This is a genomic window from Nitrospira sp. SG-bin1 (assembly GCA_002083365.1).
Lineage (GTDB): Bacteria > Nitrospirota > Nitrospiria > Nitrospirales > Nitrospiraceae > Nitrospira_D.
Map to the genome: position 1 here is coordinate 1 of LVWS01000032.1, position 230,686 is coordinate 230,686.

Sequence of the window (230,686 nt, forward strand, 5' to 3'; positions counted from 1 at the left end):
TTTTTGAAGTGTCCACGAAAGTGGGGGCATCACACTCAGAACCATTTTTCTTAACCAGTAGCAACTGCAATACGCAACAAACTGCACTATCATGCTCCAATTGAAATATAAATATAGTGAGTAGTAAATAGCGCTGAAGGCCTGAGTGGGTGCAATATTTATCAGAAGTGAAACGATTAGCATCTGCAACCTTTCCCATCAAATGGATTGGCGGCCCATCCACATAAGTCCGAAAGAATCGCGAACTAACAAATCGCGGGGCAATGTTGGTGTATATGACATAGATAAACATGACGCTTCGTATGCACCGACCGCCCGGTTGTTAAATGGTAGAAGGCGCTGCCCCTGCTCCAGGAGCCTTCCGGCTTGCCTAGTTATAAACCCACATAAGAAACGGGCAAGCACCACCCTGCTGTTGACGTCATTCGAAGACTGCCATGAAAGCGTTCGTAAAGCTGGTATCACCAAACCAGCTGGTTGTCACACATTCTAGCAGTTGTTTGCCACGCACCTGCTTGAAAATGCCTCTGATGTTTGGAAAGTCCAGAAGTTGTTGGGCCTCGCGACCTCAAAACAACAATAATCTATCTCGAGATTCTATCCCGACAGGGGAAACTGTTGCGGGGGGAACCGTGCGCGAAGTGATTGAAAATGTGGGAGCAGGCGACGGGATGTGAACCACACTCCGACGCCGGATCGGCCCTGAAACTTTGCTTCCTTATTCCTGCCACGCTGAAGGGTTTATCCGGCGGCGTGATGAAGAGCGGCTGCGCCGAATGAGTCGCCGGGTCACATGAAGTGCGGTTTGGAGCGGGCGATGGGATTTGAACCCACGACAACTAGCTTGGGAAGCTAGGACTCTACCACTGAGCTACGCCCGCTCGCTGGACCGCATCCTACGCGGGACATTAACGGCAAGTCAAGAAAACCGTTTTCTTATTTCATTGCTTGAGCTCCGCAATGGCAAACTTCTTTTTCCCGATCTTGAGGCGGCGCTGTTGGTTGAATTCAAAAGGAATAAGTTTATCGGGATTTGTTTCTTTTATGCCATCGACTTCGATTCCGCCTTGAATGATCAAACGCCTCGCCTCACTGCTGCTCGCAACCATGCCGGTCTTCGCAATCAATTTGGCAAGCTTGATGCAGCTACCATGAACAACGTCTTCCTCTGACATATCCTCCGATATGAGATCGACGCATTTGTCTGGCTCATCCGGAAATTCCTTGGCTTGAAATTTCTGCTGAAACTCCCCTCTCGCCTGCCGGCCGGCCTCAGCTCCATGATATCGCGTGACGATCAGCTCAGCGAGCCTCTGCTTGGCTTCCATGGGATGGAGCGCTTTAATGCGATCCAAGTTTTCTGTCGTCAGGAGCTCATAGTACCGGTACATCAACACATCGCTGATCGACATGATTTTGCCGAACATCTCCCCTGCCTTATCTTCCAAGGCGATATAATTGCCGACACTCTTGCTCATCTTCTTCACGCCGTCCGTCCCTTCGAGCAACGGCATGGTGATCACGACTTGCGACTCTTGGCCGTAGTCCCTTTGTAACTCGCGTCCCACCAAGAGATTAAACTTTTGATCCGTCCCACCTAGCTCCACATCCGCCTTCAACGCCACGGAATCATAGCCCTGGACGAGCGGATAGAGGAATTCGTGAACACTGATCGGTTTCTGTTCCTGGTACCGTTTATGGAAATCGTCGCGCTCCATCATGCGAGCGACTCGATAATGGGCGGCCAACTGAATCAATCCATCGGCCGTCATCGGTCCCATCCATCTGCTGTTGAATTCAATCGTCGTCTTATTCGGGTCGAGAATCTTAAAGATCTGACGTTGGTAGGTCTTGGCATTCTCCTGGACTTGTTCCTTGGTCAATGCCCTTCTCGTTTCCGACACACCGGTCGGATCCCCAATCATTCCGGTAAAATCGCCGATGAGAAAAATAACTTGATGTCCGAGATCTTGGAAATGTTTCAGCTTATGAATCAGGACGGTGTGCCCAAGGTGAAGATCGGGTGCCGTTGGGTCAAAACCTGCTTTAACGCGCAAGGGGCGCATTTCTGTGAGCGAGCGCTTGAGTTTAGCCTCGAGTTCGGTTTGTTGAATCACCTCCACGGCGCCTCGCAGAATCAAGTCCAACTGTTCCGTCACGTCCTTCATGACTCTCGTCGCTCCGTCTCTGGTTGTGTATCCCCCGGTGAGACCGTCACCAAGGATTTGAGACGATCATATTTTTTGGCACCGATGCCTTTAACTTCACGGAGGTTTTCGATCTTCTGGAATCGTCCGACAGATTCGCGATAAGCGATCACTCGTTGGGCCAGCACGGTACCGATGCCGGGCAACGATTCGAGTTCGCCGGCACTTGCACGATTGAGGTCGAGTCGTGATGGAGTGGGCATTGTTGAGGGCTTGGGCTGAGCGACGAGACCGCTGTCGGAACTTTCTAAGCTTCGACGAAACGAGCCGGCATCCGGCTCGTTTGCTTCCGTAGCCGGTGAAACAATCTGCGCGGTAGTTGGTGGGATGCCTGGAACCGGTGCGTGTGGCGTCCATCGCGCCCAAATGACGATACCGATTGCCAGGGACAACATGCCGAGCTTCAAAAGCAGGGACGTGATCATCTGGTGCCGCTCTTCTGAATGTGATGAATGGCGGCGCCTGCGACATCTTCCATCGCCTCCATCATACCTTCTGCAAGGGTGGGATGGGCGTGGATCATATGTGCAACCTGGGTAACCGTTCCGCCGACTTGCATCGCCAGGGCCGCTTCGTGAATAAGATCGGCGGCATGGGCTCCAAGGATATGCACGCCAAGGATCTTGTCGGTGGCCGACTCTGCTATCACCTTAAAAAACCCCACGGTGTCGCCGGTCGCTTGAGCCTTGCCGAGTCCCACGTAGCGGAACCGGCCGACTTTCACGCTTTGGTCGGGATCCTTGCCGCTCAGCTCGGCCTGTTCCCTCGCCTGTTGTTCGGTCCACCCCACTCGTCCGACTTCCGGTAAGGTGAAAATCCCGGCGGGGATGACATCATAATTGATGATTCTCCGGTGTCCCAAAATGTTTTCTACGGCCACCTGTCCCTGTGTCGAAGCCACATGTGCCAACATGGCCTTGCCGGTCACATCGCCGATGGCGTAAATGCCCGATTGATTGGTCTCCATCCGATCGTCAACGAGAATTTCGCCACGCGGTCCGACTTGGACCCCGACCTCCTCCAGCCCAATGCCTCGTGAGTTTAGTCCCCGTCCGACCGAAACCAACAGCGTCTCGGCCGAGACGGACCTCCCGTCTTTACAATGGACCACAACTACGTCCGATGACCGCTCGAGCCGCTCGACCGCCGTTCCGGTGAATATTGCGACGCGGCGTTTCTTGAGCTCCCGCTCCATCGCCGACGAAATGTCTTCATCCTCCAGCGGCAAGACGCGGGACTGCAATTCGACCACCGTCACCTGTGTCCCAAGCCCGCTGTATAACGATGCGAATTCGCAGCCCTCGACGCCGCCACCGATGATGAGGAGACTCGCGGGAACCTGTGTGAGAGCCAGGGTTTGCTGGCTCGTCAAAATCTGTCGTCCGTCTATCGGGAATTGTGGAAGGTTGGGCCAAGAGGATCCCGTTGCGATCACGAGCGCGTCGGCTTGGATGTCCAGCCGGCTGCCGTCGGGCCTTGTCACCGCGATGGTGCGCTCATTCTTCAGCGTCCCTTGCCCCGTGACATGCTCGATACCCCATTCTTTAAACAACGTAGCAATGCCTTTGACGAGCGTAGCCACCACCCTGTCTTTTCGTGAGACCATGCGGGCAAGGTCATAGGCGACGGTTCCTTGGAGAACCAGGCCGAGGTCCCCGGCCTTGTTCACTTTGTCACCAAGCTCGACGACGGAGAGGAGCGCTTTGCTCGGGATACAGCCCCAGTTGAGACAGACCCCGCCTAGTTTCTCGCGTTCAACGACCGTGACTCGCGCGCCGAGTTGGGCCGCTCGAATTGCGGCGACATACCCGCCGGGGCCGGCTCCGAGAATAGCGATGTGGACGGGAGATGCCATATCAGGGTACACGTCACAGGTGCGGCCGAATGTGTAGGCGGGTAGCCGGTAGGTGTGATCTCGACAGCGACATCAACCTTTCTTTTGGCTGGCGAGGAAGGCTTCGTACTGTGCGGCCGTCATCAGTTGATCGACTTCACCGGGATCGGCCAGCTCGATCACGGCGATCCATCCTTTGCCATAAGGGTCCGAGTTCACCGCTTCAGGATGATCCTTCAAATCGGTATTAATCTGGCTCACCGTTCCGCTCACCGGTGTGTAAATCGTGGACGTCGTTTTCGTCGATTCGACTTCACCGATCTGTTGGCCGACCTTGACCGAGGCGCCCACTTTGGGCAGATCCAGAAACACGATGTCGCCCAACGCATCCTGGGCAAAGTCGCTGATGCCCACAGTCGCCCGTTTCCCATCGAGTCGAACCCACTCATGCTCTTTGTGATACCGCAAATCGGATGGAATCATGTCGGCTCCCTTATGCAAACGTCCCGTTTGAGTATAGGCCGCGTCGAGTGGGAGCCACTATCTCGGCTTCCGCTCAGTGTTGGTCGTCATCATCTGATTTTTCGATGGTAGTCGGGCCGGCTTGCGTTGTCAACAAACGATCCGGACAGTCGTATGAGAGGTGTCGGCAAACAAAATACCGGGAAGAGCATCAGCGCTGTTCCTCCTGAGCCGCACTGATCGCCATCCGGAAGCGAAGAGAATCCCCGCACGCTGACATGTGGCGGTCAGTGAAAAATCTCCATGCCGGGAAAGAAATATCCAACTTCGAATTGCGCAGTCTCCGGTGAGTCGGAACCATGCACCGCATTGAATTCGATATTCGTTCCGTGCGCTTTCCGGATAGTCCCGGCATCGGCCTTCGCAGGGTCGGTCGCACCCATCAGCTCACGATTCTTCTTGATGGCATTCTCACCTTCCAATACGAGGACGACCGTCGGACCGGAAGACATGAAGGTGCAGAGGCTTCCAAAAAAAGGACGCGCTTTATGTACCGCATAAAACCCTTCCGCTACCGATTGGGACATGTGAATCATCTTGATGGCGACCGGCTTTAATCCCGCTTGTTCGTACCGACGAATGATGTCTCCGACAACATTTTTCTTGACTGCATCCGGCTTGATGATGGCCAATGTTCGCTCGCTCATGATCCCTCTATTTCCTCCAGACAGTTTAAGCATCCGTTCAACGACGCGGTGCATTATAGGGGCCGCTTCTTCTCCCTTGCAAGCATCGGATGGGACGGTGGCGGTACGTGATAACGAGACCCATCCGGTTTTACGATTGACGCTCGATCACCACGAGCATCCGAAAGGCGAGAAGCCAACCCACTCGTTCCAATGTCCGCTCCAATCGGAGAATCGGAGCGACCAACCATTCCGGCAAGAACGACGGATGATCGAACCCACCGCTCAGTGGGTATGCGATACAGGCCAATCTCTTGATGTATTGGATCGAGAGCCTCGGGTAGTGTGACCTGAAACGCGAGTGATTCCGTTCGAATAAGATTGTCGCAACGGCTTGATTGGCGTCAAGCGGACGGCGGTCAGTCTGCGGAGGTTTGAGAACAAGAGGGTCTTCTGTACAAACCATCGGTTCCGGGTGCAGCCATCGATAGACGGGCCACGAGACCCATGAGAGGTAGGGATCCATGATGATGATCCTCCCCCCGACGCGGAGTGTCCTCAGTGCTTCATCGAAAAAGAGGGAGACATTCTCAATGTGATGCAATGAGTCGAACAGGACTAGATTGGCCAGCGTCTCGGACCGAAACGGGAGTCGCTGGGCATCTGCGACCACGTTCAACCACGGCAGGATTACCACATCGCTACAATAGACTTCCGGCACGTGGGCTTTGAGATTGCCTGTGCCTCCTCCGAGTTCGACCGTACGCCCCGACACCAACCACGTGACGATCTCTCTATACCAGTCTTCATACAGCCGTCGGAGAACAGGCTTCCTTTGCCACACGGCCCGATGTCGATGCAGAACGTCTTCGGACATCACACGGCCTTCAGCCGGAAGAATCCATGGGCCGTCATCTTCAGCAATAACCATCCGTGCGCGAACCGCTGAATATTGGTGCTCCCATAGGTTCGGGCTTGGTACCGAATCGGAACATCCACAATGTGAAGGTTGAGCCTCGAGGCCCCGAACAACAGATCAAAATCCCCGAACGGATCGAAGTCTCCAAAATAATCCCGATTCGCCGCCAGCCGTTCGTAATCACGTCGGAACAGGACCTTGGTGCCGCACAGCGTATCTTTAATCCGCTGATTCAAGAGCCATGAGAACGCCAGACTGAAAAACCTGTTTCCGATTAGATTGAGCAGGCGCATGGCCTGAGCTTCCATGGGATAGATCAGACGGCAGCCGTTGATGAATTCTCCTTTTCCGCCGGCGATCGCATCGTAGAATTTCGGAAGATCTTCGGGTGGCATCGTCAAGTCCGCGTCCAGGATCATGAGCACATCACCGGTGGCGTGTGCAAAGCCTTTGCGCACTGCGTCACCTTTCCCCTTGCCGTCTTGCACCAGGAGCTTGATATCCTTGCCCGGATAATGAGTCATCATGCGTCGAATCTCTTCCGGCGTCCCGTCGCATGAATGCCCGTCCACAAAGATGATCTGTTGGCGGCTGCCGAACCGTGGGATCCGTTTGAGCGCCGCGTCGATGTTACCCCGTTCATTGCGGCACGGGATGACGATTGTCGTGGAGTACGGACGGTCCGGTCGTCGGAGACGCGGTCGCGCCACGACATAGTGACACAGACAAAGTGTACGAACACCCGGCAGATACGCGAGAACCTTATTGCAAAACGAAGAGAGCAGTGGAATGTCTTTTGGCAACAGCAATCGCCGTTCTTTCTTGACCACCTCAAAGTCCGCCAAGTGCAAAAGATTCGCGATGTCTTCCGGCGAGAGCCAACTTTGCTCCGGCTGAGGCATTTTCCAACCAAGCATTTCGCACAGCCGAAGAATGGGCTCCCACAGATAGTTGTAATAGGAGACGATGATTCTTGTCTGCGGCGTACAGGCTTGGTGCAGGCGTCTGAAGGCAGCTTCCACATCCACCAAGTGGCCCACTACATCGGCGAGAATGATGACGTCGAAGGTTTCGGCGATCTCCAACGTCTCCACGTCGTCGACCCTGAACTCTAACGCAGGATAGCGCCGAGCCGCCTTCTTGACTGTCTCCGGACTCAGGTCTATGCCGACACCACGCGCAGGTCGGAGCGCGGCGAGCAGAGAACCCAAGCCTGAACCAATCTCCAGCACGTGCAAACCTTCTGGGACGAGGAATTTGAAATAGCGCGCTTGATCATCGTGGTAGGCCCTGGCCCTCTGCTCCCAGTCTTCCCGCCGGGCAGCGCACGTATCAAAGTGATCGCGGACGATCTGCTTTCTAACATCTGTATGGAATGGCCTCTCAGTGTCAAACCGATCGGCAGTCTCCACAAATGTCGGCTCTGACAAGGTTGGAGCGGACAACTTTTTATATTCTCTCGAGTGTTTCATCATACCGATGTGGGAGATGTCGTGCGGGTAACTTTATCATTAGACCGACATAACGGCACGGAATATCAAATACTTACGCAGGTTGTCTGGGCGTTAGCTAGACTTCACCAGGGGGGGCTGGCATAGGCCCATGAGGTCGTCGCATGTATTACTTCTATACAACGTGGCGCGGTAACCAAGCGGTACGAGATCATCAGGAAGCTTGGAGAGGTCGTGATACGGCGACGGAGCGTTCATTCTCAGGGAGACTGTAAAGGAGTTTCAGCATGCAGATTATTATCGTCGCATTTTTTGTGTGTGTCGGCTTAGTGATCGCTGCCTCTACCTTATTCACAGACATCGACGGCAACTGAAGAAAAACGGCAAGACTGCCGGTAAACCCCGCCATACCATCTGCTCTGATTACCGGCGACGCACCGGCCAGATCCTTCTTGGCGCGAAGGCTTGAACGACGTCTTGTAAGGGTATCTCTTCCATAATGTCGGGATGCCCATCCCCTGTCTTTCCCGGTCGATGGTGTGGGTACCTCAGAAAAGCCGTGGCACAGATCGAGATGGGCACTGTCTATCGGTCGGTTCATGAAGTAGGTTCGCTCCACAACCATGATGGAAATACTCTGAATTCCGGACGTGCGGGTTACCGGTCGCATTCGAGGCCATATTGCTTCCGAATCGATTCTGCGACATCCGGCGGTTCTTTAGTGAGGAGTGCGCAGGTGGTGAAATTGCCGACCACCTTTTTCCTACTTTTATCGATATACGTCCAATCGACGATCTCCGTCTTTGCGAATGAGTAGGACTGTCCCTTCTTGACTGAACGGATCATAGGAAGGTTGTCGATCCGTCCCGACCAGAGATCTCCTTGTGCTTTCAGGTTCGAGACCCAGAGATACTCCAGGTTGTCGCCTTCGCTCACTCTGACCTTGACCGAATACTGGTCCGTGTTGGGGGGCGGCGAGCCGACTTTTTTGAGGAAGTCGTCCAAGCCTGCTCGTGCACGCTCCATGGCTTTCTGCATGGCCGGATCTTCGTCGCTCATGTCGACCGCACTGTCATTCTTGGCCTTATCGACGAATGATTGAGAGAACGCGGATGGAGACAGAAGAAGGAGGACGAAAAAAGCGACGATCGGCGCCATGAGTCGTTGCATGCAGGCCTCCCAGGGCTACGGCTCATCGTGAATGACTGAACGCTGTTGCCAGCCATATTGAGCCTGTCAGTGGCCGCAATGCAAGCTCGTTCTGACATCCGGCATGTGTAGAGTCAGTGATAGTTCTTCACCGCCGCTACCGAGAAGAAGAGTGCATCCGTTTTCTGGTACTCTGCTGACATGTCCCGTCGCCGGCACACCCGCCGTTCCCGGTCCCGCCGTTCTCATCCTGTGAAGTCGATGGCCTACTTCGCTCATCGGCGATGGCAGGACCTCCACTTATTTCTCCGGGCCGTCGGCCGAACGCCTCCCGCGATGCGGTTGACCATCAGCGGTCTCCTGCTCTTCGTGGTCTTGTTGGGTATCAATTGGGTCTATCACACGTTTTACAAACCGACGGAATTGTTCTTTCCGGTAGAGAATGCCCTCATGAAGAGTCCCTGGGAGACGTGGCGGGAATACGGTGAACTGTTTGAAGCTCATTCGACAGCCATTATTACCTCCGACTTGCTCGCTGCCTTGGCTCAAGCCGAGGGATCCGGCAATCCTGTGGCTCGAACCTACTGGCGGTGGCGGTTCGTCTCATCGAATCCTCTTGATTGGTACCAACCGGCCTCGACGGCGGTCGGTATGTTTCAAATCACCGATGGCACGTTTCAAGACGGGAAACGCTATTGTATCCACAACCATGTCGTTGTCGAAGAGGGACCGTGGCACAATTTCAACTCCTGTTGGTTCAACAGTTTCTACACCAGAGTTATTCCTGGTCATGCCATCGAGATGACGGCCGCGTTGCTCGACCGTTATGTCGCGAAAGCGGTCGGAGACCGCCCGGCGACGTTCCCGCAGAAGCAGGACTTGGCCGCCGTCATCCATCTCTGCGGAGCCGGAGCGGGCCGTGATTACGTGAAGCGGAACTTTCGTCTCCTGCCACACCAACGCTGCGGCGATCAGGACGTGCGAACATATCTGCTCAAGATCCAGGCATTTAAACAGCAGTTCTCCTCTCTCAAACAACATTGACGACGAAGTTGGATTCATCCCGGATTATCCTCCAGACGATGTCACGCACAACACTGTCATTCATGGTATGGTGGCGGCCGCTCCAATGTAGCTCGGTTGTTTGAGGGAGTGGTCGTATGGAGTCACGTGGACCGAAAGCCCTGCGGAAGACGGTTTTCGCCGGTGCGATCGGTAATGTGCTGGAGTGGTATGACTTCGCCCTCTTCGGATACTTCGCGCCGGTCCTGTCGGGTCTCTTCTTTCCTGCCTCGGATCCGTCGTTGTCGTTGATCGCCACCTTCGGGGTGTTCGCCGTCGGCTTTCTTGCCAGACCACTGGGCGCGCTGCTGTTCGGGTATTGGGGCGATACCAGGGGACGGCGAACGGCCTTGGCTTGGTCCATCATTCTGATGGCGCTGCCCACCTGCTTGGTCGGTTTACTCCCCACCTATGCGCAGATCGGTCTTGCCGCACCGCTCGCGCTCACCATCCTGCGTTTCTTTCAAGGTCTATCGGTCGGCGGAGAATTCACTGGATCCGTCACCTTCCTCGTGGAACATGCTGCACCGACCGAGCGAGGCTATATCGGCAGTTGGGCGGGGTTCAGTGCACAGATCGGCGCGCTGTTGGGCTCTGGGGTCGGCACCTTGGCGAGCACGAATCTCGCACCGGAGGTTCTCCAGCAGTGGGGCTGGCGCATTCCATTCGTGGCGGGAAGTGTGATCGCGTTGGTCGGCTGGTATCTTCGGCGGCGCATTCCCGAATCGCCGGCGTTCGAACGGCTGCAGCAAGCCGGTGGAGTGTCTTCCGCACCCGTCCGTGAGTTGCTCGCATCGCACCGAGCCTCGCTTCTTCAAGTGATCGGCCTCGTTCTCTTGCACGGCGTCGGGTTCTACACTTTTTATGTGTTTCTCCCGACGTATTTGGCCAAAGTGACCGACCTCCCGATGGGCACGACGCTGCTGATCAATACGATCTGTATGGCGCTGATGGCGATCCTCATTCCGCTGATGGGAAAGTTGTCGGATCGTGTCGGACACCGCTGGGTCCTGGCCGTCGGCGCCGCTGGTCTGGCTCTGGGAACAGTCCCGGTCTTTTCTTGGTTCGGGAGCGGCCACCTCCTGCTGATCGCCACTGCTCAAGGCCTGATTACGGTGTTCGTGGCGGCCTACATGGGTCCGTTCTTTGCCATCGTGGCGACGCTTTTCCCTGTCGCCCGTCGCTATACCGGCCTTTCGGTTTCCTACAATCTGGCCTCGGCCCTATTCGGCGGCACAGCACCCTTAATGGCAACGATGCTTATGGAACGGAGCGGGAATGCGCTTGCCCCCGGCTGGTATGTCACCCTATGCGCCGTCCTGTCGTTGATCGCGCTCTCCACGATTCGTGAAGAAGGAAAGGGGACTGCCAAGGTTGGAGCGAGAACTCATTGACAGCGTGGAATCAATATACGGTATCTTTCATAAGACATGCAGACCACATGACCGATCAAACAATTCAACCTCCCCTCCTTTCCGGTCCACCGGTCTCCCGTTGGTGGGGATGTTTCCCCGACCTTCGCCGTGACACCCTCGGCTTTCTCTTGCACTGTCACGCCTACGGCGACGTGGTCAAACTTCCGATGGGGCTGGTCGTGGGGATGCTCTTGCGGCAGCGCGACGCGGCCATGTATGTCCTAAACCATCCCGCCGACGTCAAACATGTTCTGGTGACGAATCAAGAGAACTATCGAAAGGCTCCGGTCGCCCCGGCCGAATCGCGTATCTTCGGGCAGGGCGTCCTCCACACGGAAGGCGACACCCATCATCGTCAGCGGCGGCTGTTCCTGCCTTTCTTTCATGGAAACCATGTCACGGCCTATGTGAACCTCATTACGGGCAAAGCCCGCGACCTCGCGACTCAGTGGCAAAATGGGATGACCGTGGACATCGAGCAGGAAATGGCCCACCTCACCCTGTCGGTGATCTGGCGATTGCTCTTCAGCCAGGACGTCAAATCCGAAGGCGACACCATCCGTGAAGCCATCGCGGCTGGCCAACGTTTGATCAAGCTCCAATATGATTCCCTTCTCGCAAGCATTATCCCACTATGGGTTCCCATTCGACGGCATCGCAGGTTCATGCGGGGCTTCCGTGTGATCGAAGAGAAGATGTTCCACTTTATTCGAGAGCGGCGAACGGCTTCTGAACCGTATGATGACGTCCTGTCTCTCTTGCTGGGTGCCATAGACGCAGGAGGCCGCCCGCTGCGCGATGAAGAAATTCGAGACGAACTCATGACATTCTTACTGGCCGGTCACGAGACCACCACGAATGCGCTGACGTGGACGTGGTTTCTCCTGTCGCAGTCCCGATCGGTACGAGCACGGTTGACCAGCGAACTGAACGACGTGTTGGGTGATCGACTCCCAGTCGCGGCAGATCTTCCCCGCCTGCGCTATATGAAGATGATCTGGGATGAGTCGTTACGCCTCTATCCATCGGCTTGGACGCTTCACACTCGCCTTGCACATGCACAGGACCGACTCCCCTCTGGAGCCGTCCTTCCACCGGGAGCCTGGGTCTTCATCAGTCCCTGGAGTCTCCATCGCAATCCGCGCTGGTTTCCCGATCCCAGCCGATTCGATCCAGAGCGATTTTCGGAAGAGGCGACTCAGACCCGGCCGGCCTTCACGTACATCCCGTTCGGTGCCGGTGGACGCCGGTGCCTCGGCGAGTCGTTCGCGGAGCTGGAAGGATTGTTGATTCTGGCAACGATCGCCTCAAAGATCGGTCTGCGTTTGCTCGATGGCCAGACGATCCAGCCCGACCCGGTGATGACTCTACGTCCGAAGGCCCCGGTCCGGATGACCGTTCAGCGAAGCGAGATCGCGGGACATCAGCCTGCCGTGGCTTCAATCGCCCTGCGCACGCATCCTCCCTGCTAGGCATCGTTCCGTTGATATGATACAACTCCCGTCCGGTAGTGCTGGCCAGTCGCGTTGCAGTCGATCGAACATGATCGTCAGAGCCTCCTCTTCATTGTCCATCGGCTGCTTTGGTTTCATCTACCTCGCCGCATTGTCGGGCTGTCTCTCGCCTGTCACTCTGACACGAGCCGTCATCGCCTATGATGATGCCATCACCGAATCGCAATCCAAACAACTGCTGGTCAACATCGCCCGAGCGCAGCACCATCAGCCCATTCACTTTACCGGCGTCTCCAACGTCGCGGCGACCTTCGATTTTCGTTTTACGGCTGGTGCCACACCGGCCCTCACGGGCGACGCCGGTCGGACGATCTTGCCCGTCATCGGAGGAAGTGTGGCCGAGAATCCCACCATCAGTATCGCGCCCATCGAAGGCGAGGAGTTTACCAAGCGCTTACTCACACCGTTTCATGAAGCGAAACTGACCTTGCTGCTGAGGCAGGGCATCGATATCGATCTCTTGCTCCGGCTGATGGCCAAAGAGCTCCGGCTGAGCCATCATGACGGAGCCGTCGCCTACCGGAATAATCCTTCCGACAAGATCGGATACGAAATGTTCAGGCGGGTGGTTCTCCATCTCTCCGCCGTTCAAGACCACAATAGCCTCTACGTCGAACCGTTGAGCATCGAACGGAGTTGGACCATCCCCGCCCACTCGGTTACGGCGGAAGGTTTCAAAGCGCTCGAACAGGAGTACCAGGTGTCCTATAACGCGCGGGACAAAACATTCATGTTACGAAAACAAGTCGAAGGCGGCACGCTGATCACCAACTATGACCCGAATTTATTGTCCCGAGAAGAGCGGGTCCGCTTGCAGAATGAGAATGAGCAAGGTCTCCCGCATGACGTGACGTTCGACATACGCCCCGGTCACTACGGCGGCGACTGGCCGATCAAGGGAGACTTTCGGCTGCGCAGTTTCAACGCGATGTTGAACTTTCTGGGTCTCTCTATTGCTGAAGAACCGGAGTACCATGTCGAGAAAGACAGCCGCACTCCCGATGTGGCTGAAAATCCTGTCAAGACGATGGACTTGCAGGTGTCGCCGTCGGCTCCATCCGGATTGGATCTCGTGATGAAGTCCCATGGCCAATATTACGCCGTCAATACGACCGGACCACAGGCCCGTTGGAACCGCGAAGCGTTCAAACTCTTGTCGCAACTGTTCCAGATGACGGTGACAGAGGTCCCGCGTGCCGGCGTGCCGAGCATTACCATCGCCAAGTAGGTGGGGATTCCTCGTGCCTAGGGATAAAGCCGATGGGATTACGCATCCGCACGGTCCAAGCTGGGTTTCGGAGGCCGTCGGCCAACCAGATAGATGATGGCAGGAAAGAGCATGGTCGTCCCTGGAAAGATCAGCCGATACCCCCACCAAGGCAAGCTCGGTCGAAAAAATCCCAATCCGACGGTCAGCAGAATCGACGCCAGAATTCCATAGACATACGCCGGGACCAGCGTCGTAGAATGATCTTCGCTGCGCTGTCTTGAAGCAGCGACGAAGCCCTTGATAAGGAGATAGACTGAGAAGATGATACAGGCGGTACCGTAATAGGCTGCGTACTCTTGCATAAGACCGTCCTGGTTGATGCTCCCACAGGGCCGCTGGGCAGGTAATTTATAGCGTATCGCCTGCGCCCTTGTCGAGCCGAACCTCAGGGACTTGTAGACCCGTGGTCCACCGTCCTTGAGATCCATAGCAACTTGATAATAGTCCAACAAGGTTGAAATCGAAAGTTCCGTGACGACCTTATCCCTACTCAGGAGAGCGGCCTATGAAGATGTTGGTCATCGTCTTTCGCGAATCACTCGTGGAGCAGGTGCATGGGCTACTGAATGAATACGAGGTGAATGCCTTCAGTGAGCTGCACAACGTCGCCGGCAAGGGCTCGACTGGTTCCACGAGCCAGTTCTTTCTGGCCCCCACGACCAACCGAATGATTCTTGTCGCAGTATCGGACCAATCTGCCTACCGCCTCATCGATGCCTTTACGCGGTTTCGATTGGAGCAGGAGGCCGCTAAAGGCGACAATATCTTCCCACTTCATGTGTTTGTGCTGCCCTGCGAACAAGCGGTATAACCGGAGTGGATGCCATCTACCGTTCTTGCCGTGCGATGGCTTCTTAAGCGAGCGGGAGGTCCTCGTTTCCACGACGGCCTCCACGACGGCCTCCAGGAGTGCTCTCCTGGAGGCCCAGTTGAATGTCCGACACATCGTCGGGAAACGTCGACTCAGTGCGTGTTCGGCGCCATCGACTCGACCGCCTCCTTGGCATTCTTCTTGGCCTTGGCTTTCTTCGCTTTTGCCGCTTTCTTCATCTCTTGTTTCTCGGCCTTCAGGGCATCCCGCTTCGCTTTCATCTCCGATTTCATCTGTTCTCTTTTGGCCTTCATGTCAGACATCATCTGATCCTTTTGGGCCTTGAGGTTATCGCGCATCTGATCCTGCTCGGCCTTCATCTCGCCCGTGGCTTCGCCGGCCATGGAACCCATTTCGTTCTTCAATTCGGACCCGAGCCCGGTCATATCGTCGGCCAAGGCCCATGCACCAGTGCCGAGTATCAGAACGGCGGTTACAGTTGAAACAATGGCAAATCGCATGAATCTCCTCCCTGCTATAGGTTGAAGCGAAGTCGCTGACGCGATCGAACGATGCCTCTCTAGGGCTATCGTGAGATGGGGTTTCTTGCAATCTATTTCATGGTTTTCGACGCGGAACTCTTGCGGAAGCTATGGAAAGACAACAAAAAATGAATCAAAAAGATCACGGCCCCCAGCAGGAGATCCCCTGGAGGCCGTGTAAGAATATGCGCCTCAGCACAACGCTCTCGGGCGTTCACCGGGAGACGAGCGCTACGGCCTGATCTGCCACAGCAAGTACACCAGTCCGACAGCCAACGCCGATACCACGACGAAATGCATGAACATCCTCCTTACGATTGATTGTTGTACTTGTTCGACGCCGGAAACCGGCGCCTAGGCTAGGGGTATCGCGAGATGGGTTTTCTGGCAACTGATTTCGAGGTTTTGGATGTCGGGCGTGCGGGGCCGGCGAGGTGGCGCTTTGAACGTCATATGATCGCGTGCAGATGGCGGTGAGAGCTACGAAACGCGGGGGTTGCCGTGCATCCGACTGAAGACATCCCAGTCGAACTGCTTCGGTGTGACCGCATGGAGTGGAATCGGACCGATTGATCCCCGTTCACGATAGGCCAAAAGACACCCAACAATGTCATCGGGTGATTCGATCAGTCGGTGCACCAGCTCATGGGCCAGATGCTGGGCAATCGCCTTGTCTTCCGGTATCGGCCTGGCGCCCCGGAGCGTATGGCCCAGAATGGTGGCTTTTGTGGCCAGGGTGAGCGGATAGTGACCGGACCGCGCATGCCGTTCCGGCCATTGGGTAATTACCTCAGCAACATAGTCGACGAGACCATGGACACCACCATCCTTGTGATGACGGTGCGGTGTACGTTCGGCGACGACGAATAGGTGGCTCTTGTTTGGCACGCCCAATGTCCGTTTGAGCGTCCCGAGGATCACCTCATCGATATAGGCGTTGGGGTCGGGATGTTCGTTGACCAACAGTCCCTCGGCTCTGGCTTGATACGCGCAAGCCAACGCCAGATGACCGGATCCGGCCCCCATGATCTCCACGAAAAACACACTGCCCATTGCCGCGCTGGTGGCCTTGAGGGATTCGATGGACTGATCCGCCAATGCCACGGCGGACTGGAATCCGAGAGAGATCGTACCTTCAATATTGTTATCGATGCTTCCGGGAATGCCGACCACCTGCACGCCGAATTCTTCGTAAATGGCCCGAGCACCCCGCATGCTGCCGTCGCCCCCCAGCACGATCAGCGCGCCATCACGCACGTATGGTTCGAGATGACGCATGGCCACATGCTGCACCGTCTCTTGCTTGAACTCCTCGAAACGGCTGCTGCCGATGGGGCTGCTGGGATGGCTGCTCATGCCGCGGGTGTGCTCATCGGTCACACGTTCGATCCAATTGTTGGCTAGACCTAAGTAGCCGTGCCGAACAAAATAGACCTCCAATCCCAAGCGTTGACCGGTGACATGCAATTCCTTTAACGCGGCGCCGGCCCCGGCGAAATCACCTCCAGAGACGAGCGCGACGATTCGTTTGAGGGTTCGAGGTTTGAGCGTGACACGGTCTTTTCTTGCGCGCTCCACGGTCACCCATGTGTTGCGTACGGCTCGTTCCCGTTCGGATAGGCCGACGGCCGTTGAGTAGCCGGACATCCGCCCCTGTTCGACCGTGAGCAGCACGACATTGTCTTGGCTTTCCTTATAGTCACTGAACTCGCTAAAGGCTTCATGGAACGGTCGTTGGTCCAAATAGATCATTAACGCCCGCAAGGTGGAACTGTGGGTGTAGAGGCAGGCCACTTTACCCTTTTGCGCGACACCCAATCGGTGGAGACCGTCGATGACGTCGGCATAGAGGTCGAAGAAAGAATTGCCGCCCGGATAACAATACAGCGGATCCTTCATCAATCGCTTGGCGGTGGATGCGTCGACGCGAAACGCGCGCGCCGCTTCTTCAACCTCGAGGGACTTCTCCAATCCCGTGACCCAACCGAAGTCCGAGGATTCAAGCGCCGGTTCGGCGATGGGTTCGGATGCGGGCGCGCACTGCAGCAGCGCCGCAGACACCCGCTCGTACAATTGCCTGGTGTTTGGGCTCCGGCTGATGCAATGGAGGAACGTCCGCGGATCGAGGTAGTTAGTCAGATGTAAGAAGTCGAGTTGTTGTCCCACCACGCCGATCATGCGGGCGAGCGCCGCGCCCACGGCATCGGCTTTGGCGACGCCTCGTTCACGGTCCAATTGATTCGGTAAGCGGCATCCGACGCGATGGGTTTTGCTATTCACTTGCGAGACCCCATGGCGCATCGTGAAGAACAGCGTCCGGTCTCCCAGATCCCGAGGCAACAACCAAAACCGATCATCACCGAGTTCAAGGACAATACGGCCTTCCGCCAGCGCGGGGGTCAGCTGTGTACGTGGCACGATGGCGACCGGACGCCGATAGGTCGGTTTGGCTACCGACCCGATCGTCGCTCGCAGCAACGGCTGCAGCGAGCCTTCGGCAAGGAGCCTGTTCCAGGCGACAAAGAACAGCAGCTGATCATCGATGAGGCTTTCCCGAGCCGACCGGTACGCTTCGGCGGTCGCAAACCCGGACTTGGATCGCTCGACGAATGAGCGGAGTTGCTCCATCTTGGCTTGGATTCGATCAGCTTCATCGCCGGAGGGTCTTCCTGGTGGAGGTTGGACGAGTCCACGCTCCGACGCTCGTTGGGCGAGAGCGCGACCATAGGCCAGGAGTCCTTCAACCGTGACAAAATCGAGTGGATGACTCATAGCCGGCCTCAATCAGACGATTGTGTCAACGAGAAGAGCGCCGCCACGTGACCGATTTCTTCTGTGATTGTCCATACCATTGATCAATCCTAAACCGATGCCCAGACGGTCGCAAGAGGCGCATAGTGTCAGCGATGATTCGAGACGAACGACTTCAATTGAGTCCACTTCTTAGAATGTGTGATGGTAAGTTGTATGTCTATGTTCGAGAAGATGAAGACGGCAAGATTTTTGGTCTACTCATTGGGGTGGACGATCACCCTATCGTGTTTCCTCGGTGCCACGACTTCAGCAGAACAACTCAGTCCGGTCGGGCTGTGGTACAACATCGACGATCGTACGGGACAGCCACGCGCGGAGATTCGCATTATCGAGCGAGATGGTGTGCTGACGGGCCGGATTGAACGGAGCTTGTCAGCCGATCCATCCAGAGAAGAGTCTCACTGCGGCAAGTGTACAGATGATCGGAAGGGGCAGCGCCTTATCGGGATGGAGATCATCCGAGGCGCTCGTCCAGCCAAAGACCAATGGTGGGAAGGGGGAACGATTCTCGATCCTGATAACGGAAAAACATATTCGCTGCGATTGCGCGTTGCCGATGACAAGGGGTCTCTGTTGGTCCGTGGCTATATCGGACCGTTCTTCCGTACTCAGACCTGGCATCGCGTTGAGCGATAAGGACGCACGTTCAGAAGAGAGGCTCACCAGCGTTGAGCCCAAGCAGGTGCCGGCGCGGGATTCGGTTCAAGGGTCGAGAGATCCGCTTCGAAGAGAATCTGGTGATTGTCCCCTTCAAGATTTCGCATTTGTAGCACGCCTGCTCGTGTAGCCACCAGTAACTGGCCGCCTCTGCTCCAATCAGCCCATTGAAGATCGTCCAAAGGTTCGAGATTACCATTGGATTCTAGAGAATATCGGACATTGAGGCCATCGACGGCCTGATCAACACCAAACTCTCCTCCAGCCCATCCCACGCTTTCCACGCAGAGAACTCGCGTGCCGTTCGGTTGAGGTTTTCGCATGAGCGCGTTGCGGTGCTCGTCCCACGCATCTTTTGGATCACGGGGCGGCGAGTCCTCCGCTTCCGTCCAGCCTCTTCGTCGTTCGTTGGCGAATTGAACCACCGGAATAGACCGTAGCCCGTAAGGAATGGGAAGCCGTTCCATCTGTTGATCGTCACGACCGCTGTCTTCTGTGAAGTAGTAGCCGCGTGTCCAGGTGCCGCATGTACCAAAGGCGTGGAGCGCGGTGAGCCACGGAAGTTTCGAGAGCGCGACATATGCCTCGCCATGTTCCCACGTGGCACTGGGTTTATGCGCGAAGTAACAGAGATACCGTCCGTCCGGAGAAAGATCAGATCGCCGTGGAAAAATACGACCGCCGAGCCAAGCTCCCGGCTCGTATCGCTCGGCAGTGAGGTCCCACCGTCCGATATGCGACCAGTTACTCGGCCCCCGACGAAACACGGCCACCACCGGCGCCTGGATCGCTGGGATACAGTAGATACGAGGAGGGACTGATCGTGTCATGATCGATCGACTCGCGACGGGATTAGCCGGGAACGTCATGAATCATCTTGAGCACCGACCAAGACATCACGGCCAAGCCGAGCGCGCAGAGCATCAAAATGACACCGCTCACCTGGAGCAATCTCCCTCGGGATACTGCGGCTTGACCGGTCAGAACGGTCGTATCTCGAACAACTGATGTATGTGGAGGAAACCGCATGGCATGCCGAACCTGCCCCCCTGTCCGCCAACAGTGCCACCCGGCGAGACACACACAGACGGTCATGATGCCCATGCACAGGGAAAAGACGATAGACAATGATTGCTTGGCAGCATCAACGGGCAGACTGCGCACCTCGGCCTTCCACTCCTCAGCGACCATCCAAAGCGCAACACCGCCGATCAGCACCACGATCAAGACAACGATCGCCAATCGTCGGCGACGGTCATCGGCTCGCTGAATCTCAGCCATACCACGCACCTCGGTCAATCAGGACTCGCATCACCGTGATGGTGCGAGCATTGTTCGTGTTGTCGAGGAAATTTTGACCGGGCATTCTGCGATCGGCAAGCGATAGATGGAAATGTGCAGGAACAACGGCGGTGAGACGAGCGCTCTCTGTGATGCGTGTGACCGTGTTATGGCATGACGACCAGCTTGCTGAACTCTTCGCGCGCGGCAGTCAGGATGGCTGACGGCGCCTTGTCCGGGCTCCCGGCATCAAACGGCGGCCGAGGATCGTATTCGATGAGCAGTTGTGTGAGTTGGGCCGCCTCGGAGCCGAACTCTACAGCCACGAGAGTGAGCGCCATGTCGATCCCGGAGGAAACGCCGGCGGCCGTGAAGACCTTGCCGTCGCGAACGACACGTTCTTTGGTCGGTATGGCGCCGAATTGTTTCAACACATCGTGGGCGAGCCAATGGGTCGTGGCTTTCAGCCCGTTCAGCACGCCGGCTGCTGCCAGTCCTAAGGCACCGGTACAGACCGACGTGGTCCACTTGGTTGTGCGGTGCACCAGGGCCATCCATTCCAGGACAAGCTGATCACCCATCACCGCTTGAGGAAATGCCGTGCCCGGCACGACCAGGATGTCGGGGCTGGTGGTTTCATCGAGCGAATAGTCGGCCGTTAACCGGAGCCTTCCGAAGTCCGTGCGCTTCACGCCTTTCTCGCGTGCCACGAACCGCACGTCGGTGCCAAGCGTCGGCGCCTGCAGAACTTCGTAAGGGCCGATCGCGTCGAGCGCCGTCATGCCGTCGTACAACAGGATGGCGACTTGTAACTTTTTCTCTGGAATTATCCTCTCCATCCGATCCTCCCTCTGTCGTCCAAGGTATTTCGATCACAGACAACCCTTCAAGAGCGAGCCCGCGGCTGATTAGAATACCATCGCATGATCGACCAAATATGTGGACCCGTTTTCCACGAGAACCAATTCGGCGACGTACTCCCCCGCTGTCTTCGTGAACCACTGCTTCCACACAATCGCCACCGATTCTGGGCGTCGAAAGACAGCCACAAACTCTCTTTTGGCAAAGTACCCGCGCTCAGCCTGATATTTTCTGCACAAGGTCTCTAGATATTCCTTCGTGACGATACGTTTCATACGGTCTGTGAAGTCCCTTGTGTGCCTCTCATGGTCGATAGCTGTCGATCCCTTCATCAGGTTGTCCATTATCGGATCAGCGACGGCCAGAATTTCTCTATCCGATTTGTCTGCCAATGTCATGGTACCTCCGTCAGCAACTCACGGCGTCTTGATCAACAGAAAGTGGGCAGTATAATAACCGCATGGACCGGATCGCAGTCTGCCTCATTATCATACTCGGAACTGGATGGCAAAGCCTGGTGTTCGCCTGTAAGGAGGAACCACCTCAAGAGCCGAGCGCAAAGGAACGCTTGAACCAGGTCCTGAATTCTGAGGGTGGCATACAAGTCTACAAAGACCATCAAGGAAACGTCACGAACACGACGGTTCTGCCGAACGGCGAGCGAGTCATCGTGGTGCAGCCGCCGCAAAGTCAGGGATTCAACGTTGGCCCACCCCTTCAACTGAACAATCAGACACTCACGTTTCCTCCGCCACCTCTACCTTCTGTTCAACCACCAGCCCCTGAATTTCCACAAAGGGCGCGGTAGCAACGCGGATTGCCCACTTCTCACCTTTCGTCTTGACGATCCTTATCATGTGCGCGCCATACTCGCCAATCCAGGTATGCGCGTGCCACCATCTTCCTCTGGCCACCCGCCAAAACTGCTTTTCTTAAGTCAGATGTCGTCGCAGCTGCCGAGGCGATGGCCGTTTCGAAGGAAGTTGGAACCATGATGATAACTAGGAATAGACAATACGAGGTCACATTTGAGCGACAGCGAGATTGATGTTTCGGTGAGTGTTTGACAGGCAATAAACAGATCTTGACGTAGAATACATCTCATTTGGCACTTGAGGTAATGAATGAATGGTCTTGCTTGTCAGAAGTTCGCTTTCTAGATCCGAAAGATACTTCCAATTCGACCCTGGTCCCTTCAGGGCCCCGAGTATCCTGCTGGATGAGTGAACCCACCTGCGCTCTTTTACCAGCACGTTAAAATGAGTTCGGGCGAGACCGATGAGGGGGTGGGCGCCGTGGTACCGTTGGACGACTGCGGGATCGCCGCCGCCGTCCCTGGCGCCCCACCCGGGGTTACACCGATACCGCCACTCCCGCATTAGATACTTGAACTCAGATTAGAAGATCGATGTGGATCAATACCATCAAAGTCTGAACGGACATGTCATATTTCATCTGTATCGTGAAAAGACGTACGTTGCGTTGCTCCGCTATCGGCACACAACCGATCGAACTTAAGAGAGCGTATGGTATAGTTTGGGACAACCATTCCCATTAGAGATGGAGGTCCGTTATGCTAAAGCGTTTGCGATACCTCGCGATCGTCGGTGCCAGCCTGGTGCTCGGCACGACCGGCTGCACCCTTAAAGCCACTATTAACCAAACGACCGATACGACGTCCAATGTGACCGGCACCACATCGGGAGCCGCTTGGTGGAGCGAAGACGGCCAGATCAAGCCGGATTTCAAAGCTGCGGCGTTTGTCGCCTTCAATCGGGAAAGCCTGACTCAAGATGTGGCTGCGGGTCGCGGGGAATATTTGGCTTCGATGGGTAGGTTGCTGGGCGTTCCTGAGGATCGACAAGCGGGATTCTTTTTTGCCGCCCAGGCGAACTATGCCGAGGCAGGAGCCAAGGATTCCACGGCACTGCTGACGCTGCTCCGCGACACATCCAAACCGTTCGTCTACTGATCGGCGGATCTCATGGGCGCTGTCCGACCGTTGCCGAGCCGGTCGGCTCGGCAACGAAAAGCGCCGCCTCAGCGTGGCGCCCGATGACCGAGCGCACAAGCACCCCGTCCTTGAAGACCAGAAAATTGGTGGGCACAGCCGGGACACGAGAGCCCGGCAGAATCACTCCGGCGAGGTTCAAAGGGTCCGTGGCTGAGAGTTTGATTTCATGCCCGGTTGCTGATGAAACCCTCGTGTTCCTCATCGCGCGCAAAGCCTCCACCGCTTCCGGCAGCGCGAATTGTTCCCCCGTGAATCCGCTGACGAATCGGCCGCCACGGACCTCCCCCGCCATCTCCATCCGTCGGTACTGAACGAGTACATCTCGCCAAGACTGAACCAGCGACTCCCGTGTCAGCAGGTCACGAAACACCACTCCATAGCGCCGAAGAAGTTGTCGAGCGATCTTTTCCGCCGCGGGACTCGAAGAATGGAGAGAGCCATTCGACAAGCGCATGGCTTCTTCGGCCGTCCTCGCAGGCGGGTGAAGGAGCGACCACCGTCCGGCCGAATGCCGAGGCCGACGTGTCCGTTCACGTCCTTCGGCGCGACGCCGATGGGGGTCCATGAGGGCGCGAAGATTATCAAAGCCATCAGACGTCACCAGACCGGCTGCCACCAGCTCCCACAGTCCATTCTCCACCTCCGTCGCAAGGTGTTTGGTCACGCGCACCAGATCGGCAAAGAAGCTGGCGCCTTGGTGCCGTAAGACCCGACAGAGGTCCTGTGCGACCGCACTGAGATGGGTGCTGGGATCAGCGAAAGAGCGGCTCGACTCACCACGAACGACATTCATCAACCAGTCACCGTCCTCTCGCGGAAAGAGACTGATGGGAGCGATGCTGGTTGGAACAATGCGCCGTCGGTCCGTCTCCCCTGCCCGTGAAAATCTCGGATGCGGAGAAAGACGTCCCCAGCTGACCGCGCCGCTCAGACAGAGGCGATCCAAGAGTGCCGGTTCGTACTTCGCCATACGCAGGCGCAAGAGCTGTGGCTCCCAGGCGGAGGCCGCCGCCTCGAATCCCGCCAGCTGTCCGATCACTTGCAGCAGGCCGGCTTCTCCATGCTGACGCGATCCCGGCGTGACATGCTGCCATTGCAGCAAAAATCGCATGAAGTCTGATGCCGTGACCGGCTCTACTTCCTTGCGCAAGATCCCGATCGTCAGGCGATGGATACGGGCCAACAACCGACGGTGACACCACTCGGTTTCGGCGTTCGGTATTCGTGACGCGTCATCCGTGAACCGGCCGCGGAGAACCTGTCCCTGTCCTTCCAGCCGCAGCATGGCACCGCCGACACGATCGACAGGGAGATGTAATCGGGCAGCAAGCCTGTGTGTCGTCGTCGGACCGATACTTTCCATCCATCCCAGTACGATGGAATCCAACGTCGAATCATCACCGGTCGCAAACATCAGCTCAAGCCGCTCTTTATGTTCCGTTGCGAGCCACCCCTTCACTCCTTCCCCGTTCTCCGACAAGGTAGTTGCCCGACCGGATTCCACGAGTAACGGCCAATAGGCCGCCCATTGAGCCGTTTCGGACTCAGGCACCCACACCAGTGCCAGCAATGCATCGTGCAGTTCATCGGCGTCTCGCACGACCGGCCAAGATTCACGGGTGACTTCGGCGATTGCTGCCGGATCCAGCGCCCCGATCTCTCCGAGCAGGTCGGGCGGCAGAGTCCGCCGTAGCTCGACCGCTCGAGCCCGACGTTCTTCCAGCGGCGCATCGTCGAGAAAGGCATAGGGGTTCGCATTCAAAATCTCATGAGAGAAGACCGACGGCGACGGCGTATCGATCGCCACGCAATGGATGGCGCCGGATTCGACCAGCCGCAGTACCTCGGTGAGTCCCTCCAGATCCATCGCTTCCGTGAGACAGTCACGCAGCGTTTCCTGTACGAGCGGATGGTCTGGTATCTGCCGCGCCGCCCGTTCGCCGGTCAGATTCTCCTGACAAGCAATGGCATCGGGAAAGATCGCTGCGAGCAGGTCCTCCGCTTTCATTCGCTGAATGTGCGGCGGAACCTTCTTGCCTTTCGCGAAACGTAGAAGGGCCAGTGCCCGCGAGGCATTCCATCGCCACCGGGTGGCAAACATCGGCGCGAGCAGCACCGCCTGGACCAAGACGTCCCGCACCGTATTGGAGTGGAGGTAGCTGAACACGGATTCCAGCGGGAAGCTGTGTTTCTCTCCCAGCGAAATCACAAGACCGTTGTCCGTGGCGGCTGCCTGCAGCTCGAAGTCGAATGTCACGCAGAACCGTTTCCGCAAGGCCAGTCCCCAGGCTTTGTTGATCCGTCCGCCGAACGGCGCATGGATAACCAGCTGCATCCCGCCGCTTTCATCGAAGAACCGTTCGGCCACGATGGTATCCTGAGTGGGCACGACTCCCAGAACAGCTTTCCCCGCCAGGACGTATTCGATCGCTTGTTGGGCCCCCTGTGGATCAAGGCCGCATTCTTGGCGAAGCCAGCTGCCAGCTGCCAGCTGATGGTTCTCAGGTGACGATGCTCTTCTCGCAACGTTCTCACGAAGACCGGCCACTTCTGCGGAAAGTTCCGTTGTACGAGCCGGAGCCTCGCCGCGCCAGAAGGGAATGCTGGGTGGCGCGCCATGGGCATCTTCCACCCTCACTCTCCCCATCTCGACACCCTTAATCCGCCAGGATGTGTTGCCAAGCAGCATGATGTCGCCGGCCAGGCTTTCCACGGCAAAGTCTTCGTCCACTGTTCCCACTATGGTGCCGTCCGGTTCGGCCACGACGGCGTAATTGGCGGTATCGGGGATCGCCCCGCCTGACGTGATCGCCGCGAGTCTCGCCCCGCGCCGGCCTTTCAGCCGATGATTCAGGCGATCATGGTACAGATAGGCCGATCCCCTCCCTCGCTGAGTCGCAATGCCCTCCCCCAACATCCGGACGATCCGGTCGAACGCAGCCCGTTCCAATTCACGATAGGGGCCGGCGCGACGGACCAGCGCAAACAGTTCCTCTTCTGTCCAAGCTTGCGTCGCGGCGGCCGCAACGATTTGCTGAGCCAGGATGTCGAGCGGCGCCGGTGGGACCTCGATGCGATCCAGCGTTCCCTGCTTGATCGCATGGATCAGCGCGGCGCACTCGACCAATTCGTCTCTGGTCGTGGCAAACAATCGGCCTTTGGGAATGGCCTTGATCCAGTGGCCGGCACGACCGATTCGCTGCAAGCAGGTCGCAATCGCGCGCGGCGAACCAATTTGACAAACCAGATCCACCGTGCCGACATCGATTCCCAGTTCAAGCGATGCCGTGGCCACGACGACTCGGGTCTTGCCTGACTTTAATCGTTCTTCCGCCGAGAGCCGGATCTGCCGTGAAAGGCTGCCGTGGTGGGCCGCCACCGCGTCAGGTCCAAGCTCCGAGAGCCGCTCTTCCAGGAAGTGCGAGACTCGTTCGGCCAGGCGGCGCGTGTTGACGAACACCAAGGTCGTGCGATGGGCCCGTACCAGCTCCGCCACACGATCGTAGATGTCGGACCAGACGGCATTCGTGGCGACGGCACTCAGCTCATCGTTTGGAACCTCAACCGCGAGATCCATCTGCCGTTTGTGACCCACATCGATCATCGTCGGCATCGGACGGTCACCGACCAGGAACTGCGCCACGGTTTCGATCGGTCTCTGGGTGGCTGAGAGGCCGATTCGTTGTGGCTTCGCGAGCGTGAGTGCTTCGAGTCGTTCAAGCGACAGCGCCACATGGGCTCCACGTTTATTCGGCGCGAGCGCATGGATTTCATCGATGATCACGGTGCGCACGGTCTGCAACAGACGTCGGCTCTTGTCGGCCGTGAGCAAGATGAAGAGCGATTCGGGTGTCGTCACCAGAATGTGCGGCGGGCGTTTGAGCATCCGCTGCCGGTCTGCCATGGGGGTGTCCCCGGTTCGAACCAGCACGCGAAGTTCCGGCATCAGCAATCCGGCCTGGAGAGCGAGCTGACCGATCTCGGCCAGCGGCTTCTGGAGATTTTTCTGGATGTCGTTGCTCAGCGCCTTGAGCGGAGACACATAGAGAACCTGTGTGTGATCGTCGAGTTCACGATTGAGTGCCTGCTGAAAGAGCTGATCGATACAGGAAAGAAAGGCCGCGAGCGTCTTTCCGGACCCGGTAGGGGCCGCGATGAGCGCATCTGCTCCGGACTGGATCGCGGGCCAAGCCTGGATTTGAACGTCGGTCGGCTGACCGACGTGTGAAGAGAACCATTCGGAGATAATGGGATGGACGCGGGTGAGCGGCATCGGCGGCATCTTACCATGCGTGATTCATCACTGCATGGCACCCCTTTTTTGATTTTTCAGGTCGATCTAACGCAACACTAATGTTGGCTGGTTGCTCGGTTAGATGACAAGGGATCTCACTGATGGTGCTGCTGGAGTGCTGTGGTAAGGTGACTATGGATGGATTTTTTTCATTTCATGACATGAAAGGTCAGGCTATGTGGTTTCTTTTGATTGTCTTACTCGCCCCACCTTCAGGTATCGATCGTGCCACGGTATTGAACGCCTTTGAGACGTATGAGGCCTGCAAGCCGGAGCGCGATCGTGTGGGCTTTGAAATGGCGGAAAGCTATCCCTACGAGAATGATTTTCGCATCGTGTGTGAATTCCGAGAAAAGACATCTCCTCAGCTGCCGATACGCTATCAACGTGAATCATAGATGCGTTCCGCTCCCTCACCATGTCACTGCTCATCCGCGCTTCGTTCTGAAAGTGTTCGGCGTATTCTTATTTCTTCGCAGGTAACCTCTATGGCATCATGATCGTTCAATGCGCCTGTCTGTTATTGTCCCGGCCTTCAACGAAGCACGTCTGATCGAACAGACCCTACAATCCATCGCCCTATCATTGGAGGCCAATCGCAAACCCGACTTCACCTCAGAAATCATCGTCGTCGACAATAACTCCACCGACAATACAGCCGATCTCGCCAGGCAGGCTGGGGCGCGAGTCGTGTTCGAACCGATCAATCAAATCGGACGGGCACGCAACGCCGGTGCGGCTCAGGCCACCGGCGATTGGTTGCTATTCCTGGACGCGGACAGTCTCCTCAGTTCCGAACTGCTGGCGGACATTCTTCGACTGATCGAATCGGGACAGTACGTCGGGTGCGGCAGCACATTGCGGATGGATGGCTTGCCTTGGTGGGCGAACATGACGTTGTGGTTCTGGACCGCGGTCTCGGTTCTTTTTCGGTGGGCCGCCGGAGCGCTCATCGTCTGTCGCCGCGATGCGTTTCAGGAAGTCGGCGGGTTCGATCTAGAACTTTATGCGTTAGATGAGATTAGGCTGAGCAAACGACTGAAACAATGGGGCAGACGCCACGGCATGCAGTTCACGATTTTGGCCGATCATCCTCTGAAGACCTCGTCACGAAAGGTCTCGCTCTACTCTGGGCGAGAGATCGCCATCCAGATTTTCCGAATTTTTTTCCTCCCGAAACGAACCTTACAAGATAAAAAACACCTTTCGGTCTGGTACGACGGACGGCGCTAGGCACATCTGTTCTCGTGAAACTCCCATGGCTTTGGCGTTGTCCGGACACGCTCTACCCACCTGATATGATTGTCATGACCATCCCCCATCGAAAGGAGAAGCGATGCGATTTATCAAAGTACAAGATGAAGAACGTACAGGAGAAGTGGCGATCAACCTCGATCTCGTTCGAGAGGCGCACTTCGGACGAGGCATGCTGCATCTGTACTTTGAGCGCAGCTCGTCCTCACAGGATGACATGACGTTTACCGGCGAAAATGCCCAAAAGATTTGGGCGGCCTTGGGATAAGAAGAAGTATTGTTCTCGGCGCTCAATGGGCGCGTGCCGGGAATGGACAGGGCCGACCGGCTCACGTCTCACCAATCATTGCCGGCCGTGAGGGTGAGTGCGATCACCACAGAATCTATCAAGGGGGCTCCGCCAGCAGCGACTGGATATGCCGCTCTGTCTCGCCGTACCCTCCTTCGCCGACTTTGACATAGCGGATGAGGCCGCGCTTATCGATGAGGTACATCGCCGGCCAGTAACGATTCCCGTAGCGGTTCCAGGTCGAGAAATCGTTGTCGATCGGCACGGGAAAGCGGATATCGTGTTCCGCCATGTAGCGTTTCACATTCTCGATCTCGCGTTCGTGTGAAAACTCCGGTGAATGGACGCCGATCACGAGGAAACCTTGATCCGAATATATCCGATACCACTCCTTCACGTAGGGCTCGACGTTTCGGCAGTTGTAACAGCCGAAGGTCCAGAATTCGACCATGACCACCTTGCCCCGGAGATCGGCCATCCGCAGCGGCGTACTGTTCAGCCACGTGGCATTGGCGATGTCCGGAGCCGGTTTCCCGACCATCGCGTCCGCCGGAGGAAGAATAAGCCATCCTGCCAGCAGAACCGCGATTGCCATTCCCAGATGGCGAATAAGACCACCTATCTTATATTCCGGCGTACCACTCATACCCCTGGTCCTCCCAGTAGCCGCCCTTCCCGCCTCCGATGCCGGCGAATGACTCGACCAGTTCGATCTTCATGACATACTTCGCCTGCTTGTACCCGAGCTGCCGCTCGAAGCGGAGCCGGAGCGGCGCACCATGCGGAACATCCAATGGCGCGTCATTAAGTTCGTAAGCCAGAATGGTCTGAGGGTGATAGCAATCGGCGACGGCCATGCTCTCGTAGTAGGCGATGCCTTCATCATCGACATCGGCACAGTGAAAGACCGCATGGCGGGCATTCGGTAACGGTTCGACCTGGCGCATCACATCGCCGACCGGCACACCGGTCCATTTCCCGATGGCGCTCCAACCCTCCACACAGTCATGACGGGTGATTTGTGTCCGAGCGGGCAACTCTTTCAATGCAGCCAGCGACCAGCTTCTCGGAGATTGCACCAAGCCGACCACTTCCAACGTCCATCCGGAAAACTTCCGTGCGACATGCTCGGCATATTGCTCCGTCCCGGGATCAGTGTTGCCGTTCGCCGGAAAGATTTTTGAGATATCGGACTCCCGATATTCTTTGGCAAGCGCATCCCGTGGAGTGACCGCCCGTTGCACGGTTTCCGTCCATCGCTCCGTCTTACTGAGTATGGGCGGGAACCAACTGCTCTGCGTGAGATTGTCGCAACCGGAGAGCGCGACCAGGCTTGCGGCACCCACTGTCCCTTTCAAGAATCGGCGTCGGTCTATGGTACGTTCAGGCTTCATGACCCACTCCTTCATGTTTGACGACAAACCACCCGGTGACCATTGATCGGACATTGTTCAGAAACCCGGTGAGAGTCACCTGGACGACATGGACGACGATAAACCCCACGAACGAAAAGCAGGCAAGGAAGTGAATGGTTCTTGCGGTTTGCCGGCCACCGAAGATGGTCAAGAGCCAGGGGAACGCGGCGTCGATCGTCGGTGACATCGCAAGCCCGGTCAACACGATCAGCGGCGCCACGATGAACAAGATGCCGGCATAGGTCATCTTTTGAAGGACGTTGTACCGTTTGGCCTCGTTACCGCTGGGATGTCTCAAAACCAGATGATCTCTGAGGGACTGGCCGATGCCGCGCCAATCGCGGCCGGTTGGCGCCAAGTCACGTGCGGCATGTCGACTCACGAAGGCATACGCGGTGAAAATCAAACCGTTGATCACAAAGAGCCAGGCGAAAAACAGATGCCATTGCCGCCCCATCGCAAGCCACTTGGCGCTGGGTATGGTCGCCCAGGTCGGAAAGGCTCGTCTCATGCCGTCGGAGTAACCGAGTACGCCGGTTGTATCAAACTGATGGCCCAGGATTGTCGTGATGCCCTGTACCTCCCCGCTCTCGCTCTGCACCGGCCTGATCGACAGCAGCGGTTGGTCGCGATCGGAGCGGTCGCCCCAATAGAGGGCTGGGTGGGCGTTAAAGATCTGCAGCCCGCTCATGATGAGGATGATCAGGAACGGAACATTCAGCCAATGACTGATCCGCACCGGAAGACGATGGCGGTACACACGTTCGATCGCAGGAGGAGAAGAAACCGTGGGGTTACTCACGGTCGACAACGCTTCAGATGCCGACGGCTCCGCCGGCGGGATCTGGTCCCTTTCCCGACCGACAGCTTCTTCTGAATGAATGAGTAACGCCATGATTCCACCTCCCCTAAATACGCAACCTAGCGTTTCGTCGGAAGTACCGATTGTTTCTTACAGCGGCGCGATCATAGCGGGGAACAACAGGGCCTGCGATCGGACCCCCGACCGCAGGCCCTGTTGAAGACAGTGTGACTGAGCAGAGAGGTCTTAGTAGCCTATCGCTCCCTTCAGATTGCCCTTCATCGCATCCTTGCCGGCCTTCATGTCGTCCTTCATCGCATCTTTCGAAGCCTTCATGGAGTCCATCTTGCCCTTCATCTCTCCCTTCATCTCGTCCTTCATCGCACCGGGTTTTCCTTTCATGGCATCCATGTTCGCCTTCATGTCGCCCTTCATGGCATCCATATCGTGCTTCATCTCGCTTTTCATTTCATTGGCCATCGAGCCCATCTCACTGGCAAAGGAATAGGTACCGGCGCACATCAGGCCAGCGACCACTGCAAGCGACAGCATCATCTGCTTCATCGAAAACCTCCTCGTGGGTAATGGTGGATTGGCATGGACAGCGAGTGACTTGGAATTATTCCTGGACCTTCGTGTGCTGCTGGACCTCCGGCCAGTTGGTATCAGCCTTTTGAATATACCCTGGGATATCCGATAACCACCGAGCACGAATGGTTTCATTGTAGTTGAGGTACAGTTTATCACGCACAACCGAAAAGGCTACCGGGTCGATCTTGGCCTTATAGCCTTTGGCCATGCCATAAGCGCAGTATCCCCCATACTGTGGCGCGAACTTTTCCGGATTGGCGACAAACGTATCCCGATGAGCGGCTGACGCAAACTGGAAGGTTGCGCCCTGATAGTCCGAGCGAAACTCCGGCGATCCCTTCACCGGTTTCATTTCCGTGAAATAGGCGACTGGATCATACCCGTCGATGGCCAAGCCGTTCCGCTGAAAGAACTCACCTGCGTAGACGTTGATATTGAACGGTGTTAAGTGCCAGATCGTTACAAATATGAATATCACGTACCGCTTTAGCATCGTCTTCTCCTGTGAATCGATAGCGTGAAGTCGATTGAGGCAAGGAAGTCTTACACGTGTGATCAAGGTCGTAGCGATTATTCCCCTGCAACATTCACAAATACCTTGATCGCGGCCTTCTCCATTGTCAGTTTCTGCATCATCTCCGCGTAGTTTTCGAGGCCGTTCACAGGATGCGTCAGCAACTGTGAAAGCCAGCCTGGGAATTCCAGTTCCGCCCTCGCGAAGTCGTAGACGCCGGCTTCGAAGTATTCCCGATTCGCGTTCACCGTGCCGATGACGAGCTTGTTGCCCAGTACGAAATCCAGGTTGATCTTATCGGCTGGTATCGCATGGTGCCGGTCTCCGCCGGTCACGCTGGCGAGAATGAGCACCCCGTTCTTTCCCAAACATTCCATCGCCTCGAAGACGACGGGCGAATGGCCGGTAGCCTCGAACATCAAATCAAACGGCCCAAACCGTTTTGCCGCTTCTTTAATGGATAGATCATTCGTTGAGATATACCGCACGTTGAGCTCGTCCAAGAGATCCAGATTACGGGAAGAGCCGGTTTGTTTTCCGAAGCTGGTGACATCGCACCCTTTCATCTTCAACGAGAGCGCCGCCAGCAAGCCGACCGTCCCAGCACCCAGCACCGCTACTTTCTTGGGTCTCCAAATCTTAAAGCGCCGCTGCGCCTCGTACGCCTGGATGATACCCTTCTGGATAACGGACATCGGTTCAAGTAACACCGCCACATCTTTAAGTCCTTTGGGAACTTTTACGAGGTATTCCGGATCCTCCGCGAATAATTCCGTTAAGTACCCATGCCGGAGATTGATCCCACGTTCATAGTAGGTATCCTCCAGCGTCATGTCATATTGGCCGATCTGATCATAGAAACTGCCGCCGGGGCGGCGAACCGTCGGCACGACAACATCTCCTGGAGAGAATTCGGAGACGTTGTGCCCAACTTCTGAAACTCGCCCAACACATTCGTGGCCGATGACAAGGAAATCATAGCCGGGAGGCGCTTGCCCATATTCAGCCGCATTGATTTCCTTGTCCGTACCATCCACCCCCACGCGCAATACTTGCACAAGCACGCCGCGCCCGTTCGGAATCTCCTGCACCGAGGGTTTTGGCAAATCGGCAAGATGGATTGAATCCGGCTGTCCTGGAATCACTGCGATGGCTTTCATCGTTGCTCCCTATTCGGCATCGTTATTGTTCCGGCTGGTTGCACCCTAGTCGGCAGTCGTTTTAGCAGACGATCTCTTACAGCAAGAACCGAGCGATACCTGTCTTATTGGGTAGGACCTGCGAGAAGCGACGATGCACGAGATCGTGGTTGATCGGTGTGGGATAAAGACGCCGATCACGAGCATCAATCGGTCGAAGATGATCGGCGTACCCGCGCGGCAAAGGCCTGTCGCAATCGGTGGGAATCGGACGGACGTTCTTCTGCCTTGGGCAGTAATCCCACTGTGTCCCGAACCGTTGCAATCTGTTTCACATAGGTCTCACAGCCGGCACAGATCGCCAGATGTAAGGCAATTTGACGTTTTCGGTCGTCACCGACATGGTCGTCCAGGTAGGCCGAGATCCACTGCACCACCTCCTGGCAAGTGATCTCCGGGACGGTCGCCGGTCCCTCTTCCTGTGCCATCGTGAAGACCTCCCTTGAATGGTTCTACCTGTGGGTCGGTCCTTCCGACGTTTCCTTACACCGTCGCTGTTCGCCCCTCCACGTAGGCTTCCACGGCCTGGCGCACCCGCTCCCGAGCCCGATGGAGCCGGACATACAGATTTGTTTCAGAAATCTTTAGGAGATCGCAGACTTCCTTGGCCTCGACTCCCTCAACATCGCGGAGAATCAACACGTCCTTTAAAGTTCGAGGCAACGCCTCAATGGCCTTGTTCATGGCCTGGACCGCCTGCTGTGACGCCAAGAGCTTTTCCGGAGTCCGGTTGTCCCACGGCTGGGGCGGGAAGGCCCAGTGACCGGCCCATTCACCGGACCGGTGGAACCGAGATGGATCGATCGTTTCCTCGCTCTCCTCGTCCAACGACTCGAAGGAAGAAAAGGTCGTATGCCGCTTCTCGCGCACCCCCCGATCCTTGGCCTTGTGGATCATGATCCCGAAGACCCAGGTTCTCAAGGAGGATCGCCCTTCGAATCGACCTAACCCTTCGATGACCGCCATCCAGGTATCCTGGACGACTTCTTCCGCCACTTCCCGATCCGCCACGTACCCCATCGCCATTCTGATCAAGGCACTGTGGTGTCGTGTGACCAATTCATCGAACGCCCCTTCATCCCCCTGCCTAAGTCTCGCCAGAAGGGCGAGCTCCCCGCTTGCCGCCGAGGTTGATGGCTTCAACTCCGGTTTCCGCCCCACAACCATCCGATGACTTACCGACTCAGTAACCGTAATGGGTTCGACGTTCATGATCGGCCTCCTATTTGAAGCAGCTCCGTTACAAGGGCCGGAGCGCTCATTAACGTGAGGTGTGAATGGGAAAACGCATTGAGGACCTCGACTCCGCGTCCATCGATGTACTCGACGTTCGAGCAATCCAAATACACGGCTTTGTTCTTCCGAAGGTATGAACGGCATTCCCCATCAAGCAGAGCCGCCCATTGCTCCGTGATCTTGCCTTCCAGCTTGAGCAGGACATCACACGCGCTTTCCTGTATTGTCGTGATCTTCAACATCGCCGCCTCTCCTCCTGTCTCAACCTGATGTCGACCTAATCAGGAACGGTGATGCCAGAACAGAAATCCGGTGGGTGGATGGCATAAGACGGTGATTTCATTCGAGGACGTATCTGCCTGCCGTCGTGTGACGGAGGAGGAGGTGAGGTGCCTATTTCCCATGGTATTGGGAACGTCCCAATTAGTTGGGAGATTGGCAAGAGGGAGAGGAGCAGCGGAATAGGAGAGAGTGAGTCTGAAAGTCTCAGTCGAGTATTGCCGCCAAGCGGGCGTAATCGATCGATGCTCTGACCCGTTCGAGCCAAGCCTGGCGTGCCGCTTGCTCAGGGCCTTGCAAAACATCTTCTCCGTTCTGCATTGACACCGATACGGCAATGACCTGAATTTTCCCAGGCTGACTTCCATTCGGAAAGGTCGGATCCATTTTATACGCCAGGGCCTGCTCAGCCGGCCCTGGCTTGAGGTTGGTCAATTCATACGCGGCCCGTAAGGCTTCTTCTTCCAATGCGGCCCGTTCGACATGGCCGTTGCGGATGTGGTCGGCGTCCCGCAAGAGGTCCGCAGCTCGAGTGCGCAACTGAAGCGCTGTTACTTCGTTATTGCTCGCCGCCGCGTCTCCCTCGAGCCGACGACTGTGCTCCCGAATCTTGCTCACTCGCCATTGATCATCCTCGCTGAGTTCGTGGAGTCCATTGATCTGCGCCTCCATCGCCTTACGGGCCGAGCCGTCGGCGTCGGCCCACACGGCGGGCATGGCGAGTTGCTGAGCCGTGAACGAGGCCCGATAGATACGATACTCATTGAGCAACTTCGACAAGTGAGCCTCTCGCGCGGCATCCTGAGCTTGGGCGGCCTGAACGTCCGCGGTCAATCGCTTCATGTTCTCGACATACTGGTCGGCACCGGATGGATCGGTCCTTCTCCGCAATGCCGCGGTTCGGTCGATCATGGCCTGATCGGGAGCCTTGCGTGAAGCCATGGTGGTGCGCCAATCAGCCAAGGCCTTTTCACGGGTTGCCCCCACGCGATCGAGCCGCTCTCCGAGGGTTTGAGGAATCCATGGCAGGCGCCCGTTCTTCGAGATGATCACCCAGCCGTTGTGTTCCGGGTACCCCCCCAACGTGCCGGTCAGCTTTGGAACCTCGTCCTGGGCCAGGAACATGTCCTTCGAGACATGGTTGAAAAAAACGCTGATGCCGCCCATCGATCCCGTCATGAGGTCCGCCTCCGGGATGATCCCACAGTCTCCTTTCCAGAGCCCGATGCCCAGCACTGTCTGCTCCGGGTAGGCGCGTACGATCAACTTCGCATCCATCGGTCCATAACGGTTCGCAGCCATCGTGGTCCGCACCCGGACAGGCACCGGTGGGTTCATGAATTCCTGTGATTGTTTGATGATGGTCTCCGCGGCGTTCAGGGCCTTGAGATGACGGGCCCATCGTTTATCGGTGACGGGGCCTTCGCTCTGACGAGGCGCCCAACACTGAACCTGTGCATCGGCCATTCCGGCGTGAATGATCATGGTCAAGGCAAGCACGCCGACGCCGAGCAGAGGCGCGGCCACCATCCGAAGAGGCATTGGCCCTCCTCCCATCAGACCTGCGAAGATTTCCCTGTCGGTGAGCTTGGTCTGGCGATTCCGAGTTTTTTCATCCGCGCTTCGAGCGTGGTCGGGTTAAGACCGAGGATTTTAGCCGCGCCTTTCTCACCGCTCACCCGCCAGTTGGTCTGTTCCAAGACGTCACGGATATGTTGCCGTTCCATTTCTTCGAGCGTCAGCGCCTTGGTCATGCCCACCTTGTTGTCGGACGGCGAGAGCCAGTCGATCGGTTCCAGCTCCGGCCCCTCGCTCAGAATCACGGCACGTTCGATGACATGCTCCAGCTCGCGGATGTTGCCGGGCCACGGATACCGTTGCAGGGCCGTGATCATCCGCTCCGGAATCCGGTCGATTCTCTTGCCGAGGCCGGCGGCACACTTACGGACGAAATACTGCGCCAACAATGGAATGTCCCCGTCACGTTCACGCAAGGAAGGCAGCTGAATCGGAAACACGTTGAGACGGTAATACAGGTCGGGCCGATACAGACCGGTCTTGCACAACTGTTCGAGATTCCGGTTCGTGGCGGCAATGACCCGCACGTTCACCTTGAACGTCTGCGTGCCGCCGACCCGTTCGAACTCGCCTTCCTGCAGGACGCGCAAGAGCTTGGATTGCAGATCCAGCGGGAGCTCGCCGATTTCATCGAGGAAGATGGTTCCCTTATCCGCCACCTCGAAACGACCGACCTTCTTCATCAAGGCGCCGGTGAAGGCTCCTTTTTCATGGCCGAAGAGTTCGCTTTCGATCAAGCCGGCCGGGATCGCCGCGCAATTGACCTTCACCAGCGGTTTGTTTTTGCGCGGACTTAGATTGTGAATCGCGCGCGCGATCAGTTCCTTGCCGGTGCCGGTTTCACCGGTGATGAGTACGGTCGAATCGGTCGGAGCCACTCGTTCGACGTTTTTGAGGACCTTTTTGAGCGAGCTGGATGCCCCGATCAGTTCCTCGAAATTATGGTTCCCTTTGATTTCCTCTTGCAAGTAGACATTCTGCGCCTCCAGCCTGGCCTTCTCCTGCTCCATCAACACCTGCTCGGTGATATCGATGAACATCGTTCTGGTATAGGTGCCGCTGGGGTCCGGCCGTGACCACCATTTCATCCATAGCGGCTTGCCGTTGTCTTTCCGGCGTAACTCCAGCACCACGCCGCTGGTGTCGATTCCCTTCCCGACGGAGGCAAAGGCTTCTCGCAGACGCCGCTGCGCATCAGGAGTATCGGGGACGAAATCGCGGCCGTAGAGGCCTTCGACCTGGTCGGCGGTGATGCCCAGAGATTTCATGGCAGTCCGGTTCACGCGAAGCAGTTTTGAATCCAGCCCTTCATACACGTAGGCGATCGGCGCTTCGTCGAAGAGATCACGCAGCCGTTCCTCGTTTTCTTGCAGCACGCGTTCCATATGCAGCCGTTCCAATTCAGCGCCGGCCCGCGCGCCGAACACTTTAAAGACGGACAGGTCGATGCGTTCAAACGGCATCGGCTTGCGATCCATGACGGCCAGATGCCCCAGAACCTCCCCTCCCGCACTCGTCACCGGAATAGCCAGGTAACTTTCCACGCCAAGGCCTTCGAGATCACTCCGGTGAAGCGGAAACCGGTCGGCGACTTTGTCGAGACAATGATAAATTTCCCCGGCCAACACTGTTTCGCAAGGGGTATGTGCGATGGCATATTCGAAGTTCTCTTTCAGCCGATCGCCCGCCCAGAACGCCAGGGTGCGCACCTTGGTCCGGTCGGCGCAAAACTCCGAGACGAACGCATATTCGACGCCGAGGGCCTTGGCCAGGTTCTTGACCAGTGAGTGAAAAAAGTCCTCCCCCACCGCCGGTGCCGTGCCCTCAAAAATGGCCCGGAGCGTCTGATTGCTCTTCTGCATCGTGTCCTCATACCGCAACCGTTCAAACTCGGCGGCCGCTCGAGTCGCGAAGATCCCGAGGACGGACATCACCAATTCTCGGTCCGGCATCAGGTGGCCATCCATCACGGCCAAATGGCCCAATACGACACCGGAGGTGCTCACGACGGGGACGCCGCAGTAACTCTCCACCCCGATATCCTGAATCAATTGGACATGCGGATAGAGCTCTCTCAACCTGCTGGGGTGGTGCACGCACTGACGAGTCAGCACCGTTTCGCAGGGACCACGCACCGGCACGTCGAAGGGCGGCAGCGGTTGACCTTTGCCCCACCCGGCCTTGGAAACAAATCTGGTGCCGTCTTCGGCGAGATGGGAAATGTAGGCATAGTCGACATGGAGGGCAGTCGCCATGTGTTGTACCAGCGACGCAAAAAAGTCGGCCCCCACTTGAGCCGCCGTGCCTTCCGCGATCACCCGCAACGTTTCTTCCCGCTCCCGAAGCGACGTCTCGATCACCTGACGGTACAACTCCACCCCTGCCCGTTCGCCGAACAGCTTGAACACCTCGATCTCGTCAGTGGTCAGGACCATGGGCTTCACATCCATCGCAACCAAATGGCCAAGCACCTTGCGCGTGGAGTCTTTCAACGGGACGGCGAGATAACTGGAGACGCCCAGGTCCACAAGGTCTCGGTCGCGGGGAAAGAGCTTTTGAACGTCTTGCGCGTAGTGACAGGTTTCGCCCTCGATGACCTTCGTACAGGGCGTGCCGTCGAGACTGTATTCGACCTGATCCATATAGCCGTCGCCCTTCCAAAAGGCGAGCGTGCGGATGCGGGATTCCGGCAGGAGATACCCCACGAACGCGTAGCGGATTCCGAGGGCTCCTGAGACGTGGCGGACCAGTTCCCGGAGAAAGTCCGATCCGGTGGAAGCGACCGTTCCTTCGACGAGCGAACGGAGAAATTCGTCAGCCTTGTAACGAGCTTCCAGTCGTTGTGGATCGTTGAGCACCGTCACGCCATCCCTCACGTCAGCCCAATCGACAGGCAGGATATAGGAGAGAAGACAGCAGAAGCGAGGAAGATTATCACTGGACGGAAAGGCACTGCAACTACGGGAAAACCCGGTTACTCCTCAGTCAGGCGTTTGTATGTGGATAACGGCGCCGCAGCCGAGGCAGCGGGGCTGAAGGAGAGATTCATGTCCGGCGGTGACTGGAGCCGGCGGTGGCCCCAGGATCAGGCGGGAGAATGGGCTGGTCCGGTCCTTCATGAGCAGCTTGGGCAGGACCAGGAAGAACGTCACCATCATGAGGCCTCCGGCGATCAATGGCCACTGCGCGTTGATCACGCCGCTTCCGAGATAGGTGAATGCAAAGGTCGGCGGGGCCATGCCGATGAGTGTCGCCGACGCGAATGCTGAGAGCGAGATGTTTGTCAGCCCTGCTCCATAGCTCACCACGTCGAACGAAAAGATCGGGATCAATCTTGCGAAAAACACCAATCCCATCAATTGGTGATCCGTGCACATCTGGCAGAAGACTGTTTCAACCTTGAGCATTTTGGAAAGGGCGTCGCGACCCAACGCACGCGCGAGCAGAAAACAGCCGATGGCGCCGATTTCCGCACCGATCACGGCATAGAGGGCTCCGTAGAACGGGCCGAAGACAGCCCCCGCCGCAAGATCCAGCGGCACACTCGGGATCGGAGGAATCAGGACGGCGCAGGCCATGCTGCCGATCAACAGCAGCGGAGCCAACGGCCCAGCATCGTGTAACCAGTCCGTCAACACCGTCAGGGAAAGGTACCGGTCATAATCAAAAGAAGACAGCCCCCAATAGATTGCGCTGATGACGATCGCGAGCAGTCCGAGCTTCATCCAACAAATCATACTGCGTGGTGGTTCGTGGACGGTGGTCATTGCCGTGCTCATGGCGAGACCAGTTGAATGGCGTGTCCGTCGGGATCACGGACGATCATTCCCTTTGTGAATCCCACACTGTTGTCAGGCAGCGTGACGGCGCCTGTCGAAATCCACTGTCCCATCCCCCGCACTCGATCGCCGGCTATCTCCACATCCGGCACAACCACGGTCGTCTGCCAATGCCAGAGATCGGTCGGATGCGCATCGGGTGGAAATGGCCGACCTGCCGTCGGCCGTTCATACTCCAAGAACTCCACGCCGGGTGGACCGGTCTTCGAGACCAGGCCGGTCACCAGCACGCGGGCGCCGGGCAAACCATCGAGATGTTCCTGTTCCGTGCCCATGTTCAAGGTGCCGCCCGCGACGGTCAAACCGAGCAGGTCGCGATAGAACTTGAGGCTGTTTTCCGTACTCTTCACTGTGATCGCGGTGTGATCGATACCAAGAAACAAGTCGGTGCCTCCCCTCTTCTTCCACACAGAATGGCCTTTCCCCTCCGGGAACCAGAGCAGTTCGAGGTTGTGACCGTCCGGGTCGCGAAACTTGATCGCCTTGATGCCGGCGGCTGCTTGATTGGATATGGGAATCGTCTGCGGCCTTGGCGAGATCTGGCGAACATGGAGCTTCCGCAATTGTGCCCAGGCTTCGTCCATGTCGCGCACCACGATGGCGATGTGCTGGAACCAGAGATCGTGACTGTAGGAAGGGGCTGGGATGGGCCGGAGATCCGGCGGTGAGATAAACTGCGTGAGTTCAATCTTCTGCTCACCGAGCTGCATTCGGACGACACGCGCCCGCACGCCAAAGGCACCATAGAGTTGATCGTACTTCGGTCCATCCACTTCGACGTCGCTGACTTGCTTGAACGTCAGCACGTCGCGATAGAAGGCGATCGAACGCTCCATATCGGACACGGTGAAGCCGATGGAGGCGATGGATTGGGCGGCGACGGGCGGCTCTGTCGCTACGAGTACTGAGTATTGAGTGCTGAGTGCTGAGAAAAGGACAACGACCTGAATCCACCGTGCTTTGAGAAGTCTGGTCATCAGGCATTCCATTACGCAAGCCTTGAGAGAAGATGGTCTCCCACCCGCAAGGCGTTCGCGATGATCGTCAGTGAAGGATTCACGGCCGAGCTGGAGACGAAGAAGCTCGCATCGACGACGTAGAGATTGTCCAGGTCGTGTGCCTTGCAGTTCACGTCCAACACGCTGGTCTTAGGGTCACGGCCAAAACGGACAGTCCCACATTGATGCGCCGTGCCCGCGATCGGGATTTTCTTCCCGAAGTAGAGGTGCGTCGGCAGGAGATGGTCTTCACAACCCAGACGATTCAGCATGCTCTTGAGCTTGCCCGCGAGCCGCTGATGTGCTTCAAGATTGTTCTCTGTATAGGTCAGTGTGATGCCCCCATCCTTGCCGATGAGCACGCGGTTGTTCGGGTCGGGCAAATCTTCCGACGTCATCCAAAAGTCCAACGAATGTTTCGCAGCGACCTCGAGTGCCGGCCCCGGCGCGAAAGGCGGAGCCCCGAGCCTCAGCATTTCGAAGTCCTGCTTGCCGATCATCGAGATGTGGCCCATCGGATAATTCCAATCGGCGGAGGCATAATAGAAGTCGTTCAAGCCGATGGTCTTTTGGAAAACGGTCGGGTTCGGCCGCTTTGAAATCGCGAGCATGGCTGAATTGTTGTGGCACATGTAGTGACGACCTACCAGGTCGGAGGAATTCGCAAGGCCGTTCGGATGTGTGTCGTTCGCCGACTTGAGCAGCAACGCCGCTGAGTTGATCGCGCCGCACGAGACCACGACGATATCGGCCCGATACGTTTCGACCTGCCCGTTTCGTTCGACGATGACGTCGGTAACTTCGCGGCCTGACGAGTTCGTTTCCAGTCTCCGCACGAGTGCATTGGTCAGCAGTGTGACATTCGGATAGTGCAACGCCGGATCGACACAGACCACCTGAGAGTCGGCTTTGGCATTCATGAGACAAGGAAAGCCATCGCATGTGTTGCAGCGAATGCAGGCGCCTTTCTCAGGCTGCTGCTCGTTGAACATCACCCCGACCGGCAGGTGAAACGGGTGGTATCCGTGTTTCCGCCAGTCATCGTGCAATTGTTGAATGCGAGGCTCGTGGGTCAAGGCCGGATATTTATATGGAGCACTGGCTTTCGGTTCAGTCGGATCTTCGCCTCTATTGCCGTGTACGTGATACAGATGCTCGGCCTGCGTGTAATAGGGTTCCAGGTCGTCGTAGGAGATCGGCCATTCGGGCGAGATCCCGCCATGATGCTTGACCTCGTCGAAGTCCTGCGCTCGCATGCGCAACAGCGCCGCGCCGTAGACCTTCGAATTGCCGCCGACGTTGTAATGGATGCCGGGGTGAAACGTGTTGCCGTTCTTGTCCTTCCACGTTTCCTTGGCCTTGTAGCGGTTCTCGATGAAGACCGTTTTTGAGTTCCAATTGTCCTTCTCACGCGGCAGATAGCCACCACGTTCGAGGAGGAGAATCTTCTTCCCAGACGGCGCGAGCTTATAAGCCAACGTCCCGCCGCCAGGGCCCGTGCCGATAATGATGATGTCGTAATGGGTTGATGTAGGCATCCGAGACCTTTCTGCGCAGAACATAGTCGTCCACGAAGACGAGTTCTTACACAGAGTGGCAGAAGCAGAGATCTAGCAGTCGGAAGCAGCAGAATGCTTCAGCTTGACAGAGCCGACATGTTAAGATGCCTCTCGTAATGAGCGCACGTTCATGCCGACAGTTCTGAGGGTTGGTCCCTATCGGTTCTTTTTCTACGCGGGTGATCGCGATGAACCATCCCATATACACATCGAACGGGAAGACAAGGTGGCGAAGTTTTGGCTTGATCCGGTCCGGTTGCAAGAAAGCGGGGGATTTTCACGTTCGGAAATCAGCCGTGTTTATAAACTTGTGATGGAACATCAGGACAGCCTTCGGGAGGCGTGGGATGACTACTTCGGCGGTTGAGGTCTCGGTGCCAGTGGCTGATTCAGTCACAGTAACGGATGACACACTGACCGTGGAATTGAGCGATGGACGGAGCCTCTCAGTGCCGCTGGCTTGGTTCCCTCGATTGGTCCATGCGACACCGGCAGAACGCAAGAACTGGCGATTGATCGGCCGAGGGCACGGCATTCACTGGAACAAGCTCGACGAGGACATCAGCATCGAAGGCCTCCTTGCCGGCAAACCGTCCGGGGAAAGCCAGGCCTCGTTTAAGAAATGGTTGTCTGCTCGAAGGCCAAGCGGAGCACGAGCTTCTGCTCGACGGGCCAAGACTGGTCGTCACTAGTTCCCCGCTTCAACTTCCTTCTCTCCGACCTCACGTTCTGGAAGCACAACGGCTACTGGTTCTTCGATTCTCCCGAAGTCATAGAGCAGGTGGCACGAGAGGAGTCCATCGACCTGGCCGGCACCAAGATATTCTATTACGAGGTCTATAAACAGGATTCGATGACGCGAAAGAACAATGGTGTCCGATTTTGATACCGCAAGGTGGCTTGTAGAAACGGGAAAATTCAACAATTCAAACCTGGCCCCTTACAGAACCTACTCGATCTACACCCTGGAATAGAAGCGGCTAAGCCCCTATTCCCCTGCATGCAGCGGGTTGACACGGTATTGATTCCTTTTCGCTCTCGTCCCATTGACGGCTTGGACTTTGAGGGCTAGCCTGCGGCTTTGATGAGGCTGCGACATCTTGAACATCTGCAGGTCGATCGCGAGAAGATTCTAAACTATCTTCTTTCTCCTTCGCATCCGGATGGTCAGGCAAAGGCTGTGTTCTTTCGCCGGTTTGGGTTTCGTAGGGATCAATGGGACGTGTTGGCTGAGGCGCTTCGTCGGCATGGCGTGACGCACCCGATCTCAAAAACAGTAGAATCTCCGCATGGGACACGCTATTCTGTTGATGGTGAGATTGAGTCCTCCGACGGGCGTAATCCACGAATTCGATCGGTATGGATAATTGAAGGGGACAGTAGAATCCCACGCTTGATTACGGCTCATCCACTTGAGGGGCCAGAATGATCAAAGAACATGAACGCGTGATTTTGACAAACGACCTGGCGGCAGAAGGCTTGAAAGCCGGTGACGTGGGGACAGTGATCCATGTTCACCAAAGGGGCGAGGCCTTTGAAGTGGAATTTCTCACGCTCCACGGTGAGACTGCAGCGGTTGCCACTGTACCCGCTGCACATGTTCGCCCAGTGACTGAGCGCGACATGACCCATGCCCGTCTGATCAAGCAACCTGCCTAGCTTTCACGTCAAAGCGCTTCGTGCTCACACCTCACTCGGTTAATTCAACAGCCTGGCGGCGCGCGGGTTAGTAGCCGACACCCCTTGTCGTGAGCCGGATGCGGTAGACGGAACTCCCGCCTGTCACGAACAACATGCGGCCGTCTTCGCCCCAAGCGACATTCGAGGTGGGCCGGCCGGTTTCGATGTCACCCAGGTGCGTGCCGTCCGGGGCAAAGACACTGATGCCGCCAGGACGTGCACCGAAGAGGTTTCCGTTCTGGTCCACCTTGAATCCGTCTGGGCCGAAGAACGGGTCCTTGCGCCAGCGGGTGGCATCGAAGAAGATGCGGCCGTTGGTCACGGTTCCGTCGGCCTTCACATCATACGCCAGCCAAGCCGCCCGCTTCGGGTCCACATCGGAGACATACAAGGTCTTTTCATCGGGTGAGAAAGCAATGCCGTTCGGCGCCTTGATGTCCGTGATGAGCAGCGTCAGCGTCCCATCCCGCGAGACACGATAGACGCCCTGCACCGGCGCCTTGTCAGGATCGTCAAAGGCCTTGGGTAATCCGAACGGTGGATCGGTGAAATAAAAATCACCATTTGATGTGAACACAAGATCGTTGGGGCTGTTGATCCGATGGCCATCATAGCGGTCAGCCAGCACGGTCACGGTCCCGTCCGCTTCGAGCCTGGCGATCTGGCGATCCCCATGCCGGCAGAGCACCAGTCGCCCCTTCTCGTCAAAGGTCAAGCCGTTTGATCCCGGCTCCTTTCCGGCAAAAGGCACTGTGCCCGAATAACCGCTTGGTTTCAGAAACGGGGTGATCCCTTTCCCCTCTTTCCACTGATAGACTGTGTTAGCGGGAATGTCCGAGAACAGCAGCGCCCGTTCTTTCTTATCCCACACCGGCCCTTCCACCCAGATAAACCCGTCCGCGATCTTCTCCAGCTTGGCTTCCTTCGGCACCAACGCATTGAAACGTGGATCATGCCGGACGATCGTCGCGACACCGGCCGGCTCTCCCTTTGATGGTTGCGCCCAAGTCGAGGAATAGAGGAGCAGGCCAAGGCATGCAGCCGAAATAATTGTGGCCCATGCTCCGCCGGTCTTCACGGCCTCACCCCTGCCACATTGGTTCTGATGCGATAGATGCTGCTCAACGCGGTCACGTACAGTGTCTTGCCGTCGTCGTCGCCCCAGGCCAGATTATGCGCCTCCTCCGGCGGCGTGATCGTGCCGAGGTGCCTGCCTTCAGGAGAAAGGATCCAGATGCCGCCCGGCCCGCAGACGTAGAGATTGCCCGACTGATCCACCTTCAGCCCGTCCAATGCGGTTTCACCCGGCACGAACGTCATGTCGAAGAAGACACTCCCTCTTCCGAGCGACCCGTCCGGCAGCACCGGATAGCGCATCACGACTTTTTTCTGTTCGTTCCAATTGTCCACGTAAAGATATTGCTCGTCAGGCGAAAAGGCCAACCCGTTCGGCGCATCCAGATCGGAGGCCACCAGTTGCACCGTGCCGTCCGCCACACGATAGACACCGCTGAACGAAAGTTCTTTACGGGAATCATTGAAGCTTTTCGGCAAACCAAACGGCGGATCAGTGAAATACAGCGAGCCGTCCGACTTGTAGACCAGGTCATTGGGACTGTTGAGTTTCTTGTCGTCGTAACGGTCGGCCAGGACGGTGATGTTCCCGCGCGGCTCGACGCGAATGATGCGCCGGTTGCCATGTTGATCAATCGTCAGGCGACCCTGTTTGTCCAGCGTGAGGCCATTGGAGCCTGGCTGATGATACTCGCCGATGTCGAAGCTACTGTAGCCGCTCTTGGTACGAAAGACAGACGCCTCGCCGTCCGCCGTCATGCGATAGATCGTGTTGTCGTTGGGTACACTGAACAGCAGATACCCTTCCGTACCATCCTTGCGCGGCACCCAGACCGGCCCCTCCGTGAACGAAAAACCCGTGGCGAGCTTTTCGAATCGTGCGGACGGCGACACGATCGCATCCAGCGCCGCATCCTTGCGCGCGACAACCCCACCCCATTCCCGCACCTCCTCGAAGCGCGCCTCCCTGTAAAAATCAAGCGACGCTGACCGAACCCAGATGAAGTTGCCCGGTGGATTGGACAGGGGTCCGTTAGCTCCGAGGATGGCCAGTTGAATGTGCTGTCCCGGCGTCACGTTGCGCGCGACGATGATACGGTTTGGCGCGTTGAACCCTTTGATAAGCTGCCCGCCCGTTTGACCCAGCACGAGCGGCAGCCTGCCGTCGACCCAGACCTCCGCATAGTCGTCGATGACCACTTCGAAGACGACGGCCGAGCCGGTGGGATCGAACGAGCCGATCCGCTTCGGAATCGTGACGTTGATCCGATACCAATTGAAGCAGAGCCGGCCAGTCGCTCGCCGTTTCTCCAGCGACGTCGGTTCGATGGCTTCCCATGTCGCATCGTCGAAGTCCGAGACGCCGGCATGCGGCACGAGATCCAGCGTACGGTTGGGCGGCCCACTTGGGCCTAGATCGGTGCCTGGCCAATGATGATCCACCTCGACCACTGTGGCGTCGCTGTACCGCCACTGCCCCTGAACGAGTTGAACTCCCTCCACCGTCATCAGATCCACGATGGCATCGGGCTTCTCGGCGAGGACATCTTTCTGCGCGAAAGCTGCCTGGCTCCAGAGGGTCGCAACCAATACGGCTGCTGATACGACAGCGTGTAACGTCCGTCCACTCATGGCATGCTCGAATCCTTGAACCATCAGCTATCGACAGTCAGCCGGAGCATCGCGAATCCTGTCCGAAAGCTGACGGCCGACGGCTGATCGCTTTTTTACCGAACCTTGACCACGTAATAATTGAACGGGGAAGAAACTTCTTTGAACCAGTGCGGCACGTTGTTCGGAATGATGACGACGTCGCCCGGCACCAGCTTGCGGAGCTCCCCGCCGTCGATAGATTTGCCGCGCAGCTCGTTCGGCGCGATCTCTTTTGTTTCCACGGACCGCCCGCCGGTCACCAGCGTTGCGGTTCCTTCCAGCACGTAGACGATGTCCGTATCGAGCTGGTGAATCTCTGAGAGGCCGGGTTTGTCGCGATGACTGGCATGGACCATATAGTTCCTGGATGCGTGCATCATGCGTTCGTCTTCTCCGATCAGGACTGCCCCCTTGTCGAATGCCGCTTTCACAGCCTTGCTTTCGATGTAGGTCACCGGCAGTGCATGGTCGGTCGCCGCCGACGCAGCCTCCATCGAATCGAGCGATTTGGCGCCGGCAAAAGCCAGTTCCTCATCCTGCTGTGCGCTGGCCGCTCCGCTTACCCCGATGGCTCCGATCACCTTGCCTTCCCATTCAAGCGGAATGCCGCCCTGCAGCGGCGTGAAACTCTGGAGGTCGCCACCGAGCGTGACCATCGACGTCCGGCCACCTTTGATGGCGTCCTCGAAGACCTTGGTGGGCTTCTTGAACAAAGCCGCCGTCCGAGCCTTGCCGATGGAGATATTCGCGCTGGCCGCGAACGATCCGTCCAATCGCTCCATCGCCAGCAAATTGCCGCCTTCATCCACCACGGCAATGGATCCTCCTGGTGCATTGACGCGCTTCGCCTCGGCCACTGTCGCCGCGACGACCTTCTTCGCTCCTTCCAGCGTGAGGCCTTGTTTTTCCGAGACCGAGCCGGCATGGACGGAAGAGGCGAGCAGTCCCATCATGACTGCGGCAACGAGCGGGGTCTTTGACTGTTTCATGTCCTATCTCCTTCTTTAGATCACCGAGCACTCAGCAATCAGCTCTCAGCTCAGCAGAGGTCTCCAAAGCTGAAGGCTGATGACTGATGGCTATTGCTTCGTAAACGACGCCGCGATGGAGGCGCCGGCCATGGCGATGTCTTCGTCCTGTTGAGGCGTCTCGCCACTGACACCGATCGCCCCGATCACTTGTCCCTTCACGATGATCGGCACACCGCCTTGCAACGCGACGGCCCTGTGCAGCGCCAATGCCGACACGCGTCCGTTCTTCACTTGGTCTTCGAATACCTTGCTGGGCCGGCGATAGACGGCTGCGGTTCGGGCCTTATCGATCCCGACATTCACACTGGCGACCTGCGTGTCGTCCAGCCGTTCCAACAACAAGAGGCTGCCTCCGTCATCGACGACGGCGATCACCACCCGCGCCCCTTCGGTCTTTGCCTTCGCCTCGGCTGCAGCCATCACTTGCTTCGCGCCATCGAGCGTCAGTGCGGTCTTTTCGATCAACTGCGCCCCCGCTTCCGTGACAAACGAAGTCAGCCCGATTGTCAGCGCACACAAGAACATCGCCTTCATCGTTTCTCCTTTATCGGGATGGACCAGAGAGCAACAAGCCCCTCCCTGGTCCTACCCGAATGGCTGCGTTACCGACTCATCGCCATGCTGTCGTGCTTCATGCCGCTGTCGGCCTTCATGCCATTACTGCGAGTTTCACCAGAGGCCGTTACGATCGGCTTGGCGAAAGATGCCTCGCCCAGCAACACTTCCGCATAGGCGCACCAGATTTGGACCTTGGCCACGTCGTTGATTTGGACCGGCAAGGTGATGGTCCGGTTCTGCTTGTCGCCTTTGATGACGAGGCGATTCAACAGATACACGTTGCCCTTTGTGTCCACCACCTGCCAATGCGGAGCAGGCGTGTCAGGAATCTTGAAATCCTCCGACCAGGTCAACGTGTCATTGTTGCCGGCGCGGCCATGCGAAGCCGTGCCGCTGTTGGCCTTCACACCCTCGAACTTGCTCGTCGTATGGGCATCGGCCGCGAACCCGTTGGATGCGACGAACAACCCGGTCGCAGCCACCAGGGACATGAAACCCATCTTCAATGCATGCTTGCTCCTCATCACGCCCTCCTTGAATGTTGGTGATTAACTCGTGAGATCCATCGATTTCCGCCATGGATCGTTTGCATGCCCGTCAGTCGAACGGCCGCGTGAGTCCTTACAGACGCGCAAGGAACGCATGGTTCATGGCACAAGCAGCGGAGCATGCGCGGACACCTTGAAGGCATGTCTTCCGAATGACCGACGGCGGCTGATGAATGACACGGCGGTCAAGCCATGTAGCGGCAGTGGAAGATGCAGCGAGTGTTGTTGTGATGGTGCAGTTTGGCGCAGAGGACCCGGTGGATGCCGTTGGCGCGGACATACCATTCCGCCGCCAATAACATTCCGCTGAGCGGAGCGATGAGATAAAGCCAATAGTCGGTCCAGAGACGGGCGGAGAGCGCGGAAGCAAACGTGCGTGCCGGGTTCATGCTCATGCCGGACAGAGGTGCCTCCACGGCGATGTACGTCGCCACGAGTGCTCCCGTGAAGACGCCGGTCCAGCGGTTGAGCGAGGGTCGGTTCGACACGATCAGGACGACGAGCATGAGGCCGAACGAGATCATCACCTCCGCGGCAAACGCGACCGCCGTCCCGCCGGATCCCGGCACCGTGACGACATAGTTGACGGATGGATGCTCGATGGCCAGGCCCAGAATCTGAGCGGCCAGCCACAGTCCGATCGTTCCGCCGATGAATTGCGCGAGGACATACCACAGCGCGTCTCCGCTCGCGATTTTCCTGAGTCGGAAAAACGTCATGGTGACCGCCGGGTTCAGGTGCGCGCCAGAGCGCTTGCCCCAGGGAGAATAGATCAGCGCGATGGCCGTGAGCCCCATGGCGAAGCCGGTCAACATCCGCCTGAGGGTGGGATCAGGGAACAGGTCGTGAAGGGGTGAATGCGGATACTCGAGTGCGGCCGTTACGGCTGCCGCCGACACCATGAAGAGGCCAAGCCCCGCCCCTTCCATGACGTACTCAGGCCAGTGTTTAGACAGTATGTCAGCCGGTGTTGCCATGATCATGCACAGGCTCGGTGGGCTGACCATCGTAACTCTGCTCGGCGGGAGCGGCCGTATCCGGTGGAGCGGCCAATGTTGACGATGTGATAGGAGCGAGGGCTTGGGCGTCTGTGCCTCGGTAGTCCACCAGATCCCCACAGTCTTGGCACCATGACGCCCACCGCCAAGCGCCCAACCGTAATCGGCCCTGGTCATCGACGGTGTCGTGAAATAGGTCCGTCCCTGCTTTTTCGCAACAGCACGCGCAGGACATCATGACCTCTACTCCAACAACCTCCGTTCCGGAACAGACCGAGGCTGTGGCACCCATGTGTCGAGACCCAGCCGCCATTTCAATAGTTCTACTTGCCGACTCAACCACCAACAATTGAGTGTGAATCGCATCTCATGCAACGCCCGGCAGGCATGTTGAATCGACCAGTAGATCCTTGTGTGCATCGGCCGCCTCCTTCTGCCGATGGGTCGCGCAAGGACACATCGTCTTACAACGATCGAAGGCTCCTTTTGTGCCGCCTGCTATCGGAAGTGAAAGGCCGCCCCGGGCGGTGAGTGTAGATGAGCTTATCGTGATGGGCTTTCAAGAACGCGGTAACGCTGTTTGATGGCGGTCACGACTTGTTTGGCTTCTGCTTCATCAAGGCCCGCGCCGAACCGATAGGTCTTGTCACCATGATCGAACGCGATCGTTCCACCGCCGACTCCCCATAATTGGAGGCTGGATGACAGATCGACCGGACTAAACCCGACTGGTCCGCGGCGAAGATCCCGTAATTGAATTAGATTGTACTCCTTGTCGAACCCGAATCCTCCCATGTCACGTCGAATGATGATCGTCTGTCCACGCACGATGACGATCTCCTTCCCCATCACTTGCCACAACCAGGCATAGATGGCGAACAGTCCTCCGACGGTCCAGACCCCGAACCAAGCCAGCATGAAGAATTCTCCATCCGGCGGGGCATCGCCGTGTAAAAACTGGTTCGCGACCATGACTTCAGCCACCGCCCAACCACAGAGCCAAAACGTGAGGAAGAGAATCACGAACCAGCTACGTCGACAAGGCATGACGATCCGAAGGCCTTTGGAAGTATCCGCGATGGTGACTCGAGGGTCAGCTGGTTGTATCTTTGCCATCGGTTTCCCGCGCTGGAGGGTCGCATTATTGCATGGATGAGCGGCGAGTCCCACACAATAGAGCAGCCGGCCCGTCCACGTTGAGCGGCGTTATCCGATAAGACCATCATTCAGCGGCCTCGTCCATCATGGCCCGTTCATGTCGGCGGTATGTCTGGACGGTCATTCCCGCGATACCCCAATTGTCGAGATCGACCTCCTCGATTACCACGAAGGTCTGCGTGGGATTCTTGTTTAACACCCGGACCACCAGGTCCGTGGCTCCTTTGATCAGCGCCTTTTTCTGCGCGCCTGTGATTCCCTCACGTGTCACCTGTATCAGGACGTAGGGCATGATCGTTCTCCTCTTTCCGTTGGACGCTCCCGAGCGCTCGATCGAGCGCTCGGGATTGCGTGATCACCATTTTCCCGCATGGGCTCCGCCGTCGACGTGCAACACTTCACCCGTCACGAACGTGGCGTCGGTCAGATACCGCACGGCATCGACGATCTCCGAGACGTTGCCGATCCGCCGGATCGGATGCAGGGTTTTTAAAAAGTCGTGCGCCTCCGGTTTGTGCATGGGCGTATCAATGACACCGGCTCCGATCGCGTTGAATCGGATGCCGTCGTTGGCGAACTCAATGGCGAGGGCGGCGGTGACCGCATTCAGCCCGCCCTTCGTCAGCACCGGGATCGCGGCCGGCACCGCGGCAACCGGTTGATCCGCCAACGTCGTGGTGATGGTGACGACATGGCCCGCCCCCTGTCGTTTCATCTGACGGACGGCCTCTTGAGTCACATAGAGGAACCCCGCGAGATTGGTCGACACCAGACGCTCAAAATCATCCCGCGTGTAGTCCGTGAACGGCTTGGGGATAAACACCCCCGCGTTGTTGATCAACAGATCCACCGTGCCGAATCGCCGGACCGCGACCTCAACGATTCGACGCGCGGTATCCGCATCGGCAATGTCGCCGTCCACGAGAGCCACGTTCTCCGAGGCGACCAACGTTCCCGCTTGCGTGATGCGTCTCGAGTTGGCCACCACACGATAGCCTTGCTCGAACAACGCGGTTGCGAGGCCCAGTCCGATCCCGCTGGACGCTCCGGTGATGACGGCCGTTTTCTTTCCGTTCATGATGCGACTCCTTTTTATTGAATGGTGAATGTCGTCTCCTGCACCCAAGGTAATGTCTGTACTGGTATAGGGCAATATGCTATCTTTTGGTAAGGAGAGATTGGACTTTCCGTTCGGTAAGTGCCCAACGAAGCATCGGAAGAGGGACACGATGGCCGTCAAACGACGAAAATCCCGGGTGGTGCCCCCTCCGCTGGGCTGTCCGCTTACCGCCTGCATGCAGTTTCTGAAAGGGGCTTGGACGCCGAACGTGATCTGGTATCTGCGAGGTGGGCCCCGTCGGTTCAGCGAATTACTGGCCGATATTCCGGGTGTCTCGCCCAAAGTCTTTTCGGCACGGCTCAAACGGCTGGAACGGGACGGTATTTTGACGCGTCACGTCATGCCCACTTCCCCGCCGACCGTGGAATATGCGTTGACCGACCTGGGCCATGAGCTCACACCCGCGATCGATGCCATCGTGCAGGTGGGACACAAACTCAAACGGCGCGCGAGGTCCTGATGATCGGTCGTGAGGGACAGCCCAGCCGTGAGGCGTGCGATGGCGCGCAGCGACCGGGGAGGGTGCCGTACGGATGGCGCGGCTCAATGAGCCGGAATGGTGGGGCCGATTTTCTCCAGGATGACCTGCTTCACCTGCTTTGCAAAGCGCTTGGAGACTTCCAGGTTTCGCAAGACATGGCCTGACTCCGAGACATTGTAGGTCGCCGGTGGAACCTGCGTGGTGATGGTGGCCTCAAAGACAACGGCGAGCATTTTGCTTGGCTTTCCGGTCTTCCGATCCACCCCATAGGCTTCCTTCAGCGAGACCTTCGGCAACACTTCGACATCGGCGTTCGCCGCTGCATGGGGTTTCAGCAAACCTGAACGACTCCGGCTCTCCTCCACGAGTTTGATGATGGGATCCGTCTCGAATTCACTCCGAATCTGTTCCGCCACCGCTCCTTTTGATCGCTCCGCCTTCTCCATCTGCGCATCCAATACCGGGGGGACGAGGTTGACGTAGATGGGATCGTTCGCGTGCCGTTTCGATGCGCGGGTCGGCGGCTCACGTTGCTCAGCCCGCTTCGCGCTCAGCTGTTCGGCGACCTCTTGGGCGGCAGCCTGACGCTTCGCCATCGGATCGTCGGCATCGTAAATGGTGGTCTTTCCGCTCTGATCGGTTTCATACACGAGCGTCTTGGCGCCATGTTCATCAACGCGATAGACCTTCTTCTCGCCGTTCACATCGGCCGTGTAGTACCCGCCGGAGCAGGCCGAAATCGCGAAGAAGGCAAGAGGGATGCAGGTCGAAACGGTTCTATGCACCAGGCGACGGACATTGGCAGCCATGAGATGTACTCCTTGTTCTCTTACCCAGAGCGGATGAACGCCGGCTCCATCGATGAGGTAAGTGTAGCAGCTCAAATCCCCTGCCTAGGTTCTTGGATATTGTTCCGCGGAAGCTCAAGAAAAAGCCGAACCTACCGACTCTTAAAGAGAGGATGCTCAAGCCGGTTTGGAGGAAGTGTTTGACACTTTCCCCCTTGGCACATAGCGTGGCTCGAACGTATCTTCCTCACCCCTTATCGCAGTGAACCATTTTCGGGAGGTGCGACGTGGAACTCTTTCACTTGACCGTGATCACCGTCACCGTAGCCGCTTGTGTAGCCGGCTACCGCGGACGCGCCGTTCCCGTTTTGACGCGCATCCGTTCCCGCAAGTAGCCATACCTCCCGGTTCAACCTCATGGCTCGAAAACGCGTGGTCATTATAGGGGGCGGGTTCGGAGGCATGACGGCGGCCCGCTTCCTGCGCGAGGCCGAGGTCATCCTGATTGACCGCACCAATCACCATGTCTTTCAGCCCTTGCTCTACCAAGTGGCCACCGCCGCGCTGTCTCCGAGCGACATCGCCTGGCCGTTGCGCACGCTTTTCCGCTCACAGGCCAATGTCCGTGTGGTGATGGATGACGTCGTCGCCATCGATCGGACCGCTCGCGTGGTCCGGCTTCGGGACAGCGCCCCTATTTCCTTTGACGCCTTGATCGTCGCGCCGGGTTCTCGTCACGCCTATTTCGGGCACGATGAGTGGGAGCCGCTGGCTCCCGGCCTCAAGACCATGGCGGACGCGGTGCATTTGCGCGAACGGATGTTACTCGCATTTGAAGAGGCGGAGCGGCAGCGAGCCGAGACCGGCACCCAGGATCGCCTGACCTTCGTGATCGTGGGCGGAGGGCCGACGGGAGTCGAGCTGGCCGGCTCGCTCGTCGAGATCGGCAAAAGGGCCATGGGGCCGGACTATCCTCACTTACGGCTCGACGACCTCTCGATCATTCTCGTGGAGGCTGGTCCTCGCGTTCTGCCCGGATTCGACGCCAAGCTGTCAGCGAAAGCGCTGACGGCCCTGCAGCGCATGGGAGTCACGGTCAAGCTGAACAGCCCCGTGAGTGCGGTCCGCGCGGACGGCGTGATGGTCGGAAGCGAATGGGTTTCCTCGGCCAATGTCATCTGGGCTGCGGGCAACAAAGCCTCGCCTCTCTTGAATACCCTGCAGGTTCCTCAAGATTCCTATGGCCGCGTCAAAGTCGGCGCGGATCTCGCGATTCCGGATGAGCCATGGATCTTCGTGATCGGCGACGCCGCCCATTGTCTTGGCAGTGACGGCAAACCCTTGCCGGGGATCGCTCCGGTGGCCATGCGAGAAGGTCAGTATGCCGCCGGATTGATCAACGAAGGTCTTCAGCCCGATCAACGTTCACCGTTCATGTATAGAGACCGAGGCATGTTGGCGACGATCGGCCGAGCCCAAGCCGTCGCCCAGATCGGTCCGATCCACGCATCCGGGCCCCTGGCCTGGGCGCTCTGGTGCATCGTCCACATTTTCTTCCTCATCGGTCTCAGGAACCGAATACGAGTGATGTCGGAATGGACCTGGTACTACCTCACCTTCAAGCCGGGTGCGAGACTGTTATGTGAACAACCTCCCAGCCAACGCCCGCTGACATCCAAGAGCTCCGTACGTGAAACCGCCGGCGAGGAACGCCCTCCGTTACGCCGTGCGGCGTAACGCCGCACGGCGTCAGGTCAAAACTCCACGTTCTGCATCTCCGGTCATTCGTCGACCACGCTCCCGTCGCAAGCCGCCACACTATCGTTGGATCATGATGGTCTCGCCGTTCCCTATCATGTAGAGCCCCCGGCAACACAAGGCGAATTATGTTAAAACCCACCGTGGGTATCGGCGACGGCAAGCTGCACCTTTCATCGCCGTGACCACGAGCCCCGTACGCTCGGCAGCAAATCAACGGGACAACAGGTTCGCGGAGTACGGCACAAGGTAGAATGTCCGGCAAGCAAGTCGTCATTATCGGAGGCGGGTTCGGAGGTTTAACGGCGGCACGCTGCCTGCGCCGGACCGACGTCACCCTCATCGACCGCACCAATCACCACCTGTTTCAACCTCTCCTTTATCAAGTAGCCACCGCCGCGTTGTCCCCCGGTGATATCGCCTGGCCCCTGCGCACGCTCTTTCGTTCGCAGCACAACGTTCGCGTGATGATGGACGAGGTCGTGGCGATCGACCGGTCGGCTCGACGGGTCCGCCTACGGAACAGTGCGTCGATTCCTTTCGATATCCTGATCGTGGCACCGGGCTCGCGCCATGCCTATTTCGGACACGACGAATGGGAGTCCTTCGCGCCCGGACTCAAGACGATGACCGATGCCGTCCAGCTTCGAGAGAGGATGTTGCTCGCGTTTGAAGAGGCCGAACGACGAAGAGCTTCGACCGGCGCGCATAGTCCGTTGACGTTCGTCATCGTCGGCGGAGGGCCCACCGGGGTTGAATTGGCCGGAGCCCTGGCCGAGCTCGGCAGGAAAGCCATGGGACCGGACTTTCCCCACTTACGCCTTGACGACCTTTCGGTCATGCTCGTGGAAGCCGGTTCGCGTATTCTACCCGGGTTCGATCCGAAGGTGTCGGCAAAGGCTTCCGCCGCTCTCACGCGCATGGGCGTGATGATCAAACTCGGGAGTCCGGTAAGCGCCGTCCAGGTCGACGGTGTGAAGGTTGGAGAGGAATGGATCCCGTCCACCAACGTCATGTGGGCGGCGGGCAATCGGGCGTCTCCCCTCCTGAACACCATCTCGGTTCCACAAGATGTCTATGGTCGGATCAAGGTCCGACCGGATCTGACGATTCCGGACGACCCATGGATCTTCGTGATCGGCGACGCGGCCCATTGCGTGGGAAGCGACGAGAAACCGTTACCGGGAGTGGCGCCGGTCGCGATGCAACAGGGACGGTATGTTGCCGAGCTCATCGATCAAGAGGTCGCTCCGGACCAACGGCCGTCCTTTGTGTATAAAGATCGCGGCATGCTGGCCACGATTGGGCGAGCACAGGCCGTGGCTCAATTCGGCTCAACCCATGCGTCAGGACTCTTTGCGTGGCTGCTCTGGTGCGTCGTTCATATTTTCTTCCTGATCGGCTTCCGGAACCGATTCCGCGTCATGTCGGAATGGGTGTGGTACTACCTGACGTTCAAACCGGGGGCACGACTGATTTTCGAACAAGCCGCTCCCGCCCGCAATATTCCACCGACAGATCAGATGCACCGAGAGAGTTCTTGAAGGCGCCTATCTTGTACGAGAGACCTGTTCCGTCGGACAGGGCGACGTGGCGGAATCTTGGAGTCGGATAAGATCAACTGCCTGTAATCGCCAAAAACTCTGACCTCTTCCCACCATCACACCGAGACTCCAACCTTTGAATGGGCCAGCTCTGACAAGCACCCTCGATCATTGTCAAATAGTTAACGCATAAGATTATCTAGTACACATAAGTCATTGTTGTCTATAGGTTGTATAAGCGTTCATGCGTGGCGAACGCAAGGCAATCTCCTGCCTCTTTCGGTAGGTTTTCCACCTATCCAGGGGAGTAGCTCTCGCATCCTCTCTGTATTACGGTTGCGTTCACCGCCCAGGCTTTTCACAAGAGGAGAGCATATGCCTTCTGGACTCCTATTGAAAATTGGAATCGACTGCATGTTGTCGAAGGGAGGCGACGGGTTGAAAGGGGATGGGTGCATCTATGCCCTCTCCTCCTCCGAGCCTATCGTCCTGCATCCGGAAAAGCTGCGCCCTGGTGACTACGTCAAGCTGCGTCTCTGGTTTCCCGATGAGCAAGCGTATAGCGTGATCGAGTTGGCCGAAGTTCAGTGGGTGAAGAATGAGTGGATCAAAATCGAGCTGCTTCTCGTGTCTCCCAAGGACCAGGAGCGGCTCAGACAATTCGCTGATTCCGAAGGATACCAACTGCCGGCATCACCGAGGATCGGCGATCAGATCATGGTACGTGCGTGAAACCGGTATTCTTGGCCGGACAGCCCTGCAAATAGTGTCAACCACGACACAATCGTTCACTGGGGGTGGATGATGGAAAAACAACCCAATAGGCAAGGGTCCATCCAACAGAACCTTCATGGGAAAGCCTGCCCCTTCTGCGGAGGAGAAACATACCAACTCGTGCTTCGAGCGTCCAGCGCATGTGACGACTCAGGCCTCTTCGTTCGATGCCGTCAATGCGGCCATCCACGAAGCCTGGATGCGGACTTCAAGCGCATCCTGTGGATCTGACCTCGGCAGGTTGACTTGTCCATGAGAAAGGAGACCTCGGCATGCCACTCCCCGAATTGCGAATCCAGTTAGCGCGCACCAGGCAAAAACGAAAGGCCCTTCACATGCTCGCCCTGAGCGGTGTCGTGCGCCCAAGTCATGTCGGGTTACGGTATACGATTCCGTTGTTGAGCGGCGACGATCAACCCGAGACGTCTCGAGAAGCCCCTGCAACGACCTCATCAAATTTTTTACGAAGGCTCTTTGCGATGATGAGGTGGCGCTCACAAGATGAGGGATTACTCAGACGGCGTCGACCAAGCAATGGGTGGCTCAGACTTCGTAAACGTCCATCCACGAGCCTTCACGTGCCACGTTCCTGCTAACAGCATCATCACTCCGCTCTTGTACCGTTCCTAGCCGTGGGCGAAGGCGACGGTTTGTTAAATCTTCCGGAGCGAATCCACCAATCCCGCTAAAAACTTCAAAACCCATTATAAACACTGCGAGAACTGCTCTCGTGGGTAGTACCGTCCTTTACCGTGGGTTCCCCAGTCTATTCCCCCCGAATATCCCCCCGCTCTTTTCGGACAAAGGCAGGCTTCGTAATTGTGCAATAAACAGGTGCTGTTAACCGTCTCGATTTTAATGGGATACAGGTGTATCTTTCAGTGGTTTTAAAAAGGAAAGATTTTGATCGATTTTAGGGCCATGTATCTCCCGGCAAATTTAACCATACTCTTCCTCCCGGAACAGCCATGCTGTGACCGTGTCCCATAAATTTCATCATGACCATTAAAGACTTAATGCCTTCGGAATATCCAGCAGACACATCACCTATGCAGGTTTACTGAACCGTCTACTGCGGGGAGGTGGCCCATGAGGTTTCCCATTGCCACATTGAAAATCGTTGCAGTCTTCACCGCCATATTACTTCTCGTCTTCATAGCAATTGCCGCATCCGTAGGACTTGCGGATTTTTTGGAACAGCAGAAGGATAGGATAACATCGCGCGATACGGCAATCACTCTGTTGGCTGCCTTCCTGTGGGTAGTGCAAATCTTAATTCTACTTGGTGTGTCTCTTGGAATCGTCTGGGTTTGTCGCTGCATTTTCCGCAGTAGAGATCTATTTGGGATGACTCAACAAGCACGATTACTTGGGTTGGGTGTTACCGCTCTGATCTTTCCTGAGGTGCTCTACCAAGTCGTGATAGCACCCGTGTGGGTTTTTGATGAAATATTACGACGAATGCCACTGGACACGCAGAATCCAATTCTGGACTCTGCTTCAGATCCAATACATCTAGCCAACCTTACCAAAGCTCTTTTAACAGGGCTCCAAACATATTTAAGTAAATTTGGTGACTTATTGCGAAGACTACTCGAGTGGCTGAACATATCTGGTCTAATACTCGCATTGGCCTTGTGGTCGTTGGTAGGGCATACGCTAAGCGAGACACCGAGTACCAGCGAGCACGGCCGAGTGATGCGCCTAACCACCTTTTTGCGCGGGCTTGCACCCCCTCAGAAACGAGCGCTCGTGCTCTCTGGTTTGTTTTTGGCTAGTGCCTACCTGAGCATCGCGGCAATGGTTTCAATTCCTTGGCTGCAGCAGAAAGGCTCTGCTTCACCTGTTAGCAATGAACAACTCAAATCAACTCTTGAACGCAATATCATGCTGCTAACAGATTTTGACAGAACGTACCCATCAAAGGTTCTCCCACCAGTAATCGATGGACTTGATGCACTTCAAGCTACAGCAAATGCTCTTCAAGCTGAAATCGAAAGACTAAAATCTAACCAACAGTCTTACTCTAATTACTGGAATGAGTTATTAGACGACGTCCGAGAGCTCACATCTAACTCAGGAATTAGACTCATGGCCGCCAACTTTACACAAGCTTGGGAGGACCTCAGAAGCCAGGCACACGAACACGAGCGGAATTCACTTAATACTGCATTGACCTCCTTTGAGACGAAGACACTTTCCCCGATGTCCGTTCAAGAGAAAGCGGTTTACGTAGAGACCCTTGAGCGATGGTTTAATCGAGGCTTACGAGACTATTACGATAATCTTCGGGACTGTAAGCATAGTGCAGGTATCTGGCAGACGACTGTTCAAACAGAAATCCATAATTCAACTACGGCGCTTCGTCGCGCACTGGAAATGGCCCGAGATTCTAAGAGAATGCAAGATTTTATGAGTCCATCCACTTATATTGTGCCACCACCTACCTCAAGTACCACGGCTATCATGACTCTAACACATCCACGGTTTACCGGATGTACTCCTCCCCCACTTAATACAGCGCGACCTGAACCTCCTGATCCGGGACTTGGCCTGGGTCCGTTTGGTTTAGTCTCTAGTTGGCTCGTTAGGACAAAGTCTCTTGCCTTAGTCCTAATTACCGGCATGCTTGGATTCGGCTTGCTTGGAGCGACGATCTCATCTTTTGTCCGGAGCAAGGAGGGGTCAGTGTTGACCGAGCCAACTCTTGGTGAATTAGGAGGCGTCTTGGTTCGCGGCCTATCGGCCGCCGTGATAGTATACCTAGCTGTCAAGGGAGGTCTGGCTGCCTACGCGGTTGGTGAAACAGAACCCAATGCTTACGTTCTGTTCTTTACCTGCCTGATAGGAGCAACGTTCAGCGAGCGAGTGTGGGATTGGTCTCGGGCTAAGCTGGAAGGCCAGCTTCCAACAGAAGCGTCTTCTCAACAGGTGAGCGTTCCGAACACTTTACCAAGTACACCCAATTCCGTTTCCACATCAGCAAATACGACACTGGAACTTAACCAGAAAGATGCAATAAAAGGAAAGGGTACTGAGACCACAGACTGAGTTTCGGACAAAGCAACTCAAAATATTTGTTTTTGGGCCGACAGTTGGGGACCTTCCTTTGACCATTGACATAGAGGATTTTGATCCCGTGCTGTTTCCATATAGTGGCATATAGGACGCACAGACCGACCTTATGGTTGTGCGGGGATCTAGCAGACAATAGATCCGGGGGTGACGCTCTCGCCCCTCACACTACAACTTACAACTTATTAAATCCCTTAAATCCTCACGGGTTTTTAATATTTTTGTAGAGTTGGATGTGTCCAATGGCCAAGCGTCCGGCTCCCGTTCCCCGTCATCTCGCGATTCATCGCCAGTCGATTAGCCCCGCAACGCACTTCAATCGACACCCCGTCTGGGTCAGTAAGGCGGATATTGTCGCCTATCTCAAGCTCGGTCCGACCGACGCCCAAGCCATCTTCCATAGCGCCACTCGTCGGTGCCATCATCGATGGCGTCGAGAAATCTCTAAATGCCAGCTGCAAACCCCACCTTCCCGGATCTCATTCGGGCCATGCAGGGCCATCCGTCGTGTCCGTCGATTTGGCGGGTATTCCGAGCGGCGATAGAAAAGATTCTTGCCGATCCAAGGGTCACCCAAACATCGAGCGTTCAATGAAGAGTTCGCGAAATATCAATCAGGCGGTGCGCGATGCGCGCCCACTGCACCGTCAATGGCCTCCTGCTTGATGTGCGACAGGCAGCGGCCTAGTTGGGCAGGTCTAGCGAAGTTAGGGCTACTTTCTGGAGAGCGGCCGGAATGTTTCAAAAGAGCATGTGTGCCTCGCGCGGGAGACCTTGACGATCATCGGCGCGTATGCGAAAAATGGTCGCGTACGGACGATTCTGTGAACGCACTCGTCCACGACGCCCTCACCCGGCATTCCCCACCGCCAACGCGGAATGGGTGTTTACAACGACGAGCGACATCCCGTATAAATCGATACCCTCAGGGTGTAACGCCGCGTACAGGACTTTCTCGGCGAGATATTCACTCCGCTTCCGAAAGGCGAATGCTGAAACCCGCGTAAGTATGTGAAAGATCAGTGTGGAGAGGTGGCCGAGTGGCCGAAGGCAGCGGTTTGCTAAACCGCCGTAGGGACAAAATCTCTACCGAGGGTTCAAATCCCTCCCTCTCCGCCACCGTCGTCTACCGCGAATAACCCGTAAGCCTTAAGATGCAGGAAGCGGATGGACGCACCGCGAGACACGGAGCATTCATCCGCTTTCAGTCGTTCAGTTGTACGGGATTTAGGCACAAAAAAAGCCACGAGCGACTCCCCATGCGAAAGTGTCTTCCGCTATAGGGCGTCCACACCGTGGCCGCTTCGATTGCTGGCGTCTCTCCTACCCCCGGTAGGATCGTGACCTCACCGAGGCCACCGGCTCACGCAACTTCTACCTCCTCAGTCCGGCCCGAGGCACCGCCCCGGGCTTCCTCCTGATTCGGTTCCTTGGCTGATCGAGAACTCGATCAACCGAGAAGACTTATATACCAGCCGCGAGAAAAAGGAAACAGGAGAATTATATGATTCATAGCAGTAGTTTGTATAGACAACATAATGAGTTCTATGCTTCGAGATTTCTTTCTTATCTGAACCTGTTGAAAGGCTCAGTTGACAGAAAATTCGATTTTTTCCTTTTGACCTCGCCGAATTAAATCTAAAATACGTTTAGAGTCCTCGTTGCTGGGATTAATCTTGAGTGCTTTCTCGATATCTTCAGCTGCTCCTGACAAATCACCTTTTACCATTTTTACTTTGCTTCGAGTCTGATGCACCACAACGTTATTGGGATCTAGTCTAATTGCTATTTCACAATAGGCTAGAGCCTTGTCAGGTTCGTTGCTCAATAGTTTCGCCATGCATAAATTACAATAGATCATGGAATTGTTAGGGTCTAATTTCATAGCCTTATTGTAATCATCAATGCTGCCAACAATATCTTTACGCTCCATACGGATCACCCCACGGTTTATGTACGCCTTGGAGTAATCAGGGTTCTTCTCAATCGCTATTGTGTAGTCGGCATATGCCAAATCCGGTTGCCCATTGTCCTTGTACAAGATAGCTCGGTTGTAATAGGCATCAGCATAATTCGGCTGAAGTTTGATCACTCGATCATAATCGTCTAGCGCCTTATCCAGACGTTTAAGGTTTGTATAGACGTTTCCACGGCATAAATAGGCGTCCACAAATTGAGGGTTCAAGGTTATGGCCCGATCATATTCCTTGATTGCTCCCTCATTATTTTTGGTCATAGCGAAATATAATCCCTTATTGCTATGGGCCTCGGGTAAATCTGGTTTTAGTTCTAGGGCGTGATTAAGGTCAGTCAATGCACTTTTGTAATCGCCTTGCAGCAGGAACATCGCACCGCGACTGTTATAAGCCCTGGCATCAGTGGGAGCTAGCTGTATGGCATGCTCAAAATCATCCTTGGCAGACTCAAACTGATTTTGTTTCGCATATGCAATTCCGCGATTTAAGTAGGCATCAAGGTAATCCGGCTGTAACTTTACTGCTTCACTCAGCTCGCCGATAGCGCTTTGGTACTTCGCCATCCCTAAGAAGGCTGAACCCTTATTGTTAAAAGCCTCTGCATAGTTTCCCTTCAACTTTATCGCTTGATCGTAGTCGAGAATTGCCCTTTCAAATTCTCCTTTGCGCTGATACACGTTGCCACGGTTGTTGTAAGATTCGGCTACGTCACCTTTCAATCGGATCGATTCTGTGTAATCTGCGATCGACTGATTATCCTCACCATCCTGTCGATGAGCTAAGGCACGAAAGAAGTATGCGGAGTATTTAACTGCTTCCATAGCCGTCTTCTGTGTCAGCGCATGAGCAAATAGCTTAATGCTTGTTGCAAAATCTTTGGCTTCTAACTTAACTAGGCCAATTGCGGTAAGTACCAAATAAGCCTGTCGATTTGAAAGATCTTCTTGGACTCGGAAAGTGTTTAGATCTGAAGCCGGTGATGTGTATATCTCTCTAGCCATCGGAAACGAATGTTTAATTGTACTGAGGAATTCAAGATTACTGTTAAGTAAAACCTTCTCCCCCGTTTTCCCGTACCAACCCCATATTACTACCGTAGCCTTCGCCTTCTGACCGATTTCCCTGGCTCCATATGGCCCCTCTTGCTCGGTGATCGAGCGGTTCAGTGGTAGAACTTCCATCTCAGGATACTCTTTGGTCACTTGGCGCAAATGTGCCAATAGTAATTCAGTTACTCGATAGGATTGTGGGTCCGGGCCATCAAAATTGGCCACGGCGATTATGAACCTATCGGTGGGTAGAGACTTGTAGTAGACCCAAGCCGCACTGAATGCTGGTATTGCGATAATACATACCCACGCAACTCTGCGAATGCGAGGCGAGTAAAGCAGTACCACCGTGGAGGCTCCCAAATTCGCTCCGATCGTACTCTTCTTCAAAGCTAGATGTATGAACAAGAGCCATATAAAAGGTATTACAGATATTAAGAGTATGTTAGATATCCAGGCCCATTCCGTATGTAATAGTTGAAGGATTAAAAGAGACGTTAAAATGGCACCAAGAAGTGAAGCAATTACTTTAATGGGCGTATCGACTGCTTCATGCCATTTCATATCAGTACCCTAGTGGATAAAGCGGTGTATGCCTCTCTACCATAGGGCTACGGACCGCGCAAGTTACCGACCTCCCTTAGAAATGCCTCCACAGTTCGTTTGACACTTTTTCATGGTCGGCGTAGCTTACACTTCATGACATCTGACCAGTCTCTAAATGAAACTCCCAGCGAAATGTGTACATTTTTCCAAGGAAAGGTTATGACGAATTAATGGAGTTAAAACCGCAAAAAGTACACTGCAATCAGTGCGGTGGTGATCGCAATCACGAGGTTCTCCATTCCATTACAACTTCGTGGGAAGATGAAGAGTCTGGAATTGGCGGTAAAGATGAATACGAGACGCTGAAGTGTCTTGGATGTGACAGTGTTATATTGCGACATAGCTCGTGGTTCTCAGAAGATCCTGACCCGTGGCCCTCTATTAGTTACATTCCACCTCCAATCTTTAGGCCGAAACCTAAATGGTTCTCTGAGCTATTTTCGCATGCCGGAAAAGATGGATTTGTTGAGAAGTTGCTGAAAGAAATCTACGTGGCACTTCAGAACAACCTCCCAAGCCTTGCCGTTATGGGCATTAGGTCTTTGATTGAAAAAATCATGATTTCTAAGTCAGGAGATCAAGGAAGTTTTGTAAAAAACCTAAAGAAATTTGAAGAATTAGGCTATGTGTCACGGATTGAACGCGAGCGACTAGAGACGATTCTTGAAGCAGGGCATGCAACAACTCACAGAAATTTCTCGCCAGAAACTTCGGATGTTATAACCCTCGTCGATATTACCGAGCACATTGTTCAAAGCGTTTACCTCCATGATCCAAAAATAGCTGCGCTTAAGAAACGGGTTCCAGCACGGACAGATACACCATAGGATTATAAGCGCATCATAGAAATCTTGAGAGAGGCCGAATCTATGAGTGAAACTGCTTCAATTGAGGTAGGCAAGCCTAATGGTGAATTGTGGATTTCCTGCGGACCATGTGATCGTAAAACACGCCATGAGGTATTGACTGTCGTCAAATGGCAAGATGGAGATGATAATGTCACTCTCTGGAAATCTTATATGACTGTCATGTGCCAAGGGTGCCGAACAGTCAGCTTTTGTATCGAATCACAATTTTCCGAAGATTATGAGTACGACGAGCATGAAGATGGATATTACGTTAAACGATACGAACTGTATCCAAATCGCATTACCGGTCGGCCTGAGATGGATTCAGCTCGCGATATCCCAGAAGGAATTTATGATCTGTATGCAGAGACAAGGACAGCTTTATGCAGCAATCAGCCGATCTTGACTGGTATAGGGATTCGAGCAATTGTTGAAGCAGTTTGTAAGGACCGTGGAGCGACCGGACATAATCTTGAAAAAAGAATCGATAGTCTGGTCATATTAAAAATAGTCACCGAAGATGGTGCAAAGATCTTGCACAATCTTCGGTTCATGGGGAATGACGCCGCGCACGAAGTGAAAGCCCACAAAATCGATGAACTAAGTATCGCCTTTGGCGTGCTTGAGTACCTCCTCCAGGGCGTCTATATCATGCCGAAGCAGGCGAGCATGTTGCCGCAGAACATAAAGATCTTGCCGAAGAAGCCAAAGCCGTAAGAGAATGTCGATTGTTATTAAGAGATCAACGCAACCGTTTGTAATGTAAAGCGAAAGTATTCCTTTAATGACGGTAGGCACCGCCCCTCTCCGCCATCGTCAGTTACCCAGCAGGCAACCTGATTCACTCCCGCGTAGGACTCGAAGCTGGAACCTCATCGCGGACCTGCAAGGTGCGACAGAGGAAACGGTTCTTCCATGCCGAATGACATCACGTCGGCTCATGCCGGACGCGATTTGGTCAGTCACGCCGAATAGCCACCACCTTCCCTTCGCGTTATGTTTATGGCTCATCTTTCATCTTGACACGTAGAAGTACCGGCACATATCCTCTTCCCTCTAACCCACATCCTGCCGACGGCTCCGGAGAGCCACCGCCGACACCTTGTGAGAAAGGCGGTGATCGATCGTAGCTACTACCGTAGAAGGACCTTCACAAACAATTCTGAGTGCGGAGACCTAGCCGAGGCGAAGGCCGGGTGGAAGCAAGCCTTCCATTACTCGGAAGGAGAAAGGTCGGTGTCTATGGAACGCATCAATGACGATGTAGTCAAGTTCACGAAGGGATGCGAAAGCTTGCTGTCGGCTCTTGCTCGTCACACCGAGTTCTCCGAGACTGAACAAGGAATGATTGATTTCTACTGTCAAGAAATCCTGAACCACACTCAGTCTTTAAGAAAAGTGTACGAACATCGGTAGGCTCCAGACTGACCCCGCTGAAGTAAGCCCTCCATGAGGATCGCCTGACTTTGAGGTGTCGCGTAAGCCTTCTTGGTCCTTGACGATCGACCCGCGTTTGAATATGCGATAACGCAACCGTCTGAGATTCAAGAGGAAGGCGTGTTTTAGAGCCGTCTGATGGGTCGGTGTTGTCTGTTGAGACCTGCCGACTCCCCAAGCACCGAAGACATCGTCTAAGTCATTGACTTTCCTCATTCCCTTAATGCTTTACATGGAGAGAGTGGGTCTATAGCGTGGGTCATCGTGTCGCTACGGACATTCCAGGATTTCAAAAGGCGGCAAACTGGCTCTCATGGTTGATTTATAGGGAAGGACGGCTTTTTTCTCTTTCCACCACTTCTATAACCTCTATGTTCGCGTCACGCGAAGAATCTCGTCTCGCTGCACATACTCAGTTCCAGTGAGATTTCTATTGTGAGATCGGAACGCCTATCGTATTCTGACGTGCCACATTGGCCCATAGCTCTCTACAAGAAAGGACTCCCACTCCATGAGCATTCGTCTATTATGTCTAGCCATAGGGCTTCTTCTGCTCACAACCCCTGCATCGGCTGCGTCCACGGATCCGGTGAATGATGATCAGAAAACTTTATATGCGCTTGGCTTGGCCATCAGCCAATCCCTGGGCACCTTCTCCTTGAGCGAAGCCGAATTGGATATGGTCAAGAACGGCCTCACCGACGGCGTCTTGAAGCGCACCCAAAAAGTCGATCTGCAAACGTTCGGACCGAAGATTCAACAACTGCAACAGGCTCGCTTGGCGGTCGCGGCTGAGAGCGAGAAGAAGGCCGGCGCGGCGTTTACGGCAAAGGCGGCTTCGGAGAAAGGGGCGACGAAGACGGAGTCCGGGATCGTCATCACGTCCCTCAAGTCCGGCAACGGAGCCACGCCGAAGGCCACGGACACCGTCAAGGTCCATTACCATGGCACCTTGACCGACGGGACGGTCTTCGATAGTTCGATCAAGCGAGGGGAACCCGCCACGTTTCCGCTGAACAAGGTCATTAAGTGTTGGACCGAGGGGGTCCAGCAAATCAAGGTCGGGGGAAAGAGCCGACTGGTCTGTCCGTCCAACTTGGCCTATGGTGATACGGGATCACCGCCCGTTATCAAGCCAGGATCGACCTTGATTTTTGAGGTGGAGTTGCTTGAAATCGTGAATAACTAGACAGCTTCGTTGCCGCCTCTCTCGGCTTTCTCGGAGAGGCGGCATCCACTCTTGCGATAACCTGCCGACCATCCTACGACTCACCTCCCGTATCGCCGATGTTGAAATCCGCGAGCCACAGCCAAATCGCCGCTCCCTCCCCTCGTCGTTGGCTGATTCTCGGGCTCCTGTTTGCCATCAGCGTCGTCACGTACATCGATCGGGTCAATATTTCGGTCACCGCCCGTCAGATGATGCCGGCCTTGGGATTGACCGAGCAGGAGATGGGATTCGTCTTTTCCGCCTTCGTCGTCGGATATGCGCTGTTCCAGATTCCCGGCGGATGGCTCGGCGATCGCTGGGGAATCCGCATCGTCCTCACGATCGCGCTGATCTGGTGGTCCTGCTTTACCGCCTGGACGGCCATCGCCGCCACCTCATGGTTGGCCGGTCCGCTGGGAATCGTCGGCGCGCTGGCCCTTGTCCGATTTCTCCTCGGTGTCGGTGAGGCCTCGGCCCTGCCCACGTTCAATCGCGCCGTCACCGACTGGCTTCCGCCGCATGAGCGCGGGCTCGGCATCGGCATCGCCATCGGAGGAATCGGGATCGGCGCGGCGATCACCCCGCCTGTCACCGCCTGGATCATGGTCAACTACGGCTGGCAATCCGCCTTCTATCTTTCAAGCGGGATCGGGTTCGGCCTTGCGGTCATCTGGTGGTGGTTGGCGACGGATCGTCCCCCGCATCACTTTCCGTCTCCTCAGGCCGAAACATCCCCGTCCACGGTGCCGGCCGGTCCAACACACCATTCGATTCCCTGGGGTCTTCTCCGAAGGACACCGAGCGTGTGGTGGCTGATGCTGAGTTACGGATGCTTGGGCTACGTCGCCTATGTCTACATGTCCTGGTTCTATCTCTACCTCGTCAATGAGCGTGGCTTTAGCGTGCTGCGAGGTGGAGTCTATGCCGCGGCTCCCTTCCTGGCCATTCTCGTCGCCTGCCCGCTCGGCGGGTGGGTCACCGATCGATTAGTCATCAGGCACGGCGCAACCAAAGGCCGCCGGATCGTGGGCATGACGGGGATGGGGTTGGCCGCCGGCTCCATCGCGTTGGGGGCCGCCGCAGAATCCCCCTATTTCGCCCTTGCCGCCCTCTCGGTCGGCGCCGGGTGGCTGTACTTCACGGTCGGGGCCTATTGGTCCTCGACGAGTGAGCTCTCGCCGACCCACGCCGGCAGTCTCTCCGGCCTGATGAACATGGGGGCCAATCTCGGAGGGGCCGTGTCCCCCGCGTTGACGCCATGGCTCGCTCACCAGTGGGGATGGGGTGCTTCGCTCTGCCTCGCGGCCTTCATTGCCCTGCTCGGTGGGATCATGTGGATGCGCATCAGGCCCGGTGATGGGCTTGCAAAAGACGGTGCTGAGTGCTGAGACACGAGTACTGCGTGGTGACGTTCAGACACAGCGCTCGGACTCGGCACTGCTTGCCGGACCTTGTCACCATGAAGACGGCCTTGTTACATTCATGGCGATGACACTCGAATTTCGAAAGAAAGATCCCCGCGTGACGATCATCACGCGATTCGGCGAGATCAAGATCCGCTTCTACTCGGACGCCGCGCCGCGCCATGTGGAGAATTTCATCAATCTGGTCAAGATGGGGTTTTATGACGGCACCACGTTTCACCGTGTGGTGCCCGGTTTCATCATTCAGGGCGGCGATCCATTGAGCAAATCGTCCGACCGCGTCATCCACGGCACGGGCGGACCGGGCTACTTTCTTTCTCCGGAGCCGAACGATCGCCCGCACAAGCGCGGGGCGCTGTCCATGGCGAAAATGCCCCGCGAGAGCAACAGCACGCGCGACTTCAACGACAACGGCTCACAGTTTTTCATCTGCGTCGGGGACAACAGCGGCTTGGATCGCCGCTACACGGTGTTTGGCGAAGTGTTTCGTGGGATCGACGTCGTCGACAAGATCGTCGGCGTCCCGCGCGATGAGCGAGACAACCCTCTCGATCCGATCAGGATCACCATGGCCGTGAAAGAGTAGCGACCTGCCGACCCCCGACCGTCCTATGGGTTCAGAAACCAATCATGTGAAAGGCGCCATCCTCTCGGGAGCGGATCCGGCCGCCGTCCGACTGGCCGGGAAGGTGATCCAAGCGGGTGGCCTCGTCGCGTTTCCGACTGAAACGGTCTATGGACTCGGCTGCGACGCATTCAATGCCGACGCAGCGGCGAAGGTCTTCGAGGCCAAACAACGGCCTCAGTTCGATCCACTCATCGTCCACATCGCCGACCCCGGCCAGTTGGAAGCCGTGATCGACTCTCTGCCGCCTCTTGGCCGCCGTCTCATCGATGCCTTCTGGCCCGGTCCGCTGACGTTGGTGTTATCCAAACAGCAGGCCATCCCGGATCTCGTCACGGCGGGACTGTCCACCGTCGCGGTGCGAATGCCGAATCATCCGGTGGCACAGGCGCTTATTCGAGAAGCGGGCACCCCGATCGCGGCACCCAGCGCCAATCCCTTCGGCTATGTCAGCCCGACCACCGCTCGGCACGTTGCCGACGGGCTGGGAAGCAACGTAGACCTCATCCTCGACGGTGGACCATGCCCCGTGGGAGTCGAATCGACGATCGTGTCATTGGCAGGGCCACAGCCGGAATTGTTGCGTCCGGGCTGTATCACCATCGAGCAACTCGGCGCCCTCATCGGTCCGCTGCGCCGGTCGTCGTCTACAACCGAAAGGCCTCTTGCGCCCGGCCAATTGTCACGCCATTACGCCACGCGGACGCCGCTGACCATCTTGCCTGCGGTCGGAGCGAGGCCGGTCCTGAACAGTGACAAGCGTGCGGGATTGCTGATTCACGCGCGGCCCCAAAATGGCACCGACGGTTTCGCAGCCGTTGAAGTGCTCTCTTCTCGTGGCGATCTCCGAGAAGCCGCGCGGCATCTCTTCGCAGCGCTGCGGAGGCTGGACGCTCTGGACCTGGATCGGATCTACGCGGAGCCTTGTGCGGAAGAAGGAATCGGGGCCGCCATCATGGATCGCTTGCGTCGCTGCGCCGCGCCATGACGGTGCCCGAGGTTTCCTGACGGGCGGAACGAGCGCTCCCCGCCTTCTCTTGTGCTTCTCGTCGCTCCTCACCGCCGACGGTCCATTCAGCGTCATGTCCGCTGGAACAGAAGCTTGGCAATCGAGACACGATTCTTGTCCAGAATCGCGGCCACGATGATCACATAGGAGAAGAATCGTATGAGGTACACGAGCGGCTCGAATTCGTCATTCCCGATGTGCGCGGCCAGGGCCAGACGGCTCGCACATCCAAGCACGAAGGACCACGTGAAAAAGAGGAAGAATCGGTCCCTCGTCATCCTCCAATAGTGCAGAAAGAACAGCGCCAAGACGACATCGCTCATCACGAGGGCTCCGAGCATGAATTCCTTGAGTTCCATCGATTCAAGCATGGACCGCTCGCCTCACTTCGATTCGGAAATCAGTCCGAACAACAGCAGGCCGTGCGCCGCCAAGGCAATGGCATAGCGCAAGACGCTCAAATCCATCATGGAAAAGGCCAGCTTGTCTGCCATCAGGAAAAGATTGTTGATCGTGACGATGATGAAATAGAGGCCGCTCCAAAACAACAATCGATACCGGGTTCCCCTGTACGCCCGCAGGAGCAGCCAGGCGCAGAGGCCGGCGGTCAGTGCACAGAGCGCGTAGATGAACGAAGCCATCATTCCTCCTGAGCCAGGAACTTGAATGCGTCGGCAAACTGCTCCATCCGCATCTGCGCCTTGGCATGCACGAGATTCGATACCGGCACGAGGTGCTTGGAGTAGTAATAAGCGAGGCGGTCCACCATTTCGCGAAGGTCTCCGGTGTCCGGCCTATACCGATAGCTTGGTGGCGGCTGCTCTTTCATGCACACCAGCAAACCCTGCCGACACAGCTCCTCCAACACGGGAGCACATTGCTCTTCGGAGATATATAACCGATCCGCCACTTGTTTGCATTCCCACCACGTATCCGGGCTTTGCCGCAGCAGCAACACCGCCTCCAACTGGGCGATGGAATCGATACGATCAAGGACGAACCGGGCGACTTCTTTGGGAATGACGGAGTGGTCCATATGGTGCTCTCAGTCAGGTATCCGCATGTGGAGAACGAGGCAACTGGTGATTTGCCTAGCGGACTGCCGGCTCCGACGGCTAATCGGCATCGTCTGTCCCAGTTACACGGAAATTGACACGGTCCCAAAGGCCGATCAGGCATGCATGTTTTTTCTTAAATGAGACTCGACGATCCGAGTGGACGAAATTATTCTCGACGAGATGCCGAGCCGTGCCTGTGAATTGACCTGGATTGTGTAACAATAAAACGGTGAAGATGTCGGCAAGAAGCGAAAGAAGCCGGGGAACCTTGGTGAGCACCGCACGGAAGAATCTTCCGGTCTTGTCGGGTCAACACCGGCTCCGTGGCGACGCGTAAGCACCGCGAAAGTCGGCTCACCCGCCGCTATTTGGTAAGGCTGAGGGCTTTGACCGACGCGCGCGCCGCCGTTCGCGCCTTGATGGCAGGATTGAGGAGCACCCCGGGGTCGGCGTGGATTCCGATGTCGGCCACTCGTTTACAGTGGCGGATCACGTCGTTGAGGGACGCGATTCCTTCCTCTCGGCCCGGATGCGAAGCAGGAAGCCGCTTGATCAGCGATTCGGCATATCGCGTGGCTTCCGCGCAATGGTGGAGGATCGCCTTGGCATCGCCCATCCCGCCATGGGCCACCATGTCCTCGGTGTTTTGCAGCAACGCGTCTCTTTGTTCCTGGAGTGTGGGCTCCATCTCGCCGGCCAGTGTGATCGAAGCCGCTGCGATCGTCACCGCGGCGGCAATGGCGAGCCCCCTGCCGAATACCGCCAGCCAACCGTTGCGCATGGGCCTCGTCGATCCTCGCGTCATCAATACCGTCCTTTCGGATCGATGACCGCCGACGTGAGGTCACGATACAGCTTGTGGAACGCCTCAGTGCTCAACTCTGGAGCCTGTAACTTTGCCAGAGTGTCCGGACTGATGGGGTATTCGACGGTGTCGTCGTAATTGGACGAGGCAATCGTGATAAACCTGGGAGGGAACAATCGCTCGGGCAGCAGGATGCCCACTCCCAGGTTGTATTTGATCGCCAGCCGAATCGCCTCTCGTGCTTTATCGGCCGGCACATCCCGCCCCAATCCGATATTCTGCGGCGGTTGTCCCATCCGGGCGAATTGAAAATGCACGTTCGTCAATCCCGCTTCGGTAAATTCACGTTTGAGTTCCGCCTCGCGAGCGCGATACTGGTTGGCCAGCACGACCTCCACCCGGCTGACCGCCGGCGCCGACGGCTTCTCGCCGGACGATGCCGCGGCGGTGACGGCGGTCGCGAGCATCATGAGGAGCAGCCCAATGAAATGTCGTCGTAGGCGCATGGCATTCTCTTAAAAAAACACTGGGGAGCAAAGGCTCCCCAGCATGGTGCACGTAAGTTGACGTCGAAAGACGGGGCGTGCCTACCGGAGGTAGGCACGCCCCGCGTACTGCCTGTTACTTCTTGCCCTTCAGAGCGGTCGGTGAGGCCTTTGCCTTCCCAGCCGGCTGCTCCGCGGTCCTGGTCGGCGGAACTTGCGGCATCAACGGCTTGATCCGTTGATCATCCACCGGAAGAACTTTGAACAGGCCCCACTGCCCGGCGTTGGCAAATGCCGGCCGTTGGTTCTTCCAGATATAGTCACCAGCGATCTTGTTCGGACCGCCGGCTCCTCCGGTCAGATGCGCATTGATGATTTCTGAGCCGCCGAACTCCATGGTGCTGACCTGGTCGGCACCCTGCATATACGGCTCATGCGGCCATTCGTGGCCGTCGATCGTAAACAGTTGCACCTGTTCGCTGAACGCGCCCAGGACGTGAATGGCCACCGGATCTCCGACGTGCGCCTGCAACAACGGCGTCGCCGGTGTCTCGCCGGCCTTCACGCAGCTGAAAATCTCGGCCACGTCACAACCCTTTTCCATCCGCCATGCGGTCGGTTCCGAGCGGTAGTTGACCGCCGTGATGCCGGCCACTTGCTGGATGTAGGGCATGAAGCTGACACCCACGATATTGTCTTCGTCCTGGAACATCAAGGAGAAGTCTCGGTAGTTCTTCCGATTCTCATTCCCTGAGATCGTCCGATCAACGAGGACGTCGGCGCGCCAGCTGCTCTTCATCGTGATGTCGTCGCCCGTCACCGGATCACGATAGCGTGAACCTTTCGGACCGACGATGATGGAGCCGAAGAGGCCGTTCCGTGGGTTTTCCACGACGTTCCCCCAGTCCTGAATGAGCGCGGCGAGCTCGCCGTATTCAGGATGCGCGTAGTAGGTGTAGGTCTTGCTCTCGCCGGGACCGACGGTTTGATCACCGGGATTGTTGCCCACGTTGGCACCGAACGAGTCCTTCGGGTTGAACGCCATCATGTCGACGTGGAACCCGGCTCGATCCTTGGCCATCTCGTTTTTCAAGTTGACTTTCACGCAATCACCGACGTTGACGTGCAGAGTCAGCGGGCTCGGCTTCAGCTCGCCCGCCTTGACCCGACCACGATCTCCATCGAGGACGTACATCTTGCCCTGTTCGTTCCCGAAGACCATTTTGCGCTCGAGATCGACTTCCATGACGCCCGGCGCTCCATCATGGTACCGGATCTGTTGATCGATCGCCGAGACATTGAAGGTCTTCACCGGTGCCTCGGCCGGACACACGGACGGCGCAGACTTTTGAATCTGTTCGCGTCCGGGCAACGGCTTCAGGTCACCCTGCGGTTCATCGAACACACGGAAGATACCCCAGCTGCCTTCCGCAAAATGCGAGGCGCGACCGCTGTAGTAGAGATAATCTCCCGCTTGTTTCTGCGGTCCTCCGGCGGCCGGAATGGCCGGGTCATACCGCTCCCCGATCACCAAATGGACCGTGCTGCGCGGCATGGCATCCTTCGCGTACCGCTCCATGGGGAACCAGTGCCCGGTCACGTGCCACGTGTGCACTTCATTGGCCGAGCCGACCAGGGCGCGCACCATGATGGGGTCGCCGAGGTAGGCACGCAACAACGGAGTGCCTGGATCACCGTGAATACCGGACACGAACAGCTTGGACGGGTCGGGATTGTTGGCGAGCCGGACGCTCAACGGTTCCACGCGCATGCTGTAGCCGCTGCCCGTCGTGGCCTCGCCGCCGTTCAAGAACCACATCGCGGACTTATTGATTTTCTCCGGGAATTGATGCGACGGCGGCCCGTCCACGGTGACCGCCCCGATCTTCGCCTGCGGATTGTCCGTCGTAATCAGCTCCGCCGTTCGGGCGTTGCTGTCCATGATGTGCATCATCACTTCGCGGAAACTGCCGCGAATATGGGCCGAAACCGGCTCCAGCGTGTGAATATCCGCAACGGGGCCGCTCCGGATTTCCTTGCCGGTGACCGGGTCATGATAGGTCGAACGCGGTGGCTCCGTGATGAAGGCCGAGAACAGCCCATGGCCCCACGTATCCGTCCCGAACACGTGATCGTGCCAGTAGACCGTGCCCAGGTCCGCGTCCACGTACCAGCGCTCACGGATGAACTCGACGCTGGCGATATCGTTCTTCTTATGCGCATGCTTCAACGGCGCATCGAACGTGATGGTCTTGCCGTTGATGGTCTTGATCCTGGCCACTTCGAAGTACTTCGGATCATCCATGCCCACGCCCAGTTCCGTATTCACATGGAACTTGGACGTGTCGGCCACGGTGATGCTGCGCGCACCGGCCTTCGTATCCGCCGTCAAGACCGTGTTGGCCGGCAGCGGCATCCCCTTCTCCGGTTGTGGATCCTTCAACATCGTGAAGGCCCGGAGGGACATATCGTAGGAGAACCCGATCGTCGGCCCGTCGGACGCGCTCGTATCGAATTGGAAGAAATGCGGATGGAGGTTGATCTTGTTCGACCATCCGGTCCGCGCGTCATCCGGAATTTCATTCTTGAAAATGACGTCCACGCAATCGTAGACGTTGCCGCGAATCACCAGCGGCACCTGCTTCTTGGGATTGCTTCGAACTTCCACTTCCTCTTCATGCAGCACATAGAGCATGCCGATCGGATCCACGAGCGCCGCCGTTTTGGCCGTCGCCGGTTTCAGCGTGACCGGTAAAATGATCGAGTGGATGGTGAAAAACTTCCGAGGAGCATTCTCCGGGCACAAGCTCCAGGGACCCTGCGCGCCCGGCTTCGGCGGCTCGGTATCCCTCGTTCCATCTTCCCGAACTCGGAACGGTTCCAGCCACGGCGCGCCACCATGGTTCGGCGCAAAGGGCGGCCGCTTCCCGAGATGCGGACGCAGCCAGGGGAACGCCAACTTCCCCGTTTGAGGATCGAACGTGATCGGCAAACGCTTCAGAGGAGCAGGCGAGACGTAATCCGCCCACTTGTGCGGAGTCTCCGGCTCATTGAGCGCCAACGTCCCTTCCCACTTCCAATTCACCACCGTGGCATCGTTCGCCTTCGCCTGTTTGACCTGGTCTTCCGTCTTTCCAGGCAACCCCTGCGGAGGCAGCATATACTCCACCCAATCCTTGATGGAGACCTTCACGGGGTTGGCTTTCCAATCCGTTTTGTCTTTCGTGATTTCGTACTTCTTCCCGCCATACCAGTCGACCGTCTGGCCGACCAACTTATCCGAACTGACCGCCGGCTTGATCTTGCCCGCTCGGTCAGGCAGTTCGACCAGTGGCTTCATCACATCGGTCTGGAAGCCGGGGGCCTGCAACGTGTTGTAAACGCGCCAGAATCCCCACATGCCCGTGACATAGTGTTGCGGAATATGGCAATGGAACACGAACTCCCCGGCCAACGCCTGCAACCCGCCCGAGCCACCCTCGATCACTTCGTCGTAAATCTCCGAGGGTCCGATCGACTGGACATCCAGACGATCGGAGGTGTCGTTGATCAATGGGAACTTGACGGGACCATTCTTGGACAGCGTCGGATCCAGCTTGCTGGTTCCGGGCTGTCTGGCCCAACGAATCGATCCCCCATGGAGGTGGTGAGAGTGAACGATCTCCGATCCGCCGACCATTCGGAATTTCGCGGGATCGCCGAGATAAGAGCGTGGAATCGTCGTAGCCGGATCGCCGAACGTATAGGACCCATAGCCCTGTGACTCATCGGCAAAACCGACCAGGTGTTCTTGCATCTCCAGTCGCGTGCCATGCGGCTCGCTCCGATAGTTCAATAGCCGAGCAGCCGGACGATAGGTATCCGTGTGGGCATCACGCTGGGGCAACATGTCGCCCTTGCGGTTCAAGAGCCGGAACGTCTCGTCACCCGCTTCGTGATAGAAAATCACGAACTCCCGAAAGTCCGAGCCCTTTTCCATATCGATGATGGCTTCCCAGCCGCTTTTCATGTCTTCGCCGGTGAATGGGCTGAGATATCGAGACCCACGGGGCTCAACCACGAGTGAACCCAACAGACCCAATGAGTACTGGTCACGTGTGGCGTGGCTGTGAAAGGCATGCCCTCCTTCTTGCGTGTCCGGCTGGATGTACCACTCGAACTCGCCGGTCTTGCCCGACGCCACCAAGGCATCCGGATTGTTTCCCGTGGCGGGCTTGCCGGTATTGGCCACCAACATTTGCGACCCATTGATGATCATGTTCGTGGCTTCGCCTTCGATCTGATTGCGAAGCGTGATCCGGAGACAGTCGCCCTGGTTGGCACGAATGACCAACGGTTGAATCAGATCTCCTTGCAAACCGTTGGAAACGGCTCCCTCGGCGAAGGTCTGGTCTTCACTCTCCCGGGCGGCTTTATTCTTCGCCTCTTCTTCGCGCACACCGGCGACATTCTCAGTCAGGACATACATGAAGCCCGGATAGAAATCCCCGAACCGATTGACCGTGATCTCGACGTTCATCGCGGTCACGTCATAGGCACGCACCGGGGCGTTCGCGGGGCATCGGTTGCCCTGCGACACCTTGACCTTGTCCATGTCGTCCGCAACGAGGAGAACACCCTGTTGCATCGCATGGGCACTTGCGCCTTGGAACGGTCCTTTGGTGTGGACCTGACGCTCAACCTGCTCCACGGCTTTCGACATCTTGTCCATCAATGCCGGCCCGGCCTGCACGTGGACCGGCTTTGCCGGATCCTGCGTCGTCCCCTGAGCGACGTGCGCATCGTGCGACATCATCGCACCGGCCGGCAGTACACCGGCCAAGATCAGGCCGGCTGCCAAGCCTAAAATTCCCGGTCCCATCCATTTCGTTGAATCACTCATACATCCACCCTCCCATGCATCAGTGTGTCAGGTATGAATTAAACAGAGCTCTCCGCTGTCCTTAGGTATCGTGACTTGTATTGAACCACAACCATCGGAAGGATCGTTAAGGAGTTGATGATGAAGTTATGACCTTGCTGAACTACCCTAGGCTGACCTGAACTTAAGCGGACCATATATATCTATTCCAAGACAATATTGCAAGACGCATTTTTACAGAATAACAAGACCCTATTTATATGAGTTGTACGAGTATTGTATCAGCCCTTCCTTTCTCAATGGACACATAGGAGTAGCAGACATATGCGTCTGTCACCAGATGCCTGAACAACCTAAGGGAAGATCGTCAGAAGAAGGCCATGCCGGTGGTCAAAGTAGGATGCCATTTATCCCGGCAGGCACGTTATGCAGAGGGTCTTTTCTCTTTCCGACTCTCAGAATGGATGGTGGAAGAGCGGTGCGGCTGAGGAGGAGAATACAAGAGACCATTCACTTCATGAGGCACTGTTCTTCTGCTCCAACGAACGGCATTACGGCGTTTGCAGTTCGAGCGTCGGAGTAATCTCGACGGACTTTCCCAGCGCCTCCAATCCAAAATGCGGATTCTCGGTGATCTCGTGAACGCTTCGTCGTCCTTTGGGAGACTCGAACGTAAAGTCGACCTGAAGAGTCTGCTTCGCCGACACCGATACGTTCTTTTCAAGCATCGTTCCGACACCGGGATGCCACGCCGTCAGGGTGTACTCGCCGGCGGGCACATCCGGCAAAGAAAACCGTCCCTCCGAATCGGTCACCATGTAATAGGGATTGTCCACGGCAACCCCCCAACTTTGCATGTAGGCATGAAATCCGCACTGCATGACGAAGATCCGGCGGTTCTTCGTCAGCTTGACGACTTCGATCATCGGCTGTCCGGCCAGGTGCTCGTGGCTCTCGGACCCGGCATCGCGCTGGTGCAGGGGATTCATGGGAAGGGGTGTATTGAATATCACACGGGGGCCCAGTTCCGACGTTTCGTAGGCCTGAATATCATGATACACGGGGTCCATGTTGACGACCCGCACCTCGGCTCGGTCTTTCACCACCGTCACGAAAGGTAAGAACCGGCAGTCACGCGCCTCGATGGTGGGTGGCACGAAGTTGAACGGCTTTCCCTTTGCCGCATCCTTCAGGAACACCACGGTGTCTTTGAGGCCTCGATCGGCCGAAAGACTGAACTCATCCAAAATTCTCCATCCCGTCCCGGTGGAAATTCTTCCGCAATAGACGGGATCGGGAAAGGTGATGAGGTTGAACCCTTTGGGAGCAGGCTTCCCTTCCGTCATCCTGACTGTGCCGGAAATCGTTCCACCGTCCCTCACTTCGATTGCTTGATAAGACCAGGCCGGTGAAGCACAAGCCGCAATGAAGAGGACTGGAACGAGCACTGGCTTCACTGCCATCTTACCAATGGAGATCGGTCTTTTCATGACATCAATCGCCGCTCTGCCCGCTCTATAGAAAAGGGAGGAGCGTGGGCTCCCCCCGTCTGTGCTTCGATAGCTACCGGTCGGGGAGGCACGTACGTTACGGTGTTGCGACCGGAACGATGTGCGCCGGTTCATCAACGGAAGCCCGCTCCGCTCGCGGCTCGGCACCGGAGAGCGGCCGTAACCGTTGGTCTCCCATCGGCAATACCCGCAGATAGCCCCACTGCCCCGATTGGGCGTACGGTAACCGCTGATTGCTCCAGACATAATCACCCGGCATACGGAACGGCCCACCCGCACTCGGGAGGAACGCGTCCAGCGTCTCGGATCCGGAAAACTCCACCACGCTGATCATATCGGCCCCGCGCATGAACGGCTCAATCGGCCACTCATGGTGTTCGACGCTGAACATGCCGTTCTGTTCGCTGCTCGCACCGAACACGTGGATCCGAACGGGATCTCCGGCGTGCGCCTCGATGATCGGTGTCACCGGATCCTCCGGCTGACCCACGGCGCAGGGTTGGAACACCTTGCCGAGGGAGCAACCCTTCTCTTCGCGAAACTTATACGGCTCCGATCTATAATTCACCGCCGTCAAGCCCGCCGTGTTCTGCACATAGGGCATGAAACTGGTCCCGATGATATTGTCCTCGTCCTGGAAGAAGAGGGCCACATCGCGATAGTTCACCCGATTTTCATATCCTTGAATCGTCCGATCGACGATGACATCGGCGACCCAGCTGTTCTTCGTCGAAATATCCGCGCCGGTTTTCGGATCCCGGTACTGGGCGCCCTTCGGGCCGATCACCACCGCTCCGTAGAGCCCATTCCGTGGGTTGGTCATCACGTTGCCCCAGTCCCACACCAATGAGGCGGTCTCTCCTATGAACGGGTCCGCGTAATAGGTGTACGTGCGGCTCTCTCCCGGCGCGATGGTCTGGTCGCCGGGATTGTTCCCGACATTCGCGCCGAGCGAATCCTTGGGATCGAAGGTCAACCCGATGGCGGAAAACGACGCTCTGCTCTCCTTCATCCGATTGGTCAGCTTCACGTTGAGACAATCGCCGACATTGGCCCGCAAGGTCAGCGGCATCGGCTGCATGCCTCCGGCAACCTTCATGACATCGTCTTCCAAGGCATAAATTTTCGCGTTCGGATTGACCATTTGGATCGTCCGTTCGAAATCGACCTCGATGGCCTCGGGCGCCTTCGAGTTCAGCTTCATCGAGGGATGATCCAGCGCCACGACGTTGAACTGCTTCACCGGCGCTTCCGACGGACAGACCGGCAGCGGCTTGGGAATTTCATTGCGGCGGCTGTACCCGGCCGGCAGTTTCTGCAAGTCCGGCACCTCCTGGTCCAACACGCGCATGATGCCCCAGGCGCCTTCCGAGAATTTGGACATGCGACCGTTGAAGTGGATGTAATCTCCAGGCTGGAGCCTTGGTCCGCCCGCTTTCGGCACCACCAGATCGTACCGTTCGGCAATGCCGATATGGATGGAATTCTTCCGGTTCGCATCGCCCGCATAGCGTTCGGTCAGATAGGTATGGCCTGAAACGGTCCAGACCATCGTCTCGTTCGCCATGGTTTGCAACAACCGGAACACGACCGTATCACCCAAGTAAGCACGCAGCATCGGCGTATAGGGATCGCCATGTGTTGCGCTGCTGAACAACTTGGACGAATCGGGATTGACGGCCAAACGACTCGCGATGGGCTCGGCCTTGAAATTCAACCCGCCGCCCGTCGTGTGCGTGCCGCCGTTGAGGAAGGGCATGGGCGTCATGGGAATATGTTCCGGCATGGGGAAGGACACCGTTTTCCCGGCCTCCAGCGCCACTTCGATCGGCTGTCCCGGCGGATTCCCCGCCGTGACGATGTTTACCGTATGCGGCACCGTGTCATTGAGCTGCACCATCAATTCACGGAAGCTGCCGTTCACGCCGTGCCCGACCGGCTCGGTCGTATGGATATCGGCGATCGGTCCGCTCCGGATCTGCTTTCCGGTCTTGGGGTCATGATAGGTCGAACCGACCGGTTCGATGATGATCGTGCCGAACCCTCCGTGGGGCCAGGTGACGCGTCCCAATGCATGGTCGTGCCAGAAGACCGTCCCGACGTCGGAATCCACCCAGAACCGTTGCCGGACGAATTCCACCGTGACGATGTCGTTCACCGGATGAGGGTGTTTCAGCGGACGATAGAGCGTGATCTGATTGCCTTGGATCGATTTGACCCGGCCCACCTCGTTACCCTCAATGTTGTCCGCGCCGATCAGAATTTCCACGTTGGGATGGTACTGGGCCGCGTTCTTCACCATGATGACCCGGTCCCCCTTCTTAGCCGGCTTGGTGAACAGGGTGTTCATCGGCACAGGCAGGCCTTTCTTCACTTTCTTCTCCAGCATGGTGAACGGACGCACCGATTGCTCGTACGAAAAGCCGGTGATGACCCCGTCGGACGCTTGATTTTCAAACTGCAGGAAGTGCCAATGCGTATTGATCTTCGAGGCCTGGAAGTTGATATGGTCGTCGTCCAGCCACTCGCTCGTCAGCATCCAGTCGACACAATCATAAATATTGGCACGCACGACCAGCGGATACTTCACGTCGCTCTTGCGGACCTGCGCTTCCTCCTCGTGCAAGACATAGATCAGCCCGTCACGGTCGACGACGGCCGGCGTCTCGCCCTGCTTGTCGGACAAGGTCATCGGCGTCTGAATGAAATGCACGTTGTATTTCTTGGAGCCGGCATGCTCCGGGCACATGCTCCAGCGCCCGTTTTCTCCCGGTTTTGCCGGATATGAACTGGGCAACCCGTCGTCGTCGAGATGGATCATATCCAACCAGGGAGCAGGATTGTGATTCTGCGAGAAGGGCACGCGACGGCCGAAATGGGGCTTCAAATGCGGCCACGCAACCTTGCCGGTGGCCGTCTCGAAGACGATCGGCAGCCGTTGTCCCGGATGCGCCGATTGATATCGCGGGTTCGGCACGGTGTTTTCCGGTTCCGTCATCGCGCGGGTTCCTTGCCAGGCCCAATTCAACACGCTCGCGTCGTACGAGCGCGTCTGTCCCTGCTCGTCCTCTTGATGACCCGGCTTGCCTTGCGGCGGCAGTTGCATCTGGACCCAATCCTTGATCGTGACGACCGCCGGGGCCGCATTCCAGTCGGTCTTGCCCTTCTCGACGATGCGGAACTGCTTCCCGAACCAATCCACCGTCTTGCCGATCAGCTGATCGGAGGGCACGCCGGTCTTGATGCGGCCCGCTCGGTCCGGCAGCTCGCGAAGATCCGGCATCACGTCATTGTGATGCTCCCCCTGCTGCAGCGTGTTGTAGACGCGCCAATACCCCCACATGCCCGCGATGTAATGGTGAGCGACATGGCAATGGAAGAGGAAGTCCCCGGCCACTTGCTGGCAGAGGCCTGATCCACATTCGGTTTCCAAGTCCACGGTCTCGGACGGTCCGATGACTTCCACGTCCACTCGATCCGTCTTCGTGCGAATCACAGGATATTTGACCGGCCCGTTCGTGGCCGCGTGCCACAGGGGCATGTCGTCGATGGCGCGCGGACTCCGCGGCCACCGAATCGACCCGCCGTGCGGATGGTGCGAGTGAAACACTTCCGACCCTCCATGCACGAGTCGAAACTTCGCCGGATCGCCCAAATAGCTGCGCGGGATCGTCGTGGCCGGATCGCCGAAGGTATAGGCGCTGTAGGCCATGGATTCGTCTTCGAAACCGAAGTACTCATGCTGCGTCTGCATGTTGTCGACGCCGAACGGTTCGCTCCGGTAATTCAGCGCCCGCGCCACCGGCCGGTAGACGTCGGTCAAGGGATCACGCTGAGGAATGAAGTCGCCTTTCTTGTTCAACGGCCGGAACGCCTCGTCCCCGACCTCATGATAGATCACCACGAATTCCCGGAAGTCGGGCCCGGCTCCATTCTTGATGATGGCCTGCCAGCCACTGGTCATCGGCGTGGGCTCGCCGGTGCCCAAGGGGTCGAGATACTGTGACCCCTTCGGCTCGACGATGAAGGCGCCGAACAGACCCATCACCGTCAGCTCACGGTCGTTGCTGTAGGAATGAAACTGCCGGCCGCCCTCTTGCTGGGTCGGCGGAATGTACCACTCCAACTCCACGGCCTTCCCTTGGGCCGCAATGCTGTCGGGATTCGTCGTCGTCGCCGGCTGTCCCGTGGAGGCGACGATCATGCTGGACCCGTGAATGTTGAGACTGACCTCTTCGCCGCCCTCCAATTGATTGCGAAGCGTCAGCTTGACGCAATCGCCTTGATTGCCTCGGATGACCAGCGGCTGAATCCACTGGTTTTGCAACCCGTTCTTGACGGCTCCGGGATCATACCCCTCCTTGTCGCGGGCGGCCCGATTGACGGATTCCTCTTCACGCACTTTTTCAACGTTTTCCGTCAGGACGTACATGTACCCGGGATAGAAGTCGAGCCACATATTGAGCGAGATCTCGACGTTGATCGCAGAGATGTCGTACGCCCGGACGGGCGCCGATGCCGGACAGCGCGCCCCCGATTTCGACACCGGTTCCACACCTGGATTCGACATGAGCAGCGCATCCTGATTCCCCGCCCCATACTGATGCATCATCGTCACATTGTTGTAGTGCCCCCCGGTGCGTTGAGCCGCCGCATCCTGCTCCATTTGCCGCATGATACGCCGATGCTGCCGCTCGACCATGGCGGTACGATCAGCTTGGCCCTCCATCACATTTTCGATGATCGTCTGTCCCTTCAGCTGTTCGGCCCAACCCGGCAGTTGGTGGTCCGTCGCCACATGCGCTGAAGTCTCGGCCAGCACGGCCGGCGGTAAAACACACAGTGCGATCCCGGCAAGTCCGCTTACGAGTCGGGTGAATGGACAATGATCAAACATGGACCGATCTCCTTGTTATAAATGTCAACGCCAGTGAACGACGAAGGCGATGGAGCCGGCCCTCTCAACCGCTCTCAATTCGAAGGTAGAAGGGCAAAATACAAAACCGATCCAGGCTCTACCTGCTCTCCTGAGGCGGCATGGCCATATCCACCACCTTATTTTCGTTGTCCACCATCAGAATGACCGAGTCGCCGCTCCGGAGTTTGGAAGTTCTCTCGATCATGACGTCACGTACCTCGAAGGACCGCTCTCCATCTCCCGTTTTCAGCGTAATGCGGTCGGCACGCAGCGGCTCGCCCACTGTCCCGTCGACCTGCCGGTTGGCGCCTTTGATGGGCGACTTGTCTTCCGGGTTCCGGTGCGCCTCCTTCGCCGCACTCACGCTGGCGAACGTGGCATCGGCCACGTGGTTCGTTTCATCGATCAGGAAGATCGCCGGCGTTCCGACCGGGATGGACGCGAGTTTGCTGCGGACTTGGGAGCGAACGTTGAACGACTGTTCCTTGCCGTCCGCTCCTTTGATGACCACCCGATCATGCCCGATCGGCATGTTGCTCGCGATCGCGCCCCGTAGAACCTTGTGATGGCCGGACGGGTATTCCAACGGGTGATAATCGACGATGAGATTTTGTTCGTTGACGACGATAACCAGGTCATCACCGGGTTTGATGGCGGGAAAGTTTTTCTGCTGCGCCTGTTTCAGAGGGAGAAACCGCGGCTGGACTTCACCGATATCGACTTTGATTTGGTCGGAGGTGACGGCTTCAACTTTGCCGAGGACCGTTCGGTTGCCCTGCAAGAGCTGATGTTCGTTCTGATGATCTTTTGTCGCGACTTGCGCCGGCAATAGGCTTTGAGCCGGCTGCGCCTCCATCGCTTCGTGAAGATCGCCAATGTTGCGGGCTGGCGCGCTCGCCGATCCAAGCAACACCAGGGACAGCGTTGCGAGAATGATTGATGCGGTTCTCTCCTCCATGATGGTCCTTTTCGTGGGGTTTCAGCACCCGGCAATTGTGTCGACTGCTTTCGATCAGCCGTCCCATCCACCATCCCGCTCGGATCAGGCGATAATGGTTTGGACGCTCAGTTCTTTACTGACCGACGCTCACATGTCCTTGCCATAATCCATCGTGGCCGGATGGCGAACCACTGGGGGAAACTCTAGGTGTTTCAGAACCGCAGAAACGTGGAGTGAGCTGATATTGACGCAGGAAGTCAGGGATAGAACTCTGTCCTCATAGGACGATTCCGAGAGGATACGTTTCTTGTGGGCAAAAAGAAAAAGCAGAATGTCTGTGGCTAGAAGAACGCCAGGCTGGCGTAGGTGTTCTCTTCCTCCAGTTGCCGGAGGCGGCGGAGTTCACTCACCCCGAGATACGCATACTTCTTTTTCCAAGCGTAGAAAGTTTGCTCGGCGATTCCGAGCTGCTAACAGACATCCCCAATCGGGATGCCAGACTCGGCCTGCCGGAGGGCATAGACATCTGCTCTTCCGAAAACTTCGACCGCTTCATCGATCCGCTCCTTTCGTCGAGGACCGTCGAAGCTGCCAGTCTACTCTACGTTGTAAGGTGTCGTCGTTTTCGGGAGAGACGTCCGCCCGCGTCCGTCCATCGAGGTAGGGCGAGCGTCTCACTGCCGTAGAACACTATGCGGGAGCGAGCTGCGGCGCAAGCGCTGGTTCGACGCCACCTCACCTCTTCACCACATCGGCCAGAGTCTTCTTGAAGAAGGCTATCGATGGAGAAAAGAAGTACTCACCTCCCGTAGGAATGACGAAAGTTGCCGAGATTGAGATTTTCTCCACTTCCTTTCCAATTGGCAGGTTGAAGACGCGACCGCTGCCCTGAGCCAGGATTGGATCATGCCCAGCCTTGTCTCGCGGCGTGTCTGGCTTGTTAACCCATTCCCTCATGAGAAATTCAAACTGATCCACAAGCGAACTCTGATATGCGACGAAGATAAGTCCCTTGTCGGCGTCCTTGGCCGCGTAGGTGATCCCCCGGCGCAGAAGCGACCGTGGAAGGGTTCGTTCTGCGAAACCCATTTCAGTCGTTTGATCGCGAGGGTTCACCTTCCGAATGTGTGCCGCGAGCGGACACAAGAGGCCATCTGGGTCCGCCATGTTCGGGGCAGTATCTCCGGGCAATGCCGGCGTCGGCTTGCTGTCATAGGCGAAATAGTTCTGTCCATCTCCGGTAATCCCGATATCTTTGTCGGGACTGCGAACGAGGGGAGTGCCGGAAGGCCAGCGGCCGACGAGAAGGGCCGCGAAGCGATCCTTGTCAGGCGCGAGTTTTGGGTACTTCTTGGCCAGCGCCTTGGCCGTGTCCTTCACGAAGCGCCAGAACGCGTCGGGATTCTGACGCAGGCGGCGATAGACCATCAGCGACCCGTCCTCGGCCCAAGCCGGTCCTTTGGGCTGATTCGCCAAATCATAGGTCCGCGGGTCATCGGCCTTTTGCCGCCCATAACCGAAGATGAAGTAGCCAGGCCAGACCAGGCGACTGCCAGGTTCGGCGAAATCCGCCCTAAGGGTGTCGAACGTCTTATCCTTCGGGAATGTCCGCGGAGACACGAAATCGTAGGGCACCTTGTTCCAACGCCCGCGGATAGCGGGCTGCGAGATGCCATCCTTGAAACCAAAGTGTTCGTGTCCAGGTTTGGGGGCCGCGTTCACGTCACCTCTATCCTCGTGCACTATGCTCATCCCCTGTGAGCTGATCTCCTTTATCAGCTTCTTGGCTTCATCGATCAGCCATGCTAGGTCGTCGTTAGCTATGATGAAGACACCATCGACGGGATGAGAGGGGCCTCCGACGACCCATCCGGCGGTATGTCCGGGCTTCGCCTTCGCGCTGGGATCGCCGATATAGCCTGAGCGCTCGGCCATCCCCAGCTTAAAAGCGTCATCGGCGAATTCATCGACCTCCGCCTTACTTATCAGCTTGCGAAGTCCCGTAGCGCTCAGCGCGACGTTCAGGAATAAGTAGTGCACCGAATCGGGCTCGCGGCCGAGCCGCTTGCGGTCATTCTTCCATTTTTCATGGGCCGTGAGGACCACCGCCGCCGTTGAGAGGCGTGCGTGCATTTTTTTGAGGCAACTCCTGGCAGCGGAAGCGTCCGTGATGGTGAAAAATAAGAAGTGCTGATGGTTTTTCAGGAAGCCGGGGACTATGTTGCCCTGGATCTCGTCTAGCGCAAGAAGCGGCTCATCCTTTGGCGGTGTAGACATATATTAGCAAACCACCGGTGTGGGGGAGACGACCTTACCCCCCTTCAAACCCGTGTCTTTGGGGCCGAAACGTGCGCCAAGCCTCATTTTCACATGCCCGGCAATTTGCGATCCGAATTCAATGGGGACGCCGCCGATCTTGATATCGGATACCGAGTAGCCCTTGCCAGCGGGGACCGCAAACTCTGCGCGAACGATCATGTTCTTGGCCTTATCCGTGTTTGTCTTGCCCTTAAGCACTTTCCAGAATGTTTGTGCATCAGCTTTGTCGGGCGTCGTCCATCCAGCGGTGTCAAGCTCGGTCATATACAGCCCTACGGGATTCTCGAGGGTCAGGAATCGGTTCTCGCGTGCCAGTTTGTTCACGTTGTCCCCGATTGCCGGGTCGCTTTGTCGATTCGGATCCCCAAAATCATCACAACCAATGAGAGTCTTAACGTTGGTGATGAGCATGCCCGAGGCGTCGCTGCGGATGACCGCCGCGCGCGCCGCGATGTCTATCTGGGCACCTAGCGTGTTCGCCGGGTGTTGCAGATGTACGCAAAAATCGTTGTTCCATTTATTCCCGGGGTCGTACTTTGTGTCTCCCCCGACGGTGATCTCCAGGTCGGCCAGAGTGATTGCCTTGGTACCGCACCGTTCTTGATACAGCTTAACCAGCAGATCCCGAGCGAATTTCGTCAAAGCCGGTACGCCAGGATTATAGAGGAAGTTGTAATACTCGGGCGGCTCAGAGGTAAAGACGACGCGCACGATTCTCTTGGCGCTGTTGCGGAACACCTGCCACTCACAGTATTCGTCCTGAGGGCGGAGTGGTCTGATTAATCCGAAATCATCTTCCTGTCTCTGGGGCTCATCGACGAACTTCAAGATCGCGGCCGTAGGTGATCCGAACCTGATGGGGAACGCACGCCAGGGGACGTTCGTTTCGGTGAGCTTAATTGTTGGCGAATGAGATGCAGGGCTGAAGAAGCGCACATGCTTTTCCGCATCCGCGACGGTGATCCCGACCCCGTCCTTGATTATGTTAGTAGCCCTTTCGATCTTCTTCTCGAATATGTGTTGAATCATCGTATGCCAGGCTTTGCGGAGCTTAGGACCGAAGTCCGTCTGCGCCCCCGTCGGGTCGAAAGTGAAGGCCTCAGCGTACTCAGAAGCATACTCAGACTCGGCCTGCGCAGGGCGGCTTCGACTCCGTTGCCCGACTTTAAGCCAGGCGGGCGGCCTGAACTCTACCGAATCCTCTAACGATTCCGTCTCGATCGAGTTAAGCTTAGTTTCTTCAAAGCGGGTTCGCCGTCGCTGCTTGTCCTGGAGCCAGGAGGGGGGGCTGAACTCATCCGAAGCATCCGCCGCTTCCGCCCCCTCATAAGGCCGCAGAATTACCGTGTGTGGTGGCACGCGGCCCCGGTTGTCTAATAATCGGCGCGCAAACGGCTCGCCGCGGCTGTGGGGAAACGCGCCGCCCTCGATGACCAATCCGTAAAATCCGTGCTGCGCACTTTCAGCTTCGATATCTTCGGAAATGAGCACGGACTGCGTCAACAGATCGTCGGATGCGAGGACAGAAACATGTCCTACGTCCCCCGTCCCCGGGACAACGCGAAGCATTAAATCGCCGGCCTGCAGCACATCCTCGGGCCGCTTCGAAGGCAATGCGACCACTTTCAACAGCCCTTTCACTCTTTGCATCAGAGGCCCGTCATTGATGGCCGCCCGGAACAGACCGGCCGGTGTCAGGTCTGATGCCAACTTCAGGACGCCAAGTTCTCGCAAGAGTTGCTGGAGAAAAGAAGTTTCCGATGCGCGTCTGTCGCTATGGGAGGTCTGCAGTGCGAGCTCGGCCTGGTCAAGGAAACTGTCAGGGGTGTTAGAATTCATAAGCGATTCTCCTTCGTCCATGTGCATCCCGATTGGTTGTCTCTCAGGAGCCATAGGGAAATCGTCGGTAGCGGCATCGAAGATGGAGGGCTCGGATGTCGGGGGAAGCCGCACGATGGCTCGCGCTTCTGGCTCCCTGGAAGAAGCCATTCTGCTAATCGCTTCGGCGGTGTCGAGCCGACCCCAGCAATCCTCATATTCACTACCCTCTAGGGGTTGGGCGCTACGCTTCAGGCAATCTCGGATTTCATCGATCGACACCGGGCGACCTGCAGCTTCAAACATAGCTGCGACGGTACCCGCAACATGCGGAGCCGCCATCGATGTCCCCGATCGAGCGACGAGCAAGCCCTCTTGCCGAAGCGCACCATGGGGTACGGATCGTGCCGCGATCACTCCTACACCCGGAGCCATCAGCTCCGGCTTGTCGCGGCGTTCGTCGCGCGTTGGGCCGCGGCTGCTGAATGGCGCGACCGGAGACCCCACAACATTTGCGTCGTAGGCTCCGACCGTAATCACCAGCGGAGAAGTGGCGATGGTTCCAAGCGTGTAGGACTGCGATGTGATCTTCGCGTCAAATCGGGATTGCGCTCCTGAGCGAGCTAGGTCTCTTTCGATCCAGGCATGAAATCGGCCGCTGATCACGTACTCGCCGATGAGCCGCAGGGTCCAGACGCCGGGCGGGGCTCCCGAGTACAGGAACACCTCGGCGTGATTATCCCTGTTGTTGGGATCGTTCCTGCGGTGGTAGAGCCGGCCGACGACGACACCTTCGTGCACTATGTCGGCAACGTCTCCCAATTTCACTTCCACAAACGTAGTCCCTTGAGGGGGACGGATCGCAATTACAAATCGGTCTTTTCCGGAATACCAGGCATCAATTTCGTTGTCGGTCGTATCGGTCGGGTCAACGATCCACTCCAGATCGCGATACTCACCGTCTCGACACCAACCCTGGACAGCCAGATTCGCGGATCGGTAGTTCCCCGCTGACTGAACAATCACCCTGCCAGGACCCAACCGCATCAATTCATGCATGCCCTGCTCGACGAGACTCGTCCCATCGTGACTGCCGGCCGTGCGGCCTACAGAGAGATTCACGACCCATGGACGACCTCTCGCGGTCCTGTCGACATAGTCCAGCCCTTCGAGCATACGCACGGAATCTCCCAGATCACCGACGATTCCTAGGCGAGGGGTCGAAAGGTGAACAAATATTAAATCAGCTTTGGACCCTTCACCGGCCTTGCCCACACGGCCGTTGCCAGCGGCAATGTCCAGTGTGTGTGTGCCGTGGCTCCCATTGCCTGTGTCGCTGATTGCAGGGTGATAGTTCAGAGCCAGATACGGGTCCGAGGTGCGCAGCGCCGCGTCGATCTCTTCACGCGAAAAGATCCGGCCATACCCGTAATGGTTGGGATGCGCAGCATCGTAATTAGCCCCCTGATGCCAGAATGCGACCAGCCGCGTCGTTCCGTCGGGGTTAAGAAAATTGGGATGGGCGAAGTCCAGCCCGAAGTCCAGCGCCGCTACGATGCAGCCACGCCCTCCAAACGGTGAGGTTGAACCATGCGGTATACCAGTCTCTTGAGACGGGACAGGCGAAGCTAAGCCTTCATCATAGTAGAAGACACCTAGAGGACGTGCAGCCTTGAGACTGATTACATTGGGATGTCGTCGAATCGACACGATATTGTCGGTGCGGAACCGCCCTGTACAGATTCGATTGAAGCGGGAGACGACAGTAAAGTGTGGGGGAATCTCGTTGGGATCCTCCAGTCGAAGGATTCCCTCGACGATCTCCTCTACTGGTACATTTTGAACCGTCTCCGCGAGCGCGGGATCGAGATTGAACTCAGCGAACTGGCTATTGGAGGTAGCGGCATCCATGGCATGCTGCCTTGCTTAGCTGCGACCGTGACAATGTTACGCTCCCACCAGACCCGCGGTTTTGTGGACGGGAATGACACCTAATGAGCACGTCAGCCGCGAGGGGAGCGACAGCTTCCCTCACGGCAATCGTCCTCCCCAATCTCCTTGCTACGGTGCGGAGGCTTGCATGAGCCGCCTCACGCTACGCACCCCGCGCTCGATGCGAAGACATAAAACCGACATCCTATTCAGCAGTCACTTTGGAGTTAACTGACTAGCCGAAGCGCGGGTCGGTTGTTCGCGCCTATCTCCAGTTGAAACACTTGACTGTTATCCTCGGTTAGGTACAAGGTTCCCCTCGGATCGTTTGCCATAGCAGCAACCGCCGCCGCTCTATCAACAACGACTTTGTATTCCCTCGGTGTGCTTAGTGACCCGAATGCAAACAAAGCAAGCTGAGCAGCCGAAAAAATATCTGCGGTAATGCCGATACCGCTGCGGTGGTATCTTCCGTTAATCACAAGTTTGGCGCCGGACGTAGCTAACTGAGCGGCGGAGACTACGGCAGCCGTCCGAGTTGAGGGCTCCGCTGCCAATCTTCCCATTAGGGACCCGCCCTGCTTACCTGCGGCTTGGATTGCGCCAAAGGCTGTCAGGCCACCGCCGATCGTTAGGGTGACCAACCCGGACACTGAACTCTCGTTCTTCTGCTGCACTCGCAACCTGGCTTCAAGCCTATCCAGGCCTTCCTCAATCCTGCGGCGAGCAAGCTCTTGCCTCGCGAATCCAACATTGGTCTCTCGGGTGGTGGCCAATGGGGCCGGGAACCGAACTGGAACTTTACCATCCCTGCCGCGTAATACCATTCCCGAAACTCCACGGCCGGGCAGGTAAGCGGTTCTCCCACGCCTCATTACCCGCCGCCGTGCTCTTTCACCGATGTCTTCTGCACTATCTTCAACTTCGGCGATCGCTTCGTCGGATTCCCAGTCCTCCGCTTCGTCACTTTCCCAAGGAACGTTCTCGATCGTCTCTATCGTTTCTGTGGCCATTATTTGCTCCTTTTGTGGTTGTGGTTGTTTCCCGCCCCTCGCGACCCGTACCTGATACGTTCCGTTCGCTAAAGATAAGCCGCACTCCACGCACAGCCAATGGAGTTCCAATCTGCGATTCGAGCAGCATATGGTCAGGTGGGTAGTACGCCACTTTGCCTCGCCCCTTGCACTTTAGACATCCAACCATACCCACCAGACATTCAGGGCAGCATCCCAGAGCAAGAGCGATAGGTCGAATCTTCGAACGCAATAGCTCGAATAAGGCTTGCTGCACTTCCTGTTGCGCTTCCATAGCCGCCACGCGATCTTGTAAGTCTGTCAACTCGTTTACGCCCGCGTCGGTTGCATTATCGCCCGGTTTGCTTCCAACCGGGGAATTAGCGTCTGTCATAAGTGTCATTAGTTCGACGCCATATTTCTCAATGAGTCCGCGAAATTGTTCGTCGCCCAGGAGACGCGACAGCAGGGTCAGCTCAGAACGCTCCGCCCACTGTTGCAGGTATGGCAGCAGGACATCCGGGAGTACTTTGCCCAAAGCCTCTGTTTCCATGTGCGGCCCGCTATCAGTAGAACTGCACGGTTTCGGAGGTCTCGTCGAACTCCGGCCAAACTGATCCCGCCCCGACAAAATCTTCGATAGACCATTCCACCATATCCACGAAGTCGCCAGGATCAGCCTGGGACCTCATGGGACGAATGCGCTGAATATGCGAAAGCACGAGGGCCGCTTGTTGCTCTGGCGACGCGGGATCAATCAAATACTCGCCGTCTTTCCCCTGCAGATAGCGTTGGTCCGAGATTGATTCCAATTCCGGCAGCGCCTCCGAAGCGTTAGCAAGCAATTGTGTTAACAAACTATTAATGGCACCTCGTGGTACGCTCATCCCGGAAGCTGTTGAAGCCTGCTGGGCACCCGCCGAACCCAAGACCTGACTCAACAACGCCTGCTGGACCGTCGGATTCTGTATGAGACTTAGAAATGTTGCCGCCGCCCCTTTGCCAGTTGGTAGCGCTGGGGGTGTGAGCGTCGCGGGCGCACCGGTCGCTGGTGGAGGAACACTTCGCGCGACAGCAGGCCCGGGCGAAGGTTGTGTCATACCTCTCCCCCTCAACGCTGATGATGCTAGGCCCAGACCCGCACCAATCGCTGCCCCCCATGGACCTCCCGCCATGGCGCCTGTGGCAGCACCCTGTGCAATGCTAGGGGCCGCGCGCTGTAAGGTGGGACTGACCGCCTTGGCCAACGATTGAAGCCCCCGCAGGAAGTTCTCGGCTGTACTGCTAGGCAAATCTGAAATTGAAGTGTCGATTATTGATTCAAGGTCTTCCTCAGACTCATCGGCATACTCAGGTCCAACACACAAACGCAAACCGTCAATGCTTAGCGAAGATAGTTTCCGCATAGCGTCTTCTCCTAATTAGTACGCGTTCGACTACTCCCGTAGCTCAATTATGATCTAGCCCCTTCTGAGCCAATCAACCACTCCGCTCTTTGTTATACATTCCTGAGGTCTTGATGATCTTAGGAATGGAGAGGCTCGCTAAAATACCCGCGACTTTTTCCTATGTCGCTCGTCTCTCAAATAATCGTTCCAAACTCGATCCTCCGAACTCGACTTGTATAGGTCGGGCATGTCTGTCATTCTAAGCACGGATGCCTCACCGCCATTCTGATAGTCCCTACAATGTCTCCTTGATCACTGACGGCCACCCGTTGCCTGTGCGCACATAGTTGCTCAATAAATACCAATGTCATGTCTGATGACACACCCAGAATGGTTAGGTCTGGGTAGACTGCCAGCAACTGACTGCAAAGTCCCGTCCCTTCACTCCCCTCCTGGAGAAGAACTACGGCATCGGCCTTGGCTCGCCCCACCTCCTGGAGAATCTTCATCGGCCCGCGCACGTCTCCCACCAGTTCCATATCGTCTTGATCCGTGATCATCCGGCGGAGCGCATATGGAATCATCATGGGATGATTTCCGAGAAGCACGCGGATTCTCTCCACAAGAGGCCCCTCACACGGCTCTTACATAGCGCACACAATAAAGAAAAGGTTGCGTAGGGCCAATAGATCGCTGGATCTACTTAGATCTAAAAACGGCTAGAAAATCGATCTATGCGAATCTAGATCTTCCACTGCGCCAAGAGGCTACGAAATCGACCGTAGCAAACTATTGTGTGCAGCCTACGTATTAAATCTCCGATGACGTGCGGTGAGAAGAGAAGGAGAGTTAGAATCGAGATGTAGTGGTGCTTTGCTTTTTGATGTAATTCACTGCGGAATGTCGATCGTGCAATTGGAGCTTATCGAGTATATTATGAACGTGATTTTTGACAGTCGAGACTTGGATCTGGAGCCGAACAGCAATCTCCTTATTGCTTAAACCATCTTCTATCAGTCGTACAATCTCCGCTTCCCGCCGCGTCAAGTTCATAGTATTCTCATTCATAACCCATTCCCTCTGGCGAGTGAGCTGAGAAATTCGGTCAAAGGTAAGACTTGCAATTCTCGGAGAGCACAGAGTTTCTCCTTGGATGATCGCATTGATGTTGTTCACGAGATCGACGACAGATGCATTGTGTATCAAATAGCCTGACGCCCCTCCGGTTTCAATGCAATACAGGATATCCTGTTCGCGGTCAGGCACATCGACAACCAAGATTTTAACTTCTGATGAGAGGCCGAAAACTCTCGTAACGTTCGTTTCCCCATTCTGACACAAGATTTCATACTCCAGCATAAGTACGTCCACTTTGCCTGAACGCAGTACGTCTTCAATCCCCTCCAAACTGGACGCAGCCTGTTCTACTGAGAACGTCTCTACTCGATCCAAGCAGCAACTCAGACTTTCTCGGAACAGCCGATTGCTGTGGAGGATCGCAATACTGACGTTTTGGGAGCCCATCGCAGTCATGGATCGCAGTCATGGTTAGACTGAGAGTATTCTCTCATTGCTAGGGGGCTCTAACTTACGCTTAGACACCACCCTGGTCAATTCCTCATCGAGCAGGTGTCGATAAAATTTCAACTGGAGAATTAAGCAAAAATTATTCCCGTTAAGTACAATGCGAGCCTCTCCGATCCAGTGGATTCGCTACTGAGCAGACAGTTTCAAAAAATGTAAGAAATATATTACTTGCTTGATATTGATTTCGTCGCTCAAATGCGGGAAGTTCGTGCTGCTGATCGCACTGTATGAAAGTGATACGTCTGCAAGGAGTAAAGCGAATATGAATCCAAAACGATTCTCCACGGAAATTTTGAGATACAGTTGAGCTCTGGTTTTAGCTTCAGCCATAGATAACGGCACAATCTTCATTCATGCTGCATTGGCCAAAGTGAGGCACAGTAAGGCTCAGAAGGCGCAATTATAATTACGTAAGTATCTCGTTCCGCGAGGATTGCACCATGTCATGAGTGAAAAATGTGTACCTGAAAGAATATACTGCTTGGAATGTAAAGCTCGAGAGGGTTCTCGCGAAATCTTAGAGGCTAGAAGAACGCCAGGCTGGCGTAGGTGACGGTGGAATTGTACTGGTCGGTGATGCCGCGATCATAGCGAAGGACCTGGCCCTTTTCCGCCTGAATGAGTCGCAACAAACTATAAATGGGTGAGAAGCCGGAGATTCGACGCTGATCCTGTTCTTTCTGAATGTACTGTGCGAACCCCTCAGGGTTCAGCTCTTCCACTTGCTTGAGCATTTCCAAGTCCTTCTGCATCGAACGGTGGAACGAAAAATCAGTCGGCGGCGCACTGTCGCCATAGCGCAGACCGAGATGGGCCAACTCCCCTGCCGCGATGACGCAGGCGGCCTTTCCAGACACAGCGATTGAGCTTCGTAGGGCATCGAGGAATCGATCCACTGAGTTCCGAACGGCTGGATCCTGTAAGCTCGGCGCCGAAAATGACGACAGGATCGGGACAATCGTGAAGGGCTTGTCGATGACAGTTTGAAGAAACGGCAACTGGAATTCGATCGCATGTTCCGATCGATGCGCGATATCCTCTTCGAACCACTCCGGTGCACCTGCCTTGAGTCGACCCATAATCGGCTGGTCCACCGGCACCATACCGAGCGGGGTCTCAAAGTCCTTGTCCGTAACGGCAAAGAAATGTTCAAGACCGGCATGGGCGGTGCCGATGACGACATAGACGTCAGGCCGTTGTGCTTCTTGCAACTCCTTGTATCCCCACGCGTAGACCGGCCCCGCTTGTTTGAGGTCATAGGTGGGGACGGCGAGTCCCTTGATCACCTTGCCGCTATTTTCAGACGGTTTGAAATCCGGACCTTCGCCTGACGTGAAAAATGCATCAATTTGCTTCCGCAGCTTGGCGCCGTCTGCCTCGTAGCTCCGTCCGGCAAATACCGACGGGCGAGACGGCCGTTGCCGATAATCCCTCTGAGCCTGTTGCCGTGCCTCCTCTGTTCGCGGGCCTTCCAGGAACAGCTTCCGGTCGAGATCCGCGACCAGCTGCTCGACTTTGCTCGGCATCAGGAACTCGCCGAATCGTTTCAGATACAGGGCGCCAATATCCGGGATCGAATGTTCCCCATCGAAATGTTGCACGATGAAGAAGAAATTCAGCGGAAGGACCAGTTTCTCGTTGCTCAGGCCGCTGGGGTCCCAGAGCACGATCAGCTGATCGTCCCCTTGTTTGATCGGCGAAAATTGCAAATTGCGAAGGATTGGATATTGCGTAGGATCTTTCGCGACACCGGATGTCATGGTGGAGGGCATTGTAGGGGACGGACCGGCGCGGCTGCAACTGACCGAAGGCTCAGGTCGAGGCTAAGTGAAGATACGCGGGGCAATGTCTTGCCGGCTCAACCTTAGCCTCAACCTCAACCTTCTTGAGGAGGCTCCTGTCGCGCGCGCCGACTGAGGACGACGAGAGCCCCGACGATCAAGAGGGTGAGCCAGATGGTCGGCCGCCCGTACGAGTCATCCGAGAACTCGATCAAATCGGTCAACCGGCCGATCAGCAGCGACATACGAGCCATGACCGTGTACCCAAACGCCGCGCCGAACGAAATCATGAGGAAGAGGATGCCGGTACGCGCCACCACTTTCCCCGCCCCGCTATGCTCGATCGAGAAGAAAAAGTAGAACAGGACGGAGCTGACTCCGAGCAAAATAATAATGGCATTGAGGTTGCTGGCGGGATTCAGCAGACTCATCGAGAATGTGATGCCGTCCGGCCCGGCAATCGACAGCAACGGCCGAACCGTATCCTCGATTTGCTTCAGAATGAAGGAGGAAATGGTTCTGGGAATGGCCAGGCCCGCTCCCATCCCGACGATGAACGCGAACGCGTATCGGGACATCCAGGCCGCCTTCGGCACATATCGGGTCAGCATCAGCGTTCCAATGGCCACGGGAATCAAAAGGGCGAACTCGCCATTGTCCAAGATCGGATTGATGATCAGGTGCATGATCACGGTATCGTAGGTCTTCACGATCAAGTAGCCGACCGAGACTCCCACGTACAGGTGCTCGGCCAATTTGAAGAGGGAGTTGTCTTTATAGAGAAACGTGAAAATGAGGAGGGTCAACCCCGTGGCCACCCATGCCCCTACGATCAGCTCAAATGGCATGGCACCCACCGATATGAAGGCAGGTTAAGGTTGAGGCTAAGGTGAAAGTCAAAACTGCGTCGGACGCTTTCTTTGCTTTGCACATTCTCAAACTCAACCTTGACCTTCCTATCCCCTCTGCTGCCGCAGCGAAAAGTAGAACAGGTTGCACATGATCACCAGAACGATGATGGCGAGATGCGTCGCCGATTGCGCATCCATCCCGGCCACCGCTTTGCCTTTCTGTCCGATCAGGCTTTCATATTCCGCTGCGCCTCGGAGGCCGCCGATGAGACCGTTGATCTGTCCGCTCCTGAGCAACGGATACAATCCGGGGGCCATCACTCCGGTACAGCCGCCGCCGAGTTCGAACTTATACTTGTCCTTGCCGAACACATACCACTCTTCCACTCCGGGACGTCCCGCCCCTAAGCTCACCATGTATCCGACGTCCTTCAAGCTGCGCACGCCGCTGAGAATCGGCAATTCTTTCGTCGCCCTGCCGCCATAGTCGCTGGGAAAGGCGGAATAGAGGTCCTGGCCCATGTTGATGATGACCGCCTGGCCACCGGGACTCCATCCAAGAAAGGCATAGTCCGTCCCGTATTCCTTTCCCATTTCTTTGGCGACCAGCGTTACGAGCTGGTCCGCCATTCCGGTGCCGGACACCCACAGGGTCATCGTAATGACGCGGAGATTTTTCTTGAAGGCATGGCGCAGGAGGGCAATGGCTTGCGGGTACAGCTCCGGTTTCGACGCCGGGTCGAAATCGATCGACAAGAGGAATACCGACTGTTCCGGCAGCGACTCGATATGGTCGTACACGCCGCGGACTTCCGATGAAATTCTGATCGGTAGTCCCACCGGGTACAACAACGGCAAGAGCGTGCAAAGGCCGATCATCAGGAAGATGATCCGCCGATCGATTTTGAGCATGCGTTCCGAAAAACTCATGTGGCGTTCCTGCAGTGTGACGCGTCTTTCGCGAGAAAGGGTTTGCGCGTCACGAGAGACGAACCACGCTTCACGTTATTCCTTACTTCCACCGAGATACGACCGTTCTACGCCGAAGATGATCTTGAACGACAAGGCCACGGCCCCGAGACTGACCCCGATGAGAATAGCCCGGCGTACTGACGCGTTGAGCACATTTAGAATCCATGACGACACATCGCCGCTCAAGGGAATCAAATACTCGCCTAAGGGCACCCGTCCCATCATGACGATCATGGCCGCGACCAAGAGCACCGCCGCTTCGCGACTCTTGGCTCGGAAGGAACGATAGGCCGCGGAGGCGATAAAGAAGGCCAAGATGGCAAACATGGTCCCTTGCAGCGGCACCATCATATAGTTGTAGACCCACCCGAATGCGGTCATGGCCCCTTCAAGGCTTTCCTTTCCGTTGGCCCACAGGCCGGCTGCAATGGTGCCAAGCATCCCGGCATAGAGCACGAGGCTATAGCCCCACCCTGCTTCTTGCCGTTTGATCTTGACGGCATGTTGATGAAAGAGACTGGTCACGCCCAAGACCAATGCGAACCCACCGATGATCTGGAGCCACTTCGTGGCCGATGTGAGCATCTGTTCCGACGCCGGATGTGGGACATAGTACTGGGCAGCAAAGAGCAGACCGGTGACGAGGGTGATCAAGAGGGGAAGTTGTCGGCGTAGAAAGATCATTTCAAGTCCCTGAAAAAGTCGAGGAATATGTGAGGCCATTGCGCGCCGGTCACGACTCCAACCGTCGCCAACGCGGTTCCCACGGCAATAGTCGTCAGGATCACCGCCTTTCCGATATCCTGACCGCGGAGCGTTCCGATCTGGACCGGCTCTTTGGAAAGATAGGCGCTGGCGGCATAGAGCTCTTCACCGATCAACGTGTAATCACACGTCGTCACGAAGAACGGCAACTGGTGATCCGAGTCGGTCCCCGCGATCTGAATAGCGCCGGTACTGGCGCCGGTCTCCGTCAGAAGCAAGGACTCGGCAAAATAGGCCCCCATGAAAAAGTTGGCCGCCGGTTTCTTCCGCAGCATGATCCCGTCCACCGCCGCCGTGTAGCTGAATTGATCGGCGGTGATGAAAAAGTTGGCGTCTTCCTTAAAGAGATCGGGTTTTCCTGCTTCCAGATAGGCTTGCTTGGTAATCTCCTGGCAAACCGCCATCGTGATGGGCTCGCGATGGGGCACCAACAGTTCGGTTTCATACAACGCCGCCCGTTTCGCGACCTTCCCCAAGATGACCGCGGCGGCGATGGTCGACGGGTCATGCAGGTCATGTGCGCCGGTCAGATACAGGATCGGCTTGCCCAGCTCGGTCGCGCGTCCGATCGCCTCATCCACCGCGTCGAGACCTGGAATTCGACGCAGAAAGATCTCGTTTCGCTTCGCATGGCTGATCGTATAAAAGACCAGTCCACCGAACGAGACGGCAATGACGAGATTGTTGAGCTGATTCCAGTTAAACCAATTGGCAACCGGTGTGGCGACATGGATGGAGCTGAATTCACGCCCATCGGCTTGAACGGTGGCGACAGCGACGGCATAGGGCGTGCCATCCTTGATCTCGATATCCTTTATACTTCTTACAACCGCCTGGTGCCAGGTTTTATCGACGGTCCTTGTCCACCAGGCTGTTTTCGTGTCTCTGACGTATTTGGTGTTCGCCGGAAATTCCGCGATGATCGTCAGCGCCGCGGGGTCGGTGACGGCCGCATTGCCGATGAGGACCTGATAACGGACATCCGGACCATCCCACGGAGCAGGATCCCACTGGACCGTGAGGCTCCCACCTCCATCACTCGGCGTATCCAAGACCCGCACTTCTTGTGGAGCCGTTGCCGTCGGCTGTGCACATACGGGGGAACTAGCGGCCAAACACACCAACGTCCAGAGTACTGTAGAGGCCTGTCGCATGAGTGGTAAGTGTTGCGTCATGAACCTCATGCTCCCTCGATGACCTCGATGTTCGTCCGTGGAATGACCACGTTCTTTCCATCGGCAAAGGTTACTTCCAAGACGCGCACTTCGCTCTCCGTGGGAATCTTGGTCAGTTCTGACGGAAGAGCCGACACTTCGCCGATGCGGCCGAATAAAGGATCACGAATGATGCGAACCGGATCACCGAGACGAATCCCCTCTCGTTGAGACTGAGACGCGGCTTTTGTTTTTCCGTCTTCCTGTGGAACAATGATCTCGGGACGAATCACTCCCGCCCTGATCTGGGTGGCACCCGAAATCGACGCTTTCCGGCCGGCATGGGTGGAGAGCAGCTTAAAGGTCTTAGCCGCCATCGGAATCGTCCCAAAGCCTTCGGTTAAGATCAACGTGAACCCTACCTGTTCCGTCCCGGTGATGGCCACGCCAAGGTCATACCCCAATAGGGCGCGTAGATCTTCATCGTGAATCCCGCCGACAACCAATCCGGCCACGCCGACGGCCTTGGCCTGCTTCATTGCTTCGGCAGAGAGAAACGATCCCCCAACCACGACTTTTCCCTTCATGGTTGGATTCAGATGATCCGGCGACAACGGCTCGTCAGGACTCTTGACCGCCATCGCAAGCTCACCGGAGGTCTCCCCGCCGATACCGAAGATTCCCTGGACGAGGCTACAAGTCGTCTCGACGACGACTCCCTGCCGTGGAATCGTTTCAAGGATCGTTCCGTCCACATAGGCCAGCAGCTGAAGGATCCGGGGAGGTTCGCGCAAGAGGACTTGTCCCGTCACCGTCGATACCGATTCGACCTTGCCTGCAACCGGCGAACGAACCTCCGTTTTGAACCATTTGATCAGCGGCTTGTTCTCCGCGAGGATTTCATCTCGCTCGACGGAGTCGCCTTCTTGCTTGATTAAGTACTCTTTGATTTCTCCCGGAGCCACACTGAGCTGATTGGCGAGATTGATGGGGAATACTTTCCCCGGCAGCTCGGCTCGGGCCACGACATGATCGGAACGCACCCTGTCACCGACATCGACCACCACCGTCCCCGGCAGAGGCAACATGCGCCGACGGCGAACGACCGTATGATCGGTAACCGTGAGGCCGGGAGTGTAACTGTGAGCCATGAGAAAAGGGCGAGGTTTAGGTCGAGGTCAAGGGATAGAACCATAATCTATCTAAACTGTCGGCTCAACCTTGGCCTTAGCCTCAACCTCCTTTCGGGTAAAGGTCCACTGCGCTGAACCATTTCGTGAGAGCGGCCACACGGCCTGCTTCGTCGGTCGGAAGTTTGAGCGGTCGGCCACGGCCATCGAGCAAGAGCCCTACCACGCCGCCATGGACTTCCTTTGTGACCGCCGCGCCGGCTCCCGCACCCATATTGATTCCTTTAGCCGCCGGCTGCACCGTGATCGTGGCCTGCTTGCCTGACTCCAACGGAAACAGCTTCAATTCGCCGAACTTCAATCGCTCTCTTGTGGTCTTCCCGTCGGCCCAAGTGATTTCATAGTCGGCACACACATCACCGTCTTTCCCCTGTCCGATCGGCGCGACGCAGGTCCCCAGATAGATCATGCAATCTCGGACGAACACGTCGGTCGCGGCCTTCTCGTTGATCGTGGAGAGCACGCCGAGATGCGGCATCATGAAGATGCTGTCGACCGACAATCTCGTGCAGCCCATCGGCTCATAGGCATCGACCATCATCAGCATCGACTGGATCCGCCGCGGAGCGTGAGAGAGAATTCCACCGCTTCCGACGATCAAATCCAGCTTCAACATGTCGATCAACGTCTTGCCGGAGGTCTGTTGCTCAAAGACATCAGAAATCGTCCGCTCTTGCTGCACGCCCTTTAGCCCTGTCGCCAGCGATTTATGATGAATCAAGGCCAGCCGCAAGGCTTCCCGCGCGATCGCCTGTTCGATTTGCAACTCATCGAGAGTCTGCGGAATGGTCGTCGGACGGATCATCTTGTTCTTGATGCGATTGCGCAGGGTCTGCTCATCGATCGAGAACGGCACCCAGCGCATGATGTTGGCCAGTCCCGCTTCAGCGAGCACATTGGACACGCTGTACGACATGCCGAGATTGGCGCTGACCGTCCGGTTGAATACGCCGTCGAAGACCGAAAAGACGTCCGTCGTGGCTCCACCGATATCCACGCCGATCAGATTCAAATGCTCCCGTTTGGCGATCGTCTCCATGATGAGACCGACCGCGGCGGGCGTCGGCATGATGGGCGCTCCGGCCATGTCGATGAGTTTCTTGTAGCCGGGAGCCTGCTGCATGACATGTTCGAGAAACAGGTCGTGAATCTTGTTCCGCGCCGGCGCCAGATTTTCTCGCTCGAGGACCGGTCGGATGTTCTCGGTGACAACCAGCGCCGTTTTGTCTTCCAGAATCTTTTTGACTTGCGGTTGCGCTTCCTTGTTGCCGGCGTAGATCAGCGGCAACTTGTAGGTCACCCCGAACCGTGGCCGTGGCTCCGCCGCCGCCACATATTCGGCCATCTCGACCACATGCGTCACCGCTCCTCCATCCGTCCCACCCGACATCAGAATCATGTCCGGCCTCATGGATCGGATGCGCTCGATCTTTTCATGCGGTAGTCGGCCGTCGTTGGCTGCCAAGACATCGATGACGATGGCCCCGGCGCCTAACGCCGCGCGTTGTGCGCTCTCCCCCGTCATGTTCTGGACGACGCCGGTCACCATCATCTGCAACCCCCCGCCGGCGCTGCTGGTCGAAATGTAGATATCCACCCCAGCCTTGTCGTCACGGCAGGGCGTGATGATCTTGTCGCCGTCTAAAATCTTTCGACCGGAGAGTTCTTCGATTTCCGCGATGGCATTGAGCACGCCGCGCGTCACATCTTCGAACGGCGCTTCCACCGTCGTCGGCGCTTCACCGCGATGGGTCTGCCGATATTCGTCGCCGACTTTTTCGATGAGAATGGCTTTGGTGGTGGTGCTGCCGCAATCGGTGGCGACAATCACGTTGAGAGGGCGATCGATCTTGGGAGGGGTGGAGGCCGAAGCCGTCATTGAGCCGTTGCTCCCTTTGGAGCAGACTTGGCTTCAATGATGGCAATCAAGCGAGTGACGGTGTCCCGGCGCTCGAGCAATCGCGCGACCTGTTCGACTTCTTTGACGTTGAACGCGCAATCAATAATCGGCGTGATGAAATGCAGGGCCTGACTGCCCAGAAAATTCATGGGGCCCATCGATTCGAGGAACATCGTCGCCGGCGCCGCCATGCCGCGTTTCACGATCGTCTCGGCAATCCGCTCGAGCAACTGGATATCTTCGATGGCGAGGGGCTCGGTCTCGGGCTGAACGGCAAACGCATGGCGTAAACCGGCTCGCACTTTGGCCAGTTGTTCCGCTGCATTTCCCTTGAAAGGCGATCGCATAAGTGCAGGCCGGACAAGGTAATTGGTACTTAACGACTGAGTTCCATAGCTGATCGCTACTTTGACACAGGGCCGGACTCTACATCTCGCTTGTACTGCTCGTGGGAGATGGATGCATTGGACAAGCAGCGGTTTCTCGCTTGGATATCATCGATCCTGAAGCATTCGTGTTCCTGCCAGGCTTGACCGGTCTGATACAGCTGTTTCGACGAGCATCCGGCGAGCGCAACAGTGCCCAGCATAAGTAGCCAAATGAAAATAGAGAGCAATCGCATAAGCGTGAGGTCGGATCAGGTGAACCAAGAACGGGTGGCATTATAGGAAGGGGGTGAAGGAGAGTCAACGAAAAGGGACCGAATCAGGGCCTAGCAAGGAAACGGGAATCCAACAGGGAGCGAAGCGCGGCGAACCATCGATCGGCCATTTGAGATTCCCCTTGCCGATTCGGGTGGAGCCCGTCCCATGTCATGACCGTCGGATCAAAACCATGATGTTGGTCGACCACCATGACCGGCGATACAGTCGTGCCTTTTGTCGCCGCCAAATCAGGTAATTTCGCGACGAACGCCGGCATCTCCGCATGGCAACCATGCGTGGATGGGATGCTTTGGGCCAATACAACGGCCACGGCGGGATTCACCTTCCTCAGTAGGTCGATGATCCGGGAGATCTCGTCGATCGTGCCGGGAATATCTTGGCCCTGACACAGATCGTTCGTGCCGAGGTGTAGCAGCACGATATCGGGTGACGCCACCGCAGCCGCTCCCCCAACAAGGAAGTCGAGGATTTGATCCGCGCGCCAGCCCGAGTGTCCCTCATGATCCATGTCGAAATCCGTCCTGACCGGAGAGCCGCCGTAGGCTCCGCGCATGGAGCCCACAAAGTCGATGCGATAGCCAGCGTCCTTGACCCGGTGCCAGAGAAAATACCGATAGGTCCACTGACCGGCCGCCGATTCAGTGATCGAATCTCCCAGCGGCATGATTTTCGCGACAGGAGCAGAAGCAGGTTCGACATTGTGTGTGTCGTCCGAGCCGCAGGAAGACGGCAAGAAAAGACAGAGAATTGCGAGCGCCCTCACGCACAAGGCCATTCCGCCGTTCAAGGACACGCATGCCCATCGGTGAAGGAACGACCGCATAACGGCCGCAGGTCTTATCATAGGGGGCCCATCCTAAATCAGATTCCCACATCAGAATACGTCAATGAAGCGCTTGCCAGCTTACTCGTATTGATGAGAAAACAACAGGCATCATCCGGCGGAACCTTGAGCTTACGGCTTGCAATAGACACGACCATACTGGATATTAGATTGCCAAATCAGGAGGTCCCTTTATGGCAGTTCGAAGTGCCATCTTGACGGCAGGGCTCTCAACGTTCCTTGTGGCATGTGGCAGTCTGGAGAAAAAGGCTATGCTGCTCAATCTTGGAGATACAAGAGAACAAGTTCTCGCTGCAATGGGACCGCCAGATGACCGCCAGCTGAGAGGCGAGGATGAGGCATGGCAATACTGTCAAACCGGCGCGGGATTTGGTTACCATGACTACCGAACTGTTTGGTTTTATCGTGGCAAGGTAACTGGCATAAACTCGTACAAGAGTTCACGCCCCGCCTCTTCCTGCGTTACAGACCTAAAGCCAATCAAATGGGAGGACGCACCTGAGGCCACAATCGAAATTCGGAAGAGGTGAAAAAAGTAGGACACTCCATGTTCTATTGTTTACTTGGTTCCGTTCATAGAAGAAGCCCCGCGACTACCTGAAAGGCGGTGTGTGATGAAAAAACGTCGACCAACGTATGAAGAACAAATTGTCAGAGATTACGAGAAAGGCCAGTTCAAGTCTGTAGCTCCCTCAAAAGCCGAACTCAAGCGTTTTAAAGAAGCAGCCCGAGCAACGTTTATCAAGAACCGACGAGTCAATGTGAGATTGTCCACACCCGATTTGATGGATATTCAAACCCGTGCAGCCGAGGAAGGGGTGCCGTACCAAACGCTCATTGCGAGTGTGCTGCATAAGTTTGTGACCGGTCGATTCACGGAAAAATCATCGCGTCTCACAACACGGTCAAGCGGTCGTGCCAGACGACGGCGCGCCGCCTAAGGCAAGTATCTGTCCAATCTTTCCTCTTCCGACCATTCGCGAGGTTGTGGCCAGAATCGGCGTTGCCGACGTCCACGCCTGGGCCTCACCTGAGAGGATTGCGAGCAACTCCTGTCCCAGCTTGGCTATTCCGCACAAGTCAGCATCATTGCCAGGTAGTTTCCGCAACACATGCCGATGCAACGCCATGAAGAGCGTTGACAAGTGATTCAACACGCGCAAGAATCCCTCGCCACTTTTCGATTTGTCTTAGCGTACAGCCTACTATGCTATTCAGTGCAATCAATTGTTAGGCAGGCCACAATTTCGCGGAGGAGTTGTGATGAGTAATGGCGATCAGATCCTTCGAGCGCATGCCACTATTAGCTCACTTCGGACGAATCTGCCCACTGACTATGAAGTAGAAGAAATGTGGGTCAAAGAATTCAATGGGGCACTTAGAAAGATCGAAGCCGCAACCAGCATGGACCTTGGTGAGTTCAAGGTAACTGAAGACTTGCTCTATCGATCAGTTGCGTCAGGCAATTATCTCACCGGGAAAGTCAACTACCGTGACGGCTTGTGGTGTAGACGAGAGACACTGCTCCACAAGATAGACTCTGTGCTGCGCTACTTTACAGGTCTACAGAGCGGTCAGGATAGGCAGATTGATTTCAAGCGGTCTTGAGACACGCAGAACTTGAATCATGGGACCACTAGAAGAACTCAGGCTGCACGTTGACGCACTCTGTTTGGCGGTTGACGCCAATCCGAAATTCTTTGCGTCTATTAAGCACTATGTCGCCCAGTTTCAGCAACTCCTCATAGGGCCAAAGGCGCCGACAGTTGCCGAGTTACAGGTACTTGCAACCAAAATCGAGGAATTCTGGTCTAAGTGGAGACCATCTGGTGGGGATGGCTTCTACATTCCACCACGTGAAACAGAAGACACTGACAGCACAGTGCAGCGGTTGAATGTTATCGTTCACGATTTAGTCGCTTTAAAAGAGACCGAATTCAAGAACTTAGCCACGCGTTTCATTGACGGAGTTCGACTCGAAAGCAGTGATCAGCATGATATGGTCAGATAGCCGTGTGTCTTCATTGGCCATGGTCGTAGCCGTCTTTGGGCACGGGTCAAGACGTACCTCGAGGATGAGCTCGGCCTAGCAACAGTCACGTACGAATCTGAGTCGCGTACCGGGGACTCAATTGTTCCAATTCTTGAGAAGATACTAGATCAGGCTACATTCGCTCTCTTGCTGTTGACGGCCGAGGACGAAGGGTCTGCCGGAGAAAGACGGGCCAGACAGAACGTCGTCCACGAGGCTGGACTCTTCCAGGGTCGGCTTGGGTTCAGACGTGCCGTTCTGCTAGTCCAGGAGGGAATCGAAGGGTTCAGCAACGTCGCGGGACTGCAGCATGTTCCGTTCTCCGGCGAAAACATAGAACAGACGTTTTACGAGCTCCACCGAGTGCTGAAACGGGAGCGTCAACTGGGAAGATAAGCTTAAGCTATTGTCACTCCGCGCATCGGACGAGACCCTTCTGAGGGCGCGCGTTCGGCGAGCAAGAAGGACGGCCTGGCTGCTCCTTAATTCTTCCGCTCCCCTATCTTATTCTCCGTTCCCTTCCACAACCGCTCAATGTTCCCCTTGTGCTTGATCACAATGAGACTTGTCACCAGCAGAGAGAACAAGGCGAATGGAGCCGTCGGTCGAAGCGATGCGGCGAGGATGGGAAAGAGTCCGAACGCCGTCAGTGCGCCCCCGGAGGAGTACCGCCACATGACGACGGCTCCAATCCAAGCCAGCAGCAGCAACAGTCCAATCAGCGGAGCAACGCCAAGGACTGAACCGAGCGCGGTCGCGACGCCCTTGCCGCCTTTGAATCCAAGAAACGGCGAAAAGAGATGGCCCAGAAACGGCGCGAGCGCGACGAGGAGAATGGCCCATTCGTCTTGTAGCAGCTGCGTCGCTGAGAAACCCATCACCCATCCTTTGCCCATATCGCCGATCAAGGTCAGAATCCCGGCCTTCTTGCCTGAGACACGGAGGACGTTCGTAAACCCGACGTTCTTGCTCCCGACTGTCCGCGGATCGGGCAGACCCATGGCCGTGGAGATGACCACGCCAAACGGCACGCCGCCTAGCAGATACCCAACGACCATGAGCCCAAAGAAGAGTCCCTGTTGCTCCATGCTATTTGCCTTCGTGATTGCTTCCGACCATCACAAAAACTTCTCCGGATGCGCAAAAAACTCCAGCATCACACGGTTGAGATTGGGCCAGTCGCGATGACCGCCTGTACCTTCACAGTAGAGCGTGGCCCCACCTGCAGCACATTTTTGATAGGCTCGGCATCCACCTTCCACCGGCTTTGTCTTGGTGACGTCACAGCGATTGCAGCCGGCCCACCAGGCTGAGGTTTGCGCGCCCCACCCGGGGAACAACGTGTCGTTCTTGCCGTGCATGATCATGACGGGAATGGGCTCTCGACATTGAAACGACTCGAGATCTTTTCCGGTCCAGCCGGCTGCGCTCGGTGCGACAGCCGCGGGAATCTTCTTCGTGTTATCCAGCACGGCTAAGGCCAAGGATGCAGTCCCTCCATCGGAATGGCCGGTCGCATAGACTCTCTTCGGGTCGACGCACCAGTCGTTTGCCACGAGGTCGGGAATGGCTCCAAGCTGCTCGATGGCAGGGATGTTCAGCTGCAGATGATCGGCATAGACCACGACAAATCCGGCACCGGTCGCTCCGGTGGTGAGGCCGGTCAATTTTTCAGACGCCCACCTGCTCTGCCCTGCCGCGGCATAGACCATCAACAACGGATGCGCAAACGTGGCGTCATAATTGGAGGGTGTTCGAACGATATACCGAATGCCGGAGGCCGACACGTTCCCGTCCGTGGCCCCGGCGGGACCCGGACGTGAACCCGCGGGACAATGTCCTGCCGCAGGTGGATAGGCGAACGCTTCGAGCTGTGGGGGCGTCGAGTTTTCGCTGCAGGCTATCAGTGCGATGTGAAGAAGAACCAACGCGCAGGCAGATCTGAAAGGTCGCACGTTGCCCACCACGCCGCCGCTAGACTATCGAGATGTCTTCCAGTTGAAGATGAAAGAGATTGTGGTATCGCACTCAGAACTCGGCTGTATTGCTGTTCCGTCAAAGCCCTTTTGCGACGACCTGTTTCCAAAAACTCCACACATACCGGCTGCCGGAGATGTATCCCAGCACCAGCGATAAATATAAGGTGCCGGTGCCGGCTAAATGCAAATTCCCGAGTTGGGCCAGCTCCGTCCCCTCCAGGATCAGCAGAATGATGGCGATGACTTGGAGCGCCATCTTATACTTGCCGGTCGTCTCCGCCGGGATGATCATCCCTTCTCCCGCGGCAATGGCGCGGATGCCGGTCACCGCGACTTCCCGCGCGATGATCAGCAGCGCGACCAACGCGCTGACCCGATCCACGTTCATGAGGAGAATCAGCGCCGACAGGACCAAGAGCTTGTCGGCGATCGGATCGAGGAGTTTCCCGAGCTTGGTGATCTGGCCGGTTCGCCTGGCGATGTAGCCGTCCAACATATCCGTCACCGCTGCGACCGTGAAAACGATGGCCGCGGCCAGCGACTGATCGGGCGTCGGATGGACAAACAGAATGATGAAGACCGGAATCAGAAGGATGCGGACGAGCGTCAAGAGATTGGGCAGGTTGAAAGACTCCGCTCCAATTTCTCGCCACACTTCCAGCACGCGGTTCATAGTGGGCACACTTGTCGAGTTTGACTTGAGTTGCAAGTTACGAGTTTTGCGTCTTGCGTCTCTGCTGAATTCCCACGGCGAAACCTGCAACCCACAACCAGAAATCGATCTGTAAGCCGCTTGTTGCGTACAGAAGTCATCGATTACACGATCCCGTTCTTGAGCAAATCATGCAGATGAATCACGCCTCGGATCGTCCGGCCGTCGTCCGTCACCACGAGAGTCGTGATCGAATACCGCTCCATCATCTCGACCGCCGTGGCGGCCAATTCCTGCGGCCCGACCGTTTTTGGATTGTGCGTGGCCAGTTCACCCGCCGTGGCGTTGACCAAATCCGTGCCCCGCTGGATATAGCGCCGTAAGTCTCCGTCGGTGATCACGCCGACCAACGCACCCTCGTGATCGACCACGGTCGTCATGCCGAGCTTTTTCGCGGACATTTCGAGCATCGCCGCCATCCCTCCGACGTTGGCGTGAACCATGGGGATCTCCGAATCGGCATGCATGAGATCTTTCACCTTGACCAGCAACCGGCGTCCCAACGTTCCGCCGGGATGGAACCGCGCAAAATCTTCCTCCTTGAACTCCCGTTTTTTCAAAAGGGCCACGGCCAAGGCATCACCCAGTGCCAACGTGGCGGTCGTGCTGGCGGTGGGCGCCAACCCCATCGGGCAGGCCTCTTCCTGTACCGACACATCGAGCGCGACATCGGAGTTTTTCGCCAAGGTCGACGTCATCCGACCCGTCAACGCGATCACCGGAATGCCCAGACGTTTCACATAGGGAAGCAATTGAAGCACCTCTTGCGTCTCGCCGCTGTTGGATATCGCGATCAGCGCATCCCGACGCGCCAACATGCCGAGATCTCCGTGCACGCCTTCGGCGGGATGCAGGAAGAACGAGGACGTGCCGGTGCTGGCGAGCGTCGCGGCAATCTTCTGTCCGATCAAGCCCGACTTGCCCATGCCGGAGACGACGACCTTACCCTTGCATTGCACGAGCAGATCCACGGCCTTGGCAAATTTGGCATCCAGCCGGGCCGTCAAGGCTTGGACCGCACGAGCCTCAATGTCGAGCACACGCCGACCGTCGGCGAGACTCTCCTCCATCTTTGCAGCTTTCGATTCCCGACCGGATGGTTTCGCCATGGCCGTGCCGCGTCTCCTCGTCTTCGATACCTCACGTCGCGCGGATGACTTCAGCGTCTTGGTTTTGCCGCGTCGCATATCCGCATGATCCGTTCCAGCAGGGATTTCAAATGGTCCAATGGCACCATATTCGGTCCATCGGACAGCGCCTCGTCAGGATTCGGGTGGACTTCCATGAAGAATCCGTCGACCCCCGCTCCGGCCGCGGCGCACGCCAGCGGTTCGACAAATTCCCGCTGGCCGCTGGATTTCGTTCCCCCACCGCCCGGCAGCTGAACGCTGTGCGTTGCGTCAAAGACGACAGGATACCCGAAGTTCCGCATAATAGGAAAGGATCTCATATCCACGACGAGATTATTGTAACCGAATGACGACCCGCGCTCGGTGAGCAACACCCGTCGGCTCCCGCACTCTTCGATCTTCTTGACGGCATTGCCCATCTCGATCGGAGAGAGAAACTGCCCTTTCTTTACGTTCACTACTTGTCCGGTTTTCGCCGCGGCGATCAGGAGATCCGTTTGCCGACAGAGAAACGCCGGAATCTGGAGCACGTCCACGACCTTCCCCGCCTCCGCCGCCTGCTCGTCCGTGTGCACGTCGGTCAAGACCGGCAAGCCGAGTTCATTTTTCACCCTCTTCAGCACCGCCAAACCTTTCTCCAAACCGGGACCGCGAAACGAATGGATGGACGTTCGGTTGGCCTTATCGAAGGAGGACTTGAAGACGTAGGGAATCCCCAGCGATTTGGTGATCTCGGCCACTCGCCCGGCCGTCTCCATCACCAGCTGTTCGCTCTCGATGACACAGGGCCCGGCAATCAAAAACGGGCGCTGCCCTTGACCGACCTTGAAGGAACCGATATCGACCAGATAAGCCATGCCCACCATGCCTAGGCTGAGGTCTAGGTTGAGGTTGAGCGGAAAGATTTCTTCTTCGTAACCTGAACCTGAACCTTAACCTTACCCTCGACCTTCATCTCAGTGCCCAAGTTTTTTGCGCAACGCCGCTCCCACGAATCCGCTAAACAAGGGATGCGGACGATGCGGACGGGAACTGTATTCCGGGTGGAATTGCGTCCCCAAGAACCAGGGATGATCTTTCAGCTCGACGATCTCGACCAATCGACCGTCGGGAGAGACTCCGGCCAGCACCAATCCCTTCGCCGTCAATTGCTCGCGATACGCGTTGTTGAATTCATACCGATGGCGATGGCGTTCCCGGACCTCGCTCACCCCGTACATCTTCTGCGCCAGCGTCCCTTCGCTCAGTGTGCACAGGTACGATCCGAGTCGCATGGTCCCGCCCTTGTCGCTGATGCCATGTTGATCGGGCATGAGGTGGATCACGGGATGGGGCGATCGCTCGTCAAACTCGGCGCTGTTTGCACCGGCCAAGCCGGCCACGTTCCGGGCAAACTCGATCACGGCACATTGCATGCCCAAACACAGACCGAGGAACGGAATCTGACGTTCCCGCGCATACCGGATGGTCGTCACTTTCCCCTCGATCCCTCTCGTCCCGAATCCACCGGGGATCAAGATGCCGTCCGCCTCGCGCAAGATTCGCTCCGTCCCTTGCCGTTCGATATCCTCGGATTCGATCCAATTGATGTTGACCTTGGTCTCATGATCGATGCCGCCGTGCACCAGCGCCTCTCCCAAGCTCTTGTAGCATTCTTTTAATCCGACATACTTGCCCACCAAGGCGACGCAAATCTCGTGCTTGGGACGCTTGATCTTCTGCACCATCGCGTCCCACTCGCGGAGGTTGGGCTGCCCGGTTTCCATATGGAGCTGACGCACGATCAGTTCGTCCAAGCCTTCTTTCCTGAAGACGATGGGCACTTCGTAGATCGTCTCGACATCTTTGGCCGTGATGACGGCGTCTTTGTCGACGTTGCAGAACATCGCGATCTTGCTCTTGAGTTCGGGGGGAATATAACGGTCGGTTCGGCACAACAGAATGTTGGGCTGGATGCCGATTTCCCGAAGTTTGTTCACCGAATGTTGCGTCGGTTTGGTCTTCAGTTCCCCCGCGGTGCCGATGTAGGGGACCAAGGTCAGATGGACGTACAACACATTGTCACGCCCGACATCGTAGGGCATCTGCCGGATGGCCTCGAGAAACGGCAAGCTCTCAATGTCGCCGACCGTCCCGCCGATCTCCACGATCGTGACATCGATGCCCTTCGAAATGCGCATGATCGCCTGTTTGATCTCATCCGTCACATGGGGCACCACCTGAACCGTCCCGCCGAGATAGTCTCCACGACGCTCTTTGGTGATGACCGAATGATAGATACGGCCGGTCGTGTAGTTGCTTTCCTTGGTCAAGGAGAGGGTCGTGAACCGCTCGTAGTGCCCGAGATCGAGATCCGTCTCCGCCCCGTCGTCCGTGACAAAGACCTCTCCATGTTGATAGGGATTCATCGTCCCGGGGTCGACATTGATGTACGGATCCAACTTCAGAAAGGTGATCTTCAATCCTCGGCTTTCGAGCAGGTTGCCGATGGAAGCCGAAGCCAAGCCTTTCCCCAGCGATGAGACCACTCCGCCCGTCACGAAGATAAACTTGTTCATGGCTGCCCTCTCTCCTGGACGTCAGATCGTTCCAATCCGGATACGCCTTTCATCGCTTAAAGAACACGCCGCTGTTTTGCAACTCCCGCTTGACTGCTTCAAATTGCCGCAAGCGTTCCGCGACGACAGACACATCTTCCGGCCGATCGACCCGCAGCGATGCATGTTGGGTTTCCCACACCCGGATGCGGATCCCATGGTCGAGGGCACGAAGCTGTTCGAGTTTTTCGGCCTCTTCCAACCGACTCGTCGGCAGAGCCGCGAATCGCAGCAACGTGTCCTTCGTATAGATGTACAACCCCAAATGAATATAATGGAGCCCTCCGACAACCTGCATGCTCGGATCATCACGGAGGAACGGGATCGGCGCTCGCGAAAAGTACAACGCATCGCCCTTGGCGTCGGTCACCACCTTGACCACGGCGGAATTGAACAGATCTTCTGTCGGGTCCATCACACGCTTGAGCGTTCCCATGCCGACCCTGCTTTCGAGAAACGGCTCGATCAAGTCGGTCAATAATTCAGGGTTCAACGGGATCTCGTCGCCCTGCAAGTCCAAGAAATAGTCACCCGCAAACATGCGGGCGACGGCGGCGACCCGGTCCGTCCCCGTCCGATACTCTCCGGTGACCATGAGCACACGCCCACCGAACTGTTCGACAGCCTGTTTGATTCGTTCGTCGTCAGTCGCCACCAACACGTCGGACACGGCACGGCAGGCCACGGCCTGTTCATACACATGTTGGATCATCGGTTTGCCGTTCAGCTCGACAAGCGGCTTGCCCGGAAACCGGGACGACCCGTATCGGGCGGGAATCACCACGGTGACCGATCGTGATTTATTCATCTCCAAATGCCTCGGACAACTGTTTCGGCGAAACCGTCGCGGTGCCGACCATTCCCACCACGATTCCGGCCGCGTAGTTCGCCATGACGGCTCCGGTCTTGATACTGGCGCCGGCGGAGAGGGCCAAGGCCAGGGTCCCGAGAACCGTATCGCCGGCACCGGTAACGTCGTACACCTGACGCGCTTTCGTGGGCAAATGCCACGAGGCGCCGTCGCCCTCGTACAAGCTCATGCCTTTTTCACCGCGCGTGATCAAGACCGAGTGGCACCCAAGACGTTGTCGAATCATCGCCCCGGCTTCGTCGATCGTTTGGTCGCCGTCGCCATGCAAACCGGAGGCTTGGGTGGCTTCCAGGTGATTCGGAGTGAGTACCGTGACCCCTTTGTAGTAGCTGAAATGTTCCACCTTCGGATCGACGATAACCGGAACCTTCCGCAAGGCGGCGAGTCGTGTGATTTCGGACATGAGGGCCGACGAGACGACTCCCTTGGCATAGTCCGACACCACCACGCAGGACAAGTCCCGAATCCGTGATTCGACATAGCGCAGAATCTTCTGCCGCAGCGCGGCTTTCAGTTCAGTCCGTCCCTCGATGTCATACCGCACGATCTGCTGGTTATGCGCGATCACCCGGCTTTTTCTGGTCGTGGGACGATCGTGATCGATCACCACTCCTCCGCGGCTTGATCGCTTGTCGCCGAGTTCCTTCATCAGAAGGCGCCCGCTTTCATCCGATCCGATCACCCCGCAAAGATCGGCCTTCCCGCCCAGCGCCAAGATATTGTTGAACACGTTGGCGGCACCGCCGAGTCGGATCGATTCCGATTGGACGTGCACGACCGGCACCGGCGCTTCCGGAGAGATTCGGCTGACTCGGCCCATGACGTAGTGATCGAGGATGAGGTCGCCGACCACGAGGACCGATGCTTGAGGAAATCGTTGCAGGTATTGTCGGAGTACCTTGGGCGCGGGAGCGCCGGACTGCTCAGCCTCGCCGCTATGAGGAAGAGAAGCGCGGCCGCTTTTCTTTATTGAATCGCCTTGCCGAATCGTTCCCACCGGACCCACTCCGTCCAATTTCCCTGCCCATTCCAGGACCAATAGATACGGAACGCCTTGCCGCGGATTTTCTCCTCACGGACATAGCCCCAGAACCGACTGTCCAGGCTTTGATCGCGATTGTCGCCCATCACGAAATAGGATCCTTCGGGGACCGTGACCGGTCCGAAATTGTCACGGGGGTTGATCGTCCCGTCGATGATGCCGGGGTCGATGCGCTGGGTGAAGGCTTTGTCGTCGAGAGGCTGGCCGTTGACGAGCACCACCTTGTTCCGGAGCTGGACCGTGTCTCCCGGCAGCCCGACGATACGTTTGATGAAATCTTTTTCTTCATCCTCGGGAAACCGAAACACGATGATGTCGCCCCGCTGAGGCTTGCCGAATGCCACCACCGTGTTGGACGTGTAACAATTGACTGGGGGGAACGTCCATTGCAGCTGACAATCGGTCGGCCACTGCAGGCCGTAGGAAAGTTTGCTGACCAAAATGTGATCACCGATCAGCAGGGTGGGAATCATGGATCCGGATGGAATCTTGAACGCCTGCACGACGAACACGCGGATGGCGAATGCCAGGAGCATCGCCACGACGATCGCTTCTGCGTACTCCCTGACAATGGACTTCCGTCCGGAGTGGTCGGTATTGTCCGCCAATTTGGCCCCCGGAAGCGATGCCTGCTCCCCTCCACGGGGAGAACTCGGCAGTTTCTCTACATTTCTCTGATTCTGATCGACGTTCATTCTTCCCCGACTTTCAAAATAGCCAGGAACGCTTCCTGCGGGACTTCGACGCTGCCGACCGCCTTCATCCGTTTCTTCCCTTCCTTTTGCTTTTCCAGCAACTTCCGTTTCCGCGTGATGTCGCCACCGTAGCATTTCGCCGTCACGTTCTTTTTCATCGCTCCGATCGTCTCCCGGGCAATGATCTTGTTGCCGATCGCCGCCTGAATGGCGATCTCAAACATCTGCCGGGGAATCAGCTCTTTCATCTTCTCCGCCATTTGGCGGCCGCGATGGTACGAACGTTCGCGATGGGTAATGAAGGACAGGGCATCCACCGCCTCACCGTTGAGCAGAATGTCGATCTTGACCAGATCGGACTCTCGATACCCAAGCAATTCATAATCCAATGAAGCGTACCCCTGTGTCCTGGATTTCAACTTGTCGTAAAAATCCAGGATAACCTCGTTCAACGGCAGTTCGTAACTGATCATCACGCGGGTGGGATCCAGAAATTGCAGGCTCCGCTGAATACCCCTCCGCTCTTGGCAGAGTTGAAGAATGGACCCCATGTATCGCTCAGGTGTAATGACCGTCGCCAGGATGAACGGCTCTTCGAAGGAGACGATGTTATTGGGGGGAGGCAATTCGGCTGGATTGTCGATTTCCAGCTTGTCCCCCTTCGTCGTGGTCACGTGGTACACGACGGTCGGTGCCGTGGTGATCAGCGTCAGACCGTATTCCCGCTCCAACCGCTCCTGGATGATCTCCATGTGCAGCAGGCCAAGGAATCCGCAGCGGAAGCCGAAGCCGAGCGCGAGCGACGTTTCCGGTTCGTAGACGAATGACGAGTCGTTGAGCCGAAGTTTGACGAGGGCGTCCCGCAAATCCTCGTACTTCGCGGTATCCGTTGAGTACAGCCCGCAAAACACCAGCGGCTTGACTTCTTTATACCCGGGAAACGGCTCGGCGGTCGGCGTCACGGCATCCGTCAGGGTGTCGCCGATCTTGACGTCGGCGACTTCTCGCATATTGGCACAGAGATATCCGACCTCGCCGGTCAGCAGCTCCGATTTCTTTGTTCGCTTGGGTGTGAATTGCCCGACTTCCATGACTTCAAACGTCCGGTCATTCGACATGACTTTGATCTTCATGCCCGGCCTGATCGATCCATCCACCAATCGCGCCAAGACGATCACGCCTTGATAATTGTCGAACCAGGAATCGAAGATCAGCGCCTTGAAAGGCGCCTGCGGATCACCGGACGGGGGAGGTATCCGCGCAATGATCGCCTCCAGCACCTCGGGGACCCCTTTCCCTTCCTTCGCACTGATGGGCAGGGCATCATCGGCTTCGAGTTGCAGCACCTCCGAGATCGAATGTTTCGTTCCCTCGACATCCGCACTGGCCAGGTCGATCTTATTGATGACCGGGATAATCGTGAGGTTATTGGCCATCGCCAAATTCACGTTGGCAATCGTCTGCGCCTGCACACCTTGGGTGGCGTCGACCAGCAACAGTGCTCCTTCGCAAGCGGCCAAGCTGCGGGAGACCTCATAGGTAAAATCGACATGCCCCGGCGTATCGATCAAATGGAGGGCATACGTCTTCCCATCCCGGGCCTTGTACCGGATGGCCACTGCATGGGCCTTGATCGTAATGCCACGTTCCCGCTCGAGGTCCATGGCATCGAGGATCTGGTCTTTCGCCTCTCGAGCAGTGACTGCGCCAGTAGCTTCTAGGAACCGGTCAGCGAGGGTTGATTTGCCGTGATCGATATGGGCGATTATGGAAAAATTGCGTATAAGGCTTTGCAAATCCTAGCTCATTCGTGAAAATCGGTTCATTATAGTAACTGCCTCCCAGGTTGTCAAAAGAGATCGTTCCCACCTAATAACTGATCACGCACCACAAAAAATCGACCGGTCCTTTTGGCACTCCTTCAGAGCGAGCCCTCTATCCGACTCAGTTGTGCACCGGTTCTTGGATGGTTCCCAACTGCGTTCTGGATTTCATCGCCCAACTTCACGACACGGGGCTGGGCCGTTACGCTATTGCGTAGGTGCGATCTTCCTCATGAAGGACCGCATGAAGTTCCGCGTTACCGGTCCGCGACACCTGAGGCGAAGGTGAGATTGATCGAAAGCCTCTCCGTCAAGGTGTAGGGACTTGCCTTATTTTCCTCCATCCACCGCTTCTCAGCCACGGATTCAAAAATAGTTACGGTGACCTTCTGAATGGGAATGACTTCGGCTTTGTATTAAACTATGCCGCCATAGACCCGTTTACCCGAGAGAAGCCGTGGATCGTCCCGCAGGTAGGTGATGGTTTCGAGATGGCGGTACTCTCCAGTCCTTTCAAGAGATGATTAATGCGTTATCCTATGATTCTAGGATTCGTTGTGCTGATCCTGCTGCTCGTCTTGTGGGTGATGAACCTCCAAGCGCCGACCCATGTGAGCAGCCTGGCCTATGATCTGCTGCTGTCCACCCTGCTGTCGCACAGTGTACCGGAAGTGTCGGTCGAGCGGCTCGCCTCCGGACACTTTCGTGTACTCGATGCCCGCTCATACCGTGAATTTGAAGTGAGCCATATTGAAGGCTCCACCTGGATTGGTTACGAAGATTTTGCTCTGGACCGGCTTGGTGGAATCGATAAACAGGTGCCCCTGGCTGTTTATTGCGCGGTGGGATACCGGAGTGAACGCATCGCGGAAACACTGCGTCGGCATGGCTATACCGATGTCGTCAACGTCTATGGCGGCATCTTCGAATGGATCAACGCCGGACAACCGCTCGTGAGAGGCGATGGGACAGAAACCGAAGCAGTCCACGCCTACTCGAAGTTCTGGGGCATCTGGCTCAGACGCGGAGTACCTATCTATAACTAGCGGGCCGCGAGGCTATGTTTCGCGATGATCTCGATCGGATAGGACCTAGACCGTCCCTACCGCTTGAGTGCCCTCCCAATGTAGGATACCGCACCACATCGTGTCCGGATACAATCAGTCCCGTTACGGAGGAGCGATGGCGTTCTTTTTTCCTGCACGATCCTACACACGATTTCTCTTCCATTCTCCGCTGATTGTCGGCGGCGAGTCGGGTGTTTGCGAGGGAACGCTGAGAAACCTCTCGATGCAGGGCTGTTCCATGGTATGTGATCGTGAATTCCCGCTGGGCAGCAAGGTGCGGGTGAGTCTCCTCTTGCCTGATCAGGCGTCGGCCTTGCCCATTGAACTAGGTCGAGTGACCTGGGTGCAAGGCTATGAGTGCGGGGTTGAGTTTCTCGAGTTGCCGCTACAATCCAGAATGCGTCTCACTCGCACGCTGCGAGTCGCCCTCATACAATTCCTGAATGCTCGCAAGAATCATGAGTGGCAGAAACCTGCCATCTAGAAGCACGGCCGCGGTTCATGTGAGAAGACCTTACGAGAAGGTCCAGCTCTCTCTACATCTCCGACCATGGATACCATGGCGCATACTACAGAGCCTTCGGCCATAAGGAACTCAGCTCCGGATATTCGGCCCGATAGTCCGCATGACCGGCGCGGATGACCTTCAGCGCTTCATCCCGTCCATACACGCTCGAGATTTCCACCTTGTGATGCGTCGTGCCGGGTGCGCTTTTATAGGTGAGAAAGTAATGCTGAAGACGATCCAGAAGCGTCGCTGGACATTGTGAAATATCGGTGAGATTGCCGTACACCGCATCATCCCGCATGACGGCGATGATCTTATCGTCGGCCTCGCCGCCGTCGGCCAAGCTCAACCCGCCGATCGGCAGTGCCGTCAGGAGGATGTCGCTATGCGGAATGCTCTTCTCCGACAACACACAGATATCGAGCGGATCCCCATCCCCCACTATCCCCTTGCGGCGGGCCCGTTTGGCGAAGATGCCGGCCACCTGTTCTCCGGAGTAGGTCTGCGGAATAAGTCCATAATAGACCGGGCAGTAATTAGAAAACCGCTGTGGTCTGTCCACCTTCAGGAAACCGCTGCTCTTGTCCACTTCATACTTCACGGTGTCGGTCGGGACAATTTCAATGTAGGCCGTCACCACGTCGGGGGCTTCTTCCCCGATGGATACGCCGTGCCACGGATGTGCCTTGAACATCAGTCCGAGCAGACGTTGGAAGGGATCGCTTCCCGTGCGCATCTCCGGCGCTCTGCCTGTGTCTTCTCTTCTTTCCTTCTCTTTCTTCTCTCTCATCTCCCCTCCGACTCGTTTCGGACACCGGCAGCTTGAATTTCCAAATCGCACCCCAGTATCGCTTACGCTCCTGATGAGAGCAATGGGTTCTATCAACGGGATCAGTGTAAGTCGAGAATCGTTTCTCCACGGAGAAACAGTATTTCCCCCACACCTCCGACTATGCACGCCCGCATTCTTTGTGGACTACGGCCACCGGTAAAACTTCTTTAGGCGTTGTCCTAATTTCCTTAAGAATCTCCAGTAAATAGAATTTTATGAAAAGTCAGCAGCTTCCCTGGCCGGTGGTCACCGGCCTACCGTAGCAATCACACTGCAAGAGCCGGCTATTCCAGCCTCGTGAAGACTGCAAAAAAATCCCTACCATAGGCCCGAGGACTGGGACCACTTTCAACACGGGAGGACGCCATGAACAAAGTTTGGTTGTACGTAGGTGCGATTATTATCGGAATAGGTGCGTTGGCCTACACCGTGATCACGACCGTGAACAGCACGATTCCTACGACGACCGATCTGAGAGCGGTATACGAGAAGGCCGAATAACGAACAGGTGCATCGTCAAGTGCATCGTATCGTATGCTGCGGGGACGCGCTCAACGTCCCGTATAAGTGATCGTGTGGGAAAGGAAAGGTTTCGTCCATCTTCCCGTTTCGATGAAGGAAACGAGCCATAAGGCGTTACTCAGTGCTGGGCGGAGCATTGTCGCGGTGGACCGTCTCGGGTGAAAACGCCGGAATGCAAACTGCAAGATACTCGGCTCCGTCCGGACCCGGCGTGCTATAGCGCACCCACTCTCCACGCGAGGTCATCACTGCTTGCCCGGCCTGCACGTGGAGCACCTCCTGTCTCGTTTCCACCCGCAGCATCCCACGCAAGACCACGGTATATTCGTCGAACTCCGGTGTCTGTCCCGGTTCCCGCCAACCCATTGGACTCTGCATGCGGGCGATGCTCACCCCCGACGAACCGGAATTCACTCGGCCAATAAACTCGTCGATCAACTTCGGTTTATTTCCAGCCGCCTGCACTCGCGTTGAACGCTCGATCAGAATTGCCATCGTGCCTCCTGTCGGTTACGTGCCAACGTCACATTTCGACACCTTCTCATTCGACGTTTTACATGAGGGAACCCGGCGTTTAGGAAGATAGGCCGTGAGATGTTTCTCGTGCAGACCGCAGCAGTGTGCTTCAGCGCTGTTTGCCGGATCGGCTCATAACACTTATTTCGTGCGAACCCTCACGATCACTGCGGCAATATCATACAGCATGACCGTCGCATCGAAGAATTCCATCCCGGTCAATTCCACAAGCTGCACGGCATGGGAACCGACCTTGGTCACTTTGCCCTCTAAGTCCTGACCCGATTCCAACTTGATCCTGACCCGCTTTCCGACCTGTTGTTCGAGTACAGATTTAACGACGTCGGGGCTGTTGAGATCCATGGCTGATTCATCACTTCCCGCCAATGCTGCCGTTCCCACAGGGCCCAAGATTATGGTCAACGCAAAAGTAAACACGACAACCGACATTCGTTGCTGCATGACATCCTCCGGTGAGTGAGTACGCCGACTGTCATCGAGGGAGCCGAGCATACCGTGCGTCCGGCAGAATGTCACCTGCCTCATCCCGCCTTCACGAGGTTCTCTTGGACGAATCCTCCCTTGAGTCGTCGATAAGAGCGGGCTACACTGATTGTTGTTTAGGTTTTCGAGCTAAACAAAAAGGAGAAGACATGAACACCGCAAACCCAATGCCATTGCCTCTCATCATGGGCGCCATACTACTCCTCGCTTCACCGGTCTTCGCGCAGGGCCTTCCTCCGACGGTGAAACAGAAAGTCGAAGCGGCGCAGAAGCAGGTGAAGGTAATCGGCATGGAGGAGTATCGGAAGCTCGTTGAAAATCCAGGTTCAGCAGTGATTCTGGATGTCCGGGAACCTCAGGAATATGCAGCCGGCCATGTGCCGGGTGCGATCAATATTCCCCGTGGCGTGCTGGAATTCAAAATCTGGAGTCAGCTCGGCTTTCCGGCCAACAGCGATATGGATCGACCGCTGGTCCTCCAATGCCAAAGCGGGAACCGTGCGTCGCTCGCGGCACAGTCTCTTCAAGATTTGGGGTTCACGCAAACGACGGCGGTCGTGATGAGTCTCGAAGACTGGCAGAAGGTAGGCAACCCGTTCGTGAAGTAATCGTTCGCTGGCGGAGATACTCCCTATGGAGCAGACTTGCCAGGAGGTCCGGCTCATCGAGTAATCGGACGTGACACAGCGAATAGGGAGCACGTCGTATGAATTCTATACTGCACAACCATGAAACCGATCACACCGGATACGGAACTGTCTTTATCTTTTGAGAACCAGCGGGCGATTGTGTCTCCCGGGGGTGCCTCATTACGCCGGTATCTGTTCATTGATACGGACGGACAGGAAGTCGATGTCGTTTGGGGCTACTCGGAGGGCAGCGGGAAGCGCGGCGGACAAGGCGACGTGCTCATCCCGTTCCCCGGCCGCATCACCAATGGACGCTATACATTCGAGGGACAATCGCTGCAGCTCGAATGCAACGATAAGGAAGGTCCGAACGCTATTCATGGGTTCGTCCGCGGCCTCCCCTGGCACGTGCGGGACGTTCGCCCCGACAGGGTGACGTTTGAAATTCTTCTTGATGCCGAGACGTATGCTGAGCGAGGCTATCCCTTTTCACTCGCTGTAGGAGTGAGATATGACCTCGGTGCCTCCGGACTCACCTGCACATTCACCGTGAAAAACGTAGGGCAACAGGCCGCGCCGGTCGGAGTCGGATTTCATCCCTACTTCACCGTTGGAACGACTGTGATCGACGAGGCTGAGGTACAAATCCCAGGAGCCGCCTATGTGGAATTCAACGAGCGGCTTGTTCCCACAGGCAAGATTCTGAATGTAACCGGCACGCCGTGGGACTACCGACGATTTCGCGGAATCGGCCGTCAGCGCTTCAACCATTGTTATGTCCAGCTCGAACGTGACACACAGGGAATGGCCACGGCGTCCCTGCGTCATCCCGTAAGCGGTCGTGTAATCGACGTTACGATGGACTCGGCGTTTTCCGCAGTGGTTGTCTATACCGGAGATGCCATTGTCGACGCGCCACGCGCTGCGCTTGCCGTCGAACCGATGACCTGCGCGAGTGATGCGTTCAATCACCCGGATTGGGGTCTGAAGCGACTCGTTCCCGGTGAGTCATTTTCCGGAACGTATCGGATACAACACTACGCTCTCTAGGGGAATGTTTCATTCAGCGACTCTACGGGCAAGCGCTCTGATGCAATGTGGGGAGCGTTGGAATGGACAAAGAGACAATCGTAGAGGACTCGTACTCAGGCAATCTTTCGAAGGTTGGAAGGCTTACCAGTAAGCAGATTACGGTAGAACTGCCATAACTTGAACTGCACCTCATCAAAGGATTCTCCTTGCACGGAAGAGTCAGGATAACCCTCCAGATAACCACGCCACTTGCCTTGATCTTGTGAGAGAATGTACTTTGGTGCGTTCCAGTCAGGTCTGGGTGCATTCAAGTCAGGAAGTCCTGCCTTAGGTCGTTCTATGTGGGGCATCTCTCGAGAGCTTTTGGTGGTATCACGGCTCACCTGTTGGACCTTGAACTGCAGCTCATCGAATGACGTCGCTTGTATTTCGCGATCCGGAGAACCGTCCGGATAGGCGCGCCATTTGCCTTGATCCTGCCAATACACCCAATTTGGTCGTTCCATGTTGGCGATCATAGCGAGGCTTCGAAAATCTGACCAGCAATTTCTGAATTCTTACCGGTTCAGAGATTCATGCTTCTTCCGTCGCGGACATGCCTTTTTAATATGGCGTCTTGACTGACATGATTTCCGATTGCTCTTCCCTGCAACCCCTGTCATTTCATCGTGTAGCGGCTAATCAACTCTCCTTTCATGTGGCAGCGGCCGGGTCGGGCACGAAGCTGGTACTCTGCCTGCATGGCTTTCCGGAATCCGCCGTGTCGTGGCGGCATCAAATTGATCCGCTGGCAAGGGCCGGGTATCGGGTCTGGGCTCCCGATCTTCGAGGATATGGCGGTACGACGCAGCCGACGGGCATGGACGCCTACCACATTGAGGCTTTGATGGATGACGTCAGCGGTCTTCTCGATATCGCTCAGGTTCAAAGCGCCATTTTGATCGGCCACGACTGGGGCGGCATCATTGCGTGGTACTATGCGATGCGGCACACCGATCGCGTGAACGCCTTGGTGATTGTGAATGCACCCCATCCGGCCTGCTTTGAACGAGAAATACGGCACTGGCGGCAATTACACCGTTCCTGGTACATGGGGTTTTTTCAAACTCCCTGGCTTCCGGAAGCGGCACTGTCAGCAGGGCATGGCTATGTGATCGGTGAAATCTTTCGACGCATGGCGGAGCGGATGCCGGATGATCTCGTTCAACTGTATCGACGACAAGCCTGCGAGCCGGGAGCGCTTACGGCTATGGTGAACTACTATCGAGCGGCCTTACGAGGCGGCGGAGCACTGCGTCAGCGAAGCTTGGGATATCCGGTTATCCCCGTTCCCACTCTGGTGATCTGGGGGCTGCGAGACCAAGCACTCGACAGTCGGAATCTGGATGGGTTGGATGATTTCGTCACTGATCTGACGGTAGTGTCGATTCCCGATGCCGGACATTTCGTGCATGAAGACCAGCCGAAACAGGTCACGCGTGATCTACTCATGTGGTTGCAGCATCACGAGCGGACCTGATTCGTTGACCCAACAGTTGACCTTCCTCCTTGGCCCGGCTGCATTCTGATGTGCCTCAACTCCGCTAGTCCCATCCGACTGTGTGCATCCTCATGGTTCCTCCTCTCGTCACTGGCCTATTCCTCACCAGTCGGAAGTACTCAAGTTATTGACGAATAAGCCGAACGCGCTAGTATGGAATCACTATATCTACGTAATTTAATGTCCGATGAGAAGAGGGCTCAATGATGGAAGTCGAGGCCGTCACTGCTTCGCCTGTTGACAAACGATCCGACCAGAGGACCATGGCTCTCCTTGCGGTTGCCGGCGCGATGCTGGCCGTCCTGATCTATACCGTGGTGGCACAGGATCAAGCCGCTACATGCCCCAGTGAGCTGATCGGAGCATGGGAGACCTCGACGAAAGGATACGAACAGGGCATGTTGGTGTTTACCAAGACCGGTGTGGCGTTCAATGTGGGAGACGATCATTTAGACGCACAGGCAGTCCGTCGCCTCGAGACGATTCCTGAAGGCTCCCGTACGCTGTATACCGTGACGTACGGCGACTCACACCGTGACGAGCAAACATTGTCCTTCTACTACCATGCGAAAGAGCAAACCATTACGTTCAAGAACCAGTCGCACCTTGTTTGGACCAGGAAAGCAGTAGAATCATGATCAATCCCTTTCAGCGTAGACAGCTCTTTGTCCATCCGGTTCAATACTGGTTTGTGGTCACCACCCTGCTCTACTTTGCCTGTCTCCTGATCACGCTCTATGCCGTGATTTTTCTTCCAATGGCCCTGCCGCTAGACGATCCGACGGTCTCCTGGGAACACCAGGCACAGATCGCGACGCAGTTCCTCGAATTAAATGGCCGGATATGGCCCTGGCTGGTCATCACATTCCTCCTCGTACTCCTCCACTCCATGTACTTCATGCATCGCATTGCGGGTCCGCTGTATCGTTTTATGGCTCTCTTCCGCTCGATTGGAACCGGACAACTGTATCAGCGGGCACGCTTGCGGAAGCACGACTACTTGCATCGGGAAGCTCAGGCGTTTAACAGCATGCTGGACCATCTTGAAAACAGGATACAGACCATCCATTTGCATTCCGCGCTCGTGACGCAGGCCTATGAAGCGGTCGCCCTGCGAGTTCAGGAGCAGACCCCCGGACGGATTACAGATGCCCTTCAGAACCTCGAGGAAGAAATCCGCCGGTTCAAGACCTGCTTGACAGAGTTTGAACTTCACACGCAACCACCTGTCAATCAGCAGCGGTTCGAATGGACCGGGGCGATCGTTTCGAAGTCCTCGGCCGTCATCAAGGCTGTGTAACGATGGGGCAACCACTTCGTGCGTCGAATCAATCCATGCAACAGACCGACGCTCCACCGGCTACCGGCATCTCGGAAAAACCCTTCCGCCCACAGTCAACACCGGGACCATCCCAAGACACGCGACAGGTGTCATGCGTAGTCCGCGGTTACAAGCGTCGGCTGATGACCGTCGTGCACCCGCTCCAAGCGCGTGTTCTCAGCCGCGTGATCGCGTATTCGCTGATCATGTTCATCATGTTGGCCATCCCGATCTTCAAGCCACTCATGCAGTCGCTCGAGAATCCAGCCCTGTCCTGGCAGGAACGTGCCGTCGTCGCCAATGATTTGCTGAACCTGCACGCCAGATTCTGGCCCTGGGCGCTCGGCGCGAGCGTCGTCGTGCTGATCCATTGCATTCATTCCTTGCTGCTCATCCAACGAGTGGCCGGTCCGCTCCATCGTCTCAAGCGGGTGTTTTCTCAAATCGGCGACGGCAACTTGTGTATGAAGGCAACACTTCGAGAAGGAGATTATCTTCACCCCGAAGCTGATCTCGTGAACCAGATGACCACCCAGCTGCACTCGAAGATCAACATGCTGAAACATGCGCAGGTCATGTTGGCACTCGATGCCACTCGATTCCGAGAATTGGCCGCCGTGAAAAATGACCCAGCCTTGGAGACTCTGGCCAAACAGATGGAACGGAACCTGGCCGGACTCAAAACCACCCTCGATACCTTCAAAACCCACAGCGGATAGACCGGGATGCGAAGTAGGACGGTACGTAGTACATTGAAGGACTCCTCTTGCGTGATACCGGGATTACATCCTCTATTCAGGCACGCAGAAGGTTTCACCCTCATTGAGCTCATGCTCGCCGTCACGATCGTCGGCGTCTTGGCCTCCCTTGCCGTTCCCAATTACTTGGACTTCGTTGAAAAGGCTCGGGTGGCCAAGGCCGTCTCGGAGCTTCACGGCCTCACGAAAGAAATCAAGGGATATGCACTAGGCGCCGCTCAGTATCCCAATTCACTCGCGGATATCGGGCGAAGCACGATGTTGGACCCATGGGGGACTCCGTATCAGTACAACAGAATCAACTGCGGGACCGTTAACGACCTTGGAAGCTTAGCCAGGTTGAAGTTACGTCGAAAGAACAGCCCCCGAACGATTCCTGCCGCCGACTCCTCCTTAACGTATAAAGATTGGCATACCTCTCTCGCCATTGATAATGGAGATGGTAGGGATCTTCTCCACTTTGTTCAAGGTGCTGGTGGTGGGAACGGCAATGGGGGCGGTGGAGCCGGAGGCGGAGGAGGTGCTGGAGGAGTCGGCGGAGGCGGCGGAAATGGGGGTGGAAACGTTGGGGGGAATGGCGGCGGGCCACCTTGCGGAGGTGTTGGGGGATCTCGAAAGGACCGGTTCTTGGTGCCAATTAACTCGGACTTCGATCTTTATAGCATGGGACGGGATGGTCGATCCGTTCCGCCGCTGACGGCACAACTGAGTCGGGATGATGTCATTCGCGCGAGTGACGGCGGGTTTTACGGCTTGGCTAAGAACTTCTAAAGGGCGAGTCCATGCAGACGACCATCTCCCGCTCCCTATTCCATAGCCGTATCGCAGGCCGCATTCTTGGGCTCTTCATCCTCTGTGCCCTCGTGCCGACCTCCATTCTAGGATGGGTATCCTATCGCCAAGTCACGGAACAGCTGCTCATTCAAACGTCAGCCCGACTGAAACAGGAAAGCAAATCCCAAGGAATGGTTCTGTATAGTCATCTTCAGACGTTGACGGCCGACTTGGATCGGATTGCCTCCCAATTACCTCAAACTGGCGTAGTCCTTGAGGACACGAATATCACCGATTCGGTGAAGGAATTCGGTCAACGCTTTCTCGAGATTCATCTTTCCTCATCCGATCCCATCCACCGCCACCTCACACAGGCACAGATCGCCCACCTTCGAGCAGGAAAGGTATTGTTGGAGATTCAACCTGTTCCTGGCCGCGTTCCTCGTCTCACTCTCACTCGCACCATCAATCAGGACCGATGGGAGACAGGACTTCTTTCCGCTCATATCAACGAAGCATCGTTGTGGAGCACTCAGGTGAAGGACTCTCTTCCTGGTGATACGGATCTCATCGTTGAAGACGGCCATCGACAAACCCTCTACTCGACCTTTCACCGACCGGTTACACTTCCTGACCTTCGCAGGCATGACGAGGCGGCCCCGATGGGAGAAGGGACCATATGGCGGTTCGGCGGACAGGAGTACGTTGCAGGAGCTTGGACGATGCCGCTTCGACACACTTTTTGGGTCGATCCATGGGTCATCGTTCTGAGCCAAACCCGGGAATCGGCGTTGGCTCCGGTTGAGCAGTTCCGTCACACATTCCTGCTCGTCATCGCCTCGGCACTGGGTGCGGTCTTTCTGCTCAGCCTTTCTCAAATCCGCCGCAGCCTCGAACCGGTCGCTCTCCTGCAACAAAGCACTGCCCGACTCGCCAGCGGAGACTTTTCTACACGCGTCACGGTAGCCAGCCAAGATGAATTCCAAGAGCTGGCGCATTCGTTCAACAGTATGACCGACAAACTGAGCCAACAATTTCACATGTTGGACACCATTTCGGCGATCAGCCAAGCCATCCTTTCGAGCCATGAACCAGCCGCCATGTTCAAGATCATGCAGTCCCGTATTACCGAAACAATCGCCTGCGACGCCGTGGGCATGACCGTGATGGATCCGGAGCATGCAGGTCCCGCGGAACTATGGGTGCAAGTTTTCGACGCTCAGTCGGATGGCGGATTGAAGACCTTTCAGTGCCGGTTTTCCGACGAACAACTCATTGCGATGAAGACTCACCCTCATTACCTGATCGCGATGGCCTCCGCCCTGCCGCCGTACCTCACACCCCTGCTCAAACTGGAGCTCTCATTCTTTGTCACGTTTCCTATCATTGTGAATGAAGTGGTGAGCGGCGCATTAATCTTGGCCTATCGCCAAAGACAAAAGCCGCCCGCTGACCACTTGACGCATGCCCGGCGCCTGGCCGACCAGGTGGCCGTGGCCTTGGCCAAGAATCAAGCCATCAAAGCGCACGTACGGGCGCAGGTCGAATTGGTGGGAGCCGTTGACGCCAGGCAGCAGGCGGAGGAGCGTGCGACGATGCTCCAAGCCACGAATCAGTCATTGCGCACGAAAGAAGAACGCCTTCGCCACCAACAGAGCGCCATTCTGAATCTCGTACAGGACCGTACGGTATTTGAGGGATCGCTCCCCACCACCGCCAAGCAAGTCACCATCATCGCCGCACGGGCCCTTGTGGTCGATCGTGTCAGTGTGTGGGTTTTTGAAGAACACACACGCGCCTTGTATTGCCTGGACCATTATGATCGAAGGACCAATCACCATACGTTCGGCGGCAAACTGGTCGGCACAGAATACCCCGGCTATTTCGAATCTCTGAATCAAGGCCACCTCATCACCGCAGCACAGGGACAACAGGGCTCTCCGTTTCGGGAACTGGTTTCGGATATGGTCGCACCTCAGGATATCGGTGTCCGGATGGACGTGCCCTTTAAGGCTCAAGGCAAATTGGCCGGCGTCGTCTCGATCGAACAGGTCGATTCGCCGCGTGACTGGGCCCCGGATGAACGGCAGTTCGCCCAGGCTTTGGCGAACTTCATGACGCTTGTCCTGGAGGCCGCTCGGCGTCGCGAGTCGGAAGAAGCCCTTGCCCTTGCCAAGCTTGCTGCGGAGGACGCCACGAAAGCCAAAGCGGAGTTCCTCGCGAATATGAGTCATGAAATCAGGACACCAATGAACGGGGTCATCGGTATGACGGAGCTCCTTGCCCGTACCCCTCTGTCGGAGATGCAACGGCACTATGTGGAGACGATTTACAACTCCGGAGACACATTATTGACGCTGATCAATGACATCCTCGATTTCTCGAAGATCGAAGCCGGCAAACTGGACATCCAGTCGGTGCCCATGAGTCTGAGAGACATCGTCGAACGGACGGTCGAACAATTGGCTGAGCGCGCACAACGGAAAGGCTTGTGTCTGTCGACCGAATATGAGCCTTCCGTGCCGACCGCCGTCATGGGCGACCCCGTTCGTATTCGCCAAATTCTGACGAATCTCCTGGGGAACGCCATTAAGTTCACTCAAGCGGGCGATGTGGGTGTGCAAGTCACGATGGACCCCCAGGCCCCCATGGAGAACGGTATCGCGGCGATTACATTCGCCGTCACGGATACGGGCACCGGCATTAGCCCTGAAGGGCAAGCGAAACTGTTTCAGTCGTTTTCTCAAGTGGATGGGTCCTCGACCAGAGTCCATGGTGGGACCGGTCTCGGCCTGAGCATCTGTAAACAGTTGAGTGAACTGATGGGTGGGACAATCAGCGTCGAAAGTATCATAGGACAAGGGAGCACGTTCCGCGTCGTCCTTCCCCTGCCCCTCCAGGCCAACGCCACATCGGTGGCCCCGACGAATTCTACATTGGCCGATCTCCGAGTATGTGCAGCAATCAGCCACCCGGCCACACGTCGGCTGGTGGCTCGCTATCTCTCGCACTGGAGAGTCGTGTCGCGTATGGCCGATACAGAAGCCGAGTTTCTCGAGTCGGTCATGACAGAGCTTGCCATCGACGATCGTCGGGTGGTCGCGCTTATCGATGAAACGTTCGCTGACACGACGGACACACAGTTGCTGAAGGCATTGGCTTCCGACTCCGCATTGAGTTCAGCGAGAATCTTGCGACTGGTGTCATTCATTCGGCGGGCAGATGTGGAACAGGATCCCTCTTTGGAGTCCATACCGGTGGTAACGAAGCCGCTGCGCTATGAAGCTTTTCGTGATGCGTTCGTGAATCTGATCACTCCCAAGCCGGTAGAGTCTCCACAGACGCGTTTGGTCGAAACCGCACCGACATTGTCAGGCCATGTCCTTCTTGCCGAAGACAACCCAGTGAACCAGGAGATCGCACTCTTGATGCTGAAAACCCTCGGCTGTTCCGTCACGGTTGTTCAAAACGGTCGACAAATGATCGCCCACGCACAAACCACTCCTTACGACCTCATCCTGATGGATTGCCAGATGCCGGAAATGGACGGTTTTGAGGCCACACGCGTCATCAGAGAATGGGAACAGAGCCATTCGAAAGCGGCTAGGCCGATCATCGCGCTGACGGCCCACGCCACACCAGGTGATCGTGAGCAATGTCTTGCCTCCGGCATGAATGACTACATATCAAAGCCGTTTTCCATGGAACACCTGAAGACCGTACTGATCTCCTGGTTGCCGCCGACTGCGGCGGTCAAGAACGTTGAGCGCTTAGTATCAAACCGTTCGGGCACCATCGCCGCACCGACTCTCCCAGAAGCTGAGCCGGAGCCACATGCCGACTTAATCGTCGATCAGAACGCATGGGAATCGATCACGAGCCTTCAAAAGCCGGGCAAAGAGGATGCCTTGGCCAAGATTTTGTCGCTGTATTTGGCGGACTCCCAAGACCTGGTCAATACCGTGCGCCAGGGCATTGTGACCGGCGAAGCAGATGCCGTGAACCAAGCGGCCCATAGCCTGAAGTCAAGAAGCTCGATGCTGGGTGCCGTGTCTCTTTCCCGGCTCTGTCGACAGGTTGAGGAACTCAGTCGCCAGGGGCAGCTGAAAGAAGCCGAACTGTTATTGGATCAGCTGGTGGCGGCCTTCAACCATGCCAATCAAGTGTTTCGAACTGAACTCAAGAGGAGAGCGGCATGACTTCCCTTACTCCACCCTTGCCTCCCCTGGCACTGATTGTCGATGATGACTCCGCATTCCGTACCTTGTCCCGCCTTAGTTTGGAGCAAGAAGACCTACGTGTGGAAGAGGCCTCGTCGGGCCAAGCCGCCATCGATTTTGTCACGGGCACAATGCCAGACATCATGATTCTGGACCTGCAAATGCCAGGGATGGACGGGTTTTCAACCTGTCGCCGAATCAGGCAATTGCCGCGTGGAGAGTTCGTGCCCATTCTGATCATGACAGGGCTGGATGATGTCGACTCGATCGCGCGCGCCTACGATGTCGGGGCGACCGACTTTATCGTCAAGCCCTGTCCCGGACTCATTCTTTGCCAGCGGATATGTTACATGCTGCGGGCGAGCGCGACTCTCAACGCCCTTCGCAGCAGCGAATCCAGACTGGCTCAAGCCCAGAGAATCGCTCTGCTGGGAGGATGGGAGTGGGACCTCCTCCAAAATTCTCTGCATGTCTCAGATGCGGCATGTCGGATCCTTGGGATCGCTCCAGTCTCCTTCGATCAGTCCCAGGCCGCCTATCTCGCCCGCGTCCATCAGGCAGATCGTCCGGTGATTGCCGAGGCCATGCGGGAGGCGGTCGCTGAGGGAACGGGGTTCGACTTGGACCATCGCATCGTTCAAGACGATGGTACCGAACGGATTATCCATGTCCTGGGGGAGACTATCATGGATGATACCGGACAGGCGCAGTGTATGGTGGGGACGATCCAGGACGTGACCGATATGCGCACGACGGAATCGAAGATCTATTTCCTAGCCAATTATGACGGCGCCACGCATCTTCCCAATCGAAACTTATTCCTTCATCGCGTCGAACAAGCGATGATCCGTGGAACCGGCCACCATGTCATCGGCGCGCTGTTAGTCGTGGGCATCGATCGGTATCATCGTGTGAGTAACATCCATGGATCCAGAAAAGCGGACCACCTGATTAAAAAAGTGGTCGAGCGCCTCCAGCAGACGCTTTCGTCGGGTGGCACAATCGCGCCGTTTTCAGGCACAGACACTTCCCTTTTGGCGCGTCTGAGTGAAGATCAATTCGCGGTCTTGCTGACCCATCTGTCTACGCCTGAGGACTCGGCAAAAGTGGCTCAAGCGTGCATGACCGCTCTTGGCACGCCGTTTCAACTCGACAGTACGAACATCACGCTTTCCGCGCATATTGGCATCACGATACCGGGAACCGACGGGACGGACGCCGATGTGCTTTTACACAACGCCTTGACGGCCCTTCAAGCGGCCAAAACCAAAGGACCCAATACATACCAATACTACTCCACTGCCATGAATGCTTCGCTTGCCGCCCGCATTACTCTTGAACAGGACTTACGGGCCGCCATTGCCGCGAATCAATTCATCCTCCACTATCACCCACAGGTTGATACCCTTTCGGAAAAGGTCCTTGGTTTCGAAGCGCTCCTCCGGTGGCAACATCCCACTCGTGGGGTGATTTCCCCGGCCGAATTCATCTCCGTGGCTGAAGAAGAGAATCTGATCATCTCCATGAGTGAATGGGTGATGAAGACCGTCGCACAACAACAATGGACGTGGCATAAAAGGGGATTGGCTCCAATAGCCGTATCAATCAACCTTTCAGGCCTGCATTTTCGACAACCGCATCTCGCCGATCACATCAAGTCACTTGTTTATGAGCATGGAGGAAAACCCCAGGATATTGAACTGGAACTCACAGAAGGCGTTCTGATGACCGACGCGTCAACCACGATTGCCACGCTAAAGGAGCTGAAGGAAGCTGGATTCCGCTTGGCCATCGATGATTTCGGCACAGGCTATTCATCACTCGCCTATCTTCAACGTTTTCCGCTGGATACACTCAAGATCGATCAGGCTTTTATCAAAGATCTCCAACCGGGTAACATCGACTCTCCCATCATGCGGGCCATCATCGGCATGGGCCGTACGTTGAAATTGCATATCGTCGCGGAAGGAGTGGAAACCCGGGAGCAGTTGAAATTTCTTCGCATGCAAGGATGTACCGCCTATCAAGGCTACCTGTTCAGCAAACCGGTCTCTGCGCATCAGTTGCAACACCTGCTTCGAGATCGTCTTTCAGAAGAAGTCGCTCTGATGGCCGGGCGGTCACGAAAACGCCTGGCAAGTTGACAGGAAGCGGATATTGACTCGTCTTTTGCCCAATCTAGGGACGGCCAGGCGTCGCAATCGCGGAAGGCGTGGTTCCTGCCGGAAACGGATTACCTACCAGTGCGGTCAATGGGACGAGCGCCCCTGTTTCGAGGTTGATGGAAAAAGCCGACACACGACCTCCCTGATTCGCCACGTTCGCGACGTACAGAAATCGCCCATCCGGCGACATCGTCAGGGCCACGGGAGTCGCATTTGCCCCGGCTGAGATGGGATTAAGGTTGCCCGCCGAGCTTGACACGAGCGCCACTAGTCCGTCGCTCCCGATGGTGAAGGCCGACACGGTGCCTCCACCGTTGGCGGTATAAAGAAATCGGCCATTGGCAGAGATCACGAGGGCATTGGGAGTCGTACCGCCTGTTCCCGTGGAGATCGGATTTGTTGCGGAGCCCGCAGGCGGCACCAAGGTCAGGAGACCGTTCGCTCCGATCTGAAAGACCGTCACATTATGGGAGCCGCTGTTGGCCACGTAGAGAAACGAGCCGTTCGGCGAGATGGCCATACTTTTTGGAGACGTTCCCCCGGTGGAGAGAGGATTGGCGTTTGATCCGGACGGAGCAATAAGACTGACAAGCCCGGTGGTTCCGATCGAGAATGCCGTGACGTTGTTGGACCCGCTGTTGGCCACATAGAGGAATTGCCCGCTCTGAGTGATCGCCATGGCTGCCGGATCCGATCCGTTGACCGATACGGGATTTGAGCTGCCGGAAGTCTGCGGGATCAACGTCAAAGCGCCGGAGGCCTCTATCGTGAACGCGGTCAGCGTATCAGTGCCACTACCTGCGACATACAGATGCTTCGTGTCCGGAGCAATGGCCAGTGCGCCAGGAGCTGCTTCGACCGGGACCGGATTGGGCTTGGACGATGTCGACGGGGCCAATAAGAGCGCACCTTCGGTAGAAACTCGGAATGCCGTCACCGTGCTCGTTCGACTATTCGTCACATAGGCAAAAAATCCGTTGGAGGACACGGCCATGGCGGAAGGACCCGAGACATTGAAGAATGGAGAGCCGGGAATCGCCGCGAGAGTCCCACCTGTCGCATTGATGCTGTACCCCGACACATTATCTGAGCCGTTATTCGCGACATAGAGGATGGACGTTGTTCCAAGCCCTCCTAACGGTCCGCCGACTCCACCGACCCCACCGATCCCTCCCTCCCCACCTCCATCGCCGCATCCTGTGGGAAGCAAGAGCAAAGGCAAAAGGCAGGTGAGCAACGCTTTCTTCACGATCGAAACCTGATACCTTGCTCGGGGAACCATATCTCGGTTTATACCATTCCCCTGGGGTGCTGACAACGACGCAATTGGGATACGACAAGGTCGCAATGCAGGTCACCCATGCCGGGCTTATGGAAATTGCCGTGTCTCGAAATCTGATCCATCACTCGAGCAGTAGTAGTCGCTTCTGTCATGACCCCTATGTTATAAGCCATTAATTTTTCCACCGTGGCTCATACACCAACCGCTCGTCAGCTGAAGGATTGGGACCGTCGCTATCTCTGGCATCCGTTTACTCAGATGCAGGAATGGGAACAGGAAGAGCCGCTCATCATCGAGCGCGGCAGAGGTGCCTATCTCATCGATACGGAGGGTAAAAAATATCTGGACGGCACCTCGTCCATTTGGGTCAATCTCCATGGACATCGCCATCCGATCCTAGACCGTGCTCTGAAGCAACAACTCGACAAAATAGCCCATTCAACTTTCCTCGGCCTCTCCAATCCACCGGCCATCGAGCTCGCGCGTGAATTGATCCGGATCGCGCCGAAGGGGCTTACCCGTGTCTTCTATTCGGACAACGGCTCCACGGCGGTGGAGATCGCATTGAAAATGGCCGTCCAATACTGGCAACAGCGGCGTCCTGAGGCCGGCCCCAAAAACACGTTCCTCCATCTGAAACTGGCCTATCACGGCGATACGATCGGCGCAGTAAGCGTCGGCAACATCGAGCTGTTCCACGCCCGATTCAAACCCCTGCTCTTTTCGACTCTGGAGGCGGAACCGCCCCATTGTTACCGTTGCCCGCTGAAGTTGGCCTATCCCTCCTGTGAAATGGCCTGTATCGACCCGATTGAACAGCTTCTGAAAACTCGTCATCGCGAATTGGCCGGATTCATCATTGAACCCCTCATGCAGGCGGCTGCCGGCATGATTCCCCAGCCGACCGGTTACGTAAAGCGAATCCGAGAACTTTGTACACGATATGACGTGCTCTTGATCGCCGACGAAGTCGCGACGGGATTCGGACGCACTGGTCGGATGTTCGCCTGTGAGCACGAAGGCGTCACGCCGGATTTCATGGCGATCAGCAAAGGATTGACCGGCGGATACATGCCGCTTGCTGCAACCTTGACCACGGATGAAGTCTACAAAGCTTTCCTCGGTACCTACGAAGAATTCAAGACGTTCTTCCACGGACACAGCTTTACCGGCAATCCATTGGGCTGTTCCGTGGCACTCGCAAATCTCCACGTCTTTCGCCGAGAAAAGACTCTTCATAGATTGTCTCTCAAGATCAAGACCCTGACAGACTGGTTGAAGCCGTTGGCTGAAATGCCCCATGTCGGCGACATCCGCCAACGTGGGTTCATGGTGGGCATCGAATTGGTGAAGGAGAAGACAACCAAAGAACCCTACCCGCTCAGCGTCAAAGCCGGACACCGAGTGGCGGCGCTTGCGCGCACCAAGGGACTCATCGTGCGACCGATCGGCAATGTCCTCGTCCTCATGCCGCCGCTGTCGACAACCCCCGTGGAAGTGAAAAAAATGGTGGAAATCCTTCAACAATCCGTGGAGACTCTCCACATTGCCTGAGCGCCGCACTGCGGCGTCTCGAATTCTTAGGGAGATACACCACGCTCATGCAGATCTGTGATTTCCTTGTCATTGGAGGCGGAGTTATCGGCCTCAGCATCGCCCGTGAACTCCGCCGACGTCGGACGGACGCCCGGGTGTTGCTGATCGAAAAGGAACCGCTCTGTGGCGCCCATGCCAGCGGACGGAATAGCGGCGTTCTCCATGCGGGTTTTTATTACTCTCCCGACAGCCTCAAAGCGAAATTTACCAGGCTCGGAAATGAACGACTCACGGCCTATTGTGAGGAGAAACGAATTCCCCTCAATAAATGCGGGAAGCTGGTCGTAGCCAAAGACGCGGCGGATTTGCCGTCGCTCGATGAATTATTTCGTCGGGGGCAACTCAACGGCATTGAGCTCCAACCTCTTACGGATGTAGAAGCCAAGTCCATAGAACCACGCGTGAAAACCTATCAACGGGCGCTCTTTTCCCCGCGTACCTCCACGGTGAACCCGCTTCACGTCGTCAACGCCATGCAACAAGACGCTCTCCTTGAGGGTATACAGATTCAATGCGGCACGGCCTATCGGGGGCGAGACCACGGGAACGTTCTGACGAACCGAGGCGGCATTACAGCCGGATACGTCGTCAACGCCGCCGGGCTCTATGCCGACAAGATTGCATTGGACTACGGCTTTTCGGAAAAGTACCGCATCCTGCCGTTTAAGGGCCTCTACCTCTATTCCGACGAACCATCCGGCGCGATCCGTACCAATATCTACCCTGTTCCGGATCTCAGGAACCCGTTCCTGGGTGTGCACTTTACGATCACGGCCGATGGAAAAGCGAAAATCGGTCCAACCGCCATTCCGGCTTTGTGGCGTGAGAATTATGACGGGCTCGGCAACTTCAACTTTGGTGAACTTGTCGAAGTCGCGAGCCGAGGACTCGGATTGCTCACCGGGGCGGGATTCGATTTTCGACGCTTGGCGGTGGAGGAGGTTGCAAAATACTCTCGGAGCAAAATGGTGGCGCTGGCCTCGATCCTCGCCGAAGGCGTGGTCGAGCGCAACTATCAAAAATGGGGGCGTCCCGGAATCAGGGCCCAACTGCTCGACATCAGGAAAAGAAAACTCGAAATGGATTTCGTCCTGGAGGGAGACAACCGGTCCATGCACGTGCTCAATGCCGTTTCTCCGGCCTTTACCTGCTCACTCCCGTTTGCAAGCTATGTCTGCGATCACATCGACAAAGCGATCGCCTGAGAGTTTACAAGACGCTCCCACCGTCGTTCTCGCGTCGTTCAAATCTCCGCCCACCCAAAGAACGATCCTGGCCGCACTACCAGTCTTCAACAGAGACGCACCTCTTCACCAATGCCGACCTGCAGGCGTTGGGCTGCGCTTTCTTCCTGGAGAAAGATTTCCAAGGCCCCGCTGCTGTTGATGAGTGCGGATGGAGTCTGACGACTCCCTTGGCTATAACTGCCGACCAAATCGTTCATGACGTATGTCCCGATCTGGACTTCGACGGTTTGCCCCCTTGCCGCTCGGAATTCCCGAACCTGCTGCGCCGTGATGTTGGAAATCAGATTCCCGAACCGATCGACGGACACGATCTTCCCGATCAGCAAGTCCTCATGCCATACAGGGATCGCCACGGAGCGGCGGATCGGATCATGGACCGCGGGCCCGAAAAATGACGGCGGGACTCCTTTACTCAACCACGCGGCAGCCGGTGCGAATACATCTCGACCGTCGAAGGTCGATCCGACTGTTTCCAAACGGTACTGCGGACTGTTGATCTGCCACACCTTGGCCCCGACCTCCTGCTCGAGAAGCTCGGTGAACAACCCATTGTCCGGGCCGATAAAAAAGGCGTCCGCCGCGGAAATAAGCAACGCCCTGCGCTCCGTCCCGACTCCGGGATCGACCACGGCAACATGGATTGTTCCTTTCGGAAAATAGCGATAGCAGGACTTCAGGAAGTATCCGGCTTCTTGGATCTGGTGAGAGGTGATCTGGTGCGAGAGATCGACGATGGCGGCGGACGAATTGATCGACAGAATCACCCCCTTCATGCTCGCCACAAAACAATCACGCTCACCGAAATCCGTCAGCAGCGTGATGAGTGGGCGTGCATCCCGCACGTCAGCATTCCTCGAAGGTGATCTCCACGACTTCGTATTCAACCGTCTTGACAGGAGTCTGCACTTCCACAAAATCCCCGACCCGTTTCCCGATGAGCGCGCGACCGACGGGGGACTGGACGGAAATCTTGTTGAATTTCATGTCGGCCTCGTCCTGCCCGACCAAGGTGTATCGCTTCTTGGCTTGAGATTCCTGCTCGATGATCAATACGGTGGCGCCAAAGACGACTGTCTCGCTGTTACGTCCCGCAATTTCCACCACGCGAGCATCGGCAAGCTTGGTCTCCAGTTCGGAGATCCGCGACTCGATGAACCCTTGACGCTCCTTGGCGGCGTCGTATTCGGCGTTTTCACTCAGATCGCCATGCGCTCGGGCTTCCGCGATCGCTTCGATCACTTTCGGCCGCTCAACTTTGCGCAAACGATCCAATTCGGCCTTTAACGCATCATAGCCTTTCTTGGTGATTGGCGTCGGCATGCTCCAGTCGCTCCTGAACGATTAAGCCTGATGATACTCTTGTAATGTTCGAATCGTGAGATCCTTTTTTGCAATCGCTTCGATGCCCATGACCGCCGCATGGGCTCCTCGCATGGTCGTAAAATACGGCACGCCGCGGTGGAGCGCCTCCCGTCTGATGGACAACGAATCGACATGAGCCGAAGCGGTCCGAACCGTGTTCACGACGAACGCGACGGAGCCGTTCTTGATATGATCAACGATATGCGGTCTGCCTTCCGTCACCTTGTTGACGACCTCGACCGGAAGGCCGTGTTCGCGCAGATACTCCGCCGTCCCGCTCGTTCCCTGAAGACGCATTCCGAGTTTGTTCAGGAGTCGCCCCACCTCAAGGGCGGCAGGGCGATCGGATTCTTTCACACTGATGAAGGCGGTTCCGGACGTCGGCAGCACCGCCCCCGCTCCGGCTTGAGATTTCGCAAAGGCCCATCCGAAATCGGCGTCGATGCCCATCACCTCTCCGGTCGATTTCATCTCCGGTCCCAACAGCACATCCACGCCGGGGAATTTGTTGAACGGAAAGACCGCTTCTTTGACCGAGAAATGCCCCGGCAGCGGAGCACCCGTAAAGCCAAGCTCCGCGAGGGTTTTCCCCATCATCACTTTCATCGCCAACTTGGCGAGCGGAACGCCGATCGCCTTACTGACGAACGGCACCGTTCGAGACCCGCGGGGGTTCACTTCCAACACGTAGATGGTTTGGCCTTTCACGGCAAACTGGGCGTTCATCAGTCCGACGACGCCGAGCTCCAGCGCCAACAAGCGCATTTGCCGCTCGATGTCGCGCACAATGGCCTTGTCCAACGTATACGGAGGCAACGAGCAGGCGGAATCGCCGGAATGAACTCCGGCTTCTTCGATATGCTCCATGATTCCCGCCACCACCACGGTTTGTCCGTCCGCAATGGCATCGGCATCGACTTCGATGGCGTCGGCGAGGTATTTGTCGATCAACACCGGATGATTGGGCGACGCTTTGACCGCCGAGTGCATGTATTCCAGCAAGCCGGCCTCGTCATACACGATCTGCATCGAGCGCCCTCCCAACACATAGGAGGGACGAACCATGACCGGATAGCTGATTTGCCCGGCGATCTTCACCGCTTCCTCAACGGATCGGGCAGTTCCACTGTCCGCCTGCCTTAGACCCAGACGATTGAGGAGATCCCGAAATCGTTCCCGGTCTTCCGCCAGATCGATGGCATCAGGACTGGTGCCCAAAATTTTCACACCGGCCTTCGCGAGCGGCAGCGCCAATTTCAAGGGCGTCTGCCCGCCGAACTGCAAGACCACTCCGACCGGCTGCTCTCGATGGACGATATTGAGGACGTCTTCATGCGTCAGCGGCTCGAAATACAGCCGATCCGACGTGTCGTAATCCGTACTCACGGTCTCCGGGTTGCAGTTCACCATGATCGTGTCGACCGCTTCTTCTCGAAGCGCCATCGCCGCATGGACGCAACAGTAGTCGAACTCGATGCCTTGGCCGATCCGATTCGGGCCGCCACCGAGAATCACGACCTTTTGCCGGTCCGACGGCTGCGCCTCGCATTCACGGCCGTACGTCGAGTAGAGATAGGGCGTCTTCGCCTCGAATTCCGCCGCACAGGTGTCCACCCGTTTGTAGGTGACCCCTCGCACTCCCGGTTGTGTCCGCGCCCTCCGGACCGCTGCCACCTCGCATCCCAGCAATTGCGCGATCCGATCATCAGAGAATCCGAGCTCTTTCGCCTCCCACAACAACTCGCCGGCCAAGACGGATTCCGGGTCCGCGGCACGGCCGACCAGTTTTCGTTCAAAATCCACCAACTGTCTGACTTGATCCAAAAACCAAGGATCTATTTTGGTCGTGGCAAACAGTTCTTCGTCCGTGAATCCCACGCGCATGGCATCGGCGACGTACCATAGTCGTTCCGGCAACGGTGTCCGCAGCGCTCGGCTCAGCTTCTCGATCGCTTCCGGCCGGTTCAACCCGGCCGGAACTCCTCGATCCAGTCCGAACCGGGACGCCAACCCGTTCAAGTCCAATTCAAGCGAGCGAATGGCCTTTTGCAAAGACTCCTTGAAGGTGCGGCCGATGGCCATCACTTCTCCGACCGACTTCATCTGCGTGGTCAAGGTCGGATCGGCCCCCTTGAACTTCTGAAAGGCGAATCTCGGGATCTTGACCACCACATAGTCGATCGTCGGTTCGAATGACGCCTTCGTGACACCGGTGATGTCATTGGTAATTTCATCCAATGTGTATCCGACGGCCAGTTTGGCGGCAATCTTGGCGATTGGAAACCCGGTCGCCTTCGACGCCAACGCGGAGCTCCGTGACACCCGAGGATTCATCTCGATGACGACCATCTCTCCGTCGGTCGGGTTGACACCGAACTGGATATTGGACCCTCCCGTATCGACCCCGATCTCTCTGATGATACGAAGAGCCGCATCCCGCATCCGTTGATATTCTTTGTCCGTCAACGTCATGGCCGGGGCGACCGTAATGCTGTCTCCCGTGTGCACACCCATCGGATCGAAGTTCTCAATCGGGCACACGATGACGACGTTGTCCTTCAAGTCGCGCATGACCTCCAGTTCGTACTCTTTCCATCCGATGACCGATTCTTCGATCAGCGCCTGACTGACCGGACTCATGACCAGCGCCCAATCGATCAATCTCTCGAATTCCTCCCGATTATAGGCGATGTTTCCGCCGGTTCCTCCCATGGTGAAGGACGGCCGAATAATGGCGGGGAACCCGACGGTATCGAGAATGGTCAAGGCTTCCTGTCGCGCGCGCGCCGTGCCGCTCTTCGGCACCCGCAAGCCGATTCTATGCATCGCCTGCTTGAACGCTTCCCGGTCCTCCGCTTTGTGAATGGCTTCGGCCGAAGCGCCGATGAGAGCGACCCCGTACTTTTCGAGGACTCCTCGTTTTACCAACCCCATGGTGGTGTTGAGGGCCGTTTGTCCGCCCATGGTCGGCAGCAAGGCATCCGGACGTTCGCGATCGATCACCTTCTCAACCACGTCCAAGGTAATCGGTTCGACATACGTCCGATCGGCCATCTCCGGGTCCGTCATGATCGTCGCCGGATTGCTGTTGATCAGGATGACTTTATACCCTTCCGCTTTCAGCGCTTTGCAGGCCTGCGTGCCGGAATAATCGAATTCACAGGCTTGCCCGATGACAATCGGGCCGGAGCCGATCATGAGGATTGATTGAATGTCCGTGCGTTTTGGCATAGTGTTATGCTGAAGGTTCAGCTGGATGGAAGTGTGGGACCGATCGGTGGATGATAAGGAGCCGGCATTGGCTGATCATCCTCCTGCACGGCATGGTAGTACTTCATGGCCTCCGGCAGCCAAGCTTCAATTTGATTAATCCGGGACACGTCGGAAGGGTGGGTCGACAAAAACTCCGGAATAGTCTGTTTCGACCGGAAACAAACCTTGTCGATCATCTGTCTGGGACACCCGCTCATCCGCTCCCAAAAAGGCACGGCCTCTCGAGGATCATAGCCGGCCTGCGCCATCAATTTAAGTCCGATATAGTCGGCCTCGGATTCCTGCTTTCTCCCGAACGGCAGCGAGACTCCGACTCCGTAGGCGCTCATCGCCGCCATCGCGGCATCCGGGCGGCCCACGGCAGCCCCCGCGGCCAGCGCACCGACTTGACCGATCATTTCAAGAATGCTGCGGCTGTACCGCTCCGCCCCATGGCGTTGAAGCGCATGCGCCACCTCATGCCCGATCACGGTCGCCAAACCGTCTTCGTTCTGGGTCACTTTCAATATTCCCGTAAAGACGGCCACTTTGCCGCCGGGAAGCGCGAAGGCGTTGATCGTGCGGTCATCCCTGATAATGGCGAACTCCCACTCATACTCCGGCTTGTTGGCCACCGCCGCGATTCGCTTCCCGACCCGGTTGACCATTTCATTGAGCTCGGGATCGTCGCTGACCGGAGCCTTGCGCAACAATTCGCGATAGGCGCCGATGCCCATCGCGATTTCTTTCTCTTCAGAGATGTAGATGAATTGATCTCGCGCGGTTCCCGGCGCACGAACACATCCCTCCAGAGTCGCCATCATTCCGCCTGCCGTTCCAAGACCGAGCAGGCAGGTCAATCCCAGCATCCCTCGGACTCCGTGCACAAGCACGGCGCGACGCTCGACGGGTTTTGAAAACAGTAGATTGGGCTTCAGATCTACGGGCATCGTCTCGAATCTCAACACCATAGCCGATCATGAATATCTTACCAGTCATGATGCGATCGGCGCCTATCCAACCTATGGCATCCACAAATACATGAACTGGGGTGCCCCCCCCCGAACCAGTGTCATAAGGTCGAGATCGGCAAGACCGGCCAGTCCATTCGGTGCCAAAAACTTCGAATACACATTGTTGGAGTATTCACCTGGACGTTGGTACGTCACGACTCGGGCTTCCGTCAGGCCGGCCTGCTTCTTGGCCAATTCGACCGCGTCTTCAAGATAACCGATCTCATCCACCAAACCGGCCGCTTTGGCCTGTTCACCCGTATAGATTCGTCCATCGGCCAACCGTTTAATCTGCTCCATCTGCAGATTGGAACGGCCTTCTTGCACGATATGCAAGAAGCGCTGATAGAACGAATCAATCAGTCCTTGAAAGATGGCCCGCTCTTCGGTGGTCATGGTCCGAAACGGCGAACCCATATCTTTGCGCGGTCCCGACGTCACTGCCGTGGCCTCGACTCCAATTTTCTCCAACAACCCTTTGGCATTGACCGTGAGCATGATCACCCCGATGCTTCCGGTGACGGACGACGGGTGCGCCACGACCGTATCTGCGGCGGCGGCAATATAGTATCCCCCTGATGTGCCCAAATCCATGATGGAGGCAATGATGGGAATCTTGCGACGGGCTTTGAACGTTTTCAGTTCGTGATAAATGATGTCCGACGCCGTAACGGTTCCCCCCGGTGTATTGATGCGAAGCACGACCGCTTTGATGTTCTCATCCTTCGTGGCCCTGGTCAGCTGTTCTTTCACACTGGCAATCATGCTCGGCGTAGGTCGGAATCCCTCTTTTTCCTGAGAACTGATCATCCCGGAAATTTCGATTAAGAGGACTTTCGCTTTACCGGTCCCGTCGACCTGAGCCTCTTGTAAAGGCCCCGGGCTTGGAAACAGCGGGAAATTGAACGTACAGCCGGACAGTGCTAGTCCAATCACGCCCATGAGGAAGCGATTACGCATGATGGGTCTCCATAAGACGCACGAACTCGTCGAACAAGTAGGCGGCATCATGAGGCCCAGGGGCGGCCTCCGGGTGGTATTGGACCGAGAAAACCGGATGGTCCAGACAGACCATTCCCTCGATCGAGTAGTCGTTCAGACTGACATGTGTCAGCGACAATTTCCCATAGCGAGTGTCGACCACGGGCGGGAGCTTCGGCACGCCAAGGAGAGGCGCCGGGCCTTGCACCGCGAAGTTGTGGTTCTGCGAAGTGATCTCGACTGTTCTCGTTCGAAGATCCATGACGGGATGGTTCGCTCCATGGTGGCCGAACTTCAGCTTGTACGTCTTGAGGCCGAAGGCCAAGCAGAGAATTTGGTGCCCTAAACAAATGCCAAAAATCGGATAGCGCCCAATCAGTTTCTCCATGGTTGTTGCGGCATAGGGAAGGCCCTCCGGATCTCCCGGCCCGTTCGAGAGGAAAATACCATCCGGGTTGAGTGCCGCCACCTCATCGGCGGACGTCGCTGCAGGCACCACCGTGACGTGACAGCCGACATCTACCAGGCGCCTTAGAATATTGTGTTTGATGCCAAAATCATAAGCCACCACCCGCCAAGACTTGGATCTTCCATATTTCCTACCGCCTGCCGGTGCTGGCGCCCAATCGCCAGTCCCCGTCGTCCACTCATAGGGACGCCCACAACTGACCTCCACCGCCAAATCTCGGCCGAGAATGCCGGGAGCTTGCCGCGCTCGTCCTACCGCCCGATCCGGATCAAGGTCCAGGTGAGTAATGATCCCCTGCTGTGACCCCCGCTCACGCAAGTGCCTCGTCAAGGCTCTCGTATCGACTCCTTCGATCGCAACGACCTTCGCCTCCGTCAAGGATTCTTGAAGAGTCTGCGTGCTTCGCCAGTTGCTGACAAGACGGCTGGCCTCCAGGACCACGAATCCTTCCGCCCACGCTCGACGTGACTCCACATCTTGGGGCGTGACCCCATAGTTGCCGATATGTGGACAGGTCATGGTGATGATCTGTCCCTTATAGGATGGATCCGTCAGTATCTCCTGATACCCGGTCATGGCCGTATTGAAGACGACTTCGCCGACCGTTTCTCCCTCATAGCCAAGGGCTCGGCCTTCGAACACGGTGCCGTCCGCCAATGCCAGTACCGCCCGTTTCATGACTGCCTTCTATCTTGAGCCAGTGAATGGTGTACCTTGATTCCGATGAGCACGATGCCCAAGACTAGGTTCACCATGTACAGCGACCGAATCGGCGCCAGTACACGAAAGAGTGCCTCCAACCCTGCTTTCCTGAGCGTTTCATCTTTCGTCGCGAATGCCTGAGCCTGAAGCGATGCGGCATTCGGGTGCAGCACCACCATAATGAGCCCGGCGATGAGCACCATGACCGTCAGGACAACCACCTCACTCCGACCGACGTCCACAATTGGATCTCCGCTCCATCGACGATAACAAACCGTCATACAGAGAATGGTCCCTGCCCCGATAACAAGCCGATGATACCCTTCGAACGCACGGGTCAAAAACATACCGCCGGAGTCTTGACCGCCGAAAATATTGAACACCGCTGGAATCACCGCCCCGCTCAGGACGACCATCCCCCCCACCCACACAGCCAGCGCGAGCCATTCAAGCGTGAGGCAGCACACCATCCCCCAACGGGGCCACCGTCGCACTGCGCTACCCCACCGGGCTGTTTTCGAATACCACACGCCCACCCACGATGGTGATCTGCACCCGCCCTTTTACCTTCCACCCGACAAACGGCGTGTTGCGGCTCTTGGACCGGAACTTCGTCGGATCGACCTCCCATTGTTCTTGCTGATCCACGATGACGACATCCGCCTCCGCACCGACCGCCAAGGTTCCCTTTTTGAGTCCGAACGCCGCAGCCGGCGCGGAAGTCAACTTCTGAACCGCCTGCTCAAGCGACAGGACCCCCTCTTCCACCAATCCCAAGGTCAGCGGGAGCGCCGTCTCAAGCCCGACGATTCCGAACGGCGCCTCGGTAAAATCCTGCTGCTTCTCCTGGGTGGCATGGGGAGCATGGTCGGTCGCAATCACATCGATCGTCCCGTCCCGCAATCCCTCTTTGATCGCCTGAACATCCGTCCATGTGCGCAACGGAGGATTCATTTTCGCGTGAGTATTGTACCCGCGCACCAGTTCTTCCGTCAGCAGAAAGTGGTGAGGGCAGGCTTCCGCCGTCACGTGGATCCCACGCGCTTTTGCCTCGCGCACCATTCGAACCGATCCCGCCGTGCTGATATGGGCGAGATGAAGGCGGGCCCCCGTCAACTCCGACAGCGAGAGATTGCGCGCCACCATCACATCCTCCGCGGCGGACGGAATACCCGGCAATCCAAGTTCGGTCGAGACCAACCCCTCGTTCATGCAGCCGCCTTCGGCAAGATGGAGATCTTCACAATGGTCGATGACCGTCAGATCAAAGGCTAAGGCATATTCCATCGCCCGGCGCATCACCAGGCTGTTCATGACCGGTCTGCCGTCGTCGGAGATGGCCACACAGCCGGACCGACGCAAGTCGCCGATCTCGGCGAGCTCTTTCCCTTCCGATCCCTTTGTAATGGCGCCGATGGGCAATACGTTCGCGAGACCGGCCAACCGTGACCGTTCCAATATGAATTCCGTGACGGCTTGATTGTCGTTCACCGGGCTCGTATTGGGCATGCAGCAGACCGTCGTGAATCCGCCCGCAACGGCTGCCGCGCTGCCACTCTGTATTGTTTCCTTATATTCAAATCCCGGCTCGCGAAAATGGACATGCAAATCGACGAATCCCGGCATCACGAGCTTCCCCTCGGCATAAATGGTCCGGCAACCAACGGGCGCGGAAAGATGTGATCCGAGGGCGGTTATTTTGCCGTCGTCGATCAAGACATCGGCGATGCCGACCAACCGGCCCGGATCGATGACACGCCCACCTCTAATCAGAATCGACACGATACGCCCTCTCTTCAATTTGGCAGAATCAGTTGATCTGATGATCTGTTACTTCCAGCTCGGCCAACAGCTCACACACAGATCATCAGGTCATCGGATTCACGAATTGGCTCCGGACATCAGGTACAAGATCCCCATGCGCACCGCGACACCGTTTGCCACTTGATCAAGGATCACCGAGGATAAACTATCGGCCACATCGGGGGCGATCTCCACCCCGCGATTGATCGGCCCCGGATGCATCACGATGGCGCCGCCGTCGGCCAGCCGCACCCGCTCAGGGGTTAAGCCGTAGAGCCTCGAGTACTCACGAATAGTGGGAAAGAGCGCGCGTCCCTGTCGCTCCAGCTGCAATCGAAGCATCATGATGACATGGACCTCGCGTAGCCCCTCATCCATGTTGTAGTAAACCTTCGCGCCGAGTTTTTCCACGCCATGCGGCATCATCGTCGGAGGCCCTACCAGACGCACCTCGGCGCCAAGCTTGAGCAGGGCGTAGATGTTTGAACGTGCGACGCGGCTATGCGACACATCGCCGACGATGGCCACCCGCAAGCTACGAAAATGCATCCCCCGTTGGCGGATGGTGTACAGATCAAGCAACGCTTGTGTCGGATGCTCGTGCCATCCGTCGCCCGCGTTAATGACGGACGATTTGACGCCACGCGCCAGTGTTTCCGCAGCACCAGCCGAGGAATGGCGCAGGACGATGATGTCGGCCTGCATCGCTTCGATATTCCGCGCCGTATCAAGCAATGTTTCCCCCTTGACAACGCTGCTGGAGGAAGGAGAAAAGTTGATCACGTCGGCGCTGAGTCGCTTGGCCGCCAGTTCAAAGGACGTCCGAGTTCTGGTGCTCGGCTCGAAAAAGAGATTGACGACGGTCTTGCCCCGCAGCGCCGGCACTTTTTTGATTTCACGGCCCGTCACTTCCTTGAAGGAATCCGCCGTGTCCAGGATGAGCATGATCTCTTCCACCGACAACGGGGCGAGACTCAGCAAATCTTTATGCTTGAGGCTCATGGGATCCTCCGCTTAAGGATTTCAAGATGACGACCCGGTCATCTTCCCCATCCTCGTCCAACAATACCTGAACCTGCTCGTCCCGAGCGGTCGGCAGATTCTTCCCGATGTAATTCGCTTTGATCGGCAGTTGCCGATGACCGCGATCGACCAGCACGGCCAGTTGGATTTCTTCGGGACGTCCCAGGTCCATCAATCCATCCATCGCCGCCCGTATCGTTCTCCCGGTGAACAGGACGTCGTCGACGAGGACCACGACTTTGTTCGTCATGTCGAACGGCACGGACGTTTTTCTCAGGATCGGTTGATTCTTTCGCAACGCCAGATCATCGCGATACAGGGTAATATCCAATTCACCGATCGGAACCAGAACACCCTCGATACTGTGGATACGTTTGACGAGCCGATGAGCCAGATGCACACCGCCGGTTCGAATTCCAACCAGTGCCACATCCTTCACACCCTTATTCCGCTCCAAAATCTCGTGCGCGATACGCATCATGGCTCGGGAAATGTCCCCGGCATCCATGATCAACTTTTCGTCCTTCCGTTCTCCCGACTTGCTCGTAGGAGTCGTCATGATCGGCACCATCTCGTGACGCGATGCGACAGAGATTCAAGGCACAAAAAAACCTCCTCACCCTATTGTGGTGAGAAGGTCAATCTCAAACCGGCCGTAGCCGGATCACCCTCCATGATGGCTCCTTGCTCACCTCACTGGATGAGCATTAAAGGTTTTTCGATCCTAACTTGAAGTCCCGGCACCTGTCAAGCACTCGAAGACGGCGGCATGAGGTTATTGACGAGGCATCCTACATTACCTATGCGATACATATTTTGCGATCCATATGGTGACATCCTTCGCCGTCGCCCTATGCTATAAGCCGTTGTCGCCCGCCTTGATTGAAAGAATGAGGACGATAGATGTCTGGTTCCCAAGACTGGCACTCCCGGATCGCACTCCTCGTTCTCCTTCTGACGACATCAGACTGTACAAGGGTTGCGTTCACAGCCGCCAATCTGCCCACCCATTTCGCAAGCATGACGGTTGTGCGTGACAGTGCCTATGGGCCTGAGCCTTCACAGAAACTTGACCTCTATATCCCGGCTGATTCCCACGATAAACCAGCGGACGTCGTCGTCTTTTTTTATGGTGGACGCTGGACCTATGGAGCGAAGGAGGACTATCGATTTGTCGGCGCAACGTTCGCCAAGAGAGGATTTCTCGTGGCTATTCCCGACTATAGAAAGTACCCGCTTGTACGCTTCCCCGTCTTTGTAGAAGACGGAGCCAAAGCTCTCTCCTGGATCAAGGATCACATCGCTGATTTTCACGGTGATCCAGCCCGGATCCATGTCGTGGGACATTCCGCCGGAGCCCTTATCGGTGCATTGCTTACAGCCGATCTGCAGTATCTGGCCCGGGAGGGGAAAGAACGTTCTTCCCTTATTTACGATTTTACCGGTCTCGCAGGTCCCTACTCCTTTACGCCCGACGAGCCGGACCTGGAAGATATGTTCGGTCCGCCGCAGAATTATCCGAACATGCAGGCCACCTCGTTCATCGACGGCACGCAACCACCGATGCTGCTGTTATACGGCGACAAGGACCGTGCCGTAAAATTGAGCAATCTCCTGAAATTGGAACAACGCATCACGCACCGAGGCGGCTGCGTCCAATCTCGTATCTACCGCGGCGTCGACCACACGGACCTGCTCGGGGCATTGTCCTGGTGGAAGGAGGACATCCCCGTCATTGATGACATGATCAAGTTCTTCGATGTCTGTCACGTGACAACGCCGCGTGATTAAACGGATGCGGTCGATTACTACAGCAGGTCGGCGCGGGATGACGCACAACGGAATCCGGTTAGCATTGAAAGGAAGTCAGGAATCTCGCCCGTGTTTGGTTTTCCACACGGCAACCAGCGCCGCCAGCTTCTCCTTGGGCGACCGATGCTCCACTGCAAGTGTCTCCAGAAAATCCGACAGCCGTCTCGACTTCAACACGGTGTACAAGGTCACGGCAATGACGGGAACCAGAACCGCTCCAAAATAGCCGACGCGTACCATAGCCGGTTCTTCCCCCAGCGCGAAGAGGTTCATGCCCAGCACTCCGGTCGTGGCGACGCCGATCAAGCCGACGGTGGCCACGACGGTCAGACGCACCATGGTCTCGCCTTGGCGGCGCAACGCATCGCTGTCGAGGTATTGGCTCATATCTTCCAGTTCCGACCGGAGTTCGTCGTAGAGCCGACCGGTCCCGAGATGCTCGCTAATCATCCGATAGAGTTCCTTCACCTGTCCATGATCCGAAATTTGATGGGACCAGTATCGATGGGTGAAGCGCAAGAAAATTCCCAATGTTTGGCGAATCACACGCCGGAACTGCCGGACAGAATCCAACTTCGTGAGATCGAGCTGATTCATCGCCTCCACCAGGCGGTTGGTCAGCATCAACAACGCGGCCTTATGAAAATGAGGAATCAGGAACAGCAGGAAGTATTCATGGCGAAACTGTTCAAGGTTGGTCTTGCGATCTTCAAACGCCGCTTCCCCCGCCTCGCCGACCATCGTAAATACACGGCCGGTACACATAAAGCGGGTACCGGCGGGAGTCCGCTCCTGTCCGGTCCAGTACCGGTCGTAACAGTAGCGTTCTTCAAAGTCCCGAAGATAGCGCTCGGAAAAAGGCAACGTATCGGATCTGCCGGGTGCCGCCGCCAATCCGATCCGAGCGAACTCCGCACGAGTCAGCGACCCTGGATCGTCCAGGGTCAGATACGCCATCACCGGCATCAAATGGTATTCGATCTGTCGATATCGAATCGCCCCCGGCTTTTCTGAATGGTGCAGCACCAGTGGTTCCAGCAAAAATTCCCAATGAGAGGCGAGGCTGAGCGAACGATGCCGGCAGACGAAGGACAGGTATTTTTCGCGGTGATCATAATCCGACGCGGCCAGCACCTTGCCTTCGGACGAAAGCCATTCCACATGCTTGGGACAATGGCCGCCATGCCCATCCGGCTCCCAATAGGTGGGATAACAGCGGCCAAAGCGGAACAGGGAGTTCTGCACTTGTGACAGCGGCAGATCATGGGCATAGATCTCAACGACGAGAATGGCCACGTCGATGTCGTAGAAGAAATACAGATCCACGTGCGCCACGGCAAACGTCGTAGGCGCCGTATCGGGACCGGGAAAGACCATCCGGACTTCGGCGATATCGTCGCGACGAAAGACACGTATGGCGGCCTCCTCACGGACATCCGAGTGGGTTCGCTTCCCCTCGCCGTACAGAAACCGCTGGACATAGGGCAGGAACGTCACGAACTCGCTGTAATGCCGTTCCTGAAACTGGCGCGGATCGCCCGTGAACTCGTCAAGCACCTCCCGCCAAGGATTGCCGAAGTTGGTCGCCTGCAGCAGCTCCCAATGTTTTTGGATCGGCGCATCCTCACGGATGGGCGTGAGCTGCATCGGCCACAGCAGGATCTGGCGGAAATGCCGCACGATCTTTGGAACATCGGCCACGGGAAGACCCCTTTAGATGTATTCCGTTAGCCCCCAAACCAGGAAAGGAACGACTACGATGTTCTTATACCATAAGGCTGGTTGGAACGAGTGGAGCTTGAAAAAAGAACAATGTTCGTCGCAGAGGGAAACGCTCCGGTTACTCAACCTATCGGCAAACAAAGGCGACTCACTGTCGGCAAAACACAGCGATGACCCCTATTCGCTCCCTGAACCGGTTACTCGTGGTATCGCCGACGTTGCTGTAGGGAAACGAATTGTATACTTTCGAAAAACGATCAGTGCAGAGACACACAAGTTTAATGACCGACCGAGAGCCATTCAGACGGCTATCCTACCTCTCTCTATGCATGGGCTTAATGGCTGGTTTGGCATTCCATCGAGCAGCGAAGCAAATTCTTGTAGATCCTTCCGTCCTTCATGATGACCAGAAAATTCTTTTCCGGATCCTCGATCAACTTGATATTCTCCAACGGATTACCGTCGACCAGGAGCAGATCCGCTAACGCTCCTTCTTCCACAACCCCCAGTTTGCCAGGATACGGATTTCTCGGGCCGGACAACGCCAGCAGTTCAGCATTGGTCGAGGTCGCCATCGTCAGCACCTCAGCCGGCGAGTACCAACGGGTGAGCTTGGTCAGTTGAGCGCCCTGGCGCGCCGCCAGGTTGGCGTCGAACAGAGCATCTGTACCAAAGGCCACTTTGACCTTGTGCTGCTTGGACCATCGGTAGGCCTGGTCGGTTCCCGCCACCATCTGCGCATACTTGGCCGTGCTCATCGGATCGGCATACGTAAAGGTATCCTTGTCCCCCGTGAAGGGTTGCAGGCTGAGCCAGATCCCATTTTCTCCGAGGAATTTGATCGTCGCTTCGTCGAGTAACTGGCCATGCTCGATACATTTGACCCCGGCTTGGACCGCCTGCCGCACCGCTCCTGGCGTGTAGGCGTGGACCGTCACGTAGGTACCCCAGTTGGCGGCCGCGTCCACCGCTGCCCGCATCTCAGCCGACGTGTACTGATTGACGTCCAAGGGATCGTCGAGGGACGCCACGCCACCACCGGCCATCACTTTGATCTGCGAGGCACCCATCGCCAGCTGCTCGCGCGACCGTTGGAGCACAGCGGGCACGCCATCGGCGATAGCCGTCGCATTGACACGCTCGGCAAACGAATGGTCGCCGGGTCGTGACGGAAAGTCGTTGGGCATCCGGAAGTCGCCGTGGCCGGCGGTTTGCGAGATCGTGGCGCCAGAAGGCCAGATACGCGGGCCCGGCACCAAACCTTGATCGATCGCTCGCTTGAGACCGAAGATCGGGCCGCCCATATCGCGAGAGCTGGTGAAGCCCCGCAGCAGCATCTCGTTCGCGCCCTTGGTTGCAACCACCGCGCTGTAGGTAACGTCGCTGGTCATCAACACCAATTGCGGCACATTGGCGAACATCATGTGCGTGTGGGCATCAATCAGGCCTGGCATCAGCGTCCGGCCGGCCGCGTCGATGATGACGCTGTCACCGCGGCGATCTAAAGAGATCGGCTGTGACGAAATCTTTTCGATCTGGTTGCCACGAACCAGCACGTGGGAGGGCCCGGATAGCTCGGAGCCCTTGCCCCAAAAAATTCGGACATTTTGGAAAAGCGTGACCGCTGGGGATTCCCGAGAAGTCGCCGGTGCCGGCGACGGGGCGCTGTTCAGGTCGTGGGTGTAACCCACAGCTACTCCTCCGATGATCAGAGCCGTAACTAGGGCGCACTGAATGAGAACATGTCGCATGTTTTCTCCTTTCGCTCACAGCCGTACGGAGATTCTTCCCGCGCAAGATGGCCGCGTGTCAAAACACGAACTGAACTGTCAATCGAGTTTGCCAGCAGCCTCTCCCCTATCCATATTGAGCTATTTCGGTGCCGTAAGTGCATCTTGTGCCACATGACCCGTCTGTGATTTTTCCATGAGATTGTGCTGAATTTCTTTGGCAATGACCAGCGCCAGCTGGTCGGCGGACAGCGCACCCATCGGCAGCTGCCTTGTGTCGGCATAAAAAGGATCATCAGGAGTTGCTGTCCGATGGAGATTGATGAGGATCGCCGCCGGCTGAATCAATCGCCCTGGGTCCCCGACCATCACAGCCTTGTCTGCCGGCAACACTCTGGTTCGCGTCGCCCAATCTCGCTGATCGATTTTGACAAATGCCACGTTCCAGATACTTCCATTTAGAAGACTGATAACGGCCAGAGGAGTACGCGCGAGGAATTCCGGTTCTCGCGCGATTTTCTGCAAGGCTTCTCGAACCAGAATCTCATAGAACTTCGTCCCGGAATCCGGCTGACTGAGTGGAACGACCACCGTGCTGCCAATCTCATAGTACGACTGCCCATCCAGGCTTCGTTGATCATCGACGGTGCGCAGATACGTCTCGAAAAGTTTTTGGAGCAGCTGAACCCGCTCATCACCAGAAAGCTTTTGAATCTCCTTGTCGGTCCGAATGGGCGCATGCCGAAGGTCTCGTCCTATGGAGACTGTTTTCGGTTTCTGCCCAGTGTTCGCTTTGCTGATCACCCATTGAAACTCGCGCGCCAGCACCGGCGCAAACCGTTCGGCCTCTCCTAGATAGCCTCCTTCTCTCATTGACAAGACGCTGATCAACAACCTGACTTGACCGGGATTCACCGTCCGCACGACCAGGAACGGGAACGTTTTCCCCTCACGATTATGTACGCTCGGTTGAACGATGACGCGTTCGAGCAGTCCTTTGCTCACCGCTTCATCGAACCGCGGAAAGTCTCGTCGATGCCGATTCAAGTAGCCGAACGTCTCGATGACCGTCTGGAGAGCCGCATGCGCTTCAATCTCACTAAGAGATCCGCTGAGTGCTTCTTCCGTCCCTCGAGCGACAAACACTCGGAACGCAAGACCTGGAATCTTGTGGCCTGATCCAGAGACGTCCGCGCTTGCCATTTCAGATTTACCTAGGTTTTCATGAGTGGCATGGATGGCAGTCGTAAAACAGACCACCGCAGCCACCGGAACAGAAATTCGCAGAACCTGCACTCTCCAACGAGATGTCATGAACTCCCTCTCGTTGACCGATCGAACGAACGACGCTTCACCATTATGTCATGACTGCTTCGTAGACTTCGAACAGATGAGCACCTCGTGGTTTGGCAACGGAATACTGGGTCATTCCATTCTTCAGAAACACCTGGGCCAATTTATTGACTAGCGGCAAATGACATTCCCGCTGTACTCCTATTCCTACAGATGTCGCTCCAATATGTCCCCATGGAGGGCCGGCTCGCGAGTTTGAGAACAACGCTCGACGCGCATTAATCGATTTGGAAGCTATTGAAAATCCGACCGGTGTATGGAGACAGAAAGAGAAGTTGTAATAGGCCGCTCCGCTGGCACCTTCTTTGCTCGGTTTACATACAAAGTGGTCACTCCAGACCTGTTGATAAAGGAGGACCCCATGGACGCGACATCCCATCCCGTGACATTCCGGATAGTCTGGTGCCGACGGCAGAGGGCGAAGGCTCGGACTGATCTTGAGATCAACGCCTGGCGTGCCGAGGAGGAAGGTTTGAGGGACGCCGTGCTACGTCGAGATCACGTCCATAAATATCGGCATGCTCCCCCGACGGTGCTTGACCGATATGTCCTGGGCTTCCAGGATGCGATGACGCTTATGCGCGCAGCGCGGGTTGCAGGTTTGCGGCATGCAGCCGGCAAAAGAACATAGGCCATAGGAGCAGCAACCGCCAGGCCGTCACCAACTTTCCTTTTGTCACACGCCATCCGAACCAGACCGCAATAGTCCCCGACTCCGGGCCCAGCACGACTGACCCGACATCACTCACCCATTTGAAATGGTTTTCGGAGCCTGAAGACGACTGATGCTGTCCGGCCAGAGTGTGGCCGGGTCTTTGTCGAAGATGTTCAGCGTGCCAAACGGCAAGACGGCCCATGATCCTTGGCGCATCTCATGGTCGAGCTGCCCCGGAGCCCATCCGGCGAATCCGGCAAACCCTCGAAACGTCTCGGTCGGTTTCGACTGCGCCAGGATGCGTTCCAAAACGCGCGGTGTGCCCACATAAATTCCATCGATGATCTGACGTGTATCAGGCCAAGGCTGCGTCAGTCGAAACAACAGAATCAATTGTCTGCGCTCGACCGGCCCCCCGGCGAACAATCGGTGGGTGGTTCGCTTGAGCGCCGGGAGGTCCTGCATGGTCTCCCACAAGAGCACATTCGTGGGGCGATTCAGAATGAGGCCGACTGTTCCGCCTCGTCCGTGTTCGACGATGAGCAAGACGGTTTGACGGAAGTTGGCATCCTCCAATGAAGGACTGGCGACCAAAAGTACGCCTTTTTCAACTGACGACGGCGCGAACTCACGCTGTGCCGGGGCTGGAACAGCAAGCAGGATGATCCCTAGTCCGGCGAGGAGAACATGGACCGAGACTCTCCGTCTTCTCATAAGACGTCAGACGCTTGAATACCTAGCTTGATGCCGCCTGAGCAGCATCAATCCCGATAGAGAAGTCTTACGTCGCCACAGGCTACGACTCTACCCAAAAGGAGTCAATGGCGATAGAAGCTGAGGGTGAAGATACAGGAAAAGATCACCGCGGAAAGCATCGATTATGGCTTCCGATACTCTCACTCTCTGCAAACCTTAGAAGTGGAACGACAGGCCGCCAACGCCATGAACCGAATTCAAGTCCAGCTCGACCGTACCCCCGCCTTGAATACCGAACGTATGAGAAGCATGGATAAACTTACCTTCTGCGAACACGGCAATGTGCTTGGTCAAAAACACTTTGATTCCTCCGAGTCCCTGGAAGGCCGGTGCCGTATTTCTACACTCGTTGGTTCCCGCTGTCTGGAATGTAAGGCGTTGCCCTCCTCCACCTAGACCGATATAAGGAAACCATCGTCCATTCGGCAAATCTGAAGTAATTCCCATCGGAAAACGAGCGAGCACATTAATGCCGAAGTATGTGGCATTGAGCTCTAACGTTGACAGCAGGATGCCTGGCCCGATGCTCGAGGACAATACCTGCCCACTCGAAGCATCGGGATTAAAATTGGTCACGTCAATTTATCCGTCTTGAAGGGAAACGAATAGCCACCGAAACCGGAGATATAGGCATCAACCGGCTTCACCTGAACCTCCTCTTGCGCTCGAGCTGTTCCGGAATAACAAACAATGCAGGTCAGCAGAAGAAGAACCGCTGAAACGAGTGTCTTCATCGTCACCTCCAAAATAGAACAAATAACAGTACATATACTTAGGTATACCATGACGTCTTCCATAGAGGCAAGAACTATGTGGATTATGGGAAGCTCTAGCTCAATTCAGCGGGGAGAGTGAGCGAGGACCGACTTCGGGTTTCATCTCCCTACATCCCTCCGGTGCCCCGACAGAGCCGCTTTATATCGGTGCGCATCCGACGCAGGACATCTTCAAGAACGTCGGTAAAAAGAGCGCGGACAGAATCCGCACTCCCTGTCCAGTTACCTCAATACTGGTGAGGCTGGGGAGGGTCCTGATGCAACAGATACCGCACCTTTAACAGGATATTCGCGGCAAATGAACTCTGTAAGGAATGGACATGGAGTTGAGCGAGCCCAACTTGGATATCCAGGCTTTGAATATGTCCTAAATCGTCTTTACGATCTAAACTCTCCATACCAGGAGAGTTCAATGAGTTAACCGTCCGCTGCAACCATGGAATCACATGTCGTCCTTCCACCACGTGCGACCCGAGCACGCCAAGGTCATCTGTGCTTTTTCGTTCATCCACTACCTGGGCAACCTTTACTGCACATCGCTCAATGCCATTCGGTGACTCTCTGGTTGTTGCCCCACTGAAATCGACGACGAGAGGGTTGGTCGTGGCACATGCAGCGCAGCAACTAAGGAGCACCCGGCGTGCATTATTGTTGCCAATCCCCTAGTCCTCATTAGCGACTTTCGTAAATCGATGAGGTGCTATGGTGTCGAAGGGGATCGATCTGGGTGGCTCAATGCCTCAATGATCTGATCGGCAGTACGGCTGATACTCTGCTGGAGTGCTTCTTTAATCCGCTTGCCGCCGTCGCTGGCCCATGCGTTTGCGACATCCGTTTTAGAATTTCCTTGGACGGTCAATGGTACATGATGAGAAATTTTTGTCTTGTATAGCGGGGCCATTCTTTTTTCAGCATCATCACCGACTTCAGATGGCAGTAGATGAGCAGCTCTCGGCACAACTCGCACTTCCGTATCGAATTTCAAGGTTGAGAAGTCAGATGTGAGAGCATATGTCGGAATCAAAAGCAGGAGCGCATCTTCGGAACTGGCCGCTAAGAGAGAAGTAACTTGCTTCGGTCTATTATCATGGACTACTTCGATCTTCTTCACATGCAGCCAGGGGACGGCCTCAAGCCTGGTACCAAGGGCTTTATGCAGTTCGGTTCCGATTTCATAATCAAGGAGTGCATCGCGAATCGGCCTCACGGCGTCTTCTGCTGAATTCGCGCGCGAGTTTTCGACAGCTACATCGATCAGCGCGGGAATCAACCCTCCACCGGTATACATGGCTACTTGTGACTTTTCGATATCCGCGACGATTTCCTTTTGAGTGGCCATAATTACGCCGTTCGACGAATTGACAGGCCGAGAGAGTTCTGGTGTAAAAGAAATATGTGCGGGTTCAGTAGCGCATGCAGTCAAGGTGTAGAGAAGAATGCCAGTCAGAATTCTTATGGCCATCCTATGCACAGTAGCCCTCCTCGGTTGTTGTCCATGATTGCCGTTCGATTCTCAACAAGATGATATTAATGACACTCATTAGCACACGAATTGGAGAAGTCAATTTTATTCCAGACATGCTACAGTAGGCGGCACCACACGATGCTCGCGAGATTGAACGACGAATCCATGTCCGTTCACTGGGAGAAAGGATCATGAAGATCTACCTGCGATATATCGTAATAATGACCACCTTCTGTACTCTGTCGGCGTGCATCGACCCGCCCAAATCTCCCTACGTCGACGTAGGAGACATGGTGTCTCTCATCAATGAGTTACAGACAAGTGCTGAACAAGGAAGCGCCGAGGACCAGTACAATCTCGGACTGCGATATGAGAACGCCTTGCCGAAAGACCACAGAGAAGCCGTTCGGTGGTACCGTATGGCGGCCATCCAGCGACATGTCGGTGCCTTTTATCGGTTGTGTGTGCTGTCGGACATCGGACGTGGGATGCCGCAGGATTATCAAGAAGCGCTACGGTGGTGCCGCCTTGCCGCCGACCAGGGCCACGGACCGGCGATGTTCGTGATCGCCACCTACTATGAAAAAGCACGGGGAGTTCCCAAGGACCTCGTGCAAGCGTATCAGTGGTACAACTTGGCGGCTGCGAACGGCTATGAAGACGGAGCGAAATGGCGAGACCGTTTAGCGGGGCACATGACACCGACGCAAATCGACCAGGCACAGTTTTTCGCACGGCATTGGAGGCCGAAAACTCATGACTCCATTCAAGAACGTTAACCCGAGAGTTTCACCGGTTTATTCCCCATTCTGCCCCATACTTCAGAACGTCACATCTCTGTAATAACCGTCCTAACATGGAACATCGAAGGAGCGGGGAAAGCCCAACTTTTGTCTGGCAAACCATGGCGCTCAGCAAGTAATTTACCCTTGAACTCATTCTTTCGGGCTCAGTACGATATTCATCGGCCAACGGACAGAGATCCATCACATGACTGATCGTTCAACATGAATCACCGGCTGCCGCACCTGTCTGTTGCTCTTATAGGACTGTTCGCGGTGTTCTCAGCCACATCGAGCTGTACCGCGCCACCACCTCACACTCCTCAACCGCTCATTGGTGGATCCGCCGTCGGCGATATCCTCAAACGCGCTCAGGCCGGGGATCCCAACGCTCAAAACGAGTTGGGTATCCTGTATAGCGAAGGACGAGGCCTTCCGGAAAATTACAGTGAGGCGAAGGATTGGTTCAAAAAGGCGGCTCATCAAGGACACGCTGGTGCCCAAGTCAACCTCGGTACGCTCTATTCTCTTGGACGTGGTGCCCCATATAGTGACCACATGGCGCTGTTCTGGTTTCAGAAGGCCGCGGAGCAACGCAATGCATTAGCCTTCGCAAAACTCGGGATGATGTATGAACGAGGGCGGGCCGTGCCTCAGAGCCTGATCGAGGCTCACATGTGGTACAACCTTTCGGTCGCCTACGGTGAGAAACGCGCGGCCGCATCGCGCGACGCGGTGGCGTCCCAGATGACGGCGAGTCAGATTGCCGAAGCGGAAGACCGGGCCAAGAAATGGGCGCCCACTCGTCGATGAGACCATATCCCGCCACCGTACTCATCCCGCATAATCACCTCAATAGGGATGTTTATTTTCGGGAATAAGCACGTTTTGGCAAGCTGGAATGCGTCGTAGAGCGCTGCCAATGTTAATGTTGATGTGACCTCGTCCGATGGATACCAGTCTGAGAAATCGACGGATTCCGATTTGATTTGGTCAATGGGATCGGTTAATCGGTGTACCCTTCTCATCGGGGTCTAGCTGCCTATGCTCGGCGGGATGCACATCAATGACGCTTCCTGCTTCATTTATTTCTGCCGTCACCGTCGCTCCATCACGAACAGAGGCCGACATTTCTCGCTTTTCCAGAGGGAAAGACCGTTCCCCTTCTGCGGTCTTTAAGGTAATGATTCCCTGTCTGAGCCCTACTGAGACCACATCTCCCGTAATAAATCGATGAACGCTCTTCGTTCCCTTGGGGTGGACTTCAAGCACGGCATTGTTTTCATCGATGATGACCGTCACCTCCTCTCCACTGGGAGGCAACTCATGGCCATGTCTGAGCGCACGGTTTTGATTCAATGGGTAAACCGTCCCGTCAGGAACTTTTACGGCGGGTGAACCGGCTTTTTCGACGATGACGCCCGGGAGGCTTCGGTGTAAGTTGGAAGTCGATATAGTCTCTTCGCACCATCCGGTCTGCGTAACTAACAATAGCGATATGAATATCCCCAGCACAACAGAGCCTCGTGCACACTTCAGCATAGTCCTCCTCATAGTCCTCCTCCCTCTGTGAAGTCTCTGTACAGGAACATGGAGCGGTTAGCGAGAGGAAGCGACTCGTTATTTCCCTAGTGCCTCTCGTACGTGGAGCGCACAGAGCATACAGCCGCAAAGCTAGTGATTCTTCTAGCTTCGCAGCTTCACCTGAGTGGAGTAAGTGGAATATATGGATGGAGAACCAATTATCAACGAAGTAATAACAAAGTGGAGGATCTGATCATGCGCCCTATATCGAAGGCTATAGGCCAAACAGTTTTGACTGTTGTGTTCAGCATGGGCTTAACCACAATGGCCCTTGCTTCCTCGGACCGAACGGTCTATGACAAACCCGATGTGCAACCGGCTAAGATCATCAAGGGTGTGGTGGTGAACGTTGAAGAGAAGGACCGACCATCCCAAAGATGGGATGTATCGGTTAAAGATCGTGAAACCGGCGAAGTGGTAGTGTTGCATCTAGATAAACGGACAACAAGAAAAGCAAACATGATGAACCCTGATTTAGGGGATTATGTCATCGCAAGCTATAATGAACAAAACAATTATGCGTACTCGTTCTTAACCGATGCTCGTTCTCATAATTGATCACGGACGTTACCATTTTAAAGCGACTAGCGACTAGACTAGCGACTAATGGAGGAGCCGGAGCATAAGCCAGGGGCCTAGAAAATACCGGCTTGTTTCTGCAGCCAACGAATGTATTTTACGATTTGATCCACGTCCTCTGGTGTCACTGCATTGACCTTTGGCATATCGCCGAATTGCCAATGGTGCGCTTTTACCCCATTGGCCGCCGCTCGCTGAAAGGCCGCATCGCCGTGATGGTTCGGTTCATACACTTTATGGACAAGCGGTGGCCCTTGGGTGGTTCCGACTCCGCCGATCCCGTGACAGGTTGAACAATTAGCGTTGAACTTCTGTTCTCCATCTCGAAGCTCCGGCGGAGCCGAAACGGTGGTTCCTGTCCCCTTTGGTTCCACCCCATTTTGGCTGCAAGCCGGTGCACTACCAAGGATCAAGACTACGAGAGTGACCCAAAACATTCGCGATACCGTCATGGAGTGTGTTCGTTGCACGAAGTGAACCATGGCTCAAGATACCGCATACGGAACCGGATCTACAACTCCTGCTTCTTCAAATCCCCGCCTCCGAACCAGACAACTGTCGCACCGTCCACAGGCAACCGACCCGATCGGGTCATAACAGCTATGCGTGAGGTGAAAGGGAACCTTTAGATCCAGGCCCAGCCGGATGATGTCGGCCTTCGTCATCTGGAGCAGCGGCGCTCGAATCTCAAAATGTTTGCCCTGCATACCCGCCTTTGTCCCCGTGCGAAGGGCTGATTCCACAGCCTTGATGAAATCCGGACGGCAGTCAGGATACCCCGAGTAGTCGATGACATTGGCACCGAAATAAATGATCGATGCCCCCAGCACTTCGGCATGAGCCGCAGCCAAGGACAGAAAAATCAGGTTTCGACCCGGTACGTATGTCACCGGTACATCCCGCTTCCGTTCCGATTCGGTCGGATACTTGGGGACCGACATGTCGCCGGTGAGGGCCGATCCACCGATCGCCCTCAAATTGACCTCGATCACGACGTGCTGGTGAACTCCCAGCGCGGTCGCCACCTGCCTTGACCGATCAATTTCCACGGCATGACGCTGTTGATAGTCAATGGTGAGGAAATGCAGCGCATACCCGTCACGCTGCGCCACCGCCGCCGCCACAGTAGAGTCCAACCCGCCGCTGGCAAGAATGACCGCTCGTTCTGAAGCCATCCCCTTCATGCCGGGAAAGAACGATGCAGGTTCGCTGGAAAACAATCTTGTGGGTTAATCGCGCTCTTCTTCGCGCTCGATTTTCTCCAGCAATTCGGCGCGCGACTGGCACTCGACACACAACTTGGCGAAGGGGACCGCCTGGAGGCGTTTCTCGCTGATCTCAACCCCGCATTCCGCGCATATTCCGTAGGTCCCTTCATGCAGACGGGTGAGGGCTTCATCGATCGATTGCCGCCGACGGTTGCGCATCTCCATCAACGAAATCCCGAGCTCCCGCTCGAGATCCATCAACGCTTGGTCGCCGACATCGCGCGCCGATTCCAGACGACGCTGTTGGTCTTCCGTCAAAGACTGGCCAAGGCTCTCTTCGATCTCCTTGATGATCTCTTGGCGTTTTCCCAGGAGCATTTTGTGAAGCACTTCCTGACGCCGTTCCCGCGCCTCCCGCTCTTTGGCCGTCTCCTTAGGTCGCACAGGCGTCTCCATTTCAACCTCGACCTCCGACGGCGCCTTGAGCGCCGCCGTCGTTCCCGTCATCAGCGGTTGAGATTTCTTGACCGCGGAAACCTCTGATTTCGTCTTAGCCTCGCCCTTTTTCTTCGCCTGCGTTTTCGTTGCCATAGAGAGTCCGCTCCAGAAATAGAAGTAAGTGGTTGGGAGGGTCAAAAAATCCCGGCTTCTATATCACGTCTCATGCCTCTTGAACAAGCGGTGATGAAGGATGCGTTAAATCCTAAGGATACATAATGGTCGAATGGACATCATGGCCGGTGAGTTTGTCGCGTCCCTTCAAACTCTTCAGCTCAACCAGGAAATCGAGCCCCACAATCGTGCCTCCCAGTTGCCGAACGAGATGGACCGTCGCCTCTGCCGTCCCTCCGGTCGCCAACAAGTCGTCGACGATCAACACACGCTCTCCGATTTCGATGGCATCACGGTGCACGGCAAGGCTGTTCTGTCCGTACTCGAGGCTGTACTTGACTTCATAACAGTCGGCCGGAAGCTTTCCGGGCTTGCGAACCGGGACAAATCCGGCACTTAGCCGTGCGGCAAGAATTCCTCCGAAAATAAACCCACGGGATTCGATACCCACGACCTTGGTGATCCCTCGATCCTGATACCGTGTCGTCAAGTTATCGGCCAGGCTTCGAACCGCGGCAGGATTTTTCAGGAGCGTGGTGATGTCATAAAAGAGAATGCCGGGCTTCGGAAAGTCCGGCACTTCACGAATGAGAGCTTGATAGTTGACGGCGGTCACTGGATTAGAGCAAGTCTGCCTGCGTCATGGTTTTCCGCTCGATGGTGTTGCGAAGCCGAACCAACGCTGCCATCTCGATCTGCCGAACGCGCTCGCGCGTCAGTCCCATCGTCCGGCCGATTTCTTCCAGCGTCTTCGCTTCGTCTCCGTCGAGCCCGAACCGTGACACAATAACAGTTTGTTCTTTCTCAGGCAACTCCCTTACCCAGGCCATTAGTTCCGCCCTGCGTCTAACTCCGTCGGCAGTCTCATCGGGCGAGAGTCCGACCGGATCCTCGATCACATCGCGTAAGAAAGTATCCGTACGGTCGTTGAGCGGGCTATCGAGCGAACACGTCGTGCGCACCAACTGTTTCAGGTCTAATACTTCCTCCTCCGATGTCTTCATCTTTGTAGCCACTTCGGCCGCTCTCGGCTCCCGCCCAAGCTCTTGAACCAACTGCTCAGTGCGATTCAGATAACGATTAAGACGTTCGACCACATGCACTGGAAGACGCACCAGTTTGCCTTGATTGATGATCGCCCGTTCGATGTACTGTCGGATCCACCACGATGCATAGGTGCTGAACCGGAATCCCCGCTTATAGTTGAATTTCTCGACCGCTTTGATCAGGCCTAAATTGCCCTCCTCCACGATGTCCGAGAACGGAAATCCCCGGTGCATGTAGCGCTTCCCGATGCTGATCACAAGCCGCAGATTCGATTCGATCATCTGTTGCCGGGCTTGCTCGTCGCCGGCCATGACCCGCTTACCGAGTTGCTGCTCTTGTTTGAAGTTCAGCAGGGTCGATCGGCGGACTTCCCGCAAGTAGCTCTTTAGCGTGTCGAGTCCTTCAGATCGACCGGTTTCTTGTTCGCCCTTGTCAGGTGCGGTCGGAGGTTCCGAGGCATCCATATCGTCGTCGATGGGCTGCCTTCGAGCTTCACTCGCCTCGGATTCCTCGTCATCCAGTCGACTCATGATTCCTCGTTTCCTAGTACCAAATATTGAAACTTGAGTACCTCGCGGTGACAGCCCCCCACTCCGTTTCAACCTTTGTGACGCGAGCGGCAGGAGGACCGGTTTTCAATTCACGCAGCAGTTCATCGATGAGCGTTCTTCTTCCCTCCGCCTCTAACTCAACTCGACCATCGTCAAGATTACGGACGCCACCGAGCAAGTTAAGACGTGTCGCCGCCCGCGCCGCAAATGCTCGAAATCCTACTCCTTGCACGCGTCCGCTCACGAGGACTCGCACTCTGACCGGCGGTTCATCAACCGATTGAGTCATTGGCTTGACCACGTCCTCGAGCGCAAACACCCGCATAGGCGTCTGCACAGCGGATATTCTCACACCTCTTCCAATGCGTCACGCGTTTTACAATTCTAAGCGGTTTTATGATCGCTCAGCCGGAGCACTACAGATGGATCCGAGCGAGAGACAGTTCACACAACATTCATATCCGGTGCTGAAGAAAGACGGTGGAGCGATTGTCTCCGCTTCGCCAGACTTCAATGAAGACTTGACGGCCAAAACAAGCTCCACGGTAGAAACGGACCGGGATTGTTGGAGGGATTGGTCCGTCACATCCAGTACGATAAAGGGCCAGCGGTACGTCTGCGTGGCGGGAAAGAAATAAAGAGAACCGGGATGTCTCTCCGGCGCCTGAAAGCTCGGACCACTGGATGGCTTTATCCGCCGGCATCAATGACGATAAAACGATAAATAGCCGGCGGTACGAGCAAGCTTGGTTTGGTCGGGGCGAGAGGATTTGAACCTCCGACCCCTGCGTCCCGAACGCAGTGCGCTACCGGGCTGCGCTACGCCCCGACAAGACCGACCGAAGAACGCGAGGCGTGATTGTCTTACAAGAGAGGGGTAAAAGGCAACTCATGAGCTTCGGCCACACCTTGATGGGTAATCTTCCCGTCTTTGAGATTGACTCCCTTGGCCAGCCCGGGGTCAGACCGGATTGCTCGATCCACGCCGTCAGATGCGACCCGAAGAAGATACGGCAATGTCGCATTGGTGAGAGCGTAGGTCGATGTGCGGGGAACGATTCCTGGCATATTGGCCACACCATAGTGCACGACTCCATCGACGACATAGATCGGGTCCGAATGAGTCGTCGGTCTCGTCGTCTCAACACAACCGCCTTGATCGACAGAGACATCAACGATGACAGACCCGGGCTTCATCCGAGAAACCAGCGAACGGGACACCAGCTTGGGGGCTTTCGCGCCGGGGACCAGCACCGCTCCGATGACAAGATCGGCCGAACACACCGCCTCTTCGATGCTAGCGGAACTCACAGCTCGTGTGACAACCCGACCATGATACTGATCGTCAAGGTGCCGCAGACGGTCAACATCCAAATTGATGACGGTTACCTGAGCTCCCAGACCGACCGCAATGCGGGTCGCCGAACTTCCCACTATCCCGGCGCCAAGCACAACCACCCTCCCCGGTTCCACTCCGGGAACCCCTCCCAAGAGAACCCCCCGCCCCCCATGGATGTTCTCCAGATACTGGGCGCCGATCTGCACCGACATCCGTCCGGCAATCTCACTCATCGGCTTGAGCATCGGGAGACTACCGTCTTTCGCCTCGGTCGTTTCATACGCGATGGCCGTGATTCCGGCATTCAGCAGTTCCTTGGTCACTTCCGGCAATGAGGCGAGATGCAGATACGTGAATAAAACCTGCCCCGGACGAAACAGATGACACTCAGACAGCAATGGTTCCTTGACCTTCAGAATCAACTCGGCTTTCTTGAATACGTCGCTTTTCGAACCGGCGATCGAGGCTCCGACCTTTCGATACTCGTCATCGCCGAATCCGCTCCCCTGCCCTGCGGACGGTTCGAGCCAGACCTCGTGCCCGCTCCGGCGAAGGGCCGCTGCACCGTCAGGCGTCAGGCTGACACGATACTCGTGATCTTTGATTTCTTTCGGGACCCCGATGATCATACCTGCCCCCTTCCAATTTATGAATGCTGTCTTTCTAGGGAACCATTATACCTTGTATACCTTGATACGATACTTTGATACGCTGAGCGATCGAAGTTGGCGACTCCGCCATCGGCCCGTGGACAGCCTGGAAAAGCCTGTTGTAAGATGCAAATTCCATCGTCGCTGACGGAGGTGAGAATGGACTCCTGGAACGATTCATGTCAGGCTTGTGGGACCAGCGCGACTCCTCTTACGAAGTTGTCGCTGGGAAAGGACTTTTTCGGCCGCCCCTACGATCGTCTGTCGCCGTCAACGGACCAGAATCCCAAGTGGTATTGTGCTCCTTGCTCGATACACAAGAACTTGCAGCGGGACTTGCGTGATATCCGTGCCGAATTCGACAAATTACGCGCCGGCCAATCATCGGAACTTTCAAAAGGGGACGAGTTCCGACGTGCGTCATTGCGGCTCCAGGAAATCATGACCATTGTGAGGGCAACCCAACAGCAATCTCCATTCTTCAGCGACCACGACGTAACGCTGCTGATGGAACGGCTTAATACCCTCACGATGCCGGTCTAACTGCGCGTATGCCACCATTTCAACGGCATATCTTCGTCTGTACCAACCAGCGTCCGAAAGACGACCCCCGCGGCTGTTGTGCAAACTTAGGCTCGGAGAAACTACACGCGCATTTCAAGAGCGAAACAAAACGCTTGAATCTCAAAGGCCTGGTGCGTGCCAATAAAGCCGGCTGCCTGGACCATTGCGAGCTGGGCCCGAGCGTGGTGATCTATCCCGAGGGTGTCTGGTACTGGGTCGGGACAGAAGCCGACGTCACAGAAATTATGGAACGGCATGTTCTGAAAGGTGAGATCGTCACCCGGCTGCTTATGCCCGACCATCCGGTTCCGGAACGACTGGTGCCCATCGAAAAACCATAGGACTATCCCACTTCCATGCCGACAGAAGACAAATGGAAGGCCAACCAGGAAAAGGTGGCCTTTACCAAGCAATTTCCGGGACTCACACTCGACTGGAAGCTATGTGAAAATAAAACGATTGGAACCGTGATCCCCTTGACCGGTAAGCCGGGGGCCTCGGTGGTCGTGTTTACGGACGGGTCGTTTACAGTTGCCTCCCCGCTGACGCCCGAGCCGTGGGAGTTGGGACAAGCCCTCCTCGATGCCAGGGAGCAGCTCGAACCCACACACCGGGACGCGTATAGGGAGTATGATCGGCTGGTGAAGAAGGATAAGGACGCCCTTCGCTCCGCCCGGCTGGAAAAGATCATCGGCGCCGTTCAGAATAATCTTGAACAGATTCCCGAACTCAAAGAACGGCTCAAAGAACTCGTGAAGGAATGGAAGTGAACAGTCTGCCGAAGAAAAATATGTTCGAGATCTTCTCGCAGGGTCTCTTTGAAGGAGTCAAACCCATGTTGGTTGTTCGTGATCATCTCGTCCGCCATCCTGACCGCTGCACTCATCAGGCAATCTGTGTTCCAATCTGCCCGACTAGCGCCTGGCTCTCAACGCCTCCCTACAAATTCGATCCCTCACGCTGCCTGGAAAGCTGTCGGCTCTGCCTCGACGCCTGTCCATCACAGGCGATTTATTCAGTCTTTAAGAAGGGCGACAAGCTGTTGGAGCCGCAGAAGACGACGGGATAGCCCGTATCTTTCTGTGCTCGTGCACCGTACATCCGACCGTTCACTACTCCACTGATCGCATGTGCCGGTGGCCTGCTCGACGAATTGCGCTGGCAATCATATGATCTGTTTGCGCAAGTGTCCCCAATAGGCGGTCCCGGCATATCCGCATGCAATCGTGCCTGACGTCATGGCCATGATCCGATAGACCTTGCGGCGAGGGATCTTGACTTTCACGGCAGGATTCAACAGATCGGGGGAATTCATGGCGAGCTTGAGCGATTCCCCGGCGGAGAGGATCGGCCACATACAAGCCAGTCTCAACCGAGCTTCATACCGCGGAACAGCCATGGTATAGAGCCAGCCCTGATCGAGGTGCTCCACCGCCACACGAACCAACTTGGTCAACACGGGTCGAAGGCGAGGGAGGCTGTTCTGGTCCAACAAGTCCCGCGGCTTCAATCCAACTTCATCCAGCATCACCTCTGGAATGTAGCAACGCCCCTTTTGTAGATCATGCGCGATATCTTTGACGATATTCGTCAATTGCAGCCCCTTGCCGAATCGTATTCCGACTTCCGACATTTGCTGAACGTTCCAGTTCCCAAGTGCTTTACGATGGGCGCACATCAGATCGGTCCAGAACTCGCCGACACATCCGGCCACATGGTAGGTATAACGGTCTAAGTCATCGAGCGTCTTGAGCGCGGCAAGCTCGGTCACAGAAGCTCCGGGGAAGACACTCAAGTCCGTTTCCATTCCTTGCGTCAAGGTAGTCATCAGCCGCTGAACTCGACGTCGGTCATCCGACGAGAAGTCGAGAAAGATCCGGAAACACTCATCCAGCCGTTCGAGCAGGATGCGCTCAGCGGAATGGTGTTGAAGCGGCCCCACAACCTGTTGGATGGTACGGATCTGTGCCTCATCAATTTGATCGCCGAGAAACTGCGTTCTGAGACGATTGAGGAACCCTAGGCGGCGGGACCGGTCGATCAGCTCCGTATCGGCGATGGTGTCCGCAGCTCGGGCAAAGAGATATGCCAATCCGACTTGATCGCGCACATTTTCCGGCACGATGACTAACGTCGTATAGAACAGTCGCGAGACTTGTTTGAGCAGACCTCGGAGCAGTTCGTGCTTCGACGAGGCGGTTGCCGCGGAACGATCCATTACTTGACTTCCAGTAGGCCTTCCATTCCTTTATCCCGATGATTGCGCATGGGCCACAATCGTTTGTCGCAAAAGAATAGGAAATGGCCCGGTTGTGTCGGAACGAATTTTGCCGTCACGGTCTTTCCTGCGCCGACATCCTGTTCGACCGACAAGCCACCGGCTGAATCTTTGATGAGAAAATTGTGCGGCGTCACCGTCGTGACGCTCATCAGAGTCAGTTCAACCGGCTTCCCGCTTTCCACGACGAGGTGATTCGGTGAAAAGGAATAGCTGTCAACAGTGATCTGGGCTCGTTGAACACCATCCGAGGAAATCGGAACGGCAACCGACGAAGTGAACTCGGAGCGGTCGCCCGCCTGCCCGGCGGACACCAGCGCTGCGACAGACCATCCCACCATACCCAGCACACCAAAAAACTTGAAAATGACTCTCATTAGAACTTTTTAACAGGTATCCACGGAGAGGGTCAACTTTACCCCGCACTTCCAGGGGTTTCGAACGCCTTGACTTTTTTTCGTGCGTTCTTATTTGATGGTGTGACAAGGAGTGAAGACTGCAACCCTCAAGAACCAGGTTGTGTATAATAAGGGCGGTTCGGTTTCTTATAAATGGTAAGCCTAAGCTTATCGTGAAGGAGGATGTCGATGAAGTGGCTTAAAGGTATTGGCCTGTTCCTGATCGCGAACTTCCTCATCTATATCACGCTTTCATTCACGGCTAATCTGCTGATCAATGTCGTGCTGCCCGCGTTTGGAATCGATGTGCGGGGAGCCTTTAATCAACAGTTGTTGGTCTGGTCGTTGGTCATCGGATTCGGCGGGGCGTTCATCAGCTTGGCCTTTTCCAAGCAGATGGCTCGCGCCATGCTGAGTTGCCAGCAGATCACCCAGCCGCGCTCACATGCGGAGCACGTCATTTATGGCTCCGTCCAGGAGATCGCTCAACGGATCCACATCACCATGCCGGAAGTTTGGGTATATGACTCACCCGACCCCAATGCGTTCGCCACCGGTCCGAGTAAGAATAATTCGATGGTGGCCGTGTCCACCGGGCTCCTGCAAAACCTCAAGGAAGATGAGGTGAAGGCGGTCCTCGCCCATGAGATGGGCCACGTCTATAACGGGGACATGTTTACGACGACCGTTCTCGCCGGCTTGATGAACACGTTCGTGTACTACATCAGCAATTTCTTGGCGCAGTTGGTCGGACAACCGCAGGGCGAGCGAGGGGAAGGGAGCGCAGGGAATCCATTTCTGGCTTTTGTCGTCTACATCTTTCTGCAGGTGGTGCTGTCCTTTTTGGCCATGCTGGTTGTCAGCTGGCATTCCCGTCGCCGGGAATTCGGAGCAGACGCCTTTGCCGCGAGGGTGTATGGCAAGGGCTCAATGATCTCCGCGCTTCAAGCCATCGATCGCTGGGTCAACCGAGCCCAACCTGAGTACGGAACACAAGACCCATTGGCCACTTTCAAGATATCCGGTAAGACATCCGGGGTTATGCACCTCTTTGCCACTCATCCGCCCATTGAGGCGCGGATTGCGGCCTTGCAGCGCTTGCCGGTCTAACGGCATCAGCCCATTCGGTAGAACCCGATATGTTCGCGATACTCCTGGACGGCCGCCCATAGGGCGGCCGCTCCCAGCGGAATGTTCGCCTCAAGGGCCGCCTCGATCCCCGGATCGTCGATCTCCACCTCATACCGATCTTGAATATTCGTCCGTACCGGCCCCTGCGCTATTTCGCGAGGCAGGAAAATTTCCTTCCAAACTTCTTTTTCTACCAAGCACACATCCCGAAATCGCTCATAGAGTAACGTCAGCTTTTCGGGATCTGTGATCCGGACTCGCCTGTTCATCAGTCTCCGTCCTCCTGAACTACCTCACCGCTTTCTCATCCTGAGACAAGGCGGGATCAGCGTCTTTGATCTTAAAGTGCATGAGGCCCACCTGATTCGCGGCATGGAACGGTTGCTGTCCCAATGGTGTGACATAGATTTTCGCCACATAGTGGCCCACCGCCCATTTTTCGTTGGATCGTTTCAACTCAAGGTAACCGTATCGTTCGTGCCCCGGCACTTCCAGCACATCCTTGCCCAACGGACGCTCGTTGAGGAGCCCGCTCGACTGCTCCAGATACCACTGCACGCCGAACTGCGCAGGATCTTCCAAAGGCGCGACCTCGAAGACGAGATAGATCGCCGGAGTCTCCGGCGTGAACGTCGACCCAGGTTCGATCGGTTTCAGCCGTGGATCTTGGGTATACCATCCTTTTCGTCCAAACGTATCCCATTCGACTTCAAAGCCCTTGGCCAGTTTGATCCATGTGAAAATCGACAGCGGAACGCCTTTTTCCTGATCATCGAACGACTGACTTTCGGTGGATCCGATCTCCGTGGTCTCTTGCTGTTTGGGGGCTAAGAGGTCCTTGGCAGCCCCTGCATGATCATAGAATATGATGGTGCAAAGAAGTCCTGCTGCAAACCAGCCGCGCGGCAATCTATCTGCTGAAATAGTCTTCGTCATCAAGGGTATGGTACTGATGCCCACCACAGGCGTCAAACAGCACCAGCCATCATCCGACGAATCCTTGTGCCACATCCATTCTATGGTAGAGTGCTCCTGACGTCGGATCATGGCAGCCCAACCAGCTTCTTCCCATGTAACGACACAAGCCCCCGGCACCGCTCCTGCTACCATCACCTCACACGAAGCCGGTCGGCGCTTTGGCATTCGTGATGGGTTATTCCAAGCCGTCGCCCAAGGCGGAGGCGAGCAGTACCTCTCCGCCTTTGCCCTGCTTCTCCAAGCGACACCTCTTCAGTTGAGTATTCTTTCAGCCGTTCCTCAACTCTTGGGCACATGGGCTCAGTTGATCTCCGTCAAAGTGTCTCCCTGGTTCGCGAACCGAGCCTCTCAAGTGTTTTGGGGCATCATCGGACAATCAGTTGCATGGATTCCCATTCTTGCGTTGCCGTTGCTTTGGCCCGACCACGGCCCATGGTTGCTCATCGCAGCCGTCGCTATGTATTTCACCTTTTCTCATTTCACCGCTCCTGCATGGAATAGTCTTATCGCTGATTTGCTTGAACCCAACGAACGGGGCGCATACTTCGCCAAACGCTCGCGAACCGTAGCGATGACCAGCTTTCTCGCGCTCTGTCTGGGCGGAGCCCTGCTGAGCTTCTTCGAGGAACGACAACTTCTCTGGGTCGGCTTTGCTCTCATGTTCCTCGCTGCCGGCCTCAGCCGCAGCGCGTCGGCCCTCCTCCTATGGAACATACGGGGCTTACAACAGCATGAACCAAGTGGCAACCCAACCGGTTTTCTGGTCTTTTTTCGCACCGGCATGTCGGACAATTTTCGCCATTTCCTGCTGTTCTCCGGATTCATGCATTCCGCCGTATTGGTCGCCGGCCCCTTCTTTGTCATTTACCTCCTTCAGGATCTCCATCTTGCACATTGGCAATATGGAACCTGGCTGGCCGCCGGCATTATCGGGCAATTTCTCACGCTACCGGCCTGGGGACAATTCGGCGATCGGTATGGCAACAAGGCGTTGCTCACCTTCACCGGACTACTCGTCGCATTCCTGCCGATGTTATACCTCCTGGGAACGGCGTGGCCGTTTCTTGTCACGGTAAATTTCTTTGGAGGCGTGGTATGGGCGGGACTTGGGCTTGGGCTGAACAACTACGTCTTTGACGCAGTACGGCCAACCGATCGTGGGAAGGCCGTCGCCCTTTCGAGCATCGTCAATGCCGTCGGATGGGCCGTGGGAACTCTGTTGGGAAGCCTATTGATCGCCACGGTACCAAACAGGATACAAGCCGGATCTCTGGCTCTGGAGTCTGTCTCCAACCTCCCCCTTATCTTTTTTATCTCGGGTCTGCTTCGCTTGATCGTCTCCGCGACACTCCTCAGGACTTTTCATGAGCTGCGTCAAGTAGAGCGATGCGCCCATCACCTGTTGGTATGGGAACTGCCGTTGTTGAAACCCTTGCGGCAACTCTCTCGCCGTGTCATCCATACGAATCAGTGAGAGCCGGATCCGGAGGCGCCAGAGTGATTCTTCTCCTCTTGTTTCAATTTGTCGAACGCTTTATCGGCATTGCTCCGAACCTGGTCCTGCGTCATCGTCGGCGCAGGCCGGGGTGCTTCGCCGACACAGCCTCCCATCGTCAACAGCAATACCCCTATTCCAGCAGCGATTAACCCGTTGTTGTTCTCCGTCGACCATGTTTCATTTTTCCGCATATGTGTTCCTCCTTTGTCATGAGAGCCGTCCAACTCGGATCGCATCATACCATTCCTTTGTCTGAATGCTCCTCGTCTCGTTGACTCGCCAAGACGAAGAAGGTATGCTTTCCCCCCTATCTCGTCATTCACCCGTGAGATTCTTATGTCCCTGTCCGACCGGTTGGCCGAAGACCTCAAACTCGCAATGAAATCCCGCGACCAACTCCGCATGGACGTGATCCGGATGGTCAAAGCCGCCATTCTGAATAAAGAAGTGGAGCTGAAGCGGGATCTCGATGATGCGGAGATGAGCCGTGTGATGACGGCGCTCGTAAAACAACGTCGGGAATCCGTCGAGCACTATGAAAAAGCTCAGCGGGCGGAACTGGCGGCTAAAGAACGGAAAGAGATCGAAATCATCGAGTCCTACCTCCCCAAGCCGCTTTCCCCTCAAGAGCTCGAAGCCATCGTCGCATCCGCTGTTGCAGAGACCGGTGCTCAAACCCTCAAGGACATGGGGGTCGTCATGAAGACGGTTATGGTCCGCCTCGCCGGACAATCTGTGGACGGTAAGCACATCAGCGACCTGGTGAAGAACAGGCTCGCCTGATCCGCTCCAGAATCGTTTGCTATACTGAATCCTGTCGGGTGATGACTTCAGTTTCGTTCCCTCGCAGCCGTTAAGAGCAGTATGGCCATCCTCATCGTTGATGACTCTCCTGACCAGCATTTATTACTTCGGTCTATCCTGACCAAAGCCGGCCACGACGAGATTTTCACGGCCGAGTCTGCCCAGACTGCGTTTACGACCCTCAACCTTGACGGCACACGTGTACCAGTCCCCGTCGATCTGATTTTGATGGATGTCCTCATGCCTGACATCGACGGCGTGGCGGCCTGTCGACGAATCAAGCAACGGGGGCATCTTCGAGACATTCCCATCATCATGGTGACGGCCAAAAACGATCTCAATAACCTCCGGGACGCATTCTCGGCCGGGGCGATGGATTACATCAACAAGCCTGTGAACGGAGTGGAATTACTCGCCCGTGTGTCCTCGGCTCTCACCTTGAAGCATGAAATGGACTGCCGCAAGGCACGGGAAGCGGAACTCCACCGCAGCAATGAGGAACTGCAACAGGCCCTTCGTGAAGTCAAAGTCCTTCGCGGGCTGATCCCCATCTGCGCTTCATGCAAGAAAATCCGCAATGACGGTGGATTTTGGCAGCAGCTCGAAGAGTATATCGGTGAGCATACCGAAGCAGAGTTTAGCCACGGACTCTGCCAACCCTGCCTCAAAAAGCTTTATCCTGGCGTTTATCAAGACTAGCTGTTACGATTCCGCAAGCTTCTCTTCTCAAGACCTGTGAGGGTATGAGCATTCTCATCGTCGACGATTCTGCAGACGATCGTCTACTATTACAGGCCATCCTGTCCGCTGCCGGCTATGAAAACATTCTCACGGCGGATTCCGCCGCCGCGGCGTTCAAGCATCTCGGCCTCGACGGTGGCAAACAAGGTGGCGCGCGCGTCGATCTGATTTTGATGGACATTCTGATGCCTCAGATGAGCGGCATCGAAGCCTGTCGCCAGATAAAGGCCGTCGACCGATTCCGGGACACCCCGATTATCATGGTTACGGTTAAAACCGATCCCGTCGATCTTCAACTCGCGTTTGCGGCCGGAGCGATGGACTATCTTGCCAAACCGGTCAACAAGGTCGAACTTTTGACCCGAGTGCGGTCGGTGCTTCGGCTTGTCCACGAAATCGATCGGCGCCGCGCGCGTGAGCAGGAACTCCTTGAGGTCATGCGGCAACTTCAGGAAGCCAATCAGATGTTGCTCCGTCTCTCCTGTTTGGACGGATTGACGGGAATCACGAATCGACGCCAGTTTGATGACTTTCTCGACCAGGAGTGGCGGAGAGCGGCGCGCGAGTCGACTCCTTTGTCTCTGATCATGTTCGACATCGACCGTTTTAAGACCTATAACGACGCCAAGGGTCATATGGCCGGCGATGAATGTCTCAAACAAGTCTCTGCGGCGATCTCCAGCTCCGTGAATCGCCCCGGTGATTTGGTCGCGCGCTATGGCGGAGATGAGTTTGTCACGGTCTTGCCCGGCACTGGTATCGATGGGGCCGCACAGGTCGCGGAGAGTCTGCGTCGCCGAGTCGAATCCCTGGGCATGAGGCACGCAGATGGGGAGATCGTGACGATCAGCGTCGGGTACGCCTGCATGGTCCCAAGCAGGAATTCTTCTCCCACCGATCTCATCAAGGCCGCGGATCAGGCGCTCTATCAAGCGAAACAAGAGGGACGCAATCGGACTAAATCGGCCAGCATTCTGTCACTGGTTCAAGACTCACTCGACACCTAGAGCCCATCCCCAACTATCGCCGGACATTCAGACCGTATGTCGCGCCATCCAGGTGGAGGATCCCAAGGCCGAGTCGCAGGAACCGTGAACTCTTTTGGACGTTCCCGTTCCGCGCGCCGACGAATTTCCGCCTCTCGCAAAAGGCGTCCTTCGGCGCGGGTCCTTCCTCCGGTTGGGCGGAGCGCAACCACGCTGCTTAGAGAGTACCAAGCTACGTTCCTCAGATTGGCGCAAAGCGGGGCTTTGAAAAGCGGCAACATGTCCCGCATCTTTGCCGCGCTCTCCGAGGCGTGCTGCAGCTTGCTCCAAGTCAAACGCGCCAGCATCTGGTTACTCACCAAGGAGCGAGATTCCGTCAAGCTGATCGATTCCTGCACAGCCGGCCGACACCGTTCCAGCCCTTCCTTCGTGTTTTCATCCTCCCAATGGTCTGTCTTTCTTCCATCGTCGGCCAATAAATATCGTGCCGTTAGAGTCGGCCATGTTTCACAAGATCCACGACTCAAGGGCCTCGCACATTCGTACTTGTCTCGATTTCATATCGAGGCCGTGCTGAGCATGCCCATCCTGCAGAATGGACAATTCGTGGGCACGCTCTGCGCGGAATCAGTCGGGCAACCTCGACGGTGGAGTCGGCATGACGAACACCTCATCAACCTCCTTACCACCATGGCGGCCCTTACTTTGGATGCGGCAGAACGGCGTGAGGTGGAACAAGCCCTTCGTGTCGCCAAAGACGCAGCCGAAGTCGCGAACCGAGCGAAGAGTGAATTTTTAGCCAGCATGAGTCATGAGATCCGTACCCCCATGAACGCGATCATCGGCATGGCGGACCTCCTCTGGGAGACTCCGCTCACACCGGACCAACGAAAGTATCTCCGGATCTTCCGACGTGCGGGAGGAACGCTTCTGAACCTCATCAACGATATTTTGGACCTCTCCAAAGTCGAAGCCGGCCGTTTGGAATTGGAGTCCATCGGTTTCGATTTGAACGATGTCATCGACAAGGCCATCGATATGTTGGCGATGCGGGCCAATGAGAAAGGTCTGGAACTGGCCTGCCATGTGGAGCGGAATGTGCCATGTCAGTTGATCGGTGACCCGACGCGATTGACGCAAGTGTTGATCAATCTGATCGGCAATGCCCTCAAGTTTACCGATAAAGGATCCATCATCGTTCGAGTCTTGAACGATCCCGACCGGAACATCGACGGCGCCATTCGATTTTCCGTCAGCGACACGGGAATCGGCATTCCTTCCAACAAACTCATTTCGATCTTCGACAGTTTTACGCAGGCCCATGCCTCCACGACCAGGCAGTATGGTGGGACAGGACTCGGCCTTTCCATCACCAAACGTCTCATCGAAAGCATGAACGGACGGATTTGGGTTGACAGTACAGTGGGAAGGGGAAGCACCTTCCATTGTACCGTCTTGCTGCAGAATCAAACAGAACCGCTCCATCAAAAATCCACGATGTCGATCAACCTTGCGGGAGTCAGAGCGTTGGTCGTGGACGACCATCCCATCAACCGCCTCATACTCTGTGAACTGCTGAGTGCTTGGGGAGCTTGCGTGACGGAAGCGAGCGACGGAATGACGGCATTGGACACACTTGGCCACGCATCCGAACGAGGACGGCCGTACGAGCTTTTGCTTCTCGACTGTCGCATGCCAGGGATGAGCGGCTTTCAGGTTGTGGAACGGCTGAAACTCTCAATCAACGCGAGTGGCCCGACCGTTATCATGCTGACTTCCGATCATTGGGCGGACGATATCGCCCGAACATATGACCTGGGCCTCGGAGGTTATCTCATCAAGCCTATCCGACGGTCCGATCTCTTGCAAACGCTCGGGATCGCCCTCGGTCGAACAAAAGGCACACCGCCGGCTGGCGTGGAAGCCACCGCGCCACCTCCGTCTACATCGCGGCGGGCCTTGCGCGTGCTGTTGGTAGAAGATTCCCCGGATAACCAACTGTTGGTACGGTCATATTTGAAGCAAACCGATTACTTCCTCGACGTGGCAGAACACGGTGCTGCCGCCTTGGAGAAATTCAAGTCCGCTCATTACAACGTCATCTTGATGGACGTACAAATGCCGGTGATGGACGGCTATGCCGCGACAAAGGCGATTCGATCATGGGAGAAAGATCATGATCTCCCAGCCACACCGATCATCGCTCTCACGGCATTGGCTCTCAAGGAAGAAGGCGCCCGCATTATGAAGGCAGGGTGCGACGCCCATCTTACAAAACCTGTCAAGAAATCCACACTGTTGGATGTTCTTCGCGCCTATGAGGAACACGTCGCCTAACCATGCACTCCTCACGACCTGAGCCGACAGACAAACTCACCGTGGAGATCAGCCGCGACCTGGAAGAAATCGTCCCCATTTTCCTGAGCAACCGGAAGAAGGATGTGCAAACCCTCCGGGTCGCGTTGGACAAACGGGACTTCCACACCATACAAACACTGGGCCACCGCATGAAAGGCGACGGGGGCGGTTTTGGATTCGATCGAATTACGGAAATCGGAGCGGCGATGGAACGCGCGGCAAAACTAGAGGATCGCGCGACAGTCGAACAGCACATTGCTCAGCTGGACGATTTTCTCTCGAAAGTTCTTGTCGTCTATCGATAGGGACTTAGCCGCAGCACGATCCTGACCTCCTAGATTGCGAATTTTTACCAGGGACATTCGGACGGCATCTCATCATCACTCAGCCTTACCCTGAAGGTAAATGAGGTGAGATGCGTGAGTTACACAGAGAATATGGTCTTATCACTGATGGTGTAGACTGCAGGCCGGCAGAAAACAGCGTGCCCACTAGCGCTCGGCTCGTCAAAGGAAGCTCTCATGTTGACAACCGCTCCGAGATCCACCAACCAGCTAACCCAGTCAACGACAAATCGGTCGCCGCATTTGCGAGTCGTCAGCTGAATTTCGCCGTCGCCAGGTACCGCATGAACTCGTAGGTGCTATCAAAAACATCGCGAGCTTCCTCCACCGTATATTTGTCCGCTCCTCGCAGGGTCGGATGCCGCCATGCCGAGCTTACCATCCGAAGAAGATTCACCGTGGTCGCATAGTTTTGTTCCACGGCATTCCAACCGTCCTGCTTTCGTTTCCGATTCTTTCCCAGATTGATCTCGATCGGCTGGAGCCAATGGTCCCAAGATTGAGTGGCCTCGGGGTCAGGACACGCAATTCCATGTTTTTGCGCTTCTCTTGCGATATAGCGTAGTCCTACCTCTATGGCGCGTGAAAGATGAAAGATGCAGGCTGTTCCACAACCGAGAGTCAAACACTTCCTCCCTTCCTCAAGATCAAATCGAGTTTCAGGAAACCGCTCATATACTTTGTCATCAATCTGGGTTCTCGCACACTCTAAGAAATCCCGGTTTTCTGAAGGAATGTGATAGAGGACAAGCTCATCACAAAGCCGGGTGGTCAGCTCGGTGAGACCGGCCAGGATGCCTTCGTAGGAACAGGTGCTTTCCCAGATGTTCTTCGCAAGCCGATCCACCTGTTTGTGCGTCAGTGGAAGAGAGAGTTTTTCGGCATAGCTCCGAGCTACTTCGAGGTGCCGAAGAAACTCCTCTTGATGCGCCTCTTTTACCGTCTGTATGTCCGCTTGGAGCCGACAACTGACTTTCATCTGCTCCAAGAGCATGACCATCCAGTACAGCAGCGACGCATCGACCTTTATCATGACAGAGCCACTCCTCAATGCACTGAGGAATACTAAGTATTTGCTCCTAATGATTTAAGGATGCCCGATTTTGATCGATTCCGCAAGAGGAAAGCATAATTACAACAGTCATCACACGATGGAGTGCGATTTTATTACCGAACGAGATTTCATACGGAGGACTCTCAGCGCCCGTCAGGCGGATCATCGCCATATCCGGTATGGGTCAAAGTATTGGTAGAGTCTGGAGAACAGGTTGTGTATAATGCGGTTCGGGGATGTGACTCCAATATTCCTCCCCATTCTTCGACCGCAGCAACAGGCCTGCATGCTCATATGCAGCAAACCCTGCGGGATTCCGAGTCGCAATCCCATTCCCACAGGTGGGGGGCTAGCTCAGTTGGGAGAGCACTACGTTCGCAACGTAGGGGTCGGGGGTTCAACTCCCCTGCCCTCCACCAACCTTCCCTGCAGCTCCGGTTGGCTCACCTCATGCCTCTCTCTCCTTTGATTCGCTTCGGCACTTCAACGTGGACCTACGAAGGCTGGCAAGGACAGGTCTATTTAAAAAAGTACGGCAAGACGACGTTCGCACGGGAATGTCTGGGCGAGTATTGTCAATGCCTCCACGACGGCGAACCCCTCTTTCGCACCGTCGGGAACGATTCCACCTTCTATCGGCCACCCACTGCTGGCCAGCTTCTCCACTACCTGAACCAGACTCCTGAAGACTTCGAGATGTGTTTCAAGGTGTGGGAAGAGATTACCATCCCATACTTTGCGCGGCACGTCCGTTACGGGGTAAAAGCCGGACAACCGAATCTCCGTTTTCTCGATGCACAACTATTCATCGACCTCGTGCTGATGCCATACCGCGAGGCGCACTTCGAACCACATCTGGGACCTCTGCTCTTTGAATTTCAACAACTCCGGATGCCCGCGAGCGAGTTTTGCTTTCGGCTTGATCGCTTCTTCGGCCAGCTACCGAATGATTTCCGCTACGCGGTCGAGATCCGCAATGCCGCCTTGCTCGGACCGGACTATAGCAAGATCTTAGAAAGCCATGGCGTGGCACACGTCTACAATCACTGGTCCTATATGCCACCGTTGCTGTCTCAGCACAAACGGATGGAGGAACGCTTCACAGCGCCATTCACGGTGATCCGTCTCCTCACGCCACTGAACATGAGTTATGAAGTGGCGAAGAAACGAGCGGCACCTTACAACAAGATCGTGAAAGAGCTGCCCCAGATGCGGAAAGAAACCATAACTCTCATCAAACAGGCCGTCGGAGAGAATCGACAAGCCTATGTGCTGGTGAACAATCGATCGGAGGGGAATGCACCGCTTACGGTGCAGGCACTCGCAAGTTACTTTCGTCATGAAGGTTGTAAGGGTGAAGGATTCCTTATACCGTACTAATGATCGCCTCTCCATCCTGCTTGGCGCCTTTGATGAAGACGCGTCGCCCATCAACTTGTAACCGGCCTTCGGCGAAGAGTTGCACGGCGCGAGGGTAAATTTTGTGTTCCTGCACGAGGATTCTGGCAGCGAGAGTTTCTGGAGTATCACCGTCGAGGATGGGCACAGCTGCTTGAATGATAATTGGTCCTTCATCCACACCTTCCGTGACGAAATGCACGGTGCACCCAGCCAACTTGCAGCCCCAGTCGATGGCTTTCTTCTGCACGTCCAATCCAGGAAATGACGGCAGCAAGGAAGGGTGAACGTTCATCATGCGGTTCGCATAGGCATTGACCAGCACCGCCGTGACGATTTTCATGTAGCCCGCGAGCAAGACCAGTTCGACCTCATGCTGCTGAAGAATTTCCAGAAGCGCGCGATCGTAGGCTTCACGACTATCCGGTCGTCCGGCGAAGAGCTTGGGATCCACAAATAGGTCTTTGAGCCCGTGTTTCCGAGCACGCTCCAGTGCGACCGCATCCTTCTTATTGCTGATAACCACGACGATTTGAGCCTTCACCTGTCCCGCTTCGATTGCGTCGATAATAGCCTGCAGGTTGGATCCCAGACCGGAAGCGAGTACCGCTACCCGCAATGGAGTCGTTCGGCTAATCGACATATTCGACCTCCGGTTCCTCACCCGTGGAGGACAAGATTTCGCCGATCTGCCAGCCTTGGTCTCCCAGCGCTGCGGCGCGAGCCAGCACCACGGACACTGCATCAGGCGGCACCACGAGAATCAGTCCGATCCCCATGTTGAACACCCGGTACATCTCTTCACGCTCGATCTGTCCCAAACGGCTCATCACGTCGAAGATCGGGGGCACCGACCAAGCCGTGCGTGTAATCCTAGCCCGAGTTCCCTTCGGCAACACGCGCGGCAAGTTCTCCGTAATGCCTCCGCCGGTAATGTGTGCAATGCCTTTGATGGGAAACTGCTCGACGAGCGACAAAATTTGCTTCGCATAAATTCTGGTGGGTGTCAGCAGCACCTCCCCGAGCGAACCACCAAGTTCCGGGATGCGACTGGCAACGGTCAGTTGGGCTTGTTCAAACAGTACTCGCCGGGCCAATGAGTAGCCATTGCTATGGAGGCCCGAAGAGGCCAGACCGACGACCGCGTCCCCGGACACAATGTACCGGCCATCGATGATCCTTGAGCGATCCACGGCCCCGACGGCAAAACCGGCCAGGTCGTACTCTCCTTCGGGATAGAATGACGGCATTTCGGCCGTTTCTCCCCCGATCAATGCACAGCCCGCTTGACGGCATCCTTCGGCGATTCCGGCCACCACTTCCTGAGCCTTAAAGACGGATAACTTCCCAGTCGCAAAATAGTCCAAAAAGAACAATGGTTCCGCCCCGCTCACCGCAATATCGTTGACACACATCGCCACCAGATCGATGCCGACGGTATCGTGTTTATCCATCAGGAAGGCAATCTTCAGTTTGGTCCCGACTCCATCCGTGCCCGAGACAAGTACCGGATCTTTATACTTGCCGGCTTGAAAGCCAAAGAGGCCGCCGAAGCCTCCTAAATCGGTCAGGACCTCGGGGCGGAAAGTCGATCGTACGAGCGGCTTGATGCGGTCGACAAATTCATCGCCGGCATCGATATCCACACCGGCATCACGATAGGTCGTCATAGAGAGAATATCCCGGATAGGCTACGGTTGATGTTGAGGTTGAGTCCGGAGGGCGTCTGCGAGCTTCTTGCCATGAACCTTGACCTTCACCCTCTCTTCGGAGGGCGCATCTTAGCGGAGGGTCCAGAGGAGGTCAACGCGCAAGTCCTTCCTCTATCTTTTCAGCATTTTCTTGCCACTGCAGGAGAATGTCCTACCATGGTGTAGGAACAAGACCTATTCTATTTTACGTATGAGTGGGAAACACTTCACTCCAGCCCAACGAACCACCAGGAGGAGTTGGTGGCAATCTTAATAGTCGACGACTCTCCCGACGAGCGTCTGTTGCTTCATCACATATTGAAGACCGCGGGATACCGGGATTTGATCACGGTCTCCTCCGCTCGTGATGTCTTCATGCATTTGGACCTTGATCATGAAGGCGCAAACGGCGTCAAGACGGATCTCATCTTGATGGATATCAAGATGCCGGATATCGACGGAGTCGAGGCCTGTCGTCGCATCAAAGCCATCGATGCGTGTGCGGGAATTCCGATCATCATCGTGACGGCGCGGGACCAAAGGGACTTCCTACAAGCCGCCTTCGAGGCCGGGGCGACCGACTATATCCGAAAACCGGTGGAGCGGGTGGAACTCCTGGCGCGAGTCAAGGCCACGCTCAAACTCAAACGGGAAACAGAGGAACGAAATCACTGGGAACAGGAACTGACAAAGGTCATCAGCGAGCTGGATCGTACACTGCGCGACATGGCGACACTACAGCAATTGATCCCTGTTTGCCCCTCATGTAAGAAATCCCATCCCCTCCACATGTCTCAAGCCGCGCTCGACGAATATATCCGGAGCCACCCCCAGACGAAGTTTCAAGATCTCATTTGCTCCGTCTGCGCCGGGCACTGATACTGCCGGCGTCGACTTCAGCTTTCCGGCCGCATCTCCACATCGAGCAACTTGATCTTCCGATGAAGATGACTTCGCTCGATCTTGAGATCTTCGGCGGTCCGTGAAATGTTCCAATGGTGTTCCCGAAGTTTACGGCTGATGTATTCCTTCTCAAACGCGTTTCGAGCGTCTCGCAGCGAGTCATACGCCTTGGCGAGGAGTGAATGGGCCGCGTGGTTGGCCGCCGGCGCCACGGCGGCCGTCCGCCCCTGTAACGACAGGGTGACATGAGAAGCTTCGATCACAAACCCCGGCACCATGATCATGAGACGTTCGATGAGATTCCTCAGTTCCCGGATGTTCCCGGGCCATTCGTATTGCCGGAACACGACCATCGCCTCGGGAGAAACTTCCTTCATCCGCAATCCTTGCTCTTCCACATGGGTCTTCATGAAATGCTGTACCAAGGCCGGAATATCGTCTCTCCGCTCCCGCAGCGGAGGCACGACGATGGGCACCACGTTGAGACGGTAGTACAGATCCTCCCGAAACTGTCCCTTGCCGATTTCCTTTTCCAAATCCTTGTTGGAAGCCGCCAGGACCCGTACATCGACTTTCATCAATTTGGTTCCGCCGACTCGCGTGAATTGTTGTTCCTGCAAGGCCCGCAATACTTTGGCCTGCGTATTGAGACTCATGTCGCCGATTTCGTCCAGAAACAGCGTGCCTCCATCGGCTTGTTCGAACTGCCCGCGCTTCATGGACGTGGCGCCGGTGAAAGAGCCTTTCTCGTGACCGAACAATTCGCTCTCGATCAACGTTTCAGGGATGGCGGCGCAATTGACGGCCACGAACGGATGGTCCGATCGGGTACTGTGCATATGAATCGCCCGCGCCACCAACTCTTTTCCGGTTCCATTCTCGCCCCCGATCAACACCCGACTGTTCGTAGGACCCGCCGTTTGGATGAGTTCCCGTAGCCGCTGCATGGCCGGAGACTGGCCCACCAACTCGAACTTTTGCTGAACCTTGTTCCGCAGCGACCGATTCTCTTGCGCCAATCGGAACTGCTCCAACGCTTGTTTGACGCGGTGAGTGACGTTCTCCAAGGACAACGGCTTCTCAATGTAGTCGTACGCCCCCAGTTTGATGGCTTTCACGGCGGTTTCTATCGAGCCATGCCCGGAGATCATCATGACCTGCGTCGCGGGCGCGAATTCTTTCACACGCCGCAAGGTTTCCAATCCGTCCATCTCCGGCATCCAGATATCCAAGATCATGAGATCCGGCGGGTCGGTTCCGTAGATCTTCAAGGCCTCGACGCCATTGGCCGCCACCGACACGTCATACCCTTCATCTTCCAGAATGCTTCGCAGTGACGTACGAATCGCTTCTTCGTCATCCACCACTAGAATCGATGCCGACATAACTCCCTTCTCCTTGCCACCTACCCTCCGCGGACCGTCCTACACCGGCAAATCGAACGTAAACACGGCCCCCCTCGGATGATTGTTCCCGACCTGAATCTGTCCTTCATGGTCGGTGATGATCCGGCGGACGATCGCCAGCCCCAACCCGGTTCCAGTTTTTTTGCGTGTAAAATAGGGCACAAACAATCGTTCCTGATCCTCGGGAGTGATGCCGGGCCCCTCATCCGCGACGGTGACGACCGCACGGCGACGTTTCGTATCATATTTCGTTCCGACCCACAGTCGCCCTTTTTGATTCATCGCTTGAACCGCGTTGTCAAAGAGATTGACGAAGACGCGTCTCATCTGTTCCCGATCGAAATTGATGAGCGGCAAGTCGTCGTCCAGTTCCAAAATCAGCTCGATATCCTTCTGGGCCTCGCGATAGAGGGTGGCCACTTCCCTCGCGACATCATGCAAGGATTGCCGAGTCATTTGTGGAGCGGGCAGGCGGGCGAATTTTGAAAATTCGTCCAGCATCTGCTTCAGGCTCCCCACTTCGTTGATGATGACGTTGGTCGCGTCGTCGAACACCCGGTCAAGGTCGGGAGATTTCTCGAAGAACTTCTTGCGCAATCGCTGAGCCGACAGCTGAATCGGCGTCAGTGGGTTCTTGATTTCATGGGCGACGCGCTTGGCGACCTCCTGCCAAGCCGCGACCTTCTGTGCCTTGATCAACTCCGTCAAATCTTCAAAGACCAGCACAAACCCCAGATCCCTGTTGGTTTCATCCCGCATCCGAGAGGCTTTCAAACCAATGGTGATGAGCTTTCCCTGGATATCCAGTTGTCCTTCCAGGTCCAAATCGTCGCGTTCATCGGCCAGCATACGGTCATACGCCGTCTGGAACGAGTCGAGACCGTATTCCTTGAACACCTCATTGGCCGATCGTCCTCTGAACCGGTCGGCAGTCAATCCAAGAATACGCTCGGCCGACGGGTTGAACGTGGTGATCGTTCCATAGCGGTCGATCGACAAGAGGCCGGCGGCGATCGTGTCCACGACTGTCTCGATATAGGCACGGCGGCGATCCAACTCGACATTCGTGTTTCGCAGGGTCAAGTTGGCTTCCTCGAGCTTGGACTTACTCCCCTGCAGATCCTGCGTCATCCGATTGAACGACTCGATCAGCGTTCCGATTTCATCTGTGGCCTTGGCATCGATCTGCACCGACAGATCGCCGTGGGCGACGGCTTCGGTCGCTTCCGCCAACCGCTGAATCGGGACGGTGATGCCGCGCGCCACATAAAACCCGAACCACGTCGCACTGAACAGAATCAACACCGCCACGACCGCGACAAAAAGATACGCCCCGGCCTTAATGGGATTCTTCATCGCCTTGATTTGCTTGTACGCCATGTATTGGCGACCGATCCCCTCCATTTTGGTCAACAGCGATTCAGGGACGTAGGTTTCGACGACCACGACTCCCTCCAGCTCGCCTCGGCGGCTTCCGGAAGCCACCGGAACGGCAGCGCGCACCAACCGCCCCGTCTGGGCCTCCTGGACGGAGGTAAACTCTTGCTTGCCGTTAATGACCTGTAAGACCAGCTGGCTGATCGGCAGATCCAACACTCCGGACGGAATGTCATGATCAAGGGCCTTGGTGAGTGTCTCCATTTTGTTCGAAAACACTTCGATTCCCGCCACACCATATTCCATCCGTTTCCGAGCCATCGCCGCGATCAGGAGATCGCGCTGGAAAGGGATCAACATATCTTCGCGGAACAGTTCCTGGGAAATCGCCCGCGCGCTGTTCACCGCGAGCGCGACATGCCCCGCATGCTGCATGCGAGCCACCTCATACGAGTCCTTCATGACCTTTTCGATGTGCTCGCTGAACCACACATCGACAGCCTTGTTGATCAACCCGCTGGCGACGAACGCCAAGAGCAGCGTCGGGATCAACGAGAACCCGATAAAGGCCGCGATAAGCTTGGTCCGAAACCCTGATCCGACCAGACGGTGTCGGCGTTCGAAATAGGCCTTGATCAAATTTCTGGACAGGAGGAGCACCAGCACCACGAAGCCGATCAGGTCCAAATTGACCAGGAGGAGAACCAGTGCGTAGCTCGTGGTCGGCAGGAAGGAGCCGCTCTCTTCGGAACCTGGCGCAACCACTTGTGAGTAATAAAGCGTCAGTGCCACGCAGGGAACGAGGAGGATCAGTACAATCCAGACAGGGCGAAGATGGGGCGGTTTTCGTTCCGGTTCTTTCGGTGGGTCGGTCAACGCGGGCCGCATGTGGCCGCCCCTCATGACCGGCTGAACCTCCGGAAGTCCTCTGGAGACAGGTCTTAATGCACTTGGGGGATGATCGAGCTCTGACATGCAGTCGCCTTCCGGCACCGTCAACGCAGGGAACCAGGAATTTGTCCCACTATAGCCGACTTACAAGACAGTCACAAAGCTTGCCGCACATCTCGCAGCACCCAAACCGGGCAGCTCACGGATCCTAAAGATGGGAAACTACTTCGGTGATGCCAACGTGACATACTTCATGCGAAGCGCATAGAGCATGTCGCGCAGGACCGTCTGCTCATCAGGGGTCAGATTGCCCTTTGTCTTGTTTTCCAAGACAGACAAGAGATCGATGATTTCCTTGGCTTGCGGCAGATTGACGGGTATTGGAGCCTGCGCAGGATCCAGTTGCTCGCCCATCAGCATGAGCGAGGACGAACCCAATGAGATCACGAAGGATGAGAACGTGACCGGAGGTGTCGGAGGTGCTTGAGCCTGAGATGGTTCGGTCGACGATGTCGCAGATGTCGTTTGCGCGGCAGGCGACGGCGAGGCGGGAGCCTGCTCGGCTCCTCCGCTGGCCCGCCGATCACGAACGACGAATCCTTGCTCCTCCGCCATAGCTCCTCACTCCTCCGGTATGGCCGGTACCCTACCATAGGGTCCATTCGGTCGCAAGCCACCAGCCGACCGGACGCGAGCCGACGGGGACCTGATACCTCCCCGCGCTATGCGTGGTGTCTGTTCCCGTCTGGAAGCTATCGAAGGCGCGTGTTAGGCAAGGAATTAGCCGGCGCTGCGTTCGCTCTGCCTGAGTACTTGCTGTTCGGACTCCACCTCACGACCCCATGCAGCCTGCGTGAAACCGGCACCCTCAAACTCAATACTCCCCGCCGGCCAGTTGACGGCGAGCCGCCAGATGGTGGCCGTATAGCGAGGGCTCACCTCGGAGCTGCGCTCGACTCCCGCCAGGGGAATGGGCCCGAGTGCGGCACTCGGCGTGGCCCAGTCGATATTGATGCGAAGGTTAGTCACCTCGTGGAAAGTGAGCCTAGCCGGGACGATGAAAAAGGTGATTCGATCGCTCACCCTCTTCCATTCAAGGATGTAGTCTAAGTCCAACTCGAGCTCACCCGCGCCATACTGTCCTTCAGCGATACGCAAGCCATGGACATGGCAGTCATGCCAGGACATCGACTCGAAATCCGCTGTGGACCACGTGCGCTGATTCATCGTGACTATCAATAGCGCAACATAGCCGTCACTGCGTTCTCCCAAATCGTTCCTTGAACCCGTCACGCGCGTCGCCAATGAACACGAGCAATTCATCCTCCGAAACAGTGATAACCTCGATGTTGAGGCGAGCTGCTTCCTGATACATCGCGCCTGCAACGTATCCTTCTGCAACGAACAGCCTTTGCGGCAACTTGCCTTCGCGACCCTGCCCCTGCAGCAGCAAGCGGCGCGACTCTTGCGCGGACGGACCTGTGGCGCGAGAGGAATACATTTCCATACCAAGAATGTAGCAACTCGCCGCGTCCATTAACGCGATACAATCAAAGTCGCCATTTTGTTCCGTGATAATAGGCGCATCATTGAGCCGGAAAGCAATCCACGCATCGTTGACCTTAAATTGATTGGGGTGACGCATGAGCCGCACTACTAGTGACGCCTAACGTTTGGCTTCAGGTGGCCCGCACAAGTTCTCGAATCGAGAGAGCTAGGCTCACAGACTGAGGTATTACGACGCAAGCCATCTGCTGCATGTCAGAAAGCTGCATCCCGTGGGTCCGCTGAGCTGTCGATTGATTGCACTTTAGAATGGTCAAAATTATCTGATCAAACTGCAACACCGTGGCGCGACCGAGGTACGGCTCGTTATCAGGCATGAAGACAGCCGAGTCTTTCGAATCGGATTGTATGGGCATCGGGTCCTCAAACCACCTCACTACGTGTAGGCCGACCTGCATAAGAGCCAGATCCGCAGGTTCCTATCCGCCCAACACGCCGCTACGGTTTGCGAACTGTACGCCTGGACTGCTGGCGTTTCAATAGGGAGAGACGGTGTCTATAGAGAGCAGACGCCATTGAAGCAACGGCAGTTCTCGGTATAGAGTGGCGGCATCGATGTCGGAACGATTCTCCAAACTCGTCGGGATCATGGCGGCGCTGCGCGCCCAGAACGGCTGTCCCTGGGACCGGAAGCAGACCCACGAATCGCTGAAGCCCTATCTGCTCGAGGAAACCTACGAGGTCTTGGAGACGATTGACCAGGGCGATACGGCCAAGTTAAAGGAAGAACTGGGCGACGTCCTGTTACAGGTGATTTTTCACGGCCAGATCGCCGCCGAGAACAGAGCCTTTACCGTAGACGATGTGCTGGACACGCTGAACGAGAAACTTATCCGCCGGCATCCCCATGTTTTCGGGACCGAGGACCAAGCCGGTTTTCTCACCAACGGGGAACAGGTCCTCAGCCAATGGGAACAGATCAAACGCGCGGAGCGGAACGCGGCAGGGAACAAACAATCAGCGCTCGAAGGAGTGCCCAAAACCCTGCCGGCCCTACTGCGCGCCTATCAAACGCAAGCCAGAGCCGCCCGGGTCGGATTCGATTGGCCGCACAATGCCGCAGGCTTCGAACAGATCTTCGGCAAGGTGGCGGAAGAAATCGGCGAGCTCAAGGACGCGCTCGCTCAGGCCGGGAGCCAGGTTGAGGCTGAGATTAAGAATGAGCGAAGCCAGTCTGACGGACAGACAGACATCGAGGCGGAACTCGGTGATATCTTGTTCTCGCTGGTCAATCTGGCCCGCTTCGTAAAAGTTAACCCGGAAGAAGCGCTTCGCCGATCGACCAATCGATTCATCGACCGATTTCACCTGGTGGAAGCGCAAGCAACAGAGCAAGGTCGGTCTCTACCAGACATGACGCTGGCGGAAATGGATGTGCTCTGGGAACAGGCGAAACAACGCCTGCATCACCACCCTAAGGACGCATCCGAACAAGCGCCCTCTTCACCATCGAAGGACACAAGTCTATGAGCGAAAATCAGGGACCGTACCAAGAAGGAAAGCGTGCGGGGCTGCATCCGTTGATCGTTGTCTTTGGAATATTGATCGGACTGTGGCTGTTCGTTGCTCTAATCGTTCCCAGTTCGAGGAACAAACAGGCGACCGGGACGGAGGGCCCCACTGTCTCGGTCATCGAAGATCCGGAAGCGGCGCCGGTCATGTTTAAAGTCCAAACAACCCTTTTGGATATGAACACGTTGGGGTTGGTCGTTCCCCCTCAAGCGACGGATAGTCAGATCGTCGCCCTTTTGAAACGCCTCAAACAAGCACGCCTGGACGGCATACTCGGTGAGCAGCTTCCCTCCACGACCCCCGGCCACAAACTCGGTGCTCACGCCATTGCAGACATCTTCATCTTTTCAGAGAAGCACCTCGCGGAAGCCGATACGCTCCGGACTTTGGCGCGAGGGGCCCATGCGCCGGGGACGCTCTATCCGAATGCCGTCCCGTTCGAGGTGGCCATGGAGCATGTGCGTGGCCATTACCGTATTGACTTGAACGATACCGGCAGCCCGGACAAGGGATCGCTCGGTTTCGCGGACGAGTCAGGGGTCCACTCGAGACACTATCGAAGAATTTTTTAACCGACGGCTTGCGACGTTCCTCGCACACCATCAGAGACCGGCTCGTCTCTTCACTTCCGCCTGAATCGCCGATTGTTCCGCCACCAGGAACGCTTCAAGCTTGGGGAATAAATGGGCCAAAGAGCCCGCGAACGGGGGCACCATCACATCACGTCGTTCCGTCAACATGCCCTCCTCTTCAGCCACTCGCATCTTTCGATCTGCAATCGTTTTAGAGAGAATGTTGCTCAACATCAATTGCTGACCCGGTGATCCGCCGATCATCCCGAAGAGACGACGCTTCATGACTTCCAGCTCTTCGGGTATCGAAACCTTCACGCGCACGCCGTGCGGCGTCGGCCAAGTCGACCGTTGAATCGAATAGTCATAGGAAAACACCTGTTCTCGAGGCTCGCGAAACGGACCGGTGACATCCACGATGGCAAAAGCATGTTCAGTTGACGACATGGTTCACGCACTCCTGGGCCATGAAAACGCCCTCTATCGACCCCACTATAAGAGCTTGAAGTTGAAGAGGACAAGAGGCTATTTATAGAGCGGCGGTTGTCCATAAGAGCCACCGGCCGGACAGTTCCGGAAATGCTGGACTTTGGCAGCGACCCAGTGCAGCAGCGGTGCGTGAGATTCAGAGCCTGAAGCAGGTTTCTGACACGCGCCCACAGATTCCAACCGAGTATTCTTCCGGGTGAAGGTATGGCCAAGAAAGGCTATCCTGGACTTGTCTTGGTCCCCCCTAGCGATCGAACGATCTTACGACGCCGCATACTACGCTGGTCGTTGTGTCTCATCGCTCTGATCTGGGGTGCATCAACATTGAGCGTGTGGCGACCCACCTCACACGATAGCGTAAGCTGTCCGCCTGCTGTCGGGCAGGAAACCTCGGTCGATTCCCCTGAAAAATGTGGCCAACTGGAACCGATCCCAGAGCCCCCATCGAATCCGAACGAATTCACTCTGACACAAGTCTCACAGGCTGAAGGCCTGACCGAATCCAAGGATCCCCTGCCTTCACCTCCTGATCCCAATCGGCCCGCGGCAGAGCACAATCATGATCAAGCCTCACAACCTCAGCCATCCGAGCCGGCCCACCATCCCGTGAACCACGACGTTGCCCCTCACACGAACGACAAATCAGCAGCACGCTTGCCGGCCGCGATACCTTCCCAAAATCCGACGATCGACGTTCGCTTACCCGATGCTCCCGCAACACCGCAGAGTCACGGTCCAGACCCAAAGCCGACGTCCTCCGAGCTGACCATCCGTCCCGTTGACCACAACGTTGCATCTTTAGGAAACGACGGATCGGCATCAAGTGCGACCTCAAAACCTGCCCAAGATCCGGACATCGACGTTCGCTTGGCCGAACAGGGCGATGCATTTGCCCAGTATCGCCTCGGACGGTTCTATGCCCAACAGAATGGACGGCAAGCGCCCGAATCCGTGAAGTGGTATAAGAAAGCCGCTACCGGTCTTCGGCATTTGGCAGAAACGGGCAACGGGCAAGCCATGTACGTGCTTGGCGTCATGTATGCCTATGGGCGAGGGGTCACAAGGGATACAGAACAAGCACGGCGGTGGTTGACGCAAGCGGTTGAAAATAAGATCACGGCGGCTCAGCCGGTTCTTACGAGTCTAGAAACGAATCGTGGGACTGATCCCAGATCCCCGACAAGCAACCGAAGCAAAAACGTTAGTCAGCACCATTAAGCGGGCTTCAAACGGGAGAATAGCTGGGATCCTGGACAGTTCTCTCTACAACCCCTAGGCGCTGGACGAACATTCGCTTGATAAGTAACTGCTTCCTCTCCAGCATAATGGCTTAACGGCCTGGACGCAAAGAAGACGTCCAGGCCATCGGATCTAGCGGGATTCGATGTGGATCGACACCGGCACCGGATTGGACACAATGTCGTACACCGGTGAAAACTTCATTAATTCCTCTAACCGCTCTGCGGACGCATCCGACTTGATAGTAAACGCAACGCGAATCTGCTGATAGCCCTTTCTGGCGCTGTCAGAGAGGCCGAGGAAACCGTGGAGATCGAGATCTCCTTCCAGCTTTGATTCAACCGACTCGATATGGATGCCCCGCGCGGCAGCGTGGAAGACGAGGGAGGTGGTCAGGCAGGCGGCCAAAGCATGAAGCACAAATTCGACGGGAGTTGGCCCTTGGTTCTTTCCCAGCAATACCGGCGGTTTGTCTGTATCGAGTACAAAGGGTGTGGTACGGAACGTATCCTCCTGCCCGGCTCCGTAAAAGCTTTTGATCGTGGAGCGATTGTGGCTGCCGTCAATCCACTGGTTTGCGGCGCGAAATCGGAATGTCGCAAGACCGGGTGTGCGCCGAACCGCCTCCACGGTCTCGCCGATCCTACCCACATCGACCCCGTTAATGATTTCATTAATGGTTGTTTGCGACATATGTGCATCTCCTTCTCTCTGACATTGGATGTTGATATGTTGCCGAAAGAAAAGCCGGTCGGCATTCCGGCATAACGAATCCCAGTTCATCCCTGCACCCGCTCAAGCTGGAATTGTTCAAACACCTGGCCACACGATGACACGCTGGATTGCGGCGAACAGAATGTGCGCACAAGAAGATCCCACGAGAACATCTGCTGACGGTTCCACGAAGCCAAAGACAATGCTCGTGCAAGAAAACAGTACCCGACGACAACCCTGGTACTTGTTCCGATCAATTGCACCCAATGAAGCCACTGGAGCGGTCCCCACGATCCGGCCAAAAGCATAGCGAGATACGCCACACGCACCTGTACGGGAAAGGCAGTGAGGTCATGCGTCAGACTCCTCACATGAATGATCTGAACGACACAGAGAACCATCGCCGGAAAGATTCCCGCCTGCCAGGCGAAGAGGCCGACGCCGAGTAGGACTACAGTTATCGCCCAGTACCACCAGCCAAGGTCGTGACTCGTCGTCATTGTTCTGCTCCTCATCGAGAGTAGATGATCTGATGCCGAGTCCCTAACGTGAGACCGTTTCTTTGCTCATACCAAGCTGCCGCACATACTGACTATGCAAAGTAGTCTCCATCGCTAGAACCTCGATGCTGTCAGCGTCACGTCTGTGCTCGCCCACGCGCGGCTGAAGCGCGCTTCCACAGCGGCCGCTTCCTTCTTCTTCCCCTGTGCCCAGAGTGCCTGCGCAAGCCCAAACAGGGACCAGCCGTTCTCCGGGAACCGACGAAGATCCTCGCGATACACCTTCTCAGCCTCAGCATGTCGCCCCGCTTTCACCAGCGCGGCGCCGAGCGAGTGCCGAATCGGGTAGTACCATTTGGGCGGTTCGAAGTAGAGTCCCCCATCCTCGATCCTGGCCGCCTCCCGGAAATAGTTGATGCCCCCATCAAGATCGCCGCGACGAGTCGCGATCTCGCCGGACAGGGCATGCACAGCGATCGAAAGCGCAGTCTTCCCATCCGTCCCATCGAGCGTCGCAGTGTGGATCGCCGATACCTGATCAAGTGCGCCTTGCGCCTCCGCCCACTCTCCTTTGGCGGCATGCGCCACTCCGCGGGCGTAATAGGCCATGGCGTACGAGAGACGGATATCTTCCGGTGGAAGGGATTCGGCAAGCACCTCGTCCCATTTTCCGAACGTTGTGAGCGTGAGGGCGTGGTACGGCAACATTTCCTGCAGCATCCCGACCTGGCGCGCAGCATCGAGGTTCACCTTTGAGGTGAGGGTGCTGGATGCCTCGATCGCCTGGGCACTGCGGCCCGCCATCGTGGAGGCGAAGGCGAGGAAGTGGATATTGTGCGGGTAGTACGCGAGCGGATAGACACCCGTGGGGTGCTGCCCTTCAATGAATACCTCGTCGCTGTGGATGGCATGCTGGTTGGCCTGCACAGCATCGTTCCAGCGTCCGACGCGAATATAGATGTGGGCAGGCATGTGAACCATGTGTCCTTCGCCCGGCATGAGACTAGCGAGTCGCTCGGCGCATGGCACCGCAGCCTGCGGATTCACCGCTTCAACCGCATGGATGTAGAAGTGGCACGCACCGGGGTGATTGGCGTTACGCGAGAGGACCCTCTCGAGCTGGCGCACGATTTCGTTCGTACCGGGGTACGGAGTCCCATCTGGGCGCCAGTAATTCCATGGGCGAAGGTCCATCAGCGATTCAGCGTACAGGGTCGCGGCATCAAGATCGTTGGGATAGGTTTTAACTACTTTGCCCATTGCACTCGAATACAACGTGTCCAATTTGGCACGGTCGGTCGGCGGGTCCGCCTCGTAGCGTTGCGCAAGCGCCTCGATGTAGGCACGCTCGGGCGCCGTGGCGTGGGATTTGAGCGACACCGCTTTCTGCACCGCCGCATACGCGGCAACTCCGCTCGCCGAGTCCATTGGAGCGTTGACGTGTGGCCCATAGGCAAGTGCAATCCCCCAGTAACACATGGCGCAGCTGGGATCTAGCTCCGCGGCACGTACGAACGAGCGGATCGCTTCCGCGTGATTGAATCCATAGACAAGTCGCAGGCCCTGGTCGAAGTACTGCTGCGTGACCGAGACTCGAGTGGAGATGCGTTTGTGGTGGGAACCGAGGTTCGTGTAAAGGGGGACTGTGTCAGACAAGCTCGTTGGCGACGTGGGCGCGGCCGTCGATTCCGTAGCTGAACTGGGGGTGGCCCAGGCGAGCAAGGCAGCCGCGGTGAACCCAATAATGTGAGGCAACTTCATGGCATGCCTTCTTCTTTCGGGTTCGGAATGCAATTGGTTGGATCGTGGGGTGGTGATAGTGCGGTGACCTGTGAGCAAATCGTAAATCGTTCTCATCATGCTCTCCTTATTGTGAGTGGATGACCCTATGCCGAGTCCCTACAGCAGCATTGATGCCGCGCTCCAAAAGCAAGATTGCGTGTTGAGTTTCAACGAGTTGGACAGAGGTCGGAGAAAGAAGGCGTCTTATGAGATTTCACGACTCGTGAAATCTCACGAAAGGATTGGTGAAATTTGGCAAATCTACACAGAACAGTTGTGACGAATGGGAACGAGGGGAAAAAGAATGACTTGAAAGGGAATGTAGATTCAACTGAGCATATGAATCCTCAACGCTTTCGTCGGATCTGAACGCATTGAGGCATTGAGTTTGGGAACTTACTCTTTCTTTACGCGATCACCACTCGCCGACTGACTCACGACGGCATTCCACTTTCGACGTGCCGTTAGAGCACCTTCTCGATCTCGCCCTTAGCCCGTGCGAGATTGATCCGCGAAGCATTGAAGCGAAACAGGGCTTCGATGTGGTTGTCCCTCGCCCGCGCCACGGACGTTTGAGCATTCGTTACTTCGATATTGGTTCCCAAGCCTGCGGTGAATCGATCACTCGCAAAGGCCAGTTCTTTCAGCGCCAATTCCAATCCTTTTTCGGCGACTGCCACCTGCTGTGTTGACGACTCCAGCATGAGAAGTGCTTGACGGACCTCAAGCGTGACTTGATCCGATATGTCCTTCATGCGGATCGATTCCTGCCTCACTCGGCTCCGGGTTTCCGAAATACGGCTTTCCCGCTGGCCTCCGTCGAAGATCGGAATCGAGAACAACAACCCAATTGAGCGAGTCGCCAGCGCGTCTTCCGGCTTCACCCCAATCCATCCGTAATCACCGGTCAGCGAGAGTGCCGGCAATCGTTCGCTCATCACGGAACTGAGGCTCAGCGCTATCAACTTCTGGCGGCTCTCTTGCGCTCTCAATTCAACTCGCTGTTCGCGCGCGGTCGTGAGAGCCGTCTCCGTGCGTTCAGGCTCCGCCGGTATGAACTTCAGCTCATCGGTCAACGTTAACTGCACGTCGAACGTGATACCAAGGGCACGGATGACGTTGAGACGTGCACTTTCCTGCTCATTCTGCGAAACGAGCAGCCGTTGCCTATTGTTCTCCAGTTGAACTTCCTCTCTGGTCACATCCAACCCCGTGGCAATACCTGCCGCTTTGCGGTCCCTTGCCAGTTTCAGCAGTTGCCGACTGAGCTCGATATCCGCCTCACGCGCCTTCACCGCTTCATCGGCCCGTAACGCCTCGATATAGAGCAGTCCGACCATCGCCATCACGTCGCGCTTCGTGACCTCCGCTTCCAAACCGGCCACATCGACGCCGGTTTTCGCGGCGCGCCACCGCTGAATGAGGCTGAGGCTGAAAATGTTCTGAACCAAGGTGGCCCGCGCATCATAGACTTCGAACGGTTCCGTCACACTGCGAGTTAATCCCAAACCGGAGAGCCGGTCGGCAGGAAGTCCGAAGGCGGCGAGATTGACCGTTTGGTTCCGGCCGTTCACATATCCGGATACATTCGGAAGCAAGGCTCCAAAACTGGCATCGGCTTGAGCCTGCACTGCGGCGATGCGCTCTTTTAGCAAGCGAACGTTGAGGTTGTTGTCGACGGCCGCCTGAATAGCCTCACGTAGGCTGAGCCGAAGTTCAGGGAAGACCAATCGCGTCGGATTTTCAAGACTGACCATTCCGCCAGTCTCACCCCAGAGGTCAACGGAAGGCAAACACAACAAGGCAACAAGCAATCCGATCGTGAAACGGAGGGATTTTATCCTTTGGAGCAACACCATGACGGTTCACCATGTCCTACAGAGGGAACATGCAACCACTGGGAGAAAGCCATATTCGCTTGTTCACACCGGAACTCCTTCTGCCCGCACGCGATGCATGACCGCTTCTCCATTACCTACCGCAATTGTCACGGCGGGGCGGCTGGATTGGGCCGTTTGTCCAATAACGCGATAGTAGAGCAAGGGAATGACGAACAGTGTGAGCATCGTCGAAGCGCCTACGCCAAACAGGAGCGAGACAGCCAGCCCTTGGAAGATCGGATCAAGAATGATCACGAAGGCGCCCACCATGAGGGCAGCGGCGGTCAAGAGGATCGGTCTCATACGAATCACGCCGGCCTTCATCACCGCCTCCAGCAACGGAACACCAGCACGCTCTTGAATCTGGATGAAATCTACGAGCAAAATCGAGTTTCGGACGATGATGCCGGCGAGCGCGATGAAGCCGATGATCGACGGAGCCGTGAAATATGATCCTGTCAACCAATGTCCCGGTAGAATGCCGATCAGCGTGAGTGGAATCGGAGCCATGATGATCAGCGGCGTCAGAAAGGATTGAAACTGCCCGACAATCAGGAGGTAAATCAGCAACATCGCCACGGAAAAGGCGATGCCCATGTCGCGAAACGTCTCATAGGTGATCTGCCATTCTCCATCCCATTTCATTGAGAGCTTATCTTCCGACCAGGGTTGGGAGGTGTAATATTGTTCGATCCGGTACCCTTCTGTTGGCCGATAGTCTTCCAGCTGCTTTCCAACTCCCAGCACACCGAACACGGGACTCTCCGCCTTCTCTGCGCCTGGTCCTCCTACGTCGGCCGTCACATACACCACGGCTTTCTGGTTCTTATGATAAATCGCTTTATCCTGCACCGTCTGTTCGACCGTGAGCAGTTCGGAGAGCTGGACGATCCCACCGCTCTTCGTTCTCAGTCCGAGTTCTCCGATATGTTCGAGCCCCGTTCTCTCCGCTAGCGGGAGGCGCAGTACGATGTGCACCGGACTCTTCTCCTTTGAAATGTGGACAAGTCCGATCTTTGCCCCCTCGAATGCCATGCGTAACGTGTGGACAATCTCCTCGGAAGGAATTCCAGCGAGGGCCGCTTTTGCCTGATCGACCGTGAAGACATACCTCACCTGATCTGCCTCGACAGAGTCGTCGACATCGACAACCCCTTGCGTAGACTCGAACAACGTACGTACCTCACTCGCGACGGCAAGTTGCCGACCATAGTCGGGCCCGTAAATCTCCGCCACAAGCACTGATTGCACAGGCGGACCTGGCGGCACTTCGACAACTTTGACATTGGCGCCGTACTGATGCGCGATCTCTTGAATCGAGGGATGCATCCGTTGTGCGATGTCATGGCTCTGAGCCGTCCGTCCAGTCTTGGGTACCAAGTTGATCTGAATATCCGCCTCGTGCGGAAGCGACCGCAGAAAATAGTGGCGCATCAGCCCGTTGAAGTTGAAAGGGGACGCCGTGCCGACGTAGGCCTGGTAGTCTCGCACCTCGGGAAGGGTTCGGACATATTGCGTCAAGGCCTTCGTGGCTCGGGCGGTTTCCTCCAGCGTCGTCCCTTCCGGCATATCGATCACCAACTGAATCTCGCTCTTGTTGTCGAACGGCAGCATCTTCATGACCACATGACGTGTGTAAAACAAGAGGCATGAGCCCGCCAGTAAGAGCGTGACCACGCCCAAGAACGTATAGGCCAACAACGGCCTCGTCAGCAGCGGAGAGAGGATTCGGCGATAGAGGCGCGCCGTGAAGCCAGTTTCATGTTCTTCATGATCAACTCCTCCGGCATCAACCATGGGACGGTACCAGGTTCGGTAGAACCACGGAATCACCACGAAAGCGACGAGCAGGGAAAAGAACATGGCGATAGAGGCATTGATCGGAATCGGCCTCATGTAGGGACCTATCAAACCGGATATGAAGGCTATCGGAAGAAGCGAGGCGATGACGGTGAAGGTGGCCAAGATCGTCGGGTTTCCAACTTCATCGACGGCATAGACCGCCGCTTCGTCATGGGGACGAAGGCGTAGCCGCAGATGCCGGTACGTGTTCTCGACGACGACAATGGCATCGTCGACCAAGATGCCGGTGGAGAAGATCAGGGCAAAGAGCGTTGCACGGTTGATCGTGTAGCCAATGAGCATGGATGAAAACAGCGTCAAGGCGAGGGTGAGCGGAATCGCGATAGACACAACAAAGGCCGGGCGCGGCCCCAACGCAACGCCGAGAAAGAGGACCACGGCGACGACGGCGATGAGCAGGTGCCAGAGCAAGTCGTTGGCCTTCTCTTGCGCGGTCTCCCCATAGTCGCGCGTGATGGTCACGCGGACATCCGACGGAACCGTCACGCCTTTCATGGCTTCAACCTTTCGGATGACCTGCTCGGCCACGGCCACGGTATTGACTCCAGCCTGCTTGGCGATGGCCACGGTCACAGCCGGAAGCTCGTGAGGGGTACGGTGTGAAGTATTAGGAGTGTTATCCGTCTTTTTCACCTCACCCCTAACCCCTGACGCCTCACCAATTCCTTCACCGAACCAGACATAGCTCGTCGCTTCAGCCGGCCCGTCGATGATCTCCGCCACCTGCCGCAGATAGACCGGTCGTTGATCGCTCACACCGACGACCAGACCTTCCAGGTCTTTGCGCGATCGAATGAAGCGCCCGGTCTTCACGAGAAAGTTCTCATTGCGGCTGTCGAATCGGCCCGTCGGCAAGGCTTGATTCTCACCGCGAATGACCGCCGCGATTTGCAAGGGGGTTAGACCATAGGCCTTCAGCCTTGCAGGCTCTATTTGGACCCGTAGCTCTCGCGTCCGTCCGCCGACAATGAACCCCCCTGATGTGCCGGCAACCTTCTTGATCTCCTCCAACACCTGCTCGCCCAATTGATTCAATTCAAACTCGCCATACCGTTCGCTCGAGATGGTGATCGTCACGATGGGGATGTCGTTCACGTCCTTCGGCTTGACTACAAAGGGTTCAGCACCAGGTGGCAACAGGTCTTGATTCGACATCAGCTTGTCATAAAGATCGACCAGACTCTTTTCCATCGACTGACCGACGTAGAAGCGGACAATGATCATCGCCCCGTCCGGCCTTGAGACTGAATACACGTACTCCACACCTTTGATTTCCGATATCTTGTGCTCGAACGGCTTGGTCAGTTGTTCTTCGACGACTTGGGCGGAGGCACCGGGAAAGGGCAGCCAAACATCCGCCATGGGAACGACGATCTGCGGCTCTTCTTCACGTGGCGTGGCAATGACCGCGAATACGCCAAGCAGCAATGCCCCCGACATGATCAGCGGCGTGAGCTTGCTCCCGATGAAGAAGGCAGCGATACGGCCCGAAAGACCGAGGCGATAGTTCTTCATTGGTTACCCGTTTTCGAGTTTAACGTTTCAAGTAACAGAGCCCGCTCCCCGGAAACCTGGGCAAGAGAACTCGCACCTGTTGACCGTGGTAACTGACAAGGCACACGACATGGTGTCGGCACAGCGGGTGATGCCATAGCATCGACGATCTTGACGACGGCACCATCAATGCCCCTAGCGGCATCGCGCAGCACCACCTCGCCGATATTCACACCAGACAGGATTTCGACCTGCTGATCGAGCCGCCGACCGATTTTGACCCAGCGAAGGTGGGCGATCTGACCCGAGCCAACGGCATAGACGCTCGTGAGTTCACCGCGTTCGACGACGGCGGTCCGTGGCACGAGAATCGTTTTGCTCGTTCCTTTGCTTAATTGGAATCGTCCGAACATACCGGTCTTCAGCCCCGGCTCCACAGGCAAGTCCACTTTCACAATGAACGTGTGGGTTTGCGAATCGCCAGCCGGCATAATTTGACCTACAACGCCATCCAACGCTTGTTCACCCAAAGCGTCAATGACCACAGAAATCTTGTCTCCGTGAGAGACCGATCTCAAATCTCCCTCTGCCACGGTCGCGTGAAGCCGTAGCTGCCGTGGATTTTCCATTCTCAACAAGAGCTGCCCCGGCGAGGCCAATTCCCCTGCCTCCACCATTTTCTCGGTAATCACGCCGTCGAACGGCGCATTGACGGTCGTATAACTCAGCTGGGTAAGCACTGTCTTGCGGTTGGCTTCCGCGACCTTGTAGGCACGAGTCGCATTCTCCAGCTCTTGTTTTGAAACTGCATCTTGAGCGTACAACTGGTTCATGCGGTCGAGCTGCGCCTTCGTGTTTTCTAGCTCCGCAGTGGCACGGGCCAGATCGGCTTGTACGTCGCGGTTATCCAGCTGTAGAAGCGTCTGTCCCTTGACGACCGCGGTGCCTTCTCTAACGAACAGTGTGTCGATGGTTCCTTGGATACGGCTGGAAAGCGCAGCCTGAGAGATCGCCGTTACCTGACCGGTCGCTTCAATGCGAATCGGCGCCGAAGCGTATTTGATCTCGACAACTTCAGCCTGAATAGCCTCCTGTGAAGCAGCCGAAACCATCGCCGTGGTGAGCTGTTCCTTAGACCCGCAACCGACCAGGAGAAATGCTGCTGCGATTACACATCGTGTGGTCCTCATGTCTGATCGTGCTCCCATTCAAGTAAACCCGAATTTGACGTTCAGCTGCTTGCTGTACATGATTGTCTGTGCGCAAGCCCTAGAGCAGTATCGATGCCAGAACGATGAATCACTGATGTGATGGAATTTCAATATGTTGGACGGCGAAGGGGGACGGTGGAGTCGGTGAGGTTTCACGATTCGTGAAATCTCACGAAAGGAGTTTGTGACATTTCACAAATCTTCGTGAAGACAACGACGATAGAGTGAGGTCAGCGAGAAGTGACGAGTCGTGAAGAATATGAGGTCAGCTGGGTTTCTGAATCTTCAGCGCTTTCATGCGTGACGAAAGCGTGGAGGCGTTAAGTCCGAGTAATGAGGCCGCGCCCGTTTCACCGGACACTTTCCACTTGGCGGTCTCGAGGGCTTTTAGAATATTGGCTCGTTCCAATTCCTCGAGTTCCTTTGCTGAAAGAATCGTGTCGGGAAGAGACGCGGTTCTGGTCGCTGAAACTCCGTGAACTGAGGATGTCTCCGGCAAGGCCCGTTCGAGGTTGAGCTTGCCGGCTTCTGCCGTAATGACAGCCCGCTCAATCACATTTTGCAGCTCCCGCACGTTTCCAGGCCAATGATAGGTTTGAAGCCGCTGGGCGTCACCGGCAGTGAGTGGCGCGAGCGTCCGTCCCATTTTTGTAGCCAACCGTTGGGCAAAGACAGAGGCCAGACGTACCACATCGTCGCCGCGCTCGCGTAAGGGCGGCAGCCGGATCGGAAACACGTTCAGCCGGTAGTAGAGGTCCTCACGGAACATGCCCCCTTTGACCGCTGCGGCAAGGTTTCGATTGGTTGCGGCGAGCACACGTACGTGGACCTTCCTGGTCTTCGAACTGCCGACCGGGTCGAACTCGCCTTCTTGCAGCACGCGAAGCAATTTCGCTTGCAACTCAAGCGGCAATTCGCCGATTTCATCAAGAAAGATGGTCCCCTTGTCGGCCAACGCAAACCGACCTTCCCGCTTCTTGGTGGCCCCGGTAAAGGCGCCGGCCTCGTGGCCGAAGAATTCACTCTCGATCAATGTGGCAGGAATGGTGGCACAATTGACAATGACCAACGGTCGTTCGTGCCGGCCGCTGGCGGCATGGATGGCACGCGCGGCCAGTTCTTTACCGGTGCCGGTTTCACCCATGATTAAAACCGTCGTGTCCGTCGCTGCGACCTGAGTGATGTCGCGAAGCACTTGCCGGAGTGCCTGATGCTCACCGATCAACGTCCTGTCTTGATGCAGCGCATGCAGCTCTTCCCGTAAGAGTTCGGTTTCGACGGTGAGCGACTGAATTTTCTGCTCCGCTTCAAGGCGGTCATGCACGTTGCGGAGAATCAACGTCGTGAATTTTTGTCGACGCAACATGAAACGGGACAGCGACGCCTCAGCAGGAAACGGTTCGCCACCGGCACGGCAAGCAGTGAGTCCGCCTGGAATCCAACGCGATTGCTGCCCCTCCGGACGTCCGTCAAGCTCTGCAATCAAAGTTTCCAACCGGGCCACATCCTGGCGGCTCACAAATCTGGAAAAGCTTTGATCGATCATGTTGTTCGCTCGGCAAGAGAACGTTCTCTCCGCAGCAGTGTTTACATTGGTAATCTTGAGCTGATTATCCAACTCGATGATCGCATCCATGGCGCTGCCCAGGAGTCGACCGACTTTTTCCTCCCGTTCACACACCTCCGCTTCGGCCCGCAGCCGCCGCAATTCCGCTGCGGCTCTGGCGGCAAAGATCTGAAAGATCGCATGGACGCGCGGTTCTGCCGGAATCGGTCGCCGGTCAATCACCGCCAGATGTCCAAGAATGCTCCCGTCCGTGTCGAGGAGCGGTACACCCAGGTAACTCACGGCACCAACCGCTTTCATGTCCGGCTCATTGGGAAAGAGCTCAAGCAGTCGATCTGGAAAATGAACGAGTCGCCGCTTGTCGATCACCTCTTCGCAGGGAGAGCCCACAATGCCGACCTCATAATCCGGCACCCATTGACCGTCCATCCAGAACGCAAGAGCTCGAAGACGGCGCTCTTCGGGAAAGTATTCCGTCACCCAAGCTCCGTGCGTCCGCAGGACTTTAGCCAAATTCTGAACCAGTGCAGCGAAAAACCGTTGCCCGGTTTCCGTTGCAGTGCCTTCGAGGATCGCGCGCAAGGCCACGTCGGTTTCGAGGTCCTGGAGCGGTTTAGAAGAACCAATTGACTGGAGATCCATGGGGCAGAAGTATGAGGCGAGATGCCAGAGAGATGCAAGAGTTCCGGGCGCAAGTATCGGGAAGAGTTCTCTTGCACCAGTTGATTCGACCTCGTATGATGCGTCCCACCATGGAAACTGTCACCCGCGTCAAGACCAAAACGCCGACTTCCTATAAAATCACGGCCATCGAAGTCGATACCCACGACACGAAGACCTTTCGTTTCGAGCTGCCTGTCAACGCGACGCTGGACATGCTACCCGGTGACTTTCTGTACGTCCATGCCACGATCAACGGCAAAACTGTAAAACGGCCGTATACCCCGTCCTCGCTTGTCGGCGTCACGGGGTTCTTCGATCTCACCGTCAAGCGGTACGGGGCCGGTTCCGTCTCCAAGTACCTGCACGATCAGCGGATCGGAGATACCGTGTCGATGAGCGGGCCGAACACCGGTGGACATTGGGTCGATGGAATGGCGAAGCGCGTGGGATTCGTGGCCGGCGGCACCGGGATCACGCCGATGATTTCCATCATTCGCTGGATTCTGATCAACAAGAGCGATGCGGAGTTGTTCCTGATCTTTGCCAACAAAACGGAATCGGACATCATCTTCCGACAGGAGTGGGAACACAATGTCCGGGTCTATCCGAACTTTCATTGCCATCATGTATTGGAGCAACCGCCGCCCGGATGGACCGGCAGTACGGGGCGCGTCACCCTGGACATTCTCCGGCACCATCTTCCCGCTCCCGCTCCCGACACCTGCATTTTCCTCTGTGGTCCGCCGCCGATGGTGGACAGTCTCGAGTCCACGCTGAAGGAGTTAGGCTACCCTGAACAAACGATTATTCTCCCCTAACATCTTGTTCGCCGATCGGACCACTGGCGCACTCTTCCTCAGCCTGTCCCTCCACTGTGCCGACTTTTTCCTCAAATTTCCACGTCTTCCTCCAGAACCATTCTCATAACCCCTCAATTTATCTTGCCCCTTGCGGGCACGTTCTTCGCTTGATGCCACGGCACAGTCTTACACGACATCCGTCTCGATACATACCGTCGTCCATGCTGGAGCTCATTGGAAACTCCCCAGGGATTTACCTAAACTACATTCATTTACAATGTCTGTACGTTACAGCTTAGGATCTTTCATAATTCAATATCTGCGGGAGGAATTCCCGTTCTAGCCCCACGGGAGGTCAATATGTCGCAGAGCAGCTTATTGTTTCGCGCAACGCGCAAGGTTCTTGATAAGACACTGAGCCACGGGATTCGGCGATTGGCCGAAAGGGTTCGAGCGAAGGGTGGCCAACCACTTGACCTTATCCTTCCCGACGGTTCGCGGTTCAACTTCGGCCAAGAACCTCGCGTCGTGATGGCGATACGCGATCCAGACGTGCTGCCGCTATTGACCCATCCGACACTAGGCGGACTCGGCGAAGCCTTCGTCCATGGGCGTATCGATATCGACGGTGACATTATGTCCGTGATCGCGGGCGCGGAACGCCTCGTCGCGGCCGGTGGCTCACCGGCAACGAGCCGAATTCCTGCATCGGCCTCACGCCATACGCCCAAGCAGGACCTTGACGCTATCAAACGGCACTACGACGTCGGTAATGAGTTTTATCGGCTGTGGCTCGATGAGCGCATGGTCTATTCCTGCGCGTATTTTGAGACGGGCGAGGAAACGATCGACGCCGCGCAGGTAGCCAAGCTCGATCATATCTGCCGCAAGTTACGCCTTCAGCCCGGTGAACGGTTTCTTGACATCGGCTGTGGTTGGGGAGGATTGATTCTGCATGCCGCGCAGCATTACGGGGTACGAGCCGTGGGCATTACTCTGTCGGGTACCCAGTTCGCCTTGGCTCAGGAACGTGTCGGAAAGGCAGGACTGAGCGGACGCGTTGAAGTCCTATTTTTAGACTATCGAGATACCTTGTCCCGTTTCGGTGAAGGCACGTTCGACAAGGTGTCGAGCGTCGGCATGTTCGAGCACGTCGGCCAAAACAATTTTGCCGTCTACTTCGGCATTGTCCGACGGCTCCTGCGCGATCGCGGGCTGTTTCTGAACCACGGGATCACCACCCCTGATGCAGACGGACGCACGGTCGGTTCCGGAGTCAGTGAATTCATGGACAAGTATGTGTTCCCGCATACCGAACTCCCCCATCTCCATTCGGTCATCCAAGAGATGGCCAGACAGAACTTCGAGGTCTATGATGTGGAAAGTTTACGGCCTCACTACGCCCGAACACTTGCACAGTGGTCACGCAGACTTGAAGCACACTTGGGCGCTGCGGGGCAACTGGTCGGCGAGCGGACACTGCGTGTCTGGCGGACCTATTTGGCAGGCTCATCCCTTGCATTTTCACAAGGGTGGCTGAACATCTATCAGGTGTTGGCCAGCCGCCAGGAGACCGGAGGTCCGACCGAATTCCCGTTAACCAGAGCGTGGATGTATCACTGAGAATAACGGAAAAGAAGGTTGTCGTTTAACCTGACACTCGGCTCGTCTGAGATCGTCGTGTTCCACTCGTCCCTCCGACAAGATCCTGCACGACCCGTTCGGCCGCTACGGCCCCGTCACGGATACAGTCGGGAATGCCGACCCCACGATAACCTGCCCCGGTAAGAACCAGTCCGGGATACCGGCTCACGGCCGCCTCAAGTTGAGCCAATCGATCCAGGTGGCCGATCGTGTACTGTGGCATCGCCTTCCACCATCGATTCACTTCGACATAACCGGGTTCCACCCGGATACCACATACCCGAGCGAGTTCCTCTCTGACCGTCGCCGTCAGCGCCGCATCATCCAAGTGAAGAACATCCTCCCGCCCGACTCCACCGACATAGCAGCGCACCAACAGTCGATCCGCGGGCGCGCGATGCGGCCACTTCAGAGAGGTCCACGTCGCAGCGATAAGATGCCGTTGCTCCGTTCGCGGCACGATAAATCCGAACCCTTCGATTGCGCTCGTCACTGCCCGTGGGAACGCCATCGCCACGGTGGCGGTCGAGGCATAGGGAATCAAGTCCAACAGACCACCCGCGATCGGTGTCAACGGACGCAAGAGCTCCGCGGACACATAAGCAGGTGTCGCGAGGACGACACTTTCAGCCGCCAGCGTCGATCCATCACCAAGGATAAGGTCATACATCCAGCGACCCAATTCATGCGACCTCACTCTGAGCGCGTCGACTCGAGCACCCATCCGGAGGTCTATTCCCTGCCGCCTCAATCGAGCCGTCAAGGCGGCCACCAAATCGCCGAGACCGTTTTTCAAGCTCACAAACATCGTACGTCTCGGTTGGGCGGTTGAAACCGTCGAGGTGGCCTTCTTGGCGGCCATCATGCCGCGAACGACACTGCCGTGCCGTTGTTCCAGCTCAAAGAATCGCGGGAAGGTGGCGCGCAGGCTCATCTGCTCGGCATCGCCCGCATAGATTCCCGCCATCAACGGTTCCAAGACCCGCTCATACGCTTGCGCCCCAAACCGGCGCCGAAGAAAGGCGGCCAACGACTCATCTCCCGTCGAAGGACCCGGCGGAACAGCGAATTCCAACCCCATGCGGGCCAATCCGGTCCAGGTGAGCAACCCGCTTCGAAAGAAGGGCCCCAGTTGTTTCGGAACGAAGGAGAGTAACCCCTCAGGCAAGTCGTGCAGCCGCCCTCCATAGAGCACACAAGCCCTCTTTGCCGTCTCATTGGTATTGATCAATTGATCGGCGAGGCCGAGGTTCATGCAGAGATCGAGCCCGGCTTGTTTTTGGGAAAGAAACGAGTCCGGTCCCGCTTCCGTCACGATCTCGCCGACCCGGTGCGTGACGATCTTTCCTCCCCAGGAAGTATCGGATTCGAGGACGGTGCAGTGGATGGGAACGCTTGCTTGAGCGGCCTTCTCGTACAGAAAAAAGGCGGTGGTCAGACCGGAAATACCGCCGCCGACTATCACGACTGTACGTGGTCGAGTCACGGAAGACAGAGGGACGATTGGTGTGCTGACAACACGTCTTGCAGCGTCTCGATGAGTGCGGACGAGTCGTTCAGCATGGCGATGCGCTCGAGCTGTATGCCATTGGTCACGGCCAACTGCTTCAATTCGATATCGATATCGAACAAGGTCTCAACATGGTCACAGATAAACCCGATGGGCGCCACCAACAGATGCCGGTGTCCTCCCTGCCGGATCGTGTCCAGCATGGCTTCAACGGTTGGTCCAAGCCACGGTTCACCCGATCGCCCCTGGCTCTGATAGGCGAAGTACGTCGGTTGGTTCCCCAATGATCTAGTCACGGCCTCAACCGTACCCTTGACCTCGTCCGGATAAGGATCCTTCATCGCTAGAATTCGTTCCGGAAGGCTATGCGCGGTAAACAAGACCGGCACCGTTGTCCGCACATCGGAAGGAAACTTCTGGAGAGCTTGCCGAATGTTATCCACTATCGCCGCGATCAACCGGGGATGTCGGTTCCAACTGCCGACATAGGTCACCTCCGTGCGATCACCCAGCTCGGCACGAGCCTCTTCCACTTTCTTGCGATAGGCTCCGGTGCTCAAGGAGGACTGTTGTGGAGCCATGCACAAGCCAATGACCTGTTCCGGCGATTCCTTCAACAGCTCGGCGTACGTTTCTTTGATGAAGGGATGCCAATGCCGTAAACCGACATACACCTTGTACCGGCAGTTATCCGCGGCATTCAGTCGCTGCGCCAGTTTCTTCGCGACCTCCTGCGTGATGCCGACGGCCGGCGATTTTCCACCGGTGGCTCGGTATCGCTCCCGAATTTCCTCCACGAGCTCCGGGGGTGTCGGCCGCCCCCCGCGAACATCGCGCAAAAACGGCTCGACGTTGGCCAGGCAATCGGGCCCGCCCATCGCCATCAAAAGAACGGCTGTGTGACCTTGCAAACCAGACATGCGTCTTCGTCAGAGGATGCCTATCGAAGCCGATTACGCTAGCGTTGACTGAGTTTATGCACCATATCGATCGTCGCGGCCACGTGCTCGACCGGTGTCGTCGGCAGAATGCCATGACCCAGGTTGAAGATATGCCCGGGCCGCCCCCCGGCTCGTCGCAGAATATCCTCCACCCGGCGTTCGATCTCATGGAGCGGAGCAAACAAGACAAGCGGGTCTAAATTGCCTTGTACGGCATGATCATGCCCGACCATCGACCAAGCCTCGTCCAAATGAACCCGCCAATCGATCCCGATGACGTCGCCCCCGGCCTCGCGCATCTGTCGAAGGATGGCCGTTGTGCCCGTGCCGAAATGAATCATCGGCACGCCTTCCCGCTTGAGCCCGTCGAAAATCCGTTGGACATGCGGCATGACATATTCAGCATAATCGCCGGCAGACAGGCAGCCGACCCAACTATCGAAGAGCTGAATAGCTTGAGCGCCCGCCTGGATTTGTCGTCGGAGGTACCCCGTGAGCACGCGTGCAAACTTGTCCATCAGCCGATGCCAGGCGGTGGGATCGCCGTACATCATCTGCTTGGTGTGTAGATAGTTGCGCGACCCACCCCCTTCAATCGCATAGCTGGCAAGCGTGAACGGCGCACCGGCAAATCCGATCAACGGCACGCGTCCGTCGAGAGCGCGTCGCGTTTGTCGGATGGCCTCCGCCACATAATCGAGTTCGTCCCCGTCAATCACGTGAAGCCGATCCACCGCCGCACGATCGCGGACCGGATTGTGAATGACCGGCCCTTCTCCGGCGGCAAATTCCAGACTGATCCCCATCGGTTCCAACGGAAGCAAGATGTCGGCAAAAATGATGGCGGCATCGAGCGGAAATCGATCGATCGGCTGGAGGGTCACTTGCGTCGCAAGCTCCGGAGTCTTGCACATGTCCAGGATCGAATGTTTGGCGCGCAACGTCCGATACTCAGACATGTAGCGTCCGGCTTGGCGCATAAACCACACGGGCGTGCAATCGACAGGTTCTCGGCGACAGGCCTTGAGAAATCGATCGTTCATCGTAGCGGCATTCTAGAGACGCGCGAGGAGCGCTGTCAAACGGCCAAGTGACCGTTCCTTTATTTATTTGCAAGCTTGTCCATATGAGTGGACAGGGGCGATCAGTTCGGTACACTACAAATCGGCGGACAGTCACCCAAAAATCAGGTTTCACTTTCATGACGTTCTCTGTATAATAACGACCTAGCCATTTCCTGCACGACCAATCAGCTTAACGGGACCCCGGCTCCCTGTCTCCCACCACAGTGACTTGGCCGATCCCCCGACTTAGAGGAGAATTGTATGTCCGATGTGCAAACGCTTCGCCTGACCAAAGCCCAGGAATTTTGGTATTCCTTTCTGCGCTGGTTTGACTCCTGGGCCGGCCTTGAGCACACCAAAGTGGAGGGCCCCCCAAAAGTCGACTGGATCCGGAGTATTCCCTTTATTGCCGTCCATTTGATGTGTTTTGGAGTGTGGTGGGTCGGATGGAGCTGGACGGCGGTCGTCGTCGCGATCGCGTTCTATTTCATCCGCATGTTCGCCATCACCGGATGGTACCACCGCTACTTCTCGCATCGCACGTTCAAGACCTCCCGCACCGTGCAGTTTTTATTTGCTTTGTTGGGGGGAACCTGCGCACAACGCGGTCCCTTGTGGTGGGCAGGCCATCATCGACATCACCACATCGCGTCCGATACACCGGAGGATGTGCACTCCCCGCGCCAGGGGGGATTTCTCTGGTCCCACATGGGCTGGATTATGTCGCAGACCTTTTATGCGCCGCGTCTCAAGGGAATCGCCGATTTTGCAAAGTTTCCTGAGCTGCGGTTTCTCGACCGGTTCGACGTCCTCGTACCCACCATCACCGGTTTTGGCATGTTCGGTTTCGGCAAGCTGCTGGAGACCTATGCACCCGAACTCGGAACCAATGGTCCTCAGATGCTGATTTGGGGATTCTTTATCTCGACGGTGGCACTGTTTCATGGAACCTGCACCATCAATTCCTTGTCCCACGTCTATGGCTCACAACGGTACGAGACGGGTGACGACAGCCGAAACAACTTCTTCCTGGCCCTGATTACCATGGGAGAAGGTTGGCACAATAACCACCATTATTATCCGGCCGCGACAAGGCAAGGCTTCTATTGGTGGGAAATCGACATGACTTACTACTGTTTGAAAGGGCTTGAGTGGATGGGATTGGTCTGGGATATCCGGGGCGTTCCAGGGTATGTGCGCGAGGGGAAAACCAAACAGGATTCAGACCGCAGCGTGCTCAAAAAGAAAATCGACGCGGCCGTGAACACGGCGGAAATTTCGGCGCCGCCACCTCAACTGGAACTGACGCCTCCTTAGACCCAGTCCGAATCGCTGTCGGACCTTGGTCGGTCGGTCACTCGGTCGGCCAGGGTCTGACGAATTCGTCGACTTTCTTCATCGATTGCCTTCCGCTCTTCCTCCGATAACACCCATGCATCGCCGGCGCTCAACTCAAACCGGTAATGGTCCTTTCCGCGCGTAAACCACTCGACGTATGGGTGCGGTTCAAGATTGGGGTGCGGATCCAGCGAGATGAGATTCACCGTTCCAATCTGCGGGTTCGCCATGTCGCCGATGACCTGTCCTGCCATATCGTCATCTTCAAACCGGCTGTTGCGGAGTCCAATCACTTCTCCGGCGATGTCGGGCTTGAAATTCCCGCGCAAATAAAAATCCACCGGCCCGATCACGGCGAAGACAACCCGGCCTACAACGGTTCCCTCGACGCGATTGTCCAAGAATCCTTCGTGAACCCATCGGCCATTGCCGAACTTCTGCGCCATATCGGTCCTCCCTTGAGAGCGATCAGCCTCCGAACGCCCCGATGATCACCGCCAATAGAATCAACGCGCTCCCGATCCATCCTTGGATATCCATGGTTTCTCCGAGAAAGTACCAGGACAACCAGGCAGCGTACGCCGGCTCCGACGCGAACAATATCGCCACCTGCTGAGCCGGCACCAGCCGTTGCGCCCACATCTGAACGGCAAACGCCAGTGTGGCCAGCACCCCCGTGACGCCCAGGCCGGTCAATAAGACGGCCGTGGGTGAAAAAGCGCTCCGCGCCGTTTCTTCCCACCACGGCGCGGGAAGAAACAAGACCGTCATCGCCACCATCTGCCACACGAGGAGCGACGGCGCATCGACTTCGCGAGTGAACCGCTCGAGACAAATGATATGCCCGGCAAACGCGACGGCGCACCCCAGCGTCAGGAGATCCCCCAGATTCATCGCGGTGTCGGGTTTGACCAACAACCAGAGCCCGATCACCGCTATGACCGTCGCCCCCACCACCCGCCTGTCTATCCGCATCAGAATCAGCGGCACGAAGATCACGTACAACGCCGTCAGGAAAGCCGAGTTCGAGGCACTCGTATAACGGAGCCCGACCGTTTGCAACAGGTAGCCGAGAAAGAGAAAGACGGTGGTGAGGGCACTCGCGCTCAATACCGCACGATCACGGTGCAGTCGGCGGCCGTAGATCCTGAACCACAGCAGCACCAGTACAGTGCCAAGAAAAAATCGAAGCAACAAGAATGACAGCGGAGGGATCTGTTCAAGCGCGGCTTTGGTGGCCGGAAATGTTGCGCCCCATATGACGGTGGTCAAGAGAAGGGCAAGGCGCGGCATAATTCAATAGCGAATGTCGACGGGGAAAACAGAACGCTCCAACATTCACCATTGCAAGAACCGCTCACCATTGCAAGGCCCTCATGGTTTACACAGAGAACATCGCCGTTGCTCATTGGTCCCGGCCTGTTCCATAGCACGGAGCGCCCGCTCCTTGTCCGGATAGTCGAACCATCCTCCTTCCCAAAAGTCACTGGAGGTTATGGTTGAGGGAACCTCCGAACACCGATCTCGGTGGAGCGTCACACGGTCGATCGCACGGGCAATGTGAACCCAATAGATCATGCGAGACCCGTGAGGTGCCGGTGGTGAGGGGTGCCGACGATCCGACTAATCTTCCACCTCCTCGATCCGTACCGGCTCAGGGAAGGAGCTGCCACTCATCCTTTTCGATGAAGACCTTCACGCCGGTTTCCAATTTCTTGACGTCGTCCTTGTCGAAGAGCCTCATGTAGCGCTCGATTCGATCGTCGTCGTCGATTCGTTCCTCCTGCATCATGCCGTTATTGCCCTTGTACCGTCGAATCAGCACTGACATTGAAACCCCTCCTATGACGCTGGCAGTCTAGCCATGTAAGTTGGTACAATACCGACTTAACGTAAGCCGTTCAAGATCGCTTGGATGGGGCCTTCTTGTCAAGTACCAGAACGGCTCCTGTTTTTCAGTTTTTAATCTAAGTTTCTAGTGAAGGTTCCGAACCGCTGAACGAAAAGGACGCGATCCGTGCCACTCTACGAATACCGGTGTGAGCAATGTGAGAAGCAATTCGAGGCCGCCCAGTCCGTGCATACCAGAGTCGAGGACACGGAATGCCCCTATTGTCAGGCCCGCCAGGCCATCCGGCTCATGTCTTCGTTCTCTTCCAATGTCGTCGGCGACCGCAAACCCGGCTTTACCGAGCTGAAGGCCAAAGCGATGAATGAAGAACGGATGCAGCGCTTTGCCCAATTGCCGCCGCTGAACGCCGTCCGCAACATGCCGCCTCCGAACATGACCTCGGAGTCGGATTCGCAGTCGACTGGAGACTCGACATCTTGAGGATCCGATATCGACACCAAATCCGGCATGAACTCCCGGAGGAACCGGTTCGATGACCGGCAGTTCCTTCGTGGCCGGGCTGCTCATCGCCCTGAGCGTCTCGGTATTCCCTGCTGTCGTATGCGCTCAAACTGTCGGAAGTCTCGTGATTGCCGGCAATGGGCCGGAACAAACCACCATCGAAGCCTTGGCTCGCGCCTTCGAAAAGATGAATCCCCGTGCCTATGTCGACATTTTGTGGGACGAGGATTCCAAACCGTTGCACTTGGTCAAAACAGGCCAGGCTCAGATCGCCGTCACGGGAGCCGAAGATCCCTCCTTCGCAGCAACACAGATCGGTTGGGATGGAATCGGCATCGTGGTCCATTTGTCCAACTTCACCAAAGAGGTCACCACGAAACAAGTCGCCGACATGTTTTCGGGAAAGATCAAAGATTGGTCGGAACTGGGAGGACCGGAGACCAAGATTCTCCTGATCGACAGACCACGAAACCAAAACGTTCGGGGATCCTTTGAAACCCAACTGGGGATCGCCGGAACAATTTCTGATTCCGCCAAAGTGATCGATACGGATGAGGCCGTCGTGAAAGCCGTCGTCGGCACCCTGCCCCCGCTCTCCGCCGTGGCCTATATCTCGTTGAGCACAGGCCTCTCGGCCGTGTCGGACGGCGTCGCCGTCCGCTTGCTTCCGGTGGATAAGGTCGAGCCGGAGGTGCCGACGGTGAAGGACGGCCGCTACAGCCTTCGACGCCCACTATTGCTGCTCGCGAAAAAAGAACCAAGTCCTCTGGTTGAAGCCTTTTCACAGTTCGCACTCTCCCCAGCCGGACAAGCGATCGTCGGAGAAATCTATGTTCCGATGCCGAAGAAATAGTTCCCGTGGAAGGAGGTCACGATGTTTCCCCGATTTCTGTTGCCCTTCCTGATGGTGGTGTGGCCAGGGCTCGCCGGTTTTCCTGTGTCCGCTGTTGCCGAAGAAGGAGTGATCGTCGATGGAGCCGGCTATACGCTGCACGACACGGAATCAATCAAGGGCCACGATGAACAAACCATCGAGAAAGACCCGATCTGCGACAGCAGCAAAAAACCAAAAATCACTCAAGTCGAGCCCGACGAAGCCAAGCCGGGACAAACGATCCTCATCAAGGGTGAGAATTTTGGAACGAGAGATTGTTTCCGTGGCGTGGCCTTCAGTGCGGCCGGCCCCACCAAGATCGACTACAGATTCGTCAACGACACGACCATCGAAGTGACGGTTCCTCCTGTTCAGCCCGGCATGTCATTCATCGATGTCGTCGCCGGCGGCGGCAACGCCCGATCGAAAGCCTTCTTGGTGCAAGCCAAGTAAAAGAGTTCCTGTTTGACGATTGAGAACACCGTGCAAGCTTGGATCGAGAGGGACTATCCGTCGGCGGCCTGTTGTCGTACGGCTCTGGCGAGATTCTCGGGTGTCCCGATATCCAGATAACGGTCCTCTGGAAATTTCACGCTTTGGATCGACAGGCCGACCTTGAGGGCCGCCTGTAAAACCACCCCCACGGCAAGGTCCCCTCCCGGATCGTTGGCTCTGTTCGTCAGCAGGCCCATGTTCCGCTTTGTCTCATCTGAGCGCAGGAACCGGTGGAGAAACTCGGAAAAGACCGGGGTCCAGACCGCGAAACACCAGCCAAACGTCAGTGTCGTCGCAGGTGGCTTCATCACGATCTCACGAACCCGGCCGTCCTGGTCCGTCGCCACCATATCCCAGACACGTGTATCGTCGATGCGATGCAGGCCTAAGACGATGTCCGCATCGGTTTCCTCCTGTCGCGCGATCAATCGCATGTACGCGTCGGGAGGACCGAATAAAATATCCGGAAAACCGAACGCAATGCGATGCTCCGCAATGAATGGATAGGCTCGATCGAGTGTGTCGGGCGGGCCAAGAGAGCCGGGAATGACCACGTACGCAAGCGACATGCCCACTGCCTGTCCTTCCTGAAAATAGTTGGGGATATCCCATTTCCCATCGCGGATAACAAGGAACGTTTTTGAGATTCCGGCTGTCCGGAACTTTTCCAACAGATACTGCGCCGCCACTTTCGGTCGTGGCATGCCCGTCTGGGGGTCTGTCGTGAAACCGACCGGAAACAGTTCTTTGCTGCAGGGAAAGGGCTGGAGACGCTTGGCCTGTCCAGCGGCAGGGACGAGTCCGACGACCTCCGGCCAAGTCCGATGAGGTTGATCGATGGGAGATAGGGTCATGGGGTGGACATTATCGCCGGATTCGATGGGTGAGTCCACCGGTTGCTCGTACAACACGGTCTGAGTTGTTGTAACACAATAGGTCCGAGCTCTCACATGCCTCGACAAAAGAACGTCGCATCCTGTACCTTATCAGCTGACGGCGACAGACTTATCAATCGAGAGAGTTCATCTCATGCAGAACTTTTGGGTCCCCATAACCGTATCAACCATCATCGTGATCACAGGTCTTTCCATTTCCCTCCCGGCCCTGGCAACCCCACCCATCAAAGAACGACTTCCCTTGATGCTGAGCGGTTCAGGTTGCGACAGCAAACAGACGGAGATGAATCGCGTCCTGCAAGCCATTCCCGGGGTAACCGGCGTGTACTTCAATCGTGTCCCGGATCATGTACTCGTGGACATTACTCCCAGTACCGTAAAACCGACGGATGTCGTGAACCGCGTCAACGATGCGGCATCCTCATGGCAATGCAAGGTTGAGCTCATGCAGTCCTGCATCACCGCCGACATGCCCACTGCCTCAGTCGCTCCGCACCAGCATGAATGAGTGATTGTTGGTCCGTTCTCCGCCTGTTACGGACAACGCTTTCCAGGCAACACGATCCAATACCCTTTCTGAGCCTTCGATGCCGACTCGCGACCATGGAGCAAGCGATGAGTCGCTTGTAGGAGACTTTTTCTTGCGATAGCACATCGTTCAATTGCATCGATCTTCATCTTCCCGCTGCACATCACTCCAGCGATCCAAACCACCGCTCGAATTTGGATTTGTTATCTCTCGGCATTGTCCAATCTCGTTGAACATAAGATGATACTGAAAGTCGAAGCATCATTTCATGATGCAGCCGGCTGGCCTGCGGTGGGCTTTGCCCGGAAGTCTTGGATGATGTTCCAGACGCGCAGGACGTCGAGCGTCAGTGTGGCGCCGTAGGTGGGACCGTAGTCGCGCTCCACGATGTTTCCCATACTATCGTTCCAGGTTTCGAATCGGACCGGACCGGCGGAAGCCGCGATCGACCAGGCAAAATGCTTCTGACTCTCTCCCGCCGCATTGACGAAGATTCCGGTATCCCACATGAGCGCAAACTCGATTTCCCAGGACGGGATCGTTTCGCCCTTCTCGGTCGTCCAATACTGGCCGATGGCAATCGACGGCTGCACCAGTCCCGCGGTATTTCTCACGGCATGGAGCGCGGACCCGTCGCTCTGATAACTGATCCGTCCCAAGGCGGAAGCCCGCAGACTTACATCTCCCCAACGTCCCGAGTAGATGGTCGGCGTGATCGGCATTCTCCTGATGCCCGCGCGCAAAAATCCCTGTTGGTAGATCGTCCCGACCGAAAAGCCCCCGCCCACGAATATGATTTTCGGCCGAAACAAGGGCAACCACCGCGTCACGGAGCCATCGACCATCGCGTCGGTCTCGATGCGAGGATCCACACTGGGAACCTTTGGAAGCCCGCGCAACTGATGAACGAATTTATTTTGAAGATATTGAGTGATTTCATCCCCCGTGGGGCTGATGCCGGCGGTGAGATTGGTGCTCCAGCCTTGCAAAATTCCACCCCAATGTTGAGTCCAGCTCATCGTGATCAAGTTGAAGCCGAGTGTCGTCCCGACCGTGGAATCGTATCTATTCCCCAAGCCGTCCGTTGGAGTAAACCGATTGAGGGTCAGCCCGCCGGTAATCGTGGAATACTGGTCGGGGAACGACATACTTCCCCAGTGGACGGAGGGTGCGGGAGTTTCACTCCATGCCGGAGATGCGACCATGCCGCCACACAAGAGAATTCCGAGGAAAGCAATCAGTCTCTTCCGCATCCCTTGAAAAGTTGTCCGGCGATGAAATGCGGCTACCAGCCCATGGCTGCTCCTCATCTCGCTGAAGTTTTGCCTCAGAGGCATGAGCGTAATCCTGGCCATATGGAAGTGTTCTCCTCGATTAAGGATGACCGCTCACCATGCAATCACTTTGGCACTCTACAGGAATCAGGCACATGAGGCGACCCCATTGTTTGATGATCGGCTGAGAGCAACTCTTCGTTTAATTATAGACTTTAGACTTCTCGCGGATGCTTCTCCCTCGACAGACCTCCTGATCCTATGCTAGCTTACGCGTTCGTTTTCCAGGTTTCTTCCTTTCCCCACGAGAGCTGACTGGCGCGGACATGTTCAAGAAGATCTTAGTCGCCAATCGCGGCGAAATTGCCATGCGGATCATCCGCGCCTGCCGCGAATTGAACATCGCGACCGCCGCCATCTATTCCGAAGCGGATTCGACCGGCATCTATGTGAAGAAGGCGGACGAATCCTACCTGGTCGGACCCGGGCCGGTGAAGGGCTTCCTGGATAGCAATCAGATCGTCGACTTGGCTACAAGGATCGGCGCCGATGCCGTCCATCCGGGGTACGGGTTTCTTTCTGAAAATGCGGAGTTCGCCGAGCTCTGCCAGGCATCCGGTATTACGTTCATCGGCCCGTCCACTCACGCCATTACCTTAATGGGCAGCAAGGTCAAGGCACGCGAGCTGGCCGAATCGGCCGGTGTCCCGATCGTGCCCGGCACGGATGGAGCCATTACCAGCATCAAAGAAGCCCTGGCCTTCGCCAAGAGAGCCGGCTATCCGGTCATGATCAAGGCGAGTGCCGGGGGCGGCGGTCGCGGACTTCGAGTCGTTCGGTCCGACGACGAGCTGCGAGAAAACATGGAAGTCGCCGCGCGCGAGGCTCAGGCCTCATTCGGCGACGGCAGCGTCTTCATCGAAAAGTATATCGAGCGGCCGCATCATATCGAGTTTCAAATACTGGGGGATCGGCACGGCAATATCATCCATCTCGGTGAACGTGACTGTTCGATCCAGCGACGCCACCAAAAATTGATCGAGATCGCCCCGTCGTTGGTTCTGACACAGGAGCTCAGGGAAGAGATGGGCAACGCCGCCATCACCATCGCACGTGCGGTGAACTACGACAACGCGGGAACGGTGGAGTTCCTGCTCGATCAACAAGGCAAGTTCTACTTCATCGAAATGAACCCCCGCCTCCAAGTCGAGCATACGGTAACGGAGCAGATCACGGCCATCGACATCGTGCGAAATCAGATCAAGATCGCGGCGGGCCTGCCGCTCAGCATCCAGCAAAAAGACGTCATCCTGCAAGGCCACGCGATTCAGTGCCGGATCAACGCGGAAGACCCCAAAAACAATTTCCTGCCCTGTACTGGTACCGTCACGGCCTACCTCTCTCCCGGTGGAATCGGCGTCCGCATCGACGGGGCCGTGTACAAGGATTACACCGTACCGCCCTACTACGATGCGCTGCTGGCCAAGTTGACGGTCAGAGGCCGCACCTGGGAGGAAACCGTCAGCCGTATGCGACGTTCTCTTGAAGAGTACGTGCTCCGTGGCGTGAAAACCACCATTCCATTCATGGAGGCGATCATGCAGGAGCCGGACTTCATCGCCGGACGCTTCGACACATCCTATCTGGACACACACCCTGAATTGTACTCGTACCACGAGTTTGAGCAGCCGGAAGACCTCGTGCTGGCGCTGTCCGCCGCCATCGCCGCCTACGAAGGACTCTAAGTCAAACAACCTTCTGTTTTCCAACGAGATGTACTGAATACCATGGCGAAAAGACGACCACCGACAAAGAAACTGCAGAAGAAGACCCGATCGTCCGCTCCGACGATCAAGACCTCAAAAAGCGCCGCATCCCGTCCCAGTGAGCTCTCGATCTCGCCGGCTCCGGGCAAGCCGGTCCTGATCACGGATGTCGCGCTGCGCGACGGTCATCAATCGTTGCTCGCGACGCGCATGCGCACGGAAGACATGCTGCCGATCGCACAAAAGCTGGATGCCGTGGGCTATTGGTCGCTGGAGGTCTGGGGGGGCGCGACGTTCGACACCTGTCTGCGCTTTTTGAAGGAAGATCCTTGGGAGCGACTCAGGGCCCTGCGGGCCGCCATGCCCAATACCAAGCTCCAAATGTTGTTGCGGGGGCAAAATCTCGTGGGCTATCGCCATTACGCCGACGACGTGGTGGAACGGTTCATCGAGCGTTCAGCCACGAACGGCATCGATGTGTTCCGCATCTTCGACGCGCTCAACGACGTGCGAAATCTTGATCGCGCCGTCAGCGAAGTGAAGGCCTGCGGCAAACATGCGGAAGCCACCATTTGTTATACCGTCAGCCCGGTCCATAGCATCGATCGCTTTGTGGACCTCGCCAAGAAGCTGGAAGATCTGGGAACGGATACGATTTGCATCAAGGACATGGCAGGACTGTTGGCCCCGCTCGACGCCTACCATTTGGTGCGTCGGCTGAAGGCCGCCGTCAAGGTCCCGCTGCATCTCCACTCGCATTACACGTCCGGTATGGCGTCCATGGCCTCGCTGATGGCGATTCTGGGCGGTCTCGACATGCTCGATACCTCGATTTCTCCGCTGGCAGGGGGCACGTCTCACCCGGCGACGGAAACCTTAGTCGCTTCGCTTCAGCATACACCCTACGACACGGGACTGGACCTCTCATCCTTCCAACCGATCACCGAACACTTCCGAACGGTCCGCCGCAAGTATCGGCAGTTCGAGAGCGACTTTACCGGCGTGGATGCCGAAATTCTCATGTCGCAGATCCCCGGCGGCATGCTGTCGAACTTGGCCGCCCAGCTGACGGAGCAGAATGCCCTGGACCGGATGAAGGAAGTGCTCGATGAAGTCCCGCGTGTGAGAAAGGAGATGGGTTATCCCCCGCTCGTCACCCCGACCAGTCAAATCGTCGGCACGCAGGCGACGCTCAACGTGCTGACCGGCGAGCGGTACAAGGTCATCACCACCGAGACCAAGAACTATTTCTTGGGACTGTACGGCCGTGCCCCGGGACAGGTCGACCTCGACGTCATGGCTCGCGCGACCGGCGATGAAACACCGATCAAAACCAGGCCGGCCGACCGACTGGAACCGGAATTGGATGAAGCGAAAAAGGAACTTCCGGACTCGGCCCACACGATCGAGGACCAGCTGTCGTTCGTGCTGTTTCCAAACATCGCGCGAGACTTTTTTGAGGCCCGCGAGAAAGGCGAGTTGACCCCCGAGCCGCTCGAATTGGGCTCGGCGAAGGGACCGGCCACCGCTCACGAACTGCACCTGGCCCCCGTCGAGTTCAACGTCACGGTGCATGGCGAAACCTATCATGTGAAGGTCTCAGGATCCGGGCGAAAGATCGACGGACGCAAGCCCTACTATATCCGGGTCAACGATAAGCTCGAAGAGGTGTCGCTCGAACCCATCCAGGAAGTGCTCGCCGGTGTCCCCGAATCCCCGGAGACTCAATCGGGAGGAAAACCCAAACGTCCTCGACCTTCGAAACCCGGTGATGTGGCGCCGCCCATGCCGGGTCGAGTGGTGAAAATCCTCGTGGCGGTCGACGATCGCGTGAAGGCCGGCGATCCCCTCTTGATCATCGAAGCGATGAAGATGGAAAGCCGGGTACCGGCGCCGATCGACGGGAGAGTCGCCACGATCCTGACCGCCGAAGGTGACAATGTGAAGACGGATGAAACAGTCATTCAACTGGAGTAAATCCGGCACCGTCTCGGTGCTTCGCCCATGCGGTTCCCGGCATCTGGTGCGGCTCATCGTCTGTCTTGTATCGTATCTCATGACCGCCTGTGCCGCCCCCGTGCAGATTCCGCCCTATTTTGAAACGCTCGAACGTTCCCCGATAGAACGTATTCCCATCAAAACCGTGCTCGTCCATGATCAACGGATCGCGTATCTGGATGTCGGCACCGGCCCGCCGGTGATCTTGATCCACGGCTTCGGTGGCTCCATGTGGCAGTGGGAACATCAGCAACATGCCCTCTCTCAACATTTCCGCACCGTGACGCTCGACCTGCCAGGCGCCGGATTATCCGATAAGCCGGACATCGACTATCTGCCGGGTCAAATGTTGGACTTCTTTGTCGGATTCATGGACGCGCTGCAGATTCAACGAGCCACCGTGGTCGGCAATTCCATGGGCGCGGGTTTGGCTATCGGAATGGCCTTGACGCATCCGAGCCGGGTCGACAAACTCGTGCTCATAGGCGGATTGCCGTCCAATGTCATGGCCAAACTTACCAGCCGGTCCTTCCGACAAGCATTGGAAACTCGTGCGCCCGCCTGGTTGATCTCATTCGGGAATTGGCTGTTCGGCGGCCTGGTCACCGATTCCGTCCTGAAAGAAATCGTCCACGACCACCGCCTCCTCACACCCGCCGTCATCGAACGGTCCAACCAGAACCGCCGACGCCCCGGCATCATCAAGCCCATTATGGCGATGAGAAACGCCCTCCCCTCTTGGGAAACTGATTTCGCTCCCCGCCTCCCGACCATCACGCATCCGACCATGATCATCTGGGGTGAAAACGATCGGGTGTTTCCCATCGCCGTGGGTGAAGAACTTCGCCATCGAATCCGAGGGTCCGCGTTCGTCAAGATCTCCCATGCCGGCCATATGCCGCAATGGGAACGACCGGACTTGGTTAACCGATCGCTGATCGCGTATATTCAATCAGAGCCCCGACCAGATAGCCTCTATTAAGGTCAACGATCACCCATTCATTAGAAAGGAGCTTACGATGCGGACGAGATATTTTGGGTTCATGGGCGCCACGCTGTGCCTTTCACTGGCCCTCGCCGGATGTCAGGCGATGGGAGGGTCACCCAACGCCGGATTTTCCTACAAGAGTATGCCCGTGGCGGACGGAAGCGTGGTGGCAGGCGAAGGCAACAAGGTCCTGTTCAAAGGGAATCCTCTCACACTCGCAGGCAGCGGGGTGAAAGTCGGCGATCTGTTGCGCGACGTGAAAGTCGCCCAAAACGATCTCTCTCTCGTGAATATCGCGGAGACCAAAGGCGCCGGCAAAGTACGCGTGATCAGCGTCGTCCCTTCGCTGGATACTCCCGTGTGCGAACAGCAGACCCATCTTCTGAGCGAACGGAATAAAGGCCTCGATAAAGTGGTGGAGCTCATCACCGTGAGTGTCGATACCCCCTTTGCCCAGAAACGCTTTGCCGAAGAAGCCAAGATTAACAACGTGACCTTCCTATCCGACTATCGGGGAGCTGAGTTTGGGAAGACCCACGGTCTCTTCCTGGAAGGTCCTCACATTCTGACGCGCGCGGTCATGGTCGTCGACAAGACGAACACCATTCGTTATCTTCAGATTACCCCGGAGCTCACCCATCTCCCGGATATGGAAGAAGCGCTCCAGTTCGCGCGCCGATTGGTGACGGAAAGTTAAGAGGAGATACTTTGGACCTGAGGTGACGGACCTGTCGCCGGAGACGCGGCTTACCCGTCACCTCAGTGTCCAGAGGATCTGATGGCTCACTACGATTTATTAGTCATCGGCACCGGACCCGCCGGCCAAAAGGCTGCCATTCAGGCGGCCAAGCTCAACAAGAAAGTCGGGATCATCGAGCGAAAGACGGTCGTCGGAGGGGTCTGCATCAATACGGGAACGATTCCGAGCAAGTCCCTCCGCGAAGCGGTGCTCTATCTCTCCGGGTTTCGTCAGCGCAGTATCTACGGAGAAGAGTACCGCCTAAAAAGAAAGATACGGATTGAAGACTTGGCCTTCCGGGCGAATCACGTCATCAAACATGAGATCCAAATCGTACAGAATCAGATGGCTCGGAACCAGGTCGATATGTTTTTTGGTGCGGCCAGCTTTCTCGATCCGCACCGCCTCCGCATCGACACGAGCCGCGGCCCGCTCGAGCTGACGGCGGATTTCATCGTCATCGCCGTCGGCACGGAGCCGGCTCGACCGGCGCACATCCCGTTCGACGGCCATACCATCATCGATACGGACGGGCTGTTGACCCTGAAACGCATCCCCGGCTCCATCGTCATCGTCGGAGGCGGGGTGATCGGAACGGAATACGCCTCGATGCTTGCCGCGTTGGGAATCCCCGTGACTCTCATCGATAAGCGACCGCGGCTGTTGGAGTTCGTTGACGCGGAGATCATCGACACGCTTCAACAACGCATGAAGGACCTCGGCGTGGTTCTGTATCACAATGAAGAAGTCCTCGCGATCACAAAAAAATGGAACAGATCCATCCAAGTATCCCTGCGCCATGCCAGACCGATCCACACATCGACACTGATGTACGCGATCGGGCGGGTTGGGGCCACTCAATCGCTGAACCTCCACACCATCGAACTCAAGACGGATGACCGAGGACGTCTGACCGTCAATGAGCATTTCCAAACGGCGATTCCCCACATCTATGCGGCCGGCGATGTCATCGGCTTTCCGGCACTGGCCTCGACGTCGATGCAACAGGGGCGCCATGCCGCCTGCCATGCCTTTGGCCACCCGGACCGCACGGATACCTCGCTCCTCCCGTACGGTATCTATGCCATTCCTGAGATTTCCATGGTCGGCCGCAATGAGGAAGAACTGACCCGGACGGATGTTCCCTACGGAGTCGGCATTGCCCGTTACAAAGAGATTGCCCGAGGACAGTTGATCGGCGATGAAACCGGTATGCTTAAAATCCTGTTTCATCGGCACACGAGACATCTGCTCGGCGTCCACGCCATCGGCGAAGGAGCCACGGAGCTGATCCACATCGGCCAAGCCGTCATGGCCTTTCATGGCAAGATCGATTATTTTATCGACACGGTTTTCAATTATCCGACGTTGGCCGAATGTTACAAAGTCGCAGCCCTGGACGGCATGAATCGCATGCCGAGGCCATGGGTCCCCTACATCTGATCGTGCCGCGTGTGATGTGAGACCTGTCTCGCGCGTGAGAGCCACAAGGTAACGAAGGAGTCCGCCATGTCCTTTTCGAACCACCTACGCAAACTTGCCACGTCGATCTGGGATGCCCAACTGAGTCACCCCTTCGTCGTGGGTCTTGGCAACGGCACACTGCCTGAACAGAAGTTCAAGTATTACATACTCCAGGACGCGCGGTTTCTGGGTGATCTGGCGCGTGTATTTTCTGCGGCGGCAATCGTCGCGCCGGACTCAGAAAGCGCCTTGCGGTTCAACAAGCTGGCGGAAGAGACCATCGTGGTCGAACGCAGTCTGCACGAAAATTACGGCAAACGTTGGACCATGACGGTGAAACAGATGACGTCCGTTCCGATGGCACCGACGAACCATGCCTACACCAGACACATGCTGGCCGTCGCGGCCTCCGGCACCGCGACGGAGATCACGGTCGTCGCCCTCCCCTGTGCCTGGGTGTATTGTGTCGTCGGCCAACATTTACTCAGGAAAGGACCTCCGCCCAAGAACCATCCCTACCGGGATTGGTTGATCCTGTACGCCTCGCCGGAGTTTGCCGAAGTCCAGTTGTGGATGCGGAAAAAAGTCGATCAGTGGGCCAAGACCGCCGGCAAGGAAGAACTGCGGCGAATGGAAGACTCCTTCATCATCAGTTCACGCTATGAATGGATGTTTTGGGACATGGCGTGGAACGAAGAGAAGTGGCCGGTATAGAACATGGATGGAGCCATGATGCTGGGATTGACCGCCGGAACACTGACGACGGTCGCATTTATTCCTCAACTCGCGAAGGCGTGGAAATCCAGATCGACCGGCGATTTATCCTGGGGGATGGTAACCATCTTCAGCACAGGCGTACTGTTGTGGCTCATCTACGGAATTTGGATCGATTCGCTGCCTGTCATACTGGCGAATGCAGTGACCCTTCTTCTCCAGCTCGGGATCGTCACGCTGAAAATCAAATACGGGTAGCACGCGGAGTCTTATAGAGTGGCAAACAATCGTTCTGCAAGATAACGAGCGCTCTGGGTGTCATCTCACCCTTGCGCCACTGGAAGTCTCCTTAGGTTGAAGCGATGTCTCGCACGGCCGATCCATTGGGTCTGATTCGTCGTAGACGACTTGATAAGAACAATAGAATGTTCGTTATGACTTCTGTCTCGCCTTCGCCAACGCCAGAGCCATCGCGCCGATCGGCTGAGGGGTTCGTGCTGTCTGGCTGGACGGCGACGGTCCACGACCGCGGGAGTCACGTGTTGCCTGACTCCCGGACTGTGCCTGAGCAGATGGACGACTCGCCGCATCTTCCAATCGCATAGTCAGGGCAATGCGCTGACGCTTCAGATCGACGTCGATTACTTTCACTTTGACGATCTGCCCCGGCTTCACCACCTCGTGTGGGTCTTTGATGAATTTGTTTGCCAATGCGGATACGTGCACGAGACCATCCTGATGGACGCCGATGTCGACGAATGCGCCGAAGGCCGCCACGTTTGTGACCACGCCCTCCAACACCATGCCGGGCTGCAGATCGCTTACGGATTCGACCCCCTCGCGGAAGGTCGCGGTCTTGAATTCAGGTCGAGGATCGCGGCCCGGTTTTTCCAGCTCGGCAAAAATGTCCCGCACCGTCGGCAATCCAAACCTTTCATCCGTGAAATCCGCCGGCGACACCTCCTTCAAGACCCCCGGTCTGCGCATCACATCCGAAATTTCCGTTCCTAACCTGGTCAAAATACGTTCCACGACGGGGTAGGCCTCCGGGTGCACGGCAGATCGATCCAAAGGGTTGTCGCCGTCTTGAATGCGTAAAAAGCCGGCCGCCTGCTCAAAGGCCTTGTCGCCAAGACGCGGCACGTTGCGGATCGCAGTCCGGTTGGGAAAGGGTCCATGTGCATTTCGATAGTCCACAATATTCCTGGCCAGTGCTTTGTTGAGGCCCGAGACCCGCTCCAATAAAGGCACCGATGCCGTATTGACGTCCACGCCGACGGCATTCACGCAATCTTCCACCGTGGCATCGAGGGATCGGGCCAATGCCCGCTGATCGACGTCATGCTGATATTGCCCGACGCCGATCGCCTTCGGTTCAATCTTCACCAGCTCGGCCAGCGGATCCTGCACCCGTCGAGCGATGGACACCGCACCTCGTAAGCTTACGTCCAACTCGGGAAACTCCGCCGCGGCAAAGGCCGAGGCCGAATACACCGACGCTCCGGCTTCACTCACCACGATTTTTGCCAACTTGCGGTCGGGCTGCTGACTCGTGATTAACTTGATCAGCTCGCCCGCCAACTTGTCGGTCTCCCGGCTGGCCGTCCCGTTGCCGATCGCCACCAATTCCACGCCATGGCGAACGACCAGACGGACCAATGTTTCCGATGACCCTTGCCAATCATTGCGCGGCTGATGCGGATAGATCGTCTCGGTTGCCAATAATTTACCCGTGGCATCGACCACCGCGATTTTACAACCCGTGCGAATGCCGGGATCCAGGCCGAGGATGACCTTGGGCCCGGCCGGTGCCGCCAGCAGCAACTCATGGAGATTCTTGGCGAAAATTTTGATCGCCTCGGCCTCGGCCGCATCACGCAATTGCATGAACAATTCGGTGCTGAGCGTCATATGAAGCTTCACGCGCCAGGTCCATTCACAAACCCCCATCAGCCATTTGTCCGCCGGTCGGCCACGATCTTGAACGCCCGCATGCGCGGCGACCATCGCGACACAGGGATGTGGGACGACCGTCTCCAGCGCTTCGCCCAGGCCCAACTCCAGCTTTAGAATTCCGAGCGAACGACCTCGGAAGAGCGCGAGGGCGCGATGTGATGGAATGGCCTTGATCGGTTCCGCATAGGCATAATAATCACGGAATTTTTCTTCTTCGGCCGTCTCCTTGTCTTTCATCACGGTCGAGGTCACGACGCCTTCGTTCCACAACTTCGACCGCAGCGGGGTCAACAGGTCAGCCGCTTCGGCAAACCGCTCCATCAGAATGTCGCGGGCTCCCTCCAACGCGGTTTTGGCATCGGGGACATTGATCGCCTCCACCCCTTCCGCAGCCGGCACAACGCGCAGGTACTTGAGCGCTTCCTGCTCCGGATGCAACAGCGGATCAGCTAACAGCCCGTCGGCCAGCGGTTCCAATCCTGCCTCGCGGGCGATTTGCGCACGGGTGCGTCGTTTGGGTTTGAAGGGCAGATACAGGTCTTCGAGCGCTTGTTTGGTGGTGACGGACTCGATGCGCTCACGCAACACATCCGTGAGCTTGCCTTGTTCTTCAATCGAGCCCAACACGGCGGCACGCCGCTCCTCCAGTTCTCGAAGATAGCGCAAGCGGTCTTCCAATATACGCAATTGCGTATCGTCCAAGTTGCCGGTCGCCTCCTTGCGATAGCGGGCGATGAATGGAACCGTGGCGCCTCCGTCGAGCAATGCCACGGCGGCGCTTATTTGAGATGCCCCGACGCCGAGTTCCGTGGCCACAATCGAAACAATCTTGAGCGTTGCCATATCCGTTGAAGTCTGAGTCGCCTCCGTTGTCATCGGTATCGATCGCCTATG

At 56.3% G+C, this 230,686-nt stretch carries 215 protein-coding genes, 4 tRNA genes and 4 pseudogenes; 80 read left to right on the forward strand and 143 right to left on the reverse strand.

Annotation, left to right across the window (positions count from 1 at the left end):
* Positions 1-806: 806 nt before the first annotated feature.
* From A4E19_02900 to A4E19_02940, 9 genes are all read right to left on the reverse strand, one after another.
* A tRNA-Gly gene (locus A4E19_02900) sits at positions 807-881 on the reverse strand.
* A gap of 60 nt (positions 882-941) precedes the next feature.
* The gene (locus A4E19_02905) at positions 942-2,168 is read right to left on the reverse strand and encodes a tyrosine--tRNA ligase (protein OQW33378.1); all 1,227 of its coding nucleotides are present in this window, start codon (positions 2,166-2,168) and stop codon (positions 942-944) included.
* Positions 2,165-2,632, reverse strand: a complete 468-nt coding sequence (locus tag A4E19_02910; GenBank protein OQW33379.1) for a hypothetical protein — start codon at positions 2,630-2,632, stop codon at positions 2,165-2,167. Before A4E19_02910 ends, A4E19_02905 begins: the two co-directional genes overlap by 4 nt.
* Positions 2,629-4,062, reverse strand: a complete 1,434-nt coding sequence (locus tag A4E19_02915) for a dihydrolipoamide dehydrogenase (protein ID OQW33380.1) — start codon at positions 4,060-4,062, stop codon at positions 2,629-2,631. The genes A4E19_02910 and A4E19_02915 overlap by 4 nt, the downstream gene beginning before the upstream one ends.
* A gap of 72 nt (positions 4,063-4,134) precedes the next feature.
* Positions 4,135-4,524, reverse strand: coding sequence for a glycine cleavage system protein H (locus tag A4E19_02920; protein ID OQW33381.1), 390 nt, complete (start codon positions 4,522-4,524; stop codon positions 4,135-4,137).
* Positions 4,525-4,790: 266 nt separating this feature from the next.
* Complete coding sequence (locus tag A4E19_02925) at positions 4,791-5,210, reverse strand: nucleoside-diphosphate kinase (protein OQW33382.1); 420 nt, start codon at positions 5,208-5,210, stop codon at positions 4,791-4,793.
* A 130-nt stretch (positions 5,211-5,340) separates the two neighbouring features.
* On the reverse strand, positions 5,341-6,066 hold the full coding sequence (locus A4E19_02930) for a methyltransferase (GenBank protein OQW33383.1): 726 nt from the start codon (positions 6,064-6,066) through the stop codon (positions 5,341-5,343).
* Positions 6,066-7,460 (reverse strand): glycosyl transferase, encoded by a 1,395-nt coding sequence (locus tag A4E19_02935; protein ID OQW33625.1) that lies wholly within the window; start codon positions 7,458-7,460, stop codon positions 6,066-6,068. Before A4E19_02935 ends, A4E19_02930 begins: the two co-directional genes overlap by 1 nt.
* A 756-nt stretch (positions 7,461-8,216) precedes the next feature.
* On the reverse strand, positions 8,217-8,729 hold the full coding sequence (locus A4E19_02940) for a hypothetical protein (protein OQW33384.1): 513 nt from the start codon (positions 8,727-8,729) through the stop codon (positions 8,217-8,219).
* A 315-nt stretch (positions 8,730-9,044) separates the two neighbouring features.
* On the opposite strand from A4E19_02940, the gene A4E19_02945 reads away from it, so the two are divergent.
* From A4E19_02945 to A4E19_02960, 4 genes are all read left to right on the forward strand, one after another.
* Positions 9,045-9,752 carry a transglycosylase gene (locus tag A4E19_02945; GenBank protein ID OQW33626.1) on the forward strand — a complete coding sequence of 236 codons (708 nt, stop codon included), beginning with the start codon at positions 9,045-9,047 and terminating at the stop codon, positions 9,750-9,752.
* 116 nt (positions 9,753-9,868) lie between these two features.
* Positions 9,869-11,164 (forward strand): hypothetical protein, encoded by a 1,296-nt coding sequence (locus tag A4E19_02950; protein OQW33385.1) that lies wholly within the window; start codon positions 9,869-9,871, stop codon positions 11,162-11,164.
* A gap of 47 nt (positions 11,165-11,211) precedes the next feature.
* Complete coding sequence (locus A4E19_02955; protein OQW33386.1) at positions 11,212-12,657, forward strand: hypothetical protein; 1,446 nt, start codon at positions 11,212-11,214, stop codon at positions 12,655-12,657.
* 70 nt (positions 12,658-12,727) lie between these two features.
* Positions 12,728-13,927, forward strand: a complete 1,200-nt coding sequence (locus A4E19_02960; GenBank protein ID OQW33387.1) for a hypothetical protein — start codon at positions 12,728-12,730, stop codon at positions 13,925-13,927.
* Between the two features lie 38 nt (positions 13,928-13,965).
* Here the strand turns inward: A4E19_02960 and A4E19_02965 are convergent, their stop codons facing one another.
* On the reverse strand, positions 13,966-14,271 hold the full coding sequence (locus A4E19_02965; GenBank protein OQW33388.1) for a hypothetical protein: 306 nt from the start codon (positions 14,269-14,271) through the stop codon (positions 13,966-13,968).
* A 203-nt stretch (positions 14,272-14,474) separates the two neighbouring features.
* On the opposite strand from A4E19_02965, the gene A4E19_02970 reads away from it, so the two are divergent.
* A complete protein-coding gene (locus A4E19_02970; GenBank protein OQW33389.1) occupies positions 14,475-14,780 on the forward strand; it encodes a hypothetical protein in 306 nt (101 codons plus the stop codon).
* A 152-nt stretch (positions 14,781-14,932) separates the two neighbouring features.
* Here A4E19_02970 and A4E19_02975 read toward each other — a convergent pair whose 3' ends face one another.
* On the reverse strand, positions 14,933-15,301 hold the full coding sequence (locus A4E19_02975; GenBank protein OQW33390.1) for a hypothetical protein: 369 nt from the start codon (positions 15,299-15,301) through the stop codon (positions 14,933-14,935).
* Between the two features lie 501 nt (positions 15,302-15,802).
* On the reverse strand, positions 15,803-18,094 hold the full coding sequence (locus tag A4E19_02980) for a hypothetical protein (protein OQW33391.1): 2,292 nt from the start codon (positions 18,092-18,094) through the stop codon (positions 15,803-15,805).
* Between the two features lie 213 nt (positions 18,095-18,307).
* On the opposite strand from A4E19_02980, the gene A4E19_02985 reads away from it, so the two are divergent.
* Positions 18,308-18,772: a hypothetical protein gene (locus A4E19_02985; protein OQW33627.1), complete on the forward strand. Its 465-nt coding sequence runs from the start codon at positions 18,308-18,310 to the stop codon at positions 18,770-18,772.
* A gap of 23 nt (positions 18,773-18,795) precedes the next feature.
* On the opposite strand, the gene A4E19_02990 is transcribed toward A4E19_02985, so the two are convergent.
* The 5 genes from A4E19_02990 to A4E19_03010 form a co-directional block, all read right to left on the reverse strand.
* Positions 18,796-19,623: a hypothetical protein gene (locus A4E19_02990; protein OQW33628.1), complete on the reverse strand. Its 828-nt coding sequence runs from the start codon at positions 19,621-19,623 to the stop codon at positions 18,796-18,798.
* A gap of 22 nt (positions 19,624-19,645) precedes the next feature.
* Positions 19,646-20,074, reverse strand: a complete 429-nt coding sequence (locus A4E19_02995) for a hypothetical protein (GenBank protein ID OQW33392.1) — start codon at positions 20,072-20,074, stop codon at positions 19,646-19,648.
* Positions 20,075-20,241: 167 nt separating this feature from the next.
* Entirely contained in the window at positions 20,242-20,913 is a 672-nt protein-coding gene (locus A4E19_03000) for a hypothetical protein (GenBank protein ID OQW33393.1), read from the reverse strand.
* Positions 20,914-20,982: 69 nt separating this feature from the next.
* Entirely contained in the window at positions 20,983-21,333 is a 351-nt protein-coding gene (locus tag A4E19_03005; GenBank protein ID OQW33394.1) for a hypothetical protein, read from the reverse strand.
* Between the two features lie 32 nt (positions 21,334-21,365).
* Complete coding sequence (locus tag A4E19_03010) at positions 21,366-21,656, reverse strand: hypothetical protein (protein OQW33395.1); 291 nt, start codon at positions 21,654-21,656, stop codon at positions 21,366-21,368.
* Between the two features lie 852 nt (positions 21,657-22,508).
* Here A4E19_03010 and A4E19_03015 point away from each other — a divergent pair.
* Positions 22,509-22,907 carry a hypothetical protein gene (locus A4E19_03015; GenBank protein OQW33396.1) on the forward strand — a complete coding sequence of 133 codons (399 nt, stop codon included), beginning with the start codon at positions 22,509-22,511 and terminating at the stop codon, positions 22,905-22,907.
* Between the two features lie 136 nt (positions 22,908-23,043).
* Here A4E19_03015 and A4E19_03020 read toward each other — a convergent pair.
* Positions 23,044-27,222, reverse strand: a pseudogene (locus tag A4E19_03020) (DEAD/DEAH box helicase).
* Positions 27,223-27,344: 122 nt separating this feature from the next.
* Between A4E19_03020 and A4E19_03025 the strand changes: the two are divergent.
* The 3 genes from A4E19_03025 (at position 27,345) to A4E19_03035 (ending at position 28,765) form a co-directional block, all read left to right on the forward strand.
* The gene (locus A4E19_03025; protein ID OQW33397.1) at positions 27,345-27,641 is read left to right on the forward strand and encodes a hypothetical protein; all 297 of its coding nucleotides are present in this window, start codon (positions 27,345-27,347) and stop codon (positions 27,639-27,641) included.
* A gap of 109 nt (positions 27,642-27,750) precedes the next feature.
* The gene (locus A4E19_03030) at positions 27,751-28,476 is read left to right on the forward strand and encodes a glycosyl transferase (protein OQW33398.1); all 726 of its coding nucleotides are present in this window, start codon (positions 27,751-27,753) and stop codon (positions 28,474-28,476) included.
* Between the two features lie 103 nt (positions 28,477-28,579).
* Positions 28,580-28,765 carry a hypothetical protein gene (locus tag A4E19_03035; protein ID OQW33399.1) on the forward strand — a complete coding sequence of 62 codons (186 nt, stop codon included), beginning with the start codon at positions 28,580-28,582 and terminating at the stop codon, positions 28,763-28,765.
* A gap of 118 nt (positions 28,766-28,883) precedes the next feature.
* On the opposite strand, the gene A4E19_03040 is transcribed toward A4E19_03035, so the two are convergent.
* The 14 genes from A4E19_03040 to A4E19_03105 all read right to left on the reverse strand — a co-directional run bounded on the left by A4E19_03040 (position 28,884) and on the right by A4E19_03105 (position 42,775).
* On the reverse strand, positions 28,884-29,432 hold the full coding sequence (locus tag A4E19_03040; protein OQW33400.1) for a hypothetical protein: 549 nt from the start codon (positions 29,430-29,432) through the stop codon (positions 28,884-28,886).
* Positions 29,410-30,180, reverse strand: a complete 771-nt coding sequence (locus tag A4E19_03045; GenBank protein OQW33401.1) for a molybdopterin-binding protein — start codon at positions 30,178-30,180, stop codon at positions 29,410-29,412. The genes A4E19_03040 and A4E19_03045 overlap by 23 nt, the downstream gene beginning before the upstream one ends.
* The gene (locus tag A4E19_03050; protein OQW33629.1) at positions 30,170-31,003 is read right to left on the reverse strand and encodes a hypothetical protein; all 834 of its coding nucleotides are present in this window, start codon (positions 31,001-31,003) and stop codon (positions 30,170-30,172) included. Before A4E19_03050 ends, A4E19_03045 begins: the two co-directional genes overlap by 11 nt.
* A gap of 246 nt (positions 31,004-31,249) precedes the next feature.
* Complete coding sequence (locus A4E19_03055; protein OQW33402.1) at positions 31,250-31,567, reverse strand: hypothetical protein; 318 nt, start codon at positions 31,565-31,567, stop codon at positions 31,250-31,252.
* A gap of 55 nt (positions 31,568-31,622) precedes the next feature.
* Entirely contained in the window at positions 31,623-32,087 is a 465-nt protein-coding gene (locus A4E19_03060) for a tat pathway signal sequence domain protein (GenBank protein OQW33403.1), read from the reverse strand.
* 77 nt (positions 32,088-32,164) lie between these two features.
* Entirely contained in the window at positions 32,165-33,268 is a 1,104-nt protein-coding gene (locus tag A4E19_03065) for a glucose dehydrogenase (protein OQW33404.1), read from the reverse strand.
* 185 nt (positions 33,269-33,453) lie between these two features.
* Complete coding sequence (locus A4E19_03070; GenBank protein OQW33405.1) at positions 33,454-33,735, reverse strand: hypothetical protein; 282 nt, start codon at positions 33,733-33,735, stop codon at positions 33,454-33,456.
* Positions 33,736-33,790: 55 nt separating this feature from the next.
* The gene (locus A4E19_03075; protein OQW33630.1) at positions 33,791-34,474 is read right to left on the reverse strand and encodes a hypothetical protein; all 684 of its coding nucleotides are present in this window, start codon (positions 34,472-34,474) and stop codon (positions 33,791-33,793) included.
* A gap of 41 nt (positions 34,475-34,515) precedes the next feature.
* A complete protein-coding gene (locus A4E19_03080) occupies positions 34,516-34,785 on the reverse strand; it encodes a hypothetical protein (GenBank protein ID OQW33406.1) in 270 nt (89 codons plus the stop codon).
* A gap of 244 nt (positions 34,786-35,029) precedes the next feature.
* Entirely contained in the window at positions 35,030-36,364 is a 1,335-nt protein-coding gene (locus A4E19_03085; protein OQW33407.1) for a hypothetical protein, read from the reverse strand.
* A gap of 14 nt (positions 36,365-36,378) precedes the next feature.
* Complete coding sequence (locus A4E19_03090; GenBank protein ID OQW33631.1) at positions 36,379-38,262, reverse strand: Fis family transcriptional regulator; 1,884 nt, start codon at positions 38,260-38,262, stop codon at positions 36,379-36,381.
* Between the two features lie 1,119 nt (positions 38,263-39,381).
* Entirely contained in the window at positions 39,382-40,167 is a 786-nt protein-coding gene (locus A4E19_03095) for a hypothetical protein (protein OQW33408.1), read from the reverse strand.
* Positions 40,168-40,175: 8 nt separating this feature from the next.
* The gene (locus tag A4E19_03100) at positions 40,176-41,216 is read right to left on the reverse strand and encodes a hypothetical protein (protein OQW33409.1); all 1,041 of its coding nucleotides are present in this window, start codon (positions 41,214-41,216) and stop codon (positions 40,176-40,178) included.
* Positions 41,217-41,227: 11 nt separating this feature from the next.
* Positions 41,228-42,775 (reverse strand): dehydrogenase, encoded by a 1,548-nt coding sequence (locus A4E19_03105; protein OQW33410.1) that lies wholly within the window; start codon positions 42,773-42,775, stop codon positions 41,228-41,230.
* Between the two features lie 151 nt (positions 42,776-42,926).
* On the opposite strand from A4E19_03105, the gene A4E19_03110 reads away from it, so the two are divergent.
* The 3 genes from A4E19_03110 (at position 42,927) to A4E19_03120 (ending at position 44,455) form a co-directional block, all read left to right on the forward strand.
* Entirely contained in the window at positions 42,927-43,163 is a 237-nt protein-coding gene (locus tag A4E19_03110; protein OQW33411.1) for a hypothetical protein, read from the forward strand.
* A 255-nt stretch (positions 43,164-43,418) separates the two neighbouring features.
* Complete coding sequence (locus tag A4E19_03115; GenBank protein ID OQW33412.1) at positions 43,419-43,682, forward strand: hypothetical protein; 264 nt, start codon at positions 43,419-43,421, stop codon at positions 43,680-43,682.
* A 539-nt stretch (positions 43,683-44,221) separates the two neighbouring features.
* Complete coding sequence (locus A4E19_03120) at positions 44,222-44,455, forward strand: hypothetical protein (protein ID OQW33413.1); 234 nt, start codon at positions 44,222-44,224, stop codon at positions 44,453-44,455.
* Positions 44,456-44,522: 67 nt separating this feature from the next.
* Here A4E19_03120 and A4E19_03125 read toward each other — a convergent pair whose 3' ends face one another.
* From A4E19_03125 to A4E19_03165, 9 genes and pseudogenes are all read right to left on the reverse strand, one after another.
* Positions 44,523-45,527 (reverse strand): gluconolactonase, encoded by a 1,005-nt coding sequence (locus A4E19_03125; protein OQW33632.1) that lies wholly within the window; start codon positions 45,525-45,527, stop codon positions 44,523-44,525.
* A 23-nt stretch (positions 45,528-45,550) separates the two neighbouring features.
* Positions 45,551-46,498, reverse strand: a complete 948-nt coding sequence (locus A4E19_03130) for a hypothetical protein (GenBank protein ID OQW33633.1) — start codon at positions 46,496-46,498, stop codon at positions 45,551-45,553.
* Positions 46,499-47,712: 1,214 nt separating this feature from the next.
* A pseudogene (locus A4E19_03135) lies at positions 47,713-48,156 on the reverse strand (hypothetical protein).
* Positions 48,157-48,282: 126 nt separating this feature from the next.
* Positions 48,283-48,654: a hypothetical protein gene (locus A4E19_03140; GenBank protein ID OQW33634.1), complete on the reverse strand. Its 372-nt coding sequence runs from the start codon at positions 48,652-48,654 to the stop codon at positions 48,283-48,285.
* Positions 48,655-48,836: 182 nt separating this feature from the next.
* Positions 48,837-49,316 carry a hypothetical protein gene (locus A4E19_03145; GenBank protein OQW33414.1) on the reverse strand — a complete coding sequence of 160 codons (480 nt, stop codon included), beginning with the start codon at positions 49,314-49,316 and terminating at the stop codon, positions 48,837-48,839.
* Between the two features lie 209 nt (positions 49,317-49,525).
* A complete protein-coding gene (locus A4E19_03150; GenBank protein ID OQW33415.1) occupies positions 49,526-50,269 on the reverse strand; it encodes a hypothetical protein in 744 nt (247 codons plus the stop codon).
* A 612-nt stretch (positions 50,270-50,881) separates the two neighbouring features.
* Complete coding sequence (locus tag A4E19_03155) at positions 50,882-51,454, reverse strand: hypothetical protein (GenBank protein ID OQW33416.1); 573 nt, start codon at positions 51,452-51,454, stop codon at positions 50,882-50,884.
* Between the two features lie 106 nt (positions 51,455-51,560).
* Entirely contained in the window at positions 51,561-51,788 is a 228-nt protein-coding gene (locus A4E19_03160) for a 4-oxalocrotonate tautomerase (GenBank protein ID OQW33417.1), read from the reverse strand.
* Between the two features lie 63 nt (positions 51,789-51,851).
* Positions 51,852-52,574 carry a 3-oxoacyl-ACP reductase gene (locus A4E19_03165; GenBank protein OQW33418.1) on the reverse strand — a complete coding sequence of 241 codons (723 nt, stop codon included), beginning with the start codon at positions 52,572-52,574 and terminating at the stop codon, positions 51,852-51,854.
* Between the two features lie 151 nt (positions 52,575-52,725).
* On the opposite strand from A4E19_03165, the gene A4E19_03170 reads away from it, so the two are divergent.
* On the forward strand, positions 52,726-53,076 hold the full coding sequence (locus A4E19_03170) for an HxlR family transcriptional regulator (GenBank protein OQW33419.1): 351 nt from the start codon (positions 52,726-52,728) through the stop codon (positions 53,074-53,076).
* 83 nt (positions 53,077-53,159) lie between these two features.
* Here the strand turns inward: A4E19_03170 and A4E19_03175 are convergent, their stop codons facing one another.
* Positions 53,160-53,906 (reverse strand): hypothetical protein, encoded by a 747-nt coding sequence (locus A4E19_03175; protein ID OQW33420.1) that lies wholly within the window; start codon positions 53,904-53,906, stop codon positions 53,160-53,162.
* Between the two features lie 396 nt (positions 53,907-54,302).
* Between A4E19_03175 and A4E19_03180 the strand changes: the two are divergent.
* The 4 genes and pseudogenes from A4E19_03180 (at position 54,303) to A4E19_03195 (ending at position 61,012) form a co-directional block, all read left to right on the forward strand.
* Positions 54,303-55,535 (forward strand): annotated as a pseudogene (locus tag A4E19_03180) (pyridine nucleotide-disulfide oxidoreductase).
* A gap of 362 nt (positions 55,536-55,897) precedes the next feature.
* The gene (locus tag A4E19_03185; protein ID OQW33421.1) at positions 55,898-57,187 is read left to right on the forward strand and encodes a pyridine nucleotide-disulfide oxidoreductase; all 1,290 of its coding nucleotides are present in this window, start codon (positions 55,898-55,900) and stop codon (positions 57,185-57,187) included.
* A gap of 375 nt (positions 57,188-57,562) precedes the next feature.
* The gene (locus tag A4E19_03190; protein OQW33422.1) at positions 57,563-57,919 is read left to right on the forward strand and encodes a hypothetical protein; all 357 of its coding nucleotides are present in this window, start codon (positions 57,563-57,565) and stop codon (positions 57,917-57,919) included.
* A 1,131-nt stretch (positions 57,920-59,050) separates the two neighbouring features.
* Positions 59,051-61,012 carry a hypothetical protein gene (locus A4E19_03195; protein ID OQW33423.1) on the forward strand — a complete coding sequence of 654 codons (1,962 nt, stop codon included), beginning with the start codon at positions 59,051-59,053 and terminating at the stop codon, positions 61,010-61,012.
* A gap of 236 nt (positions 61,013-61,248) precedes the next feature.
* Here the strand turns inward: A4E19_03195 and A4E19_03200 are convergent, their stop codons facing one another.
* Entirely contained in the window at positions 61,249-61,437 is a 189-nt protein-coding gene (locus A4E19_03200; protein OQW33424.1) for a hypothetical protein, read from the reverse strand.
* A 625-nt stretch (positions 61,438-62,062) separates the two neighbouring features.
* On the opposite strand from A4E19_03200, the gene A4E19_03205 reads away from it, so the two are divergent.
* A tRNA-Ser gene (locus A4E19_03205) sits at positions 62,063-62,155 on the forward strand.
* Positions 62,156-62,624: 469 nt separating this feature from the next.
* Here A4E19_03205 and A4E19_03210 read toward each other — a convergent pair.
* The gene (locus tag A4E19_03210) at positions 62,625-64,625 is read right to left on the reverse strand and encodes a hypothetical protein (GenBank protein ID OQW33425.1); all 2,001 of its coding nucleotides are present in this window, start codon (positions 64,623-64,625) and stop codon (positions 62,625-62,627) included.
* A gap of 212 nt (positions 64,626-64,837) precedes the next feature.
* On the opposite strand from A4E19_03210, the gene A4E19_03215 reads away from it, so the two are divergent.
* The 6 genes from A4E19_03215 (at position 64,838) to A4E19_03240 (ending at position 71,199) form a co-directional block, all read left to right on the forward strand.
* Positions 64,838-65,494: a hypothetical protein gene (locus tag A4E19_03215; protein ID OQW33426.1), complete on the forward strand. Its 657-nt coding sequence runs from the start codon at positions 64,838-64,840 to the stop codon at positions 65,492-65,494.
* 192 nt (positions 65,495-65,686) lie between these two features.
* Entirely contained in the window at positions 65,687-66,232 is a 546-nt protein-coding gene (locus A4E19_03220; protein OQW33427.1) for a hypothetical protein, read from the forward strand.
* Between the two features lie 1,237 nt (positions 66,233-67,469).
* The gene (locus A4E19_03225; protein OQW33635.1) at positions 67,470-68,141 is read left to right on the forward strand and encodes a peptidylprolyl isomerase; all 672 of its coding nucleotides are present in this window, start codon (positions 67,470-67,472) and stop codon (positions 68,139-68,141) included.
* A gap of 98 nt (positions 68,142-68,239) precedes the next feature.
* Positions 68,240-69,550, forward strand: a complete 1,311-nt coding sequence (locus tag A4E19_03230; protein ID OQW33428.1) for a hypothetical protein — start codon at positions 68,240-68,242, stop codon at positions 69,548-69,550.
* A gap of 94 nt (positions 69,551-69,644) precedes the next feature.
* Positions 69,645-70,172 carry a peptidylprolyl isomerase gene (locus tag A4E19_03235; GenBank protein OQW33636.1) on the forward strand — a complete coding sequence of 176 codons (528 nt, stop codon included), beginning with the start codon at positions 69,645-69,647 and terminating at the stop codon, positions 70,170-70,172.
* A 25-nt stretch (positions 70,173-70,197) separates the two neighbouring features.
* On the forward strand, positions 70,198-71,199 hold the full coding sequence (locus A4E19_03240) for a translation factor (SUA5) (GenBank protein ID OQW33429.1): 1,002 nt from the start codon (positions 70,198-70,200) through the stop codon (positions 71,197-71,199).
* A gap of 92 nt (positions 71,200-71,291) precedes the next feature.
* Here the strand turns inward: A4E19_03240 and A4E19_03245 are convergent, their stop codons facing one another.
* From A4E19_03245 to A4E19_03375, 27 genes are all read right to left on the reverse strand, one after another.
* Positions 71,292-71,561, reverse strand: coding sequence for a hypothetical protein (locus A4E19_03245; GenBank protein OQW33637.1), 270 nt, complete (start codon positions 71,559-71,561; stop codon positions 71,292-71,294).
* Between the two features lie 42 nt (positions 71,562-71,603).
* Positions 71,604-71,861 carry a hypothetical protein gene (locus A4E19_03250; GenBank protein ID OQW33430.1) on the reverse strand — a complete coding sequence of 86 codons (258 nt, stop codon included), beginning with the start codon at positions 71,859-71,861 and terminating at the stop codon, positions 71,604-71,606.
* Positions 71,861-72,256, reverse strand: coding sequence for a hypothetical protein (locus A4E19_03255; protein ID OQW33431.1), 396 nt, complete (start codon positions 72,254-72,256; stop codon positions 71,861-71,863). Before A4E19_03255 ends, A4E19_03250 begins: the two co-directional genes overlap by 1 nt.
* A gap of 79 nt (positions 72,257-72,335) precedes the next feature.
* Complete coding sequence (locus A4E19_03260) at positions 72,336-72,557, reverse strand: hypothetical protein (GenBank protein ID OQW33432.1); 222 nt, start codon at positions 72,555-72,557, stop codon at positions 72,336-72,338.
* An 85-nt stretch (positions 72,558-72,642) separates the two neighbouring features.
* The gene (locus tag A4E19_03265) at positions 72,643-73,083 is read right to left on the reverse strand and encodes a hypothetical protein (GenBank protein ID OQW33433.1); all 441 of its coding nucleotides are present in this window, start codon (positions 73,081-73,083) and stop codon (positions 72,643-72,645) included.
* Positions 73,083-73,589 carry a hypothetical protein gene (locus tag A4E19_03270; GenBank protein OQW33434.1) on the reverse strand — a complete coding sequence of 169 codons (507 nt, stop codon included), beginning with the start codon at positions 73,587-73,589 and terminating at the stop codon, positions 73,083-73,085. The genes A4E19_03265 and A4E19_03270 overlap by 1 nt, the downstream gene beginning before the upstream one ends.
* A 115-nt stretch (positions 73,590-73,704) precedes the next feature.
* On the reverse strand, positions 73,705-78,429 hold the full coding sequence (locus A4E19_03275; GenBank protein ID OQW33435.1) for a hypothetical protein: 4,725 nt from the start codon (positions 78,427-78,429) through the stop codon (positions 73,705-73,707).
* A 551-nt stretch (positions 78,430-78,980) separates the two neighbouring features.
* Positions 78,981-79,886 (reverse strand): hypothetical protein, encoded by a 906-nt coding sequence (locus tag A4E19_03280; protein OQW33638.1) that lies wholly within the window; start codon positions 79,884-79,886, stop codon positions 78,981-78,983.
* A gap of 130 nt (positions 79,887-80,016) precedes the next feature.
* On the reverse strand, positions 80,017-84,837 hold the full coding sequence (locus tag A4E19_03285; protein ID OQW33436.1) for a hypothetical protein: 4,821 nt from the start codon (positions 84,835-84,837) through the stop codon (positions 80,017-80,019).
* Positions 84,838-84,955: 118 nt separating this feature from the next.
* On the reverse strand, positions 84,956-85,816 hold the full coding sequence (locus A4E19_03290; GenBank protein OQW33437.1) for a hypothetical protein: 861 nt from the start codon (positions 85,814-85,816) through the stop codon (positions 84,956-84,958).
* 717 nt (positions 85,817-86,533) lie between these two features.
* Complete coding sequence (locus A4E19_03295; GenBank protein ID OQW33438.1) at positions 86,534-87,931, reverse strand: hypothetical protein; 1,398 nt, start codon at positions 87,929-87,931, stop codon at positions 86,534-86,536.
* Positions 87,932-88,078: 147 nt separating this feature from the next.
* Complete coding sequence (locus tag A4E19_03300; GenBank protein OQW33439.1) at positions 88,079-91,846, reverse strand: hypothetical protein; 3,768 nt, start codon at positions 91,844-91,846, stop codon at positions 88,079-88,081.
* A 248-nt stretch (positions 91,847-92,094) separates the two neighbouring features.
* Entirely contained in the window at positions 92,095-92,880 is a 786-nt protein-coding gene (locus A4E19_03305) for a hypothetical protein (GenBank protein OQW33440.1), read from the reverse strand.
* Complete coding sequence (locus tag A4E19_03310) at positions 92,831-93,433, reverse strand: hypothetical protein (GenBank protein ID OQW33441.1); 603 nt, start codon at positions 93,431-93,433, stop codon at positions 92,831-92,833. The genes A4E19_03305 and A4E19_03310 overlap by 50 nt, the downstream gene beginning before the upstream one ends.
* Positions 93,434-93,446: 13 nt before the next feature.
* On the reverse strand, positions 93,447-94,286 hold the full coding sequence (locus A4E19_03315; protein OQW33442.1) for a hypothetical protein: 840 nt from the start codon (positions 94,284-94,286) through the stop codon (positions 93,447-93,449).
* 236 nt (positions 94,287-94,522) lie between these two features.
* On the reverse strand, positions 94,523-94,855 hold the full coding sequence (locus tag A4E19_03320; GenBank protein OQW33443.1) for a hypothetical protein: 333 nt from the start codon (positions 94,853-94,855) through the stop codon (positions 94,523-94,525).
* A 262-nt stretch (positions 94,856-95,117) separates the two neighbouring features.
* Positions 95,118-95,801, reverse strand: coding sequence for a hypothetical protein (locus A4E19_03325; protein OQW33444.1), 684 nt, complete (start codon positions 95,799-95,801; stop codon positions 95,118-95,120).
* A 180-nt stretch (positions 95,802-95,981) separates the two neighbouring features.
* Positions 95,982-96,185, reverse strand: a complete 204-nt coding sequence (locus A4E19_03330; GenBank protein OQW33445.1) for a hypothetical protein — start codon at positions 96,183-96,185, stop codon at positions 95,982-95,984.
* Between the two features lie 194 nt (positions 96,186-96,379).
* On the reverse strand, positions 96,380-97,615 hold the full coding sequence (locus A4E19_03335) for a hypothetical protein (protein OQW33446.1): 1,236 nt from the start codon (positions 97,613-97,615) through the stop codon (positions 96,380-96,382).
* A 116-nt stretch (positions 97,616-97,731) separates the two neighbouring features.
* A complete protein-coding gene (locus tag A4E19_03340; protein ID OQW33447.1) occupies positions 97,732-98,484 on the reverse strand; it encodes a hypothetical protein in 753 nt (250 codons plus the stop codon).
* Between the two features lie 108 nt (positions 98,485-98,592).
* A complete protein-coding gene (locus A4E19_03345; protein ID OQW33448.1) occupies positions 98,593-99,417 on the reverse strand; it encodes a hypothetical protein in 825 nt (274 codons plus the stop codon).
* A gap of 75 nt (positions 99,418-99,492) precedes the next feature.
* Entirely contained in the window at positions 99,493-100,143 is a 651-nt protein-coding gene (locus A4E19_03350; GenBank protein ID OQW33449.1) for a hypothetical protein, read from the reverse strand.
* On the reverse strand, positions 100,140-101,399 hold the full coding sequence (locus A4E19_03355; protein ID OQW33639.1) for a hypothetical protein: 1,260 nt from the start codon (positions 101,397-101,399) through the stop codon (positions 100,140-100,142). The genes A4E19_03350 and A4E19_03355 overlap by 4 nt, the downstream gene beginning before the upstream one ends.
* Before the next feature lie 5 nt (positions 101,400-101,404).
* The gene (locus A4E19_03360; GenBank protein ID OQW33450.1) at positions 101,405-102,529 is read right to left on the reverse strand and encodes a hypothetical protein; all 1,125 of its coding nucleotides are present in this window, start codon (positions 102,527-102,529) and stop codon (positions 101,405-101,407) included.
* Positions 102,530-102,611: 82 nt separating this feature from the next.
* The gene (locus A4E19_03365; GenBank protein OQW33451.1) at positions 102,612-104,447 is read right to left on the reverse strand and encodes a methylaspartate mutase; all 1,836 of its coding nucleotides are present in this window, start codon (positions 104,445-104,447) and stop codon (positions 102,612-102,614) included.
* Positions 104,444-104,815, reverse strand: a complete 372-nt coding sequence (locus tag A4E19_03370) for a hypothetical protein (protein OQW33452.1) — start codon at positions 104,813-104,815, stop codon at positions 104,444-104,446. The genes A4E19_03365 and A4E19_03370 overlap by 4 nt, the downstream gene beginning before the upstream one ends.
* Positions 104,816-105,173: 358 nt before the next feature.
* Entirely contained in the window at positions 105,174-105,956 is a 783-nt protein-coding gene (locus A4E19_03375; protein ID OQW33453.1) for a hypothetical protein, read from the reverse strand.
* Positions 105,957-106,150: 194 nt separating this feature from the next.
* Here A4E19_03375 and A4E19_03380 point away from each other — a divergent pair, with 194 nt between their 5' ends.
* The 5 genes from A4E19_03380 to A4E19_03400 all read left to right on the forward strand — a co-directional run bounded on the left by A4E19_03380 (position 106,151) and on the right by A4E19_03400 (position 108,405).
* Positions 106,151-106,507, forward strand: coding sequence for a hypothetical protein (locus tag A4E19_03380; protein OQW33454.1), 357 nt, complete (start codon positions 106,151-106,153; stop codon positions 106,505-106,507).
* 84 nt (positions 106,508-106,591) lie between these two features.
* Entirely contained in the window at positions 106,592-106,918 is a 327-nt protein-coding gene (locus tag A4E19_03385; protein OQW33455.1) for a hypothetical protein, read from the forward strand.
* A gap of 322 nt (positions 106,919-107,240) precedes the next feature.
* The gene (locus A4E19_03390) at positions 107,241-107,585 is read left to right on the forward strand and encodes a hypothetical protein (protein ID OQW33456.1); all 345 of its coding nucleotides are present in this window, start codon (positions 107,241-107,243) and stop codon (positions 107,583-107,585) included.
* Between the two features lie 19 nt (positions 107,586-107,604).
* A complete protein-coding gene (locus tag A4E19_03395; GenBank protein OQW33457.1) occupies positions 107,605-107,988 on the forward strand; it encodes a hypothetical protein in 384 nt (127 codons plus the stop codon).
* A gap of 168 nt (positions 107,989-108,156) precedes the next feature.
* The gene (locus A4E19_03400; protein ID OQW33458.1) at positions 108,157-108,405 is read left to right on the forward strand and encodes a hypothetical protein; all 249 of its coding nucleotides are present in this window, start codon (positions 108,157-108,159) and stop codon (positions 108,403-108,405) included.
* Positions 108,406-108,491: 86 nt separating this feature from the next.
* On the opposite strand, the gene A4E19_03405 is transcribed toward A4E19_03400, so the two are convergent.
* The 10 genes from A4E19_03405 to A4E19_03450 form a co-directional block, all read right to left on the reverse strand.
* On the reverse strand, positions 108,492-109,097 hold the full coding sequence (locus A4E19_03405; GenBank protein OQW33459.1) for a hypothetical protein: 606 nt from the start codon (positions 109,095-109,097) through the stop codon (positions 108,492-108,494).
* A gap of 30 nt (positions 109,098-109,127) precedes the next feature.
* Positions 109,128-109,976, reverse strand: coding sequence for a hypothetical protein (locus A4E19_03410; GenBank protein OQW33460.1), 849 nt, complete (start codon positions 109,974-109,976; stop codon positions 109,128-109,130).
* Positions 109,977-110,064: 88 nt separating this feature from the next.
* Positions 110,065-110,661: a CDP-diacylglycerol--glycerol-3-phosphate 3-phosphatidyltransferase gene (locus A4E19_03415; protein OQW33461.1), complete on the reverse strand. Its 597-nt coding sequence runs from the start codon at positions 110,659-110,661 to the stop codon at positions 110,065-110,067.
* 143 nt (positions 110,662-110,804) lie between these two features.
* On the reverse strand, positions 110,805-111,770 hold the full coding sequence (locus A4E19_03420; protein OQW33640.1) for a D-arabinose 5-phosphate isomerase: 966 nt from the start codon (positions 111,768-111,770) through the stop codon (positions 110,805-110,807).
* 89 nt (positions 111,771-111,859) lie between these two features.
* The gene (locus A4E19_03425) at positions 111,860-112,687 is read right to left on the reverse strand and encodes a 3-deoxy-8-phosphooctulonate synthase (GenBank protein ID OQW33641.1); all 828 of its coding nucleotides are present in this window, start codon (positions 112,685-112,687) and stop codon (positions 111,860-111,862) included.
* Positions 112,688-112,786: 99 nt separating this feature from the next.
* Complete coding sequence (pyrG, locus tag A4E19_03430) at positions 112,787-114,388, reverse strand: CTP synthetase (GenBank protein ID OQW33462.1); 1,602 nt, start codon at positions 114,386-114,388, stop codon at positions 112,787-112,789.
* A 49-nt stretch (positions 114,389-114,437) separates the two neighbouring features.
* Positions 114,438-115,235 carry a 3-deoxy-manno-octulosonate cytidylyltransferase gene (locus tag A4E19_03435; protein ID OQW33463.1) on the reverse strand — a complete coding sequence of 266 codons (798 nt, stop codon included), beginning with the start codon at positions 115,233-115,235 and terminating at the stop codon, positions 114,438-114,440.
* Positions 115,228-116,295 carry a hypothetical protein gene (locus tag A4E19_03440; GenBank protein OQW33464.1) on the reverse strand — a complete coding sequence of 356 codons (1,068 nt, stop codon included), beginning with the start codon at positions 116,293-116,295 and terminating at the stop codon, positions 115,228-115,230. The genes A4E19_03435 and A4E19_03440 overlap by 8 nt, the downstream gene beginning before the upstream one ends.
* Positions 116,265-116,876 (reverse strand): signal peptidase I, encoded by a 612-nt coding sequence (locus A4E19_03445; GenBank protein OQW33642.1) that lies wholly within the window; start codon positions 116,874-116,876, stop codon positions 116,265-116,267. The genes A4E19_03440 and A4E19_03445 overlap by 31 nt, the downstream gene beginning before the upstream one ends.
* Positions 116,877-117,031: 155 nt before the next feature.
* Complete coding sequence (locus A4E19_03450) at positions 117,032-118,831, reverse strand: elongation factor 4 (protein ID OQW33465.1); 1,800 nt, start codon at positions 118,829-118,831, stop codon at positions 117,032-117,034.
* Between the two features lie 554 nt (positions 118,832-119,385).
* On the opposite strand from A4E19_03450, the gene A4E19_03455 reads away from it, so the two are divergent.
* The gene (locus A4E19_03455) at positions 119,386-119,904 is read left to right on the forward strand and encodes a hypothetical protein (GenBank protein ID OQW33466.1); all 519 of its coding nucleotides are present in this window, start codon (positions 119,386-119,388) and stop codon (positions 119,902-119,904) included.
* Positions 119,905-120,040: 136 nt separating this feature from the next.
* Positions 120,041-120,409, forward strand: coding sequence for a hypothetical protein (locus A4E19_03460; GenBank protein OQW33467.1), 369 nt, complete (start codon positions 120,041-120,043; stop codon positions 120,407-120,409).
* An 85-nt stretch (positions 120,410-120,494) separates the two neighbouring features.
* On the opposite strand, the gene A4E19_03465 is transcribed toward A4E19_03460, so the two are convergent.
* The 3 genes from A4E19_03465 to A4E19_03475 form a co-directional block, all read right to left on the reverse strand.
* A complete protein-coding gene (locus A4E19_03465; GenBank protein ID OQW33643.1) occupies positions 120,495-121,169 on the reverse strand; it encodes an inorganic pyrophosphatase in 675 nt (224 codons plus the stop codon).
* A 732-nt stretch (positions 121,170-121,901) separates the two neighbouring features.
* The gene (locus A4E19_03470) at positions 121,902-122,282 is read right to left on the reverse strand and encodes a cupin (protein ID OQW33468.1); all 381 of its coding nucleotides are present in this window, start codon (positions 122,280-122,282) and stop codon (positions 121,902-121,904) included.
* A 162-nt stretch (positions 122,283-122,444) separates the two neighbouring features.
* Positions 122,445-122,816 (reverse strand): hypothetical protein, encoded by a 372-nt coding sequence (locus A4E19_03475; GenBank protein OQW33469.1) that lies wholly within the window; start codon positions 122,814-122,816, stop codon positions 122,445-122,447.
* 158 nt (positions 122,817-122,974) lie between these two features.
* Here A4E19_03475 and A4E19_03480 point away from each other — a divergent pair, with 158 nt between their 5' ends.
* Together A4E19_03480 and A4E19_03485 are read left to right on the forward strand one after the other, a co-directional pair.
* The gene (locus A4E19_03480; GenBank protein ID OQW33470.1) at positions 122,975-123,415 is read left to right on the forward strand and encodes a hypothetical protein; all 441 of its coding nucleotides are present in this window, start codon (positions 122,975-122,977) and stop codon (positions 123,413-123,415) included.
* A 120-nt stretch (positions 123,416-123,535) separates the two neighbouring features.
* A complete protein-coding gene (locus A4E19_03485; protein OQW33471.1) occupies positions 123,536-124,486 on the forward strand; it encodes a hypothetical protein in 951 nt (316 codons plus the stop codon).
* A gap of 95 nt (positions 124,487-124,581) precedes the next feature.
* On the opposite strand, the gene A4E19_03490 is transcribed toward A4E19_03485, so the two are convergent.
* The gene (locus A4E19_03490; protein ID OQW33644.1) at positions 124,582-124,779 is read right to left on the reverse strand and encodes a hypothetical protein; all 198 of its coding nucleotides are present in this window, start codon (positions 124,777-124,779) and stop codon (positions 124,582-124,584) included.
* Positions 124,780-125,093: 314 nt separating this feature from the next.
* Here A4E19_03490 and A4E19_03495 point away from each other — a divergent pair, with 314 nt between their 5' ends.
* The 7 genes from A4E19_03495 to A4E19_03525 all read left to right on the forward strand — a co-directional run bounded on the left by A4E19_03495 (position 125,094) and on the right by A4E19_03525 (position 135,225).
* Positions 125,094-125,987 carry a hypothetical protein gene (locus A4E19_03495; GenBank protein ID OQW33472.1) on the forward strand — a complete coding sequence of 298 codons (894 nt, stop codon included), beginning with the start codon at positions 125,094-125,096 and terminating at the stop codon, positions 125,985-125,987.
* Positions 125,988-126,211: 224 nt separating this feature from the next.
* Positions 126,212-126,646, forward strand: coding sequence for a hypothetical protein (locus A4E19_03500; protein OQW33473.1), 435 nt, complete (start codon positions 126,212-126,214; stop codon positions 126,644-126,646).
* On the forward strand, positions 126,643-127,308 hold the full coding sequence (locus tag A4E19_03505; protein ID OQW33474.1) for a hypothetical protein: 666 nt from the start codon (positions 126,643-126,645) through the stop codon (positions 127,306-127,308). Before A4E19_03500 ends, A4E19_03505 begins: the two co-directional genes overlap by 4 nt.
* Positions 127,309-127,310: 2 nt before the next feature.
* Positions 127,311-128,048 (forward strand): hypothetical protein, encoded by a 738-nt coding sequence (locus A4E19_03510; GenBank protein OQW33475.1) that lies wholly within the window; start codon positions 127,311-127,313, stop codon positions 128,046-128,048.
* Positions 128,049-128,159: 111 nt separating this feature from the next.
* The gene (locus A4E19_03515) at positions 128,160-128,858 is read left to right on the forward strand and encodes a hypothetical protein (protein OQW33476.1); all 699 of its coding nucleotides are present in this window, start codon (positions 128,160-128,162) and stop codon (positions 128,856-128,858) included.
* A gap of 11 nt (positions 128,859-128,869) precedes the next feature.
* Positions 128,870-133,060, forward strand: coding sequence for a hypothetical protein (locus A4E19_03520; protein ID OQW33477.1), 4,191 nt, complete (start codon positions 128,870-128,872; stop codon positions 133,058-133,060).
* Positions 133,057-135,225, forward strand: coding sequence for a hypothetical protein (locus tag A4E19_03525; GenBank protein OQW33478.1), 2,169 nt, complete (start codon positions 133,057-133,059; stop codon positions 135,223-135,225). The genes A4E19_03520 and A4E19_03525 overlap by 4 nt, the downstream gene beginning before the upstream one ends.
* A gap of 34 nt (positions 135,226-135,259) precedes the next feature.
* Here the strand turns inward: A4E19_03525 and A4E19_03530 are convergent, their stop codons facing one another.
* Complete coding sequence (locus A4E19_03530; protein OQW33479.1) at positions 135,260-136,528, reverse strand: hypothetical protein; 1,269 nt, start codon at positions 136,526-136,528, stop codon at positions 135,260-135,262.
* A gap of 186 nt (positions 136,529-136,714) precedes the next feature.
* Here A4E19_03530 and A4E19_03535 point away from each other — a divergent pair, with 186 nt between their 5' ends.
* Entirely contained in the window at positions 136,715-138,082 is a 1,368-nt protein-coding gene (locus A4E19_03535) for an adenosylmethionine--8-amino-7-oxononanoate aminotransferase BioA (GenBank protein OQW33480.1), read from the forward strand.
* Between the two features lie 47 nt (positions 138,083-138,129).
* Complete coding sequence (locus tag A4E19_03540) at positions 138,130-139,329, forward strand: FAD-dependent oxidoreductase (GenBank protein OQW33481.1); 1,200 nt, start codon at positions 138,130-138,132, stop codon at positions 139,327-139,329.
* Positions 139,330-139,415: 86 nt separating this feature from the next.
* Here A4E19_03540 and A4E19_03545 read toward each other — a convergent pair whose 3' ends face one another.
* The 10 genes from A4E19_03545 to A4E19_03590 all read right to left on the reverse strand — a co-directional run bounded on the left by A4E19_03545 (position 139,416) and on the right by A4E19_03590 (position 150,535).
* A complete protein-coding gene (locus A4E19_03545) occupies positions 139,416-140,144 on the reverse strand; it encodes a hypothetical protein (GenBank protein OQW33645.1) in 729 nt (242 codons plus the stop codon).
* 70 nt (positions 140,145-140,214) lie between these two features.
* Positions 140,215-140,691: a transcription elongation factor GreA gene (locus A4E19_03550; GenBank protein ID OQW33482.1), complete on the reverse strand. Its 477-nt coding sequence runs from the start codon at positions 140,689-140,691 to the stop codon at positions 140,215-140,217.
* Positions 140,692-140,712: 21 nt separating this feature from the next.
* Positions 140,713-143,964, reverse strand: a complete 3,252-nt coding sequence (gene carB, locus A4E19_03555; protein OQW33483.1) for a carbamoyl phosphate synthase large subunit — start codon at positions 143,962-143,964, stop codon at positions 140,713-140,715.
* Between the two features lie 17 nt (positions 143,965-143,981).
* Complete coding sequence (locus A4E19_03560) at positions 143,982-144,935, reverse strand: peptidase M48 (protein OQW33646.1); 954 nt, start codon at positions 144,933-144,935, stop codon at positions 143,982-143,984.
* A 72-nt stretch (positions 144,936-145,007) separates the two neighbouring features.
* On the reverse strand, positions 145,008-145,958 hold the full coding sequence (locus A4E19_03565; protein ID OQW33484.1) for a signal peptidase: 951 nt from the start codon (positions 145,956-145,958) through the stop codon (positions 145,008-145,010).
* Complete coding sequence (locus A4E19_03570; GenBank protein OQW33485.1) at positions 145,951-147,126, reverse strand: carbamoyl phosphate synthase small subunit; 1,176 nt, start codon at positions 147,124-147,126, stop codon at positions 145,951-145,953. Before A4E19_03570 ends, A4E19_03565 begins: the two co-directional genes overlap by 8 nt.
* On the reverse strand, positions 147,123-147,566 hold the full coding sequence (locus A4E19_03575) for a hypothetical protein (protein ID OQW33486.1): 444 nt from the start codon (positions 147,564-147,566) through the stop codon (positions 147,123-147,125). Before A4E19_03575 ends, A4E19_03570 begins: the two co-directional genes overlap by 4 nt.
* A gap of 82 nt (positions 147,567-147,648) precedes the next feature.
* Positions 147,649-148,932, reverse strand: a complete 1,284-nt coding sequence (locus A4E19_03580) for a dihydroorotase (protein OQW33487.1) — start codon at positions 148,930-148,932, stop codon at positions 147,649-147,651.
* Positions 148,933-149,031: 99 nt separating this feature from the next.
* A complete protein-coding gene (locus tag A4E19_03585) occupies positions 149,032-149,955 on the reverse strand; it encodes an aspartate carbamoyltransferase (GenBank protein ID OQW33488.1) in 924 nt (307 codons plus the stop codon).
* Positions 149,939-150,535, reverse strand: a complete 597-nt coding sequence (locus A4E19_03590) for a bifunctional pyr operon transcriptional regulator/uracil phosphoribosyltransferase (protein ID OQW33647.1) — start codon at positions 150,533-150,535, stop codon at positions 149,939-149,941. The genes A4E19_03585 and A4E19_03590 overlap by 17 nt, the downstream gene beginning before the upstream one ends.
* Positions 150,536-150,909: 374 nt before the next feature.
* Between A4E19_03590 and A4E19_03595 the strand changes: the two genes are divergently transcribed.
* Positions 150,910-151,767, forward strand: coding sequence for a hypothetical protein (locus A4E19_03595; GenBank protein OQW33648.1), 858 nt, complete (start codon positions 150,910-150,912; stop codon positions 151,765-151,767).
* 75 nt (positions 151,768-151,842) lie between these two features.
* Here the strand turns inward: A4E19_03595 and A4E19_03600 are convergent, their stop codons facing one another.
* From A4E19_03600 to A4E19_03610, 3 genes are all read right to left on the reverse strand, one after another.
* Positions 151,843-153,435 carry a hypothetical protein gene (locus A4E19_03600; GenBank protein OQW33649.1) on the reverse strand — a complete coding sequence of 531 codons (1,593 nt, stop codon included), beginning with the start codon at positions 153,433-153,435 and terminating at the stop codon, positions 151,843-151,845.
* 410 nt (positions 153,436-153,845) lie between these two features.
* Positions 153,846-155,261, reverse strand: a complete 1,416-nt coding sequence (locus tag A4E19_03605; GenBank protein ID OQW33489.1) for a hydrolase — start codon at positions 155,259-155,261, stop codon at positions 153,846-153,848.
* A 120-nt stretch (positions 155,262-155,381) separates the two neighbouring features.
* Positions 155,382-156,443, reverse strand: a complete 1,062-nt coding sequence (locus tag A4E19_03610) for a hypothetical protein (GenBank protein ID OQW33490.1) — start codon at positions 156,441-156,443, stop codon at positions 155,382-155,384.
* Between the two features lie 34 nt (positions 156,444-156,477).
* Between A4E19_03610 and A4E19_03615 the strand changes: the two genes are divergently transcribed.
* Together A4E19_03615 and A4E19_03620 are read left to right on the forward strand one after the other, a co-directional pair.
* Entirely contained in the window at positions 156,478-156,708 is a 231-nt protein-coding gene (locus A4E19_03615; protein ID OQW33491.1) for a hypothetical protein, read from the forward strand.
* Positions 156,709-156,849: 141 nt separating this feature from the next.
* Entirely contained in the window at positions 156,850-157,224 is a 375-nt protein-coding gene (locus tag A4E19_03620; GenBank protein OQW33492.1) for a hypothetical protein, read from the forward strand.
* Between the two features lie 114 nt (positions 157,225-157,338).
* Here the strand turns inward: A4E19_03620 and A4E19_03625 are convergent, their stop codons facing one another.
* The 4 genes from A4E19_03625 to A4E19_03640 form a co-directional block, all read right to left on the reverse strand.
* Positions 157,339-157,962 carry a hypothetical protein gene (locus A4E19_03625; protein ID OQW33493.1) on the reverse strand — a complete coding sequence of 208 codons (624 nt, stop codon included), beginning with the start codon at positions 157,960-157,962 and terminating at the stop codon, positions 157,339-157,341.
* Between the two features lie 198 nt (positions 157,963-158,160).
* Positions 158,161-158,580 (reverse strand): hypothetical protein, encoded by a 420-nt coding sequence (locus A4E19_03630; GenBank protein OQW33494.1) that lies wholly within the window; start codon positions 158,578-158,580, stop codon positions 158,161-158,163.
* 427 nt (positions 158,581-159,007) lie between these two features.
* Positions 159,008-159,292: a hypothetical protein gene (locus A4E19_03635; GenBank protein OQW33495.1), complete on the reverse strand. Its 285-nt coding sequence runs from the start codon at positions 159,290-159,292 to the stop codon at positions 159,008-159,010.
* Positions 159,293-159,480: 188 nt separating this feature from the next.
* Complete coding sequence (locus tag A4E19_03640) at positions 159,481-160,119, reverse strand: hypothetical protein (protein ID OQW33496.1); 639 nt, start codon at positions 160,117-160,119, stop codon at positions 159,481-159,483.
* Between the two features lie 347 nt (positions 160,120-160,466).
* Here A4E19_03640 and A4E19_03645 point away from each other — a divergent pair, with 347 nt between their 5' ends.
* Positions 160,467-161,024, forward strand: coding sequence for a hypothetical protein (locus tag A4E19_03645; GenBank protein ID OQW33497.1), 558 nt, complete (start codon positions 160,467-160,469; stop codon positions 161,022-161,024).
* 228 nt (positions 161,025-161,252) lie between these two features.
* Positions 161,253-161,840, forward strand: coding sequence for a hypothetical protein (locus A4E19_03650; protein ID OQW33498.1), 588 nt, complete (start codon positions 161,253-161,255; stop codon positions 161,838-161,840).
* A gap of 180 nt (positions 161,841-162,020) precedes the next feature.
* Here the strand turns inward: A4E19_03650 and A4E19_03655 are convergent, their stop codons facing one another.
* The gene (locus tag A4E19_03655) at positions 162,021-162,581 is read right to left on the reverse strand and encodes a hypothetical protein (protein OQW33499.1); all 561 of its coding nucleotides are present in this window, start codon (positions 162,579-162,581) and stop codon (positions 162,021-162,023) included.
* 225 nt (positions 162,582-162,806) lie between these two features.
* Between A4E19_03655 and A4E19_03660 the strand changes: the two genes are divergently transcribed.
* Positions 162,807-163,169, forward strand: coding sequence for a hypothetical protein (locus A4E19_03660; protein OQW33500.1), 363 nt, complete (start codon positions 162,807-162,809; stop codon positions 163,167-163,169).
* Positions 163,170-163,246: 77 nt separating this feature from the next.
* Here A4E19_03660 and A4E19_03665 read toward each other — a convergent pair whose 3' ends face one another.
* From A4E19_03665 to A4E19_03690, 6 genes are all read right to left on the reverse strand, one after another.
* The gene (locus A4E19_03665) at positions 163,247-163,642 is read right to left on the reverse strand and encodes a hypothetical protein (protein OQW33501.1); all 396 of its coding nucleotides are present in this window, start codon (positions 163,640-163,642) and stop codon (positions 163,247-163,249) included.
* A 33-nt stretch (positions 163,643-163,675) separates the two neighbouring features.
* Complete coding sequence (locus A4E19_03670; GenBank protein OQW33650.1) at positions 163,676-164,374, reverse strand: 7-cyano-7-deazaguanine synthase; 699 nt, start codon at positions 164,372-164,374, stop codon at positions 163,676-163,678.
* 45 nt (positions 164,375-164,419) lie between these two features.
* A complete protein-coding gene (locus tag A4E19_03675) occupies positions 164,420-164,989 on the reverse strand; it encodes a hypothetical protein (protein OQW33502.1) in 570 nt (189 codons plus the stop codon).
* A gap of 112 nt (positions 164,990-165,101) precedes the next feature.
* Entirely contained in the window at positions 165,102-165,626 is a 525-nt protein-coding gene (locus A4E19_03680; GenBank protein OQW33503.1) for an adenine phosphoribosyltransferase, read from the reverse strand.
* Positions 165,627-165,630: 4 nt separating this feature from the next.
* Entirely contained in the window at positions 165,631-166,587 is a 957-nt protein-coding gene (locus tag A4E19_03685; GenBank protein ID OQW33504.1) for a hypothetical protein, read from the reverse strand.
* 13 nt (positions 166,588-166,600) lie between these two features.
* On the reverse strand, positions 166,601-166,897 hold the full coding sequence (locus tag A4E19_03690) for a hypothetical protein (GenBank protein OQW33651.1): 297 nt from the start codon (positions 166,895-166,897) through the stop codon (positions 166,601-166,603).
* A 133-nt stretch (positions 166,898-167,030) separates the two neighbouring features.
* On the opposite strand from A4E19_03690, the gene A4E19_03695 reads away from it, so the two are divergent.
* Complete coding sequence (locus A4E19_03695) at positions 167,031-167,246, forward strand: hypothetical protein (GenBank protein ID OQW33505.1); 216 nt, start codon at positions 167,031-167,033, stop codon at positions 167,244-167,246.
* Positions 167,247-167,360: 114 nt separating this feature from the next.
* On the opposite strand, the gene A4E19_03700 is transcribed toward A4E19_03695, so the two are convergent.
* Positions 167,361-167,437 (reverse strand) — tRNA-Pro (locus tag A4E19_03700).
* Between the two features lie 35 nt (positions 167,438-167,472).
* Positions 167,473-168,576 carry an alanine dehydrogenase gene (locus tag A4E19_03705; GenBank protein ID OQW33506.1) on the reverse strand — a complete coding sequence of 368 codons (1,104 nt, stop codon included), beginning with the start codon at positions 168,574-168,576 and terminating at the stop codon, positions 167,473-167,475.
* Positions 168,577-168,756: 180 nt separating this feature from the next.
* Between A4E19_03705 and A4E19_03710 the strand changes: the two genes are divergently transcribed.
* From A4E19_03710 to A4E19_03725, 4 genes are read left to right on the forward strand one after another with little or no spacing between them, the layout of a single operon-like run.
* Positions 168,757-169,140, forward strand: coding sequence for a hypothetical protein (locus A4E19_03710; protein ID OQW33507.1), 384 nt, complete (start codon positions 168,757-168,759; stop codon positions 169,138-169,140).
* 8 nt (positions 169,141-169,148) lie between these two features.
* Positions 169,149-169,502: a ferredoxin gene (locus tag A4E19_03715; GenBank protein OQW33508.1), complete on the forward strand. Its 354-nt coding sequence runs from the start codon at positions 169,149-169,151 to the stop codon at positions 169,500-169,502.
* A 15-nt stretch (positions 169,503-169,517) separates the two neighbouring features.
* Positions 169,518-169,931 carry a hypothetical protein gene (locus A4E19_03720; GenBank protein OQW33509.1) on the forward strand — a complete coding sequence of 138 codons (414 nt, stop codon included), beginning with the start codon at positions 169,518-169,520 and terminating at the stop codon, positions 169,929-169,931.
* Positions 169,922-170,230, forward strand: a complete 309-nt coding sequence (locus A4E19_03725; protein ID OQW33510.1) for a hypothetical protein — start codon at positions 169,922-169,924, stop codon at positions 170,228-170,230. The genes A4E19_03720 and A4E19_03725 overlap by 10 nt, the downstream gene beginning before the upstream one ends.
* 96 nt (positions 170,231-170,326) lie before the next feature.
* Here the strand turns inward: A4E19_03725 and A4E19_03730 are convergent, their stop codons facing one another.
* Together A4E19_03730 and A4E19_03735 are read right to left on the reverse strand one after the other, a co-directional pair.
* Positions 170,327-171,286: a squalene synthase gene (locus tag A4E19_03730; protein ID OQW33652.1), complete on the reverse strand. Its 960-nt coding sequence runs from the start codon at positions 171,284-171,286 to the stop codon at positions 170,327-170,329.
* A gap of 92 nt (positions 171,287-171,378) precedes the next feature.
* Positions 171,379-171,780: a hypothetical protein gene (locus A4E19_03735; GenBank protein ID OQW33511.1), complete on the reverse strand. Its 402-nt coding sequence runs from the start codon at positions 171,778-171,780 to the stop codon at positions 171,379-171,381.
* Between the two features lie 246 nt (positions 171,781-172,026).
* On the opposite strand from A4E19_03735, the gene A4E19_03740 reads away from it, so the two are divergent.
* Positions 172,027-172,947: a heat-shock protein HtpX gene (locus A4E19_03740; protein OQW33512.1), complete on the forward strand. Its 921-nt coding sequence runs from the start codon at positions 172,027-172,029 to the stop codon at positions 172,945-172,947.
* Positions 172,948-172,952: 5 nt separating this feature from the next.
* Here A4E19_03740 and A4E19_03745 read toward each other — a convergent pair whose 3' ends face one another.
* Positions 172,953-173,237 (reverse strand): hypothetical protein, encoded by a 285-nt coding sequence (locus A4E19_03745; GenBank protein OQW33513.1) that lies wholly within the window; start codon positions 173,235-173,237, stop codon positions 172,953-172,955.
* A gap of 19 nt (positions 173,238-173,256) precedes the next feature.
* Complete coding sequence (locus A4E19_03750; GenBank protein ID OQW33514.1) at positions 173,257-173,979, reverse strand: hypothetical protein; 723 nt, start codon at positions 173,977-173,979, stop codon at positions 173,257-173,259.
* 34 nt (positions 173,980-174,013) lie between these two features.
* On the opposite strand from A4E19_03750, the gene A4E19_03755 reads away from it, so the two are divergent.
* Positions 174,014-175,420, forward strand: a complete 1,407-nt coding sequence (locus tag A4E19_03755; protein OQW33515.1) for a hypothetical protein — start codon at positions 174,014-174,016, stop codon at positions 175,418-175,420.
* Here A4E19_03755 and A4E19_03760 read toward each other — a convergent pair.
* On the reverse strand, positions 175,414-175,680 hold the full coding sequence (locus A4E19_03760) for a hypothetical protein (protein ID OQW33516.1): 267 nt from the start codon (positions 175,678-175,680) through the stop codon (positions 175,414-175,416). The genes A4E19_03755 and A4E19_03760 overlap by 7 nt on opposite strands.
* Positions 175,681-175,780: 100 nt before the next feature.
* Between A4E19_03760 and A4E19_03765 the strand changes: the two genes are divergently transcribed.
* The 5 genes from A4E19_03765 (at position 175,781) to A4E19_03785 (ending at position 180,638) form a co-directional block, all read left to right on the forward strand.
* Positions 175,781-176,227: a glutamyl-tRNA amidotransferase gene (locus tag A4E19_03765; GenBank protein OQW33517.1), complete on the forward strand. Its 447-nt coding sequence runs from the start codon at positions 175,781-175,783 to the stop codon at positions 176,225-176,227.
* 81 nt (positions 176,228-176,308) lie between these two features.
* Complete coding sequence (locus A4E19_03770; protein ID OQW33518.1) at positions 176,309-176,947, forward strand: hypothetical protein; 639 nt, start codon at positions 176,309-176,311, stop codon at positions 176,945-176,947.
* Positions 176,948-176,991: 44 nt separating this feature from the next.
* Entirely contained in the window at positions 176,992-177,996 is a 1,005-nt protein-coding gene (locus tag A4E19_03775; GenBank protein OQW33519.1) for a diguanylate cyclase response regulator, read from the forward strand.
* A gap of 258 nt (positions 177,997-178,254) precedes the next feature.
* A complete protein-coding gene (locus A4E19_03780) occupies positions 178,255-180,312 on the forward strand; it encodes a hybrid sensor histidine kinase/response regulator (protein OQW33520.1) in 2,058 nt (685 codons plus the stop codon).
* Positions 180,313-180,314: 2 nt separating this feature from the next.
* A complete protein-coding gene (locus tag A4E19_03785) occupies positions 180,315-180,638 on the forward strand; it encodes a hypothetical protein (protein OQW33521.1) in 324 nt (107 codons plus the stop codon).
* A 292-nt stretch (positions 180,639-180,930) separates the two neighbouring features.
* Here A4E19_03785 and A4E19_03790 read toward each other — a convergent pair whose 3' ends face one another.
* On the reverse strand, positions 180,931-181,710 hold the full coding sequence (locus tag A4E19_03790) for a hypothetical protein (protein ID OQW33522.1): 780 nt from the start codon (positions 181,708-181,710) through the stop codon (positions 180,931-180,933).
* Between the two features lie 364 nt (positions 181,711-182,074).
* Here A4E19_03790 and A4E19_03795 point away from each other — a divergent pair.
* Positions 182,075-182,150: transfer RNA gene (locus A4E19_03795), tRNA-Ala, on the forward strand.
* A 31-nt stretch (positions 182,151-182,181) separates the two neighbouring features.
* Complete coding sequence (locus A4E19_03800; GenBank protein ID OQW33523.1) at positions 182,182-183,111, forward strand: hypothetical protein; 930 nt, start codon at positions 182,182-182,184, stop codon at positions 183,109-183,111.
* Here A4E19_03800 and A4E19_03805 read toward each other — a convergent pair.
* The gene (locus A4E19_03805) at positions 183,098-183,772 is read right to left on the reverse strand and encodes a phosphoribosylglycinamide formyltransferase (GenBank protein OQW33524.1); all 675 of its coding nucleotides are present in this window, start codon (positions 183,770-183,772) and stop codon (positions 183,098-183,100) included. The two genes, A4E19_03800 and A4E19_03805, sit on opposite strands and share 14 nt — an antisense overlap.
* Positions 183,762-184,799: a phosphoribosylformylglycinamidine cyclo-ligase gene (locus A4E19_03810; GenBank protein OQW33525.1), complete on the reverse strand. Its 1,038-nt coding sequence runs from the start codon at positions 184,797-184,799 to the stop codon at positions 183,762-183,764. The genes A4E19_03805 and A4E19_03810 overlap by 11 nt, the downstream gene beginning before the upstream one ends.
* A 282-nt stretch (positions 184,800-185,081) precedes the next feature.
* On the opposite strand from A4E19_03810, the gene A4E19_03815 reads away from it, so the two are divergent.
* On the forward strand, positions 185,082-185,699 hold the full coding sequence (locus A4E19_03815) for a hypothetical protein (GenBank protein OQW33526.1): 618 nt from the start codon (positions 185,082-185,084) through the stop codon (positions 185,697-185,699).
* Between the two features lie 17 nt (positions 185,700-185,716).
* Here the strand turns inward: A4E19_03815 and A4E19_03820 are convergent, their stop codons facing one another.
* The 6 genes from A4E19_03820 to A4E19_03845 form a co-directional block, all read right to left on the reverse strand.
* Complete coding sequence (locus A4E19_03820; GenBank protein ID OQW33527.1) at positions 185,717-187,108, reverse strand: Fis family transcriptional regulator; 1,392 nt, start codon at positions 187,106-187,108, stop codon at positions 185,717-185,719.
* A gap of 39 nt (positions 187,109-187,147) precedes the next feature.
* Positions 187,148-189,394 (reverse strand): hypothetical protein, encoded by a 2,247-nt coding sequence (locus A4E19_03825; GenBank protein ID OQW33528.1) that lies wholly within the window; start codon positions 189,392-189,394, stop codon positions 187,148-187,150.
* 225 nt (positions 189,395-189,619) lie between these two features.
* Positions 189,620-189,844, reverse strand: a complete 225-nt coding sequence (locus A4E19_03830) for a hypothetical protein (protein ID OQW33653.1) — start codon at positions 189,842-189,844, stop codon at positions 189,620-189,622.
* A 333-nt stretch (positions 189,845-190,177) separates the two neighbouring features.
* Positions 190,178-190,624: a hypothetical protein gene (locus A4E19_03835; protein OQW33529.1), complete on the reverse strand. Its 447-nt coding sequence runs from the start codon at positions 190,622-190,624 to the stop codon at positions 190,178-190,180.
* Between the two features lie 28 nt (positions 190,625-190,652).
* Positions 190,653-191,042: a hypothetical protein gene (locus tag A4E19_03840; protein OQW33530.1), complete on the reverse strand. Its 390-nt coding sequence runs from the start codon at positions 191,040-191,042 to the stop codon at positions 190,653-190,655.
* Positions 191,043-191,076: 34 nt separating this feature from the next.
* Positions 191,077-191,361, reverse strand: a complete 285-nt coding sequence (locus tag A4E19_03845) for a hypothetical protein (protein ID OQW33531.1) — start codon at positions 191,359-191,361, stop codon at positions 191,077-191,079.
* Positions 191,362-191,518: 157 nt separating this feature from the next.
* Here A4E19_03845 and A4E19_03850 point away from each other — a divergent pair, with 157 nt between their 5' ends.
* Both A4E19_03850 and A4E19_03855 read left to right on the forward strand, forming a co-directional pair.
* On the forward strand, positions 191,519-192,433 hold the full coding sequence (locus A4E19_03850; GenBank protein OQW33532.1) for a hypothetical protein: 915 nt from the start codon (positions 191,519-191,521) through the stop codon (positions 192,431-192,433).
* A complete protein-coding gene (locus tag A4E19_03855) occupies positions 192,430-193,047 on the forward strand; it encodes a hypothetical protein (protein OQW33533.1) in 618 nt (205 codons plus the stop codon). The genes A4E19_03850 and A4E19_03855 overlap by 4 nt, the downstream gene beginning before the upstream one ends.
* A gap of 30 nt (positions 193,048-193,077) precedes the next feature.
* Here A4E19_03855 and A4E19_03860 read toward each other — a convergent pair whose 3' ends face one another.
* Complete coding sequence (locus tag A4E19_03860) at positions 193,078-193,494, reverse strand: hypothetical protein (GenBank protein ID OQW33534.1); 417 nt, start codon at positions 193,492-193,494, stop codon at positions 193,078-193,080.
* 246 nt (positions 193,495-193,740) lie between these two features.
* Here A4E19_03860 and A4E19_03865 point away from each other — a divergent pair, with 246 nt between their 5' ends.
* The gene (locus A4E19_03865; protein ID OQW33535.1) at positions 193,741-194,754 is read left to right on the forward strand and encodes a hypothetical protein; all 1,014 of its coding nucleotides are present in this window, start codon (positions 193,741-193,743) and stop codon (positions 194,752-194,754) included.
* A gap of 153 nt (positions 194,755-194,907) precedes the next feature.
* Here A4E19_03865 and A4E19_03870 read toward each other — a convergent pair whose 3' ends face one another.
* The 7 genes from A4E19_03870 to A4E19_03900 all read right to left on the reverse strand — a co-directional run bounded on the left by A4E19_03870 (position 194,908) and on the right by A4E19_03900 (position 206,428).
* On the reverse strand, positions 194,908-195,468 hold the full coding sequence (locus A4E19_03870; protein ID OQW33654.1) for an osmotically inducible protein C: 561 nt from the start codon (positions 195,466-195,468) through the stop codon (positions 194,908-194,910).
* Positions 195,469-195,554: 86 nt separating this feature from the next.
* Positions 195,555-195,989: a hypothetical protein gene (locus tag A4E19_03875; protein OQW33536.1), complete on the reverse strand. Its 435-nt coding sequence runs from the start codon at positions 195,987-195,989 to the stop codon at positions 195,555-195,557.
* A gap of 114 nt (positions 195,990-196,103) precedes the next feature.
* Positions 196,104-197,846: a hypothetical protein gene (locus tag A4E19_03880; protein OQW33537.1), complete on the reverse strand. Its 1,743-nt coding sequence runs from the start codon at positions 197,844-197,846 to the stop codon at positions 196,104-196,106.
* Between the two features lie 389 nt (positions 197,847-198,235).
* A complete protein-coding gene (locus tag A4E19_03885; protein OQW33538.1) occupies positions 198,236-199,630 on the reverse strand; it encodes a hypothetical protein in 1,395 nt (464 codons plus the stop codon).
* A 63-nt stretch (positions 199,631-199,693) separates the two neighbouring features.
* Positions 199,694-203,029 (reverse strand): multidrug transporter AcrB, encoded by a 3,336-nt coding sequence (locus A4E19_03890; GenBank protein OQW33539.1) that lies wholly within the window; start codon positions 203,027-203,029, stop codon positions 199,694-199,696.
* Positions 203,026-204,120 carry a hypothetical protein gene (locus A4E19_03895; protein OQW33540.1) on the reverse strand — a complete coding sequence of 365 codons (1,095 nt, stop codon included), beginning with the start codon at positions 204,118-204,120 and terminating at the stop codon, positions 203,026-203,028. Before A4E19_03895 ends, A4E19_03890 begins: the two co-directional genes overlap by 4 nt.
* 364 nt (positions 204,121-204,484) lie before the next feature.
* The gene (locus A4E19_03900; protein OQW33541.1) at positions 204,485-206,428 is read right to left on the reverse strand and encodes a Fis family transcriptional regulator; all 1,944 of its coding nucleotides are present in this window, start codon (positions 206,426-206,428) and stop codon (positions 204,485-204,487) included.
* Between the two features lie 32 nt (positions 206,429-206,460).
* Here A4E19_03900 and A4E19_03905 point away from each other — a divergent pair, with 32 nt between their 5' ends.
* Complete coding sequence (locus A4E19_03905) at positions 206,461-207,267, forward strand: hypothetical protein (protein ID OQW33542.1); 807 nt, start codon at positions 206,461-206,463, stop codon at positions 207,265-207,267.
* 408 nt (positions 207,268-207,675) lie between these two features.
* A complete protein-coding gene (locus A4E19_03910) occupies positions 207,676-208,872 on the forward strand; it encodes a hypothetical protein (protein OQW33655.1) in 1,197 nt (398 codons plus the stop codon).
* Positions 208,873-208,897: 25 nt separating this feature from the next.
* Here the strand turns inward: A4E19_03910 and A4E19_03915 are convergent, their stop codons facing one another.
* The 3 genes from A4E19_03915 to A4E19_03925 are packed head-to-tail and all read right to left on the reverse strand — an operon-like array spanning position 208,898 to position 212,387.
* Positions 208,898-210,358 carry a hypothetical protein gene (locus A4E19_03915; GenBank protein ID OQW33543.1) on the reverse strand — a complete coding sequence of 487 codons (1,461 nt, stop codon included), beginning with the start codon at positions 210,356-210,358 and terminating at the stop codon, positions 208,898-208,900.
* Between the two features lie 17 nt (positions 210,359-210,375).
* Positions 210,376-211,323 carry a ferrochelatase gene (locus A4E19_03920; GenBank protein ID OQW33544.1) on the reverse strand — a complete coding sequence of 316 codons (948 nt, stop codon included), beginning with the start codon at positions 211,321-211,323 and terminating at the stop codon, positions 210,376-210,378.
* Between the two features lie 38 nt (positions 211,324-211,361).
* Positions 211,362-212,387 (reverse strand): uroporphyrinogen decarboxylase, encoded by a 1,026-nt coding sequence (locus tag A4E19_03925; protein OQW33545.1) that lies wholly within the window; start codon positions 212,385-212,387, stop codon positions 211,362-211,364.
* Between the two features lie 282 nt (positions 212,388-212,669).
* Here A4E19_03925 and A4E19_03930 point away from each other — a divergent pair.
* Positions 212,670-213,608, forward strand: a pseudogene (locus tag A4E19_03930) (stearoyl-CoA 9-desaturase).
* Positions 213,609-213,721: 113 nt separating this feature from the next.
* Here A4E19_03930 and A4E19_03935 read toward each other — a convergent pair.
* The 3 genes from A4E19_03935 to A4E19_03945 form a co-directional block, all read right to left on the reverse strand.
* The gene (locus A4E19_03935) at positions 213,722-214,192 is read right to left on the reverse strand and encodes a hypothetical protein (GenBank protein OQW33546.1); all 471 of its coding nucleotides are present in this window, start codon (positions 214,190-214,192) and stop codon (positions 213,722-213,724) included.
* Between the two features lie 22 nt (positions 214,193-214,214).
* Positions 214,215-215,039, reverse strand: a complete 825-nt coding sequence (locus A4E19_03940) for a hypothetical protein (protein OQW33547.1) — start codon at positions 215,037-215,039, stop codon at positions 214,215-214,217.
* 822 nt (positions 215,040-215,861) lie between these two features.
* A complete protein-coding gene (locus A4E19_03945) occupies positions 215,862-216,107 on the reverse strand; it encodes a hypothetical protein (protein ID OQW33548.1) in 246 nt (81 codons plus the stop codon).
* 23 nt (positions 216,108-216,130) lie between these two features.
* On the opposite strand from A4E19_03945, the gene A4E19_03950 reads away from it, so the two are divergent.
* A complete protein-coding gene (locus A4E19_03950) occupies positions 216,131-216,952 on the forward strand; it encodes a hypothetical protein (GenBank protein ID OQW33549.1) in 822 nt (273 codons plus the stop codon).
* A 21-nt stretch (positions 216,953-216,973) separates the two neighbouring features.
* Positions 216,974-217,426, forward strand: a complete 453-nt coding sequence (locus A4E19_03955) for a hypothetical protein (GenBank protein ID OQW33550.1) — start codon at positions 216,974-216,976, stop codon at positions 217,424-217,426.
* Between the two features lie 53 nt (positions 217,427-217,479).
* On the opposite strand, the gene A4E19_03960 is transcribed toward A4E19_03955, so the two are convergent.
* Positions 217,480-218,322: a hypothetical protein gene (locus tag A4E19_03960; GenBank protein OQW33656.1), complete on the reverse strand. Its 843-nt coding sequence runs from the start codon at positions 218,320-218,322 to the stop codon at positions 217,480-217,482.
* A gap of 175 nt (positions 218,323-218,497) precedes the next feature.
* Between A4E19_03960 and A4E19_03965 the strand changes: the two genes are divergently transcribed.
* Positions 218,498-218,872 (forward strand): hypothetical protein, encoded by a 375-nt coding sequence (locus tag A4E19_03965; protein ID OQW33551.1) that lies wholly within the window; start codon positions 218,498-218,500, stop codon positions 218,870-218,872.
* Between the two features lie 287 nt (positions 218,873-219,159).
* Here the strand turns inward: A4E19_03965 and A4E19_03970 are convergent, their stop codons facing one another.
* Positions 219,160-220,248, reverse strand: a complete 1,089-nt coding sequence (locus A4E19_03970) for a hypothetical protein (GenBank protein ID OQW33552.1) — start codon at positions 220,246-220,248, stop codon at positions 219,160-219,162.
* Positions 220,249-220,493: 245 nt separating this feature from the next.
* On the opposite strand from A4E19_03970, the gene A4E19_03975 reads away from it, so the two are divergent.
* The 7 genes from A4E19_03975 to A4E19_04005 all read left to right on the forward strand — a co-directional run bounded on the left by A4E19_03975 (position 220,494) and on the right by A4E19_04005 (position 228,094).
* A complete protein-coding gene (locus A4E19_03975; protein ID OQW33553.1) occupies positions 220,494-221,912 on the forward strand; it encodes a pyruvate carboxylase subunit A in 1,419 nt (472 codons plus the stop codon).
* Positions 221,913-222,143: 231 nt separating this feature from the next.
* Positions 222,144-223,910 carry a pyruvate carboxylase subunit B gene (locus tag A4E19_03980; protein OQW33657.1) on the forward strand — a complete coding sequence of 589 codons (1,767 nt, stop codon included), beginning with the start codon at positions 222,144-222,146 and terminating at the stop codon, positions 223,908-223,910.
* Positions 223,885-224,913 carry a hypothetical protein gene (locus A4E19_03985; GenBank protein ID OQW33554.1) on the forward strand — a complete coding sequence of 343 codons (1,029 nt, stop codon included), beginning with the start codon at positions 223,885-223,887 and terminating at the stop codon, positions 224,911-224,913. Before A4E19_03980 ends, A4E19_03985 begins: the two co-directional genes overlap by 26 nt.
* Before the next feature lie 37 nt (positions 224,914-224,950).
* On the forward strand, positions 224,951-225,616 hold the full coding sequence (locus tag A4E19_03990; protein OQW33555.1) for a 2-Cys peroxiredoxin: 666 nt from the start codon (positions 224,951-224,953) through the stop codon (positions 225,614-225,616).
* A gap of 81 nt (positions 225,617-225,697) precedes the next feature.
* Positions 225,698-227,101: an NAD(P)(+) transhydrogenase gene (locus A4E19_03995; protein OQW33556.1), complete on the forward strand. Its 1,404-nt coding sequence runs from the start codon at positions 225,698-225,700 to the stop codon at positions 227,099-227,101.
* A gap of 66 nt (positions 227,102-227,167) precedes the next feature.
* Positions 227,168-227,836 carry a thiaminase II gene (locus tag A4E19_04000; protein OQW33557.1) on the forward strand — a complete coding sequence of 223 codons (669 nt, stop codon included), beginning with the start codon at positions 227,168-227,170 and terminating at the stop codon, positions 227,834-227,836.
* A gap of 3 nt (positions 227,837-227,839) precedes the next feature.
* Entirely contained in the window at positions 227,840-228,094 is a 255-nt protein-coding gene (locus tag A4E19_04005) for a hypothetical protein (protein ID OQW33558.1), read from the forward strand.
* Between the two features lie 174 nt (positions 228,095-228,268).
* On the opposite strand, the gene A4E19_04010 is transcribed toward A4E19_04005, so the two are convergent.
* Positions 228,269-230,635, reverse strand: coding sequence for an RNA-binding transcriptional accessory protein (locus A4E19_04010; protein OQW33658.1), 2,367 nt, complete (start codon positions 230,633-230,635; stop codon positions 228,269-228,271).
* Positions 230,636-230,686 lie beyond the last annotated feature (51 nt).

What these genes read in the sequence shown, in the direction of transcription:
- A4E19_03890 (OQW33539.1), bottom strand. Translation starts at nt 203,029, where the DNA reads ATGAAGAACTATCGCCTCGGTCTTTCGGGCCGTATCGCTGCCTTCTTC.
- A4E19_03810 (OQW33525.1), bottom strand. Translation starts at nt 184,799, where the DNA reads ATGACGACCTATCGTGATGCCGGTGTGGATATCGATGCCGGCGATGAA.
- A4E19_03295 (OQW33438.1), bottom strand. Translation starts at nt 87,931, where the DNA reads ATGCACGCACGCCTCTCAACGGCGGCGGTGGTCCTCACGGCCCATGAA.
- A4E19_03600 (OQW33649.1), bottom strand. Translation starts at nt 153,435, where the DNA reads ATGCAGCTCACGCCCATCCGTGAGGATGCGCCGATCCAAAAACATTGG.
- A4E19_03345 (OQW33448.1), bottom strand. Translation starts at nt 99,417, where the DNA reads ATGAGTTTTTCGGAACGCATGCTCAAAATCGATCGGCGGATCATCTTC.
- A4E19_03155 (OQW33416.1), bottom strand. Translation starts at nt 51,454, where the DNA reads ATGGCAAAGATACAACCAGCTGACCCTCGAGTCACCATCGCGGATACT.
- A4E19_02950 (OQW33385.1), top strand. Translation starts at nt 9,869, where the DNA reads ATGGAGTCACGTGGACCGAAAGCCCTGCGGAAGACGGTTTTCGCCGGT.
- A4E19_03605 (OQW33489.1), bottom strand. Translation starts at nt 155,261, where the DNA reads ATGCGACATGTTCTCATTCAGTGCGCCCTAGTTACGGCTCTGATCATC.
- A4E19_03300 (OQW33439.1), bottom strand. Translation starts at nt 91,846, where the DNA reads ATGGATGCCGCTACCTCCAATAGCCAGTTCGCTGAGTTCAATCTCGAT.
- A4E19_03965 (OQW33551.1), top strand. Translation starts at nt 218,498, where the DNA reads ATGCAGAACTTTTGGGTCCCCATAACCGTATCAACCATCATCGTGATC.
- A4E19_03765 (OQW33517.1), top strand. Translation starts at nt 175,781, where the DNA reads ATGTCCCTGTCCGACCGGTTGGCCGAAGACCTCAAACTCGCAATGAAA.
- A4E19_03715 (OQW33508.1), top strand. Translation starts at nt 169,149, where the DNA reads ATGCCACCATTTCAACGGCATATCTTCGTCTGTACCAACCAGCGTCCG.
- A4E19_03760 (OQW33516.1), bottom strand. Translation starts at nt 175,680, where the DNA reads ATGCGATCCGAGTTGGACGGCTCTCATGACAAAGGAGGAACACATATG.
- A4E19_03060 (OQW33403.1), bottom strand. Translation starts at nt 32,087, where the DNA reads ATGCTAAAGCGGTACGTGATATTCATATTTGTAACGATCTGGCACTTA.
- A4E19_03085 (OQW33407.1), bottom strand. Translation starts at nt 36,364, where the DNA reads ATGCCTCTTCGGATGGTGGCCGCGCCTCTGCTCGGCGTCGGCGTGCTT.
- A4E19_03860 (OQW33534.1), bottom strand. Translation starts at nt 193,494, where the DNA reads ATGTCGTCAACTGAACATGCTTTTGCCATCGTGGATGTCACCGGTCCG.
- A4E19_03735 (OQW33511.1), bottom strand. Translation starts at nt 171,780, where the DNA reads ATGGTGGGATGGTCTGTCGCAGCGCTGGTGTCCGCCGGGCAGGCGGGC.
- A4E19_03255 (OQW33431.1), bottom strand. Translation starts at nt 72,256, where the DNA reads ATGGACCACTCCGTCATTCCCAAAGAAGTCGCCCGGTTCGTCCTTGAT.
- A4E19_03325 (OQW33444.1), bottom strand. Translation starts at nt 95,801, where the DNA reads ATGACTGCGATGGGCTCCCAAAACGTCAGTATTGCGATCCTCCACAGC.
- A4E19_03695 (OQW33505.1), top strand. Translation starts at nt 167,031, where the DNA reads ATGGATCCGAGCGAGAGACAGTTCACACAACATTCATATCCGGTGCTG.
- A4E19_03375 (OQW33453.1), bottom strand. Translation starts at nt 105,956, where the DNA reads ATGCGGTCGTTCCTTCACCGATGGGCATGCGTGTCCTTGAACGGCGGA.
- A4E19_03435 (OQW33463.1), bottom strand. Translation starts at nt 115,235, where the DNA reads ATGAATAAATCACGATCGGTCACCGTGGTGATTCCCGCCCGATACGGG.
- A4E19_03670 (OQW33650.1), bottom strand. Translation starts at nt 164,374, where the DNA reads ATGAAGGGGATGGCTTCAGAACGAGCGGTCATTCTTGCCAGCGGCGGG.
- A4E19_03895 (OQW33540.1), bottom strand. Translation starts at nt 204,120, where the DNA reads ATGGTTTCGGCTGCTTCACAGGAGGCTATTCAGGCTGAAGTTGTCGAG.
- A4E19_03755 (OQW33515.1), top strand. Translation starts at nt 174,014, where the DNA reads ATGGCAGCCCAACCAGCTTCTTCCCATGTAACGACACAAGCCCCCGGC.
- A4E19_03000 (OQW33393.1), bottom strand. Translation starts at nt 20,913, where the DNA reads ATGGAGAGGATAATTCCAGAGAAAAAGTTACAAGTCGCCATCCTGTTG.
- A4E19_02985 (OQW33627.1), top strand. Translation starts at nt 18,308, where the DNA reads ATGAAGACGGCAAGATTTTTGGTCTACTCATTGGGGTGGACGATCACC.
- A4E19_02930 (OQW33383.1), bottom strand. Translation starts at nt 6,066, where the DNA reads ATGTCCGAAGACGTTCTGCATCGACATCGGGCCGTGTGGCAAAGGAAG.
- A4E19_02970 (OQW33389.1), top strand. Translation starts at nt 14,475, where the DNA reads ATGAAGATGTTGGTCATCGTCTTTCGCGAATCACTCGTGGAGCAGGTG.
- A4E19_03505 (OQW33474.1), top strand. Translation starts at nt 126,643, where the DNA reads ATGATCAATCCCTTTCAGCGTAGACAGCTCTTTGTCCATCCGGTTCAA.
- A4E19_03800 (OQW33523.1), top strand. Translation starts at nt 182,182, where the DNA reads ATGCCTCTCTCTCCTTTGATTCGCTTCGGCACTTCAACGTGGACCTAC.
- A4E19_03935 (OQW33546.1), bottom strand. Translation starts at nt 214,192, where the DNA reads ATGGCGCAGAAGTTCGGCAATGGCCGATGGGTTCACGAAGGATTCTTG.
- A4E19_02965 (OQW33388.1), bottom strand. Translation starts at nt 14,271, where the DNA reads ATGCAAGAGTACGCAGCCTATTACGGTACCGCCTGTATCATCTTCTCA.
- A4E19_03215 (OQW33426.1), top strand. Translation starts at nt 64,838, where the DNA reads ATGGAGTTAAAACCGCAAAAAGTACACTGCAATCAGTGCGGTGGTGAT.
- A4E19_03615 (OQW33491.1), top strand. Translation starts at nt 156,478, where the DNA reads ATGGCAGTCGTAAAACAGACCACCGCAGCCACCGGAACAGAAATTCGC.
- A4E19_04005 (OQW33558.1), top strand. Translation starts at nt 227,840, where the DNA reads ATGGATGGAGCCATGATGCTGGGATTGACCGCCGGAACACTGACGACG.
- A4E19_03650 (OQW33498.1), top strand. Translation starts at nt 161,253, where the DNA reads ATGAATCACCGGCTGCCGCACCTGTCTGTTGCTCTTATAGGACTGTTC.
- A4E19_03575 (OQW33486.1), bottom strand. Translation starts at nt 147,566, where the DNA reads ATGGTCGTCCTGAGCGGGGCGGTGATTCCAGCGGTGTTCAATATTTTC.
- A4E19_03380 (OQW33454.1), top strand. Translation starts at nt 106,151, where the DNA reads ATGGCAGTTCGAAGTGCCATCTTGACGGCAGGGCTCTCAACGTTCCTT.
- A4E19_02975 (OQW33390.1), bottom strand. Translation starts at nt 15,301, where the DNA reads ATGCGATTTGCCATTGTTTCAACTGTAACCGCCGTTCTGATACTCGGC.
- A4E19_02925 (OQW33382.1), bottom strand. Translation starts at nt 5,210, where the DNA reads ATGAGCGAGCGAACATTGGCCATCATCAAGCCGGATGCAGTCAAGAAA.
- pyrG (OQW33462.1), bottom strand. Translation starts at nt 114,388, where the DNA reads ATGAACAAGTTTATCTTCGTGACGGGCGGAGTGGTCTCATCGCTGGGG.
- A4E19_03290 (OQW33437.1), bottom strand. Translation starts at nt 85,816, where the DNA reads ATGGAGGAGAGAACCGCATCAATCATTCTCGCAACGCTGTCCCTGGTG.
- A4E19_03995 (OQW33556.1), top strand. Translation starts at nt 225,698, where the DNA reads ATGGCTCACTACGATTTATTAGTCATCGGCACCGGACCCGCCGGCCAA.
- A4E19_03455 (OQW33466.1), top strand. Translation starts at nt 119,386, where the DNA reads ATGCGTTATCCTATGATTCTAGGATTCGTTGTGCTGATCCTGCTGCTC.
- A4E19_03960 (OQW33656.1), bottom strand. Translation starts at nt 218,322, where the DNA reads ATGACCCTATCTCCCATCGATCAACCTCATCGGACTTGGCCGGAGGTC.
- A4E19_03515 (OQW33476.1), top strand. Translation starts at nt 128,160, where the DNA reads ATGCTCGCCGTCACGATCGTCGGCGTCTTGGCCTCCCTTGCCGTTCCC.
- A4E19_03865 (OQW33535.1), top strand. Translation starts at nt 193,741, where the DNA reads ATGGCCAAGAAAGGCTATCCTGGACTTGTCTTGGTCCCCCCTAGCGAT.
- A4E19_03165 (OQW33418.1), bottom strand. Translation starts at nt 52,574, where the DNA reads ATGAACGGAAAGAAAACGGCCGTCATCACCGGAGCGTCCAGCGGGATC.
- A4E19_03750 (OQW33514.1), bottom strand. Translation starts at nt 173,979, where the DNA reads ATGTGGCACAAGGATTCGTCGGATGATGGCTGGTGCTGTTTGACGCCT.
- carB (OQW33483.1), bottom strand. Translation starts at nt 143,964, where the DNA reads ATGCCAAAACGCACGGACATTCAATCAATCCTCATGATCGGCTCCGGC.
- A4E19_03665 (OQW33501.1), bottom strand. Translation starts at nt 163,642, where the DNA reads ATGACGGTATCGCGAATGTTTTGGGTCACTCTCGTAGTCTTGATCCTT.
- A4E19_03340 (OQW33447.1), bottom strand. Translation starts at nt 98,484, where the DNA reads ATGCCATTTGAGCTGATCGTAGGGGCATGGGTGGCCACGGGGTTGACC.
- A4E19_03075 (OQW33630.1), bottom strand. Translation starts at nt 34,474, where the DNA reads ATGGTTGTGGGGCGGAAACCGGAGTTGAAGCCATCAACCTCGGCGGCA.
- A4E19_03475 (OQW33469.1), bottom strand. Translation starts at nt 122,816, where the DNA reads ATGCTCGGCTCCCTCGATGACAGTCGGCGTACTCACTCACCGGAGGAT.
- A4E19_03940 (OQW33547.1), bottom strand. Translation starts at nt 215,039, where the DNA reads ATGCCGCGCCTTGCCCTTCTCTTGACCACCGTCATATGGGGCGCAACA.
- A4E19_03845 (OQW33531.1), bottom strand. Translation starts at nt 191,361, where the DNA reads ATGCAGGTCGGCCTACACGTAGTGAGGTGGTTTGAGGACCCGATGCCC.
- A4E19_03210 (OQW33425.1), bottom strand. Translation starts at nt 64,625, where the DNA reads ATGAAATGGCATGAAGCAGTCGATACGCCCATTAAAGTAATTGCTTCA.
- A4E19_03530 (OQW33479.1), bottom strand. Translation starts at nt 136,528, where the DNA reads ATGGTTCCCCGAGCAAGGTATCAGGTTTCGATCGTGAAGAAAGCGTTG.
- A4E19_03235 (OQW33636.1), top strand. Translation starts at nt 69,645, where the DNA reads ATGGCGATGACACTCGAATTTCGAAAGAAAGATCCCCGCGTGACGATC.
- A4E19_03560 (OQW33646.1), bottom strand. Translation starts at nt 144,935, where the DNA reads ATGCCCGTAGATCTGAAGCCCAATCTACTGTTTTCAAAACCCGTCGAG.
- A4E19_02955 (OQW33386.1), top strand. Translation starts at nt 11,212, where the DNA reads ATGACCGATCAAACAATTCAACCTCCCCTCCTTTCCGGTCCACCGGTC.
- A4E19_03880 (OQW33537.1), bottom strand. Translation starts at nt 197,846, where the DNA reads ATGAGAACGATTTACGATTTGCTCACAGGTCACCGCACTATCACCACC.
- A4E19_03850 (OQW33532.1), top strand. Translation starts at nt 191,519, where the DNA reads ATGTCGGAACGATTCTCCAAACTCGTCGGGATCATGGCGGCGCTGCGC.
- A4E19_03725 (OQW33510.1), top strand. Translation starts at nt 169,922, where the DNA reads ATGGAAGTGAACAGTCTGCCGAAGAAAAATATGTTCGAGATCTTCTCG.
- A4E19_03140 (OQW33634.1), bottom strand. Translation starts at nt 48,654, where the DNA reads ATGGCTGCAGCCGAGGCGAAGGCAAAGACCGAAGGGGCGCGGGTGGTG.
- A4E19_03170 (OQW33419.1), top strand. Translation starts at nt 52,726, where the DNA reads ATGGCCGTCAAACGACGAAAATCCCGGGTGGTGCCCCCTCCGCTGGGC.
- A4E19_03785 (OQW33521.1), top strand. Translation starts at nt 180,315, where the DNA reads ATGCACTCCTCACGACCTGAGCCGACAGACAAACTCACCGTGGAGATC.
- A4E19_03245 (OQW33637.1), bottom strand. Translation starts at nt 71,561, where the DNA reads ATGCTCGGAGCCCTCGTGATGAGCGATGTCGTCTTGGCGCTGTTCTTT.
- A4E19_03420 (OQW33640.1), bottom strand. Translation starts at nt 111,770, where the DNA reads ATGGAGGAGAGTCTCGCCGACGGTCGGCGTGTGCTCGACATTGAGGCT.
- A4E19_03105 (OQW33410.1), bottom strand. Translation starts at nt 42,775, where the DNA reads ATGCCTACATCAACCCATTACGACATCATCATTATCGGCACGGGCCCT.
- A4E19_02905 (OQW33378.1), bottom strand. Translation starts at nt 2,168, where the DNA reads ATGAAGGACGTGACGGAACAGTTGGACTTGATTCTGCGAGGCGCCGTG.
- A4E19_03370 (OQW33452.1), bottom strand. Translation starts at nt 104,815, where the DNA reads ATGCGATCGCCTTTCAAGGGAAATGCAGCGGAACAACTGGCCAAAGTG.
- A4E19_03480 (OQW33470.1), top strand. Translation starts at nt 122,975, where the DNA reads ATGCCATTGCCTCTCATCATGGGCGCCATACTACTCCTCGCTTCACCG.
- A4E19_03855 (OQW33533.1), top strand. Translation starts at nt 192,430, where the DNA reads ATGAGCGAAAATCAGGGACCGTACCAAGAAGGAAAGCGTGCGGGGCTG.
- A4E19_03395 (OQW33457.1), top strand. Translation starts at nt 107,605, where the DNA reads ATGGGACCACTAGAAGAACTCAGGCTGCACGTTGACGCACTCTGTTTG.
- A4E19_03220 (OQW33427.1), top strand. Translation starts at nt 65,687, where the DNA reads ATGACTGTCATGTGCCAAGGGTGCCGAACAGTCAGCTTTTGTATCGAA.
- A4E19_03565 (OQW33484.1), bottom strand. Translation starts at nt 145,958, where the DNA reads ATGCGTAATCGCTTCCTCATGGGCGTGATTGGACTAGCACTGTCCGGC.
- A4E19_03425 (OQW33641.1), bottom strand. Translation starts at nt 112,687, where the DNA reads ATGGCTTATCTGGTCGATATCGGTTCCTTCAAGGTCGGTCAAGGGCAG.
- A4E19_03305 (OQW33440.1), bottom strand. Translation starts at nt 92,880, where the DNA reads ATGGCCACAGAAACGATAGAGACGATCGAGAACGTTCCTTGGGAAAGT.
- A4E19_03385 (OQW33455.1), top strand. Translation starts at nt 106,592, where the DNA reads ATGAAAAAACGTCGACCAACGTATGAAGAACAAATTGTCAGAGATTAC.
- A4E19_03705 (OQW33506.1), bottom strand. Translation starts at nt 168,576, where the DNA reads ATGATCATCGGGGTCCCGAAAGAAATCAAAGATCACGAGTATCGTGTC.
- A4E19_03590 (OQW33647.1), bottom strand. Translation starts at nt 150,535, where the DNA reads ATGACGACTCCTACGAGCAAGTCGGGAGAACGGAAGGACGAAAAGTTG.
- A4E19_03335 (OQW33446.1), bottom strand. Translation starts at nt 97,615, where the DNA reads ATGACATCCGGTGTCGCGAAAGATCCTACGCAATATCCAATCCTTCGC.
- A4E19_03025 (OQW33397.1), top strand. Translation starts at nt 27,345, where the DNA reads ATGGTGCTGCTGGAGTGCTGTGGTAAGGTGACTATGGATGGATTTTTT.
- A4E19_03115 (OQW33412.1), top strand. Translation starts at nt 43,419, where the DNA reads ATGGTTGTCTGCTCGAAGGCCAAGCGGAGCACGAGCTTCTGCTCGACG.
- A4E19_03970 (OQW33552.1), bottom strand. Translation starts at nt 220,248, where the DNA reads ATGGCCAGGATTACGCTCATGCCTCTGAGGCAAAACTTCAGCGAGATG.
- A4E19_03460 (OQW33467.1), top strand. Translation starts at nt 120,041, where the DNA reads ATGGCGTTCTTTTTTCCTGCACGATCCTACACACGATTTCTCTTCCAT.
- A4E19_03350 (OQW33449.1), bottom strand. Translation starts at nt 100,143, where the DNA reads ATGATCTTTCTACGCCGACAACTTCCCCTCTTGATCACCCTCGTCACC.
- A4E19_03570 (OQW33485.1), bottom strand. Translation starts at nt 147,126, where the DNA reads ATGAAACGGGCGGTACTGGCATTGGCGGACGGCACCGTGTTCGAAGGC.
- A4E19_03185 (OQW33421.1), top strand. Translation starts at nt 55,898, where the DNA reads ATGTCCGGCAAGCAAGTCGTCATTATCGGAGGCGGGTTCGGAGGTTTA.
- A4E19_03825 (OQW33528.1), bottom strand. Translation starts at nt 189,394, where the DNA reads ATGCGGCCCGCGTTGACCGACCCACCGAAAGAACCGGAACGAAAACCG.
- A4E19_03875 (OQW33536.1), bottom strand. Translation starts at nt 195,989, where the DNA reads ATGACGACGAGTCACGACCTTGGCTGGTGGTACTGGGCGATAACTGTA.
- A4E19_02995 (OQW33392.1), bottom strand. Translation starts at nt 20,074, where the DNA reads ATGGCTGAGATTCAGCGAGCCGATGACCGTCGCCGACGATTGGCGATC.
- A4E19_03160 (OQW33417.1), bottom strand. Translation starts at nt 51,788, where the DNA reads ATGCCCTACGTCCTGATACAGGTGACACGTGAGGGAATCACAGGCGCG.
- A4E19_03775 (OQW33519.1), top strand. Translation starts at nt 176,992, where the DNA reads ATGAGCATTCTCATCGTCGACGATTCTGCAGACGATCGTCTACTATTA.
- A4E19_03520 (OQW33477.1), top strand. Translation starts at nt 128,870, where the DNA reads ATGCAGACGACCATCTCCCGCTCCCTATTCCATAGCCGTATCGCAGGC.
- A4E19_03230 (OQW33428.1), top strand. Translation starts at nt 68,240, where the DNA reads ATGTTGAAATCCGCGAGCCACAGCCAAATCGCCGCTCCCTCCCCTCGT.
- A4E19_03240 (OQW33429.1), top strand. Translation starts at nt 70,198, where the DNA reads ATGGGTTCAGAAACCAATCATGTGAAAGGCGCCATCCTCTCGGGAGCG.
- A4E19_03355 (OQW33639.1), bottom strand. Translation starts at nt 101,399, where the DNA reads ATGACGCAACACTTACCACTCATGCGACAGGCCTCTACAGTACTCTGG.
- A4E19_03980 (OQW33657.1), top strand. Translation starts at nt 222,144, where the DNA reads ATGCGCACGGAAGACATGCTGCCGATCGCACAAAAGCTGGATGCCGTG.
- A4E19_02990 (OQW33628.1), bottom strand. Translation starts at nt 19,623, where the DNA reads ATGACACGATCAGTCCCTCCTCGTATCTACTGTATCCCAGCGATCCAG.
- A4E19_03330 (OQW33445.1), bottom strand. Translation starts at nt 96,185, where the DNA reads ATGGCTGAAGCTAAAACCAGAGCTCAACTGTATCTCAAAATTTCCGTG.
- A4E19_03660 (OQW33500.1), top strand. Translation starts at nt 162,807, where the DNA reads ATGCGCCCTATATCGAAGGCTATAGGCCAAACAGTTTTGACTGTTGTG.
- A4E19_03090 (OQW33631.1), bottom strand. Translation starts at nt 38,262, where the DNA reads ATGCAGAAGAGCAATCAGACGCTCCGGGCCATTTTTGAGGGCACGGCA.
- A4E19_03835 (OQW33529.1), bottom strand. Translation starts at nt 190,624, where the DNA reads ATGAATCAGCGCACGTGGTCCACAGCGGATTTCGAGTCGATGTCCTGG.
- A4E19_03690 (OQW33651.1), bottom strand. Translation starts at nt 166,897, where the DNA reads ATGACTCAATCGGTTGATGAACCGCCGGTCAGAGTGCGAGTCCTCGTG.
- A4E19_03495 (OQW33472.1), top strand. Translation starts at nt 125,094, where the DNA reads ATGATTTCCGATTGCTCTTCCCTGCAACCCCTGTCATTTCATCGTGTA.
- A4E19_03585 (OQW33488.1), bottom strand. Translation starts at nt 149,955, where the DNA reads ATGAGCCTCAAGCATAAAGATTTGCTGAGTCTCGCCCCGTTGTCGGTG.
- A4E19_03920 (OQW33544.1), bottom strand. Translation starts at nt 211,323, where the DNA reads ATGTCTGGTTTGCAAGGTCACACAGCCGTTCTTTTGATGGCGATGGGC.
- A4E19_03005 (OQW33394.1), bottom strand. Translation starts at nt 21,333, where the DNA reads ATGACATTGGCAGACAAATCGGATAGAGAAATTCTGGCCGTCGCTGAT.
- A4E19_02940 (OQW33384.1), bottom strand. Translation starts at nt 8,729, where the DNA reads ATGCAACGACTCATGGCGCCGATCGTCGCTTTTTTCGTCCTCCTTCTT.
- A4E19_03275 (OQW33435.1), bottom strand. Translation starts at nt 78,429, where the DNA reads ATGGGACCGGGAATTTTAGGCTTGGCAGCCGGCCTGATCTTGGCCGGT.
- A4E19_03820 (OQW33527.1), bottom strand. Translation starts at nt 187,108, where the DNA reads ATGTCGGCATCGATTCTAGTGGTGGATGACGAAGAAGCGATTCGTACG.
- A4E19_03925 (OQW33545.1), bottom strand. Translation starts at nt 212,387, where the DNA reads ATGAACGATCGATTTCTCAAGGCCTGTCGCCGAGAACCTGTCGATTGC.
- A4E19_03310 (OQW33441.1), bottom strand. Translation starts at nt 93,433, where the DNA reads ATGGAAACAGAGGCTTTGGGCAAAGTACTCCCGGATGTCCTGCTGCCA.
- A4E19_03405 (OQW33459.1), bottom strand. Translation starts at nt 109,097, where the DNA reads ATGGAGCAACAGGGACTCTTCTTTGGGCTCATGGTCGTTGGGTATCTG.
- A4E19_03270 (OQW33434.1), bottom strand. Translation starts at nt 73,589, where the DNA reads ATGCGCCTACGACGACATTTCATTGGGCTGCTCCTCATGATGCTCGCG.
- A4E19_03445 (OQW33642.1), bottom strand. Translation starts at nt 116,876, where the DNA reads ATGCTCCTGGCATTCGCCATCCGCGTGTTCGTCGTGCAGGCGTTCAAG.
- A4E19_03545 (OQW33645.1), bottom strand. Translation starts at nt 140,144, where the DNA reads ATGAAGGGGGTGATTCTGTCGATCAATTCGTCCGCCGCCATCGTCGAT.
- A4E19_03100 (OQW33409.1), bottom strand. Translation starts at nt 41,216, where the DNA reads ATGACCAGACTTCTCAAAGCACGGTGGATTCAGGTCGTTGTCCTTTTC.
- A4E19_03365 (OQW33451.1), bottom strand. Translation starts at nt 104,447, where the DNA reads ATGACGGCTTCGGCCTCCACCCCTCCCAAGATCGATCGCCCTCTCAAC.
- A4E19_03885 (OQW33538.1), bottom strand. Translation starts at nt 199,630, where the DNA reads ATGGTGTTGCTCCAAAGGATAAAATCCCTCCGTTTCACGATCGGATTG.
- A4E19_03145 (OQW33414.1), bottom strand. Translation starts at nt 49,316, where the DNA reads ATGAGGAGCAAGCATGCATTGAAGATGGGTTTCATGTCCCTGGTGGCT.
- A4E19_03640 (OQW33496.1), bottom strand. Translation starts at nt 160,119, where the DNA reads ATGGCCACTCAAAAGGAAATCGTCGCGGATATCGAAAAGTCACAAGTA.
- A4E19_03415 (OQW33461.1), bottom strand. Translation starts at nt 110,661, where the DNA reads ATGAACCGCGTGCTGGAAGTGTGGCGAGAAATTGGAGCGGAGTCTTTC.
- A4E19_03610 (OQW33490.1), bottom strand. Translation starts at nt 156,443, where the DNA reads ATGGCAAGCGCGGACGTCTCTGGATCAGGCCACAAGATTCCAGGTCTT.
- A4E19_03465 (OQW33643.1), bottom strand. Translation starts at nt 121,169, where the DNA reads ATGCGCACGGGAAGCGATCCCTTCCAACGTCTGCTCGGACTGATGTTC.
- A4E19_03360 (OQW33450.1), bottom strand. Translation starts at nt 102,529, where the DNA reads ATGGCTCACAGTTACACTCCCGGCCTCACGGTTACCGATCATACGGTC.
- A4E19_03620 (OQW33492.1), top strand. Translation starts at nt 156,850, where the DNA reads ATGGAGACAGAAAGAGAAGTTGTAATAGGCCGCTCCGCTGGCACCTTC.
- A4E19_03080 (OQW33406.1), bottom strand. Translation starts at nt 34,785, where the DNA reads ATGTTGAAGATCACGACAATACAGGAAAGCGCGTGTGATGTCCTGCTC.
- A4E19_03320 (OQW33443.1), bottom strand. Translation starts at nt 94,855, where the DNA reads ATGATGATTCCATATGCGCTCCGCCGGATGATCACGGATCAAGACGAT.
- A4E19_04010 (OQW33658.1), bottom strand. Translation starts at nt 230,635, where the DNA reads ATGGCAACGCTCAAGATTGTTTCGATTGTGGCCACGGAACTCGGCGTC.
- A4E19_03720 (OQW33509.1), top strand. Translation starts at nt 169,518, where the DNA reads ATGCCGACAGAAGACAAATGGAAGGCCAACCAGGAAAAGGTGGCCTTT.
- A4E19_03055 (OQW33402.1), bottom strand. Translation starts at nt 31,567, where the DNA reads ATGAAGCAGATGATGCTGTCGCTTGCAGTGGTCGCTGGCCTGATGTGC.
- A4E19_03745 (OQW33513.1), bottom strand. Translation starts at nt 173,237, where the DNA reads ATGAACAGGCGAGTCCGGATCACAGATCCCGAAAAGCTGACGTTACTC.
- A4E19_03070 (OQW33405.1), bottom strand. Translation starts at nt 33,735, where the DNA reads ATGGCACAGGAAGAGGGACCGGCGACCGTCCCGGAGATCACTTGCCAG.
- A4E19_03550 (OQW33482.1), bottom strand. Translation starts at nt 140,691, where the DNA reads ATGCCGACGCCAATCACCAAGAAAGGCTATGATGCGTTAAAGGCCGAA.
- A4E19_03685 (OQW33504.1), bottom strand. Translation starts at nt 166,587, where the DNA reads ATGAGTCGACTGGATGACGAGGAATCCGAGGCGAGTGAAGCTCGAAGG.
- A4E19_02980 (OQW33391.1), bottom strand. Translation starts at nt 18,094, where the DNA reads ATGAGTCATCCACTCGATTTTGTCACGGTTGAAGGACTCCTGGCCTAT.
- A4E19_03030 (OQW33398.1), top strand. Translation starts at nt 27,751, where the DNA reads ATGCGCCTGTCTGTTATTGTCCCGGCCTTCAACGAAGCACGTCTGATC.
- A4E19_03015 (OQW33396.1), top strand. Translation starts at nt 22,509, where the DNA reads ATGCTAAAGCGTTTGCGATACCTCGCGATCGTCGGTGCCAGCCTGGTG.
- A4E19_03790 (OQW33522.1), bottom strand. Translation starts at nt 181,710, where the DNA reads ATGATAAAGGTCGATGCGTCGCTGCTGTACTGGATGGTCATGCTCTTG.
- A4E19_03175 (OQW33420.1), bottom strand. Translation starts at nt 53,906, where the DNA reads ATGGCTGCCAATGTCCGTCGCCTGGTGCATAGAACCGTTTCGACCTGC.
- A4E19_03195 (OQW33423.1), top strand. Translation starts at nt 59,051, where the DNA reads ATGAGGTTTCCCATTGCCACATTGAAAATCGTTGCAGTCTTCACCGCC.
- A4E19_03870 (OQW33654.1), bottom strand. Translation starts at nt 195,468, where the DNA reads ATGTCGCAAACAACCATTAATGAAATCATTAACGGGGTCGATGTGGGT.
- A4E19_02945 (OQW33626.1), top strand. Translation starts at nt 9,045, where the DNA reads ATGCGGTTGACCATCAGCGGTCTCCTGCTCTTCGTGGTCTTGTTGGGT.
- A4E19_03645 (OQW33497.1), top strand. Translation starts at nt 160,467, where the DNA reads ATGACCACCTTCTGTACTCTGTCGGCGTGCATCGACCCGCCCAAATCT.
- A4E19_03315 (OQW33442.1), bottom strand. Translation starts at nt 94,286, where the DNA reads ATGCGGAAACTATCTTCGCTAAGCATTGACGGTTTGCGTTTGTGTGTT.
- A4E19_03120 (OQW33413.1), top strand. Translation starts at nt 44,222, where the DNA reads ATGATCAAAGAACATGAACGCGTGATTTTGACAAACGACCTGGCGGCA.
- A4E19_03900 (OQW33541.1), bottom strand. Translation starts at nt 206,428, where the DNA reads ATGGATCTCCAGTCAATTGGTTCTTCTAAACCGCTCCAGGACCTCGAA.
- A4E19_03190 (OQW33422.1), top strand. Translation starts at nt 57,563, where the DNA reads ATGCCTTCTGGACTCCTATTGAAAATTGGAATCGACTGCATGTTGTCG.
- A4E19_03485 (OQW33471.1), top strand. Translation starts at nt 123,536, where the DNA reads ATGAAACCGATCACACCGGATACGGAACTGTCTTTATCTTTTGAGAAC.
- A4E19_03525 (OQW33478.1), top strand. Translation starts at nt 133,057, where the DNA reads ATGACTTCCCTTACTCCACCCTTGCCTCCCCTGGCACTGATTGTCGAT.
- A4E19_03200 (OQW33424.1), bottom strand. Translation starts at nt 61,437, where the DNA reads ATGGAAGATGGCTTGGGCGTCGGTCGGACCGAGCTTGAGATAGGCGAC.
- A4E19_03540 (OQW33481.1), top strand. Translation starts at nt 138,130, where the DNA reads ATGCAGATCTGTGATTTCCTTGTCATTGGAGGCGGAGTTATCGGCCTC.
- A4E19_03110 (OQW33411.1), top strand. Translation starts at nt 42,927, where the DNA reads ATGCCGACAGTTCTGAGGGTTGGTCCCTATCGGTTCTTTTTCTACGCG.
- A4E19_03985 (OQW33554.1), top strand. Translation starts at nt 223,885, where the DNA reads ATGAAACAGTCATTCAACTGGAGTAAATCCGGCACCGTCTCGGTGCTT.
- A4E19_03470 (OQW33468.1), bottom strand. Translation starts at nt 122,282, where the DNA reads ATGGCAATTCTGATCGAGCGTTCAACGCGAGTGCAGGCGGCTGGAAAT.
- A4E19_03065 (OQW33404.1), bottom strand. Translation starts at nt 33,268, where the DNA reads ATGAAAGCCATCGCAGTGATTCCAGGACAGCCGGATTCAATCCATCTT.
- A4E19_03265 (OQW33433.1), bottom strand. Translation starts at nt 73,083, where the DNA reads ATGACGCGAGGATCGACGAGGCCCATGCGCAACGGTTGGCTGGCGGTA.
- A4E19_02960 (OQW33387.1), top strand. Translation starts at nt 12,728, where the DNA reads ATGATCGTCAGAGCCTCCTCTTCATTGTCCATCGGCTGCTTTGGTTTC.
- A4E19_03710 (OQW33507.1), top strand. Translation starts at nt 168,757, where the DNA reads ATGGACTCCTGGAACGATTCATGTCAGGCTTGTGGGACCAGCGCGACT.
- A4E19_03040 (OQW33400.1), bottom strand. Translation starts at nt 29,432, where the DNA reads ATGAGTGGTACGCCGGAATATAAGATAGGTGGTCTTATTCGCCATCTG.
- A4E19_03955 (OQW33550.1), top strand. Translation starts at nt 216,974, where the DNA reads ATGTTTCCCCGATTTCTGTTGCCCTTCCTGATGGTGGTGTGGCCAGGG.
- A4E19_03655 (OQW33499.1), bottom strand. Translation starts at nt 162,581, where the DNA reads ATGAGGAGGACTATGCTGAAGTGTGCACGAGGCTCTGTTGTGCTGGGG.
- A4E19_03990 (OQW33555.1), top strand. Translation starts at nt 224,951, where the DNA reads ATGCGGACGAGATATTTTGGGTTCATGGGCGCCACGCTGTGCCTTTCA.
- A4E19_03840 (OQW33530.1), bottom strand. Translation starts at nt 191,042, where the DNA reads ATGCGTCACCCCAATCAATTTAAGGTCAACGATGCGTGGATTGCTTTC.
- A4E19_02920 (OQW33381.1), bottom strand. Translation starts at nt 4,524, where the DNA reads ATGATTCCATCCGATTTGCGGTATCACAAAGAGCATGAGTGGGTTCGA.
- A4E19_03675 (OQW33502.1), bottom strand. Translation starts at nt 164,989, where the DNA reads ATGGCAACGAAAACGCAGGCGAAGAAAAAGGGCGAGGCTAAGACGAAA.
- A4E19_03975 (OQW33553.1), top strand. Translation starts at nt 220,494, where the DNA reads ATGTTCAAGAAGATCTTAGTCGCCAATCGCGGCGAAATTGCCATGCGG.
- A4E19_03285 (OQW33436.1), bottom strand. Translation starts at nt 84,837, where the DNA reads ATGTTTGATCATTGTCCATTCACCCGACTCGTAAGCGGACTTGCCGGG.
- A4E19_03095 (OQW33408.1), bottom strand. Translation starts at nt 40,167, where the DNA reads ATGACCACCGTCCACGAACCACCACGCAGTATGATTTGTTGGATGAAG.
- A4E19_03805 (OQW33524.1), bottom strand. Translation starts at nt 183,772, where the DNA reads ATGTCGATTAGCCGAACGACTCCATTGCGGGTAGCGGTACTCGCTTCC.
- A4E19_04000 (OQW33557.1), top strand. Translation starts at nt 227,168, where the DNA reads ATGTCCTTTTCGAACCACCTACGCAAACTTGCCACGTCGATCTGGGAT.
- A4E19_03150 (OQW33415.1), bottom strand. Translation starts at nt 50,269, where the DNA reads ATGGAAGGGGCGGGGCTTGGCCTCTTCATGGTGTCGGCGGCAGCCGTA.
- A4E19_03250 (OQW33430.1), bottom strand. Translation starts at nt 71,861, where the DNA reads ATGGCTTCGTTCATCTACGCGCTCTGTGCACTGACCGCCGGCCTCTGC.
- A4E19_03740 (OQW33512.1), top strand. Translation starts at nt 172,027, where the DNA reads ATGAAGTGGCTTAAAGGTATTGGCCTGTTCCTGATCGCGAACTTCCTC.
- A4E19_03035 (OQW33399.1), top strand. Translation starts at nt 28,580, where the DNA reads ATGCGATTTATCAAAGTACAAGATGAAGAACGTACAGGAGAAGTGGCG.
- A4E19_02915 (OQW33380.1), bottom strand. Translation starts at nt 4,062, where the DNA reads ATGGCATCTCCCGTCCACATCGCTATTCTCGGAGCCGGCCCCGGCGGG.
- A4E19_03500 (OQW33473.1), top strand. Translation starts at nt 126,212, where the DNA reads ATGATGGAAGTCGAGGCCGTCACTGCTTCGCCTGTTGACAAACGATCC.
- A4E19_02910 (OQW33379.1), bottom strand. Translation starts at nt 2,632, where the DNA reads ATGATCACGTCCCTGCTTTTGAAGCTCGGCATGTTGTCCCTGGCAATC.
- A4E19_03770 (OQW33518.1), top strand. Translation starts at nt 176,309, where the DNA reads ATGGCCATCCTCATCGTTGATGACTCTCCTGACCAGCATTTATTACTT.
- A4E19_03390 (OQW33456.1), top strand. Translation starts at nt 107,241, where the DNA reads ATGAGTAATGGCGATCAGATCCTTCGAGCGCATGCCACTATTAGCTCA.
- A4E19_03510 (OQW33475.1), top strand. Translation starts at nt 127,311, where the DNA reads ATGGGGCAACCACTTCGTGCGTCGAATCAATCCATGCAACAGACCGAC.
- A4E19_03780 (OQW33520.1), top strand. Translation starts at nt 178,255, where the DNA reads ATGTCCCGCATCTTTGCCGCGCTCTCCGAGGCGTGCTGCAGCTTGCTC.
- A4E19_03945 (OQW33548.1), bottom strand. Translation starts at nt 216,107, where the DNA reads ATGCCGGATTTGGTGTCGATATCGGATCCTCAAGATGTCGAGTCTCCA.
- A4E19_03625 (OQW33493.1), bottom strand. Translation starts at nt 157,962, where the DNA reads ATGAGAAGACGGAGAGTCTCGGTCCATGTTCTCCTCGCCGGACTAGGG.
- A4E19_03950 (OQW33549.1), top strand. Translation starts at nt 216,131, where the DNA reads ATGACCGGCAGTTCCTTCGTGGCCGGGCTGCTCATCGCCCTGAGCGTC.
- A4E19_03905 (OQW33542.1), top strand. Translation starts at nt 206,461, where the DNA reads ATGCAAGAGTTCCGGGCGCAAGTATCGGGAAGAGTTCTCTTGCACCAG.
- A4E19_03045 (OQW33401.1), bottom strand. Translation starts at nt 30,180, where the DNA reads ATGAAGCCTGAACGTACCATAGACCGACGCCGATTCTTGAAAGGGACA.